The sequence below is a fragment of the Pseudomonas sp. BF-R-26 genome (genome assembly GCF_019947395.1).
GTDB classification, from domain to species: Bacteria; Pseudomonadota; Gammaproteobacteria; order Pseudomonadales; family Pseudomonadaceae; genus Aquipseudomonas; species Aquipseudomonas farris.
Window position 1 is genome coordinate 1 of sequence record NZ_JAGYGK010000001.1, and the last position, 228,605, is coordinate 228,605.

Annotated in this window: 213 protein-coding genes (1 of these 213 running past the window's edge); 122 read left to right on the plus strand and 91 right to left on the minus strand. The window is 59.1% G+C overall.

What is annotated here, in order from left to right:
• Positions 1–542: 542 nt before the first annotated feature.
• Positions 543–1,763 carry a CaiB/BaiF CoA transferase family protein gene (locus KGB18_RS00005; RefSeq protein ID WP_123720032.1) on the minus strand — a complete coding sequence of 407 codons (1,221 nt, stop codon included), beginning with the start codon at positions 1,761–1,763 and terminating at the stop codon, positions 543–545.
• 13 nt (positions 1,764–1,776) lie between these two features.
• Entirely contained in the window at positions 1,777–2,958 is a 1,182-nt protein-coding gene (locus KGB18_RS00010) for an acyl-CoA dehydrogenase (protein WP_007897013.1), read from the minus strand.
• Positions 2,959–3,116: 158 nt separating this feature from the next.
• Here KGB18_RS00010 and KGB18_RS00015 point away from each other — a divergent pair, with 158 nt between their 5' ends.
• The 10 genes from KGB18_RS00015 (at position 3,117) to KGB18_RS00060 (ending at position 13,112) form a co-directional block, all read left to right on the plus strand.
• Positions 3,117–4,016, plus strand: coding sequence for a LysR family transcriptional regulator (locus KGB18_RS00015; protein WP_052963602.1), 900 nt, complete (start codon positions 3,117–3,119; stop codon positions 4,014–4,016).
• 434 nt (positions 4,017–4,450) lie between these two features.
• Complete coding sequence (locus KGB18_RS00020) at positions 4,451–5,572, plus strand: Re/Si-specific NAD(P)(+) transhydrogenase subunit alpha (protein WP_123358427.1); 1,122 nt, start codon at positions 4,451–4,453, stop codon at positions 5,570–5,572.
• A 15-nt stretch (positions 5,573–5,587) separates the two neighbouring features.
• The gene (locus KGB18_RS00025; protein ID WP_003187010.1) at positions 5,588–5,911 is read left to right on the plus strand and encodes an NAD(P) transhydrogenase subunit alpha; all 324 of its coding nucleotides are present in this window, start codon (positions 5,588–5,590) and stop codon (positions 5,909–5,911) included.
• A complete protein-coding gene (locus KGB18_RS00030) occupies positions 5,911–7,347 on the plus strand; it encodes an NAD(P)(+) transhydrogenase (Re/Si-specific) subunit beta (protein ID WP_123720033.1) in 1,437 nt (478 codons plus the stop codon). Before KGB18_RS00025 ends, KGB18_RS00030 begins: the two co-directional genes overlap by 1 nt.
• A gap of 190 nt (positions 7,348–7,537) precedes the next feature.
• Positions 7,538–9,031: an acetyl-CoA hydrolase/transferase family protein gene (locus KGB18_RS00035; protein ID WP_007902745.1), complete on the plus strand. Its 1,494-nt coding sequence runs from the start codon at positions 7,538–7,540 to the stop codon at positions 9,029–9,031.
• A 319-nt stretch (positions 9,032–9,350) separates the two neighbouring features.
• Positions 9,351–9,566: a DUF1127 domain-containing protein gene (locus KGB18_RS00040; RefSeq protein WP_030129620.1), complete on the plus strand. Its 216-nt coding sequence runs from the start codon at positions 9,351–9,353 to the stop codon at positions 9,564–9,566.
• 383 nt (positions 9,567–9,949) lie between these two features.
• Positions 9,950–10,267, plus strand: a complete 318-nt coding sequence (locus KGB18_RS00045) for a DUF2388 domain-containing protein (protein ID WP_007902756.1) — start codon at positions 9,950–9,952, stop codon at positions 10,265–10,267.
• A 220-nt stretch (positions 10,268–10,487) separates the two neighbouring features.
• Complete coding sequence (locus KGB18_RS00050; protein WP_123356859.1) at positions 10,488–10,805, plus strand: DUF2388 domain-containing protein; 318 nt, start codon at positions 10,488–10,490, stop codon at positions 10,803–10,805.
• A 28-nt stretch (positions 10,806–10,833) separates the two neighbouring features.
• Positions 10,834–11,154 (plus strand): DUF2388 domain-containing protein, encoded by a 321-nt coding sequence (locus tag KGB18_RS00055; RefSeq protein ID WP_123720035.1) that lies wholly within the window; start codon positions 10,834–10,836, stop codon positions 11,152–11,154.
• Positions 11,151–13,112, plus strand: coding sequence for a DUF4105 domain-containing protein (locus KGB18_RS00060; RefSeq protein WP_123720036.1), 1,962 nt, complete (start codon positions 11,151–11,153; stop codon positions 13,110–13,112). Before KGB18_RS00055 ends, KGB18_RS00060 begins: the two co-directional genes overlap by 4 nt.
• A gap of 165 nt (positions 13,113–13,277) precedes the next feature.
• Here the strand turns inward: KGB18_RS00060 and KGB18_RS00065 are convergent, their stop codons facing one another.
• From KGB18_RS00065 to trpB, 3 genes are all read right to left on the minus strand, one after another.
• Entirely contained in the window at positions 13,278–13,733 is a 456-nt protein-coding gene (locus tag KGB18_RS00065; protein ID WP_123720037.1) for an anti-virulence regulator CigR family protein, read from the minus strand.
• 120 nt (positions 13,734–13,853) lie between these two features.
• Complete coding sequence (gene trpA, locus KGB18_RS00070; protein WP_123720038.1) at positions 13,854–14,666, minus strand: tryptophan synthase subunit alpha; 813 nt, start codon at positions 14,664–14,666, stop codon at positions 13,854–13,856.
• Positions 14,666–15,901 (minus strand): tryptophan synthase subunit beta, encoded by a 1,236-nt coding sequence (gene trpB, locus KGB18_RS00075; RefSeq protein WP_007902766.1) that lies wholly within the window; start codon positions 15,899–15,901, stop codon positions 14,666–14,668. Before trpB ends, trpA begins: the two co-directional genes overlap by 1 nt.
• A 112-nt stretch (positions 15,902–16,013) precedes the next feature.
• Here trpB and KGB18_RS00080 point away from each other — a divergent pair, with 112 nt between their 5' ends.
• A complete protein-coding gene (locus KGB18_RS00080; protein ID WP_223569218.1) occupies positions 16,014–16,907 on the plus strand; it encodes a LysR family transcriptional regulator in 894 nt (297 codons plus the stop codon).
• Here the strand turns inward: KGB18_RS00080 and KGB18_RS00085 are convergent.
• Positions 16,904–17,230 carry a YqjD family protein gene (locus KGB18_RS00085; protein ID WP_007902771.1) on the minus strand — a complete coding sequence of 109 codons (327 nt, stop codon included), beginning with the start codon at positions 17,228–17,230 and terminating at the stop codon, positions 16,904–16,906. The genes KGB18_RS00080 and KGB18_RS00085 overlap by 4 nt on opposite strands.
• A gap of 155 nt (positions 17,231–17,385) precedes the next feature.
• Between KGB18_RS00085 and KGB18_RS00090 the strand changes: the two genes are divergently transcribed.
• Both KGB18_RS00090 and KGB18_RS00095 read left to right on the plus strand, forming a co-directional pair.
• The gene (locus tag KGB18_RS00090; protein ID WP_007902773.1) at positions 17,386–17,601 is read left to right on the plus strand and encodes a dodecin; all 216 of its coding nucleotides are present in this window, start codon (positions 17,386–17,388) and stop codon (positions 17,599–17,601) included.
• A gap of 130 nt (positions 17,602–17,731) precedes the next feature.
• Positions 17,732–17,956 carry a DUF1161 domain-containing protein gene (locus KGB18_RS00095; RefSeq protein WP_201061006.1) on the plus strand — a complete coding sequence of 75 codons (225 nt, stop codon included), beginning with the start codon at positions 17,732–17,734 and terminating at the stop codon, positions 17,954–17,956.
• Positions 17,957–18,020: 64 nt separating this feature from the next.
• On the opposite strand, the gene KGB18_RS00100 is transcribed toward KGB18_RS00095, so the two are convergent.
• Entirely contained in the window at positions 18,021–19,022 is a 1,002-nt protein-coding gene (locus tag KGB18_RS00100; protein WP_223569219.1) for an LLM class flavin-dependent oxidoreductase, read from the minus strand.
• A gap of 238 nt (positions 19,023–19,260) precedes the next feature.
• Between KGB18_RS00100 and KGB18_RS00105 the strand changes: the two genes are divergently transcribed.
• Positions 19,261–19,692, plus strand: a complete 432-nt coding sequence (locus KGB18_RS00105; RefSeq protein ID WP_008008030.1) for an OsmC family protein — start codon at positions 19,261–19,263, stop codon at positions 19,690–19,692.
• Between the two features lie 171 nt (positions 19,693–19,863).
• Complete coding sequence (locus tag KGB18_RS00110) at positions 19,864–20,097, plus strand: DUF1161 domain-containing protein (protein ID WP_123720042.1); 234 nt, start codon at positions 19,864–19,866, stop codon at positions 20,095–20,097.
• Between the two features lie 6 nt (positions 20,098–20,103).
• Here the strand turns inward: KGB18_RS00110 and KGB18_RS00115 are convergent, their stop codons facing one another.
• Positions 20,104–20,523, minus strand: coding sequence for a hypothetical protein (locus KGB18_RS00115; RefSeq protein ID WP_123720043.1), 420 nt, complete (start codon positions 20,521–20,523; stop codon positions 20,104–20,106).
• 40 nt (positions 20,524–20,563) lie between these two features.
• On the minus strand, positions 20,564–20,980 hold the full coding sequence (locus tag KGB18_RS00120) for a hypothetical protein (protein WP_123720044.1): 417 nt from the start codon (positions 20,978–20,980) through the stop codon (positions 20,564–20,566).
• Between the two features lie 58 nt (positions 20,981–21,038).
• Here KGB18_RS00120 and KGB18_RS00125 point away from each other — a divergent pair, with 58 nt between their 5' ends.
• Entirely contained in the window at positions 21,039–22,115 is a 1,077-nt protein-coding gene (locus KGB18_RS00125; RefSeq protein ID WP_223569220.1) for an aminopeptidase, read from the plus strand.
• A 126-nt stretch (positions 22,116–22,241) separates the two neighbouring features.
• On the opposite strand, the gene KGB18_RS00130 is transcribed toward KGB18_RS00125, so the two are convergent.
• Positions 22,242–22,892: an HAD family hydrolase gene (locus KGB18_RS00130; RefSeq protein WP_123720046.1), complete on the minus strand. Its 651-nt coding sequence runs from the start codon at positions 22,890–22,892 to the stop codon at positions 22,242–22,244.
• Between the two features lie 45 nt (positions 22,893–22,937).
• Positions 22,938–23,483, minus strand: coding sequence for a gamma carbonic anhydrase family protein (locus KGB18_RS00135; RefSeq protein WP_007902790.1), 546 nt, complete (start codon positions 23,481–23,483; stop codon positions 22,938–22,940).
• Between the two features lie 62 nt (positions 23,484–23,545).
• Here KGB18_RS00135 and prlC point away from each other — a divergent pair, with 62 nt between their 5' ends.
• Positions 23,546–25,636 (plus strand): oligopeptidase A, encoded by a 2,091-nt coding sequence (prlC, locus tag KGB18_RS00140; RefSeq protein WP_223569221.1) that lies wholly within the window; start codon positions 23,546–23,548, stop codon positions 25,634–25,636.
• A complete protein-coding gene (locus KGB18_RS00145) occupies positions 25,633–25,920 on the plus strand; it encodes a YheV family putative zinc ribbon protein (RefSeq protein WP_123720048.1) in 288 nt (95 codons plus the stop codon). Before prlC ends, KGB18_RS00145 begins: the two co-directional genes overlap by 4 nt.
• A 46-nt stretch (positions 25,921–25,966) precedes the next feature.
• Here the strand turns inward: KGB18_RS00145 and KGB18_RS00150 are convergent, their stop codons facing one another.
• The gene (locus KGB18_RS00150) at positions 25,967–26,611 is read right to left on the minus strand and encodes a tyrosine-protein phosphatase (RefSeq protein ID WP_123720049.1); all 645 of its coding nucleotides are present in this window, start codon (positions 26,609–26,611) and stop codon (positions 25,967–25,969) included.
• Positions 26,612–26,857: 246 nt separating this feature from the next.
• On the opposite strand from KGB18_RS00150, the gene KGB18_RS00155 reads away from it, so the two are divergent.
• The 3 genes from KGB18_RS00155 (at position 26,858) to KGB18_RS00165 (ending at position 30,499) form a co-directional block, all read left to right on the plus strand.
• Complete coding sequence (locus KGB18_RS00155; protein WP_201061013.1) at positions 26,858–27,916, plus strand: PA0069 family radical SAM protein; 1,059 nt, start codon at positions 26,858–26,860, stop codon at positions 27,914–27,916.
• Positions 27,917–28,160: 244 nt separating this feature from the next.
• Positions 28,161–28,892 (plus strand): carbonic anhydrase, encoded by a 732-nt coding sequence (locus KGB18_RS00160; protein WP_123720052.1) that lies wholly within the window; start codon positions 28,161–28,163, stop codon positions 28,890–28,892.
• Between the two features lie 80 nt (positions 28,893–28,972).
• Complete coding sequence (locus KGB18_RS00165) at positions 28,973–30,499, plus strand: SulP family inorganic anion transporter (protein WP_123356891.1); 1,527 nt, start codon at positions 28,973–28,975, stop codon at positions 30,497–30,499.
• 119 nt (positions 30,500–30,618) lie between these two features.
• Here KGB18_RS00165 and KGB18_RS00170 read toward each other — a convergent pair whose 3' ends face one another.
• Entirely contained in the window at positions 30,619–31,269 is a 651-nt protein-coding gene (locus KGB18_RS00170) for a hypothetical protein (protein WP_095055396.1), read from the minus strand.
• Between the two features lie 370 nt (positions 31,270–31,639).
• Here KGB18_RS00170 and coxB point away from each other — a divergent pair, with 370 nt between their 5' ends.
• The 4 genes from coxB (at position 31,640) to KGB18_RS00190 (ending at position 36,050) form a co-directional block, all read left to right on the plus strand.
• Entirely contained in the window at positions 31,640–32,767 is a 1,128-nt protein-coding gene (coxB, locus tag KGB18_RS00175; protein ID WP_217857034.1) for a cytochrome c oxidase subunit II, read from the plus strand.
• 82 nt (positions 32,768–32,849) lie between these two features.
• Entirely contained in the window at positions 32,850–34,442 is a 1,593-nt protein-coding gene (gene ctaD / locus KGB18_RS00180; RefSeq protein ID WP_123720055.1) for a cytochrome c oxidase subunit I, read from the plus strand.
• Between the two features lie 129 nt (positions 34,443–34,571).
• Positions 34,572–35,129, plus strand: coding sequence for a cytochrome c oxidase assembly protein (locus KGB18_RS00185; protein ID WP_223569222.1), 558 nt, complete (start codon positions 34,572–34,574; stop codon positions 35,127–35,129).
• A 33-nt stretch (positions 35,130–35,162) separates the two neighbouring features.
• On the plus strand, positions 35,163–36,050 hold the full coding sequence (locus KGB18_RS00190) for a cytochrome c oxidase subunit 3 (RefSeq protein WP_223569223.1): 888 nt from the start codon (positions 35,163–35,165) through the stop codon (positions 36,048–36,050).
• A gap of 14 nt (positions 36,051–36,064) precedes the next feature.
• Here the strand turns inward: KGB18_RS00190 and KGB18_RS00195 are convergent, their stop codons facing one another.
• Positions 36,065–36,268 carry a twin transmembrane helix small protein gene (locus tag KGB18_RS00195; protein ID WP_030129650.1) on the minus strand — a complete coding sequence of 68 codons (204 nt, stop codon included), beginning with the start codon at positions 36,266–36,268 and terminating at the stop codon, positions 36,065–36,067.
• 70 nt (positions 36,269–36,338) lie between these two features.
• On the opposite strand from KGB18_RS00195, the gene KGB18_RS00200 reads away from it, so the two are divergent.
• The 5 genes from KGB18_RS00200 to KGB18_RS00220 are packed head-to-tail and all read left to right on the plus strand — an operon-like array spanning position 36,339 to position 40,247.
• Complete coding sequence (locus KGB18_RS00200; protein WP_201061019.1) at positions 36,339–37,079, plus strand: SURF1 family protein; 741 nt, start codon at positions 36,339–36,341, stop codon at positions 37,077–37,079.
• Positions 37,045–37,638: a hypothetical protein gene (locus KGB18_RS00205; RefSeq protein ID WP_123720058.1), complete on the plus strand. Its 594-nt coding sequence runs from the start codon at positions 37,045–37,047 to the stop codon at positions 37,636–37,638. The genes KGB18_RS00200 and KGB18_RS00205 overlap by 35 nt, the downstream gene beginning before the upstream one ends.
• Positions 37,639–37,648: 10 nt before the next feature.
• Positions 37,649–38,728 (plus strand): COX15/CtaA family protein, encoded by a 1,080-nt coding sequence (locus KGB18_RS00210; RefSeq protein ID WP_038980331.1) that lies wholly within the window; start codon positions 37,649–37,651, stop codon positions 38,726–38,728.
• Complete coding sequence (cyoE, locus tag KGB18_RS00215) at positions 38,716–39,615, plus strand: heme o synthase (RefSeq protein WP_038980332.1); 900 nt, start codon at positions 38,716–38,718, stop codon at positions 39,613–39,615. The genes KGB18_RS00210 and cyoE overlap by 13 nt, the downstream gene beginning before the upstream one ends.
• Positions 39,612–40,247: an SCO family protein gene (locus tag KGB18_RS00220; protein WP_048397331.1), complete on the plus strand. Its 636-nt coding sequence runs from the start codon at positions 39,612–39,614 to the stop codon at positions 40,245–40,247. The genes cyoE and KGB18_RS00220 overlap by 4 nt, the downstream gene beginning before the upstream one ends.
• Before the next feature lie 171 nt (positions 40,248–40,418).
• Here the strand turns inward: KGB18_RS00220 and KGB18_RS00225 are convergent, their stop codons facing one another.
• Genes KGB18_RS00225 through KGB18_RS00235 form a run of 3 tightly spaced genes read right to left on the minus strand, consistent with a single transcriptional unit; the run spans position 40,419 to position 42,934 of the window.
• Entirely contained in the window at positions 40,419–41,192 is a 774-nt protein-coding gene (locus KGB18_RS00225) for a MetQ/NlpA family ABC transporter substrate-binding protein (protein ID WP_123356916.1), read from the minus strand.
• 60 nt (positions 41,193–41,252) lie between these two features.
• Positions 41,253–41,927 carry a methionine ABC transporter permease gene (locus KGB18_RS00230; protein WP_123500528.1) on the minus strand — a complete coding sequence of 225 codons (675 nt, stop codon included), beginning with the start codon at positions 41,925–41,927 and terminating at the stop codon, positions 41,253–41,255.
• On the minus strand, positions 41,927–42,934 hold the full coding sequence (locus tag KGB18_RS00235) for a methionine ABC transporter ATP-binding protein (RefSeq protein WP_123720059.1): 1,008 nt from the start codon (positions 42,932–42,934) through the stop codon (positions 41,927–41,929). The genes KGB18_RS00230 and KGB18_RS00235 overlap by 1 nt, the downstream gene beginning before the upstream one ends.
• A gap of 264 nt (positions 42,935–43,198) precedes the next feature.
• On the opposite strand from KGB18_RS00235, the gene katE reads away from it, so the two are divergent.
• Positions 43,199–45,337 carry a catalase HPII gene (gene katE, locus KGB18_RS00240; protein WP_223569224.1) on the plus strand — a complete coding sequence of 713 codons (2,139 nt, stop codon included), beginning with the start codon at positions 43,199–43,201 and terminating at the stop codon, positions 45,335–45,337.
• Positions 45,338–45,431: 94 nt separating this feature from the next.
• Here the strand turns inward: katE and KGB18_RS00245 are convergent, their stop codons facing one another.
• From KGB18_RS00245 to zur, 4 genes are read right to left on the minus strand one after another with little or no spacing between them, the layout of a single operon-like run.
• Positions 45,432–46,148, minus strand: a complete 717-nt coding sequence (locus KGB18_RS00245) for a PA5502 family lipoprotein (protein WP_223569225.1) — start codon at positions 46,146–46,148, stop codon at positions 45,432–45,434.
• A 37-nt stretch (positions 46,149–46,185) separates the two neighbouring features.
• Positions 46,186–46,974, minus strand: coding sequence for a zinc ABC transporter permease subunit ZnuB (gene znuB / locus KGB18_RS00250; protein WP_052963567.1), 789 nt, complete (start codon positions 46,972–46,974; stop codon positions 46,186–46,188).
• Positions 46,967–47,752 (minus strand): zinc ABC transporter ATP-binding protein ZnuC, encoded by a 786-nt coding sequence (gene znuC, locus KGB18_RS00255; RefSeq protein ID WP_123720062.1) that lies wholly within the window; start codon positions 47,750–47,752, stop codon positions 46,967–46,969. Before znuC ends, znuB begins: the two co-directional genes overlap by 8 nt.
• Positions 47,752–48,234: a zinc uptake transcriptional repressor Zur gene (zur, locus tag KGB18_RS00260; protein ID WP_007902861.1), complete on the minus strand. Its 483-nt coding sequence runs from the start codon at positions 48,232–48,234 to the stop codon at positions 47,752–47,754. The genes znuC and zur overlap by 1 nt, the downstream gene beginning before the upstream one ends.
• A 66-nt stretch (positions 48,235–48,300) precedes the next feature.
• Between zur and KGB18_RS00265 the strand changes: the two genes are divergently transcribed.
• Positions 48,301–49,221: a zinc ABC transporter substrate-binding protein gene (locus KGB18_RS00265; protein ID WP_123720317.1), complete on the plus strand. Its 921-nt coding sequence runs from the start codon at positions 48,301–48,303 to the stop codon at positions 49,219–49,221.
• A gap of 120 nt (positions 49,222–49,341) precedes the next feature.
• Here the strand turns inward: KGB18_RS00265 and KGB18_RS00270 are convergent, their stop codons facing one another.
• Together KGB18_RS00270 and KGB18_RS00275 are read right to left on the minus strand one after the other, a co-directional pair.
• Positions 49,342–50,292 carry a homoserine kinase gene (locus KGB18_RS00270; protein WP_038980340.1) on the minus strand — a complete coding sequence of 317 codons (951 nt, stop codon included), beginning with the start codon at positions 50,290–50,292 and terminating at the stop codon, positions 49,342–49,344.
• Positions 50,293–50,351: 59 nt separating this feature from the next.
• Positions 50,352–50,639 (minus strand): DUF2782 domain-containing protein, encoded by a 288-nt coding sequence (locus tag KGB18_RS00275; RefSeq protein ID WP_008076254.1) that lies wholly within the window; start codon positions 50,637–50,639, stop codon positions 50,352–50,354.
• 74 nt (positions 50,640–50,713) lie between these two features.
• On the opposite strand from KGB18_RS00275, the gene polA reads away from it, so the two are divergent.
• The gene (gene polA, locus KGB18_RS00280) at positions 50,714–53,482 is read left to right on the plus strand and encodes a DNA polymerase I (RefSeq protein WP_223569226.1); all 2,769 of its coding nucleotides are present in this window, start codon (positions 50,714–50,716) and stop codon (positions 53,480–53,482) included.
• Between the two features lie 299 nt (positions 53,483–53,781).
• Here polA and yihA read toward each other — a convergent pair whose 3' ends face one another.
• Positions 53,782–54,423 carry a ribosome biogenesis GTP-binding protein YihA/YsxC gene (gene yihA, locus KGB18_RS00285; RefSeq protein ID WP_123720064.1) on the minus strand — a complete coding sequence of 214 codons (642 nt, stop codon included), beginning with the start codon at positions 54,421–54,423 and terminating at the stop codon, positions 53,782–53,784.
• A gap of 191 nt (positions 54,424–54,614) precedes the next feature.
• On the opposite strand from yihA, the gene KGB18_RS00290 reads away from it, so the two are divergent.
• From KGB18_RS00290 to KGB18_RS00320, 7 genes are all read left to right on the plus strand, one after another.
• Complete coding sequence (locus tag KGB18_RS00290; protein ID WP_223569227.1) at positions 54,615–54,905, plus strand: c-type cytochrome; 291 nt, start codon at positions 54,615–54,617, stop codon at positions 54,903–54,905.
• A gap of 46 nt (positions 54,906–54,951) precedes the next feature.
• On the plus strand, positions 54,952–55,563 hold the full coding sequence (locus KGB18_RS00295; protein WP_007902879.1) for a c-type cytochrome: 612 nt from the start codon (positions 54,952–54,954) through the stop codon (positions 55,561–55,563).
• Between the two features lie 198 nt (positions 55,564–55,761).
• Positions 55,762–56,403: a thiol:disulfide interchange protein DsbA/DsbL gene (locus KGB18_RS00300; protein ID WP_123356943.1), complete on the plus strand. Its 642-nt coding sequence runs from the start codon at positions 55,762–55,764 to the stop codon at positions 56,401–56,403.
• 14 nt (positions 56,404–56,417) lie between these two features.
• The gene (locus tag KGB18_RS00305; protein WP_123356945.1) at positions 56,418–57,278 is read left to right on the plus strand and encodes an endonuclease/exonuclease/phosphatase family protein; all 861 of its coding nucleotides are present in this window, start codon (positions 56,418–56,420) and stop codon (positions 57,276–57,278) included.
• Entirely contained in the window at positions 57,279–59,312 is a 2,034-nt protein-coding gene (locus tag KGB18_RS00310) for a GGDEF domain-containing protein (RefSeq protein WP_223569228.1), read from the plus strand.
• A gap of 105 nt (positions 59,313–59,417) precedes the next feature.
• Positions 59,418–60,197 carry an N-acetylmuramoyl-L-alanine amidase gene (locus KGB18_RS00315; protein ID WP_223569324.1) on the plus strand — a complete coding sequence of 260 codons (780 nt, stop codon included), beginning with the start codon at positions 59,418–59,420 and terminating at the stop codon, positions 60,195–60,197.
• A gap of 73 nt (positions 60,198–60,270) precedes the next feature.
• Entirely contained in the window at positions 60,271–61,887 is a 1,617-nt protein-coding gene (locus tag KGB18_RS00320; protein ID WP_223569229.1) for an EAL domain-containing protein, read from the plus strand.
• A 12-nt stretch (positions 61,888–61,899) separates the two neighbouring features.
• Here the strand turns inward: KGB18_RS00320 and KGB18_RS00325 are convergent, their stop codons facing one another.
• Together KGB18_RS00325 and algB are read right to left on the minus strand one after the other, a co-directional pair.
• The gene (locus tag KGB18_RS00325; protein ID WP_123720067.1) at positions 61,900–63,690 is read right to left on the minus strand and encodes an ATP-binding protein; all 1,791 of its coding nucleotides are present in this window, start codon (positions 63,688–63,690) and stop codon (positions 61,900–61,902) included.
• A gap of 10 nt (positions 63,691–63,700) precedes the next feature.
• Positions 63,701–65,047, minus strand: coding sequence for a sigma-54-dependent response regulator transcription factor AlgB (gene algB, locus KGB18_RS00330; protein ID WP_123720068.1), 1,347 nt, complete (start codon positions 65,045–65,047; stop codon positions 63,701–63,703).
• Between the two features lie 441 nt (positions 65,048–65,488).
• Between algB and KGB18_RS00335 the strand changes: the two genes are divergently transcribed.
• The 5 genes from KGB18_RS00335 (at position 65,489) to KGB18_RS00355 (ending at position 69,853) form a co-directional block, all read left to right on the plus strand.
• Positions 65,489–65,773 carry a hypothetical protein gene (locus KGB18_RS00335; RefSeq protein WP_052963553.1) on the plus strand — a complete coding sequence of 95 codons (285 nt, stop codon included), beginning with the start codon at positions 65,489–65,491 and terminating at the stop codon, positions 65,771–65,773.
• An 82-nt stretch (positions 65,774–65,855) separates the two neighbouring features.
• Positions 65,856–66,020 (plus strand): DUF1328 domain-containing protein, encoded by a 165-nt coding sequence (locus tag KGB18_RS00340; protein ID WP_003177151.1) that lies wholly within the window; start codon positions 65,856–65,858, stop codon positions 66,018–66,020.
• A gap of 2 nt (positions 66,021–66,022) precedes the next feature.
• The gene (locus KGB18_RS00345) at positions 66,023–66,487 is read left to right on the plus strand and encodes an inhibitor of vertebrate lysozyme family protein (RefSeq protein ID WP_223569230.1); all 465 of its coding nucleotides are present in this window, start codon (positions 66,023–66,025) and stop codon (positions 66,485–66,487) included.
• Positions 66,488–67,173: 686 nt separating this feature from the next.
• The gene (gene gltP, locus KGB18_RS00350; RefSeq protein ID WP_052963551.1) at positions 67,174–68,505 is read left to right on the plus strand and encodes a glutamate/aspartate:proton symporter GltP; all 1,332 of its coding nucleotides are present in this window, start codon (positions 67,174–67,176) and stop codon (positions 68,503–68,505) included.
• Positions 68,506–68,623: 118 nt separating this feature from the next.
• Positions 68,624–69,853 (plus strand): nucleoside recognition domain-containing protein, encoded by a 1,230-nt coding sequence (locus tag KGB18_RS00355; RefSeq protein WP_123720070.1) that lies wholly within the window; start codon positions 68,624–68,626, stop codon positions 69,851–69,853.
• A gap of 55 nt (positions 69,854–69,908) precedes the next feature.
• Here the strand turns inward: KGB18_RS00355 and KGB18_RS00360 are convergent, their stop codons facing one another.
• The 9 genes from KGB18_RS00360 to KGB18_RS00400 all read right to left on the minus strand — a co-directional run bounded on the left by KGB18_RS00360 (position 69,909) and on the right by KGB18_RS00400 (position 80,190).
• Entirely contained in the window at positions 69,909–70,535 is a 627-nt protein-coding gene (locus KGB18_RS00360) for an ABC-type transport auxiliary lipoprotein family protein (RefSeq protein WP_123720071.1), read from the minus strand.
• A complete protein-coding gene (locus KGB18_RS00365; RefSeq protein WP_123720072.1) occupies positions 70,532–71,470 on the minus strand; it encodes an MlaD family protein in 939 nt (312 codons plus the stop codon). The genes KGB18_RS00360 and KGB18_RS00365 overlap by 4 nt, the downstream gene beginning before the upstream one ends.
• Position 71,471: 1 nt before the next feature.
• Positions 71,472–72,275: an ABC transporter ATP-binding protein gene (locus KGB18_RS00370; RefSeq protein WP_038980365.1), complete on the minus strand. Its 804-nt coding sequence runs from the start codon at positions 72,273–72,275 to the stop codon at positions 71,472–71,474.
• Positions 72,272–73,420, minus strand: coding sequence for an ABC transporter permease (locus KGB18_RS00375; RefSeq protein WP_123720073.1), 1,149 nt, complete (start codon positions 73,418–73,420; stop codon positions 72,272–72,274). The genes KGB18_RS00370 and KGB18_RS00375 overlap by 4 nt, the downstream gene beginning before the upstream one ends.
• A gap of 54 nt (positions 73,421–73,474) precedes the next feature.
• Positions 73,475–74,503: a DUF5924 family protein gene (locus KGB18_RS00380; protein ID WP_123720074.1), complete on the minus strand. Its 1,029-nt coding sequence runs from the start codon at positions 74,501–74,503 to the stop codon at positions 73,475–73,477.
• 219 nt (positions 74,504–74,722) lie between these two features.
• Positions 74,723–76,102 carry a M16 family metallopeptidase gene (locus KGB18_RS00385; protein WP_223569231.1) on the minus strand — a complete coding sequence of 460 codons (1,380 nt, stop codon included), beginning with the start codon at positions 76,100–76,102 and terminating at the stop codon, positions 74,723–74,725.
• 56 nt (positions 76,103–76,158) lie between these two features.
• Entirely contained in the window at positions 76,159–77,817 is a 1,659-nt protein-coding gene (locus KGB18_RS00390; protein WP_123720076.1) for a Na/Pi cotransporter family protein, read from the minus strand.
• A 212-nt stretch (positions 77,818–78,029) separates the two neighbouring features.
• The gene (locus KGB18_RS00395) at positions 78,030–78,797 is read right to left on the minus strand and encodes a TerC family protein (protein ID WP_123720077.1); all 768 of its coding nucleotides are present in this window, start codon (positions 78,795–78,797) and stop codon (positions 78,030–78,032) included.
• An 85-nt stretch (positions 78,798–78,882) separates the two neighbouring features.
• Entirely contained in the window at positions 78,883–80,190 is a 1,308-nt protein-coding gene (locus KGB18_RS00400; protein WP_123720078.1) for a CitMHS family transporter, read from the minus strand.
• Positions 80,191–80,510: 320 nt separating this feature from the next.
• On the opposite strand from KGB18_RS00400, the gene KGB18_RS00405 reads away from it, so the two are divergent.
• A complete protein-coding gene (locus KGB18_RS00405) occupies positions 80,511–80,912 on the plus strand; it encodes a GFA family protein (RefSeq protein ID WP_201061054.1) in 402 nt (133 codons plus the stop codon).
• Here KGB18_RS00405 and KGB18_RS00410 read toward each other — a convergent pair whose 3' ends face one another.
• Positions 80,913–81,239 carry a DOPA 4,5-dioxygenase family protein gene (locus KGB18_RS00410; protein ID WP_123720080.1) on the minus strand — a complete coding sequence of 109 codons (327 nt, stop codon included), beginning with the start codon at positions 81,237–81,239 and terminating at the stop codon, positions 80,913–80,915.
• An 84-nt stretch (positions 81,240–81,323) separates the two neighbouring features.
• Between KGB18_RS00410 and KGB18_RS00415 the strand changes: the two genes are divergently transcribed.
• Complete coding sequence (locus KGB18_RS00415; RefSeq protein WP_223569232.1) at positions 81,324–81,989, plus strand: NAD(P)-dependent oxidoreductase; 666 nt, start codon at positions 81,324–81,326, stop codon at positions 81,987–81,989.
• Positions 81,990–82,055: 66 nt separating this feature from the next.
• On the opposite strand, the gene KGB18_RS00420 is transcribed toward KGB18_RS00415, so the two are convergent.
• Positions 82,056–83,006, minus strand: coding sequence for a choline sulfate utilization transcriptional regulator (locus tag KGB18_RS00420; RefSeq protein WP_223569233.1), 951 nt, complete (start codon positions 83,004–83,006; stop codon positions 82,056–82,058).
• A gap of 114 nt (positions 83,007–83,120) precedes the next feature.
• On the opposite strand from KGB18_RS00420, the gene betC reads away from it, so the two are divergent.
• From betC to KGB18_RS00435, 3 genes are all read left to right on the plus strand, one after another.
• On the plus strand, positions 83,121–84,635 hold the full coding sequence (gene betC, locus KGB18_RS00425; protein WP_123720083.1) for a choline-sulfatase: 1,515 nt from the start codon (positions 83,121–83,123) through the stop codon (positions 84,633–84,635).
• Between the two features lie 16 nt (positions 84,636–84,651).
• Positions 84,652–85,584 carry a choline ABC transporter substrate-binding protein gene (choX, locus tag KGB18_RS00430; RefSeq protein WP_123720084.1) on the plus strand — a complete coding sequence of 311 codons (933 nt, stop codon included), beginning with the start codon at positions 84,652–84,654 and terminating at the stop codon, positions 85,582–85,584.
• Positions 85,585–85,674: 90 nt separating this feature from the next.
• Positions 85,675–87,243: a SulP family inorganic anion transporter gene (locus KGB18_RS00435; RefSeq protein ID WP_201061061.1), complete on the plus strand. Its 1,569-nt coding sequence runs from the start codon at positions 85,675–85,677 to the stop codon at positions 87,241–87,243.
• A 79-nt stretch (positions 87,244–87,322) separates the two neighbouring features.
• Here KGB18_RS00435 and aroE read toward each other — a convergent pair whose 3' ends face one another.
• Positions 87,323–88,144, minus strand: coding sequence for a shikimate dehydrogenase (aroE, locus tag KGB18_RS00440; protein WP_052963533.1), 822 nt, complete (start codon positions 88,142–88,144; stop codon positions 87,323–87,325).
• An 81-nt stretch (positions 88,145–88,225) separates the two neighbouring features.
• Positions 88,226–89,140: an oxygen-dependent coproporphyrinogen oxidase gene (gene hemF / locus KGB18_RS00445; RefSeq protein WP_123720087.1), complete on the minus strand. Its 915-nt coding sequence runs from the start codon at positions 89,138–89,140 to the stop codon at positions 88,226–88,228.
• A 174-nt stretch (positions 89,141–89,314) separates the two neighbouring features.
• Between hemF and KGB18_RS00450 the strand changes: the two genes are divergently transcribed.
• Complete coding sequence (locus KGB18_RS00450) at positions 89,315–90,292, plus strand: NADPH:quinone reductase (protein ID WP_223569234.1); 978 nt, start codon at positions 89,315–89,317, stop codon at positions 90,290–90,292.
• A gap of 138 nt (positions 90,293–90,430) precedes the next feature.
• On the opposite strand, the gene KGB18_RS00455 is transcribed toward KGB18_RS00450, so the two are convergent.
• The 3 genes from KGB18_RS00455 to KGB18_RS00465 form a co-directional block, all read right to left on the minus strand.
• On the minus strand, positions 90,431–90,988 hold the full coding sequence (locus tag KGB18_RS00455; RefSeq protein ID WP_030127850.1) for an L-threonylcarbamoyladenylate synthase: 558 nt from the start codon (positions 90,986–90,988) through the stop codon (positions 90,431–90,433).
• 54 nt (positions 90,989–91,042) lie between these two features.
• On the minus strand, positions 91,043–92,149 hold the full coding sequence (gene dprA / locus KGB18_RS00460) for a DNA-processing protein DprA (RefSeq protein WP_223569235.1): 1,107 nt from the start codon (positions 92,147–92,149) through the stop codon (positions 91,043–91,045).
• An 80-nt stretch (positions 92,150–92,229) separates the two neighbouring features.
• Positions 92,230–93,255 carry a LysM peptidoglycan-binding domain-containing protein gene (locus KGB18_RS00465; RefSeq protein WP_201061069.1) on the minus strand — a complete coding sequence of 342 codons (1,026 nt, stop codon included), beginning with the start codon at positions 93,253–93,255 and terminating at the stop codon, positions 92,230–92,232.
• 169 nt (positions 93,256–93,424) lie between these two features.
• Between KGB18_RS00465 and def the strand changes: the two genes are divergently transcribed.
• The 5 genes from def to KGB18_RS00490 all read left to right on the plus strand — a co-directional run bounded on the left by def (position 93,425) and on the right by KGB18_RS00490 (position 98,154).
• Positions 93,425–93,931 (plus strand): peptide deformylase, encoded by a 507-nt coding sequence (gene def, locus KGB18_RS00470; RefSeq protein WP_052963527.1) that lies wholly within the window; start codon positions 93,425–93,427, stop codon positions 93,929–93,931.
• A gap of 70 nt (positions 93,932–94,001) precedes the next feature.
• The gene (gene fmt, locus KGB18_RS00475) at positions 94,002–94,961 is read left to right on the plus strand and encodes a methionyl-tRNA formyltransferase (protein WP_123720090.1); all 960 of its coding nucleotides are present in this window, start codon (positions 94,002–94,004) and stop codon (positions 94,959–94,961) included.
• Positions 94,958–96,268: a 16S rRNA (cytosine(967)-C(5))-methyltransferase RsmB gene (gene rsmB / locus KGB18_RS00480; protein ID WP_223569236.1), complete on the plus strand. Its 1,311-nt coding sequence runs from the start codon at positions 94,958–94,960 to the stop codon at positions 96,266–96,268. Before fmt ends, rsmB begins: the two co-directional genes overlap by 4 nt.
• Before the next feature lie 22 nt (positions 96,269–96,290).
• Positions 96,291–97,664 carry a Trk system potassium transporter TrkA gene (gene trkA / locus KGB18_RS00485; RefSeq protein ID WP_123720092.1) on the plus strand — a complete coding sequence of 458 codons (1,374 nt, stop codon included), beginning with the start codon at positions 96,291–96,293 and terminating at the stop codon, positions 97,662–97,664.
• Positions 97,665–97,839: 175 nt separating this feature from the next.
• A complete protein-coding gene (locus KGB18_RS00490; RefSeq protein WP_008007911.1) occupies positions 97,840–98,154 on the plus strand; it encodes a tetratricopeptide repeat protein in 315 nt (104 codons plus the stop codon).
• 106 nt (positions 98,155–98,260) lie between these two features.
• On the opposite strand, the gene KGB18_RS00495 is transcribed toward KGB18_RS00490, so the two are convergent.
• Both KGB18_RS00495 and tag read right to left on the minus strand, forming a co-directional pair.
• Positions 98,261–99,148 carry a lysophospholipid acyltransferase gene (locus tag KGB18_RS00495; protein ID WP_007902957.1) on the minus strand — a complete coding sequence of 296 codons (888 nt, stop codon included), beginning with the start codon at positions 99,146–99,148 and terminating at the stop codon, positions 98,261–98,263.
• Positions 99,149–99,188: 40 nt separating this feature from the next.
• The gene (gene tag, locus KGB18_RS00500) at positions 99,189–99,746 is read right to left on the minus strand and encodes a DNA-3-methyladenine glycosylase I (RefSeq protein ID WP_007902964.1); all 558 of its coding nucleotides are present in this window, start codon (positions 99,744–99,746) and stop codon (positions 99,189–99,191) included.
• Between the two features lie 81 nt (positions 99,747–99,827).
• On the opposite strand from tag, the gene glyQ reads away from it, so the two are divergent.
• The 4 genes from glyQ to KGB18_RS00520 all read left to right on the plus strand — a co-directional run bounded on the left by glyQ (position 99,828) and on the right by KGB18_RS00520 (position 104,238).
• Positions 99,828–100,781, plus strand: coding sequence for a glycine--tRNA ligase subunit alpha (gene glyQ / locus KGB18_RS00505; RefSeq protein WP_003213601.1), 954 nt, complete (start codon positions 99,828–99,830; stop codon positions 100,779–100,781).
• Positions 100,778–102,832, plus strand: a complete 2,055-nt coding sequence (gene glyS, locus KGB18_RS00510) for a glycine--tRNA ligase subunit beta (protein ID WP_123720093.1) — start codon at positions 100,778–100,780, stop codon at positions 102,830–102,832. Before glyQ ends, glyS begins: the two co-directional genes overlap by 4 nt.
• Positions 102,833–102,837: 5 nt before the next feature.
• Entirely contained in the window at positions 102,838–103,377 is a 540-nt protein-coding gene (gene gmhB, locus KGB18_RS00515; RefSeq protein ID WP_201121319.1) for a D-glycero-beta-D-manno-heptose 1,7-bisphosphate 7-phosphatase, read from the plus strand.
• Between the two features lie 81 nt (positions 103,378–103,458).
• The gene (locus KGB18_RS00520) at positions 103,459–104,238 is read left to right on the plus strand and encodes a lysophospholipid acyltransferase family protein (protein ID WP_123720095.1); all 780 of its coding nucleotides are present in this window, start codon (positions 103,459–103,461) and stop codon (positions 104,236–104,238) included.
• A 182-nt stretch (positions 104,239–104,420) separates the two neighbouring features.
• Here KGB18_RS00520 and KGB18_RS00525 read toward each other — a convergent pair whose 3' ends face one another.
• Both KGB18_RS00525 and KGB18_RS00530 read right to left on the minus strand, forming a co-directional pair.
• Positions 104,421–106,733: a CHASE2 domain-containing protein gene (locus KGB18_RS00525; RefSeq protein ID WP_223569237.1), complete on the minus strand. Its 2,313-nt coding sequence runs from the start codon at positions 106,731–106,733 to the stop codon at positions 104,421–104,423.
• Positions 106,734–106,751: 18 nt separating this feature from the next.
• Positions 106,752–107,747, minus strand: coding sequence for a FecR domain-containing protein (locus KGB18_RS00530; protein WP_201061082.1), 996 nt, complete (start codon positions 107,745–107,747; stop codon positions 106,752–106,754).
• Between the two features lie 480 nt (positions 107,748–108,227).
• Between KGB18_RS00530 and KGB18_RS00535 the strand changes: the two genes are divergently transcribed.
• The gene (locus tag KGB18_RS00535) at positions 108,228–108,947 is read left to right on the plus strand and encodes a response regulator transcription factor (protein ID WP_223569238.1); all 720 of its coding nucleotides are present in this window, start codon (positions 108,228–108,230) and stop codon (positions 108,945–108,947) included.
• Between the two features lie 72 nt (positions 108,948–109,019).
• Here the strand turns inward: KGB18_RS00535 and gyrB are convergent, their stop codons facing one another.
• The 4 genes from gyrB to dnaA are packed head-to-tail and all read right to left on the minus strand — an operon-like array spanning position 109,020 to position 115,230.
• Positions 109,020–111,437, minus strand: a complete 2,418-nt coding sequence (gyrB, locus tag KGB18_RS00540; RefSeq protein ID WP_123720099.1) for a DNA topoisomerase (ATP-hydrolyzing) subunit B — start codon at positions 111,435–111,437, stop codon at positions 109,020–109,022.
• Positions 111,438–111,442: 5 nt separating this feature from the next.
• Positions 111,443–112,546 carry a DNA replication/repair protein RecF gene (gene recF, locus KGB18_RS00545; protein ID WP_008007898.1) on the minus strand — a complete coding sequence of 368 codons (1,104 nt, stop codon included), beginning with the start codon at positions 112,544–112,546 and terminating at the stop codon, positions 111,443–111,445.
• 20 nt (positions 112,547–112,566) lie between these two features.
• Positions 112,567–113,670 (minus strand): DNA polymerase III subunit beta, encoded by a 1,104-nt coding sequence (gene dnaN / locus KGB18_RS00550; protein ID WP_007903001.1) that lies wholly within the window; start codon positions 113,668–113,670, stop codon positions 112,567–112,569.
• Between the two features lie 39 nt (positions 113,671–113,709).
• Positions 113,710–115,230 (minus strand): chromosomal replication initiator protein DnaA, encoded by a 1,521-nt coding sequence (gene dnaA, locus KGB18_RS00555; protein ID WP_123720100.1) that lies wholly within the window; start codon positions 115,228–115,230, stop codon positions 113,710–113,712.
• Positions 115,231–115,797: 567 nt separating this feature from the next.
• Here dnaA and rpmH point away from each other — a divergent pair.
• The 21 genes from rpmH to glmS all read left to right on the plus strand — a co-directional run bounded on the left by rpmH (position 115,798) and on the right by glmS (position 136,072).
• Positions 115,798–115,932: a 50S ribosomal protein L34 gene (gene rpmH / locus KGB18_RS00560; RefSeq protein ID WP_003213577.1), complete on the plus strand. Its 135-nt coding sequence runs from the start codon at positions 115,798–115,800 to the stop codon at positions 115,930–115,932.
• Between the two features lie 16 nt (positions 115,933–115,948).
• Positions 115,949–116,350, plus strand: coding sequence for a ribonuclease P protein component (rnpA, locus tag KGB18_RS00565; RefSeq protein ID WP_038983561.1), 402 nt, complete (start codon positions 115,949–115,951; stop codon positions 116,348–116,350).
• On the plus strand, positions 116,343–116,588 hold the full coding sequence (yidD, locus tag KGB18_RS00570; protein WP_052966011.1) for a membrane protein insertion efficiency factor YidD: 246 nt from the start codon (positions 116,343–116,345) through the stop codon (positions 116,586–116,588). The genes rnpA and yidD overlap by 8 nt, the downstream gene beginning before the upstream one ends.
• Before the next feature lie 2 nt (positions 116,589–116,590).
• Positions 116,591–118,279 (plus strand): membrane protein insertase YidC, encoded by a 1,689-nt coding sequence (gene yidC / locus KGB18_RS00575; protein ID WP_052966012.1) that lies wholly within the window; start codon positions 116,591–116,593, stop codon positions 118,277–118,279.
• Between the two features lie 79 nt (positions 118,280–118,358).
• Positions 118,359–119,729, plus strand: coding sequence for a tRNA uridine-5-carboxymethylaminomethyl(34) synthesis GTPase MnmE (gene mnmE / locus KGB18_RS00580; RefSeq protein ID WP_008073644.1), 1,371 nt, complete (start codon positions 118,359–118,361; stop codon positions 119,727–119,729).
• 551 nt (positions 119,730–120,280) lie between these two features.
• Positions 120,281–122,173, plus strand: coding sequence for a tRNA uridine-5-carboxymethylaminomethyl(34) synthesis enzyme MnmG (gene mnmG / locus KGB18_RS00585; protein WP_008007892.1), 1,893 nt, complete (start codon positions 120,281–120,283; stop codon positions 122,171–122,173).
• Positions 122,170–122,814, plus strand: a complete 645-nt coding sequence (gene rsmG / locus KGB18_RS00590) for a 16S rRNA (guanine(527)-N(7))-methyltransferase RsmG (RefSeq protein WP_123720101.1) — start codon at positions 122,170–122,172, stop codon at positions 122,812–122,814. Before mnmG ends, rsmG begins: the two co-directional genes overlap by 4 nt.
• A gap of 18 nt (positions 122,815–122,832) precedes the next feature.
• On the plus strand, positions 122,833–123,630 hold the full coding sequence (locus tag KGB18_RS00595; protein WP_007934331.1) for a ParA family protein: 798 nt from the start codon (positions 122,833–122,835) through the stop codon (positions 123,628–123,630).
• A 9-nt stretch (positions 123,631–123,639) separates the two neighbouring features.
• The gene (locus KGB18_RS00600) at positions 123,640–124,512 is read left to right on the plus strand and encodes a ParB/RepB/Spo0J family partition protein (RefSeq protein WP_008007888.1); all 873 of its coding nucleotides are present in this window, start codon (positions 123,640–123,642) and stop codon (positions 124,510–124,512) included.
• Between the two features lie 148 nt (positions 124,513–124,660).
• Positions 124,661–125,068 (plus strand): F0F1 ATP synthase subunit I, encoded by a 408-nt coding sequence (locus KGB18_RS00605; protein WP_223569239.1) that lies wholly within the window; start codon positions 124,661–124,663, stop codon positions 125,066–125,068.
• Between the two features lie 16 nt (positions 125,069–125,084).
• Positions 125,085–125,954, plus strand: coding sequence for a F0F1 ATP synthase subunit A (gene atpB / locus KGB18_RS00610; protein ID WP_052966015.1), 870 nt, complete (start codon positions 125,085–125,087; stop codon positions 125,952–125,954).
• A gap of 133 nt (positions 125,955–126,087) precedes the next feature.
• Positions 126,088–126,345: a F0F1 ATP synthase subunit C gene (atpE, locus tag KGB18_RS00615; protein ID WP_002555987.1), complete on the plus strand. Its 258-nt coding sequence runs from the start codon at positions 126,088–126,090 to the stop codon at positions 126,343–126,345.
• A 56-nt stretch (positions 126,346–126,401) separates the two neighbouring features.
• Entirely contained in the window at positions 126,402–126,872 is a 471-nt protein-coding gene (locus KGB18_RS00620) for a F0F1 ATP synthase subunit B (RefSeq protein ID WP_007903028.1), read from the plus strand.
• 12 nt (positions 126,873–126,884) lie between these two features.
• Complete coding sequence (locus KGB18_RS00625) at positions 126,885–127,421, plus strand: F0F1 ATP synthase subunit delta (RefSeq protein WP_007903030.1); 537 nt, start codon at positions 126,885–126,887, stop codon at positions 127,419–127,421.
• Positions 127,422–127,442: 21 nt separating this feature from the next.
• Positions 127,443–128,987 (plus strand): F0F1 ATP synthase subunit alpha, encoded by a 1,545-nt coding sequence (gene atpA, locus KGB18_RS00630; protein ID WP_007903032.1) that lies wholly within the window; start codon positions 127,443–127,445, stop codon positions 128,985–128,987.
• 50 nt (positions 128,988–129,037) lie between these two features.
• Complete coding sequence (atpG, locus tag KGB18_RS00635) at positions 129,038–129,898, plus strand: F0F1 ATP synthase subunit gamma (protein ID WP_007903034.1); 861 nt, start codon at positions 129,038–129,040, stop codon at positions 129,896–129,898.
• 27 nt (positions 129,899–129,925) lie between these two features.
• Positions 129,926–131,305, plus strand: coding sequence for a F0F1 ATP synthase subunit beta (gene atpD / locus KGB18_RS00640; protein WP_008007883.1), 1,380 nt, complete (start codon positions 129,926–129,928; stop codon positions 131,303–131,305).
• A 45-nt stretch (positions 131,306–131,350) separates the two neighbouring features.
• Positions 131,351–131,776 carry a F0F1 ATP synthase subunit epsilon gene (locus KGB18_RS00645; RefSeq protein WP_010465460.1) on the plus strand — a complete coding sequence of 142 codons (426 nt, stop codon included), beginning with the start codon at positions 131,351–131,353 and terminating at the stop codon, positions 131,774–131,776.
• 118 nt (positions 131,777–131,894) lie between these two features.
• A complete protein-coding gene (gene glmU, locus KGB18_RS00650; RefSeq protein ID WP_123720102.1) occupies positions 131,895–133,262 on the plus strand; it encodes a bifunctional UDP-N-acetylglucosamine diphosphorylase/glucosamine-1-phosphate N-acetyltransferase GlmU in 1,368 nt (455 codons plus the stop codon).
• A 199-nt stretch (positions 133,263–133,461) separates the two neighbouring features.
• On the plus strand, positions 133,462–134,238 hold the full coding sequence (locus KGB18_RS00655; protein ID WP_123720103.1) for a DeoR/GlpR family DNA-binding transcription regulator: 777 nt from the start codon (positions 133,462–133,464) through the stop codon (positions 134,236–134,238).
• Position 134,239: 1 nt separating this feature from the next.
• Complete coding sequence (gene glmS, locus KGB18_RS00660) at positions 134,240–136,072, plus strand: glutamine--fructose-6-phosphate transaminase (isomerizing) (RefSeq protein ID WP_123720104.1); 1,833 nt, start codon at positions 134,240–134,242, stop codon at positions 136,070–136,072.
• Between the two features lie 74 nt (positions 136,073–136,146).
• Here glmS and KGB18_RS00665 read toward each other — a convergent pair whose 3' ends face one another.
• Genes KGB18_RS00665 through KGB18_RS00690 form a run of 6 tightly spaced genes read right to left on the minus strand, consistent with a single transcriptional unit; the run spans position 136,147 to position 141,885 of the window.
• The gene (locus KGB18_RS00665) at positions 136,147–137,079 is read right to left on the minus strand and encodes a phosphatidate cytidylyltransferase (protein WP_123720105.1); all 933 of its coding nucleotides are present in this window, start codon (positions 137,077–137,079) and stop codon (positions 136,147–136,149) included.
• A gap of 1 nt (position 137,080) precedes the next feature.
• On the minus strand, positions 137,081–137,701 hold the full coding sequence (locus KGB18_RS00670; protein WP_223569240.1) for a lysophospholipid acyltransferase family protein: 621 nt from the start codon (positions 137,699–137,701) through the stop codon (positions 137,081–137,083).
• A gap of 11 nt (positions 137,702–137,712) precedes the next feature.
• Entirely contained in the window at positions 137,713–138,168 is a 456-nt protein-coding gene (locus KGB18_RS00675; protein ID WP_123720107.1) for a hypothetical protein, read from the minus strand.
• The gene (locus tag KGB18_RS00680) at positions 138,158–139,468 is read right to left on the minus strand and encodes a phosphatase PAP2/dual specificity phosphatase family protein (protein ID WP_223569241.1); all 1,311 of its coding nucleotides are present in this window, start codon (positions 139,466–139,468) and stop codon (positions 138,158–138,160) included. The genes KGB18_RS00675 and KGB18_RS00680 overlap by 11 nt, the downstream gene beginning before the upstream one ends.
• Positions 139,465–141,222, minus strand: a complete 1,758-nt coding sequence (locus KGB18_RS00685) for a bifunctional alpha/beta hydrolase/class I SAM-dependent methyltransferase (RefSeq protein ID WP_223569242.1) — start codon at positions 141,220–141,222, stop codon at positions 139,465–139,467. The genes KGB18_RS00680 and KGB18_RS00685 overlap by 4 nt, the downstream gene beginning before the upstream one ends.
• Before the next feature lie 39 nt (positions 141,223–141,261).
• Positions 141,262–141,885, minus strand: coding sequence for a CDP-alcohol phosphatidyltransferase family protein (locus KGB18_RS00690; protein WP_123720110.1), 624 nt, complete (start codon positions 141,883–141,885; stop codon positions 141,262–141,264).
• A 159-nt stretch (positions 141,886–142,044) separates the two neighbouring features.
• Between KGB18_RS00690 and KGB18_RS00695 the strand changes: the two genes are divergently transcribed.
• From KGB18_RS00695 to KGB18_RS00720, 6 genes are all read left to right on the plus strand, one after another.
• Entirely contained in the window at positions 142,045–142,947 is a 903-nt protein-coding gene (locus KGB18_RS00695; protein ID WP_223569243.1) for a LysR family transcriptional regulator, read from the plus strand.
• A gap of 130 nt (positions 142,948–143,077) precedes the next feature.
• Complete coding sequence (locus tag KGB18_RS00700; RefSeq protein ID WP_223569244.1) at positions 143,078–143,704, plus strand: glutathione S-transferase family protein; 627 nt, start codon at positions 143,078–143,080, stop codon at positions 143,702–143,704.
• Positions 143,705–143,767: 63 nt separating this feature from the next.
• Positions 143,768–145,798, plus strand: a complete 2,031-nt coding sequence (locus KGB18_RS00705) for a pyridoxamine 5'-phosphate oxidase family protein (RefSeq protein WP_223569245.1) — start codon at positions 143,768–143,770, stop codon at positions 145,796–145,798.
• Between the two features lie 348 nt (positions 145,799–146,146).
• Entirely contained in the window at positions 146,147–146,524 is a 378-nt protein-coding gene (locus tag KGB18_RS00710) for a DUF6124 family protein (protein ID WP_223569246.1), read from the plus strand.
• Positions 146,525–146,688: 164 nt separating this feature from the next.
• On the plus strand, positions 146,689–147,882 hold the full coding sequence (locus KGB18_RS00715; RefSeq protein WP_223569247.1) for a DUF3142 domain-containing protein: 1,194 nt from the start codon (positions 146,689–146,691) through the stop codon (positions 147,880–147,882).
• On the plus strand, positions 147,869–150,001 hold the full coding sequence (locus KGB18_RS00720) for a hypothetical protein (RefSeq protein WP_223569248.1): 2,133 nt from the start codon (positions 147,869–147,871) through the stop codon (positions 149,999–150,001). The genes KGB18_RS00715 and KGB18_RS00720 overlap by 14 nt, the downstream gene beginning before the upstream one ends.
• Positions 150,002–150,011: 10 nt before the next feature.
• Here the strand turns inward: KGB18_RS00720 and KGB18_RS00725 are convergent, their stop codons facing one another.
• A complete protein-coding gene (locus KGB18_RS00725) occupies positions 150,012–150,641 on the minus strand; it encodes a LysE family translocator (RefSeq protein WP_223569249.1) in 630 nt (209 codons plus the stop codon).
• 145 nt (positions 150,642–150,786) lie between these two features.
• Between KGB18_RS00725 and KGB18_RS00730 the strand changes: the two genes are divergently transcribed.
• On the plus strand, positions 150,787–151,260 hold the full coding sequence (locus KGB18_RS00730) for an Lrp/AsnC family transcriptional regulator (protein ID WP_201061107.1): 474 nt from the start codon (positions 150,787–150,789) through the stop codon (positions 151,258–151,260).
• A 59-nt stretch (positions 151,261–151,319) separates the two neighbouring features.
• On the opposite strand, the gene lpdA is transcribed toward KGB18_RS00730, so the two are convergent.
• Complete coding sequence (gene lpdA, locus KGB18_RS00735; RefSeq protein WP_123720117.1) at positions 151,320–152,720, minus strand: dihydrolipoyl dehydrogenase; 1,401 nt, start codon at positions 152,718–152,720, stop codon at positions 151,320–151,322.
• A gap of 208 nt (positions 152,721–152,928) precedes the next feature.
• On the opposite strand from lpdA, the gene hflK (KGB18_RS00740) reads away from it, so the two are divergent.
• The 5 genes from hflK (KGB18_RS00740) (at position 152,929) to cfaB (ending at position 160,288) form a co-directional block, all read left to right on the plus strand.
• Positions 152,929–154,893, plus strand: coding sequence for a protease modulator HflK (hflK, locus tag KGB18_RS00740; RefSeq protein ID WP_223569326.1), 1,965 nt, complete (start codon positions 152,929–152,931; stop codon positions 154,891–154,893).
• Positions 154,890–155,939, plus strand: coding sequence for a protease modulator HflC (gene hflC, locus KGB18_RS00745; RefSeq protein ID WP_038980476.1), 1,050 nt, complete (start codon positions 154,890–154,892; stop codon positions 155,937–155,939). The genes hflK (KGB18_RS00740) and hflC overlap by 4 nt, the downstream gene beginning before the upstream one ends.
• On the plus strand, positions 155,936–156,994 hold the full coding sequence (gene hflK, locus KGB18_RS00750) for a protease modulator HflK (protein WP_223569250.1): 1,059 nt from the start codon (positions 155,936–155,938) through the stop codon (positions 156,992–156,994). The genes hflC and hflK (KGB18_RS00750) overlap by 4 nt, the downstream gene beginning before the upstream one ends.
• Entirely contained in the window at positions 156,991–158,901 is a 1,911-nt protein-coding gene (locus KGB18_RS00755; protein ID WP_223569251.1) for a heavy metal translocating P-type ATPase, read from the plus strand. The genes hflK (KGB18_RS00750) and KGB18_RS00755 overlap by 4 nt, the downstream gene beginning before the upstream one ends.
• Before the next feature lie 199 nt (positions 158,902–159,100).
• Positions 159,101–160,288, plus strand: coding sequence for a C17 cyclopropane fatty acid synthase CfaB (gene cfaB, locus KGB18_RS00760; RefSeq protein WP_123720120.1), 1,188 nt, complete (start codon positions 159,101–159,103; stop codon positions 160,286–160,288).
• On the opposite strand, the gene cls is transcribed toward cfaB, so the two are convergent.
• Positions 160,285–161,724 (minus strand): cardiolipin synthase, encoded by a 1,440-nt coding sequence (gene cls / locus KGB18_RS00765; protein WP_123720121.1) that lies wholly within the window; start codon positions 161,722–161,724, stop codon positions 160,285–160,287. The genes cfaB and cls overlap by 4 nt on opposite strands.
• A 131-nt stretch (positions 161,725–161,855) precedes the next feature.
• Here cls and KGB18_RS00775 point away from each other — a divergent pair, with 131 nt between their 5' ends.
• A complete protein-coding gene (locus KGB18_RS00775) occupies positions 161,856–162,377 on the plus strand; it encodes a DUF3617 domain-containing protein (protein ID WP_030132514.1) in 522 nt (173 codons plus the stop codon).
• Positions 162,378–162,455: 78 nt separating this feature from the next.
• Here KGB18_RS00775 and KGB18_RS00780 read toward each other — a convergent pair whose 3' ends face one another.
• Genes KGB18_RS00780 through folE2 form a run of 7 tightly spaced genes read right to left on the minus strand, consistent with a single transcriptional unit; the run spans position 162,456 to position 168,604 of the window.
• Entirely contained in the window at positions 162,456–163,358 is a 903-nt protein-coding gene (locus KGB18_RS00780; RefSeq protein ID WP_201061116.1) for a His/Gly/Thr/Pro-type tRNA ligase C-terminal domain-containing protein, read from the minus strand.
• A 34-nt stretch (positions 163,359–163,392) separates the two neighbouring features.
• Positions 163,393–164,730 (minus strand): dihydroorotase, encoded by a 1,338-nt coding sequence (locus KGB18_RS00785; RefSeq protein ID WP_123720123.1) that lies wholly within the window; start codon positions 164,728–164,730, stop codon positions 163,393–163,395.
• Between the two features lie 2 nt (positions 164,731–164,732).
• Positions 164,733–165,293: a DapH/DapD/GlmU-related protein gene (locus KGB18_RS00790; RefSeq protein WP_123720124.1), complete on the minus strand. Its 561-nt coding sequence runs from the start codon at positions 165,291–165,293 to the stop codon at positions 164,733–164,735.
• Positions 165,290–166,165 (minus strand): metal ABC transporter substrate-binding protein, encoded by an 876-nt coding sequence (locus KGB18_RS00795; protein ID WP_123720125.1) that lies wholly within the window; start codon positions 166,163–166,165, stop codon positions 165,290–165,292. Before KGB18_RS00795 ends, KGB18_RS00790 begins: the two co-directional genes overlap by 4 nt.
• A gap of 11 nt (positions 166,166–166,176) precedes the next feature.
• Positions 166,177–167,043, minus strand: a complete 867-nt coding sequence (locus tag KGB18_RS00800) for a metal ABC transporter permease (protein WP_007896554.1) — start codon at positions 167,041–167,043, stop codon at positions 166,177–166,179.
• Entirely contained in the window at positions 167,043–167,711 is a 669-nt protein-coding gene (locus KGB18_RS00805; protein ID WP_123720126.1) for a metal ABC transporter ATP-binding protein, read from the minus strand. The genes KGB18_RS00800 and KGB18_RS00805 overlap by 1 nt, the downstream gene beginning before the upstream one ends.
• A complete protein-coding gene (gene folE2 / locus KGB18_RS00810) occupies positions 167,708–168,604 on the minus strand; it encodes a GTP cyclohydrolase FolE2 (RefSeq protein WP_223569252.1) in 897 nt (298 codons plus the stop codon). The genes KGB18_RS00805 and folE2 overlap by 4 nt, the downstream gene beginning before the upstream one ends.
• An 86-nt stretch (positions 168,605–168,690) precedes the next feature.
• Between folE2 and KGB18_RS00815 the strand changes: the two genes are divergently transcribed.
• Entirely contained in the window at positions 168,691–169,899 is a 1,209-nt protein-coding gene (locus KGB18_RS00815) for an N-acetylmuramoyl-L-alanine amidase (protein WP_223569253.1), read from the plus strand.
• Here KGB18_RS00815 and KGB18_RS00820 read toward each other — a convergent pair.
• Complete coding sequence (locus KGB18_RS00820; protein ID WP_123720129.1) at positions 169,896–170,273, minus strand: glutamine synthetase; 378 nt, start codon at positions 170,271–170,273, stop codon at positions 169,896–169,898. The two genes, KGB18_RS00815 and KGB18_RS00820, sit on opposite strands and share 4 nt — an antisense overlap.
• Before the next feature lie 127 nt (positions 170,274–170,400).
• Here KGB18_RS00820 and dksA point away from each other — a divergent pair, with 127 nt between their 5' ends.
• From dksA to KGB18_RS00835, 3 genes are read left to right on the plus strand one after another with little or no spacing between them, the layout of a single operon-like run.
• Positions 170,401–170,805, plus strand: a complete 405-nt coding sequence (gene dksA / locus KGB18_RS00825; RefSeq protein WP_123720130.1) for an RNA polymerase-binding protein DksA — start codon at positions 170,401–170,403, stop codon at positions 170,803–170,805.
• 28 nt (positions 170,806–170,833) lie between these two features.
• Positions 170,834–172,042, plus strand: coding sequence for a zinc metallochaperone GTPase ZigA (gene zigA / locus KGB18_RS00830; protein ID WP_123720131.1), 1,209 nt, complete (start codon positions 170,834–170,836; stop codon positions 172,040–172,042).
• Positions 172,042–172,692, plus strand: a complete 651-nt coding sequence (locus KGB18_RS00835) for a DUF1826 domain-containing protein (protein ID WP_223569254.1) — start codon at positions 172,042–172,044, stop codon at positions 172,690–172,692. Before zigA ends, KGB18_RS00835 begins: the two co-directional genes overlap by 1 nt.
• A 4-nt stretch (positions 172,693–172,696) precedes the next feature.
• Here the strand turns inward: KGB18_RS00835 and KGB18_RS00840 are convergent, their stop codons facing one another.
• Positions 172,697–173,053 (minus strand): NADH:ubiquinone oxidoreductase, encoded by a 357-nt coding sequence (locus KGB18_RS00840; RefSeq protein ID WP_223569255.1) that lies wholly within the window; start codon positions 173,051–173,053, stop codon positions 172,697–172,699.
• A gap of 27 nt (positions 173,054–173,080) precedes the next feature.
• Here KGB18_RS00840 and KGB18_RS00845 point away from each other — a divergent pair, with 27 nt between their 5' ends.
• Positions 173,081–174,052: a CobW family GTP-binding protein gene (locus KGB18_RS00845; RefSeq protein ID WP_123720133.1), complete on the plus strand. Its 972-nt coding sequence runs from the start codon at positions 173,081–173,083 to the stop codon at positions 174,050–174,052.
• 116 nt (positions 174,053–174,168) lie between these two features.
• On the opposite strand, the gene KGB18_RS00850 is transcribed toward KGB18_RS00845, so the two are convergent.
• On the minus strand, positions 174,169–174,582 hold the full coding sequence (locus tag KGB18_RS00850) for a DUF3301 domain-containing protein (protein WP_123720134.1): 414 nt from the start codon (positions 174,580–174,582) through the stop codon (positions 174,169–174,171).
• A gap of 120 nt (positions 174,583–174,702) precedes the next feature.
• On the opposite strand from KGB18_RS00850, the gene pdxY reads away from it, so the two are divergent.
• The gene (gene pdxY / locus KGB18_RS00855) at positions 174,703–175,575 is read left to right on the plus strand and encodes a pyridoxal kinase PdxY (RefSeq protein ID WP_123357120.1); all 873 of its coding nucleotides are present in this window, start codon (positions 174,703–174,705) and stop codon (positions 175,573–175,575) included.
• Positions 175,576–175,643: 68 nt separating this feature from the next.
• On the opposite strand, the gene KGB18_RS00860 is transcribed toward pdxY, so the two are convergent.
• Positions 175,644–176,126: an acyl-CoA thioesterase gene (locus KGB18_RS00860; protein WP_007896533.1), complete on the minus strand. Its 483-nt coding sequence runs from the start codon at positions 176,124–176,126 to the stop codon at positions 175,644–175,646.
• 196 nt (positions 176,127–176,322) lie between these two features.
• On the opposite strand from KGB18_RS00860, the gene KGB18_RS00865 reads away from it, so the two are divergent.
• Complete coding sequence (locus tag KGB18_RS00865; protein WP_123720135.1) at positions 176,323–178,086, plus strand: cation:proton antiporter; 1,764 nt, start codon at positions 176,323–176,325, stop codon at positions 178,084–178,086.
• A 156-nt stretch (positions 178,087–178,242) separates the two neighbouring features.
• On the opposite strand, the gene KGB18_RS00870 is transcribed toward KGB18_RS00865, so the two are convergent.
• The 3 genes from KGB18_RS00870 to uvrD all read right to left on the minus strand — a co-directional run bounded on the left by KGB18_RS00870 (position 178,243) and on the right by uvrD (position 182,159).
• Positions 178,243–178,650: an SMI1/KNR4 family protein gene (locus KGB18_RS00870; RefSeq protein ID WP_008007803.1), complete on the minus strand. Its 408-nt coding sequence runs from the start codon at positions 178,648–178,650 to the stop codon at positions 178,243–178,245.
• Between the two features lie 136 nt (positions 178,651–178,786).
• Complete coding sequence (locus KGB18_RS00875) at positions 178,787–179,662, minus strand: Tim44 domain-containing protein (RefSeq protein ID WP_123720136.1); 876 nt, start codon at positions 179,660–179,662, stop codon at positions 178,787–178,789.
• Between the two features lie 313 nt (positions 179,663–179,975).
• Positions 179,976–182,159 carry a DNA helicase II gene (gene uvrD, locus KGB18_RS00880; RefSeq protein ID WP_123720137.1) on the minus strand — a complete coding sequence of 728 codons (2,184 nt, stop codon included), beginning with the start codon at positions 182,157–182,159 and terminating at the stop codon, positions 179,976–179,978.
• 257 nt (positions 182,160–182,416) lie between these two features.
• On the opposite strand from uvrD, the gene KGB18_RS00885 reads away from it, so the two are divergent.
• The 3 genes from KGB18_RS00885 to KGB18_RS00895 all read left to right on the plus strand — a co-directional run bounded on the left by KGB18_RS00885 (position 182,417) and on the right by KGB18_RS00895 (position 186,789).
• Complete coding sequence (locus KGB18_RS00885) at positions 182,417–185,290, plus strand: EAL domain-containing protein (protein ID WP_123720138.1); 2,874 nt, start codon at positions 182,417–182,419, stop codon at positions 185,288–185,290.
• Positions 185,291–185,459: 169 nt separating this feature from the next.
• A complete protein-coding gene (gene hexR, locus KGB18_RS00890; RefSeq protein WP_007896526.1) occupies positions 185,460–186,326 on the plus strand; it encodes a transcriptional regulator HexR in 867 nt (288 codons plus the stop codon).
• A 250-nt stretch (positions 186,327–186,576) separates the two neighbouring features.
• Complete coding sequence (locus KGB18_RS00895) at positions 186,577–186,789, plus strand: PA3496 family putative envelope integrity protein (RefSeq protein WP_123357127.1); 213 nt, start codon at positions 186,577–186,579, stop codon at positions 186,787–186,789.
• On the opposite strand, the gene KGB18_RS00900 is transcribed toward KGB18_RS00895, so the two are convergent.
• Positions 186,731–187,693 (minus strand): LysR family transcriptional regulator, encoded by a 963-nt coding sequence (locus KGB18_RS00900; RefSeq protein ID WP_123357128.1) that lies wholly within the window; start codon positions 187,691–187,693, stop codon positions 186,731–186,733. The genes KGB18_RS00895 and KGB18_RS00900 overlap by 59 nt on opposite strands.
• Before the next feature lie 190 nt (positions 187,694–187,883).
• Here KGB18_RS00900 and KGB18_RS00905 point away from each other — a divergent pair, with 190 nt between their 5' ends.
• Both KGB18_RS00905 and oadA read left to right on the plus strand, forming a co-directional pair.
• Positions 187,884–189,299 (plus strand): acetyl-CoA carboxylase biotin carboxylase subunit, encoded by a 1,416-nt coding sequence (locus tag KGB18_RS00905; protein ID WP_007896523.1) that lies wholly within the window; start codon positions 187,884–187,886, stop codon positions 189,297–189,299.
• Between the two features lie 11 nt (positions 189,300–189,310).
• Positions 189,311–191,134, plus strand: coding sequence for a sodium-extruding oxaloacetate decarboxylase subunit alpha (gene oadA, locus KGB18_RS00910; RefSeq protein ID WP_123720139.1), 1,824 nt, complete (start codon positions 189,311–189,313; stop codon positions 191,132–191,134).
• Between the two features lie 259 nt (positions 191,135–191,393).
• On the opposite strand, the gene KGB18_RS00915 is transcribed toward oadA, so the two are convergent.
• The 3 genes from KGB18_RS00915 to KGB18_RS00925 all read right to left on the minus strand — a co-directional run bounded on the left by KGB18_RS00915 (position 191,394) and on the right by KGB18_RS00925 (position 195,505).
• The gene (locus KGB18_RS00915; RefSeq protein ID WP_123720140.1) at positions 191,394–193,532 is read right to left on the minus strand and encodes an autotransporter domain-containing protein; all 2,139 of its coding nucleotides are present in this window, start codon (positions 193,530–193,532) and stop codon (positions 191,394–191,396) included.
• A 318-nt stretch (positions 193,533–193,850) separates the two neighbouring features.
• The gene (locus tag KGB18_RS00920; RefSeq protein WP_052966075.1) at positions 193,851–194,687 is read right to left on the minus strand and encodes an amino acid ABC transporter permease; all 837 of its coding nucleotides are present in this window, start codon (positions 194,685–194,687) and stop codon (positions 193,851–193,853) included.
• On the minus strand, positions 194,684–195,505 hold the full coding sequence (locus KGB18_RS00925) for an ABC transporter substrate-binding protein (protein ID WP_123495702.1): 822 nt from the start codon (positions 195,503–195,505) through the stop codon (positions 194,684–194,686). Before KGB18_RS00925 ends, KGB18_RS00920 begins: the two co-directional genes overlap by 4 nt.
• Before the next feature lie 111 nt (positions 195,506–195,616).
• Here KGB18_RS00925 and KGB18_RS00930 point away from each other — a divergent pair, with 111 nt between their 5' ends.
• Positions 195,617–196,516 (plus strand): homocysteine S-methyltransferase family protein, encoded by a 900-nt coding sequence (locus KGB18_RS00930; protein WP_123720320.1) that lies wholly within the window; start codon positions 195,617–195,619, stop codon positions 196,514–196,516.
• Between the two features lie 121 nt (positions 196,517–196,637).
• Here the strand turns inward: KGB18_RS00930 and KGB18_RS00935 are convergent, their stop codons facing one another.
• From KGB18_RS00935 to KGB18_RS00945, 3 genes are read right to left on the minus strand one after another with little or no spacing between them, the layout of a single operon-like run.
• Positions 196,638–197,309 (minus strand): GNAT family N-acetyltransferase, encoded by a 672-nt coding sequence (locus tag KGB18_RS00935; protein ID WP_052966078.1) that lies wholly within the window; start codon positions 197,307–197,309, stop codon positions 196,638–196,640.
• A gap of 17 nt (positions 197,310–197,326) precedes the next feature.
• On the minus strand, positions 197,327–197,773 hold the full coding sequence (locus KGB18_RS00940) for a GNAT family N-acetyltransferase (protein ID WP_095052345.1): 447 nt from the start codon (positions 197,771–197,773) through the stop codon (positions 197,327–197,329).
• A gap of 9 nt (positions 197,774–197,782) precedes the next feature.
• The gene (locus KGB18_RS00945) at positions 197,783–198,406 is read right to left on the minus strand and encodes an FMN-binding negative transcriptional regulator (protein WP_123720141.1); all 624 of its coding nucleotides are present in this window, start codon (positions 198,404–198,406) and stop codon (positions 197,783–197,785) included.
• Positions 198,407–198,496: 90 nt separating this feature from the next.
• On the opposite strand from KGB18_RS00945, the gene KGB18_RS00950 reads away from it, so the two are divergent.
• Positions 198,497–200,050: a PLP-dependent aminotransferase family protein gene (locus KGB18_RS00950; protein WP_123720142.1), complete on the plus strand. Its 1,554-nt coding sequence runs from the start codon at positions 198,497–198,499 to the stop codon at positions 200,048–200,050.
• Between the two features lie 15 nt (positions 200,051–200,065).
• Here KGB18_RS00950 and KGB18_RS00955 read toward each other — a convergent pair whose 3' ends face one another.
• From KGB18_RS00955 to aspA, 6 genes are all read right to left on the minus strand, one after another.
• The gene (locus KGB18_RS00955) at positions 200,066–201,181 is read right to left on the minus strand and encodes a polyamine ABC transporter substrate-binding protein (RefSeq protein ID WP_123720143.1); all 1,116 of its coding nucleotides are present in this window, start codon (positions 201,179–201,181) and stop codon (positions 200,066–200,068) included.
• 12 nt (positions 201,182–201,193) lie between these two features.
• On the minus strand, positions 201,194–202,225 hold the full coding sequence (locus KGB18_RS00960) for a histone deacetylase family protein (RefSeq protein ID WP_123720144.1): 1,032 nt from the start codon (positions 202,223–202,225) through the stop codon (positions 201,194–201,196).
• A gap of 262 nt (positions 202,226–202,487) precedes the next feature.
• Positions 202,488–203,486: an AraC family transcriptional regulator gene (locus tag KGB18_RS00965; RefSeq protein WP_123720145.1), complete on the minus strand. Its 999-nt coding sequence runs from the start codon at positions 203,484–203,486 to the stop codon at positions 202,488–202,490.
• 166 nt (positions 203,487–203,652) lie between these two features.
• Positions 203,653–204,657, minus strand: coding sequence for an asparaginase (locus KGB18_RS00970; RefSeq protein WP_123720147.1), 1,005 nt, complete (start codon positions 204,655–204,657; stop codon positions 203,653–203,655).
• 175 nt (positions 204,658–204,832) lie between these two features.
• Positions 204,833–206,284 carry an alanine/glycine:cation symporter family protein gene (locus KGB18_RS00975; protein WP_123720148.1) on the minus strand — a complete coding sequence of 484 codons (1,452 nt, stop codon included), beginning with the start codon at positions 206,282–206,284 and terminating at the stop codon, positions 204,833–204,835.
• 486 nt (positions 206,285–206,770) lie between these two features.
• Entirely contained in the window at positions 206,771–208,195 is a 1,425-nt protein-coding gene (gene aspA, locus KGB18_RS00980) for an aspartate ammonia-lyase (protein ID WP_052966087.1), read from the minus strand.
• A gap of 181 nt (positions 208,196–208,376) precedes the next feature.
• Between aspA and KGB18_RS00985 the strand changes: the two genes are divergently transcribed.
• The 5 genes from KGB18_RS00985 (at position 208,377) to KGB18_RS01005 (ending at position 212,210) form a co-directional block, all read left to right on the plus strand.
• Positions 208,377–209,294: a LysR substrate-binding domain-containing protein gene (locus tag KGB18_RS00985; RefSeq protein ID WP_038980569.1), complete on the plus strand. Its 918-nt coding sequence runs from the start codon at positions 208,377–208,379 to the stop codon at positions 209,292–209,294.
• Positions 209,295–209,623: 329 nt separating this feature from the next.
• The gene (purE, locus tag KGB18_RS00990) at positions 209,624–210,115 is read left to right on the plus strand and encodes a 5-(carboxyamino)imidazole ribonucleotide mutase (RefSeq protein WP_003196369.1); all 492 of its coding nucleotides are present in this window, start codon (positions 209,624–209,626) and stop codon (positions 210,113–210,115) included.
• An 11-nt stretch (positions 210,116–210,126) separates the two neighbouring features.
• Positions 210,127–211,209, plus strand: a complete 1,083-nt coding sequence (locus KGB18_RS00995) for a 5-(carboxyamino)imidazole ribonucleotide synthase (RefSeq protein WP_123720149.1) — start codon at positions 210,127–210,129, stop codon at positions 211,207–211,209.
• Positions 211,210–211,327: 118 nt separating this feature from the next.
• Entirely contained in the window at positions 211,328–211,576 is a 249-nt protein-coding gene (locus KGB18_RS01000; RefSeq protein WP_007896499.1) for a GlsB/YeaQ/YmgE family stress response membrane protein, read from the plus strand.
• 97 nt (positions 211,577–211,673) lie between these two features.
• Entirely contained in the window at positions 211,674–212,210 is a 537-nt protein-coding gene (locus KGB18_RS01005; RefSeq protein WP_038983567.1) for a DUF3299 domain-containing protein, read from the plus strand.
• A gap of 134 nt (positions 212,211–212,344) precedes the next feature.
• Here KGB18_RS01005 and KGB18_RS01010 read toward each other — a convergent pair whose 3' ends face one another.
• Both KGB18_RS01010 and KGB18_RS01015 read right to left on the minus strand, forming a co-directional pair.
• On the minus strand, positions 212,345–213,244 hold the full coding sequence (locus tag KGB18_RS01010; protein WP_123720150.1) for a D-hexose-6-phosphate mutarotase: 900 nt from the start codon (positions 213,242–213,244) through the stop codon (positions 212,345–212,347).
• A gap of 86 nt (positions 213,245–213,330) precedes the next feature.
• On the minus strand, positions 213,331–213,735 hold the full coding sequence (locus KGB18_RS01015) for an acyl-CoA thioesterase (protein WP_007896491.1): 405 nt from the start codon (positions 213,733–213,735) through the stop codon (positions 213,331–213,333).
• Positions 213,736–214,243: 508 nt separating this feature from the next.
• Between KGB18_RS01015 and KGB18_RS01020 the strand changes: the two genes are divergently transcribed.
• The 8 genes from KGB18_RS01020 (at position 214,244) to KGB18_RS01055 (ending at position 225,074) form a co-directional block, all read left to right on the plus strand.
• Positions 214,244–215,542 (plus strand): MFS transporter, encoded by a 1,299-nt coding sequence (locus KGB18_RS01020; RefSeq protein WP_123720151.1) that lies wholly within the window; start codon positions 214,244–214,246, stop codon positions 215,540–215,542.
• 233 nt (positions 215,543–215,775) lie between these two features.
• On the plus strand, positions 215,776–216,774 hold the full coding sequence (locus KGB18_RS01025; protein ID WP_123720152.1) for a phosphate ABC transporter substrate-binding protein PstS: 999 nt from the start codon (positions 215,776–215,778) through the stop codon (positions 216,772–216,774).
• A gap of 481 nt (positions 216,775–217,255) precedes the next feature.
• Positions 217,256–219,289, plus strand: coding sequence for an ABC transporter permease subunit (locus tag KGB18_RS01030; RefSeq protein WP_223569327.1), 2,034 nt, complete (start codon positions 217,256–217,258; stop codon positions 219,287–219,289).
• Positions 219,290–219,304: 15 nt separating this feature from the next.
• Positions 219,305–220,975, plus strand: coding sequence for a phosphate ABC transporter permease PstA (gene pstA, locus KGB18_RS01035; protein ID WP_123720153.1), 1,671 nt, complete (start codon positions 219,305–219,307; stop codon positions 220,973–220,975).
• 207 nt (positions 220,976–221,182) lie between these two features.
• Positions 221,183–222,016 (plus strand): phosphate ABC transporter ATP-binding protein PstB, encoded by an 834-nt coding sequence (gene pstB / locus KGB18_RS01040; RefSeq protein ID WP_123720154.1) that lies wholly within the window; start codon positions 221,183–221,185, stop codon positions 222,014–222,016.
• 71 nt (positions 222,017–222,087) lie between these two features.
• The gene (gene phoU / locus KGB18_RS01045) at positions 222,088–222,849 is read left to right on the plus strand and encodes a phosphate signaling complex protein PhoU (protein ID WP_007896483.1); all 762 of its coding nucleotides are present in this window, start codon (positions 222,088–222,090) and stop codon (positions 222,847–222,849) included.
• A gap of 176 nt (positions 222,850–223,025) precedes the next feature.
• A complete protein-coding gene (locus KGB18_RS01050; RefSeq protein ID WP_201061148.1) occupies positions 223,026–223,976 on the plus strand; it encodes a response regulator in 951 nt (316 codons plus the stop codon).
• Between the two features lie 201 nt (positions 223,977–224,177).
• Complete coding sequence (locus KGB18_RS01055; protein WP_223569256.1) at positions 224,178–225,074, plus strand: peptidoglycan DD-metalloendopeptidase family protein; 897 nt, start codon at positions 224,178–224,180, stop codon at positions 225,072–225,074.
• Positions 225,075–225,188: 114 nt separating this feature from the next.
• Here the strand turns inward: KGB18_RS01055 and KGB18_RS01060 are convergent, their stop codons facing one another.
• The 3 genes from KGB18_RS01060 to phoB form a co-directional block, all read right to left on the minus strand.
• On the minus strand, positions 225,189–226,529 hold the full coding sequence (locus tag KGB18_RS01060) for a hemolysin family protein (RefSeq protein ID WP_201061150.1): 1,341 nt from the start codon (positions 226,527–226,529) through the stop codon (positions 225,189–225,191).
• 123 nt (positions 226,530–226,652) lie between these two features.
• Entirely contained in the window at positions 226,653–227,939 is a 1,287-nt protein-coding gene (phoR, locus tag KGB18_RS01065) for a phosphate regulon sensor histidine kinase PhoR (RefSeq protein WP_207189003.1), read from the minus strand.
• Between the two features lie 74 nt (positions 227,940–228,013).
• Positions 228,014–228,605, minus strand: the 3' portion of a protein-coding gene (gene phoB, locus KGB18_RS01070; RefSeq protein WP_008007735.1) for a phosphate regulon transcriptional regulator PhoB. The gene runs 98 nt beyond the window's last position; 592 of the gene's 690 nt are visible here — the last part of the coding sequence; its start codon lies beyond the right edge, outside the window — the gene reads right to left on this strand; it ends in the stop codon at positions 228,014–228,016.

The window sequence follows — 228,605 nt, forward strand, 5'->3', positions numbered from 1 at the left end:
GTCTGACTCCACAAGCACCCACACGAATTGCTTGATTCAGTTGTTAAAGAGCGGTTGGTTAAGATCTTTCGTCTCAACCGAGGCGCGCATTCTACAGCAGCCTCTGTTGCTGTCAAGCGGTTATTTTTCGAAGTTTTCAAAGTTTCGCTTGGAAATCTTTAACAACTTCAACCACTTGCGCTTCCGATCTCTCGTTAGCGGGAGGCGAATTCTACAGCGTTACTCGCTGCTGTCAACACCTCTTTTTCTCCGCTTTCGACCGAGATGATCGAACCGTCAATAAGGCGAAAACACACACCCTACCAACTCCTTCTGGCTTCGATGAACTGAAGCGTAACCGCTGCCGAAAACTGCATAACTCTTTGTTTACCAAGGAGTTTTCCGTTTCGACTGCGCCGGAAGTGGGGCGAATTATAGACTTCCAGAATCTGCCGTCAACCCCTGATTACGCTTTTCTATCAATAACTTGCGAAAAGCCGGAAAACTGCGCATTCCCCTCTATATAGGAGAGCAAAACCAGCCCTGCTATATAGAAGGAATACTCAGAGCACTCCAGACGCCTTGAACCCAGCAACGACGCCGGCATCCAGACCCAACACCCGCTGCAGAACCTCCAGCGTGTGCTCACCCAACAAAGGAGGCGCGCTACGGTATTCCACCGGAGTCTCGGACAGACGAATCGGGCTCGCGACCTGCGGCACCTTCCCGGCCAAAGCATGAGGCAGCTCAATGGCCAACCCACGCGCCTGAACCTGAGGATCGGCAAACATCTGAGCCAGATCATTGATCGGTCCACATGGCACTCCTGCCTGCTCCAGCAGCGCCACCCATTCGGCAGTAGTCTTGAACACGGTTGCCTGGCGGATCAGCGGAATCAATACTGCTCGGTTAGCCACCCGCAATTTGTTGGTCGCAAAGCGCGGATCATCCGCCCACTGCGGCTGACCAGCCACCTGCGCAAACTTGCGGAACTGCCCATCGTTACCCACGGTGAGGATGAAATCGCCATCGGCCGTAGGAAAGTCCTGATAAGGCACGATATTCGGATGAGCGTTGCCCAGGCGTTTAGGCGCAACGCCTGTTGTCAGGTAGTTCATCGCCTGATTGGCCAGACAGGCCACCTGAACATCCAGCAATGCCATGTCTATATGCTGACCGCCACCGCCCTGATCCCGATGAGCCAAGGCCGCCAGGATCGCTACCGTTGAATAGAGACCGGTCAAAATATCTGTCAGCGCCACACCAACCTTCACCGGGCCCGCGCCTTCATCTCCTTCGGGACGACCGGTCAAACTCATCAGACCGCCCAAGCCCTGAATCATGAAGTCGTAACCCGCACGCTTGGCATACGGACCTGTCTGACCGAATCCAGTGATCGAGCAATAGATCAGCTTCGGATTAATCGCCTTGAGCGACTCATAGTCCAGCCCATAAGCCGCCAGACCACCGACCTTGAAGTTTTCAATAAGGATGTCCGACTTCGCCGCCAACTCACGCACCAACTGCTGCCCCTCTGGCCGCGTGAAGTCGATGGTCACTGATTGCTTGTTGCGGTTGGCGGACAAGTAATAGGCCGCCTCGCTGGTGTTCTCGCCATAGGCGTCTTTAAGGAACGGAGGCCCCCAGGCGCGCGTGTCATCGCCATTGCCCGGGCGCTCGACCTTGATGACTTCGGCGCCAAGGTCCGCCAGGATCTGCCCGGCCCAGGGCCCGGCAAGCACCCGCGATAAATCCAGTACCCGTAGATGCGAAAGCGCGCCCATGGCCGTTCTCCTATTAATAGAACGCCTGGATGCCGGTCTGCGCGCGACCGAGGATCAGCGCGTGGACGTCATGCGTACCTTCATAGGTATTCACCACTTCCAGGTTGACCAGGTGACGAGCGACACCGAACTCATCGGAGATGCCGTTGCCACCCAGCATGTCGCGCGCCATGCGGGCGATATCGAGGGATTTGCCACAGGAGTTGCGCTTCATCATCGAAGTAATCTCGACGGCAGCAGTGCCTTCATCCTTCATACGCCCCAGACGCAGGCAGCCTTGCAGCGCCATGGTGATTTCGGTCTGCATGTCAGCCAGCTTCTTCTGGATCAACTGTGTGGCCGCCAATGGACGACCAAACTGCTTACGATCCAGGGTGTACTGGCGAGCGGTGTGCCAGCAGAACTCGGCAGCGCCCAGTGCGCCCCAGGAAATGCCGTAACGCGCCGAGTTAAGGCAGGTAAAAGGACCTTTCAAGCCCCGGACATCCGGGAAGATGTTCTCTTCAGGGACAAACACGTTGTCCATGACGATCTCGCCGGTGATGGATGCACGCAGGCCAACCTTGCCGTGAATCGCCGGGGCGCTAAGGCCTTTCCAGCCCTTCTCCAGAACAAAACCACGAATATCGCCCGCGTCGTCCTTGCCCCAAACCACGAACACATCGGCGATCGGGCTGTTGGTGATCCACATTTTGCTGCCGGTGAGGCTGTAGCCGCCTTCCACTTTGCGTGCACGAGTAATCATCGCGCCCGGATCGGAACCGTGGTCAGGCTCGGTCAGACCGAAGCAACCGATCCATTCACCCGAGGCCAGCTTCGGCAGGTATTTCTGCTTCTGTGCTTCGGTACCGAATTCGTTGATCGGCACCATGACCAACGAGGACTGCACGCTCATCATCGAGCGATAGCCGGAGTCGACACGCTCGACCTCACGGGCAATCAGACCGTAGCTGACGTAGTTAAGGCCGCTGCCACCGTATTGCTCAGGAATGGTCGCACCCAACAGACCCACTTCACCCATCTCGCGGAAGATCGCCGGGTCGGTCTTCTCATGACGGAAAGCTTCGAGAACGCGTGGCGCGAGCTTCTGCTGAGCGAATTGCTGAGCGGTGTCGCGAATCATGCGTTCTTCTTCAGTGAGCTGTTGATCCAGCAGCAGGGGATCGATCCAGTTGAAGCTAGCTTTACCGCCCATGAGTGAGTCCTCTCGAATCGGGTCAAATAACGTGGAGTGATCCTAGGCCGGGTTCGGTTTCACGGCAAACGAGGATTTTGCATACTGTTGTGCTAATTTCTCACTCCGTAACGTCGCAAAAATAGCCTATATGCGATGTATTAGTGAGGTTGACGTACATGCGCAGGAAGATCCCCAGTACAACCGCCCTGATCAGCTTTGAAGCTGCAGCGCGCCACGAGAGCTTTACCAAGGCCGCCCAGGAACTTTCCCTTACGCAGGGAGCGATTTGCCGACAGATCGCCAGCCTAGAGGAGTTCCTCAGCGTCGAACTGTTCCGACGCTCCCGGCGCGGAGTGAAGCTGACGGAGGCCGGGCTTTCCTACAGCCGCCGAGTGGCCACCCAACTCGACGCGGTTGAACGCGACACCTTGTCAGTGATGGGCCAACAAGGCGCCAACGTGATCGAGCTGGCGGTGGTACCAACCTTTGGCACTCAATGGCTGCTGCCGCGACTCAAGGACTTTCAGCACAAACACCCGGAAGTGACGGTCAACCTCACCAACCGCACCCGCCCCTTCCTGTTTGCCGATACCGATTTCGATGCCGCAATCTATTTCGGCGACGCCGACTGGTCGGGTACCGAATCCCACAGGCTAATGGGCGAAAATCCGATGCCGGTGTGCAGTCCCACATTACTGGGTAAGAAAACCAATCTGAGCCCCAGTGAAATCGCCGAACTGCCCCTGCTTCAGCAGACCACACGCCCTTATGCCTGGCGCCAGTGGTTCAACTCTCAAAACCTGAATATCCCGCGAGACATGACAGGGCCTCGTTACGAGCTATTCTCCATGCTTGCTCAAGCGGCGATGCACGATATGGGGATCGCGCTGATTCCACCGTTCCTGATTCAGCGCGAATTGGCAGAGAAGCGCCTGGTGATTGCCAACGCCCAAGCACTATCGAGCATTAAGGCCTACTACCTGATGATTCCCGAGCGAAAGGTCGAATCAGCCTCTTTAAAGGCATTTCGCGATTGGCTGGTGAATCAGGCACAAAGCTACAGCCTAGAAGGATAAAGGCTCGCACTTATTAGCTGACCTCGTAGTCAGGAAAACAAAAGCACTACAGATGTAAGTATTTGTCGCATATTGGCAGACTGTACCGAGGAGTAGCACAAACGTCCTACAAAGGCCTGAATACGTGGCCTTGAGCCTCTATTGGCAGGTAATGACGCCTCATTCACCGTGCCGATGTGTAAATTCTTGAATTTTGGACAGAATCCTCGCAAGCCACGGCCTGCAAGGGATTGCCCCGATAAGTGCGACATTCGGTCACGGGGTGACTTGTAGTTAATTTTCCGTCACCCGTCATAATCCCTTGAAGGGCACAAAGTTCGCCTGCAAAATGCCGCGCCCCGCCCTGATTTGGCGGGATCGTGCTGATCGGCCGCCCCAGACGCACCATCCGAAGTGCTTGGGTTTACTCAATAAGATCACGCAGGAGATTTGACGTGCACATTGGTGTTCCTCTCGAAACCCAGACGGGTGAAACACGGGTTGCTGCAACCCCGGAAACCATCAAGAAGCTGATCGGCCAGGGTCATAAAGTCACTGTGCAAAGCGGCGCCGGTATTAACGCCAGCGTTGTCGACAGTGCTTATGAAGCGGCAGGCGCGACCATTGGCAGTGCCAATGATGCATTTGGCGCAGAGCTGATTCTCAAGGTGGTCGCCCCCAGCGACAGCGAGCTGACTCTGATCAAGAGCGGCACCGTTGTGGTGGGCATGCTCAATCCGTTCAGCAATGAAACCATTGCCAAGCTGGCTGAGTGCGGCATTACCGCTTTCGCACTGGAGGCCGCGCCGCGCACCTCCCGCGCTCAGAGCCTGGATGTGTTGTCCTCCCAGGCGAACATCGCCGGCTATAAAGCCGTGTTGCTGGCTGCTCACTACTATCCACGCTTCATGCCGATGCTGATGACCGCTGCGGGCACCGTGAAAGCGGCGCGTGTGCTGATTCTTGGCGCTGGCGTAGCCGGTTTGCAGGCGATTGCCACGGCAAAACGTCTGGGTGCAGTCATCGAAGCGTCCGACGTGCGTCCTGCCGTGAAGGAACAGATCGAATCCCTGGGTGCGAAATTCGTCGATGTGCCGTACGAAACCGATGAAGAGCGCGAATGCGCCGTCGGTGTCGGCGGTTACGCACGCCCCATGCCGGCCAGCTGGATGCAGCGCCAGGCCTTGGCCGTGCACGAACGCGCCAAGCAGGCTGACATTGTCATCACCACCGCACTGATCCCGGGCCGCAAGGCACCGACACTGTTGAGCGCCGAAACTGTGGCGCAGATGAAGCCCGGCTCGGTGGTCATCGACCTCGCGGCAGCCCAGGGCGGCAACTGCCCGCTGACTGTGGCCGACCAGGTAGTCGTCGAAAATGGCGTGACCATTTGCGGCCCGACTAACCTGGCCGGCGCAGTCGCGGCCGATGCTTCGGCCCTGTACGCGCGCAACCTGCTGGACTTCCTGAAGCTGGTCTTCAACAAAGAAGGCCAGTTTGAAGTGAACCTCGAAGACGACATCGTCGCCGCGTGCCTGATGTGCCGCGACGGCCAAGTCATCCGCAAAAACGCCTAAGCAGGGATTCAGACGATGGAAGAGCTTATCTCCCCCGGTATCTACAACCTGATCATCTTCGTGCTGGCGATTTATGTCGGTTATCACGTGGTGTGGAACGTTACACCTGCACTGCATACGCCGTTGATGGCGGTGACCAACGCCATTTCGGCGATTGTGATCGTCGGCGCCATGCTGGCGGCAGCTTTGACCGTCACCCCACTGGGCAAGACCATGGGCACCCTGGCGGTAGCTCTGGCAGCGGTGAACGTATTTGGTGGCTTCCTGGTTACCCGCAGAATGCTTGAGATGTTCAAGAAAAAAGCCCCGAAAGCCGTAAAAGAAGAGGCGCCCAAGTAATGAGCATGAATTTGGTAACGACGCTCTACCTGATCGCGTCGATCTGCTTCATCCAGGCCCTCAAAGGCCTGTCGCACCCAACCACGTCGCGGCGCGGCAATGTCTACGGCATGCTCGGCATGGCGTTGGCGATCCTCACTACCGTGGGCCTCATTTATAAGCTGGGCGCCGAGCTTGCTACTGCCGGCATCGGTTACGTCATCGTCGGTCTGTTGGTCGGCGGCACCGCCGGCTCGATCATGGCCAAACGCGTTGAAATGACCAAGATGCCGGAACTGGTCGCCTTCATGCACAGCATGATCGGTATGGCCGCAGTATTCATCGCCATCGCGGCGGTGGTCGAGCCGCAATCCCTGGGCATCGTCAAGGAACTGGGTGATTCCATTCCTGCCGGTAACCGCCTGGAACTGTTCCTCGGCGCGGCCATCGGTGCCATCACCTTCTCCGGTTCGGTGATCGCGTTCGGCAAGCTCTCGGGCAAGTACAAGTTCCGCCTGTTCCAGGGCGCACCGGTACAGTTCAGCGGTCAGCACAAGCTGAACCTGCTGCTGGGTCTGGCGACGCTGGCACTGGGCATCACCTTCATGCTGACCGGCAATCTAAGCGCGTTTGCTCTGATGCTGGCCCTGGCCTTCGTGATGGGCGTGCTGATCATCATCCCGATCGGCGGCGCAGACATGCCCGTCGTGGTGTCCATGCTGAACAGTTACTCCGGCTGGGCAGCAGCAGGCATCGGCTTCTCGCTGAACAACTCGATGCTGATCATTGCCGGCTCCCTGGTGGGCTCAAGCGGTGCGATTCTCTCGTACATTATGTGCAAGGCGATGAACCGTTCGTTCTTCAACGTTCTGCTCGGCGGTTTCGGTAACACCGCGGACGCGGCTGGCCCGGCTGGTTCGAAAGAAGCCCGCCCGGTGAAATCCGGCTCGGCTGACGACGCGACCTTCCTGCTGACCAACGCCGACACCGTGATCATCGTGCCGGGCTATGGCCTGGCGGTGGCTCGGGCGCAGCATGCATTGAAAGAGCTGACCGAGAAGCTGACCCACCGTGGTGTGACCGTGAAGTATGCGATTCACCCGGTTGCGGGTCGGATGCCTGGCCACATGAACGTATTGCTGGCCGAGGCCGAAGTGCCTTACGACCAGGTGTTCGAGATGGAAGACATCAACTCCGAGTTCGGTCAGGCCGACGTGGTGCTGGTGCTCGGCGCCAACGACGTGGTTAACCCGGCGGCCAAGAACGATCCGAAATCGCCGATTGCCGGCATGCCGATTCTCGAAGCGTTTAAAGCCAAGACCATCATCGTCAACAAGCGCTCGATGGCCAGCGGCTATGCCGGTCTGGACAACGAGCTGTTCTACCTGGACAAGACCATGATGGTTTTCGGCGATGCCAAGAAAGTCATCGAGGACATGGTTAAAGCCGTCGAGTAATACCCTTCGGCAACCTGAAACGCCCCGACTCGTCGGGGCGTTTTTGTTTGTGGCTGTTACCGATCCTGTAACAGTGTTTTGTCTGAAAGACCCAGAATAGACGCCTCGAATGCGACCTTGGTAGCGGGACGCAGGCTCATCAAATTCACTAGACTGCGCACCTTGCTTCCGTTGCCCCGAGAAAATAATTATGTACCGTGACCGTATTCGCTTGCCTTCGTTGCTGGACAAGGTGATGAGCGCCGCCGACGCTGCCGCTCTGATTCAGGACGGCATGACCGTCGGCATGAGCGGCTTTACCCGAGCCGGCGAAGCCAAGGCCGTGCCTCATGCACTGGCCGAGCGCGCCAAGGTCACGCCGCTGAAAATCACCCTGATGACCGGTGCCAGCCTGGGCAACGATCTCGACAAACAACTGACTGAAGCCGGCGTACTGTCGCGACGCATGCCATTCCAGGTGGACAGCACCCTGCGCAAGGCGATCAATGCCGGCGAAGTCATGTTCATCGACCAGCACCTGTCGGAAACCGTAGAGCTACTGCGCAACCAACAACTCAAGCTACCGGACATCGCAGTGATCGAAGCCGTGGCAATCACCGAGCAGGGCCATATCGTGCCGACCACCTCGGTAGGCAACTCGGCCAGCTTCGCGATTTTCGCCAAACACGTTATCGTCGAGATCAACCTGGCGCACAACCCGAATCTCGAAGGTCTGCACGACATCTATATCCCGACCTACCGGCCGACCCGCACGCCTATTCCGCTAGTGAAGGTCGACGACCGCATCGGCAGTACCGCCATCCCGATACCGCCAGAAAAAATCGTCGCGATTGTGATCACTAACCAGTCCGACTCGCCGTCCACTGTCTTGCCGCCGGACAGCGACACACAGGCCATCGCTGACCACCTGATCGATTTCTTCAAACAAGAAGTGGCTGCCGGTCGCATGACCAACAAGCTCGGCCCGCTGCAGGCCGGTATCGGCACTATCGCCAATTCGGTGATGTGCGGCTTGATCGACTCGCCGTTTGAAGACCTGACCATGTACTCCGAAGTGCTGCAGGATTCGACTTTCGATCTGATCGACGCCGGCAAGCTGAGCTTTGCTTCCGGCAGTTCGATCACCCTGTCGAGTCGGCGCAATGCCGATGTGTTCGGGAATCTGGAGCACTATAAGGACAAGCTGGTGCTGCGCCCTCAGGAAATCTCGAACCATCCCGAAGTGGTGCGGCGCCTGGGCATCATCGGCATCAACACCGCGCTAGAGTTCGACCTGTACGGCAACGTCAATTCCACCCACGTCTGCGGCACGCGGATGATGAACGGCATCGGCGGCTCCGGCGATTTCGCGCGCAATGCGCACCTGGCGATCTTTGTCACCAAGTCGATTGCCAAGGGTGGCGCGATTTCCAGCGTGGTCCCCATGGTCAGCCACGTCGACCACACAGAACATGACGTCGACATTCTCGTGACCGAGATAGGCCTGGCCGACTTGCGTGGCCTGGCACCGCGTGAGCGCGCCCGGGTCATCATCGACAACTGCGTTCACCCGGACTATCGACCAGCCTTGAATGACTACTTCACTGCCGCTTGCGCAGTCGGCGGGCATACCCCGCACATTCTTCGCGACGCCCTGAGTTGGCACATAAACCTGGAAGAAACCGGGCGCATGCTGGCGGTGTAATTGATACAGATTGCAGCTGACGCAAACACAGTTTCGTCAGCTCGCGGTAATAACACTCCATCACGTCAAAAACTGTACTGCTGTACCGGTCTTTTCCTACGGTATTTTCCTACCTTTTGTGCTGAATTGAGCAATAATGCACCATATTAGTGCTGACAGGTACAGTTGCCTCAATTTAGACCAGTACACTGCCTTTTAACAGTTAACTGGTCTCTCACAATACAGGTGAACTGTATCTACAGAGACTGGCCAAACGAGAGGATCATTGGCATCAGTTAAACCACTACCTAATCCCGCCATAAGCGGAAGGATGTCAACCATGGAACGTACACTCAGTTCCGAACTGTTCTTCGAAGATACTGCTGCAAAAACCCAGGCTTCCATGCCTCTGCGCGTTATCGCCAACCTGATGCTGTGGCAGCGCCGCATCACCAGCCGCCATCAACTGGCTCGTCTGGATTCGCGTCTGCTGGCTGACGCCGGGATTAGCGAAGCACAACGCTACGAAGAGCTGAGCAAGCCGTTCTGGCGCTAAGTTAGCGTCGCTGGCTCTGATCCTCCGGATCCACCGCCAGCACCCCGAATTGAACAAACAAAACCCGTCGTGGGAAACCACGACGGGTTTTGTCGTTTTGGAGCTTTCATATTGGGCCGTATAGAAGAGATAACCACTGACAGGTACAGTTTATAAATGTACAAAATTAACCAGTACAATTTCATCGAATGGTGTCTGTGCCCGCAGGCATTAGGGGGTTACCCTTGAATCCCGACAAATTGGCAAAAGGTCTCCGTTAAAAGACGGGACTGTTCTAACCGAGGTGCATAGGCCTAATATCCAGATAGAACGTGGCGAACGCTTTACGACAGGCGTCTGATCCTGAGCCACCTCTAAATCGGTCTATCCAAAGGAGCTACCCCATGTCCCGTCTACGTCTGCTCAGCGCTGCCGCCCTGCTTGCCGTTGCTGCCAATTCCCACGCCACCAGTTTTATCGTGACCACCGATTCCATTGTTGGCGGACTGAAGGCGTCCTCTGACGCAACGTCGGATGTCTCGTCTTCCTTTCGCGACGACAAAATCGTTCGTGCTGCTCGTGACGATGCCGCCAGCTTCGTCGCCAGTGAAGGCGCCATTCGTGGTGTGAAACTGGAAAGCGCGCTCGACCACATCCGCCAACAGACTCCACAACTGAATGCGACCGACGCACAGCTGGCTCAGGCCATCCTGACGATCTAAGCGACAGCTCTGACGGGACACGCCCTAATGCTGTTCAGTTAAACGCAATCCATGGGGGAGCGGGCTTGCTCTCGAAGGCGTCAGTACATCCAACATTGATGTCGCCTGACACACCGCCTTCGCGAGCAAGCCCCCTCCCACAGGTGTCCCAATGTTTCGGCACTGGCTCTAGTCCGGGCATTGCGCTAGCCTTTGGACTCGCTTTCAGCTAACGAGTCTCATGCGTTTTCTTTCCAATCTGTCGATCACTGCGGTTTTTCTTGCGGCTTGCTGGTCGGGTTCGGCCCACGCCTTCGATGCTTTCAACCTTTCTACGCAAGGCACCGTGGCCAGTGGTTATGCCTCCAGCATGGTGACCTCCGCACCCTTCGACCATAAACTTCTGATCGCCGCCCGGGATGATGCTGCCGCGTTCATTGCCAGTGACGGTCAACTGCGAGGATCGCAACTGGAGTCCGCCTTGATTTACCTGCGTCGGACCCAGCCAAAACTTCATGCCAGCGACCTTGAACTGGCGCAGGCAATTCTCGTCCAATAGTTATTCCTTGTTCCTCCGGAGTCGTTCCATGCGTAGCCCTCTGATTGCTGCCACCCTTGGCCTGCTGTTGTTGGCCGACGTGGCCCAGGCGCACACCCTGGTAGCCACCAGTAACATCCTCATCAACGCCACCCAGCGCACACTTGATTTCACGTCCGATACCACCACGTCCATCCGTGATTCGAAGATTGTCCGTGAAGCCCACGACGATGCGGCCAGTTTCGTCGCCAGCGACGGTGAAATCCGCGGTGCGCACCTGGAAGCGGCCTTCGACACCTTGCGCACCCGCGTACCGGAAGCCCGCGACGCCAGTGATCAGGTTCTCGCCGAAGCCATCCTCGCACTGTGAAGTCGCTAGGCGCCTGGCTGTTGGCCGGGGTTGTGTTGCTGCTTGGCAACACAGCTCAGGCCGGCCTGCAACTACGGCTCAAGACCGACGGTCTGAGCCCCGCGCAACAGCAGGCGAGTCAGGCGCTGCTTGATGAAGCCATGCAGGCGTTACCGCCGCGCTTCATCGAGCAACTGGACCGACGCATTGATGTCGGCTGGACCGACGACATGCCGAGCGATGCTTACGGTCAGGCATCGCTGGTGTCCGAGCTGGACCTGAATCGCAATCTGCTCGCCAGCCTCACCAACGGCAGCGCCGCGACCCAAAAAACGTATCGCCCCCACGGTACCGTGCGCCGGGAAATGCTCGCCACGGTGTTGCACGAACTCACCCATATTTATGACCGTGCGCGCCTGTGGCCAGCTGCCGAGCGCACACTGATCCAGCGTTGCATGCAACGTAACAGCAGCTCCGGGCTGATCGGCATCCCCGATCAATGCCGTGGGCAGACGGAGCGACGCTGGACCCTCAGCGATGACCCTCGTCTACTGGATTTGGCCGGTTGGCCGCAATACGTCGGTCGGCGCGGCGAGCGCGAACAGCACAACCGGCAGATTGCCCGCAGCCCGGACATCTACGAGACGAGCAGCCCGAAGGAGTTCGTCGCGGTCAATATGGAGTATTTCCTCCTCGACCCAAGCTATGCCTGCCGTCGTCCTGCGCTGTATCGCTACTACAAAGAACATTTCGGTTGGGCGCCCGCCGCCAAAGACACATGCGCCCAATCATTCGCCTTCCTCAATGCGGGTAACGACTTCGCCAAGCAGCCCCTGGGCCAGGTCGATCCGGAACGGGTTTACGCTGTTGACTATCTACTGGCGGAAGCCAACCAGAACTGGGTCAGCCGCTGGGGCCACAGCATGCTGCGACTGGTGATCTGTGCACCGGGTCGGCCTCGCGGGCCGGATTGTCGACTGGATCTGGATCAGCATCTGGTGTTGTCCTACCGCGCCTTCGTCGGTGACTTACAGCTGTCGAGCTGGGATGGGCTGGTGGGTAAATACCCGTCCCGCCTGTTTGTCTTGCCGCTGGCCCAGGTGATCGACGAATACACCAAGACCGAACTGCGCAGCCTGGCATCGGTGCCGCTGAACCTGTCGCACAGCGAGATCGAAGACGTGGTGGAACACGCCGCGGAGATGCACTGGAGTTACGACGGAAACTATTTTTTCCTGTCCAACAACTGCGCGGTAGAAGGCCTGAAATTACTGCGCAGCAGCACCAACAATGCGCAACTGGTTGGCCTCGACAGCATCATGCCCAACGGTTTGCTGGAAGTGCTCAAGGGCCGCGGATTGGCGAACACCAGCGTGCTGGACGATCCCCGCGAAGCGTTACGTCTGGGCTATCGCTTCGACTCCTTCCGCGAGCGTTATCAAGCGATGTTCGAAGTGCTGAAGAAGCATTTACCGATTAAGCAGAACAAGGTCGAGGACTGGCTGTCCTTGAAAGCTGAGGAACGCCGCAAATGGATTGATCAGGCTGACTTACGCACCAGCGCGGCATTGCTGCTGCTGGAGCAGGCCAGTTTCCGTCAGCAGATGGTACTGGCCCAAGACGAAGTGAAACAACGTTATCTGGGCGCTCGGGAACTGAAGAATGGCGGCATGGATAAAGCCAATGCGACCTTGCAGGAGATTCTAGCCAACAGCGGCTTCCTCAGCCGTCCGGCCGAACTGCTCGGCACCGATGGTTATGGTTTGCCGCAACCGAACGAGTGGACGCGTCTGGAGTCGGAAAGCAACCTGCGCCAGAAGCAGCTGCAAGCGCTAACTGGGGATCTCGACAAGGAAGTGAGAGCGTTGCTCGAGCCGAGTCGTGCCGCCGAGATGGCCGCCAACGAAGCCAACCTGAAGCAGGTTGGCGAGCATTTGCGGAAGCTGCACAAGGCTGCAGGTGGGTTGGAGCTGCCCTGAAACCCAGGACCCCGAAAGAGCTGAAGCCTCTGGGCGAGGGAGCTTGCTCCCGTTCAACGGCAAAGCCGTCGCTATAAGGTGTCTGGTCGATTCTAGGGCCGCTTCGCGCCCCAGCGGGAGCAAGCTCCCTCGCCACAGTGGGTCGCCTGATTGCTTAGCTGTGGGTCAATACAAAACCCCATCAAGAATCTCATAAACAATCCCGGTGCCTACGGCGATCAGCACAATATCGCCGCCCGCACGACGCCACTCGTAACCCGGGTAATGCGGCAGTCGGCCCAACGCGCGGTTATCCAGGCGTTCGCCGTAATAACCGTGAGGCAACGGCCGGCCACGGACCAGATGAACACCTGGAGGTGGCGGCGCACCGCGTACGAAATAACCATGGTTATCATGGATGGTCTGGCGAACCGGGCCGAAATCCCGTGGCGGACCGCCGCGATGATTGTCCTGCGGGCCACGGTGATCATCGCCACGATTGTCACCGCGGTTATCGTAATGGCCCTGCTGCGGCCCGCCTCGGTCGTTATCGTCGCGCTGATCGGCGCTGGCGTGCAGCAATGGAGTCGCACTGAGCATCAGCACACCCAGGCTGGCAATCAGACGTTTCGGCATTTTCATCAGATCTTTCCTCACAGCCATACAGCAAAAAGGGCTTCAGAACGTAGTCCTGAAGCCCTCGGTCTTGCTGTTTAGTCTGTGCTGCGAGGCTCTAATTCCTCTGTATCAGGAACTTTACCTTCAGCTGACCCGCGCTTTACGTACGCCGTCAGACAAGGCTGCGCACAGGCTGAGTACACCCTCCACAGCCTGATCCGGTGTTGAGGCATTGGCGATGTGGTCGATCAGTGCCGACCCCACCACCACACCGTCGGCCAGACGCGCGATGGACGCCGCTTGCTCCGGTGTGCGGATACCAAAACCGATGCTGATCGGCAGATCGGTATGGCGACGCAGACGGGTGACGGCTTCTTCGACATGTTCCAGAGTCGCCGCGCCCGCACCGGTCACACCCGCCACCGACACGTAGTAAACAAAGCCGGAACTGCCGTTCAATACAGTCGGCAAGCGCACGTCATCAGTCGTCGGAGTGGTCAGACGGATGAAGTCCAGGCCCGCCTCCTGTGCCGGGTCGCACAGCTCGCCGTTATGCTCGGGCGGCATGTCGACCACGATCAAGCCATCGACGCCGGCCTCTTTGGCTTCAGCGATGAAACGCGGCACGCCGTACATGTGAATCGGGTTGAAGTACCCCATCAGCACCAGCGGAGTCTCGTTATTGCCTTCGCGGAACTCGCGAACCATTTGCAGGGTTTTCGCCAGGTTCTGTTTGGCGCCCAAGGCACGAATGTTGGCCAGTTGAATCGCCGGGCCATCGGCCATTGGATCGGTGAAAGGCATGCCCAACTCGATCACGTCGGCACCCGCTCCCGGCAAGCCTTTGAGGATCGCCAGAGACGTGTCGTAGCTTGGGTCGCCAGCGGTCACGAAGGTCACCAGGGCGGCGCGGTTCTGTTCCTTGAGTTCGGCAAAACGCGTTTGCAGGCGGCTCATCAGTGTTTCTCCTGCTTGGATTGCTCTTGTTGAGAGTGTTCCATGTGGTGCATCACGGTTTGCATGTCTTTGTCGCCACGGCCGGACAGGTTGACCACCATCAAGTGATCTTTCGGCAGCGTCGGTGCGCGTTTGAACACTTCGGCCAGGGCATGGGCGCTTTCCAGTGCAGGAATAATCCCTTCCAGACGGCAGCATTTGTGGAACGCGTCGAGGGCTTCATCGTCGGTCACCGAGGTGTACTGGACGCGGCCGATGTCATGCAACCAGGCGTGTTCCGGGCCGATGCCCGGATAGTCGAGGCCGGCGGAGATCGAATGAGCGTCGATGATCTGGCCGTCGTCGTCCTGCAGCAGGAAAGTACGGTTTCCGTGCAGAACACCCGGTACGCCGCCATTCAGGCTGGCCGCGTGCTTGCCGGTTTCGATGCCATAACCGGCAGCTTCGACGCCGATGATCTCAACGCTCTTGTCATCGAGGAACGGGTGGAACAGGCCCATGGCGTTGGAACCACCGCCAATGCACGCCACCAGGCTGTCGGGCAGACGGCCTTCCTGGGCTTGCAACTGCTCGCGGGTTTCCTTGCCGATCACAGCCTGGAAGTCGCGAACCATGGCAGGGTACGGGTGCGGGCCAGCGACGGTGCCGATCAGGTAGAAGGTGCTGTCGACGTTGGTCACCCAGTCACGCAGGGCTTCGTTCATCGCATCTTTGAGGGTGCCGGTGCCGGCGACCACCGGAATCACTTCGGCGCCCAGCAGCTTCATGCGAAACACGTTGGCTTGCTGACGTTCGATGTCGGTGGTGCCCATGTAGATCACGCAATCGAGGCCGAAACGCGCAGCCACGGTGGCGGTCGCCACGCCGTGCATGCCAGCGCCGGTCTCAGCGATGATGCGTTTCTTGCCCATGCGCCGCGCCAGCAGGATCTGGCCGATGCAGTTGTTGATCTTGTGCGCGCCGGTGTGGTTCAGCTCTTCGCGCTTGAGGTAAATCTTCGCGCCGCCGCAGAACTCTGTCAGACGCTCGGCGAAATACAGTGGGCTTGGACGTCCGACGTAATCTCGCTGGAAGTAGGCCAATTCTTCTTTGAACGCCGGATCTTCCTTGGCCGCTTCGTATTCGCGGGCCAGATCGAGGATCAACGGCATCAGGGTTTCGGCGACGTAGCGGCCGCCGAACGCGCCAAACAGGCCGTTGGCGTCGGGGCCGTTGCGCAGATTAGTCTGGGTCATGGGTCGCTCCAGTTATATTCGAGAGGTGACGATGGGGTTCACTCTACCCCTGACATCCCGCACTGAAAACCGATAAGATCGCCACAACCTGTCAGGAAAACTCACAGATCCCATGAGCCACGACCTTCCTCCGCTGAACGCCCTTCGCGCCTTCGAAGCCACTGCCCGCCTGAACAGCGTCAGTCAGGCCGCCGAACAGCTGCACGTCACTCATGGTGCGGTCAGCCGACAACTCAAGGTGCTGGAAGAGCACCTCGGCGTGAGTCTGTTCATCAAGGATGGACGCGGCCTGAAACTCACAGATGCCGGTGTTCGTTTGCGCGATGTCAGCGGCGAAGCCTTCGAGCGATTGCGCAGCGTTTGCGCCGAACTGACCCAAAGCACTGCCGATGCGCCATTCGTGCTCGGCTGCTCGGGCAGCCTGCTGGCGCGCTGGTTCATTCCGCGTTTGGGGCGGCTCAATGCAGACCTGCCGGATCTGCGTTTGCATCTGTCGGCTGGCGAAGGCGATCTCGATCCACGGCGGCCCGGCCTGGATGCTTTGTTGGTATTTGCCGAGCCGCCATGGCCGGCGGACATGCAGGTCTACGAATTGGCCAGCGAACGCATCGGCCCGGTCATGAGCCCACGATTCGTCGGCTACGAAAGGCTGCAGAACGCACCGGCAAACGCGCTGTTGACCGAACCCTTGCTGCACACCACCTCACGCCCGCAAGCCTGGCCGAGTTGGGCACAGCAAAGCGGCCTCGACGGCAAGGCGCTGAAGTACGGTCAGGGCTTTGAGCATTTGTATTATTTGCTGGAGGCGGCAGTGGCCGGGCTGGGTGTAGCCATCGCGCCCGAGCCGCTGGTGGCCGAGGATTTGAAAGCCGGTCGCCTGGTTGCGCCATGGGGTTTCTGTGAAACCCCGGCGCAACTGGCGTTATGGCTACCCAAGCGCGCCGCGGACGGGCGCGCTCGGCAATTGGCGCAGTGGCTTAAAAACGAACTGCGTCAGGCACCTTAATTACCGCGTTTGCACAGCAGGTAGGCTGCCAGAAGACCCAGCGCACCAACGGCGACTCCGGCTGTAGTCCAAGGATGTTCCTGGGCGTAGTCACGTGTCGCGATCCCGGTTTCACGGGTTTTGACCTTGACCTCTTCATAGGCATCGGAGAGCAGATGACGCGAATGCTTCAGCGCGTTCTCAGCGTTGATTTTCAGCGTTTTAAGGGTTTTACGCGACTCGTCCGAGGCGTCGTCCTTCAGGCTTTCCAACGATTTCAGCAGACTCTCGATCTCGGCTTCCATGCTTTGCAATGAGGCTTTGCGTAACGAGGTATTGGCCATGGTGGCTCTCCTGCATTGTTGATGAGTGGCGTGTGTTGGTTGGGACTTCAAGGGTTCGAGAAAGTGCAGTAAATCTGAACTTCCCCCGGATTAGTCGACAGAAGAAATAAGAAAAATCACTGCTAGGCTGTATTTCACACCTCAAGGAGAACGCCATGACTGACCATCACACCTACAAGAAAGTCGAGCTGGTTGGCTCATCCACCACCAGCATTGAAGATGCGATCAACAACGCCCTGGCCGAAGCCAACAAAAGTCTCAAGTACATGGAATGGTTTGAAGTGACCGAAACCCGTGGGCACATCAAAGACGGCAAAGCTGCACACTTCCAGGTGACGCTCAAAGTCGGATTCCGGATTGCCAGTAGCTGAGTTTGAGCTGGTTTTCTGAACTTGCGCGCCGGCCGAATGCCATAGGGAAGGGCAAAGCGCTACGCGGTGAGCGCATCCAGCCGATAGTTGGATGCCCTCCCCCTATTGATCCGACCAGAGAGTGCAACCCATGAAGAAGTTTATTTTGGCGGTAGGTTTGTTGAGTCTGGCGGGAACAGCCTTTGCCCAGGGCAAGTCATGCGACGAGCTGAAAGCCGAAATCGCAGCGAAACTGGATGCCAAGGGTGTTTCCAATTACACACTGGAGATCATCGACAAAGGCGCTGCTGCTGACGGAAAAGTCGTCGGCACCTGTGAAAAAGGCTCCAGGCAAATCGTCTACAAGCAGGGCTGACCGCCCTCGAAAATGAAAAAGCCGACGCAATGGCGTCGGCTTTTTTGTGGGTGCGGTTTGCGCCTCAGCCTTTCATGACCTGCGCCAGCAACTCATAGGAATGCAAGCGATCGGCATGTTCGTACAGGTCACAGGTAAAAATCAGCTCATCGGCCTGAGTCTGTTCGATCAGCACTTCCAGCTTGGCGCGGATTTTTTGCGGACTGCCGACCATGGCCAGGCCAAGGAAATCACCGACCGCTTCTTTCTCATGGGGCAGCCACAGGCCCTCCATGGTCTTCACTGGCGGGCGTTGCACCAGGCTCTGGCCACGCATCAACGCGAGAATCCGTTGGTAGACCGAGGTTGCCAGGTAATCGGCCTGCTCGTCAGTGTCTGCGGCCACCAGTGGCACGCCGAGCATCACGTACGGCTTATCCAAAACCGCTGAAGGCTTGAAGTGGTTGCGGTAAACGCGAATCGCCTCATGCATGAAGCGCGGTGCGAAATGTGAGGCGAAGGCGTAGGGCAAACCGCGCTCACCGGCCAACTGAGCACTGAATAAACTCGAACCCAATAACCAGATCGGAACGTTGGTGCCGGTACCCGGCATGGCAATGATCCGCTGGTCCGGCGTGCGCGGGCCGAGGTAGCGCATCAGTTCAGTCACGTCTTCCGGGAAGTCGTCGGCGCTGCCGGAGCGCTCACGACGCAAGGCGCGGGCGGTCATCTGATCGGAGCCGGGCGCGCGCCCCAGGCCCAGGTCGATCCGTCCCGGATACAGGCTTTCAAGGGTGCCGAACTGCTCGGCGATCACCAGTGGCGCGTGGTTGGGGAGCATCACGCCACCCGAACCGACACGAATGGTCGAAGTTCCGCCAGCCAAGTAGCCCAGCAGGACCGAGGTCGCCGAACTGGCGATCCCGTCCATGTTGTGGTGCTCGGCGACCCAAAAACGGTTGTAGCCGAATTTTTCGACGTGCTGCGCCAGGTCCAGGGAGTTGTGCAGGGACTGGGCTGCACTACCGTTTTCCCGCACGGGCACCAGATCGAGGGTCGAAAACTTGATATCGGATAGTCGTTTCATGAACCTGCTTCTCCAATGGGTAAGCAGGTTTTTTCACGAACGAAAACCTGCCGAGTCTATAAGCGTGTTCTATGCAATGAGGGCATATACCCGAGTTTCAATAGGAGAGACAAAATTCCTACGCAATTAGAAGACTGATCAGATGAGGTGAACTTTGCCGGACGGTCTATCCTCAGAACCCTGGTAACCGAAAACCACGAAGGCGCGACGTTTCGCGCCGGATCTTGAGGAGGCAGACATGGCGATCACAAAGAAAGCATCGGCTCATTGGGAAGGTGATCTGAAAACCGGTATCGGCTCGATTTCCACGGAAACCGGCGTTCTCAGAGACGCGCCCTACGGCTTCAAGGCTCGTTTCGAAGGGGGTAAAGGCACCAATCCGGAAGAGCTGATCGGCGCGGCTCACGCGGGCTGTTTCTCCATGGCGTTTTCAATGATTCTCGGCGAGGCCAACCTTAAGGCCGACAGTATCGACACCACTGCTGAAGTTACCCTGGACCAGGTAGACGGTGGCTTTGCAATCACAGCGGTAAAACTGATTCTCAAGGCGAAAATCCCCGGGGCGACCCAGGCGCAATTCGAGGAACTGAGCAACAAAGCCAAAGAAGGGTGCCCGGTGTCCAAAGTGCTGAATGCGAAAATCAGCCTGGATGCGACGTTGGTCAGCTGATAATGGGTTGATACGTTAGCGGGTAAAAGATCGCAGCCTTCGCGGGCTCCCTTCCGCAGGTTGCGGTCTTTTTTTGCCCTGAAACATAACCTGACAGACAAAACTGTGGTCGAATAAATGACAGCAGCTTCAGCGCATCACCATGCGCGCTGCCTTAAGGGAGCTTCAACCATGAAACGTTTTGCCTTGGCGGTTATCTGTTGCACGCTGGCCACATCGGCCTTCGCGGCACCGAAATCCTGTGAGGAACTCAAGGCCGAGATCGAAGCCAAGATCCAGGCCAACAACGTCTCGTCCTACACACTGGAAATCGTCACCAACGACGAAGTGCACGATCAGAACATGGTCGTCGGCTCATGCGAAGGCGGCACCAAGAAAATCATCTACCAAAAAAATGACCGTTGATTCGTCTCACATGACGCAATTGGTCAGTCGATCCTCGGCGACAATCTCCCGCTTGGCGTTGTACAGCCGGGCGCTGGGGGTGAACGCTATAGAACGCGCTTCCAGCAGGTAACGCTGGCCGGCCTCGAAATGGTCGTAGTTGATGGTCAGGTAGCACAGCCGCTCCAGCGGAGCATTCATCAAGCCCGAGCCACCACCAAACACCTCAAAATCGAAACGTACCCTCAGTTCATGGCTACCCGGGGTGACCTGGAAGTAACGCCCGTCGCTCAGTCGCTGGTTGTCCAGCCGTTCGGCCATCAGCAGTTTCCCGCCGGGGCTCGGCGTAGCGAAGTCGACCCAGGCCATCTGCGGATCGACCGCCGGCAACGGACTCGTGCAACCGACAAAGGCGCCTGCAGCGAGCAACAGCAACAACCTGCGCATGATGAATTTCCCAAGGACTGATAATTCAGCATAGCGTCGATCAAGTACGTTGGCAGCCTGCCGGTGTGCCCTGCCCAATCACTTTTCGCTGTTGATCATAGAGCTTCGCCCACGGCCGAAAGCCGATATATCCCGCTTGCAGCTGATATCGCTGACCGGCGTTGAATTCCTTGAATTTCACATTCAACTGGCAGTCGCGCCACAGCGGCTCGGCGTTGGGGCCAATGTTGGTCGGCTGGACAGCAAACAAGTAGCGAACTGTCAGCTCATGGCTACCGGGCTGCACCTCGAAGTAACGCTTGTCGATGGAAGCCTTGTCATCGACTTCTACCGCTTGCAGCGCGGTGTCTTCCTGCCGTGAATCCAGATCGATCCACGCCTGCGAAGGATCAGGGGTGGGCAGTCCAGCACAACCGGCCAGCATCAGCAGGCCTCCCGTCAGCATCAACTTGCGCATAGCGGAGCTCCAATAGGCGGGATAGTCTTGCGGGCAGACTTTCCAGGGATGATTCATTTTGATCAGGCCGCGTCCAAGCCTTGGGTTACTTGATCGCGTTTTACGCATTTTGTTTCCGGGGATGTTTCTTTTGTTATTGAACGGCTGCACCAGCATCAGCTATTACGGCCAATTGGCCAGTGGTCAGCTGCACTTGCTGCGGGCACGTGAGCCGGTTTCCAGTGTGATTGCCGATCCCGGCCGCGATCAGCAATTGCGCGCGCATCTGACCCAATCACAAAAGGCCCGGACATTCGCCAGCCAACGCCTGCACCTGCCGGACAACCAGAGCTACCGCTTGTACGCCGACATCGGCCGACCGTTTGTAGTCTGGAACGTCTTTGCCACGCCGGAGTTTTCGCTGAAGCCGCAGAACCATTGTTTCCCCATCGCTGGCTGCGTCGCCTATCGCGGGTATTACAGCCAGAGCGCTGCCCGCGGTGAGGCCGCGTTGCAACGATTGCAAGGTATGGACGTGTCGATTGGCGGCGTCGAGGCCTATTCGACGCTCGGTTGGTTCAACGACCCGATCATGAGCTCGATGATGGGTTGGGGCGACGAACGGTTGGCCACGCTGATTTTCCACGAACTCGCCCATCAACGTTTTTATGTGAAAGACGACACCGAGTTCAACGAGTCCTTCGCCACCTTCGTCGAGCAGGAAGGCACTCGGCAATGGCGCGCATTCCGAGGCATGCCGCCGGATAATGGAGCTTTGGAGCAGCAACGCGATCAGTTCATCCAGTTGGTGCTGGACACCCGCACCAGGTTGGAACGGCTTTACGCCCTGCCGCTGCCTGCCGAACAAATGCGCGAGCAAAAAGCGGCAGAGTTCGAACAATTGCGCCGTGAATACCGGACACTACGCGACAGCCAATGGGCTGGGAACAAACGCTACGATGCCTGGATCAACACCCCGATGAACAATGCTCGACTGCTCCCGTTTGGTTTGTACGACCAGTGGGTGCCGGCATTTGCCGCGTTGTTCGGGCAGGTCGATGGGGATTGGGTGCGGTTTTATGCAGCGGTGGAGAAGCTGGGCGCGTTACCGGTTGAGGAGCGTAAGGCGGCGTTGAAGGTATTGGCCGGATCATGAATTTTTGGTGACTGAACGGGCCTCTTCGCGGGCAAGCCCGCTCCCACATTAGGTCGGTGTATGCCGATGTCCTTTGGACAGACATATAACCCTGTGGGAGCGGGCTTGCCCGCGAAGGCGCACTGATCAGCGCTGCAAAAACGCCTGATGCATCTCCTCCAGCGTTTCAAAGTGATACGCCGGTGCTTCAGCGCTCAACTCTTCCCGGCTGCCAAACCCATAACCCACCGCCGCTGCGTCCAGTCCATTGCTGCGAGCGCCGATCAAATCGTGTTTACGGTCGCCAATCATCAGGGTATTGGTCGGGTCCAGGCCTTCTTCACTCATCAAGTGCGCAATCAGCTCGACCTTGTTGGTTCGCGTGCCATCCAGTTCGCTGCCGTAAATCACTTTGAAATGCCTGGCGAAGTCGAAGTGCCGGGCGATTTCCTGGGCGAAAACCCACGGTTTGGAAGTCGCGATGTACAGCTGTCGCCCTTGCCCACCGAGGGTTTCCAGCAGCGGCGTGACGCCGTCGAACACGCGGTTCTCATACAGGCCGGTGACCTTGAAGCGCTCGCGATAGAAGTTCACCGCTTCCCAGGCCTTGGGCTCGTCGAAGTCGTAGAACTGCATGAACGCCTGCAACAACGGCGGGCCGATGAAGTGCTCGAGCCTGGTCAGGTCCGGTTCATCGATGCCCAATTTGCTCAGGGCGAACTGGATGGAGCGGGTGATGCCTTCGCGCGGGTCGGTCAGCGTGCCATCGAGGTCGAACAGTACGGTTTGGTAATGCATGAAAACTCCTGAGCAATAGGGAGACACTTTCCATTATCAGGAGGCTTAGAGCTGGTCGTAGCCTTCGGCCAGATGCAGATCCTTGAGCTTCACGTAGTTCGCCGCACTGTAGGTGAAAAAGGCTTTTTCCTTGTCAGTCAGCGGCCGGATCTGTTTCACCGGGCTACCGACGTAGAGGAAACCGCTTTCCAGACGCTTGCCCGGGGGTACCAGACTGCCGGCGCCGATGATCACATCGTCCTCGACCACCGCACCGTCCATGACGATGCTGCCCATGCCGATCAGAATCCGGTTACCCACGGCACAACCATGAAGCATGACTTTATGCGCGATGGTCACATCGTCACCGATCAGAAGCGGGAAGCCATCGGGGTTGAATGGTCCGGCGTGGGTAATGTGCAACACGCAGCCGTCCTGCACGCTGGTGCGTGCACCGATTCGGATGCGATGCATGTCGCCGCGGATCACTGTCAGGGGCCAGACGGAGCTGTCTTCGCCGATTTCGACGTCGCCGATCACCACTGCCGAGCCGTCGACAAAGGCACCTTTGCCCAGCAGCGGCGTGTGGTTCTGATACTTGCGAAGGGTCACGATAGGCTCTCTCTCTTTTGCTGATAGCTGCGGTGAGCGTCGATTGTAATTAAGATGGGGCCATGTTTCTTCCCGCATGTTTTCCAGCCAAGGTGCCAACCGTGAGCGTGAACAACCCTCTTCTGCAGTCCTACGACCTGCCGCCGTTCTCGGCGATCCGTGCCGAACACGTGCAACCGGCCATTGAAAAGATCCTGGCTGACAACCGCGCCGCCATCGTCGATATCCTCAAAATCCAGGGTAAACAACCGACCTGGGCCGGCCTGGTGCTGGCAATGGATGAACTCAACGATCGTCTGGGCGCCGCCTGGAGCCCGGTCAGCCACCTCAATGCCGTGTGCAACAGCTCCGAGTTGCGCGAAGCCTACGAGTCCTGCCTGCCGGCCTTGAGCGCCTACGCCACCGAGCTGGGCCAGAACCGTGAACTGTTTCAGGCCTATGAAGCGCTGGCCAACAGCCCAGAGGCCGCCGGTTTCGACGTGGCGCAGAAAACGATCCTGGAACACGCCCTGCGTGACTTCCGTCTGTCGGGTATCGACCTGCCTGCGCCTGAGCAAAAGCGTTACGCCGATGTGCAGAGCAAACTGTCGGAGCTGGGCAGCCGCTTCTCCAATCAATTGCTCGACGCCACCCAGGCCTGGACCAAGCACGTCACCGACGAAGCCGCCCTCGCCGGCCTGACTGAGTCGGCCAAGGCGCAAATGGCCGCCGCCGCGCAAGCCAAAGAGCTGGATGGCTGGTTGATCACCCTGGAATTCCCGAGTTACTACGCGGTGATGACCTACGCCCAGGACCGCGCCCTGCGTGAAGAAGTCTACGCCGCCTACTGCACCCGTGCGTCGGACCAAGGCCCGAATGCCGGTCAGAATGACAACGGTCCGGTCATGGAAGAAATCCTCGACCTGCGTCAGGAACTGGCAAAACTCTTGGGCTTCACCAGCTTCTCGGAGCTGAGCCTGGCCACCAAAATGGCCGAGTCCAACGATCAGGTACTGAGTTTCCTACGCGACCTGGCCAAACGCAGCAAGCCGTTCGCCGCCCAGGATCTACAACAGCTCAAGGCCTACGCCGCCGAGCAAGGTTGCCCGGATCTGCAAAGCTGGGACAGCGGTTTCTACGGTGAAAAACTTCGCGAGCAGCGCTACAGCGTCGCCCAGGAAACCCTTCGCGCGTACTTCCCGATCGACAAGGTTTTGGGTGGGCTGTTCAGCATTGTCCAGCGCCTGTACGGCATCGAGATCGCCGAGCTGAAAGGCTTCGATACCTGGCACCCGGACGTTCGCCTGTTCGAAATCAAGGAAAACGGCCAGCACGTCGGCCGATTCTTCTTCGACCTGTATGCCCGCGCCAACAAGCGCGGCGGGGCCTGGATGGACGGCGCCCGCGATCATCGCCGCACAATCAACGGCATGCTGCAAAGCCCGGTGGCGAATCTGGTGTGCAACTTCACCCCCGCCGACAGCGGCAAGCCAGCCCTGCTGACCCACGATGAAGTGACTACGCTGTTCCACGAATTCGGCCACGGCCTGCATCACCTGCTGACCCGAGTCGAGCATGCTGGCGTGTCCGGCATCAATGGCGTGGCTTGGGATGCGGTCGAGCTGCCAAGCCAGTTCATGGAAAACTGGTGCTGGGAGCCAGAAGGTCTGGCACTGATTTCCGGTCACTACGAAACCGGCGAGCCGTTACCTCAGGATCTGCTGGAGAAAATGCTCGCGGCGAAGAACTTCCAGTCCGGCCTGATGATGGTCCGCCAGCTGGAGTTCTCGCTGTTCGACTTCGAATTGCACGCCACCCACGGCGACGGTCGTAGCGTGCTGCAAGTGCTCGAAGGTGTGCGCGACGAGGTCTCGGTCATGCGTCCGCCGGCCTACAACCGCTTCCCCAACAGCTTCGCCCACATCTTTGCCGGCGGTTACGCGGCGGGTTACTACAGCTATAAATGGGCTGAAGTATTGTCGGCCGATGCCTTCTCGAAATTCGAAGAAGAGGGCGTGCTCAATGCCGAGACCGGGCGCGCCTTCCGCGAAGCGATCCTGGCGCGGGGCGGTTCCCAAGAACCAATGGTGCTGTTCGTCGACTTCCGTGGCCGTGCGCCATCGATTGACGCACTCTTGCGCCACAGCGGCCTGAGTGAGGACGCGGCAGCATGAGTGAGGGACCTGTGATCACCAAAAAACGCTTTATCGCCGGGGCGGTCTGCCCGGCCTGCAGCGAGCCGGACAAGTTGATGATGTGGAGCGAAGACACCGTTCCGCATCGCGAGTGCGTGGCCTGCGGTTATTCCGATACGCTGAATGAACAAGGTCTGTCGGTGCCCAAGGAATTGGGCACGCGGGTCAATACTTCGGCAATCAAGGTGCCGGACACCAAGGTCCAGGCCGTGCAGTTTTTTCCGAACCCGAAGTTGAAGAAGAAGCCAGACGAGCAACACTGAGTGCTGGAAACAACCTTCCACTGCGCAATGCAGTGGGAGGTATTACTTACTCGACATGGGCCGATTTGAACCAGTTCTTCATCGAGCAACTGGCAAATGGACTCGTGCTGCAATCACCGTTGGCCAGTGCCGTACGAAGTTTGTCGACATCGACCTGCATCATGTAACGCACTCCCTCCTTGAAATGGGTGCTGTCACCAAAGCCGCCTTGGGTCATTTCATTCAGCGCGTCTTCCTTGCTCCAACCCTGCACAACCACCCGATACATTGCGGCCATCAGGCCGGTGCGATCAGAGCCGTGCTTGCAGTGCATAAGCACAGGACCTTTGGCCTCGGCGGTCTGAATCGTGCGAAGGGCCTTGAGTACGTCCGCATCATCCACGTGATTGGTGCGATAAGGCAGCTGTACCTGTGCGATACCTGGTGTGGATAACCAGCGTGAATCCGATTCGGGCAGGAAGTTGATAACGGTTGCGACCTTGAGCCTTTTCAGCAACGGCACCGCCCCCCGGTCCGGCAATGCGCTGCGATAGAGCGTCGGGGACATTTGATAGAGGTTGTATTGCACCTCGACTGATTGAGCCCACTCTGCCGGGCGAGGCAAAGCAGTGTCGTCAGCGAATACCGGTGTCAGGTTGAAAAATGCGATCAGCGATAGGCCCATCACAAAGATATAACGCGGTAGGGACATGCTCGGGCGACCGTTCAGGGAGGCTGGATATTGGCGTCGAGCTTGCGCCCTGAACGGTCAAAGAGCTGTGAGGGAGGTGTCAATGAAACGTGAAACGATTCTGCCGGGATTGCCTGACAGCCAATGAGCGTCGAGTTCTGGTTCTTCACCATCTTCCAGATCCAGTACTTCAATTCGCCGAACGGCACTAGCCCGCCGACAACCCTCGGGATACTGTATGCACATACAGCAATCAGGACCTCTCCCATGAATGCGCCATTGCCCCCTCGCGGCCGCGGCACCGCCACCAACCCGCACAACCGCTTCGCGCCTAACCGTTCAGTGGCCGAGGATGACGGCTGGTATCAGGAAGCGCCGATAACCCAAGGCACCGAGGTGCGCATCGAGACCGCGAAAACCATCATCACCCGTAACAATTCGCCGGATTTACCCTTCGATCGCTCGATCAATCCCTATCGCGGCTGCGAGCATGGCTGCATCTATTGCTACGCACGGCCCAGCCACGCCTATTGGGACCTGTCACCGGGGCTGGATTTCGAAACCAAACTGATCGCCAAGACCAACGCCGCCGATGTGCTGGAAGAACAACTGTCCAAGCGCGGCTATCAATGCGCGCCGATCAACCTGGGCTCCAACACTGACCCTTATCAGCCGATCGAACGCGAACACAGAATCACCCGCAAGACACTCGAAGTGCTGCTGCGTTACCGCCATCCGGTGACCATCATCACCAAGGGCTCGCTGATTCTTCGCGATCTGGACTTGCTGGCCGAACTCGCCGAACAAAGGCTGGTGGCGGTGATGATCAGCCTGACCACGCTGGATGATGAGCTCAAACGCATCCTCGAACCGCGCGCCGCGGCACCCAAGGCACGACTGCGGGCGATCCGGGTGATGCGCGAAGCCGGGATTCCGGTGGGCGTTTTGTGCTCACCGATGATTCCAATGATCAACGACAGCGAACTCGAAAACCTGCTGACCGAAGCCCATGCGGCCGGCGCGCAAAGCGCGGCCTACATGATGTTGCGCCTGCCGCTGGAAGTGGCGCCGCTGTTCGAAGAGTGGCTGGCCGCCCACTATCCTCAGCGTGCAGCTCATGTGTTGAGCCTGATCCGCCAAAGCCGTGGTGGTGAGCTCTACGACAGCCGGTTCGGCGCGCGAATGCGCGGTGAAGGGCCGTTTGCCGATCTGTTGGCGCAACGCTTCGCCAAAACCATCAAGCGCCTGGGGCTCAATCGTCGGGAAGGTTTCAATCTGGATTGCGAAGCCTTTTGTCCGCCGGGTCGCCAAATGTCATTGATTTAAAGACAATTGGCCCTATGGTTGAGCAGAGAAAACGATACACCGCGTTTAGGCTGGTCACATTTCTGGTGACCTGGAACACTCGTTCTAGAGCGCTTTATTCAGTTTGAGTTAAGTTTCAACAGCTACCTTGTTCATCGAGTGACTGACGGGTCTGGCCTTTCGACCTGGATGTTTTTTAAACAGCCACTGGCTTCATATCGGACAAAACGGGAAAATTCCCTGACTCCGCCAAAGAGGATGAATTATGAGTGACAAGGATAAACAGCCGTTGGCTGCGTCGGCTTCAGCCCAACCCGAGGCGGAAACCGCCGATGCAGCGCTGAAGCATATCGTTGACGGCTTTTTGCACTTTCATCACGAGATCTTTCCGCAGCAGGAAGAACTCTTCAAAAAACTCGCCACGGCCCAGCGGCCTCGGGCGATGTTCATCGCGTGTGCCGATTCACGCATCGTTCCCGAACTGATTACCCAAAGCGCCCCTGGCGACTTGTTCGTAACCCGCAACGTCGGCAACGTCGTGCCGCCCTATGGGCAAATGAACGGCGGCGTTTCCACAGCCATCGAATACGCAGTGCTGGCTCTCGGCGTGCAGCACATCATTATCTGCGGGCACTCCGACTGTGGCGCCATGCGCGCAGTGCTCAACCCGCAGAGCCTGGAAAAAATGCCGACGGTAAAGGCCTGGCTGCGTCATGCGGAAGTGGCGAAAACCATGGTTCAGGACAACTGCCATTGCACTGATGAAAACGAGAGCATGCATATTCTCACCGAGGAGAATGTGATCGCTCAGTTGCAGCATTTGCGCACGCACCCATCGGTGGCCTCACGCATAGCCAACGGTCAGCTGTTTATCCATGGTTGGGTCTACAGCATCGAAACCAGCGAAATCAAAGCTTACGACGCGGATCAGGGGTGTTTCCTGCCACTCGATGGCAGTCATCCGATTCCGGTGGCGACGCCTAAAGCGCGCTTCTAAATCCTCCGTGTGGTTTAGCCGAGGCTGCTGAACTGGCAGCCTGCTTTGCCATGCCTGAAGAAAACTTCGGGAGAGTCACCATGCGTGCTGCTCAACTAAAAGCTGTTCTGCCACGGGAGCTGCTGGCTTCGGTGGTTGTATTTCTGGTCGCCCTGCCCTTGTGCATGGGTATCGCCATCGCCTCAGGGCTGCCACCGTCCAAAGGACTGATCACTGGCATCATCGGTGGCCTGGTGGTCGGCTGGCTTGCCGGATCGCCGCTGCAAGTCAGCGGCCCGGCGGCAGGTCTGGCGGTATTGGTGTTCGAACTGGTGCGCCAGCATGGTATCGCCATGCTCGGGCCAATCCTGCTGCTGGCGGGTTTTCTGCAATTGGTGGCCGGACGCTTGAAGCTGGGCTGCTGGTTTCGGGTCACTGCGCCAGCGGTGGTGTACGGCATGCTCGCCGGGATCGGGGTACTGATCGTGCTGTCACAGGTGCATGTGATGCTTGATGCCGTGCCCAAGCCGTCGGGGCTGGATAACCTGGCGGCCTTCCCCGCAGCAGTGATTCAGGCTTTGCCTTCGTTTGGCTGGCAAGCGGGTTTGCTTGGGCTGTCGACCATTGCCGTGATGTGGCTGTGGGAAAAATTTCGCCCGCACTCCCTGCGTTTCGTTCCCGGAGCATTACTGGGGGTTGGTCTGGCTACGGTCGCCAGCCTGGTGCTCGCCTTGCAGGTCAAACGTGTGGAAGTTCCGGCCAACCTGGCGGAAGCCATCGATTGGCTGCGCCCGGCGGATCTGCTCAACCTCGCAGACCCGGCTTTGCTGATCGCCGCCTTCGCCGTGGCCTTCATTGCCAGCGCCGAAACCCTGCTCTCGGCCGCCGCCGTGGATCGCATGCACAGTGGCCAGCGCTCGGACTTCGACCGCGAATTGTCGGCGCAAGGTGTGGGCAACATGTTGTGTGGGTTGCTCGGCGCGCTGCCGATGACCGGGGTGATCGTGCGCAGTTCGGCCAACGTTCAGGCCGGCGCCACCACTCGACTATCTACCGTGTTCCATGGTCTGTGGTTGCTGGCCTTCGTGCTGCTGCTATCGAGCGTGCTGCAAAGCATTCCGGTGGCGAGTCTGGCGGGGGTTCTGGTTTACACCGGTTTCAAACTGGTAGACCTCAAGGCCTTTCGCGGTCTGGGCCGTTATGGCCGGATGCCGATGTTCACCTATGCGGCGACCGCACTGGCAATCATCTTCACCGACCTGCTGACCGGCGTGCTGATCGGCTTTGGCCTGACACTGGCCAAACTGGCCTGGAAGGCTTCGCGCCTGAAAATCAGCCTGATCGATCTTCCGGCAGACGGCGAGATGGAACTGCGACTGGTGGGGGCGGCGACCTTTCTCAAGGTACCGGCGCTGACCCAAGTGCTGGGCAGCATTCCGGCAGGCGCAACGGTGCATGTGCCGCTCAATAACCTGAGCTATATCGATCACTCGTGTCTGGAGTTGCTGGAGGAGTGGGGTCGGGCCAATGCGGCCAAGGGTTCGAAGCTGTTAATCGAAGCGCGGGGATTGAAGCGCAGGCTTGAAGGACGGTTGCGTACCACAACTGGCGTAGGCTCAGCCGCTTAATAACAATGTGGGAGTGGGCTTGCTTGCGAAAGCGGTCAATCATTCGACATTAATGTCGACTGATCCGCCGCTTTCGCGAGCAAGCCCGCTCCCACAGGTGTTCAATTGCTAGCGTTGAATCAAGCTGCGGGCTGATCCAGCTCAAGGCCCACACCCAACTGGCGCGACAGGCACGGCCAGCGCTTCCACGCGGCGCCGGTGTCCGGGCTGTTGAGTTTTTCGCGGTAGGCTTCTACCGACTCCAGCGCGAAACTTTCATCGTTAAGCATCTCGTCCACAGCGTGATGCACCGCCTCATCCAGTTGATTGGCAAATTCCTCGCCGATCAGTTGGTGGGCAATCAGGTTGGCAACAGTCATGTCCAAGGGGATCAATGGCTGGCCAAAATGCTTGATGTACAGATCGTTGACCTCTTCGACCAACCGATGCGCCAGATAAGCTTCATCCAGCAGGCCGTCCAGGCCGATATGACCGGCCATGATCGCCGGCGGCTGGAGGAAGAACTGCTCGGCGATTTTCAATACCGGCTTGATCTGCGATTCGATGCCCGCTTCCCTGGCGACTTCATTGGCTGCGTCCAGCAGGTCCGGCACTTGTTCTATATACGCGGCCACAAAACGCGTCATCACGCCGTTGGCATCGATATCCGGCAATTGGATGGCGGAGTGAAGGTGCGGCAGTTGGGTTTCCAGCTGACGAGTCAACAGGCCGGTCTCGGCCTCATGTTGTTGGGCTTTTTGGATCTGCTCGCGCAATGCGGCGGTGTTCATGAAAACTCCAGGAAACAAGGCAATGAAATAGGGAAGACATAACTTAGCTGGCTTACGAAAGAGGCTAAGACGTATTTGTCATAATTATTTCATCCTTGAGACGCCTACGTTATATCGATTTGACACCACTCGTCTGCATCCTTCTCCATTCGTGACCTGCAACGCAAGTCCAACCTGTTTCGGTTGATTTACGCCATCGCGTTGCGAGGTGGCAGTCGCTGTCTATACTCGGTTCTGAATGGAGTTAGCTGATGACGCCCGACTGCATATGCAGCAAGGCTCGGCGATTCAAGTTCGTAGTCTGAAAAAGCCGCTCCCTTGCCGCAGGTGAAAGCCGGCGGGATAAAAAGAACTATAAGGGGAACCCGCAATGATGCGACATCCACAAGTCTGGATGGGCCTCCTGTTGTGGTCGATTTTCAGTCAGGCGCAAGCGGCCTGGACTGTGAATATGGCGCCTGGAGCGACTGAAATCAGTCACGCAGTATTCGACCTGCACATGACCATTTTCTGGATCTGTGTAGTGATCGGCATCATCGTCTTCGGCGCTATGTTCTGGTCGATGATCCTCCACCGCCGCTCTACCGGGCAGGTGGCCGCAAAATTTCATGAAAGCACCACCGTCGAAATTCTCTGGACCATCGTGCCCCTGCTTATTCTGGTGGCCATGGCGGTCCCGGCAACCGCCACCCTGATCCAGATGTACGACAACACTGAGCCGGATATCGATATCCAGGTCACCGGTTACCAGTGGAAGTGGCACTACAAATACCTGGGTCAGGACGTCGAATTCTTCAGTAACCTGAACACCCCCGCCGATCAGATCCACAACAAGGAAACCAAGGGCGAGCATTACCTATTGGAGGTCGACAAGCCGCTGGTGCTGCCGATCGGTGCCAAGGTGCGCTTTCTGGTGACCTCCGCCGACGTCATCCACTCCTGGTGGGTGCCGGCCTTCGCGGTCAAGCGCGATGCGATTCCGGGCTTCGTCAATGAATCCTGGACCCGTGTCGAAAAGCCCGGCATCTACCGTGGCCAGTGCGCCGAGCTGTGCGGCAAGGATCACGGCTTCATGCCGATCGTGGTCGAGGTCAAGGAAAAGGCCGATTACGAAACCTGGCTGGCCGAGCGCAAGGCGGAAGCTGCACAACTCAAAGAGCTGACCAGCAAGGAATGGACCCTCGATGAGCTCAAGGAGCGCGGCGACAAGGTCTATCACACCACCTGCGTGGCCTGTCACCAGGCTGAAGGCCAGGGCCTGCCGCCGATGTTCCCGGCACTCAAGGGCTCGAAAATCGCCACCGGACCGATCAAGGATCACCTGAACATCGTCTTCCACGGCAAACCCGGCACCTCCATGGCGGCGTTCGGCAAACAGCTGTCGGAAGTCGATATCGCAGCGGTCGTGACCTACGAACGTAACGCCTGGGGCAACAATAAAGGCGACATGGTCACCCCTAAAGAAGTGCTGGAGCTGAAACAGGCGGAAAGCAAATGACCCGGTTAATTGCGCACGTAAGGAACCGCTCGGGGCATGACGCCCCGGCCCGCCCAGCCCATCCGTTTGCAGGAGACAGGACATGACTGCTGTAGTCGATGACCATGTTCATACCGGCACCGCCCACGCCCACGGCCCCGCCAAAGGCCTGATGCGCTGGGTGCTGACCACCAACCACAAAGATATCGGCACGCTGTACCTGTGGTTTGCGTTCTCCATGTTCCTGCTGGGCGGCTCGTTCGCCATGGTGATTCGTGCCGAGCTGTTCCAGCCGGGACTGCAAATCGTCCAGCCGGAGTTCTTCAACCAGATGACCACCATGCACGGCCTGGTGATGGTGTTCGGTGCGGTGATGCCGGCCTTCGTCGGCCTCGCCAACTGGATGATCCCGTTGATGATCGGCGCGCCGGACATGGCCCTGCCGCGGATGAACAACTTCAGCTTCTGGCTGTTGCCGGCCGCGTTCCTGCTGCTGGTATCGACCCTGTTCACCCCCGGCGGCGGGCCGAACTTCGGCTGGACCTTCTATGCACCGCTGTCGACGACCTACGCGCCGGAAAGCGTGACGTTCTTCATCTTCGCCATCCACTTGATGGGGATCAGTTCGATCATGGGGGCGATCAACGTGATCGCGACCATCCTCAACCTGCGCGCCCCCGGCATGACGTTGATGAAAATGCCGCTGTTCGTCTGGACCTGGCTGATCACCGCGTTCCTGCTGATCGCGGTGATGCCGGTATTGGCCGGCTGCGTGACCATGATGCTGATGGACATCCACTTCGGCACCAGCTTCTTCAGTGCCGCCGGTGGCGGAGACCCGGTGTTGTTCCAGCATGTGTTCTGGTTCTTCGGTCACCCCGAGGTGTACATCATGATCCTGCCGGCCTTCGGTGCCGTCAGCTCGATCATCCCGGCGTTTTCGCGCAAGCCATTGTTCGGCTACACCTCGATGGTCTACGCCACGGCGAGTATTGCGTTCCTGTCGTTCATCGTCTGGGCGCACCACATGTTCGTGGTCGGCATTCCGCTGGTGGGCGAGTTGTTCTTCATGTACGCCACGCTGCTGATCGCGGTGCCCACCGGGGTCAAGGTGTTCAACTGGGCCAGCACCATGTGGCAAGGCTCGCTGACCTTCGAGACGCCGATGCTGTTCGCCGTGGCGTTCGTCATTCTGTTCTCCATTGGCGGGTTCTCCGGGTTGATGCTGGCCATCGCCCCCGCGGACTTCCAGTACCAGGACACCTACTTCGTGGTCGCGCACTTCCATTACGTGCTGGTGCCGGGGGCGATCTTCGGGATCTTCGCCTCGGCCTACTACTGGCTGCCGAAATGGACCGGCCACATGTACGACGAAACCCTCGGCAAGCTGCACTTCTGGCTCTCGTTCATCGGCATGAACATGGCGTTCTTCCCGATGCACTTCGTGGGCCTGGCAGGCATGCCGCGGCGGATTCCGGACTACAACCTGCAATTCGCCGACTTCAACATGGTGTCGTCGATCGGGGCGTTCATGTTTGGTGCCACGCAGATCTTCTTCCTGTTCATCGTGATCAAGACCATTCGTGGCGGCGAGCCGGCACCGGCCAAGCCGTGGGATGGCGCCGAAGGCCTGGAATGGAGCATTCCGTCGCCCGCGCCGTATCACACCTTCACTACGCCGCCGGAAGTGAAATGAAACGCCTCGGTCTTGTGGGAATTCCTGTGGGAGCTGGCTTACCTGCGATGCATGCGGCGCGGTGTGTCAGACATATCGCTATCGCGGGCAAGCCCGCTCCCACAGGGTTCCGCGTAGAGGGCTCGTGCGATGGCTGATTCGATTTCGATGAAAAAACTGGTCACCCGCCTGTTGCTGGTGGTGGTAGCGATGTTTGTCTTCGGCTTTGCCCTGGTGCCGATCTACGACGTGATGTGCAAGGCGTTCGGCATCAACGGTAAAACCTCCGGGCAGTATGAAGGCGAGCAAACAGTCGACGCCTCGCGGCAGGTTCGCGTGCAGTTTCTGTCGACCAACGCCGCTGACATGGCCTGGGATTTCTATCCCAAGGGCGACGAATTGGTCGCACACCCGGGGGCGGTGAACGAGATGATTTTCATCGCCCACAACCCGACCGATCGCCCGATGAGCGCTCAAGCGGTGCCGAGCATCGCGCCCAGCGCAGCCGCGGCGTACTTCCACAAGACCGAATGTTTCTGCTTTACCCAGCAAGTGCTGCAGCCCGGTCAGCGAATCGAGATGCCGGTACGGTTCATTGTTGACCGCGACATGCCCAAGGAAGTGAAGCACCTGACGCTGTCCTACACGCTGTTCGATATCACCGCACGTCATCCGCCCGTGGCTGTTGCAGCAAGCACAGGCGGCTAGGCGTTAAAGCGTGCCCGATAAGGAGAACAATAAATGGCAACTCACGAACATTATTACGTTCCAGCCCAAAGCAAATGGCCGATTATCGCCACAGTCGGCATGTTCGTCACGGTGTTCGGCCTGGGCACCTGGTTCAACGACCTGAAGGCCGCGCGGCCGGAATCCCACGGCCCGCTGATCTTTTTCGTCGGCGGATTGCTGCTGGCCTACATGCTGTTCGGCTGGTTCGGTACGGTGATCAAGGAAAGTCGCCAAGGGTTGTACAGTGCACAGATGGACCGCTCGTTCCGCTGGGGCATGAGCTGGTTCATTTTCTCGGAGGTGATGTTCTTCATCGCCTTTTTCGGTGCGCTGTTTTATGTGCGCAACATCACGGGCCCGGCACTGGGCGGTGAAGGCACCAAAGGCCTCGCTCACATGCTGTGGCCAGCGTTTGAATTCACCTGGCCGCTGCTGAACAATCCGGACCCGAAACTCTTTCCTCCACCCAAGGAAGTCATCAGCCCCTGGGGCCTGCCGCTGCTCAATACCGTGCTGCTGGTGAGTTCCAGCGTCACTGTGACCATCGCTCACCACGCCTTGAAGAAGGGCCATCGCGGCGCACTGAAAATCTGGTTGGCGCTGACCGTGTTACTCGGTTGCGCGTTCCTCGGTTTCCAGGCCGAAGAATACCTGCATGCCTACAACGAGCTGGGCCTGACCCTGGGTTCCGGCATCTACGGCGCGACCTTCTTCATGCTCACCGGTTTCCACGGCGCCCACGTGACCATGGGCACCATCATTCTGTTCGTGATGCTGATGCGGGTCATGCGCGGGCACTTCGATGCCGATCATCAATTCGGCTTCGAGGCGGCGAGTTGGTACTGGCACTTCGTGGACGTGGTGTGGATCGGTCTGTTCGTTTTCGTCTACGTGCTCTGAGCCTTGGCTCTGGACTACCAAGGCACGTGAGACACCAACTGGCCGCTGAAAAAACCCCAGGCGATCAAGCCGACAGTGGTCGCGGCCAGCGCAACACGAACACTCAAGGCGATGACCAGGCGATTCGAGTGGCTGTCGTCCTTGACCAGAAAAAACAGGCCGCTGAACAGGCTGACAACCGTGGCAATCAGCATCAGGACGATGGCTGCTTTGAGCATGGTGACACTCCGGGGGACAGGCGATGCATCTGAGTATAGCTATCGCGATTACCGACTTTCAGGCGACGCCATGAAACGCTTCCGGCCGGGCCTCCTGCCAACCCTGGTGGTCGCGATGCTGCTGCCTTTGCTGGTGTCACTCGGGTTCTGGCAGTTGAGCCGGGGCGCGGAGAAAAGCGCGCTGCTGCAAAGCTACGCCGAGCGCCGGGCGGCCGAACCGATGGCCAGCACTGAATTGCAACACACCGAAGATCCGGCCTTCCGCCGGGTTCGCCTGCACGGCCAGTTCGATGCCGAACACAGCCTGCTGCTGGACAACCGTCAGCGCGACGGCAAGGTCGGGGTCGAACTACTACAACCGTTTCAGGACCGGGCAACCGGGCTCTGGCTGCTGGTCAATCGCGGCTGGTTGCCGTGGCCGGATCGGCGTACACCACCGTCATTCACCACACCGACTCAGGCATTGAGCCTCGACGCCTGGGTCTACGTCTCCCCCGGCGCAACGTTCCAGTTGCACGCCGACCCAGACGCCACGACCTGGCCACAACTGGTCACCGCCATTGAACCGGCCAGGCTCTGGGCAGCGCTTGATCGCTACGGTTTCGCCTACGAATTACGCGCGCAAAGCGGTCCCGCGACCTACCAGGCCGATTGGCCGGTGGTGGCCATGGGGCCGGAAAAACACTTGGCTTATGCCGTGCAGTGGTTCGCCCTGTCGATAGCCCTGCTCGGCCTTTACCTCTATCTCGGCTGGCACAACGCAAAGGAGAAAAATAATGGGAGCGGCCATGAATCCACCCGGCATGTCTGAGGCGAAAACGCCGGTAAATCGTCGGCGCGGGCGCTTGCAGTTGTTACTGATCCTGTTGGGAGTGATCGGTCCGATGATCCTCGCCACCGGCATGTACAAATTGCAGTTCTGGGTGCCGGAGGGCCGCAGTTATCACGGTGAACTGATCGGCAACGGCCAGACCCGCGCCGACATCGGCGTACCGGCGCAGGAAGACCGCTGGCAGTTACTGGTGACAGCGCCCAAGGACTGTTCGGTGGACTGCCAGCAGTTGGTGTATCTGGCGCGCCAGATCCAGATCGGCCTCGGTCGTGATGCCTCCCGCGCCAGCCATGCGCTGGCCATCGCGCAGCCGCTGAACAGCGATTACGCGACTAAACTTCAACGCGAGTACCCGCAGTTGCAGCGCTATTCGCTGGACCCGCCGACCTACATCAAAGGCGCTCGGAGCAATGACACGCCGCACCTGTGGATCATCGACCCTCACGGCAATTTGGTGCTGCGCTACGACCCGACGGTGAAGGGCAAGGACCTGCTCAACGACCTGCGCCATTTGCTGAAACTGTCGAACATCGGATAAGGGCATCGTCATGGCCAAACCTGGATTTCGCCTCGCGCTGTTTGCCACCTTGCTGGCACTGATTGTGGTGTTGCTCGGCGCCTACACACGCCTGACCCATGCAGGCCTCGGCTGTCCGGACTGGCCCGGCTGCTACGGCTTTATCAGCGTACCGAACAGCGAAGCCCAACTGGCCCATGCCGAACTGCATTTTCCCGATACGCCGGTAGAAGCCCACAAAGGCTGGAACGAGATGCTTCACCGCTACTTCGCCGGCACATTGGGCCTATTGATCACGGTGCTGGCGGGCCGGGCCTGGACCCATCGTCATCACCCGGGGCAGCCGGTGAAATTACCGTTGTTCTTGCTGGTGGTGGTGTTCGCCCAAGCGGCGTTCGGCATGTGGACGGTGACGCTCAAGCTGTGGCCGCAAGTGGTCACCGGGCATTTGCTCGGCGGCTTTGCGACTTTGAGCCTGTTGTTTCTGCTGACCTTGCGCCTGTCCGGCGTGTTGCCGGCGCTGACCGTGCCACGGCGTTTGCAGCACTGGGCGACCGCCGGGTTGTTGCTGGTGATCCTGCAAATTGCCCTGGGTGGCTGGGTCAGTTCCAATTACGCGGCGGTGGCCTGCATCGACTTTCCGACCTGCCACGGGCAATGGCTGCCACCGGCTGATTTCGCCAACGGCTTTCACCTGACCCAACACATCGGCCCCAATTACCTGGGCGGGCAACTGGACAGCGATGCCCGCACCGCGATTCACCTGACTCATCGCATCGGCGCGTTACTGGTCACCCTCGTTCTGCTCGGTCTGGCCTGGCAACTGAAAGTCGTTGGCATGACGCGCCTGGCCGCCATGGTGCTGATCGCCCTGGCCGCACAAATCACCCTGGGCATCAGCAATGTGGTGTTCCACTTGCCACTACCGGTGGCCGTCGCCCACAACGCCGGTGGCGCAGCGCTGTTGCTGACGATGGTGCTGGTCAATTATCACGCACGAACCAGTCTGGTTCGGGTCAAGCATCAGCCCCCAGTGCGTTGGCGTCTCAGCCTGCGTAAACACTCGGCCGGGCCCATAACAATAAAAGGAGAAATGCCATGGCGACCTTGATCGGCGAACGTCACAGTCAGGCAATCTGGCGCGATTACCTGGAGCTGACCAAGCCGAAAGTGGTGGTGCTGATGCTCATCACCTCGTTGGTCGGCATGTTTCTCGCGACGCGCGCCGGGGTGCCGTGGACGGTGCTGGTGTTCGGCAATCTGGGGATTGCCTTGTGTGCCGGCGGTGCGGCAACGGTCAACCATGTGGTGGACCGGCGCATCGATGCTGTCATGGCCCGGACCCACAAGCGGCCCTTGGCCGAAGGTCGGGTTTCTCCAACCGCTGCGCTGACTTTCGCTCTGGTGCTGGCAGTGCTCGGCCAGTCTTTGCTGCTGGCCTTCACCAACCCGTTGACAGCATGGCTGACCCTCGCATCCTTGCTCGGTTATGCGGTGGTTTACACCGGCTTCCTGAAACGCGCGACGCCGCAGAACATCGTCATCGGCGGTCTCGCTGGTGCGGCCCCGCCGCTGCTCGGCTGGACCGCCGCCACCGGTCATGTCAGTGCCGAACCGTTGCTGCTGGTGCTGATCATCTTCGCCTGGACCCCGCCGCACTTCTGGGCACTGGCGATTCACCGCAAAGAGGAATACGCCAAGGCTGATATTCCGATGCTGCCGGTGACCCATGGCGAGCACTACACCAAAGTTCACATCCTGCTTTATACCTTTGCGCTACTGGCCGTCAGCCTGATGCCCTACGTGATCCACATGAGCGGCGTGCTCTACCTGATTTGTGCCCTCGCACTGGGCGCGAGGTTTCTGCAATGGGCCGTGGTGCTGTACCGTGGCACTCGGCCGCACGCGGCGATCAACACGTTCAAGTACTCTATTTACTACTTGTTCCTGCTGTTTATCGCGCTGCTCGTAGATCACTACTTACTGTTGAACCTATGACTCGAACCCAGAAAACCGTCTTCATTCTCGTCGCCTTGATCGCGCTGATCCTGGGCCTGACCATCAATAAAGTACTGACCGGAAAAAACCAGGGCGACCCGACGGCACTGATCGATGCGGGGATCATCCTGTTGCCCCAAAGCCGTAACCTGCCAGACGTGAAGATGACCGATCAGGACGGTAAGCCGGTGGCGGTCAACGAGCTGAAAGGCAAATGGAGCGTTTTGTTCTTCGGCTACACCTTCTGCCCGGACATCTGCCCGACCACCCTCGCCCAACTGCGGCAGATCAAGAGCGAACTGCCGGCGGATGCTGTGGACAAGTTGCAGGTCGTTCTGGTCAGCGTCGACCCGAACCGCGACACGCCCAAGCAACTCAAGCAGTACCTGGGCTACTTCGATCCTCAGTTCATCGGGCTGACTGCATCCTCGGTCGAAGACATTCAGAAACTGGCCAATGCGGTGAGTATTCCGTTTATTCCGGCGGACACCAGCAAGCCTAATTACACCGTCGACCACAGCGGCAACCTCGCGGTGATTGGCCCGGACGGGACTCAACGCGGGTTCATTCGTGCACCGTTGAACAACCAGAAGCTGGTGGCGCAGTTGCCGGTGATGCTCAAGCGCGAGTAACCGACACAATACCTGTGGGAGCGGGCTTGCCCGCGATGACAGAGCATCATTCAACATTGATATCGACTGTTTCACCGCCATCGCGGGCAAGCCCGCTCCCACAGGTACGGTGTTTCAGGCACAAAAAAGGGGCGCAGTGATTGCGCCCCTTTTTTCGTTTAGATCAGCTGATCAGAACGCCGGCAATACCGCGCCTTTGTACTTCTCGAGAATGAAGGCTTTCACTTCCGGGCTGTGCAGGGCAGCAACCAGTTTCTGCATCGCGGCGCTGTCCTTGTCGTCCGGACGGGCAACGAGGATGTTCACGTACGGCGAGTCGTTGCCTTCGATGACCAGCGCATCCTTGGACGGATCAAGCTTGGCTTCCAGCGCGTAGTTGGTATTGATCAGCGCCAGATCGACCTGAGTCAGCACGCGCGGGATGGTCGCGGCTTCCAGTTCACGGAATTTCAGGTCCTTGGTGTTCTCGGTGATGTCCTTCACGGTCGACAGGATGTTGTTCGAATCCTTCAACTTGATCAGGCCAGCCTTGGCCAGCAGCAGCAGCGCACGGCCGCCGTTGGTGGCGTCGTTCGGGATCACCACGTTGGCGCCGCCCGGCAGCTCGGTCAGGGCTTTGTACTTGCTGGAGTAAGCGCCCAGCGGCTCCAGGTGCACGCCGGCAACGCTGACAAGGTTAGTGCCCTTGGCTTTGTTGAACTCATCCAGGTACGGCTGGTGCTGGAAGAAGTTGGCGTCCAGACGCTTCTCGGCCACCTGCACGTTCGGCTGGATGTAGTCGGTGAAGACTTTGACCTTCAGGTCCACGCCTTCTTTGGCCAGGGCCGGTTTAACGAACTCGAGGATTTCCGCGTGAGGCACCGGAGTGGCCGCGACGGTCAGGGTGTCGGCGGCGTGTGCGGAAAAGGCTGCAACGGCAGCGAACGCGACGAGTAGTTTTTTCATTCAGCTAACTCCTTGTGAGGCGCCCGTTTGGCGCCTGCCAGCGAATGGCCGGCTCATGACTTATTTACGTGAGAAGTGGACAACCAATTTGTCGCCAACGGTTTGCAGCACTTGAACCAGCATCAGCAGCAACACCACCGTCACAACCATCACATCCGTCTGGAACCGCTGGTAACCGAAACGGATCGCCAGGTCGCCCAGGCCGCCAGCGCCGACCACACCGGCCATTGCCGTGTAGGACACCAGTGTAATCGCTGTCACCGTAATCGCCGCGAAGATGCCCGGGCGGGCTTCCGGCAGTAAGGCATTGATGATGATCTGACGTGTCGTCGCACCCATGGCCTGGGTTGCCTCAATGATGCCGCGATCCACTTCACGCAGGGCGGTTTCCACCAATCGTGCGAAGAACGGCGTGGCGCCCACCACCAAGGGTGGAATCGCACCGGCGACACCCAGGGAGGTGCCAGTGATCAACACGGTGAACGGAATCATCACGATCAGCAAAATGATGAACGGCAGCGAGCGCAGAATGTTCACCACCAGCGACAGCATTGCATAGACGCCTTTGGCTTCCAGCAATTGGCGCGGGCTGCACAGGAACAACAGCACGCCCAGCGGCAATCCCAGCAGCACCGTGAACAACAACGAACCGCCGAGCATCAGCAGGGTGTCGCCGGTGGCCAGCCAGATTTCGTACCAGTCGATATTGGAAAAGAAACTCATCAGGACTTCCATCAGCGCAGCACCTCCATGTGAACGTCAGCCGCAGTGAAGTGCGCAAACGCCGCTTCCATGTCGCCACCGGTGATCGCCAGGGTCAGTTGCCCGTAGGGAATGTCTTTGATGCGATCGATACGACCGGCCAGGATGCTGTAGTCCACGCCCGTTTCCCGGGCGACGGTACCCAGCAACGGCGCGTAGGTCGCTTCGCCCTGGAAGGTCAGACGCACGATGCGCCCCGGTACGTGAGCGAAGTCATCGCGCTGTTCGCTTTCGTCGATCTGCTCGTCTTCCTGCACGAAGCGCTTGGTGGTCGGGTGCTTGGGGTGCAGGAACACCTCGGCCACCGAACCTTGCTCGACGATCTTGCCGGCATCCATCACCGCTACCTGATCGCAGACCCGACGGATCACATCCATTTCGTGGGTGATCAGGACGATGGTCAGTTTCAGTTCGCGGTTGATCTCGGCCAGCAGTTGCAGGACCGACGCCGTGGTTTGCGGGTCCAGGGCACTGGTGGCTTCATCGCACAGCAGAATTTTCGGTTTGGTTGCCAGGGCGCGGGCGATGCCGACACGCTGCTTCTGACCACCAGACAGTTGCGCCGGGTACTTTTTCGCATGGTCAGACAGACCGACCCGCGCCAGCAACTCCGCCACACGCCGGTCGATTTCGCTACGGGACAGTTCACCGGCGAGAGTCAGCGGCAGCGCGACATTATCGGCCACGGTTTTGGAGGCCAGCAGGTTGAAGTGCTGGAAAATCATCCCAACCTGCTGACGGAAGCGCCGCAGGCTATTGGCATCCAGCGCGGTGACTTCTTCGCCATCGACGATGATCTTGCCGCCACTGGAGTTCTCCAGGCGATTGATCAGACGCAGCAGGGTACTTTTTCCCGCGCCGGAATGGCCGATCAGGCCAAAGACCTGACCATTCTCAATCGTCAGACTGGTCGGATGCAGGGCGGGAATATCCTTACCGGCGACGCGGTAAGTTTTGTGGACGTTTTGAAACTCGATCACGTAGCGAACCTTGTGGGGCGCGTTAGAAAAGGATCAGCGGTTAGCCGGGCGCGCATTTTAGCCTGTCCGTATAGAGGTTCTTAGCATTTATTTCGCATTCACCCAGCGATTTGGCAATAACGCGATCAAAGGTCAGAAAAAAGGAACGGCGCCAACTCCTCATCAGTCACTGATTAAGCAACTCGAGAATGCCTGGATACCGTGTCTGGGCAATGCCTCACAACCCTTGGCCCGACGGGAATCGCCACGAGGAGTTTACGTCTGATGAGTACTAAAAAGCCTGCCGCCCCTAAAAGCGCACTGGCCGGGACCGATACCCTGGACCGCGGCAACACCAACGCCAAGCTCGACAGCCTGGAAAAATTTCGCTCCGATGCCACCGAACAGGCCTTGCGCACCAACCAGGGCGTGAAGGTCGCGGACAATCAGAACACGTTGAAGGGCGGTGCCCGCGGGCCGTCGTTGCTGGAAGACTTCATCATGCGTGAAAAGATCACGCACTTTGACCATGAACGCATTCCCGAGCGCATCGTCCATGCCCGTGGTACCGGCGCCCATGGTTACTTCCAGCCATACGAAACCCATTCCGTACTGACCAAGGCCGGGTTCCTACAAGACCCAAGCCAAAAAACGCCGGTTTTTGTGCGCTTTTCCACGGTGCAGGGCCCACGCGGGTCAGGCGATACCGTGCGGGACGTACGAGGTTTCGCGGTGAAGTTTTTCACCGACGAAGGCAACTTCGATCTGGTGGGCAACAACATGCCGGTGTTCTTCATTCAGGATGCGATCAAGTTTCCTGACTTCGTACATGCGGTAAAACCCGAGCCCCACAACGAAATTCCTACCGGCGGTTCGGCCCACGATACTTTCTGGGATTTTGTTTCTCTGGTGCCGGAATCCGCGCACATGGTGATGTGGACCATGTCCGACCGGGCGATCCCCAAAAGCTTGCGCACCATGCAAGGCTTCGGCGTACACACGTTTCGCATGATCAATGCCGAAGGCAAGGCGCGTTTCGTAAAATTCCACTGGCGCCCTGCCGCTGGTACCTGCTCGCTGGTGTGGGACGAGGCGCAGAAACTCGCCGGCAAAGACACCGACTTCCACCGTCGTGATCTCTGGGAGTCCATCGAGATGGGGGACTACCCGGAATGGGAATTGGGCGTACAGGTCATCGAGGAAGAAAGCGAACATGCCTTCGATTTCGACCTTCTCGACCCAACCAAACTCATTCCCGAGGAAGTCGTCCCTATCACTCCGCTGGGCAAGATGGTGCTCAACCGCAACCCGGACAACTTCTTCGCCGAAACCGAGCAAGTTGCCTTCTGCCCCGGGCATATCGTGCCGGGGATCGACTTCTCCAATGACCCGTTGCTGCAAGGTCGGTTGTTTTCCTACACCGATACGCAGATCAGCCGACTGGGTGGGCCGAATTTTCATGAGATCCCGATCAACCGCGCGGTAGCACCGTTCCATAACGGTCAACGAGATGCGCAGCACCGCACCACCATCGACAAGGGACGCGCCTCGTACGAGCCGAACTCTATCGACAGCGGCTGGCCGAAGGAAACCCCACCGGCAGCGCAGGACGGCGGCTTCGAGACTTATCCGGAGCGCATCGACGCTGCGAAAATCCGTCAGCGCAGCGAGTCGTTCGCCGACCACTTCTCCCAAGCTCGGCTGTTCTTTCACAGCATGAGCAAGCACGAGCAGGAACACATCATTACCGCTTACAGCTTTGAGCTGGGCAAGGTCGAACGCGAATTTATTCGTGCGCGGCAGGTGAATGAGATTCTGGCCAATATCGATCTGGAACTGGCCAAACGCGTGGCACAGAACCTGGGCTTGCCGGTACCGAAGGCCGGAACGGTCGAGGTGCGTAAAACGTCACTCGACCACTCCCCCGCCCTGAGCCAGGCCAACCTGCTGTCGGGGGATATCAAAACCCGAAAAGTGGCCATTTTGGCGGCCAACGGGGTGGATGGCGCCGCGATTGATGCGATGAAGAAGGCTTTGATGGCCGAAGGCGCGCACGCCAAACTGCTCGGCCCGACCTCGGCCCCCGTGACAACCGCCGATGGCAAAGCGCTGCCGGTGGATGCGTCGATGGAAGGCTTGCCTTCTGTAGCGTTCGACGCCGTGTTCGTGCCGGGTGGCGCGGCGTCGATCAAGGCGCTGAGTACCGATGGTGTAGCGCTGCATTATCTGCTGGAGGCGTACAAGCATTTGAAGGCCATCGCGCTGCATGGCGAAGCGAAGCAGTTGCTGGATGTGTTGAAGCTGGAGACTGATGCAGGGCTGATCCTGGGTAACGATGCCAAGCTGTTCAAAACGTTTTTTGCCGCGATCGGTCAGCATCGGGTATGGGATAGGGAGCCAAAGGCCAAGGCGGTTCCGGCTTAAGGATTTTTATCGAACAGGAGGACGTCTTCGCGGGCAAGCCTCGCTCCTTGGGTTTACGCTGTACCTGTAGGAGCGAGGCTTGCCCGCGAAGCTTTTAAGGCTTACGCGGACTCAAAACCACCTGCGCCGGAATGTTGCGCAGAATCTGCTTCTCCAGCTTCAGATCAAACTCCGAATCCAGCTTCCTCACCCGTTTGGTCAGCAGCGTGGCCAGCCATGGGTAATCCTGAGTGCGCGGAGCCTGAATGCTCACGTCGCACTGATAATTCACCACATCGGCGGCGATGGCATCCAGTTGACGACGGAGCTTGCTCATATCGGTGAGGTTCAAGGCCACCGTGGTGCTTTCAGCCGTGGGGTCGATGACTTTGGCCTGAGGTTTGGCCTCGGCAGCCTTGAGAGCCGCTTCGGCTTTATCCAGTTCAGCCTTGCGGGCATGGACAATGGCGCTGTTGACGCCACCGGTCAGTGCCGGGGCCTTGGGCATCAACACCCGGGCACGGCTCAGCGCCGTGGCTGCGGCATTCACATCACCTTTTTGCAACACGATCTGACTACGCAGCAAATACGCTTCGGCCAATTGCCGCTGGTATTGCTCGAGGGATTGATCGTTGGGCGACTCGGCCTGCAAGGCCGCCAATTGCCCTTCGGCGGTGGCCAGTTCGCTGCTGGCCAGGCTTTGTTCCAGCTGTGCGATAGCCGTGGCCCGCGCATCGGGGACCTCGGTGGCCGCCGGTGGCGTGCTTTGGCAAGCGCCCAGCAGCAGCGAAAATGCGACAAGGAGCAGATAACGGGAGGCGAACAGCTTCATTCCTGCGACTCTCTATTTGCGCAAAAAACGAGCAAGTCTACACCCCTCGACGGGGCAGGACAAAACTCAGCAGAAACAGCGCGGCGGCCGTCACCACAATCGACGGGCCGGCCGGGGTGTCCTTGAACCAGGACAACGCCAGCCCGCCACACACCGCGAGCATGCCCAGCAGGCTCGCGCCCAGTGCCATCTGCTCCGGCGAACGGGCGTGACGCTGTGCCGCAGCCGCCGGAATAATCAGTAACGAAGTAATCAGCAACACACCGACGATTTTCATCGCCACTGCGATCACCACCGCGATCAGCAACATCAGGGCCAGGCGCAACGACGCGACGGGCAAACCTTCCACTTTGGCCAGCTCTTCGTGCACCGTGATCGCCAACAAGGGTCGCCACAGCGTGACCAGCAATACCAGCACCGCCGCGCTACCGCCGAGAATCCAGGCCAGATCGGTCGGACTGATCGCCAGCAAGTCGCCGAACAGATAGGCCATCAGGTCGATCCGCACTTCATGCATGAAGCTTAGTACCACCAGGCCCAGAGAGAGCGTGCTCGGTGCGAGAATTCCCAAAAGCGTGTCGGACGCCAGTGGCTGGCGTTGTTGCAACGTCACCAGCAACACCGCCAGCAACAAGCAGCCTACGGTGACGGCAACGGTCGGGCTGACATCCAGCAGAAAACCCAGCGCCACGCCGAGCAATGCGGCATGGGAAAGCGTGTCGCCGAAATAGGCCATGCGTCGCCAGACCACGAACGAACCCAACGGACCCGCCACCAGCGCCAGGGCCAGACCTGCAAGCAGGGCGAAGAGCAGAAAATCAGCCATGCTTGCAGCTATCTCCATGAATGTGGGTAGAGGCCGACGGGGCCGCGCTGACCACCGAGCCATGCAGGTCGTGGGCGTGGTCGTGATGGTGGTGATAAATCGCCAGGCTTTGTGCGTTTTTTCCGAATAACTCGACGAATGCCGGATCACCGCTGACTTGCTCGGGATGTCCGGAACAGCAGACGTGGCGGTTCAGGCACACCACCTGGTCGGTGGTGCTCATCACCAGATGCAGATCGTGAGAGACCATCAAAACGCCGCAACCATGACGGTCGCGCAAGCGTGTAATCAGGCTGTAGAGCTCGGCTTGACCGGCCACATCGACGCCTTGCACCGGCTCATCAAGCACCAGCAGTTCCGGCTCGCGCAACAATGCCCGCGCCAGCAACACTCGCTGCATTTCGCCACCGGAAACACTTTGCACCGGGCTGTCGATGACCTGTTCGGCACCGACTTCCTTGAGAGCGGCCAAGGCGCGAGCGCGGTCCACGCCCGGCACCAGACGCAAGAAGCGCAGCACCGAAAGCGGCAGGGTTGGGTCGACATGAAGTTTTTGCGGCATGTAACCGACGCGCAACTTCGGCTTGCGCCAGACGCTACCGCTGTCCGGTTTCAGCAAACCGAGCACCGCGCGCACCAGCGTGGTTTTACCGGCACCGTTGGGGCCGATCAAGGTGACGATCTGCCCCGGCTCGACGCTCAGCTCGATGTTGTCCAGCACGTTTTGCCCGGCAAAGGTGACAGCCACCTGCTCGAGGCGAATCAGCGCATTGCTCATCAAGCCCCCTGGCAACCCGAGCAGAGACCGATGACTTCAACGGTCTGGGCCTCGACGATAAATCCGACATCTTTGGCGCTATTGATGATCGCGTCGCTGATGGATTTCTGTTCGAGTTCGATGGCGGCGTGGCATTCGCGGCAGATCAGGAACTGGCCCTGGTGAGCGTGTTCCGGGTGATTGCAGCCGACGAAGGCGTTCAGCGAGGAGATGCGGTGTACCAAGCCGTTTTCCAGCAGGAAATCCAGCGCGCGGTACACGGTCGGAGGTGCGGCGCGGCGGCCGTCCTGCTCACTGAGCACCGCCAGAATGTCATAGGCACCCAACGGTTTGTGGCTTTGCCATACCAGTTCCAGCACTCGCCGGCGCAAAGCGGTCAGACGCAGCCCCTGACGTGCGCACAAGGCATCGGCCTCAGACAATGCGCTATGCACGCAATGAGAGTGGTCGTGGGGACGGCTGGCAATCGGTGTTTTAGGCATGAGCGGCGACGAGTTTTGTGAGAGACGTTATTATGTTACCCGTTCTCGCCTCTTCGAGTGGTCATCGTGTCCCGACTTTTTTCTATCTTTGTCGCATTTGTCGCAAGTTTTCTGCTGATTGGCTCAGCGCAAGCCGAAGTCAAAGTCCTCACCAGCATCAAGCCCCTGCAGCTGATCGCCGCGGCGGTGCAGGACGGCGTAGCGGTTCCGGAAGTCTTGCTGCCGCCCGGCGCTTCGCCCCATAACTATGCCTTGCGCCCTTCCGACGTACGGAAAGTGCAATCGGTGGAGCTGGTGTACTGGATCGGCCCGGACATGGAAGGTTTCCTGCCTCGCGTGCTGAAAGGTCGTACGCTGCCCAGCATCGCGGTGCAGGATTTGCCCGGCCTGAAACTGCGACATTTCGCCGAAGATAACCACTCCGACGCCGAAGAAGCCGACGAGCATGATCACGATCACCGCCCCGGCAACCTGGATGCGCATTTGTGGTTGTCACCGATCAACGCCCGCGTGATCGCCACCAAAATGGCCACCGATTTGAGTGCTGTAGATCCGGCCAACGCGGCGCGCTACCAGAGCAACCTCAAGGCGTTCGATGAGCGTCTCGATGCTTTGGACTTGCGCCTGAAGGCTCGCCTGGCGGGCATCGCGGGCAAACCTTACTTCGTGTTCCACGAAGCCTTCGATTACTTCGAAGACGCTTACGGCCTCAAGCACACCGGCGTGTTCAGTGTCGCAGCCGAAGTGCAGCCCGGTGCCCAGCACGTGGCAGCGATGCGCACGCGGTTGCAGGAAGTCGGCAAGACCTGCGTGTTCAGCGAACCACCGCTGCGCCCGCGCCTGGCAGAAACCCTGGTGGCAGGGCTGCCGGTGAAACTGGCGGAACTGGATGCACTGGGCGGCTACACGCCAGCAACCGCTCAGGGGTATGAGCAGTTGCTGGAAAAGCTGGGGAATGATTTGGCGGGGTGTCTGGAGTCGTTGTAACCGTCCCGCAGAACTGTGGCGAGGGGGCTTGCCCCCGTCGGGCTTCGAAGCAGCCCCCGCTCAATGAGTTTGCAGGGGAGCGCTTCGCGCTCCAACGGGGGCAAGCCCCCTCGCCACAATTTAAAGCGCGAACGGCAACGGCGTGCTGACCTTCTGCCGCTGCGCCAAGCGCAGCTGAAACTCCATCGGATCGTGAATCAACACGTCCTGCCCGGCGAAAGACTCCGCGGCAATCAACCGCGACAACCAGAACCGTACGCACGCCACACGCAGCATGGTCGGCCATAGCTCGGCTTCGGCAGCGGTAAACGGTCGCAACGCGGCATAAGCGCCCAGCAATGCCCGCGCCCGAGCGCCATCAAGCTGCCCTTGTTCGTCCGAACACCAATCATTCAAGGCAATCGCCACGTCATAGAGCATCGGCCCCGAACAGGCGTTGTAGAAGTCGATCAACCCGGTCAGGTGTGTGCCTTCGAACATCGCGTTATCGCGGAACAGATCCGCGTGGATGTTGGCTCGCGGCAGCGCCAGAATTTTCGTCTTCTGTTGTGTGATTTCATCCAGCGCCCGTTGCAGCAAATCGCTTTGCTCGGCATTCAGATGCGAAAGCAACTGCGTGCCCTCTTCCAGCATCCAGTCCAGGCCGCGATCGGTTTTGCGTTTGATCATGTTGGCCTGGGTCGCCAAGTGCAGATGAGCCAGCAGCTCGCCGACCTGAGCACAATGCTGCGCGTTAGCGTCCTTGATGTGCTTGCCCGCCAGACGTGGCTGCAGCAGCGCAGGTTTGCCGGCCAGTTCGCGCAAGGCGACGCCGTCGGTGGTGCGCAGGGCATAAGGCACCGGCAGGTTGGCGTCGTGCAGCACGTCGAGCAGCTCGATGAAGAACGGCATCTCCTGCACCGGACCACGCTCGACCAGGGTCAGGACAAATTCGCCCTGCTCCAGGCTGATAAAGAAATTGGTGTTTTCGCTACCGGCGGCGATCCCCTGGAAATCAAGCAGGCGGCCAAGCCCGTAAGGGGCGAGAAAGGTTTCCAGCTCGGGCCGAGCCAGGGGGGTGAACACAGACATGGTTAAAACTGCCAGTACGGGCGCCGCGACTGCCAGCGCCGATTTAAGTTAGGAGCGGTTTACCACTCGAATATTTTCCACGACGGAATCAGCATATCCGGCTGGTCCGAGCGGATGAAGTTACCGTCCGAGCCATCAGCACGCACCAGGAAATACGGTTTACCGACTTTCGGGGTCACCTTGATGGCGTACAAAAAGCCATTTTGCCGATATTCCTGAATGGTTTTGTCACCTTCAGTGCGGATTGTTACATCTGGGTCCGCCGAGGGCGCGTCGTCCGCCGCCATGACAGCCAATGGAGTGATTGCAAACAAGCCAGCCAGCAACAAGCGATTTAGTGTGCGCATGATAACCTTGTCCCTTTGTCGTCAACGGTCCCGCTATTCTAGCGCCGGACCCGCCGAAAAGGTTGATCCTGCTCATGAGCCAAGCCCCCCTCGTCCTGGTGGACGGTTCTTCTTATCTGTACCGCGCCTTTCACGCGCTGCCACCGCTGACCACGTCCAAAGGCCTGCCGACCGGAGCGGTCAAAGGCGTATTGAACATGCTCAAGAGTCTGCGCAAGCAGTACCCGGACAGCCCGTTCGCCGTGGTATTCGACGCCAAGGGCGGGACGTTCCGCGACGCGATGTTCGCCGAATACAAGGCCAATCGCCCAAGCATGCCCGACGACATGCGGGTCCAGATCGACCCGCTGCACGCCAGCGTCAAAGCCCTGGGCTTTCCATTGCTGTGCGTGGACAACGTTGAAGCCGACGACGTGATCGGCACCCTGGCCCGCAGCAGCGCGGCCGCCGACCGCCCGGTGGTGATCTCCACCGGCGACAAGGACATGGCGCAACTGGTCGACGGGCACATTACCTTGGTCAATACGATGACCGGTAGCGCGCTCGACGTGGAAGGCGTGAAGGAGAAATTCGGCGTCGCTCCCGAGCAGATCATCGATTATCTGGCACTGATGGGCGATTCGTCCGACAACATCCCGGGCGTTCCGGGTATCGGCCCCAAGACTGCTTCCGGCCTGTTGGTCGGTGTGAACGGCGGCCTGACCGAGCTCTATGCGCAGCTCGACATCGTCCCGACCCTGCCGATTCGCGGCGCCAAAACCCTGCCGGCCAAGCTCGAAGAGCATAAGGAGATGGCGTTCCTCTCCTATCAACTGGCAACCATCAAGATCGATGTGCCACTGGACATCGGTCTCGATGACCTGCAAATGGGCAAGCCGGATCACGACAAGCTCGCCGAGCTCTACACCCTGCTGGAATTCAAAAGCTGGTTCGAAGAGAACCAGCGCGACGCGAAGCGATCGGGTCAGGAAATTGTCGAGGTCGCCCAAGAACAGCCGGGCGCCGCCGAAGCGAAATACGAAACCATCCTCGACCAGCAGCACTTCGAGGCCTGGCTGGCCAAGCTCGACAAAGCGCCACTGATCGCCTTCGTCACCGAAACCAATGGCACCGATGCTCAACATGCACAACTGGTGGGTCTGTCGTTTTCCGTCGCGGCCAATGAAGCGGCCTACATTCCGCTGACCCATTCCTACATGGGCGTGCCGGAGCAACTGGATCGCGACACCGTGCTGCTGGCACTGAAGCCGCTGCTGGAAAATCCGAACAAACTGAAAGTCGGCCAGCACGCCAAGTTCGAAACCAATATCCTCGCCAACTGCGCCATCGGTGGCGATCAGAGCAACGGGATTATTGTTCAGGGTATTGCCTACGACACCATGCTCGAGTCTTACGTCCTGGACTCGACGGCCACCCGCCATGACATGGACAGCCTGGCGCTCAAGTACCTGGGCCAAAGCAAGAGCGACATTCAAGGGATCGCGGGCAAAGGCGTCAAACAGTTGACTTTCGACCAGATCTCTCTTGAGCTGGCCGGCCCCTATGCTGCCGAAGATGCCGATGTCACCTTCCAGTTGCACCTGGCTTTGCAGGAAAAACTGGCAGCAACGCCAAGCCTGGGCAAAGTGCTCAACGAGATTGAAATGCCGCTGATGCCGGTTCTGGCCCGTATCGAGCGCCAGGGCGCGCTCGTGGATGCCAACCTGCTGGGCATCCAGAGCGTCGAGCTGGGCGAGAAACTGGTCGCCCTTGAGCGTGAGGCGTTCGCCATTGCCGGTGAAGAATTCAACCTGGGTTCGCCGAAGCAGCTGGGCGTGATCCTCTACGAAAAGCTCGGTTTGCCCGTACTCAGCAAAACCGCCAAGGGCCAGGCTTCGACTGCCGAAGCGGTGTTGGCCGAGTTGGCCGAACAAGACTACCCGCTGCCCAAGGTGCTGATGCAGTACCGCTCGCTGAGCAAGCTTAAAAGCACCTATACCGACCGTTTGCCAGAGCAGATCAATGCTCGTACCGGGCGCATTCATACGTCTTACCAGCAAGCCGTCGCCGCTACCGGACGTTTGTCGTCCATCGACCCGAACCTGCAGAACATTCCGATTCGCACTGCCGAAGGTCGTCGGATTCGTCAGGCGTTCGTCGCGCCGAAAGGCTACAAGCTGCTGGCCGCGGACTACTCGCAAATCGAACTGCGGATCATGGCGCATCTGGCCAAGGATGAAGGCTTGCTGCACGCCTTCCGCAACAACCTCGATGTACACCGGGCAACGGCCGCAGAGGTGTTTGGCGTCGAGCTGGACGAAGTCACTAACGATCAGCGTCGTAGCGCGAAAGCGATCAACTTCGGTTTGATCTACGGCATGAGCGCGTTTGGCCTGGCCAAGCAGATCGGCGTTGACCGTAAACAATCCCAGGCCTACATCGACCGCTATTTCGCCCGTTATCCCGGTGTACTGGAATACATGGAGCGCACGCGCGCCCAGGCCGCCGAGCAAGGTTTCGTCGAAACCATCTTTGGTCGTCGCTTGTACCTGCCGGAAATAAACGCGAAAAACCAGGCCCTGCGCAAAGCTGCCGAGCGCACAGCGATCAACGCCCCGATGCAAGGCACCGCGGCGGACATCATCAAGAAAGCCATGGTAACCGTGGATAACTGGCTGACATCGTCAGGCCTGGACGCCAAAGTCATCCTGCAGGTACACGATGAATTGGTGCTTGAGGTGCGTGAGGACTTGATCGACCAGGTGCGTGAGGAGATTCGCGTACACATGAGCAGCGCCGCACAACTGGATGTACCACTTCTGGTCGAGGTAGGCGTAGGCAACAACTGGGATGAAGCGCACTGATCGGCTGAAAGACGCCTGTGCTGCGGCCTTATGCCGCAGCACAAAATAACGAAGGGCTATAGTGCGGAAAATGACATCGATTATTTCCAATGGTTTTTGAAAATAGTCTGAACTAAATCCGTGAACCGCCACTCAGAGATACTGAATGGCTGGTGAAGCCCTTCGATGCTCCTATGTTGTGTTAAGTGTTGGCAGATATCTGGACCCCGCCCTAGCGGTCCGGAGCTTGAACCCCGGAACTTCTCCCTCCCCATATGAAGTCCGGGGTTTTTTTTGCCTGCAGATTTGTCCGGAGAGCGTTACTCGGCAGTCTCAGCGCCCTTGTCCGCCAACTCCATCCAGCCCGCCAGAACAGTGTAGGCGTCTTCCAGGCCCATGCGTTTCGGTGCCGAAAACAGCTGGATAGTGATCGTATCGCCCCAGCCCTTGCGGATTTCCGCCTGAACCTTGAGCAGCGCGTTTTTCGCCGCGCCGTAGGTCAGCTTGTCTGCCTTGGTCAGCAAAATATGCATCGGCATGCCACTGGCGATGGCCCAATCGAGCATCAGCAGGTCGAAATCGGTCATTGGATGACGGATGTCCATCATCAGAATCAAACCTTTCAAACTCTCGCGACCGCCCAGATAGGCTTCCAGGTGACGCTGCCAGTGCAGCTTCAACGGGATTGGTACTTTCGCGTAACCGTAACCCGGCAGGTCGACCAGACGGCGTTCATCGTCTAGCTTGAAGAAGTTCAATAGCTGCGTGCGACCCGGTGTTTTCGAGGTCCGCGCCAGGCTGGCGTGTGTCAGGGTGTTCAACGCGCTGGACTTACCGGCGTTGGAACGCCCGGCGAAGGCCACTTCAAAGCCTTCGTCGTCGGGGCATTGGTCGACTTTGGCGGCGCTGAGCATAAAGGTGGACTGTTGGCACAGGCCGAGGATGGGGTTCTTGAGTTGCATGGGATTTCCGATGTGGGCGGCGCCGGGAATGGACGCGGCAAGCAGTGTCGTTTCCGTTTCAGTGACGCCAGTATATAATGCCGCAGATTTTGTGTGCGCTTTGTCCCAGCGTAGGATGAAGTTCACGAGAGCGATTAACCTTGATTGCGCACTAGAACGCAGCACGCTCTCAACCCTGAAAAGGTCGTTTTATGACGAAATGGCTGCTAGCTGCCGGTGTCTTGATGCCGCTTTACAGCGCTCAGGCTACACAGGATCCGGAAGCTGTGTACAACCGTGTTTGTGGTGCCTGTCATTCCGGCCAACTACCCATGGCGCCCCGCAAGGGCGATCAGGAAACTTGGACGCCGAGGTTGGCGAAAGGTATGGAGACGCTGGTGCAACACGTGACCCAGGGTTTCAAGGCGATGCCGCCGCGTGGTTTGTGCATGGACTGCAGTGCCGAGGATTACCGAGCCATCATCCACTGGATGAGCGAGTAAACCCGGCCCATAACTCTTTAACCCTTAGCCGTAGTTGGATTAGCTGATGAACAAATTGATCGTGAGTCTGCTGTTGACCGTGGGGATCTCCGGCATTGCCCATGCTGCAGGTGATGCGACTGCTGGTCAGGCGAAAGCCGCAGTATGTGGCGCCTGTCATGGCCCGGATGGCAACAGCATGGCGCCTAACTTTCCGAAACTGGCAGGCCAGGGCGAGCGTTATCTGAACAAACAGCTGCACGACATCAAGTCCGGCAAGCGCACGGTACTGGAAATGACTGGCCTGCTGACCAACCTGAGCGATCAGGATCTGGCTGATATCTCCGCCTACTTCGCCAGCCAAAAAGGCAGCGTCGGCGCCGCCGACCCGAAAGTCGTGGCTCGCGGTGAAGCACTGTTCCGTGGTGGCGACCTGGCCAAGGGTCTGCCAGCCTGCACCGGCTGCCACTCTCCAGATGGCAAGGGCAACGCAGCTGCCGGCTTCCCGCATCTGGGCGGCCAGCATGCTCAGTACGTCGGCAAGCAACTGACCGACTTCAGAAAAGAAGAAGGCGGCCGGACCAACGACGGCGATACCAAACCGATGCAGAGCATCGCTAAAAAGCTGAGCGACGAAGATATCGCCGCAGTCTCCAGCTATATTCAAGGCTTGCACTAAGGTTTGTGATCGAGCGTTGTGAGGGGTGTACATCTCTTGCAACGTTAACACTCGATTAATCCGTCGATGCAAACATAAAAAGGGTGGCTTTGGCTGCCCTTTTTTGTGGCCGCTGCCGTTACACTACAAACTCAAGCCCGCCAGGATCTGTCTGAAAACAGGTCGCGCGAGGCGACCCAATTTGTCCAGGAGTAAAGCATGCGTAATCTGATCATCAGCGCCGCACTAGTCGCTGCCAGCCTGTTCGGCATGACCGCCCAAGCCGCCGAAAAACCTGAAGCGCCCTTTGTCGAGCTGAGCAATCCGGTCCCGGTGGCCGTGCCTGGCAAGATCGAAGTCGTGGAGCTGTTCTGGTACGGTTGCCCGCATTGCTATGCCTTCGAACCCGTCATTAACCCATGGGTTGAAAAACTGCCTTCCGACGTGAACTTCGTGCGCATTCCGGCCATGTTTGGCGGCCCTTGGGACGCACACGGCCAGATGTTCCTGACCCTCGAAGCCATGGGCGTCGAAAGCAAGGTTCACGCCGCAGTTTTCGAAGCGATTCAGAAAGAACACAAGAAACTGACCGACAAAGAAGACATGGCGGACTTCCTGGCGACCCAAGGTGTAGACAAGGACAAGTTCCTGGCCACCTTCGACTCCTTCGCCATCAAGGGCCAGATCAACAAAGCCAAAGAACTTGCAAAGAAATATGAAATCTCCGGCGTGCCTACCATGATCGTCAACGGCAAGTATCGCTTTGACATCGGCTCTGCCGGCGGTGCCGAACAAGCGCTGAAACTGGCCGACCAACTGGTAGCCAAAGAGCGAGCGGCAACCAAGGCCGTCGCCAACTAAGCGCGGCGCCTGCCATGCGCCGCTGGGGAACTGAACGCATCGTTGGCCTGCATGATCCGCGGGTCAACGAGCATCACCTGGAATCGACGGGGTTGCCCGTGGACAGCCGTCTGCGTTTGCTCAGTTTCAATATCCAGGTCGGTATCAGTACCGAGCGCTATCGGCACTATCTGACCCGCGGCTGGCAGCATCTGTTGCCACACACCGGGCGTGCCGACAATCTGCAAAAAATCGGTAATCTGCTGGGCGACTTCGATCTGGTCGCCTTGCAGGAAGCCGATGGCGGCAGCCTGCGATCAGGCTACGTCAATCAGGTCGAACACCTGGCGCAGCTCGGCGCCTTCCCCTACTGGTATCAACAACTCAATCGCAACCTCGGTCATCTCGGCCAGCACAGCAATGGCGTGCTCAGCCGCCTGCGCCCATGGGCGATTGAAGATCATCCGCTGCCGGGACCCAAGGGTCGCGGGGCCATTCTGGTGCGCTTCGGCGAAGGTCCAGAGGCGCTCGTGGTGGTGATGATGCACCTGGCACTGGGCGCTCGCGCCCGCAGCCTGCAACTGGCTTACATCCGCGAGTTGATCGGCGGTTATAAACACCAGGTGCTGATGGGCGACATGAACACCCATGCCAGTGACTTGCTGCAAAACTCCCCGTTGCGTGATTTGGGCCTGCTCGCGCCGCAACTGGAAGCGACCTTCCCCAGCTGGCGCCCACAGCGTTGCCTGGACCATATTCTGCTCAGCCCTACCCTGACCCTTGAAAAAGTCGAAGTGCTGGCACAACCCATTTCCGATCACCTGCCGGTCGCGGTAGAGATTCGTCTGCCGGGTTCGCTCACGGCCGATGCATTGCCCGCGTTGAGTCCTGCCTGAATGAGCGACGAAGCACAGCGCTGGAAAGAGAAATACCTCAAAAGCATCGAACAACAAGAAAAACTGGAACGTCGATGGGACGCCCGGCTCGACTTGCTGCGTCGAGGGCTGGTGCGCAGCACCCTGGCCGCAGAAGGTACCGATCGCGCCGTTGACCAATGCATGAAGGAAATGCGCGAAGTCGTACGCACCGATGACATGGACGCCGGCCTGGCTGCCTTGCTGCCGCGCCTGGAAAAAGCCGTGCTCGACTCCGAGCAACGTCGGGAAACCCGGGTCGATCAAGTCAGTGCCGCCCTGACGTCGCTGGTCTCTCAGCTGCAAGCATTGCCGCTGCCCCGGGAAGTGAGTCGACCGCTGAAAAAATTCGCCAAACAGCTGGACGGACGCGTAAGTCAGGCTCGCGAAATCCCGTTGCTGCTCAGCGAGCTGAGCGGCTTGCAGGGCAAAGCCTTGAACCTGCTGGAGAACCCTGCCGAACCTGATCGTCCGGGTTTCCTGCAGCGGTTGTTCGGTAGGGAAACAGAAGAGACCGCGCCACAGCTCGCCGCCGCCGAATCGCAAATGCCAGCCCCGCAACCTGTCGAACCGGTTGCAGCACTGCCGGCCGAGCCCCTACAAGCGATAGCCAATCTCACGCCAGCCGTCGATAAGCCGCAAGTGGTGTTGCCAACCGTAGAAGCCGCCCTGCCCGCCGCTGCGCACCCCGAGCCAGCGCAAATTCAGGCGCCAACATCAATGGCACCTGCGGCTGAAGTCGTGGCGTTTGTCCCGCCCGTTCTTGAGCCAGAAGCTACGAGCAGCCAAGTCCCGGAGTTACAAACCCGACCACATGTCGAGCAACCACAAGAGCCGGTTCCATCGATCGCCCTACCGGCTACTCAGGCTTTGTCGGCAATCAATCCCGATGAACTGACTCCGATGGCGATCGATCCAGAGCAGTCCGAGCACGATATTCTGTATGCCCTGCCGGATTCGCCGGAGCCGTCCTACAGCTCTGTCGCCAAGCACATCGAAGACACCCTGCTAGGCCTTCTCGATGACCTGGCGTTGCCCGAGCGCCATCGTCCGCAAGCCGAGGCGATGCGCGATCGTCTTCAAAATGGCTTGAACTGGTACGAATTGCTACCGATCCTCGATGACCTGGCTACGTTAATGCTGGCGATCACCGACAGCGGCCAGCACGAATTCGAAGCGTATTTGCAGCAACTCAACGAACGCCTCGAGTCATTTCAAAGCAACCTGCAAGCGGCGAGCGACGGCCACGCCGACAACCGCTCGGCCGCGCGGGAGATGGACACGCAGATTCGCGAGCAAGTCGACGGTTTGCAAAGCAGCATGCAGGAAGCGGCGGATCTTGATGATCTCAAGCATGTGCTGGAAAACCATCTCGAAGGCCTGCTCGGCACCATGGACCAACACCAGAAGCAGCGCGACGAGCGTGAGCAGGAAGTAGCAGCCCGCCTGCAAAGCCTGGCCGAAAGGGTTGCACACATGGAGCAGGAAGCCCTGGGCTACCGCGAGCATCTCGAAGAGCAGCGCCAAAAAGCGTTGATCGATCCATTGACCAGCCTGCCGAATCGAGCAGCCTGGAGCGAACGCCTGGAGCATGAAATCGGCCAATGGCAGCAACATGGCAATACCCTGTTGCTGGCAATGCTCGACCTCGACCATTTCAAACGCATCAATGACAACTATGGCCATCTGGCGGGCGACAAGGTGCTGAAAATCATCGCCAGCGTGCTACGCAAGCGTCTGCGCGGGACTGATTTCATTGCCCGATTTGGCGGTGAGGAGTTTGTACTGTTGATGCCTGCCACGGTGCCGGCGGTGGGCGCGAAACTGCTGGAAACCTTGCGCGCATCGATCGAAGCCTGCCCGTTCCACTTCAAGGGCGAGCGAGTCACCATCACCATTTCCATGGGACTGACCGCCTTCAGGTCGGGCGAACATAGTGATCTGGTGCTTAAAAGAGCCGATCAGGCGCTATATCGGGCGAAAAATAATGGCCGGAATCGAATAGAACTGGGTTGATAGCTAATTGTTCCATTTTGTTTAAAACAGCATTTTTTGCCATCTGCGCGCAAGGCAATACCGTTACACTGTTGCATTATTTTCTTGCGTGTACTGCCTCCCGCCATGAAATGTCTTGTTCTTATTGCGTCGCTGCTTCTATTAGCCGGTTGTGCCAGCGGCCCCCGAATTGATACCAGCCACCCTTCAGCCAATCACGACAGTCGTATCCAATTCGTGGTGATGCATTACACCTCGGCATCCCTGGAGACCTCGTTGCAATTGCTGACCCACGGCGAGGTCAGCAGCCACTACCTGATTAGCGACGACAAGCGCGCCACTATTTATAAGCTAATTGATGAAAATTTCCGGGCCTGGCACGCTGGCGAAAGTGAATGGCAAGGCCGGACCTGGTTGAACTCCAGCTCCATTGGTATCGAGATCGTTAATCAGGGCTTTGAGGACACCCCGAACGGGCGTCTTTGGTATCCCTACAGCGAAGCCCAGATTCAGTCGATGATCTTCCTGCTCAAGGACATCAGTAAGCGCCAAGGGATCAGCCCCCGCCATATCATTGGTCATAGCGACATCGCACCGATGCGTAAACTCGACCCCGGCCCGCTGTTTCCCTGGAAGCGTCTGGCTGCCGAAGGCCTGGGGATCTGGCCGAACGAGCAGGCTGTGGCGCGGCAACAAGCGCAGTTCGCCGTGCAACTGCCCAGCATCAGTTGGTTTCAGGGACAGCTTGCCCGCTTGGGCTATGCCACGCCGCAAACCGGCGAACTGGATGTAGAGACACGTAATGTGCTGGCGGCCTTTCAGCTGCATTTTCGCCCTTCCCGTTTCGACGGTACGCCGGATGCGCAAACCGCGGCGATTCTTCAGGTGTTGAATCAGACAAAATAATGACGCCCGCCCGACGGTCAGCGCTTTTTCCAGATCAGCAGCTATAACTCATTGGTAATTCTTCGGATATTCCATGATGCCTGCTGCTCGGGAGAGACTGCATAGCTGGTTCTATCGCCCTTGGTTTTTGGCGATGCTGGCTACTGCCTTGAGCGCAACGCTTCTGACGGTCGGCAGTTTGTTCGTGGCGATGAATCAAGTCGAGCACAACGAAAGCCAGGAAATGAACGCCCAGGGAGAACGCTTTCTGGTCCGCCTGGAGCAGCTGTTCGGGCAGTTGCGCGAAAGCCTCGATGACCTGGAAGCCCAACCGCTTCGAGGTTGCGATGACGAAATGATCGCGACCCTGCAGCAGGTCAGCTTCAACTACCGCTTCGTTTATGAAGCCGCTTATATGGACACTTCGCGAACCTGCTCCAACCGCCCCCGCCAGGAAGGGGTATCGTTGATCCGACCGCCGGACATCAAGGGCCCCACCTACAGCTATTGGCTGAACACCACCACCGAACCCGATGAGAACCGCGCTGCACTGATGCTTGGGCGTGGCAATTTCCGGGTGGCGACGTCGCGCGGGCATTTGACCGACATGGTCGATCTGTCTCCAGGGAGCAGCCTGTTGGTGGTGCTCGACCACGGCACCCGGGCGATTCCGGTACTCGGTGTCGCGCAGGCCTGGCCCCCCGCGGAACCCTGGCCCCCGAAAAGCTCCGATGCGCTGCAAGTCACCCATACCCGCCTGATTTACCGAATGCCCACTAACACCCCCGAATACCAACTGGTACTGATCACCCCACGCACAGGAATGCATGTACCGGCGGTATGGTGGTGGCTACTGCCGGCGAGCCTGGCGCTGAGTGCCTGTGTCGGTATTCTGGTGTTTTTGCTGGTACGCCAGCGTCAGTCGCTGGATGCCGAACTGCAAGGCGCCATGCGGCGAGGCGAGCTTCAGGTGTTGTATCAACCGATCTTCGACCTCGACAGCCGCAACTGCGTCGGTGCCGAAGCCTTGCTGCGCTGGCGAAGACCGGACGGCACGCTGACCAGTCCCGACCTGTTCATTCCGATGGCGGAAAATACCGGCCAGATCCGCCAGATGACCGACTTCGTATTGCAGCGCCTGCTGGAACAGCTCGGGCAACTGTTGCGGTCCAATCCGCAGCTGTACATCTCGGTCAACCTGGCGGCCTGCGATGTCATGGTGCCGCGTATCGGTCAGGTGATGGCGCGTCTGCTGAGTGTGCACCGGGTGGCGGCCAGGCAGATTGCCTTTGAGGTGACCGAGCGCGGATTGGTCGATGTGGTGGTGGCCCGAGAAAACCTGCAAGCCCTGCGGGATGTCGGGCATCAGGTGCTGATCGACGACTTTGGCACCGGCTATTGCAGCCTCGCCTACCTGCAAACCTTACCGGTGGACTGCCTGAAAATCGACAAGGCGTTTATCGACGCGCTGGGCCATGACGCCGCCAGCAGCGGCGTGGCACCGCACATCATTCGCATGGCTCAGGCCCTGCAACTCAAGGTGATTGCAGAAGGCATCGAACATGAAGCCCAAGCGGTGTTTCTGAGCAGCGAAGGGGTGAAGTTCGGCCAGGGTTGGTTGTTCGCCCACGCACTGAGCGCCGTGCAGTTCATCGAACTGATTACCCGTGGTCGCCGACTGAGCACGCGACGTCTGGATGACGAAGCCTGAGATGGCTACGGTTTATATCGCCAGTGCCATGTAGAACTGCGTGCCCTGCCCCGGCCGCGAGTAGACACCCATCCGCCCGCCGTGCAGTTGCACGATTTCCTTGCACAGCGCCAGACCAAGCCCGGCACCGCCCTTTTTGCGGCCGACCTGGACAAAGGGCTCGAAGATCCGTCCCTGCTGGCCGTAGGCAATGCCCTCGCCGTTGTCCTCGACACTGATAATCATCCGCTCTCCATGGCGCCGGGCCTGCAAACGGATCAGTCCATCGTGGGAGGTATGGCGCAAGGCGTTGTCGATCAGGTTGTCGAGCACCCGCTCCAGTTGCGCCTGATCAGCTTGCAGCCGCGGTAATGGTCCCTGCACTTCCACCAGCAGCTCAATGCCCTTCTCCTGCGCCGAGACGGCAAAACGTGTCTGGGCCTGATCCAGCAAGTCCTCAATAGAGCACGGTGCCAGCGTGAGTTTTTGCAGGCCGTTTTGATAGCGAGAGAAATTCAGCAGGTCGTTGATCAACTGCATCAGGCGCTGCATTTCTTCGTTGACGGTGTCCAGCAGGTCGGCTTCGCGGGAGTCTGCGGCAAAATGCGTCCGCTCACGGAACAGGCCGAATGCCATGTGCATCCCGGTAACCGGTGTGCGCAACTCATGGGAGGCGCGCAAGACGAACTCGCTGCGTACCCGTTCGAAGACACGCTGTTCGGTGACGTCATGCAACACCATCACGGCGCCGAGAATATGACCCTGGGTATGGCTGACCGGCGTCAGGCTATACGTCAGCAATCGCGACTCGCCATCGACCTCGATACTCAGGTCTTCCGGCGCACGTTCCAGAGTGCCGCCGCGCAATACCAGCTGCAGTTGTTCATCCAGTTCGGGACGCTCAAGCGCCGTGCCCAGCCCTTGACCGAGACGATCGGTGTCCCAGCCTAATTGGCGCTGAGCCACCGGGTTGAGGTGCTCGAGATGACCTTGACGATCGATAATCAGCAAACCGTCGTCGATGCTGTCGAGCACCGCTTGCAAACGTTGCTGGCCGGCGAGCAGCTCGTCGATATTGGTAGCCTGGTGCTCACGCAAGGCCTCGGCCATGATTCCGAAACGCCGGCTCAACTGGTTCATTTCCACCGCGGAAGAAATCGGCAGGGTCACTTCGAAATTGCCCTGACCGATATTGTCAGCTGCCTGCACCAGAGCCTCGATCGGAGCCCCGAACCGCCGGGCGATCGCATGGGCGGTAATGAACCCGATGAACAACACCGCCACCCCGACCAACCCAAGCAGGCCGGCAATCAACAGTGCCCGCTCCCGGGACTCGCGCTCGATCTCAGTGATGTTATCCAGTGCGCGCTTCTGTTCAGAGATCAAACCGTTACGCAACGCGTTGAATTTTTCCGTGAGGTCCCCGTCATCATTGACTACCTGTACCGGAGCGCGGGAAAGATCAAAGGCCTGCAGTAAGCTCTGATAATCAGCCTTGGCCTTTCTGAAACCATACTGGGCACCCTCGCTGGACGGTTCGCGAGCAATGCCTTCGTCAAGCAATTCAAGAGAGTGCTGCCTGGAGGCCTCGAACGCCGCAGGATCAGGGTTCTCGCCAAGCACGATGACCAGTTGATCACCCAGGCTTTGACGCAGCTTCAATCCCAGATCCAGCCTGACGAAGTTGTCACGGATCAGGGCTTCCTGAGTCCCTGCCATCTGCATCACGCTGACCAGCCCGAGCAAGAGCCCAAGCAGCGCCACCGTAATCAGCGCGGAAATGCTCAGAAACAGCCGGGTGCGCAACGTCATCGCCAGTTTCATCGATTACGACTCACAGGTTGTACTGCTTGCGTTTGCGGTACAGGGTCGAGGCATCGATACCCAGGGTCTTGGCCGCCTGGTCCAGCGTGTCGGCCGTGGCGAGGACCGCGCCAATGTGAGCTTTCTCCAACTCATCCAGGCTCAACGCAGCACCAATGCGCGGCGTGTGGTTGGCCGGGGCCTCGGCCATGCCCAAGTGGCTGAGCTCTACCCGCTCCTGCGGGCAAATAATGCTCGCGCGCTCCACCACGTTGCGCAGCTCGCGAATGTTGCCCGGCCAGCGGTAGCTGAGCAGCGCTTCGCGGGCCTCGTCGCTGAAGCATCGGGCCGGACGCGAGTACTCCTTGACGAAACGCGCCAGGAAACGGTCAGCCAGATTCAGAATGTCTTCCCTGCGCTCGCGAAGCGGCGGCAGGTGCAAGGTGATGACGTTCAGGCGATAGAGCAAGTCTTCACGAAAACGACCGTCGCGAACCATGTCTTCCAGGTTGAGGTTAGTCGCTGCGAGGATTCGCACGTCGGCGCGACGGGTCACCGGGTCGCCCACGCGTTCGTATTCCTTGTCCTGAATGAAACGCAGCAATTTTGGCTGCAAGGTCAGGGGGAAATCGCCGATCTCGTCGAGAAACAACGTCCCGCCATCGGCCTGATTGACACGACCCAAGGTACTTTCACTGGCACCGGTAAATGCGCCCCGGCTGTGGCCGAAAAGTTCGCTGTCCATTAACTCTGCAGTCAGGGACGGGCAGTTGATGGTGACGCAGGATTTCTTCTGGCGTTTGCTCCAGCCGTGAATCGCCCGGGACAGTTCACCTTTACCGGTGCCGGACTCGCCGAGAATCAGGATGTTGGCGTCAGTACTGGCAACCTGGCGTGCGGTTTCGAGCACCACTTTCATGGCCGGACTGTGGGAATCCAGGCCTTCCTTGGGTTTGCGCACTTCACCTTCGAGGGCTTCCAGGCGCGCCGAGAGTTGTCGTACTTCCAGCTGTTTGGCCGTGGCCAGACGCAACTGGTCGGGGCTGCAAGGTTTGACCAGATAGTCGGCGGCACCGGCCTGAATCGCATCCACGGCAGTGTCCACCGCCGAGTGAGCAGTCACGATCACCACCCGCATCCACGGCGCCTGGATGCGCATTTGGGCCAGCACATCGAGCCCATTGTCTTCACCCAGGCGCAAATCGAGGAAACACAGATCGAAAACCTGGCGCTGCAATAAGGCTTCGGCCTGAGCAGCGCTGGTCGCGGTGGCCACGCTGTAGCCTTCATCTTCGAGGCAATAGCGAAAGGTTCGGAGGATGGCGGATTCATCATCCACCAGCAGAATGCGGCCTTGATGCTCAGTGGCTGATTCCATGTTCCTGCGCTCCTTTAATTGTTGATTTTGGTTAGGCCCAGAAAAATCGGGCAAGTTGCATGATTGATTGTGGCCGATTTCAGCCAAATCAGCGGAGCTATCTACTTATCAACAAGATAACCAACTGATTTATTTGATTCTTTATTAATGAACCGTTCTTCGGCGATGGCCTGCGTCCCTTTCTGACATCTGCGCCCTTCTCTCAATTCCAAAAATATTGAAAGTATTCGCGAGTCCATCGTGCATTACGCACGACCTCAGAAGGGCCATCGTGCAGGATGCGTCCATAAGGATTTGGACCAACCATTTAACTAATTGATTTATAACGAATTAGTACCAAAAAAAAGGTGGCATGCAGGCTGCAAGAGTCTGGGTGACAAGGGCATTTAATGAACCAGCGCCCGCCAAAGATCACTACCCCAGCGTGGGAGGAACTTCAGGATGAATCGCCAAGGTGCCGCCCAATTGCGTATCTCGCCATTGCTCGTCCAGCAAGGCTTGTTTGTCCTGCTGGCGCTATTGATCACCTTGATTGGCGGCCAACAGTACTTGCGTTGGGAACAGAGCCAGCAGCCAGAGACGCCGCACCTGTCGATTCCACACACTCCTCAAACCCACTTCAGCGCCGTCAGCAGCAGCCTGGCTGACAGCGACTCGATGCGAATGATGGACGTCGACCAGGCCCAGCCTGTGGATGAGACGCCTCAGGAACGTTGGGTGTTTTAGGTAAACGAACTTGGCGCGCTCGACGCGCCGGGAAAAGCACCAAAAGCAACACCTTTAAACAGAACGCGTAAGGAGAATCACCATGTTGAGTTGGGCAATCACATTCTTGATCATTGCCATCATCGCTGCAGTACTGGGCTTCGGTGGTATCGCGGGCACCGCCACGGGTATCGCCAAGATTCTCTTTGTCGTATTCCTGGTGATGTTCATTGCTTCCTTCTTCTTTGGCCGCCGCGGTCGAGGCTGACCATGGGCATTTCGTTAAAGACAGTGGCCGCCGCCCTGCTTCTGGGCGGCAGTGCCATGGCAATGGCGGCCAATGATGGCCAGATGCGGGTCAATGAATTGCTCACTGCAGACCCGCAGTACCGTGAAACCTGGCAAGGCGTTGTGAAGAAAGAAGAACGCCTGCCGGAATGGGTGATGAACCTGTCCGGCGATGCCGAGCAAATGAATGCTGTTGAAGAGGATGGCGACGAGTATCTGGTCGGGCCGCTCTGCGAAACCCGGCAGACGTGTCTGAACAACCGCTTGATCGTGGCATTCAGCTTCGACAAGAAGGATGCCTACGCCATGCTCGTCGAAGTGCCAGCAGGCCTGCCGGCCGACAAGTCGCCCACACGACATGCCGACTACCGCTTCCTGGGAAAACCGGACGAAGGCATGCAGAAGTTGTTGATGGAGCAACTGAAGAAAGATCCGAACTGGTACTGAGTTTCGAAACACGAAAGAGGCCCCAGCGCTTCTTTCCACTGCGCTACCCGAGGACGGTAGACGCATGATCAAGGGGTCGGGACGTTCTGACTGTTTCAGGGTCGGAGTGACCTACGGGTACAGGGAGTACCTGCGCAAGGGCCGGGTCAGGTAAAGCTGCGACGCAAGTTCGCCGGGGCCCTGAGCGACTCGACGGACTTGCGGAGGGCTTCAACGTGCAAAACGTTGATCTAGAGCACTCAGCTCATCTGTTCTTGCTGCATATTCCCCGCAAAACCGTTTCGCGGTGTTTCTTCGTGACCGTATATCGAGAAAGCTCCGACTTTCTCGAGACGATAATTCACAGCCAAACGTAGGCCTTTTCCTAAATTTCCGCCTATTTAAAAAACATCGACCTGCGCTGAAATGGCCGGCTCACGGCACTTATGCCCGCCTGAATGTCGTATTCAAACCGGGTGGGACGCGGGTTTCAGTTAGAAAATCTCATGCCGATTCGGCATAGGGTAGGCGTTTACGGCATTAGACGGCGCTTCCCGGCATCGGAATAGTTGCGCCTTTTTCACTGCCTGAGAGCTGTAAATGCTCGCTCGCGGGGACCTTATACGGGGGCCGATGCAAGACTTGTTCGCCATTGAGCGTTTCAGTTCATGCATCAGCCTGAGTCAAACGCAAGTAAGGGTAAAGATATGAAGAAGGCAAAGCTTAGCCTCGCCTGGCAGATCCTCATCGGTCTGGTTCTGGGGATAGCAATTGGTGCACTGCTCAACCATTTCAGTGCCGAAAAGGCCTGGTGGATCAGCAACGTCCTGCAACCGGCAGGCGATATCTTTATCCGTCTGATCAAGATGATCGTGATCCCGATCGTGATTTCCTCGCTAGTTGTCGGCATTGCTGGCGTGGGCGACGCGAAGAAACTCGGTCGCATCGGTCTGAAGACCATCATTTACTTCGAAATCGTCACCACCATCGCCATTCTGGTCGGTCTGGTGTTGGCCAACGTGGTCCATCCGGGCACCGGCATCGACATGAGCACCCTGGGTACGGTGGATATTTCCAAGTACCAGGCCACTGCCGCCGAGGTTCAGCATGAACATGCGTTCATCCAGACCATCCTCAACCTGATCCCGTCGAACATCTTCGCGGCCATGGCCCGCGGCGAAATGCTGCCGATCATCTTCTTCTCCGTGTTGTTCGGTCTCGGTCTGTCGAGCCTGCAATCGGACCTGCGCGAGCCGCTGGTGAAGATGTTCCAGGGCGTATCGGAAAGCATGTTCAAGGTCACCCACATGATCATGAACTACGCCCCGATCGGCGTGTTCGCATTGATCGCCGTGACCGTGGCCAACTTCGGCTTCGCCTCTCTGCTGCCGCTGGCTAAACTGGTCGTTCTGGTTTACTTCGCCATCGCCTTCTTCGCCTTCGTGGTGCTGGGCCTGATCGCTCGCCTGTTCGGCTTCTCGGTGATCAAGCTGATGCGCATCTTCAAGGATGAGCTGGTCCTGGCCTACTCCACTGCCAGTTCCGAAACCGTGTTGCCGCGCGTGATCGAGAAGATGGAAGCCTACGGCGCGCCGAAAGCCATTTGCAGTTTTGTGGTACCGACCGGCTACTCGTTCAACCTTGACGGTTCGACCCTGTACCAAAGTATCGCGGCAATCTTCATTGCCCAGCTCTACGGCATCGACCTGTCGATCAGCCAACAGTTGCTGCTGGTGCTGACACTGATGGTCACCTCCAAAGGCATCGCCGGCGTACCGGGTGTGTCCTTCGTGGTGCTGCTGGCCACTTTGGGCAGCGTTGGTATTCCGCTGGAAGGCCTGGCGTTCATCGCCGGTGTCGACCGCATCATGGACATGGCCCGTACTGCGCTGAACGTGATCGGTAATGCCTTGGCCGTGCTGGTCATCGCACGCTGGGAAGGTATGTACGACGACGCCAAGGGCGAGCGCTACTGGAACTCCCTGCCGCACTGGCGCAGCAAGGAAAAATTGCCGGTTGGCGAAATTTCCAGCAACTGACGCAAAAACCCACATTGGTCTTTTGCTAGCAGTACTAAACAAACCCCGGAGAAATCCGGGGTTTGTCGTTTCTGACTACCCCGCTATCATTCGCCGCATCTTCCGGGGGATTTGACTGATGCTTAATGGGCTGTGGCTTGGCTTCTTCATCGTGGCGGCCGTATCGGCGCTGGCGCAGTGGCTGATCGGCGGTAACGCCGGGATCTTTGCGGCGATGGTGGAGAGCATTTTCGCCATGGCCAAATTGTCGGTCGAGGTCATGGTCCTGCTGTTCGGCACCCTCACCCTCTGGCTGGGTTTTCTGCGGATCGCCGAAAAGGCCGGGATCGTCGAATGGCTGGCCAAGGCGCTGGGCCCGCTATTCCTGCGCCTGATGCCGGAAGTGCCACCCGGGCATCCGGCCATCGGTCTGATCACACTCAACTTCGCCGCCAATGGCCTGGGCCTGGACAACGCCGCCACGCCGATCGGCCTCAAAGCCATGAAGGCACTGCAAGAGATCAACCCCAGCGACACCATCGCCAGCAACGCGCAGATCCTCTTCCTGGTGCTCAACGCCTCGTCCCTGACCCTGCTGCCAGTGACGATCTTCATGTACCGCGCCCAGCAAGGCGCGCCCGATCCGACCCTGGTGTTCCTGCCGATTCTGCTCGCGACCAGTTGTTCGACCCTGGTCGGTCTGTTGTCGGTTGCGTTCATGCAGCGTCTGCGCCTGTGGGACCCGGTGGTGCTTGCTTACCTCATACCCGGTGCCTTGGCCCTCGGCGCCTTCATGGCGCTGCTGGCGACGCTCTCGGCGACCGCTCTGGCGAGCCTGTCATCGATCCTCGGCAACCTGACGCTGTTCGGGCTGATCATGCTGTTTCTGGTGATCGGCGCATTACGCAAAGTGAAGGTCTACGAGGCGTTCATCGAAGGCGCCAAAGAAGGCTTCGAGGTGGCCAAGAACCTGCTGCCGTATCTGGTGGCGATGCTCTGTGCCGTGGGCGTGCTGCGAGCATCCGGGGCGCTGGATTTCGGTCTGGACGGGATTCGGCATCTGGTGGAGTGGGCCGGTTGGGACACGCGCTTCGTCGATGCGCTGCCGACGGCCATGGTCAAACCCTTCTCCGGCAGCGCCGCACGGGCAATGCTGATCGAAACCATGAAGACCTCCGGAGTCGACAGCTTCCCGGCACTGGTGGCGGCGACGGTCCAGGGCAGTACCGAAACGACCTTCTATGTGTTGGCGGTGTACTTCGGCGCGGTGGGCATTCAGCGTGCGCGGCATGCGGTGGGGTGTGCGTTGCTGGCAGAGTTGGCGGGGGTGCTTGGTGCAATCGGGGTTTGCTACTGGTTCTTCGGCTGACCGAAAAACCTGTGGGAGCGGGCTTGCCCGCTCCCACAGGGGTTCAGCGGTGGCTTCAAGGCCTCAGCGGCGGCGCAACTTTCTGACCTTGCTCCACCGTCCAGGCCACCACCTGTGCCGTCAATTGGTCGCTGGCCTGGCCAAAACCGGTCACCACCGCCGGCACCTTCACATCGCTCAACGGCTGACGCACTTCAAAGCGCCGGCTGGCGAGGATTCGCTGGTCATACCCACGCACCAACAACGCATCCAGGCGCACGACCACGCTCGCCGCCGTGCCCTGATACTCAGTCTGGAACGCTTGCAGGTTGCCGCCCAGTTCCAGGTCTGCCTGGAAATTACTGTCATCGGTGCTGAGCAACGGCACCCGACCGTCACGCTGGAAACCATCGAGCAGACGATTGCGCAACAGCACCGGTGCCGGATCGCTCCAGCGTGAAGCCTTGTAGCTGCTGATCAGATCACCCTGAGGTATCACCGCGATTTTTGGGTTGTTCAAGGCTTCGCTGGTCTGCGGCTTGGCCAGTCGTAACGACCATCGCTGTGGCGTGGCGCGTTGGGCCGACGCGTCGCTCTGTGCCGACGGCAGTCGATAGACATCGGACGGCTCGGTCTTGGGGAAAATCGAACAGGAAGCGACCAACGCAAAACCGGCGAGGAGGGCGAGATGAGCCAGCTTCATGGCGTGAACTCCTTGTTTTTATCATTGCCTAGCAGATAACCGCTGGGGTTGGCCTCAAGTCGCTGGGAAATGGTTCGCAGCGAACTCAAGGTATCGCGCAGCTCACGCACCGCCGGTGCCAGGCCATTGAGGCCCTGCATACCGTTGTTAAGGGAGTCCTGATTGGCGGAGAGCAACGTGTTGATGGTCGCGCTGCTTTGTTCCAGGGACTTCATCGCTTGCTCGGCACTGCCGAACATCTGCTTGCCCTGATCGTTGAGCAAGCCGTTGGCGTTGCGCATCAACGCGGTGGTCTGTTCCAGGGTGGCGCTGGCCTGCTTGCCAACCGAAGCCAGTTGCTGCATCGCCTGACGAATATCGCCGCGCTGATCGGCGATGGTGCCGGTAGTTTGCTCCAGGTGCTCAAGGGTGTTGCTGATACGCGTGACGTTCTCCGAGGAGAACAACTGGTTGGCGTTGTGCATCAACACGTTCACGCCCGCCATCAGATCGTTGCTGTCGTTCAGCAGCCGGGCGATGGGCGAGGGCGATGCAATGATTGTCGGCAAATCACCGTCCTTGCCCTTGAGGGTCGGACTTTGTGGCGTGCCACCGCTGAGCTGGATGATCGAAGTTCCGGTGATCCCGGTCAGCGCCAGCTTGGCCTGAGTGTCTTCCTTAATCGGAGTGTCTCCGCCCAGGCGAATCCGCGCCAACACCCGGCGCGGATCATTCGGGTCCAGGCGCAGCATCACCACGTCGCCGACCTTGATCCCGCTGTACTGCACGGCGCTGCCCTTGGACAGGCCACTGACCGCCTCGTTGAAGACGATTTCGTAATCCTTGAATTCGGTATCGACGCTGGACTTGGCCAGCCACAAACCGAAGAGCAGGGCGCCTGCCACCACTATGACGGTGAACAGGCCGATCAATACGTGATGGGCTCGGGTTTCCATGTCAGACCTCGTTGAGCTGGTTAGCGGCTGTCAGGGCCGCGCGGCCGCGAGGGCCATGGAAGTATTCGTGAATCCACGCATCATCGGTTTCCGACACCTTGTCGATGGCGTCCGCTACCAGCACTTTCTTCTGCGCCAGCACCGCCACCCGGTCGGTGATGGTGTAGAGCGTGTCGAGATCGTGGGTCACCAGAAACACACTCAAGCCCAAGGCATCGCGCAGGGTCAGGATCAGCTGATCGAAACCCGCGGCGCCAATCGGGTCTAGACCGGCGGTGGGTTCGTCGAGAAACAGGATGTCCGGGTCCAGGGCCAAGGCACGGGCCAGGGCCGCGCGCTTGATCATGCCGCCGGACAGCGAAGCAGGGTATTTGTCCGCCGCCGACAACGGCAGCCCGGCCAACGCCAGTTTCACTGCCGCCAGGTGCTCGGCGTCGGCACGGCTCAGGCCGGCGTGTTCAATCAAGGGCAGGGCGACGTTCTCGGTCACGGTGAGCGAAGAGAACAAGGCACCTTTCTGGAACAACACACCGAACCGCCGTTCGACCAGCGAGCGCTCGTGTTCCGACAGGCTCGGCAAGTTCTTGCCGAAGACCTTCACCAGCCCTTCGCTGGGCTGACGCAAACCGACGATGCTACGCAACAGCACCGATTTGCCACTGCCGGAACCGCCGACCACCGCCAGAATCTCACCCTTGTACAAGTCCAGGTCGAGGTTCTCGTGCACACTCTGCCGGCCGAAGCGATTGCACAGCCCACGGACTTCAATCACCGCCTCTGAAGGCGCTCTGGGTAAACGACTCACCAGTCCATCTCCATGAAAAACAACGCAGCCACGGCGTCGAGCACGATCACCACGAAAATCGACTGCACCACACTGGACGTGGTGTGCGCGCCAACGGACTCGGCGCTGCCGCTGACCTTGAAGCCCTCGAGGCAGCCGATGGCGGCAATCAGAAACGCAAAAATCGGCGCTTTGACGATCCCCACCAGAAAGTGCTGAACGCCGATGTCCGATTGCAGCAGTGACAGGAACATCGCCGGCGAGATATCCAGCGACAGCGCGCAGACCACGCCACCGCCGACAATCCCTGACACCATCGCCAGAAAGGTCAACATCGGCAGCGCCACCAGCAACGCAAGGACGCGGGGTACTACCAGCAACTCCATCGGGTCGAGGCCGAGGGTGCGAATCGCGTCGATTTCTTCGTTGGCCTTCATCGAACCGATCTGCGCGGTGAACGCACTGGCGGTGCGGCCCGCCATCAGGATCGCCGTGAGCAACACACCGAACTCCCGCAGAAAAGAGAACGCCACCAGATCCACGGTAAAAATGCTCGCGCCAAAACTCGCCAGCACCGTCGCCCCGAGAAACGCCACCACAGCGCCCACCAGAAAGGTCAGCAGGGCGACGATGGGCGCGGCGTCGAGGCCGGTTTGTTCGATGTGAGCGACCATCGGCGTGAGACGCCAGCGCCTGGGCCGAAACAACCCGCGAGCGATGGTTTCCAGGATCAGGCCGACGAAACCCAACAGTTGCAGCGTGTCCTGCCAGACCGCGTCGACCGCGCGGCCGATGCGGGTCAGCAGTTGAATGCCGACGCTGATTTCCGGTTCTTTGATCGGCACGCAGAAATCGGTCAGCGAGCAGTACACCGTCTGCAACAAGGCGCGATCCGCGGAAGAAAGGGTGCAATCGGGGTGTTCGGCAGATTTGCCCAGACGCTCGGCCCCCAGCAACTCCACCAGCAATGACGCACCCGCCGTATCGAGCGCGCCAAGGCCATTGAGATCGATGTGGGTGTTGTTGTCGTATTGGCCACGGAGCTTTTCGCTCAGGCGGCTGAGATCGGCGTAATGGGCGAGCGTCCAGTCACCTGTGACCCGCAACAGGGCAGGGCTGTGCGAGGTGTCCAGTCGGGCACTGCCGGGCATTGTGCTGCTAGTCATAAGCTCCGTGCTTGTTCGGCTATTACGCAGATCTGACTAATAGCACGAACCGCGTTACTTTTCTTTGATGGGTGTGCTGTCCATGACTTTGAAGCGCAGCACGCCAATCAACTGACCGTCCTCAGTCAGCACCCGGACCTGCCATTTGCCTGCGGGGTTGCCGGGGAAGTTCTGCTTGTGGGTCCAGGCGCGGTAGCCTTCCTTGCGCCCCCCGTTGATGTCCAGCGGGATACGGTCGACTTCTTTACCGTTGAACATCCAGACGTGATAAATCCGCTCGGCCAGACCCCGCGGGGCATTGATCGCGGTGTACGCGTACAGCCCACCGCCGCGAATCTGCTCGGCGCTGACTTCTTCCAGGCTCTTGCCGGGGGTTCGGTCCTGCATTTGGGTGCTGATCGCCACTTCGGTCATCCACAGGGTCGCCGGCGGCACCCAGGAGCGCAGCACCCAGCCGGCGGCGCCGATGCCGACGGTGATGCTGAGGATCGCCAACGCATTGCGCACGGTGCGAATCGGGAAGATCGAGGCCAGGCTCGGGAACGACAGCAACATGGCAATGCCCAGCGCCAGCTTGAAGCTCTGGGCGGTGGTCAGGTGCAGGATGACGGGCAGGGCGGTCAGCAGGGCCGCGAACAGGGTCAGGGTGTGCAGCGCCAGGAACGCCCAGCGGCGCGGTGCCAGCCATTTGTAGTAGAGCGGGTCGATGATCGAAATCAGCGCCGCCATGCTCAGTAATCCAGTGAAGAACAACTGGCCGCTGTTCCAGGTAGTGGTGATTAAAAAGAACGGCAGGACGAAGAACAGGCTTTCCTGATGGATCATCTGCGTCGCATAACGCAGCAGTGGCTGGGGTATTTCGCGCTTGAAGACCCTGGCGAACAGCTTGGTGAGGCTGTTTTCCAGCATCAGCCAGACCCAGCTGACCAGCATGATGGTGGTGATCCACGTCGCCAGACCCTGTTGGCGATCCACCAGCATGAAGCTGCCGACCCCTGAAATGAAACCGCCAAGCGCAATGACCCCGGGATAGCGCTTCATCAATTCGAGGATGCGCTGTACGTACAGGGTCAGATTCGGCATTCGGCGATTCACAATAGTCGTGGGAAAAATCCTCGACAGGGTACCGCCCGAGGGGTCCTTGTGGCGAGGGGGCTTGCCCCCGTTCGGCTGCGCAGCAGTCGCAAAAATTGGTGGATGCGATGTGCCGGATATACCGGGGGTACTGTCTTTCAGGGCCGCTTCGCAGCCCAACGGGGGCAAGCCCCCTCGCCACACAAAAAACCTATTGCCACAGGGAAATCATTGCTTTCTGCGGTGAACGCGCCAACCCAATATTCCAAGCACCATCAGTCCAAATCCCCCGACAATCGCCCACATCACCTGGTCATAACTCATCAGCGGTTTCTCGATCCGCAGATACCCCGGCTGCAGCAGCAACTCACGCATCGCCTTGTTCGCCTCGGCCAGTGTCACGTCTTGCAGTGCCTTGGCCGGGTTGACGAAATGGCCGTCCTCGTAGTCGCCGAGGGCGCTCCAGTAATAGTCCGCCAAGGCGCTATTGCCTTGCACGGCCCAAGTCTGGCGAGCGATGGCGGCTTGCTTGAGACGGGCGAAGGTGGCGGCGTCGAGGCCGTTCTTGAGCAGATCGGCTTTAAGCTCATCCAGCACCTGTTCCGCTGCCAGCACATCGTCGCGATCAAGGTCGGCGTTCAGGCTCATGAAGCCCACCCCGCCAAATACCTCGCGCTCGGCCGAGGGCCCGTAAGACAACCCATGGGCCAGGCGCAATTGGCGATAGAGCGCCCAGTCCAGATAGTCCTTGAGCAGGTCGAAGGTTTCGTCATGCTGGTCTTCCAGCACCGGTTCCGGCACCAGCCAATGCAATTTGGCACCGCCGCCGACGAAACCGTTACTCAAATTGCGCTCGTGGGCCGCGCTGGCCTGAATGTCTGGCAGCGGCAGGTGAGCGCTAGGCTCAACCGCTTCGAGCGCACCATAGGCCCGTTCCAGATAGGCCGGCAGCAAGCGGTCGAGGTCACCAACCACGATCAGGGTCATGTTGTTGGGCGCGTACCAGTCCTTGCGCACCTTCTCCAACTGCTCACGGGTCAGGTGATCGACTTGCGCGCGCTCGGGGCATTTGAGGCCCAGCTCCACCGCCAACTGATTACTCGCGGTGTGCCCCAGATCCTGCCGATCCAGCCAGCGTTGCAGGTGCGAGTAATGACCACCGTCTTCGCGCTCGACCACTTGCTTGGCGACGTTGATCGCTTTGTCGTCGATACGGGTCTGGGTCAGCAGCGCCAACAACAGGTCGAGGACCTTGCGCTGGTTTTTCGCCGGGGCTTCGATGACGAAAGTCGTGTCGGCATTGCTGGTGTAGGCATTCCACTCACCGCCCAGGGCCTGCATGCGCTCTTCCAGACCGCCTTCGCCGGTGGCGTCGATGCCGCTGAACAGCAAGTGTTCGAGCAGATGCGGCAGCTCTTTGTCGGCACAGCTGAAATCATCCAGGCCCACGCCAACCACCAACCGGATCGCCACATGCCCGCGCTCGGTGCCCGGTTTGAGGACCAATTGCAGACCGTTGCGCAAGGTGTAGCCCTCGACCTGAAAGCGATCCAGGGCAAATGAAGGCAGTGAGCCAAGCAGCAGACAAGCGAACAGCAGACAACGCATAACGAGTTTCCGTACGACCAGCGTAAGTTCAACAGACTTCAGGCAACTGTGGACGTTCAGGGTGAATGAGTGATGTCAGTCAAATCGTCGACCGCCAGAGCGCCGGTGTCCGAAGTGCCCAACACCGCATAGGCACTGCTGCAGAACAGCGAATTCAAGCGTCTCATGTCAGCAATCAGTTCCAGATGCAGCGAACTGGTCTCGATACTTTGCACGATCTTACGGTTTAAACGGCTGACATGAGCGTGGGCCAGGCGGCGTTCCTGTGCGCGAAAGCGACGTTTCTCACGCAGTAACTGACGAGCACTTTCCGGGTCGGCACTAAGGAACACTGACAACCCCAGACGCAGGTTGGCAATCAGCTGACTGTGCAGCCCCGCCAACTCCTCCAGCCCGACCTCGGAAAAAGACCGGCGTTGCGAGGTTTTCTGCTGCTGAACCTTGCGCAGCATGCGCTCGATCAGGTCGCTGGAGAGTTTCAGGTTGATCGCCAGCTCGATGGTTTCCGCCCAGCGCCGACTGTCCTGCTCGCTGAGGTCTTCGCGGGGCATTTGTGCCAGATAGAGTTTGATGGCGCTGTAGAGCGCTTCAACATCATCGGTCAGGCGACGAATTTCCTGGGTGACGGCGGTCTGTTTGCCGCGCAACACGTCGAGCATGGCTTCGAGCATGCTGTCGACCAGATCGCCGATTCGCAGGGTTTCCCGGGCAGCGTTGGCCAGCGCCAGACTCGGGGTGACCAAGGCGGTCGGGTCAAGATGCCGCGGTTTGGCCGTGCCATTGATGTCCGGCCGCTCTGGCAGCAACCATGCACAGAGCTTGGCCATCGGCCCGACGCTGGGCAACAGGATCAGGCAACGCACGGTGTTGTAGAGCAGGTGGAAGCCGATGACCATTTCCTGAGGGCTGAAGTCGAGGCTGTCGATCCAGTGCACCAGCGGGTCGAGCACCGGAATGATCAGCAGCAGGCCGATCAGTTTGTACAACAGGCTGCCAAGCGCCACCTGACGGCCGGCCGCGTTCTGCATGCTGGTGCTGAGGAAAGCAAGAATGCCGCTGCCGATGTTGGCGCCGATCACCAGGCCGATGGCCACGGGCAGACTGATCACGCTGGCACCGGCAAGGGTCGCGGTCAGCAGGACGGCAGCCAGGCTGGAGTAGGAAACCATCGCGAACAGCGCGCCGACCAAGGCATCGAGCAAGATATCGCCGGTCAGGGAGGCGAAGATGACCTTCACCCCTTGCGCCTGAGTGATCGGCGCGGCGGCCTCGACGATCAGTTGCAGCGCCAGAATGATCAGCCCCAGGCCAATACTGACCCGGCCCATCTGCCCGACCCGGGTCTGCTTGCGCGACAGAAAGAAAATCACCCCGAGGAAAATCAGCAGCGGCGACAACCACGACAAGTCGAGGGTCAGTACCCGCGCCATCAGCGCGGTACCGACATCGGCGCCGAGCATGGTCGCCAGCGCCGGCGTCAGCGCCATCAGGCCCTGACCGACAAACGAGGTCACGAGCATGGCGGTGGCATTGCTGCTCTGAACCATGGCGGTCACCATGATCCCGGCGACAAACGCCAGCCAGCGCCTGGACATGTTATGGGCGATCACGTGGCGCAAGTTGGAGCCATAAACCCGCAGGATGCCGGTGCGGACGATGTGCGTGCCCCAGATCAAAAGGGTCACGGCTGATAACAAATTGAGCAGGGTGAGCATGCAGGCCCCCTGTGGTGGTAGCGCCCCAGTGGGGCAAGTCAACGGTGCCGCGCGTTTTTCTACGTTCTGTACATAAGCTGTAGTTGGCTAACGGTCTGGACGCCAGCATCGCATAGCTAAAGAGGCGATTGAAACAAAACTGTCATGAAAACAGTTTGCTCAGAGATGACAAAGGGGCCAGAAGGCCCCTTTGTCATAGCAGGGTATTCGGGTTACTGCCCCGGAACATCCTTGCGCAGTTTTACCGGATCCTGCTGTTTGCGCTTTCTCGCCATGGCGGTGCGCAACTTGATGTTGATCGCTTCCACCGCCAACGAGAACGCCATCGCGAAGTAGACGTAGCCTTTTGGCAAGTGCACGTCGAGCGATTCGGCAATCAGCACGGTACCCACCAGCAACAGGAACGACAGCGCCAGCATCTTCAGCGACGGGTGCTTGTCGATGAACTCGCTGATGGTGCCAGAAGCCCACATCATCACTAGCACTGCAACGACAATCGCCGCGACCATGACCGGTACGTGGGACACCATGCCAACGGCAGTGATGACCGAGTCCAGCGAGAACACGATGTCGATGATCGCAATCTGGATGATGGTGTACAGGAAATTGCCGCCCTTGCCCGAAGGCTCGTCGCCGGCTTCATCTTCACCTTCCAGCGCGTGGTACATCTCTTGCGAGCTTTTCCACAGCAGGAACAAACCACCGAAGAACAGGATCAGGTCACGCCCGGAAATACCCTGGCCGAACACTTCGAACAGGTCGGCGGTGAGGCGCATGACCCAGGTGATCGACAGCAGCAACAGGATCCGCGTGATCATGGCCAGCGCCAGGCCGAAAATCCGGGTGCGCGCCTGCATGTGCTTGGGCATGCGGCTGACCAGGATCGAGATCATGATGATGTTGTCGATGCCCAGGACGATCTCCAGGGCAGTCAGGGTGAAGAAGGCAACCCAGATTTCAGGGTTGGTCAGCCATTCCATGTGTATTCCTTTGAGGATGTGTTAAACCACGAAGGGCCCGGGCTTCATTACAGCAAGCCTGGACCCGTCATGGTGAGTCTTGAGCTTATAGAGTGCTGAACAGCGGAAAAATCCCCATCAGCAATGCAGCGACCAGTATGCACAGGCAAACCAGCACTGCCCACTTCAAGGTGAACCGCTGATGGTCACCGAACTCGATACCGGCCAGGGCCACCAACAGATAGGTCGATGGTACCAGCGGGCTCAGCAAGTGGACGGGCTGACCGACGATCGAGGCACGTGCCATTTCCACCGCGGTTATACCGTAATGACTGGCGGCTTCGGCAAGTACCGGTAACACGCCGTAATAAAAAGCATCGTTCGACATGAAGAACGTGAACGGCATGCTCACCAGCGCGGTGATCACGGCCAGGTACGGGCCGAGGAAATCGGGGATGACCGCCAGCAGGCTTTTCGACATGGCATCGACCATACCGGTGCCCGACAGGATACCGGTGAAGATACCTGCGGCAAAGATCAACCCGACCACCGCCAGCACGCTACCGGCGTGGGCCGCGACGCGATCCTTCTGCTGTTGCAGGCATGGGTAGTTGACGATCATCGCGATACTGAACGCCACCATGAACAGCACCGGCAGCGGCAACAGGCCGGCGATCAGCGTACCCATGAGCGTCAAAGTCAGCGCGCCGTTGAACCAGATCAGCTTTGGACGACGGGCATCCGGGAACTGCGAAACGCTGATTTCGCTGTGATCGACTTCATCACCGACCAGGTGCAGTTCACCCAGACGCGCACGCTCGCGTTTACCGTAGAAGTAGGCAATCGCCAGAATCGCCACCACGCCGGCCAGCATCGCCGGAATCATTGGCACAAAGATGTCGGACGGGTCGACATGCAGCGCACTGGCCGCACGAGCCGTCGGGCCACCCCAAGGGGTCATGTTCATCACGCCACCGGCGAGGATGATCAGACCGGCCATGATCCGCGGGCTCATGCCGATGCGGCTGTAGAGCGGCAGCATGGCGGCCACGCAGATCATATAAGTGGTCGCGCCGTCACCATCAAGGGAAACGACGAGCGCCAGTACGGCGGTTCCGACCGAAACTTTCAACGGGTCGCCCTTGACCAGTTTGAGGATCTTGCGCACGGCCGGGTCGAACAGGCCGGAGTCGATCATCAGGGCGAAGTAGAGAATGGCGAACATCAGCATCACGCCGGTCGGCGCGAGTTTAGTGATGCCTTCGAGCATCATCGGACCGATCTTCGGCGAGAAGCCGCCGAACAGGGCAAAGATGATCGGGATGATGATCAGAGCGATCAGCGCGGACAGGCGCTTGGTCATGATCAGGAACATGAACGTGATGACCATGGCGAAGCCAAGGAAAGTCAGCATAGGAGTACTCCAGGCGTAGCGCGGCTAGGGAATGGCGAACCGGAGGGGGTCAGCGCAGAACGGGAAGCACGAGACGTACGGGCGGAGTGACAGCGAAGAGGCGGGTAGTAGCGGACATCAGAATCACCATTGTTGTTGTTTAATGGACCGGGCGGGCGATAAAACACTCGCATTGGCCAACCGGTCTGTTGCCGGCAGTGTGGGCGATCCTAATCGGGGAAGCTTTCAGCCAGCTTTCGCGAGTGAAAGCATTGACCGAATGTACAACCGGTCGTCGGCCCGGTTGACAGTCCGTAAACACGGGGTCAGGAGCAAAAGACATGGGCGAACTTCACACCGGCGGCTGCCACTGCGGACAAATGCGCTATCAATTCAGCGGGCCATTGCACGACATCGCTCACTGCCATTGCTCGATTTGCCGACGGGTCAGCGGTGGAATCGTGACCACCTGGATCACCGTGCCGGCCTCAGCATTTAAATGGATGGCGGCTACGCCATCCCGGTACGAGTCTTCGTCTACTTGCGTGCGATATTTCTGCCCAAACTGTGGGGCGCAACTGGCACTGGTGACGAAGTTCAGCCCCGAGAGCATCGACGTGACCATCGCCACCCTCGACCATCCCGAGCAGGCGCCGGCCGAGCGGCATATCTGGACCGACAGTCGTTTGCCGTGGCTGCATCTCGACGAGCACTTGCCCGGCGAGGCCCAAGAACAACTCTGATCAGAAAACAGACAGGTTCAACGGCCGGATCGCGCCCATCCAGATCGCGTGCTCGGTGTGGTCGAGCAGATCGTCGCCTGTGTCCGGGTGCAGGAATATCACTAATCCCTTACGGTTGAGCGCCAGCCACGGCAACACCGCGCCGAGGTGTTGCGGCTCGAAAGCCAACTGGCAGCTCCAGTCCGGGTGCGGGCCAACCGGGCGTTCGTGCATGCGCCCCATCTTCAGTGGAAACAATTGCGCTGCCTGCTCACACAAAGCCCGTGCCTGTGGCAGGGTGCTGGCATCGAAATAGACGTGGGCGTGGTAACCCTTGATCGTTTGCATCTGACTCCCTCTGAAACCTTGTCGAACCCTCGCCGCTTCCCGCAGGTCACACACCATATACGCTGAATAGTAGGGAGCACGGCCATGAAAAATGCCGAAACCCCGGTGGTAAAGGTAGTGCTTTATGGTGCCATGAGTAGCCTGGGCAGTGCGCTGATGGCTGAAATGCTGCGGCGCCAGCATGAAGTGATCGCGATTCTCGATGACCTGAACGCGCTCGCGCCGCGCCCGGGTTTACGCACCAAGGCCGGTGACCTGTTCGATGCCAAGCGGGTCAAGCAGAGCGTGGCCGGCTGTTCGGCGGTGATCTGCCTGCTCGATGCGCCAGGGTTGCCGATGAACAGTGAACACATCGAAAAATCCATCGTGCCCGGCCCGGTGGAGGAGGTGCTAGCGGTGGATGCACTGATTGACGGCATGCAGGCCGCAGGCATTTCCCGGCTGTTTGTGGTGGGCGATTTCGAGGTGCTGGACGACCCGGAAATAGAAGACCCGTTACAACGCCACGCCGCCGAAGAAATCCGCGAAGCTCTGCAAAGCAGCTCGTTGCACTGGACCTTGGTGAATGCACCACGCCGCGTGCCCGGGCTGACCATCGAGCATTTCAGTCACATCAGCAGTAGCCTGGAACCAGGCCTGGCCTCAGCGCTGGAACGGCTGAACAGGGTAGCCGTAGGGATTGCCGATGAGCTGCATCTGAACCTGCATGTTGGTGAGCATGTGAGTTTTGTTGGGACTTCGGAATCATAAAAGATCGCAGCCTTCGGCAGCGCCCACAGGCGCGTAGGAGCTGCCGAAGGCTGCGATCTTTTCGCTTTACACCGCAATCGAAGGCAAAGGAAGGCCATTGAGCGATTGCGCACTGCTGGCCTGTTCCGCCATCAACCAATCCACAAACAGCTGAATCAACGCCCCGCGCCGTTTGCGCTGGGGCAGAACCACGTAATAGCCCAGCCGGGAAATCACCGTGTCGGCAATCGGTCGACACAACAGACCTTGCGCCAACAAGTTATCCACAAGGTGCCGCCATCCGATCGCGACGCCTTGGCCACCAATCGCCGCCTGAATCAGCAAGGTGTAATTGTCGAAGCGCAGTTGCCCCGGCGCTGGGGCCGAGGTGATTCCCAACTCGCGAAACACGCCGCTCCAGTCGAACCAGTTGCTGCTGTTTTCGCCTCGCAGGTGCAGCAGCGGAAACTCCAGCAATGCATGAGCCGGCAAGGGCAGGGGACGGTCCTTCAATAGCAGCGGGCTGCATACCGGAAACACCTCTTCGCTGAACAGCCAGTGGCTCTCGCCCTGCTTGAACCGGCCATCGCCGAACAGCACCGCCACATCGATATCGGTACGCAGCATGTTGTGGCTGCGTTCGCTGGTGACCAGGCTGACGTCCACTTGAGGGTTGGCGGTATGGAAGCGGTGCAGACGCGGCATAAGCCAGTACGCAGCGAAGGCAAAGTCGGTGGCCACCTGCAACACTTCGTGCTGTTGTTGTGCGCTGATCGCGCTCAATCCTGCATCGATATTCTGCAAACCGAGCTGAACTTGCTCAAACAGAATAGTCCCGGCCTCAGTCAGTTCAATACCGCGATAGATACGGTCGAACAACCGGGTCGCGAGCTGTTCTTCCAACCGCTTGATCTGCTGGCTGATGGCCGGTTGCGTGGTGCCGAGTTCCACCGCGGCGGCGGTGAAGCTGCGTTGCCGGGCCGCGGCTTCAAAAGCACGCAGCAGGTCCAGGGACAAATCACCGAGGGCGTCATACATAAGCTGGGCTTATCCTAGTCATTGCCTGGCATGGGCTTTACCACAAAGATTATGGACTCCATGCTCGATCACAGCACTCTCGCATAAATATCCACTATGGAATGCCGCGATCACATGAAGCGCAAAAATATTCTTTTCATCATGGCCGATCAAATGGCCGCGCCAATGTTGCCGTTCTACGGCCCTTCGCCTATCAAACTGCCGAACCTCAGCCGCCTCGCCGCCGAAGGCGTGGTGTTCGACGCCGCTTATTGCAATAGCCCCCTTTGCGCGCCGTCGCGTTTCACCCTGGTTAGCGGTCAGTTGCCGAGCAAGATCGGCGCCTACGACAACGCGGCCGATTTCCCCGCCGACGTTCCAACCTATGCCCATTACCTGCGTCGCCTCGGCTACCGCACCGCGCTGTCGGGCAAGATGCACTTCTGCGGCCCGGACCAGTTGCACGGCTATGAAGAACGCCTGACCAGCGACATTTATCCGGCCGATTACGGTTGGTCGGTGAACTGGGATGAGCCGGACGTACGCCCAACCTGGTACCACAACATGTCGTCGGTGCTGCAAGCCGGGCCGTGTGTACGCACCAATCAGCTGGATTTCGACGAGGAGGTGGTGTTCAAGGCTCAGCAATATTTGTTCGACCACATCCGCGAGGATGGCGATCAGCCGTTCTGCCTGACCGTGTCGATGACTCACCCACACGATCCGTACACGATTCCCAAAGCTTTCTGGGATATGTACGACGATGCCGACATCCCTTTGCCCGAAACGCCGGCACAGGATCAACTTGATCCTCATTCCCAGCGTTTACTTAAGGTCTATGACCTTTGGGACAAGCCGCTGCCTGTGGATAAGATTCGCGACGCGCGCCGTGCATATTTCGGTGCGTGCAGCTATATCGACAGCAACGTCGGCAAACTTCTGCAAACACTCGAGGAAACAGGGCTGATCGATGACACCATCATCGTATTCTCCGGTGACCACGGCGACATGCTCGGCGAGCGCGGCCTCTGGTACAAAATGCACTGGTACGAAATGGCTGCCCGGGTACCGCTGCTGATCAGTGCACCAGGGCAATTCGGGGCTGGGCGAGTCAGCGCGGCGGTGTCCACTGCCGACCTGCTACCGACCTTTGTCGAACTGGCCGGTGGCTCGCTGGAACCGGGTCTGCCGCTGGATGGCCGCTCGCTGGTTTCGCATCTGCAAGGGCAGGGCGGTCACGATGAAGTTTTCGGTGAGTACATGGCTGAAGGCACCATCAGCCCGCTGATGATGATTCGCCGTGGCGCCTACAAATTCATCTACAGCGACGACGACCCTTGCCTACTCTTCGATGTACATAACGATCCGAAGGAACAGGAAGAACTCAGCCAATCGCCGCAACATTGGCAGCTTTTCGAGGATTTTCTCGCCGAAGCGCGGGCCAAATGGAATATCCCGGCGATCCACCAACAGGTGCTTGCCAGTCAGCGACGCCGGCGTTTCGTCGCCGGCGCCCTGACCATCGGCAAACTGAAGAGCTGGGATCACCAGCCTCTGGTGGACGCCAGTCAGCAGTACATGCGCAACCACATCGACCTCGACGATCTGGAGCGTAAAGCACGTTATCCACAACCCTGCCAAAACCAATAATGTTAAGGGGAAGTCCATGCAAAGGTTATCCACAGTACTGACGGTCGGGCTTCTGGCTCTGGGCAGTGCCTCGGCCTATGCCGAGCAAAGCTGCGAGACGGTGAAAATGGCCGATCCTGGCTGGAGCGACATTGCTGCAACCAACGCCATCACCGGGTTTCTGCTGGACGGCATGGGCTACAAGGCCAAGGTCGACACGCTGGCAGTACCGATCACCTTTGGCGGTCTGAAGGATGGCCAGGTGGACGTATTCCTCGGTAACTGGATGCCGGCGCAGCAAGGCTTCTACGACAAGTTCGTGGCTAATGGCGACGTTACTCAACTGGCGAAGAACCTCGACGGCACCGAGTTCACACTGGCGGTCCCGGATTACGTTTGGAACGCGGGTGTGCATAACTTTAATGACCTGAACAAGTACGCCGAACTACACCCAAAAGAAGTCGACAAGAAGATCTATGGCATCGGCTCCGGCGCCCCGGCGAACATTTCGCTGCAAGAGATCATCAAGAAGAACGACTTCGACATGGGTCAGTGGAAGCTGGTCGAATCCAGTGAGCAGGCGATGCTGGCCGAAGTGTCTCGCGCGGTGAAGAAACAGAAATTCGTGACCTTCCTCGGCTGGACGCCCCACCCGATGAATGTGCAGCTGAAAATGCATTACCTGAAAGGCGGCGAGAAGTACTTCGGCGACACCGGCAGCGTTTATACACTGACCCGCAAAGGTTATGCACAGGCCTGCCCGAACGTCGGCAAGCTGCTCACCAACCTGAGTTTTACCCAGGAAATGGAGAACAGCATCATGGCCGAGGTGGTAAACAAAAAGGTCAGTAATGCCGAGGCGGCCAAGGCGTGGATCAAGGCCAACCCGGCGGTGCTGGATAAGTGGCTGGACGGTGTGAAGACCGTGGACGGCAAAGATGCGTTGCCGGTCGTGAAAGCCAAGCTTTAACTGCTACCACTTGATCGTTCCCACGCAGAGCGTGGGAACGATCAGCGTCGGTCCTGATACTCTTTCGTAAAATCCCGCCCGAGAGGACCCATGGCCTTCCCCAGCCGCCATTCACTCTTTCCCTTCCTGACCTGGTTGCCCCGGCAAACCCGTGCCAGCGTCGGTCGTGACCTGATTGTCGGCCTGAGCGGTGCGATTCTCGCGTTGCCACAATCCATTGCCTACGCCCTGATCGCCGGTCTCCCACCGGAATACGGGTTGTACGCCGCCATCATCCCGGTACTGATCGCCTGCCTCTGGGGTTCATCGTGGCATTTGATCTGCGGTCCTACGGCGGCCATTTCCATCGTCCTGTACGCCAGCGTCAGTCCTCTGGCCGTCCCCGCGTCGCAAGACTACGTCACGCTGATCCTGCTTCTGACACTCCTTGCGGGCATTTTCCAGTGGCTGCTGGGTTTGCTGCGTTTCGGCGCCCTGGTGAATTTCGTCTCTCACTCGGTGGTGCTGGGCTTCACACTTGGCGCAGCGGTGGTAATTGCAATTGGGCAACTGCCGAACTTGCTGGGGCTGGATGTGCCCAACCAGGCCACGGCGCTGAACAGCCTGGTGCTGCTGTTCAGTCATCTCAGTGAGGTGGACAAACCCTCGCTGGTACTGGGCCTGGCCACGGTGGTGATAGGCATCGTGCTAAAACTGCTGGTGCCGCGCTGGCCGACGCTGTTGATCGCTCTGGCCTTGAGCGGGTTGCTGGTATGGCTGTGGCCAGCGATGTTCGGTCATGTGCAGTTGGTCAGCGCCTTTGTCGGGCGACTGCCACCCTTCAGCCCGTTGCCGCTGGATCTGGACCTGGTGTTGCGCCTGCTGCCTAGCGCGGTGGCGGTCGGGATGCTCGGGCTGGTGACGAGCCTGTCGATTGCCCGCTCCTTGTCGGCGCGCTCGCAGCAGTTGCTCGACGCCAATCAAGAAGTCCGCGCCCAGGGTTTCTCGAACATAGTCGGTGCGTTTTTTTCCGGGTCGCTGTCAGCCGGTTCCTTCACCCGCTCGGCCCTGAGCTATGACGCCGGTGCCTGCTCACCGTTGGCGGGCGTTTTTTCAGCAGTATGGGTGGCGTTGTTCGCTATCTTCGGTGCGGTATTGATCGCCCACATTCCGATCCCGGCCATGGCCGGCAGTATTTTGTTGATCGCCTGGGGATTGGTCGACCATCGCGGCATTCGCGCCTTGTTGCGGGTCAGCCGTGCCGAGTTTCTGGTCATGGCGCTGACCTGTGTCGCGACGCTGTTGCTGGAGTTGCAAACGGCGATCTACGCCGGCGTGCTGGCCTCGCTGTTCTTCTACCTCAAACGCACCTCGCAACCACGGGTTCAGCATTGGCGTGAGGGCGACGAAGACATTCTGCGAGTCGGCGGTTCAATCTTTTTCGGCGCCAGCCATTACCTGCAAGTGCGCCTGCAACGGATGCACGGCGCGCGGGTAGTGATCGAGGCGCAGCAGATCAACTTCATCGACTATTCGGGCGTGGAAATGCTGCACCAGGAAGCGCGACGGCTGCTGCGCCAGGATCGCAGCCTGACCCTGCGGCGGGCACGGCCGCAGGTGGTGGAGGAATTGAGAAAGCTCGAAGGCGCGGAGAAATGCCCGATTCGCTTCGAAGATTGAAAAGATCGCAGCCTTCGGCAGCTCCTACAGGGGTACGAAAATACGCGTAGGAGCTGCCGAAGGCTGCGATCTTTTGATCTTAAAGCGCCAATTGCCGGCGGAGTTCGGCCAGCACCGGCGCCGTATCCGGCCGCACACCGCGCCAAAGATAGAAAGCTTCCGCCGCCTGCTCGGCCAGCATTCCCAAGCCATCCATCGCCACTGCCGCGCCGTGCTCGCTGGCCCAGCGGCAGAACGAGGTCGGCTCCTTGCCGTACATCATGTCGTAGCAAACCGTCTTGCCCGGCTCGATCAAACTGCTGGCAATCGGCGGTACATCGCCTGACAGACTGGCGGACGTAGCGTTGATAATCAGGTCCACCGGCTCCCGCAACCAATCGAAGCCACTGGCCGACACCGGCCCCAGATCCGCGAACAATTCCGCCAGCAATTCGGCTTTTTCCACCGTGCGGTTGGCGATGATCACCGACGCCGGTTGCTCCGCCAGCAGCGGCTCCAACGCACCACGCACCGCACCGCCGGCCCCGAGCAGCAGGATGCGTTTGCCCGCAAGGCTGAATCCGGCGTTGACCGTCAGATCCCGTACCAGCCCGGCGCCATCGGTGTTGTCACCCAGCAAACTGCCATCGGCCAGTTTGCTCAGGGTATTCACCGCGCCGGCCCGCTGCGCTCGCTTGGTCAAGCTGTTCGCCAAACGATAGGCGTCTTCCTTGAACGGCACCGTCACATTCGCCCCACGCCCTTCGCGGAAAAATGCCTGGGCACAGCCGGAAAAATCATCGAGGGGCGCCAGCAAAGTGCTGTAGTCCAGTTTTTGCCCCGTCTGCTCGGCGAACAAACGGTGAATCAGCGGCGACTTGCTGTGGCCAATCGGGTTACCGAATACGACGTAACGATCCATCTACATTCCTCAACCGTAGGAGCTGCCGAAGGCTGCGATCTTGACTGCAGCCCCGACGATGCAAAAACTCAAACCCTGGAATCAGGCCTTGGCCAACCAATCGCGGTCTTGCAGGAAGTACTCGGTCAGGCGCGCTTCTTCACTGCCCGGCTCGGCTTTCCAGTCGTAGGCCCAGCGTACTTGCGGTGGCAGAGACATCAGGATCGATTCGGTACGTCCGCCCGATTGCAGGCCGAACAGCGTGCCACGGTCATAGACCAGGTTGAACTCGACGTAACGACCACGGCGAAACTCCTGGAATTCACGCTGTTTGGCCGTGAACGCATCACTCTTGCGGCGCTGCACGATCGGCAGGTAAGCGTCGATAAACGCATCGCCGATGGCGCGCATGAAGGCGAAGCTGGTATCGAAGTCCCACTCGTTCAAGTCATCGAAAAACAAACCGCCGATGCCACGCGGCTCGTGGCGATGCTTGATGTGGAAGTAACTGTCGCACCAGGCTTTGTAGCGCGGATAGACGTCCGGGCCGAACGGCGCGCAGGCCTGTTCGGCGACGCGGTGCCAGTGCACGCAGTCTTCTTCATTACCGTAATAAGGGGTCAGGTCGAAGCCGCCACCGAACCACCAGACCGGCTCTTCACCTTCTTTTTCGGCGATAAAAAAGCGTACGTTGGCGTGGGATGTCGGTACATGGGGGTTGTGCGGGTGAATCACCAAAGACACGCCCAAGGCTTCGAAACCTCGGCCGGCCAGTTCTGGCCGATGAGCGCTGGCGGAGGGTGGGAGTCCGCTGCCAAAGACGTGGGAAAAGTTAACGCCGCCCTTTTCGATGACCGCGCCGTTTTCAATCACCCGGGTGCGACCACCACCGCCGGCAGGCCGGGTCCAGGCGTCTTCGACGAAGCGCGCGCCGCCGTCTTCAGCTTCCAGGGCAGCGCAAATGCGGTCTTGCAGGTCGAGCAGGTAGGCTTTTACGGCCTCGGTGCGGGTAGTCATGGCATCACCTTGAATCGGGCAAAGCTACGCGGCGCTCATACAGGCCGGCGGCAAATTGCTGCGTAGGATAACACTGCACCTTGTGCCGTCGCAGTTGACGAAGGTCAAGCTTTAAGAGTCCGATAGGGCGCTTGGCGCTACAACTCTAGAAGCTAATACTTAAGGAAAGTGCAGATGGCAAAGCGTATCCAGTTCCGCGCCCATGGCGGCCCCGAAGTACTCGAGCATGTCGATTACCAGCCCGCCGAACCCGGCCCGCTGCAGGTGCGCGTGACCAACAAGGCCATCGGCCTGAACTTCATTGACACCTATTACCGCGGCGGCCTCTATGCGCCACCCGCCTTGCCGTCGGGCCTGGGGGCTGAAGGCGCGGGTGTGGTCGAAGCAGTCGGCAGCGAAGTCACCCGCTTCAAGATCGGCGATCGCGTGGCGTACGGCAGCGGCCCATTGGGCGCTTATAGCGACGTTCATGTATTGCCGGAAGCTAATCTGGTGCATCTGCCGGACGCCATCAGCTTCGAACAGGCCGCCGGCGTGATGCTCAAAGGCCTGACCGTGCAGTACTTGCTGCGTCAGACGTATGAACTCAAGGGTGGCGAAACCATTCTGTTCCACGCAGCAGCCGGAGGGGTCGGTTCCCTGGCCTGCCAATGGGCCAAGGCCTTGGACGTGAAGCTGATTGGCACGGTTAGCTCACCAGAGAAAGCCGCACTGGCGAAAGCCAATGGTGCCTGGGCGACCATCGATTACAGCCATGAAAACGTCGCGCAACGCGTGCTGGAACTGACTGACGGTAAAAAAGTGCCGGTGGTGTACGACGGTGTCGGCAAAGATACCTGGCTGACGTCGCTCGACAGCGTCGCGCCTCGGGGGCTGGTGGTGAGTTTCGGTAATGCTTCAGGCGCTGTAGATGGAGTGAACCTGGGGATTCTCGCGGGGAAGGGTTCGCTGTACGTGACCCGGCCGACCCTGGCGACCTACGCCAACAACGCTGAAAACCTGCAAAACATGGCCGATGAGCTGTTCGAGATGATCATCAGCGGCAAGTTGAAGGTGGACATCAGCCAGCGCTATCCATTGGCTGAAGCGGCCAAAGCGCAGACCGAATTGTCGGCACGGCGCACGACGGGCTCGACTGTTTTGTTGCCTTGACACCAGACTGTGGCGAGGGGGCTTGCCACCGTTGGACTGCGCAGCAGTCCCCAACCTGAAGATGCGGTCTGTCAGTTAGAACGCATCGCTCATTGGCGGGCGCTTCGCACCCGAACGGGGGCAAGCCCCCTCGCCACATTAATCCGGGCGCACAACGTGGCCGGTGGCCAGATCGCGAATCACGCTCGGATTCTTCCGCCCACCCAGATTGCCGCCCAGCACCCAATCAACCTGCCCACGGAAATACTGCTCCACGCGAAGCCGCGTCCGCGCCGCCGGCCGTCCCTGAGGGTTGGCCGAGGTTGAAACCAACGGCCCGACCAACGCACACAAATCCCGCACCAGTGGGTGATCGCTAACCCGCAACGCCACCGTTTCATGCACACCGGTAATCCACTGCGGCAACATATTCTGATGCGGCACCAGCCAGGTGTTGGGGCCCGGCCAAGTGCTGGCCATGCGGTCCATCCACAATTCAGGGAAGTCTTCGAAGAGGAAATCGAACTGGCGAATATTGTCAGCCACCAGAATCAGACCCTTATCCACAGACCGTCCCTTGATCAGCAGCAGACGATCCACCGCCTCCTCGTCCCACGGGTCGCAACCCAATCCCCAGACAGCTTCGGTTGGATAGGCAATGACCGCCCCAGCGCGAATTTCTCGTGCGGCTTGTTGCACACGCCAACTGTTGACCATGAACGACTCTCCGGAATAAGGCTCTGCGCAGTTTACCGATCTTCCTTGTAAAACCTAGCGTCCCCGCGCAAGCCAGCGGCCGCTTTCACAGACCGCACGGCCGTCCATTTCCAGTTCCGTCAGCGCTGCCAATACTTTCGACAACGCCCAGCCGCTGGTGATCGCCAGGGCTTCGCTGGTATGGGGCGCCGCGTGGAGCAATATGAGCAGCGGATGAGTCTCTGTTGTCTGCGGGGGTTCTGTGGATAACGGCAGCCGTTGCCAGCCGCGCAAGGCTTCGAGGATGTGCTCGATGGTTTCCACCAGCACCGCACCGTCGCGGATCAGCTGATGACAACCCTTTGCACCAGGGTGATGGATCGACCCTGGAATCGCATACACCTCACGCCCCTGTTCCGCCGCCAGCCTCGCGGTGATCAACGAACCACTGGCAACACTCGCCTCGACCACGAGCACGCCGAGGGACAAACCGCTGATGATTCGATTGCGCCGGGGGAAATTGCTGGGGGAAGGGCCGGCGTCCAGCGGGAACTCCGAAAGTACCGCGCTTCCCGAAGCGATCATGGCGTCCGCCAGCCTTCGATTGCGCTGTGGATAAAAATTTTCCAGCCCCGTGCCAAGTACGCCAACCGTTTGCCCGCCAACGTCCAGAGCCGCCTGATGCGCGGCGGCATCAATGCCCAGGGCCAGACCGCTGGTGATGACAAAACCGGCGCCGGCCAGACTGCGGGAAAACGCGGTGGCAGTGTCCATTCCCGGTCGCGAAGCACGACGGCTGCCGACCATCGCCAGCTGTGGTTTTTCCAGAATTCCCGGATCGCCCGCGACGAATAACAGCGGCGGCGCATCACTGATTTGCGCCAGCAATGCGGGGTAGTCCGGTTGGTCCCACATCAGTAAATGCTGGCCCGGGCGCTCTAACCAGGCCAATGCGTGACTGGCGCCGTCACGAATTTCACTGGAGCGCCGACCCTCCGCACAAGCGAGTGGCAGGCCCAACGCACGCCAGGCACTAGCCGGTGCGCTGATGGCTTTGGAGGCAGAGCCGAAGGCCTCAAGCAATTTCTTGAAACGTGCAGGGCCGAGTTCCGGCAAACGGTGCAGGCGTAAACGGGCTTCCAGTTCCGCAGGGGAAACGGACGTACAGGCAGACAGCGACATGGATCATCCTTGATCGTTATAGAGTCCCATCGAATCGGGAATAAGCTGTGGATAACTCTGTTGGTAACTTGTGAGCAGGCTTAAGGATTTCGCACCTTGTCCATCACCGCCAAAGAGCGCGATGCGTTAAGGACAAGCCCGTAGCTGAGCTTGTCGTAAGTGCGGAAGACCATCAGCAAACCGGCCCGCTCGTCGGGAATTTTCAATGGCTGGCCGGTGATTCGGTCACGCACGGTTTCACCGGTTTTCATCACCGCCAGCACATTGCCTTCGGCCAGGCCATCGCGCTGCCCCTTGTTCAACGTGACGACATCCAGCGCGCCGATCTGGGTGACCCCACGCGGGACATCGATAATCAAGCCGTCGATTTCGGCAGTTGGCGCACTGGGCATGAAGGTCGAATTGATCGAGCGCTCTTCACCGCCGAACAGCCGGTCGCCGAGTCGTACTTCCTGAGTGGTGCGTTGCAGGGCCAGGGTGGCGACGTCGCCTTCAGTGGCAATGATCTCGCCGCCACCGATGTCGTCGGCGTTGATCCCCAGAAACTCCTTGCTCTGCGGATCGGTGTAGACCTTGCCCTGACGGAAGATGCCGTACACCGGTTGTGTCGGGTCGAAATGGCCACGCGCGAATATTCGATCACCGGTGCCGCTGAGCACCCGTTCGGCATCGCCGGCGACGATGTAGGGCGCCTTGTCGAAATCCTCTGCCTTGTCGACGATGCGATTGCTCAGCAGAAAGCTGTTGATCGATTTCAGCGGAATGCTCGGAATGGCATCGGCCACCGGCGAGCTGCGGATTCGTGGCGAAAGCTTGATAGTGCCCCGGGAAGCGCCCCGATTGAGGGTCAGGCGTGGCTGACCGTTGACGTAAACCAGCGACAGCGTATCGCCCGGATAGATGAGATTGGGGTTTTCGATTTGTGGATTGGCCTGCCAAAGCTGCGGCCATTCCCACGGTTCACGCAGGTATTTGGCGGAAATGTCCCAGAGTGTGTCCCCTGCCACCACGGTGTATTGCTGTGGAAAACCTTCCCTGAGTTGCACTTGCCCATGCGCAAAACCGGCCGAGGCCAGAAGGAGCAAGGCGAGTAGTGATTTCCTCATGCGGTGAATCCCTTTATTATGTACGTTCGCGTGAAACGCCAGAGCCCTCGTGGCTCGCTTCCTGCTCATTATTGAAAAGCCGGAAGCTACGTTCACAACGGTAGCCTGCATCCTCGGACTCGCCAGGCCATCGACCCGACTTTACCTCACACGTGCAGCAATTGAGCTTATGGCCATTTTAGACATCCTCGAATTCCCCGACTCGCGCCTGCGTACTATCGCCAAACCAGTGGCTGTAGTGGACGACGAAGTGCGTCAGTTGGTCGATGACATGTTTGAAACAATGTATGAAGCGCCAGGCATCGGCCTCGCCGCGACCCAGGTCAACGTGCATAAACGTATCGTCGTGATGGACCTCTCCGAAGACCGCAGCGAACCGCGGGTGTTCATCAACCCCGAGTTCGAAGTCCTGACCGACGAGGTGGACCAGTACCAGGAAGGCTGCCTCTCGGTGCCGGGTTTCTACGAAAACGTCGACCGCCCGCAAAAGGTCAAGATCAAGGCCCTGAACCGCGACGGCCAACCGTACGAACTGATTGCCGAAGGCCTGCTCGCGGTATGCATCCAGCATGAATGCGACCACCTCAACGGCAAATTGTTCGTTGATTACCTGTCTACGCTCAAACGCGACCGGATCAAGAAGAAACTGGAAAAGCTCCATCGCCAGAACGCTTGATGCCCTTCTTTCAAAGGCTTGCTGCGGCAAGCCTTTTTCTTTTCAAGACGCTTTGTAATTGAGAGCTTTCATGACTGAGCCACTGCGCATTGTCTTTGCCGGTACCCCGGAATTCGCCGCCGAACACCTCAAGGCCCTGCTCGACAGTCCTTACGAGATCGTTGCGGTCTACACCCAACCGGACCGTCCGGCGGGCCGTGGGCAGAAGCTGATGCCGAGCCCGGTCAAGCAGTTGGCGTTGGAAAACAACATCCAGGTGTTGCAACCGCCGACCCTGCGCAACGAAGACGCTCAGGCTGAACTCGCCGCACTGAAACCGGATTTGCTGGTGGTGGTCGCTTACGGGCTGATCCTGCCGCAAGTGGTGCTGGATATTCCGCGTCTGGGCTGCATCAACAGTCACGCTTCCTTGCTGCCACGCTGGCGCGGTGCAGCACCGATCCAGCGCGCCGTCGAAGCGGGCGACAGCGAAAGCGGCGTGACCGTAATGCGCATGGAACTGGGCCTCGACACCGGGCCGATGCTGCTCAAGGTCACCACGCCGATCAGCGCCGAAGACACCGGCGGCAGCCTCCATGATCGCCTCGCAGAAATGGGCCCACCGGCCGTGGTTCAGGCGATTGCCGGCCTGGCCGCAGGCACTCTGGAAGGCGAAGTGCAGGACGACAGCCTCGCCACCTACGCACACAAATTGAACAAGGACGAAGCGCGCATCGACTGGAGTCGCCCGGCGGTTGAACTGGAGCGTCTGGTTCGCGCCTTCAACCCATGGCCGATCACCCACAGCACGCTGAACGGTGAAGCGCTGAAAGTGCTGGCTGCGAGCCTGGCCCAAGGGCAGGGCGCGCCGGGTGAAATCCTCAGTGCCAGCAAGGACGGCTTGGTCGTCGCCTGCGGTGAACAGGCGCTGTGCCTGACCCGTCTGCAATTGCCCGGCGGCAAGGCGCTGAACTTCAGCGACTTGTTCAACAGCCGTCGTGAGAAATTCGCCGTCGGCACCGTTCTCGGTCAAGCGGCGGACGCTCAATGAATCCACGTCTGGCTGCCGCCAAGGCACTTGCTGCTGTTCTTAACGGAAAAGCCTCACTCAACAGTTCTCTGCCGACGCAAATGGACAAGGTCGAAGACCGTGATCGCGGCTTCACCCAGGACCTGGCGTTCGGCACGGCTCGCTGGCAGCCACGTTTGTCGGCGTTGGCGGCCAAGTTGCTGCAAAAGCCGTTCAAAGCAGCCGATGCCGATGTCGAGGCGCTGTTGTTGGTCGGCCTCTACCAACTGCTCTACACCCGGGTTCCGGCCCACGCGGCCATCGGCGAAACCGTCGGTTGCGCCGACAAACTGAAAAAGCCGTGGGCCAAAGCCCTGCTCAATGCCGTGCTGCGCCGCGCCCAACGTGAAAGCGAAGCGCTGCTGGCCGAGCTGGAGCACGACCCGGTGGTGCGCACCGCTCACCCGCGCTGGCTGCAAAAATCCCTCAAAGCCTTCTGGCCTGAGCAGTGGGAAGCCATTTGCGCAGCGAACAACGCGCATCCGCCGATGATTTTGCGGGTCAACCGCCGTCATCACTCCCGTGATGCTTATCTCCGGTTGCTGAGTGATGCCGGCATCGCTGCCAAGCCCTGCGTTTACAGTCAGGACGGCATCATCCTCGACGCAGCGGCCGACGTACGCAGCCTCCCGGGTTTCGCCGAAGGCTGGATCAGCGTGCAGGACGAAGCCGCGCAACTGGCCGCTGATCTGCTGGACCTCGCGCCAGGCCAACGGGTGCTGGACGCCTGCTGCGCACCGGGCGGCAAAACCTGCCACATCCTTGAGGCCGAGCCCAAACTGGCCGGCGTGGTGGCTGTGGATCTGGAAGCCAAACGTCTGGTGCGAGTACGGGAAAACCTTGCACGCCTGGGCCTGAGCGCCGAACTGATCGCCGCCGACGGCCGCGACACCGCGACCTGGTGGGACGGCAAACCGTTCCAGCGCATTTTGCTGGACGCGCCGTGCTCGGCCACCGGCGTGATTCGTCGTCACCCGGACATCAAACTGACCCGCCAACCCGATGACATCGCCGCGCTGGCGGTGCTTCAGGGCGAGCTGCTCGACGCCATGTGGATAACGCTGGAGGTGGGCGGCATTCTGCTTTACGCCACCTGCTCCACGCTGCCGACCGAAAACACCGAAGTCATCGAAGCGTTCCTCGCTCGCACGCCGGGTGCCCGTGAACTGGACCTCGCCACAGCGGCCGGCATCAAGCAGCCCCATGGCCGCCAATTGCTGGCCCAGGAAGGTGGCCATGACGGGTTCTACTACGCCAAGCTGATCAAGATTGCCGCCGCGCGCGGTTAACCGGTTTTAAAGGAGTGACTGGATGAAAATCATCATCCTCGGCGCAGGGCAGGTCGGCGGTTCGCTGGCAGAACACCTGGCCAGCGAAGCCAACGACATCACCGTGGTCGACACCGATGGCGAACGCCTGCGTGACCTCGGCGATCGGCTGGACATCCGTACCGTGCAGGGTCGCGGTTCGCTGCCGACCGTATTGCGTCAGGCCGGTGCCGACGACGCCGACATGTTGGTTGCAGTGACCAACAGTGACGAAACCAACATGGTGGCCTGTCAGGTCGCTCACACCTTGTTCCACACGCCAACCAAGATCGCCCGGGTCCGCGAAGCCGCGTACCTGACCCGCGCCGAACTGTTCGATAACGAAGCGATTCCGGTCGACGTGCTGATCAGTCCGGAGCAAGTCGTTACCAACTACATCAAGCGCCTGATCCAGCATCCGGGTGCGTTGCAGGTAATCGACTTCGCCGAAGGCAAAGCACAGCTGGTGGCAGTGAAAGCCTATTACGGCGGTCCGCTGGTGGGTCAGCAACTGCGGCAGCTGCGCGAACACATGCCGAATGTCGAAACCCGCGTTGCGGCGATTTTCCGTCGTGACCGGCCGATCCTGCCCCAGGGCGATACCGTGATCGAGGCCGACGACGAAGTGTTCTTCATCGCCGCCAAAGCGAATATTCGTGCGGTGATGAGCGAAATGCGCCGCCTCGATGAGAGCTACAAACGCATCGTCATCGCCGGCGGCGGGCAGATCGGCGAGCGCTTGGCCGAAGCCATCGAAAGCCGCTATCAGGTGAAGATCATCGAGATGAACCCGGCCCGCTGCCGCCATCTCTCGGACACCCTCGACAGCACCGTGGTGTTGCAGGGCAGTGCCTCCGACCGCGACTTGCTGATGGAAGAGAACATAGCCGACGCCGACATCTTCCTGGCGCTGACCAACGACGACGAAGCCAACATCATGTCATCGCTGCTCGCCAAGCGTCTGGGCGCGAAGAAGGTGATGACAATCATCAACAACCCGGCCTACGTCGACCTGATCCAGGGCGGCGACATCGACATCGCCATAAGCCCGCAATTGGCGACCATCGGTACCTTGCTGGCCCACGTGCGGCGCGGCGATATCGTCAGCGTGCACTCATTGCGTCGAGGTGCGGCGGAAGCCATTGAGGCCATCGCCCACGGTGATGCGAAGTCGAGCAAGGTGATCGGCAAGGCCATCGAAAACATCGGCCTGCCGCCGGGGACCACCATCGGCGCGATCATCCGCGACGAAGAAGTGATCATCGCCCACGACAACACAGTGATCGAAGCCGGCGACCATGTGATTCTGTTCCTTGTGGATAAAAAGCACATTCGGGATGTGGAAAAGCTGTTCCATGTGGGGTTGAGCTTCTTCTGATCCGGCATTTGCAGTGGCTGGACGGGCCTCTTCGCGGGCAAGCCCGCTCCCACAGTGTTTTGCAGTGAACACATATCTTGTGTACGACCGAGATTCCTGTGGGAGCGGGCTTGCCCGCGAAAGCAATCTCAAGAACAAACAGGCATCCCTGAAGAACCTCAATAAGGAATCCACCATGATCGAATCCCTGGAAAAAATGCTCGCCAAGGGTGTGGATAACTCGCTGCTGCGCTTCGGCCTGGGCAAGGGTTATCTGGATCTTGGTGAAAACGCCAAAGCCGCAGAGCATTTCCAGCGCTGCGTCGAGTTCGATCCGAAGTATTCGGCGGCCTGGAAGCTATTGGGCAAGGCCCATCTGGCGCTGGCGGATTACGCGGCGGCGCGTCAGGCCTGGGAACAGGGCCTGGAAGCCGCCCGCAACCATGGCGACAAGCAGGCCGAGAAGGAGATGACGGTGTTTCTGAAAAAGCTTGAGCGTCAGGCGCACTGATCAAGATCAAAAGATCGCAGGCTCCTACAAGGTAACCGCCAAGCCTTTGTAGGAGCTGGCGAAGCCAGCGATCTTTTGATTTTACCGGGGGTTATCCACAGCAGCATCAGTACCAGCGTTCTTCGCCCGGCGGACGCTTCTTGAAGCGCTTCATGCTCCACATGTACTGGCTCGGATAAGCCCGAACATAGCGCTCGACCACCTGGCTCATCGCCGCGCAGGAGGTTTCGGTATCGGTGCTGTACATGGCCTCTGGCGCTGCTTCGAGGATCACTTTGTAACCAGAACCGTCCGGCAACCGCAGGGCATGCAGGAACACACCGACCGCTTTGCCGCCGGCCAGCATGTTCGGGACGAATTTACTGGTCAGGGCTTGAGTGGCAAAGAACGGCACGAAGATCCCGGCGGATTCGGCCGGTTCCGGGTCTGCCGGAATACCCACTGCACCACCTTTGCGCACTTCCTTGATCACGCTGAGGATGCCTTCCTTGGTGGAAGCGGCCACCCGGTTACCCAATTGCACCCGCTGCTTGCGCAGCAAGTCATCCACCGCCTTGAGCTTGGGTGGACGGTAGAAAATGATCGGTTTGCACTGGTTGCAATAGAAGTGGTTCAACACTTCCCAGTTGCCCAAGTGGCTGGTGATGCCGACCACGCCTTTGCCGGAGGCGAGGGCGTCCTTGAGCACGTCGAGACCTTCGACTTCACGCACCAGATCAATGGAACGCTGAGCCGGCCAGATCCACGCGCAAGCGCTCTCGGTCAGGGACTTGCCAATGTCTTTCAGACTCTGGCCCACCAGACGCTCGCGTTCGGCCGGGTCCATCTGCGGAAAGCACTTGGCGAGGTTGATCCGTACCACGTCGCGGGAACGGTTGGGGGTTTTCCACATGATCCAGCCAATCGCCGAACCCACCGCCTGCACTGCCCGCCAAGGAAGCAGGGCAAACAGACGCAGAGCGCCTACCAGCAAGGCGCCTTTCAACTTATCCACAGGTCACTCCTGATCTTGTGCTGTGCGCGAGGCGGCTATTCTAACCGCCGTTCGCCAAGGTGGCGTAGCGATCGCAATCCCGAGTGTGGTCCATGACCATGCCCGAAGCCTGCATCAACGCGTAACAAATGGTCGGGCCGACGAACGTGAATCCAGCTTTTTTCAGACCTTTGCTCATCTCGACGGCGACCGGTGTCACGGCCGGCACTTCACTGCGATCCTTGAAATGATTGATCACAGGCGTTCCGCCGACGAACGACCAGAGAAACGCCACCGGGTCCTCCAGCGCCAGCCAGGCTTGGGCATTGCGCCGGGCCGCATTGAGTTTGAGGCGATTGCGGATGATCCCCGGATCGAGCATCAATTCATCGATTTCCGCATCGCTCATCTGTGCCACGCGCTGTACGTCGAAGCCAAACAACACCTCGCGATAACGCTCTCGTTTGCGCAACACGGTGATCCAGGAAAGCCCGGCCTGGAACCCTTCGAGCAAAAGCAACTCGAACAAACCCTGCGCATCGCGTAGCGGCGTGCCCCACTCCTGATCGTGATAAGCCATGTACAGCGGATCTTCGGTACACCAAAAGCAGCGTGGCATAAGGCTCCAGGGGGCGTGCGCAGGACCGAATCGGGTATACTCCCGCTCTTTAAATCGCAGCCCAAGAAACAGGTGAATTTCGTGAGCCAGCCTACGCCAGCCGTGCGTACCTTCCAAGACTTGATCCTCGCCCTCCAGCAATACTGGGCCGAGCAAGGTTGTGTGGTACTTCAGCCCTACGATATGGAAGTAGGCGCCGGCACTTTCCACACTGCCACGTTCCTGCGCGCCATTGGCCCGGAAACCTGGAACGCCGCTTATGTGCAGCCCAGTCGTCGCCCGACTGACGGCCGCTACGGCGAAAACCCGAACCGTCTGCAGCACTACTACCAGTTCCAGGTAGTCCTGAAGCCGAACCCGGACAACTTCCAGGAACTGTACCTGGGCTCCCTCAAGCACGTGGGCCTCGACCCGCTGGTGCACGACATCCGTTTCGTCGAAGACAACTGGGAGTCGCCAACGCTGGGCGCCTGGGGTCTGGGCTGGGAAGTCTGGCTCAACGGCATGGAAGTGACGCAGTTCACTTACTTCCAGCAAGCGGGCGGCATCGAGTGCTACCCGGTGACCGGCGAGATCACTTACGGTCTGGAGCGTCTGGCCATGTACCTGCAAGGCGTGGACTCGGTCTACGACCTGGTCTGGGCTGACGGTCCGTTCGGCAAGGTGACCTACGGCGACGTGTTCCACCAGAACGAAGTGGAGCAGTCGACCTACAACTTCGAACACGCCAACGTCGAGAAGCTGTTCGAGTTGTTCGACTTCTATGAAAGCGAAGCCAAGCGCCTGATCGAACTCGATCAGCCATTGCCGTTGCCGAGCTACGAAATGGTGTTGAAGGCGTCCCACACCTTCAACCTGCTGGATGCGCGCCGGGCGATCTCGGTGACCGCGCGTCAGCAATACATTCTGCGTGTACGCACCCTGGCGCGTTCCGTTGCGCAAGCCTATCTGCTGGCTCGCGCCAAGCTGGGCTTCCCGATGGCGACCCCGGACCTGCGTGATGAAGTACTGGCCAAGCTGGAGGCTGCACAATGAGTGCTCAAGATTTTCTGGTTGAATTGGGCACCGAAGAACTGCCACCCAAAGCCCTGAACACCCTGGCCGATGCGTTTCTGGCCGGTATCGACAAAGGCCTGCAAGCTGCCGGCCTGAACTACGAAACCAAAACCGTCTACGCTGCGCCACGTCGTCTGGCTGTGCTGATCACCGCGCTGGCGACCCAGCAGCCGGATCGCAGCATCAACCTCGACGGCCCGCCGCGTCAGGCCGCGTTCGATGCCGAAGGCAACCCGACTCAAGCAGCCCTGGGCTTCGCCAAGAAGTGCGGCGTCGACCTGAGCGAAATCGATCAGAGCGGTCCGAAACTGCGCTACAGCCAAAGCATCGCCGGCAAGCCGACCGCGAGCCTGATGCCGACTATCGTCGAAGATTCCCTGAACGACCTGCCTATTCCCAAGCGCATGCGCTGGGGTGCTCGCAAGGAAGAATTCGTTCGCCCGACTCAATGGTTGGTGATGCTGCTCGGTGACCACGTCATCGACTGCACCATCCTCGCGCAAAAGTCCGGCCGCGATTCCCGTGGTCATCGTTTCCACCATCCTGAAAGCGTGCGCATCACCTCGCCGGCCAACTACCTGAGCGATCTGCGTGCTGCCTATGTGCTGGCCGATGCCAACGAGCGTCGCGAGCTGATCAGCAAGCGCACCGAAGAACTGGCGACGCTGCAGGAAGGGACGGCCATCGTGCCGCCGAGCCTGCTCGATGAGGTGACCGCGCTGGTTGAATGGCCGGTGCCGCTGGTGTGCTCGTTCGAAGAACGCTTCCTCGACGTGCCGCAAGAAGCGCTGATCACCACCATGCAGGACAACCAGAAGTATTTCTGCCTGCTGGATGCCGACGGCAAGTTGCTGCCTCGTTTCATTACCGTGGCCAACATCGAAAGCAAGGATCCGCAGCAGATCATCGCCGGTAACGAGAAAGTGGTTCGCCCACGCCTGACCGACGCCGAGTTCTTCTTCAAGCAAGACAAGAAGCAAAAACTCGAAGACTTCAATCTGCGTCTGCAGAACGTGGTGTTCCAGGAAAAACTCGGCAGCGTCTACGACAAGGCCGAACGCGTTTCCAAACTTGCTGCGTTCATCGCTCAACGCATTGGCGGTAACGCCGCATGGGCTTCCCGTGCCGGCCTGCTGTCCAAGTGCGACCTGGCGACCGAAATGGTCGGCGAGTTCCCGGAGATGCAAGGTGTCGCCGGTTACTACTACGCCCTCAACGACGGCGAGCCGGAAGAAGTCGCACTGGCGCTGAACGAGCAGTACATGCCGCGCGGTGCCGGCGCTGAACTGCCGACCACGCTGACCGGTGCGGCTGTGGCCATCGCCGACAAGCTCGACACACTGGTGGGTATTTTCGGTATCGGCATGCTGCCAACCGGGAGCAAAGACCCGTATGCCCTGCGCCGTGCTGCGCTGGGTGTATTGCGCATCCTGATCGACAAGAAGCTCGACCTCGACCTGAACGACGCCGTGGCGTTTGCCGTGAATGCGTTCGGTACCAAGGTCAAGGCTGCCGGCCTGAATGACTCGGTGCTGGAATTCATCTTCGATCGTCTGCGTGCCCGTTATGAAGACGAAGGCGTTGATGTCGGGACTTACCTGTCGGTTCGTGCCCTGAAGCCGGGTTCGGCGCTGGACTTCGATCAGCGTGTACAAGCCGTAGAAGCGTTCCGCAAATTGCCGGAAGCTGCTGCCCTGGCCGCCGTGAACAAGCGTGTTTCGAACTTGCTGAGCAAGGTCGAAGGCTCTGTTCCTTCGGTCGTTGAAGCCAAGTACTTCGACAACGCCAACGAGTTCTCCCTGTATTCGGCGATCCAGCAGGCTGACCAGGCTGTTCAGCCAATGGCCGCTGCTCGTCAGTACAGCGAATCGTTGGCGCGTCTGGCCGCCTTGCGCGAGCCGGTGGATGCGTTCTTCGAAGCGGTGATGGTCAATGCCGAAGATGCCAAGGTGCGAGCCAACCGCTACGCACTGCTGGCGCGTCTGCGTGGTTTGTTCCTCGGCGTCGCCGACATTTCGCTGCTGGGCTAAGGGGTTTGCTGTTGAAACTGCTGATTCTCGATCGGGACGGAGTGATCAATTACGACTCCGATGCGTACATCAAGTCGGTGGAGGAGTGGATTCCGCTCCCCGGTTCGATCGAAGCGATCGCGCAGTTGAGCAAGGCCGGCTGGACGGTGGCGGTCGCTACCAACCAGTCGGGCATCGCTCGCGGTTATTACGACATCGCCACCCTGGATGCCATGCACGCTCGCTTGCGCGAGCTGGTGACGGAACAGGGCGGCGAAGTCGGGCTGATCGTCTATTGCCCGCATGGGCCAGACGATGGCTGCGATTGCCGCAAGCCAAGACCCGGGATGTTGAAAACCATCGCCGCGCATTACAACGTTTCGCTGACGAATCTATGGTTCGTCGGCGATACTCTCGGTGACCTGGAAGCCGCCAGAGCCGTCGACTCTCAGCCAGTTTTGGTAAAGACCGGGAAAGGCGAAAAGACGCAGGGCTTGACCCTACCGGCGGGCACCTTGATTTTTGACGATCTGGCGGCGATTGCCGCGGAACTTATCCACAACTAAGGCTCTTCTGACATCCTGGCCAAGGACTGATCGGGAGTGCGCTTGAATAGGCGGGCAATGCCCGCAACGGTAAATGTCGCCATGTCGATACTGCAGGCCATCAGAACTTTTCTCTTTTACCTGCTGCTGGGCACCAGCTCTTTGCTCTGGTGCACCCTGAGCTTTTTTATCGCGCCGTTTCTGCCATTCAAGGCGCGCTATCGCTTTATCAACGTGTACTGGTGCCGCTGCGCTTTATGGCTGAGCAAAGTCTTTCTGGGTATCCGTTACGAAGTGAAAGGTGCCGAGAACGTTCCTGACCAGCCCTGCGTGATTCAGTCGAACCACCAGAGCACTTGGGAGACATTCTTTCTCTCGGCCTACTTCGAGCCGCTGAGCCAGGTGCTCAAGCGCGAACTGCTCTACGTTCCGTTCTTCGGCTGGGCCATGGCGATGCTGCGGCCGATCGCCATCGACCGTGGCAACCCGAAAGCTGCGCTCAAGCATGTGGCGAAGAAGGGCGATGAACTGCTCAAGGACAATGTCTGGGTCCTGATCTTCCCTGAAGGGACTCGCGTTCCTTACGGCACCATCGGCAAGTTCTCCCGCGGTGGCACCGCGTTGGCCGTCAATGCGTCATTACCGGTACTGCCGATTGCGCACAATGCCGGCAAGTTCTGGCCAAAAACCGGTTGGGCAAAGAAGCAGGGCGTGATCACCGTCATCATTGGCGCGCCGATGTACGCCGAGGGTAGTGGGCCGCGAGCCATTGCCGATCTGAATGATCGGGTGCAGGCCTGGAACGAACAGATGCAGCGCGAGATGGGTTCGCTGCCAGCAACCCCGGCGGCACCCAACGCTACTGATCAAGTGACTGTCTGAGATTCTGTGGATAACCTGTGTACCGTTTTGTTGAAAAGCGTCGTTTTTAGTTTTTAAACCTATGATTTACATACATATTTCTTAAGCAAATAAAACGTCGAAAAAGGTGCATAAGTTTATTTCGGACTAAAAAAAACCGGCTGATATAGCCGGTTTTTTTATGCCCGTCGAAAGCGTCTGGCTCACTCACTCAATAGCGGTAACTGGACACTGAACGTCGTGCCTTGCCCCACCACGCTATGACAGGAAATCCTCCCGCCATGACGATCCACCACCGCCTTGACCATGGACAAACCCAGCCCCAGGCCATCGCTGCCGTGAGCCGAGGTAAAACGCCGATACTGACTGAACAACTCGGGAAGTTCATCGACAGCAATTCCTCGGCCTTGATCGGCGATTTCGCACAGCAGCCAGCCCTCGGCACAACTCACTCGCACTGAGATCCGCGACCCCGCCGGACTGTACTTGATGGCGTTTTCCAGCAGGTTGAACAGTGCCCGTGTCAGTAGCGATTGATCGGCCAGGACCAACACTTCAGCGTCTTCGTCGAGGTCATGCAGCAACTGAATGTTCTTCAGATGAGCGATGCTCGAGGCCTGGTCGAAGGTATCGAGTAACAACATCGCGAACATACTCGGCTGAAACTGATAGGCCTCGGACTCGGCTTTTGCCAACTGCACAAAAGCCTCGGTCAGTTTCAGCGCCTTGCGCACTTGTAACTCGATCTGGCTGAACACTTGAGTGTCGCCGGACACCTGATGCCGCTGAACGTCGAGCAAGGCCAGAATCGCAGAGTGGGGAGCTCTGAGGTCATGAGACAAAAAGCGCAGCAACACGGCTCGCTGTTCTTCGGCGTCCCGCTCGACGCTCAAGTCGGTGAGGCTCAGTAGCCAGCCAATCACGGAGTCGCCCTCGGCTGGTAACAGCGGTGCCAGGTCCAGACGCAGGCTGCGTGCCTGGGTGTCACGAAACTCCAGCGGCTCCAGAGTCGACAACGCAGATGGCATTCCATTGGACGGCACCGGGTAACCCAGATCGTTCAGTTGCTCGAGCATGTCCTCGCCCACCAGGCCACGACAAAACACCTCTCGAGCCTTGCGGTTGGCCAGTAGAATGCGCCCTTGCGGATCGCTGATCAGCGTCGCCACCGGCAGGTATTCAAGCCCATCGGCAATGAAACGTCGGGTGTCGCGGGTCCGGCTCATGGCCTGCTCCAGCGCGACGATTTGCCCTTGCAGCACATCACCGGCCGGGGCTTGGGTACGACGACGTTCGGGAAAAACTTTTGGCTCGCTGTCCAGGCGCGCCAGTTCCCAGCCGAAATAGGCGAGCACCGCGTTCAGCCTTCGCCAATTCCAGATCAGGTAGCCCAGCAACATACCCAGCAGGCTCGCGGCCGGTGACCACCACCAGCCAAGCCGCATCAGTACACCCGAACCCAGTAGAGCGGCCGTCATTGCGCCCAGAGTCAGCCATAGGGCGCGGCGCGGACGTACCAACAGCAGGCCCAGCAACTCACCGACAATCATCACCGATAACAATGCCGCCAAGCGCCGATCGAGAACCACGATGTTGCGCTGTTGCAGCAGCCCGTTGAGGATATTCGCCTGGATCTCGATGCCCGGTGTGGTGCCGATGCTGGCCGATTGCGGTGTCACGTAGCGGTCGCCCAGGCCAGGAGCGGTCGAGCCGATCAGGATCAAGCGATCGCGCAGCAACTCGGGCGGGACTTCGCCGCGCAATACGCTGACGTAGGGCACAGTGGGAAAGCCCGCGTCGGAATGGATGAAAGGAATCCGTATTTCGTGGGCTCGCTGCCAACCTTGCGCCGATGGCAGGGCCGGGGTACCTGGCATCGATGCATTTCCCTTGTCGGCAAGGGTTTCTTCGTACAGCAGCCAAGCCAGTTGCGGGCGTGTTTTTTGCGACGGTCCTTCGCTTAAATACACGCTGCGCACGATCCCATCAGCGTCCGCTTCGGCATTGATGTGCCCGACGCCTGTGGCACAATGGTTCAGCGGATCCACCGGTTCAATTTCCCCCAAGGGCTGCCCATAACGCGCGACGCCTTCGCGCAGCAGCGGCACGAAAACATTCCCGGCTCGACAGGCCGCCTGGGCCAAAAGCTGATCGTTCTCGTGTTGGCTATCGGGCTCGCTGAAGATAACGTCGAACAGAACGCCTTTAACCTTCGCGACGCTGAGCCGATCAAGCAGTTGCGCGTGCATGGCCCGCGACCACGGCCATTGGCCAAGCTGCTGCAAGCTGTAGTCATCGATCGTGACGATGAGTATTCGCGGGTCCACTGGCAGAGGGCTCAGCCGGCGCAGGTTGTCATACAGCAGATTGCTCAGGGCCAGACCCTGAGTCATGGACAGCATCGCAGTCAGCGGCAACAGGATCAGACAGACCCACAGCCACTCGCGGACCATCCGCTGAATCAACCGCTGAGCCTGGGTCGGCTCGCGTTCATCCTTCCTTGGCCGTCTCTTCATCGGTCGTCGGCCAGGGCGCTATTGGACACGGGTAGTCCTGGGGTAATAGAGAATGTCATACACCCCGGTCTCTCCCTCTAACCCCTGAGCATCATAGGCCGACAGGCGAACATGGTAGAAAAACGCTTTCAGCCCGCTGAATTTGACCTCTGGCGTGCTGGAAAACTGCTCTTGCTTGATGTCCAGAAAGGCTGCGTCGGTGGCCACTTGCGCCCGATAACGCGTGGCCCCTTCGATGGGTTTCATGATCAATTGCCAGACAGGCACATTACCCGTCTGACCGGCTTGCCCCAACAAACGTGGGGCAGGTAACAAGTCGATTGGCGTCAACGTGCCTTGTTTCTGAATACGCAAACCTTGGCGGGCCATAACCTGGACCTCGTCAGCTTCAGAGCTCTGAGTCCGTTTGGCAGCCGAGCGGGCAGGGCGGGTGCCCGACGTTTGCTCGTCACGATCGACCGCCACTTGCCCGTTCAACACTTCCAGCAGCGCCTCGCCACCGTCATCGTTGCGCACCCGAAAGTGCGTGCCCCGTACGCCCAGTACACCGACCGGCGTGACGATCTGAAAACGATCATGGTCGCTGGCACGTTTGATCACATACGACTCAACCTGCCCCTGCTCAAGAATGACCTGAGGGATCGAATGTTCTTCATTGAGGTGCAGGGTGATATGGGAACTGGAGGGCAACACCACCCGCGAGCCATCACCCAGGGACAGGCTGACAAACGCCGAGGGCGAGGTTTTGACGCCTTCCTTTTCGTCGATCGACATGCCTTCCTGCAATGGCGTCTGCTTGCCTTTGGCGTCCAGCTTCCAGGCTTCGCCGGTCAGATGCTCGACAGTCGCCGGCAGCGGTTGACCACGGCATTGTTGGTTTTCATCGATATACGGCAGACGTTTTGCCGAGGCGCCAGCTGCTAATGCACTTTGGGTGAGCAATCCCATCAGGCCGGCAACCAGTAAAAAACAGACACCCGAACGGCGTGGAAGCAATAAGGTCATGGGGTTCATGGACTGCTTTTTATGCTCTTGTAGAAATCATGCCGGGAAATGCACGCGCTTGACGCACGATACCTGACCGGACGCTCTGGCAGATAGCCATAGGAGCAAAGGATATTGAGAAGACACATCCCTGTGTCAAAACCGAGCAGGCACTCCATGTGTTTTCCCCTGAACTGCAGACTGTCGAAAACCGGCAATCGACAGTCCTGCCAGGTTGGCGTTGACGCTCCCTGCGTCGGAGCACATCCCAATGCCCCTGTGCCGCTCAGCGACGACGAATTTACCGGCATAAGTGACCTTGCGAGCCGATTCTCAATATTTGTTCAGAATTGGTCGAAGACTAAAACATGCCATCGGCGAAGTGCCATCAGCGTAGCCATACTTGGGAACATCGCAGCAATTCGCCACAATTGTTCAGATTCGATCAATCAGCCTAAACTCCCGCAGGAATTTTCACTTTGCACTTACGAGATGAAGGAAACACTCGGCATGCGTGTCGCAATACTGGATGACGAACCCGCCGAACTCCGCCGGGTGGAACAGACACTGCGACAGATCCCCGTCACGGGAGAGCAGGCGTGGACGCTGCATTGCTTCGAGCGGGGAGAGGACTTACTACGGCAACTCCGGCGGGAGACCTTCGATCTGCTGATCCTCGATTGGCAGCTACCCGATATCAGCGGCCTGGCGTTGTTGCGCTGGACCCGTGAACACATGGACATGCCACCAGCCGCCATCATGCTCACCAGTCGCGATACCGAAAGCGATATCGTCCAGGCGTTGAATGCCGGGGCCGACGATTACGTGAGCAAACCGTTTCGTCCCAACGAGCTGATGGCCCGGGTCAGCGCGGTGCTTCGTCGGCATGGGCTGCAACGCGCGGCAACCACCGAAATACTGACCTTCAATGACCTCGAATTCGACGACGCCGAACTCACCGTCACCCGCGCCTCAACCCCCATCAGCCTGACCGAACGGGAATACCGTCTCGCCCGTTGCCTGTTCGCCAATCTGGGCCGACCTTTGTCCCGTGAATACTTGTATGAGCGCTTTTGGACCCATGAAGAAGTAGTCTCCTCCCGCCCGCTGGACACTCATATTTATCGCCTGCGCAACAAGCTGGGCCTGACGGCCGATCGCGGTTGGCAACTGCTGACGATTTACGGGTATGGGTATCGGCTTGAGAGCGTGGCCACTGCTAGCGAATGACGACGTTTCGACGATCAATAAAAAAGGCCAACGCTAAGCGTTGGCCTTTTTCGTTCTAGCGATCCTGCCGGATCAGAAGTCCAGGTTGGAAACCGCCAAGGCGTTGCTTTCGATGAAGTCACGGCGAGGTTCGACCGCATCACCCATCAGGGTGTTGAAGATCTGGTCTGCGCCAATGGCGTCTTCGATGGTCACTTTGAGCATCCGGCGCTGGCTTGGGTCCATGGTGGTTTCCCACAGCTGATCCGGGTTCATTTCGCCCAGACCTTTGTATCGCTGGATGGTGTGACGCTTGGTGCTTTCAGCCATCAGCCATTCAAGTGCTTCCTTGAATTCAGTGACCGGCTTCTTGCGCTCGCCGCGCTGGATGTACGCGCCCTCGTCCAGCAAGGTGCTCAATTGAGCGCCCAACGACACAACAGTCTTGTAATCGTTACTGCCGAAGAAATCGCGGTTGAAGGTGATGTAGTTCGACAGGCCGTGGGAGATCAGCTCGACCTCTGGCAGCCAGACGTTACGTTCACGGTCTTCACGCAGGCTGGCTTTGTAAACCAGGCCGGATTTCTCGACGGTGCGCAGGCGAACTTCGAACTGAGCCATCCAGTCCTGCATCGCTGCGTGATCCGACAGTTGCTCCATGCTCACCGCTGGCAGGTAGATGAAGTGCTCGGTCAGCTCCTGTGGGTACAGGCGCGACAGGCGCTTGAGGGTCTTCATCACCAGACGGAAATCATTCACCAGACGCTCGAGGGCTTCGCCGGAGATACCCGGGGCTTCCTCGTTCAGGTGCAGGCTCGCATCTTCCAGGGCCGACTGCGTCATGTACTCTTCCATGGCGTCGTCGTCTTTGATGTATTGCTCTTGCTTGCCTTTCTTGACCTTGTACAGCGGCGGCTGAGCGATGTAGATGTAACCGCGCTCAATCAACTCCGGCAACTGACGGAAGAAGAAGGTCAGCAACAGGGTACGGATGTGCGAACCGTCGACGTCAGCATCGGTCATGATGATGATGTTGTGATAACGCAGCTTGTCGATGTTGTACTCGTCGCGGCCAATGCCGCAGCCCAGCGCGGTGATCAAGGTGCCCACTTCTTGCGAAGAGATCATCTTGTCGAAGCGTGCCTTCTCGACGTTCAGGATCTTGCCCTTGAGCGGCAGGATGGCCTGGGTGCGACGGTTGCGTCCCTGCTTGGCGGAGCCGCCAGCAGAGTCACCTTCCACGAGGTACAGTTCGGAGAGGGCAGGGTCTTTTTCCTGGCAGTCAGCCAGTTTGCCCGGCAGGCCGGCGATGTCCAGCGCGCCTTTACGGCGGGTCATCTCACGAGCCTTACGTGCCGCTTCACGCGCACGCGCCGCGTCGATCATCTTGCCGACGACCAGTTTGGCTTCGTTCGGGTTCTCTAGCAGGAAGTCAGAGAAGTACTTGCCCATTTCCTGTTCAACCGCGGTCTTCACTTCGGAAGACACCAGCTTGTCTTTGGTCTGGGAGCTGAACTTCGGATCCGGCACCTTCACCGAAATAATTGCTGTCAGGCCTTCGCGGGCATCGTCACCGGTGGTGGCAACTTTGTGCTTCTTCGCCAGACCTTCAGCTTCGATGTAGGTGTTCAGGTTACGCGTCAATGCGGAACGGAAACCCACCAGGTGAGTACCGCCATCGCGCTGAGGAATGTTGTTGGTGAAGCACAACAGGTTCTCGTTGAAGCTGTCGTTCCACTGCAGGGCGATTTCGACGCCAATGCCGTCTTCACGCTGGATGTTGAAGTGGAACACCTGGTTGACCGGAGTCTTGTTGGTGTTCAGGTATTCAACGAACGCACGTAGACCACCTTCGTACTTGAACAGCTCTTCCTTGCCGCTGCGCTCGTCCTTGAGGACGATGCCGACACCGGAGTTGAGGAAGGACAGTTCGCGAATCCGCTTGGCCAGGATGTCCCAGCTGAAGTGGATGTTCTTGAAGGTTTCAGCAGATGGCTTGAAATGAATCTGTGTGCCAGTGGTTTCGCTCTCGCCAACGATCTTCATCGGCTCTTGCGGAACACCGTGGACGTAAGTTTGTTCCCAGATCTTGCCGCTGCGGCGAACGGTCAGGACCAGTTCCTTGGACAGTGCGTTCACAACCGAAACACCCACACCGTGCAGACCGCCGGATACTTTGTAGGAGTTGTCGTCGAACTTACCGCCGGCGTGCAGCACGGTCATGATGACCTCGGCCGCCGAGACGCCTTCTTCTTTGTGTACGTCTACCGGGATGCCACGACCGTTGTCGCGAACGGTGATGGATTCGTCTGGGTGGATGATAATGCTGATGTCGTCGCAATGGCCGGCCAAAGCTTCGTCGATCGAGTTATCGACCACCTCGAACACCATGTGGTGCAGACCACTGCCATCGTCAGTGTCACCAATGTACATACCGGGACGTTTGCGTACGGCATCCAGGCCTTTCAGCACTTTAATGCTCGTTGAGTCGTACGTATTTTCTTCGCTCAATGCCTTCACTCCCGATGGTCGTGGGTCTGGGTGATACGGCCCTGTTCCACGTGGAACAGGGCGACTGGCGTTTCCGTCTGCCAGCCTTCCCTCAATAATTCGTGATCTACACAGGTGATAAAGACCTGGCAGCGTAAGTCTTCCAGCAAGCGGCAAAGCGCGCGACGGTGGTGCTCGTCCAGTTCGGACGGCAGGTCATCCACCAGATAAATACACTGGCCGCGACGGGCCTGGCTAACCAAGTGCCCTTGGGCGATCCGCAATGCACAGACCACCAACTTCTGCTGGCCACGAGACAAGATGTCCGCGGCATTATGTGCACCCAATCTAAGACGCAAATCAGCTCGTTGTGGTCCGGCTTGGGTATGACCCATTTGCTGATCCCGCTGAAGGGACCCGGCGAGCACTGCACTCAACTCACGGTCTTTGTCCCAACCTCGGTAATAGCTGAGCGTTAAGCCCTCAAGCTCAACCAGTTCGCTCAAGGTCTGTTCAAAGACTGGTTTCAAGGCTTTGATGTAAGCACGGCGGTATTCATCTATTTCAGCGCTGGCCTGGCACAGTTCCCTGTCCCAAACCGCTTGCGAAACGGCGTCAAGTGTACCATGTCGCAGCCAAGAGTTTCTCTGGCGCAAGGCCTTCTGCAAGCGCTGCCACGTGGACATGAATCGGGGTTCCACGTGGAACACACCCCAGTCGAGAAACTGCCGGCGAATCTTCGGCGCACCTTCCAGCAGGCGGAAGCTATCCGGGTTGATCAACTGCAACGGCAGGATCTCTGCAAGCTGCGCAGCACTTCGGGCGTTCTGCCCGTCAATGCGGATCTGGAACTCACCTTGGCGGTCGCGAGATATCCCCAGCGCGCTGTGTCCACCCTCGGCCAATTCGACCTGGCCAAACACCGTACATGCCAATTGCTCGTATTGAATGACGGGTAACAGACGGCTGCTACGAAACGAACGGGCAAGCCCCAGCAGATGAATGGCTTCCAGAACACTGGTTTTGCCGCTGCCGTTGGCGCCGTAAAGAATGTTTATTCGGGGGGAGGGGGAGAAGGTCACCGGGTGCAGATTGCGCACCGCGGTGACCGAGACGCGACTTAAGGACATCTAGGTTCTGCTGAGCATGATTACAGACGCATCGGCATGACAACGTAGGCCGAGTCGTCGTTGTCGGACTCTTGCACCAGCGCACTGCTATTGGAGTCGGACAGGATCAAGCGAACCTGCTCGGTGGTCATCACGCCCAGTACGTCAAGCAGATAGCTAACGTTGAAGCCGATTTCCAGAGAGCCGCCGTTGTACTCAACGCCCACTTCTTCTTCCGCTTCTTCCTGCTCCGGGTTGTTCGCCTGAATCTTCAGCTGACCATTGGCCAGTTGCAGACGGATGCCACGGTATTTCTCGTTGGACAGAATCGCGGTACGGCTGAACGCTTCACGCAACGCCTGGCGATCGCCGAGTACCAGCTTGTCGCCGCCTTTAGGCAGAACACGCTCGTAGTCAGGGAATTTACCGTCGACCAGTTTCGAGGTGAAAGTGAACTCGCCGGTGGTGGCACGAATGTGGTGCTGGCCCAGCACGATGCTGACGTTGCCGTCCGGTTCGGTCAGCAGACGCGCCAGTTCCAGAATACCTTTGCGCGGCACGATCACCTGATGACGATCCGGCTGACCGATATCGGCCTGCATCGAACACATGGCCAGACGGTGACCGTCAGTTGCCACGGCGCGGATGATCCCGGCCGAGACTTCCAGCAGCATGCCGTTGAGGTAGTAACGTACGTCCTGCTGCGCCATGGCGAAGCTGGTGCGTTCAATCAGACGACGCAGTTTGCTTTGCTCAAGGCTGCAGGTCAGCGAGCCTGGGCCTTCTTCCACCGTCGGGAAGTCATTGGCTGGCAGGGTCGACAGGGTGAAGCGGCTACGGCCGGCCTTCACCACGAGCTTCTGCTCATCGACCTTGATGTCGATCAGCGCATCGTTCGGCAAGCTCTTGCAGATGTCCATCAGCTTGCGCGCAGGCACAGTGATGGAACCCGGGTCCGCAGGCTCTTCGAGTTGCACACGACCGACCAGCTCGACTTCCAGGTCGGTACCGGTCAGCGACAATTGCTGGCCTTCGACAACCAGCAGCACGTTGGAGAGCACCGGCAAGGTCTGTCGGCGCTCGACGACGCCTGCGACCAGTTGCAGGGGTTTCAACAGGGCTTCGCGTTGAATGGTGAAATGCATGGTCTAGTCCCTTGCCTTAATAAGCTGCGCTGGTGTTCATCAAGTAGTCAGTGTACGCAGCAGGTTCTTATAGTCCTCGCGGATGTCCGCGTCGGATTCCTTAAGCTCGTTGATCTTGCGGCAGGCGTGCAAAACAGTCGTGTGGTCGCGGCCGCCAAACACATCGCCAATTTCCGGCAGGCTGTGGTTGGTCAGTTCCTTGGACAACGCCATGGCGACCTGACGCGGACGTGCTACCGAGCGTGAACGACGCTTGGACAGCAAGTCGGAGATCTTGATCTTGTAATACTCGGCGACGGTGCGCTGAATGTTATCCACAGACACCAGTTTGTCTTGCAGCGCCAACAAGTCTTTCAGGGATTCGCGAATCAGCTCGATGGTGATATCGCGGCCCATGAAGTGCGAGTGGGCGATCACGCGTTTGAGCGCGCCTTCCAGCTCACGGACGTTGGAGCGAATACGCTGGGCAATGAAGAACGCTGCGTCGTGTGGCAGATCGACTTTGGCCTGGTCGGCCTTTTTCATCAGGATCGCCACGCGGGTTTCCAGCTCCGGCGGCTCGACGGCAACCGTCAGGCCCCAGCCGAAACGTGACTTCAGGCGTTCTTCAAGGCCTTCGATTTCTTTCGGATAGCGGTCACTGGTAAGAATGACCTGCTGTCCACCTTCAAGCAGGGCGTTGAAGGTGTGGAAAAATTCTTCCTGAGAGCGTTCCTTGCGGGCGAAGAACTGAATGTCATCGATCAGCAACGCATCCACCGAGCGGTAGAAGCGCTTGAACTCGTTGATCGCATTCAGCTGCAAGGCCTTGACCATGTCCGCAACGAAACGCTCGGAATGCAGGTACACAACCTTGGCATTCGGATTCTTCTTTAATAGGTGGTTACCCACAGCGTGCATCAAGTGGGTTTTACCCAAGCCGACACCGCCATAAAGGAAGAGCGGGTTGTAGCCGTGCTTGGGGTTGTCCGCCACCTGCCAGGCCGCAGCCCGGGCCAGTTGGTTGGACTTGCCTTCGACGAAGTTCTCGAAGGTAAAGGTGCGGTTCAGGTAGCTGGTGTGCTTGAGCGCGCCTTCGACCTGCACCGTACGCTGTTCGGCGCGAACCGGGGCCTGTTGCGAACTGGCGCCGGCCATTGGATCGAAACTGTCGCGGGACGGCTCTTCACTGACCTCTGCTACTTTTTGGGTAGCACGCTTGGTCAAGGCAGCTACCGGGGCTGGCGCCGGAGCGCTGACAGGCGCTTGAGCAGCCTGAGCCTGGGACGCCGCAGCGGCCAACGGAGCATTGGGTGCCGCACGCGGTGCCGAACTGCGTTTGCTGCCTATTAATAAGGAAAGCGCCGGCGCCAGGCCATTGCCATGCTCATCCAGCAGTTCAAGGACGCGGCCCAGGTACTTTTCGTTGACCCAGTCGAGAACAAAACGATTCGGCGCGTAGACACGCAGCTCGTCGCCTTCGGCTTCGACCTGTAGTGGACGGATCCAAGTGTTGAATTGTTGGGCAGGCAGCTCATCGCGCAAAAGCTCTACGCACTGCTGCCAAAGTTCCACTGACACGGATATCCCCTAAGTTGAAAGCCGGTGAGGCAAAAACAAGCGGTCATTGTAGCGACCAGACGTCCACTTATCCACATGCAGGTTGCGCACAGGGCATGATTTATCAATGCGTTAACCCTTGAAAAGAAGACCAACGGTATGTGCATAAGCTCTGTGGATAACCGCCCATGAGGGCACTGGACAAGTGGGGGCGAAACTCGGTGGATAACCTGCCTGTGGATAACTAGCCTTTCCACACACAGCTTATCCGACAGCGCAGCACAGGCTGACCACCGTTTTCCACCGTAGTTGTCATTCTCTGTACATCACGGTTTAGAAGGGCTAAAGGTAGTTATCCACAGATGAACGTGGCCCTAGCTTTTATAAGCTTTACAGAAAAGCTTTAAATAATTCCCTTCTTTATTTCTATATCTAGCGAACGACCTTCGGCGAGCAAATCGTCTGGAGATCTATTTATAAGGAAACGCTGGTTGGAAATTGACCTAGAGGCTTGCTTTCTCTAGAATCCCCGGTCTCTTAAAACGGGGGCCATTCCGGCCCGTTGTGGACGAACCAGGTAACACGACAATGAAACGTACTTTCCAACCAAGCACTATCAAACGCGCTCGTACCCACGGTTTCCGTGCTCGCATGGCTACCAAAAACGGTCGTGCCGTCCTGTCGCGTCGTCGCGCCAAAGGTCGTGCGCGTCTGGCAGTTTGATAATCCGGCACTGGAGGTGAGTCAGGACTTCAGTCGGGAAAAGCGTCTGCTTACTCCCCGGCATTTCAAGGCAGTCTTTGACTCCCCTACCGGCAAGGTTCCGGGGAAAAATCTCCTGCTCCTTGCGCGCAACAACGACCTTGATCACCCCCGTCTCGGGCTGGTTATCGGGAAAAAGAGCGTAAAGCTCTCCGTCGAGCGCAATCGCCTCAAACGTCTGATGCGCGAATCGTTTCGCCTGAACCAGGATTTACTGGTCGGTTGGGACATTGTTATCGTCGCGCGCAAAGGTTTGGGTGACGTAGAAAGCCCCGAATTGATTCAGCATTTCGACAAACTCTGGAAACGTCTGGCGCGCAGCAAGCCGGTACCAGCAGTCAAAACCGAAACTGTAGGGGTAGACAGTCCCGATGCGTAAACTGGCACTCGTTCCGATCCAGTTTTATCGCTATGCCATCAGTCCCCTGATGGCCAGTCACTGTCGTTTCTACCCCAGTTGTTCCTGCTACGCGTATGAAGCCATAGAAAATCATGGCCTTCTGCGCGGTGGCTGGCTGACCTTTCGTCGTTTAGGTCGCTGTCATCCGTGGAATCCCGGTGGTTATGACCCGGTTCCATCTATCCCTACCTCCCGTTCTTCTTCGATGGCCGAGTAATCATGGATATCAAACGCACGATCCTGATCGTCGCCCTGGCAATCGTGTCCTACGTTATGGTCCTTAAATGGAACCAGGACTATGGCCAGGCTGCCCTGCCGACTCAGAATGTTGCTTCCAGTACTACCGCACCGGGCCTACCGGATACGGCGACTGGCAATAATGCTTCTGTCAGTGACGACATTCCACGCGCCGCAAGCGATACCAGTGCAACTGCACCTGCTGAAACACCAGTAGCTGCAAGCAAAGACCTCATCCAGATCAAAACGGATGTGCTCAACCTGGCAATCGATCCACAAGGTGGCGATGTTGCCCAGTTGACGTTGCCGCTGTATCCACGTCGCCAGGACCATCCGGAAATTCCATTCCAGCTGTTTGATAACGGCAACGAGCGGACTTATCTGGCTCAGAGTGGCCTGATCGGCACCAACGGTCCGGACGCAAGTCCTGCCGGTCGTCCGGTTTACTCCTCCGAGAAGAAGATTTATCAACTGGCTGACGGTCAAGACCAATTGGTCGCGGACCTGAAGTTCAGCAAGGACGGCGTCAACTACATCAAGCGTTTCACACTGAAACGTGGCCTGTATGACGTAACCGTTTCCTACCTGATCGACAACCAGAGCGCTCAGCCCTGGTCCGGTGCAATGTTCGCGCAACTGAAGCGTGACGCCAGCTCCGATCCTTCTTCCAGCACCGCCACCGGCACCGCGACTTACCTGGGCGCCGCCCTGTGGACAAGTAACGAGCCGTACAAGAAAGTGTCGATGAGCGACATGGACAAGGCTCAGCTGAAAGAAACCGTCACCGGTGGTTGGGTTGCCTGGTTGCAACACTACTTCGTGACTGCGTGGATTCCGGTCAAGGGCGAAAACAACACCGTCCAGACCCGTAAAGACAGCAAAGGCAACTACATCATCGGCTACACCGCCCCGGCAATGACTGTTGCGCCAGGTGCGAAAGCTGAAACCAGCGCCGTTCTGTACGCAGGCCCGAAAAGCCAGGCTGTGCTGAAAGAGTTGTCCCCAGGTCTGGAATTGACCGTCGACTACGGCATTCTGTGGTTCATTGCCCAGCCAATCTTCTGGTTGCTGCAACATATCCACGCACTGGTCGGTAACTGGGGCTGGTCGATCATCTTCCTGACCATGCTGATCAAGGGGATTTTCTTCCCGCTGTCGGCTGCCAGCTACAAATCCATGGCGCGCATGCGTGCAGTGGCACCGAAACTGGCCGCGCTGAAAGAGCAACATGGCGACGACCGGCAGAAAATGTCGCAAGCCATGATGGAGCTGTACAAGAAAGAGAAGATCAATCCACTGGGTGGCTGCTTGCCAATCCTGGTGCAGATGCCGGTTTTCCTTTCGCTGTACTGGGTTCTGCTGGAAAGCGTGGAAATGCGCCAGGCGCCGTTCATGCTGTGGATTACTGACCTGTCGATCAAGGATCCGTTCTTCATTCTGCCGATCATCATGGGCGTAACCATGTTCATCCAGCAGCAGTTGAACCCGACTCCTCCGGATCCGATGCAGGCGAAGGTCATGAAAATGATGCCAATCATCTTCACCTTCTTCTTCTTGTGGTTCCCTGCAGGTCTGGTTCTGTACTGGGTTGTGAACAACGTGTTGTCCATCGCCCAACAGTGGTACATCACGCGTAAGATCGAAGCGGCTACCAAAAAAGCCGAGGCGTAACTTACTCTGTGGATAACCACTCAAAACGCCCCCTAGTGGGGCGTTTTGCTATCTGTCACTTTTGTCTGGATACCGGTTTATGAGCGTTCCTCGTGAAACCATCGCTGCCGTCGCCACCGCTCAAGGTCGCGGCGGTGTGGGAATCGTCCGTATTTCCGGGCCGCTGGCGAGTCTGGCGGCCAAAGCCATCAGCGGTCGCGAACTGAAACCGCGGTTTGCCCATTACGGCCCGTTCCTCAGTGCAAACGAAGAGGTGCTGGACGAAGGCATCGCGCTATATTTCCCGGGACCGAACTCGTTCACCGGCGAAGATGTGCTTGAACTGCAGGGCCACGGCGGGCCGATCGTCCTGGATATGCTGCTCAAGCGTTGCCTGGAACTGGGCTGTCGTCTGGCCCGGCCGGGTGAATTCAGCGAGCGTGCCTTCCTCAACGACAAGCTTGATCTGGCTCAGGCCGAAGCCATTGCCGACTTGATCGAGGCAAGTTCTGCACAGGCGGCACGAAATGCCCTGCGTTCGTTGCAGGGGGCGTTTTCCCAGCGTGTGCATAACCTCACCGAGCAATTGATAGGCCTGCGTATTTACGTCGAAGCAGCCATCGACTTCCCCGAAGAAGAAATCGACTTCCTCGCCGATGGCCATGTCCTGAGCATGCTCGACAAAGTGCGCGATGAATTATCCACAGTGCTGCGTGAAGCCGGGCAAGGGGCCTTGCTCCGCGACGGCATGACCGTGGTAATCGCCGGCCGGCCGAATGCCGGCAAGTCCAGCCTTCTGAATGCCTTGGCTGGACGTGAAGCTGCGATCGTGACCGAGATTGCCGGCACTACCCGAGACATTCTTCGCGAACATATCCACATCGATGGCATGCCGTTGCACGTGGTCGACACTGCCGGCCTGCGAGATACCGATGATCAGGTGGAGAAAATTGGCGTCGAACGGGCATTGAAAGCCATTGGCGAGGCAGATCGGGTATTGCTGGTGGTTGATGCCACAGCTCCCGAGGCCCTTGATCCATTTGCCTTGTGGCCTGAATTCCTCGAAACCCGTCCGGATCCGGCAAAAGTTACGCTGATTCGTAACAAGGCTGACCTGACGGGCGAAGCGATTGCCCTGGAAGTCAGCAACGATGGCCACGTTACTATCAGCCTCAGCGCAAGGTCTGCCGGGGAAGGCCTGGAATTGCTGCGTGAGCACCTCAAGGCCTGCATGGGTTACGAGCAGACCTCCGAAAGCAGCTTCAGTGCTCGCAGGCGTCACCTGGAGGCACTGCGTCATGCGAGTGCATCCCTAGAGCATGGCCGTGCGCAGCTGACGTTAGCGGGTGCTGGTGAACTGCTGGCCGAAGATTTGCGGCAGGCGCAGCAGTCTTTGGGCGAAATCACCGGCGCATTCAGCTCCGATGATCTGCTGGGAAGGATCTTTTCTAGCTTCTGCATCGGTAAATAGTCCCTTCTGCAATTCACAGACAGGCCATTCAGGCCTGTCTGTTCTCTCCTTTTCTGAATTTTTTCCCCAGTGCCGAGCAGATTCTTCGCTTGAGCGGATTTCCCTTGCCCGGGATTTGCTCATTCGGGGGCTTTTCTGTGGATTAAGCCCTGTGAATAAGTGCCGCTAAGGGCAGTTGATAACAAGGCCTCAAAACTGAAGATAACCACCTCTGTGGATAACAACCCCTTTCATCCACAGGCTTACACCGGTTATCCAAGGGCCTCCTTGGTACATGACCACAGGGTTTTGAATCTCTGTACATATTGAAAATAAAGGGCTGTATCAATCTATCCACAGAAAGGTGGCTCAGTAGAAATAAACATAAAAACAAAGATTTAATAAATTTCTCTCTTTTTAATTTCTATAACCTCGACTTCTCCACAGCTGGTTAAATTTTGTGCAAAGGGTTCTTTAGGAAGGGCGAAGTCCCTATACTTGCCGACCAGGTCCAAAAACCTGAGCTCAAACTATTTCCGGATTACCTGACTGAAGCAGGCACGAGGTGCGTGGTGGATTTCCCTTCCCGTTTTGAAGTGATCGTCATCGGCGGCGGTCATGCCGGTACCGAGGCAGCACTGGCGTCAGCACGTATGGGGGCAAAAACCCTATTGCTGACGCATAACGTGGAAACCCTCGGTGCCATGAGTTGCAACCCGGCCATTGGCGGGATCGGCAAAAGCCATTTGGTTAAAGAAATCGATGCCCTGGGCGGCGCGATGGCCATGGCTACCGATAAAGGCGGTATTCAGTTTCGCGTATTGAACAGCCGCAAAGGCCCAGCCGTGCGTGCAACCCGCGCTCAGGCAGATCGGGTTCTGTACAAGGCCGCTGTTCGCGAAGCTTTGGAAAACCAGCCGAACCTGTGGATATTTCAACAGGCTGCTGACGACCTGATCGTCGAGCAGGAACAAGTGCGCGGTGTTGTCACCCAAATGGGCCTGCGTTTCTTCGCAGATTCCGTGGTGTTGACCACTGGCACCTTCCTCGGTGGACTTATCCACATCGGCATGCAGAATTATTCCGGCGGGCGCGCCGGTGATCCGCCGTCGATTGCGCTAGCTCATCGTCTGCGTGAACTGCCATTGCGTGTCGGTCGCCTGAAAACCGGTACACCGCCGCGTATCGACGGTCGCACTGTGGATTTCTCGGTGATGACCGAGCAGGCAGGGGATACGCCGATTCCGGTGATGTCGTTCATGGGCTCCAAAGAGCAGCATCCGAAACAGGTCAGCTGCTGGATTACCCACACCAACGCCCGTACCCACGAAATCATTGCTTCGAACCTTGATCGTTCGCCGATGTATTCCGGTGTGATCGAAGGTATCGGCCCACGTTATTGCCCATCGATCGAAGACAAGATCCACCGCTTTGCCGACAAGGAAAGCCACCAGGTCTTCATCGAGCCGGAAGGTCTGACCACTCACGAGCTGTACCCGAACGGGATATCCACTTCCCTGCCGTTCGACGTGCAACTGCAGATCGTGCAATCGATCCGCGGCATGGAAAACGCGCACATTGTTCGCCCTGGCTACGCCATCGAGTACGACTACTTCGACCCGCGTGACCTGAAATACAGCCTGGAAACCAAAGTGATCGGTGGTTTGTTCTTCGCCGGGCAAATCAACGGCACCACCGGTTACGAAGAAGCCGGCGCCCAAGGTTTGCTGGCCGGAGCCAACGCCGCACTGCGTGCTCAGGGCAAAGATGCCTGGTGCCCGCGTCGCGACGAGGCGTACATCGGCGTTTTGGTCGACGACCTGATTACCCTGGGTACCCAGGAACCGTATCGGATGTTCACGTCCCGCGCCGAATACCGTTTGATCCTGCGCGAAGACAACGCCGACCTGCGCTTGACCGAAAAAGGTCGCGAACTGGGTCTGGTGGATGACGTGCGTTGGGCGGCGTTCTGCAAGAAACGCGAAAGTATCGATCTGGAAGAGCAACGCCTGAAAAGTACCTGGGTTCGCCCGGGCACCGAGCAGGGCGATGCGATTTCCGAGAAATTCGGTACGCCACTGACCCACGAATACAATTTGCTTAACCTGCTGAGCCGTCCAGAAATCGACTACGCTGGTCTGATCGCTGTGACCGGTGGGGGCGCAGAAGATCCACAGGTCGCCGAACAGGTCGAAATCAAGACCAAATACGCTGGTTACATCGATCGTCAACAGGATGAAATCGCGCGTCTGCGGGCCAGCGAAGACACCAAACTGCCTGTGGATATCGATTACACGAACATCTCCGGTCTCTCGAAAGAGATCCAGAGCAAGCTCGGCGCGACCCGTCCAGAGACCCTGGGCCAGGCGTCGCGTATTCCGGGCGTGACCCCGGCAGCGATTTCGCTGTTGATGATTCATTTGAAAAAACGCGGCGCGGGCCGTCAGTTGGAGCAAAGCGCTTGAGTTCGTTGGTCACCTCGCAACACGCCGAAGAGTTATCCACAGGTGCTCGCCAGCTCGGTGTCAACCTGACGGAAGCCCAGCATGCACAGCTGCTGGGTTATCTGGCCCTGTTGATAAAATGGAACAAGGCCTACAACCTCACAGCAGTGCGCGATCCGGACGAAATGGTTTCACGGCATTTGCTCGATAGCCTGAGCGTCATGTCCTTCATCGAAAACGGCCGTTGGCTGGATGTGGGCAGTGGCGGCGGCATGCCAGGGATTCCCTTGGCGATCCTGTTTCCCGAGTCGCAAGTGACCTGCCTGGACAGCAACGGCAAGAAAACCCGCTTCCTGACCCAGGTCAAACTCGAACTCAAACTGGATAACCTGCAAGTTATCCACAGTCGCGTCGAAGCCTTCCAGCCTGAACGGCCATTCAACGGGATCATTTCCCGCGCGTTCAGCAGCATGGAGAACTTCAGCAACTGGACTCGCCATTTGGGCGACGCCGAAACACGTTGGCTGGCAATGAAGGGCGTTCATCCCGCCGATGAGCTGGTAGCATTGCCCGCAGACTTCCACCTCGATAGCGAACACGCCCTGGCCGTACCCGGTTGCCAAGGCCAACGCCATCTGCTGATACTGCGCCGCACGGCATGATTGGGAACACAAGCAAGAATGGCTAAGGTATTCGCGATAGCGAACCAAAAGGGTGGTGTGGGCAAGACCACCACCTGCATCAACCTCGCAGCTTCCCTGGTCGCTACCAAGCGTCGGGTGCTGTTGATCGATCTCGATCCACAGGGCAACGCCACCATGGGTAGCGGTGTGGATAAACATGGCCTGGAAAACTCGGTCTACGACCTGCTGATCGGTGAATGCGATCTGGCCCAGGCCATGCACTATTCCGAGCACGGCGGTTATCAATTGCTGCCGGCCAACCGCGACCTGACCGCGGCCGAAGTCGTTCTGCTGGAAATGCAGATGAAGGAAAGTCGTCTGCGCAGTGCGTTGGCGCCGATCCGTGAAAACTACGATTACATTTTGATCGACTGCCCGCCGTCGCTGTCGATGTTGACGCTCAACGCGCTGGTTGCCGCCGACGGGGTGATTATCCCCATGCAGTGCGAGTACTTCGCGCTCGAAGGGCTGAGCGACCTTGTGGATAACATCAAGCGCATCGCTGAATTGCTGAACCCGAACCTGAAAGTCGAAGGCCTGTTGCGGACCATGTACGACCCGCGCCTGAGCCTGATGAACGACGTATCGGCGCAGCTCAAGGAACACTTCGGCGATCAGCTCTACGACACTGTGATTCCACGCAACATCCGCCTGGCCGAAGCGCCAAGCTATGGCATGCCGGCGCTGGCGTACGACAAATCATCGCGGGGCGCGATTGCCTATCTGGCATTGGCTGGCGAGATGGTTCGCCGTCAGCGCAAAAACTCACGCACCGCCGCTGCTCAGGCAACTTAAGGAATCCCCATGGCCGTCAAGAAACGAGGTCTCGGACGTGGACTGGATGCACTGCTGAGTGGTCCGACTGTCAGCTCGCTGGAAGAGCAAGCGGTACAAGCCGATCAGCGTGAGCTGCAGCACCTGCCCCTGGACCTGATCCAGCGTGGCAAGTACCAGCCGCGTCGGGACATGGATCCTCAAGCGCTGGAGGAGCTGGCGCAGTCGATCAAGGCCCAGGGCGTGATGCAGCCGATCGTGGTTCGCCCGATCGGCAGCGGGCGCTTCGAAATCATCGCCGGCGAACGCCGCTGGCGCGCCAGCCAGCAGGCTGGCCAGGAAACCATCCCGGCGATGGTTCGCGATGTGCCGGATGAAACCGCCATCGCCATGGCGCTGATCGAGAACATCCAGCGCGAAGACCTCAATCCGATCGAAGAAGCAGTGGCCTTGCAGCGTTTGCAGCAGGAATTCCAGCTGACTCAGCAACAAGTGGCCGAGGCTGTGGGTAAGTCCCGCGTCACCGTCGCCAACCTGTTGCGTCTGATTGCGCTGCCGGAAGTCATCAAAACCATGCTGTCTCACGGCGACCTGGAAATGGGTCATGCCCGCGCCTTGCTCGGATTGCCGGAAAATCAACAAGTTGAAGGGGCGCGACACGTTGTCGCACGGGGGCTGACTGTGCGCCAGACTGAAGCACTGGTTCGCCAGTGGTTGAGTGGCAAACCGGAGCCTGTGGAACCTGCAAAACCGGACCCGGATATCGCCCGACTCGAGCAGCGTCTGGCCGAGCGCCTAGGCTCTGCGGTGCAGATCCGCCACGGAAAGAAGGGTAAGGGGCAGCTAGTGATCGGCTACAACTCTCTTGATGAGCTTCAAGGTGTGCTTGCACACATCCGCTGAAACAATTCCTCATGTAGCGTGAAGTCGGAAATCACTACCTGACAGTTGAATAGGGGCAGAACCGCCCCTATACTCTGCGCGCATTTTGTCGGCACAAATTATGCCAAGTTATTGAATTCTGGCAGCCGACCATTGGGGAGCAAAAGAGATGGAAAACCGCACGCCAGACCGCTTGCCGTTCCATCGCCTGGCAGTTTTTCCGGTGTTAATGGCTCAATTTGTCGTTTTGCTGATTGCCGCTTTGGCGCTCTGGCAATGGCATGGAGTCGTTGCCGGGTACTCAGGACTCTGCGGAGGCCTGATAGCCTTGCTTCCCAATATTTATTTCGCTCACAGGGCATTTCGGTTTTCCGGCGCCCGAGCAGCTCAAGCCATCGTCCGGTCTTTTTATGCCGGCGAGGCGGGCAAACTGATTTTGACGGCAGTGCTGTTTGCATTGACGTTTGCAGGTGTGAAGCCATTGACGCCGTTAGCAGTATTCGGCGTCTTCGTGCTGACCCAACTGGTTAGCTGGTTCGCTCCCCTGCTAATGAGAACAAGACTTTCGAGACCTTAGGGCGTTTGAGGCAACCATGGCAGAGACAACCGCTTCGGGCTATATCCAGCACCACTTGCAGAACCTGACCTTCGGTCAGCACCCAACTGGCGGGTGGGGTTTTGCCCACACCGCAGCAGAAGCCAAAGAAATGGGCTTCTGGGCTTTCCACGTCGATACTCTCGGCTGGTCGGTCGCGTTGGGTCTGATCTTCGTTCTTCTTTTCCGCATGGCGGCAAAGAAGGCGACTTCCGGTCAGCCTGGTGCTTTGCAGAACTTCGTTGAAGTATTGGTCGAATTCGTCGATGGCAGCGTGAAAGACAGCTTCCATGGCCGTAGCCCGGTGATTGCACCGCTGGCGCTGACCATCTTCGTCTGGGTCTTCCTGATGAACGCCGTCGACCTGATTCCGGTTGACTGGATTCCTCAAGTGGCCATGTTGATCTCCGGCGACGCGCACATCCCGTTCCGCGCCGTATCGACTACTGACCCGAACGCTACCCTGGGCATGGCCCTGTCGGTATTCGCGTTGATCATTTTCTACAGCATCAAGGTCAAGGGTATCGGCGGTTTCATCGGCGAACTGACCCTGCACCCGTTCGGCAGCAAGAACATCTTCGTTCAAGCCCTGCTGATTCCGGTGAACTTCCTGCTTGAGTTCGTGACCCTGATTGCCAAGCCGATCTCGTTGGCACTGCGTCTGTTCGGCAACATGTATGCCGGCGAACTGGTCTTCATTCTGATTGCTGTGATGTTCGGCAGCGGTCTGCTCTGGCTTAGCGGCCTGGGCGTAGTTCTGCAGTGGGCGTGGGCTGTGTTCCACATCCTGATCATCACCCTGCAGGCGTTTATCTTCATGATGCTGACCATCGTTTACCTGTCGATGGCGCACGAAGAGAACCATTAAGACCAGTCTCGACTAGTCTGATGTCCCACCCGGTAACACGGGTGGGTGCCCGAACAGGGCTATGAAACGATTTGTTTTACCGCTTTAAAATCTAAAAAACCTAAACCATACGACGTAAAAGTCGGGAGGAAAGATGGAAACTGTAGTTGGTCTAACCGCTATCGCTGTTGCACTGTTGATCGGCCTGGGCGCACTGGGTACCGCAATTGGTTTCGGCCTGTTGGGCGGCAAGTTCCTGGAAGGCGCCGCGCGTCAACCAGAAATGGTTCCAATGCTGCAAGTTAAAATGTTCATCGTTGCCGGTCTGCTCGACGCCGTAACCATGATCGGTGTTGGTATCGCTCTGTTCTTCACCTTCGCGAACCCATTCGTTGGTCAACTCGCTGGCTAATCACTCGAATCGTCGAGTGATTAGTGTGTTGTGCAACGAACGAGCGAGGTGTTGGCGTGAACATTAATGCAACCCTGATTGGCCAGTCCGTTGCGTTCTTAATTTTTGTACTTTTTTGCATGAAGTTCGTATGGCCTCCGGTCATCGCGGCTTTGCACGAACGTCAGAAGAAGATCGCGGATGGACTGGACGCTGCCGCCCGAGCAGCTCGCGACCTGGAGTTGGCCCAAGATAAAGCGGGTCAACAACTGCGCGAAGCGAAAGCTCAGGCAGCCGAAATCATTGAGCAAGCCAAGAAACGCGGTAACCAGATCGTTGAAGAGGCTGTTGAAAAAGCCCGTATCGACGCTGACCGTGTGAAGGTTCAGGCTCAGGCCGAGATCGAGCAGGAACTGAACAGTGTCAAAGACGCGCTGCGTGCCCAATTGGGTGCACTGGCTGTCGGCGGCGCCGAGAAGATCCTGGGTGCCACAATCGATCAAAACGCGCACGCGGAGCTGGTAAACAAACTGGCTGCTGAAATTTAAGCGAGGGCGATCATGGCAGAATTGACCACGTTGGCCCGACCTTACGCTAAGGCAGCCTTCGAGCACGCCCAGGCCCACCAGCAACTGGCCTCTTGGTCAGCCATGCTCGGCCTGGCTGCAGCAGTGTCGCAAGACGACACCATGCAGCGCGTGCTCAAGGCCCCGCGACTGACGAGCGCAAACAAGGCCGCCACGTTTATTGACGTGTGCGGCGACAAGTTTGATGCCAAGGCACAGAACTTCATTAACGTCGTTGCCGAAAACGACCGTCTCCCGCTTTTGCCGGAGATATCCGCTCTGTTCGACCTGTACAAGGCTGAACAAGAGAAGTCGGTAGACGTTGAAGTGACCAGTGCTTTTGCATTGAACCAAGAACAGCAAGACAAACTCGCCAAGGTTCTCAGTGCACGACTCAACCGGGAAGTGCGCCTGCAAGTCGAGGAAGACAAATCCCTGATTGGGGGCATTGTCATCCGCGCCGGCGACCTGGTTATCGATGGCTCGGTTCGCGGCAAACTCGCGAACCTTGCCGAAGCATTGAAATCTTGAGTTTGAAGGGGCAGCAGAGCAATGCAGCAACTCAATCCTTCCGAAATAAGTGAAATTATCAAGGGCCGCATCGACAAGCTCGATGTGACCTCCCAAGCCCGTAACGAAGGCACTGTCGTCAGCGTATCTGACGGTATCGTGCGGATTCACGGTCTGGCCGACGTTATGTACGGCGAGATGATCGAGTTTCCGGGCGGCGTCTTCGGTATGGCTCTCAACCTCGAGCAAGACTCTGTAGGTGCCGTTGTATTGGGCTCCTACCAGTCTCTGGCTGAAGGCATGAGCGCCAAGTGCACCGGCCGCATCCTCGAAGTTCCGGTTGGTAAGGAACTGCTGGGTCGCGTAGTCGACGCACTGGGTAACCCAGTTGACGGCAAAGGTCCGCTGAACAACACCGAGACCGATGCGGTCGAGAAAGTTGCTCCAGGCGTGATCTGGCGTAAGTCGGTAGACCAGCCTGTACAGACTGGCTACAAGGCTGTCGATGCCATGATCCCTGTCGGCCGTGGCCAGCGTGAGCTGATCATCGGTGACCGTCAGATCGGTAAAACCGCTCTGGCGATCGACGCGATCATCAACCAGAAAGACAGCGGCATTTTCTGCGTCTACGTAGCAATCGGTCAGAAGCAATCGACCATCGCCAACGTTGTTCGCAAGCTGGAAGAAAACGGCGCACTGGCTAACACCATCGTCGTGGCGGCGAGCGCTTCGGAATCTGCAGCACTGCAGTTCCTGGCTCCGTACTCCGGTTGCACCATGGGTGAATTCTTCCGCGACCGCGGTGAAGACGCGCTGATCGTTTATGACGATCTGTCCAAGCAAGCAGTGGCTTACCGCCAGATTTCCCTGCTGCTGCGCCGTCCACCAGGCCGTGAAGCTTACCCAGGCGACGTGTTCTATCTCCACTCCCGTCTGCTGGAGCGCGCATCCCGCGTTTCGGAAGAATACGTAGAGAAGTTCACCAACGGCGCAGTGACCGGCAAAACCGGTTCCCTGACCGCACTGCCGATCATCGAAACCCAGGCTGGCGACGTTTCCGCGTTCGTTCCGACCAACGTGATTTCCATCACCGACGGTCAGATCTTCCTGGAATCGGCCATGTTCAACTCCGGGATCCGTCCTGCTGTGAACGCCGGTGTTTCGGTATCCCGTGTGGGTGGTGCCGCTCAGACCAAGATCATCAAGAAGCTCTCCGGTGGTATCCGTACCGCTCTGGCTCAGTACCGTGAACTGGCGGCATTCGCCCAGTTCGCTTCTGACCTGGACGAAGCGACCCGTAAGCAACTTGAGCATGGTCAGCGCGTTACCGAGCTGATGAAGCAGAAGCAATACGCACCAATGTCGATCGCTGACATGGCGCTGTCGCTGTATGCCGCTGAGCGTGGGTTCCTGACTGACGTCGAAATCGCCAAGATCGGCAGCTTTGAACAAGCGCTGATTGCTTTCTTCAACCGCGATCACGCCGAATTGATGGCGAAGATCAACGTGAAGGGTGACTTCAATGACGAAATCGACGCTGGCATGAAAGCCGGTATCGAGAAGTTCAAGGCCACCCAAACCTGGTAAGCCGCAGCGGGAGCCGCAAGGCTCCCGCTTGCTAACCTGATAGGTGTTACATGGCAGGCGCAAAAGAGATTCGCAGTAAGATTGCGAGCATCAAAAGCACGCAAAAGATTACCAGCGCCATGGAAAAAGTGGCGGTCAGTAAAATGCGCAAGGCACAAATGCGCATGGCTGCTAGCCGTCCTTACGCGGAGCGCATCCGCCAGGTTATTGGCCATCTGGCCAACGCCAACCCGGAATATCGCCACCCATTCATGATCGACCGTGAAGTAAAGCGCGTCGGTTACGTTGTGGTGAGCAGTGACCGTGGTCTGTGTGGTGGCTTGAACACCAACCTGTTCAAGGCCCTGGTCAAGGACATGGCGGTAAACCGCGAAAACGGCGTCGAGATTGATCTGTGTGTAGTTGGTAGCAAGGGTGCGGCTTTCTTCCGCAACTTCGGCGGTAACGTCGTTGCAGCTATCAGCCACCTGGGTGAAGAGCCGTCGATCAATGATCTGATCGGCAGCGTCAAGGTGATGCTGGATGCTTACCTGGACGGCCGTATTGACCGCCTGTCCGTGGTGTCCAACAAGTTCATCAACACCATGACGCAATCGCCTACCGTGGAGCAGTTGATTCCACTGGTGGCAACCCCGGATCAAGAACTCAAGCACCACTGGGATTATCTGTACGAACCGGACGCCAAAGAGCTGCTTGACGGCTTGATGGTCCGTTACGTGGAGTCGCAGGTCTACCAGGCGGTGGTCGAGAACAACGCGGCTGAACAAGCTGCGCGGATGATCGCGATGAAGAACGCTACCGACAACGCCGGTGATTTGATCAGCGATTTGCAGCTGGTCTACAACAAGGCGCGTCAGGCTGCGATCACCCAAGAGATCTCGGAAATCGTCGGCGGCGCTGCCGCGGTTTAACGGTTCAAATATTCAGAGGATCCAGCTATGAGTAGCGGACGTATCGTTCAAATCATCGGCGCCGTTATCGACGTGGAATTTCCACGCGACAGCGTACCGAGCATCTACAACGCGCTGAAAGTAGTGAGCGCGGCCGAAACCACCCTGGAAGTTCAGCAGCAGCTGGGCGACGGTGTGGTTCGTACCATTGCGATGGGTTCCACCGAGGGCTTGAAGCGCGGTCTGGAAGTCAATGACTCTGGCGCAGCCATCTCCGTACCAGTCGGTAAAGCGACCCTGGGCCGGATCATGGACGTTCTGGGTAACCCGATCGACGAAGCTGGCCCGATCGACACCGAAGAGCGCTGGGGCATTCACCGTCCTGCGCCAACCTTCGCTGAACAAGCGGGCGGCAACGACCTGCTGGAAACCGGTATCAAGGTTATCGACCTGGTTTGCCCGTTCGCCAAGGGTGGTAAAGTCGGTCTGTTCGGTGGTGCCGGTGTAGGCAAAACCGTAAACATGATGGAACTGATCCGTAACATCGCCATCGAGCACAGCGGTTATTCCGTGTTCGCCGGTGTGGGTGAGCGTACTCGTGAGGGTAACGACTTCTACCACGAGATGAAGGATTCCAACGTTCTGGACAAAGTGGCACTGGTTTACGGTCAGATGAACGAGCCGCCGGGTAACCGTCTGCGCGTAGCACTGACCGGCCTGACCATGGCCGAGAAGTTCCGTGACGAAGGTAACGACGTTCTGCTGTTCGTCGACAACATCTATCGTTACACCCTGGCCGGTACTGAAGTATCCGCACTGCTGGGCCGTATGCCTTCTGCAGTAGGTTACCAGCCGACCCTGGCCGAAGAGATGGGTACTCTGCAAGAGCGTATCACTTCGACCAAAAACGGTTCGATCACCTCGATCCAGGCGGTATACGTACCGGCGGATGACTTGACTGACCCGTCGCCAGCGACCACCTTCGCCCACTTGGACGCCACCGTCGTTCTGTCCCGTGACATCGCTTCCCTGGGTATCTACCCAGCGGTCGATCCACTCGACTCGACTTCGCGCCAGCTGGACCCGAACGTAATCGGCCAGGACCACTACGACACCGCTCGCGGCGTACAGTATGTTCTGCAGCGTTACAAAGAACTGAAGGACATCATTGCGATCCTGGGTATGGACGAGCTGTCGGAAGCCGACAAGCAGTTGGTAAACCGTGCTCGTAAGATCCAGCGTTTCTTGTCGCAGCCGTTCTTCGTGGCTGAAGTCTTCACCGGTGCTTCGGGTAAATACGTTTCCCTGAAAGACACCATTGCTGGCTTCAAAGGCATCCTCAACGGTGACTACGACCACCTGCCAGAACAAGCGTTCTACATGGTCGGCGGCATCGAAGAAGCGATCGAGAAAGCCAAGAAACTGTAATCCCGGCGCCCGGCAACGGGCGCTAATTTAGGTTGAGGCAATCAGATGGCTATGACAGTCCATTGCGATATCGTCAGCGCGGAAGGGGAAATCTTTTCCGGCCTGGTCGAGATGGTGGTTGCGCACGGTGCACTGGGTGATCTTGGTATCGCCTTGGGTCACGCGCCGCTGATCACTAATCTCAAGCCGGGTCCTATCCGCTTGATCAAGCAGGGCGGGGAAGAGGAGGTGTATTACATCTCCGGCGGTTTCCTCGAGGTTCAGCCGAACATGGTCAAGGTTCTTGCCGACACCGTGCAACGTGCTGCCGACCTGGACGAAGCCTCCGCTCAGGAAGCCGTTAAGGCTGCCGAGAAGGCCTTGCATGAGCGAGGCGCGGAATTCGATTACGGTTCTGCTGCCGCACGTCTGGCCGAGGCTGCAGCTCAGCTGCGCACCGTCCAGCAGATCCGCAAGAAGTTCGGCCATTAATTCGGCCGTCGACTTATTGTGTGATTGATTAAAAAGGGTAGCCTCGGCTACCCTTTTTTCTTTTCCGACTTTCATCACCCGGTCGCAGCCGCTGACCTCCCAGGATTAGTAGCCTGTCATGTCTCTTGAAATCGTTATCCTCGCTGCCGGCCAAGGCACGCGCATGCGTTCGGCTTTGCCGAAAGTTCTGCACCCGGTTGCCGGTAATTCAATGCTTGGCCATGTTATCCACACGGCGCGGCAACTTGATCCGCAACGTATCCATGTGGTGATCGGCCATGGTGCCGAAGCGGTGCGCGAGCGTCTGGCGGCCGATGACCTGAATTTCGTCCTGCAGGATCAACAGCTGGGTACCGGACATGCGGTGGCCCAGGCTGTGCCGTTCATTAAGTCCGACACCGTGCTGATTCTGTACGGCGACGTACCGTTGATCGAAGTCGAAACCCTGCAACGCTTGCTCAAGCTGGCTGCACCGCAGCAACTGGGCCTGTTGACCGTTGAGCTGGATGACCCGACGGGTTACGGCCGTATCGTCCGCGATGCCGCCGGCAAAGTTACCGCCATCGTCGAGCATAAAGACACCAACGACGTCGAGCGTGCGATCACTGAGGGCAATACCGGCATTCTGGCGCTACCTTTCGAACGTCTGGGCGATTGGGTGAGTCGTCTCTCCAATAACAATTCCCAAGGCGAGTACTACCTGACCGACGTGATCGCCATGGCGGTCAGTGATGGTCTGGTGGTGGCTACCGAACACCCCCATGACACCATGGAAGTGCAGGGCGCCAACGATCGCAAGCAACTGGCTGAGCTTGAGCGTCACTATCAGCTGCGCGCTGCTCGTCGTTTGATGGCTCAGGGCGTGACCCTGCGCGACCCGGCACGTTTCGATGTGCGTGGTGAGGTCACCATCGGCCGCGATGTGCTGATCGACATCAACGTGATCCTCGAGGGCAAAGTGGTCATCGAGGACGATGTAGTGATCGGCCCGAACTGCGTGATCAAGGACAGCACCCTGCGCAAAGGCGTGGTGATCAAGGCCAACAGCCATATCGAAGGCGCGATACTCGGTGAAGGCAGCGATGCCGGCCCGTTTGCTCGTTTGCGTCCCGGCACGGTGCTGGAAGCTCGCGCGCATGTGGGTAACTTCGTAGAACTGAAGAACGCGCATATGGGCGAGGGCGCCAAGGCCGGTCATTTGACGTATTTGGGCGACGCCGAGATCGGTGCGCGTACCAACATCGGCGCAGGCACCATCACCTGTAACTACGATGGCGCGAACAAGTGGAAAACCGTGTTGGGCGAAGATGTGTTCATCGGTTCCAACAACTCGTTGGTGGCGCCTGTGGATATCTCCGCGGGTGCGACGACGGCGGCTGGTTCGACCATTACCCAGAATGTGGATAAGGCGCAGTTGGCTGTGGGTCGGGCTCGGCAGAAGAACATCGATGGCTGGAAACGGCCGGAGAAGATCAAGAAGAGCTGAGTTATCCACAGCAAGATCAAAAGATCGCAGCCTTCGGCAGCTCCTACAGGGAATTCGTGTTCATCCTGTAGGAGCTGCCGAAGGCTGCGATCTTTTTTATGGGTTATCCACACATCTTTTTTCTAACGCTGACTTGACGAAGTTTCGCTAATAGGTTTTGATTGCTTACGTTATCTTTCGAATCGAAACTTACCAAGCCATGTCGAAGCGCAACACGCCCCAACGCCGCCACAACATCCTCGCCTTGCTCAATGAGCAGGGGGAAGTCAGTGTGGATGAGCTGGCCAAGCGCTTCGAAACCTCGGAAGTTACGATTCGCAAGGACTTGGCGGCGCTTGAAAGCAACGGTTTGTTGCTGCGTCGTTATGGCGGGGCGGTCACGATGCCTCAGGAGCTGGTCGCCGACCTCGGCCAACCGGTTTCCAAATACAAGCAGGCCATTGCCCGCGCCGCCGTCACGCGAATCCGCGAGCATGCGCGAATCATCATCGACAGCGGCAGTACCACCGCCGCGATGATCCCGGAACTCGGTCAGCAACCGGGTCTGGTGGTGATGACTAACTCCCTGTATGTCGCCAACGCTTTGAGCGAACTCGAGCACGAGCCGGTGCTGCTGATGACCGGGGGGACCTGGGATCCGCATTCTGAGTCCTTCCAGGGTCAGGTGGCCGAGCAAGTACTACGCTCATATGACTTTGATCAGCTATTTATCGGTGCCGATGGCATTGATCTGGTACGCGGGACCACCACCTTCAATGAATTGCTGGGCTTGAGCCGTGTCATGGCCGAGGTTGCCCGCGAAGTGATTGTGATGGTCGAAGCCGATAAGATCGGTCGCAAAATTCCCAATCTGGAACTGCCATGGAGCAGCGTCCATACCCTCATCACCGATGATCGCCTGCCACTGGAGGCACGCGATCAGATTCAGGCCCGCGGCATTAATTTGATTTGCGCCGCCGTCAGTCAGGAGAGCTAGCATGTGTGGAATTGTCGGTGCAGTCGCAGAACGTAACATTACTGCCATCTTGCTCGAAGGCCTCAAACGTCTGGAATACCGTGGCTATGACAGCGCCGGTGTGGCGGTGTACACCAACGATGAAAAACTCTTGCGCACGCGTCGTCCGGGCAAGGTCAGCGAACTGGAACAGGCGCTGATCGAAGAGCCTCTGGTCGGCCGTCTGGGCATTGCCCATACCCGCTGGGCGACCCACGGCGCGCCTTGCGAACGCAATGCTCACCCGCATTTTTCGGGCGATCTGGCGGTGGTGCACAACGGCATCATCGAGAACCATGAAGCCCTGCGCGAGCAACTCAAGGCTCTGGGTCACGTGTTCACGTCGGACACTGACACTGAAGTCATCGCGCATTTGCTGAACGAAAAACTCAATGATCAGCCCGACCTGGCTGCGGCCCTGAAAGCGACCGTCAAAGAACTGCACGGTGCTTATGGCTTGGCGGTGATCAGTGCCCGGCAACCGGATCGCCTGGTGGCGGCCCGCAGTGGCAGCCCACTGGTGATCGGTCTGGGCCTGGGTGAAAACTTCCTGGCCTCCGATCAATTGGCACTGCGCCAGGTCACTGACCGGTTCATGTACCTGGAAGAAGGCGATATCGCCGAAATTCGCCGCGACAGCGTGCAGATCTGGGACATCAACGGCGCACTCGTCGAGCGTGAAAGCGTTCAGTACCGTGACGGGGCCGAAGCGGCTGACAAGGGCGAATTCCGCCATTACATGCTCAAGGAAATTCACGAGCAACCGGCCGTGGTGCAGCGCACCCTTGAAGGTCGCCTGAGTCAGAACCAGGTGCTGGTCGAGGCGTTCGGTCCCCAAGCTGCCGAGCTGTTCGCCAAGGTGCGCAATGTACAGATCGTCGCCTGCGGCACCAGCTATCACGCCGGCATGGTTGCCCGTTACTGGCTCGAAGAACTGGCTGGCATCCCGTGTCAGGTCGAAGTCGCCAGTGAATTCCGTTATCGCAAGGTAGTGGTGCAGCCGGACACCCTGTTCGTGAGCATCTCCCAGTCAGGTGAAACCGCCGACACTTTGGCCGCGCTGCGCAATGCCAAGGAGCTGGGATTCCTCGCCAGCCTGGCAATCTGCAACGTCGGCATCAGCTCTCTGGTGCGTGAATCGGACCTGACGCTGCTGACCCAGGCCGGTCGCGAAATCGGCGTAGCCTCGACCAAAGCCTTCACCACTCAACTGGTTGGCCTGCTGTTGCTGACTCTGTCTCTGGGTCAGGTTCGCGGTACGTTGGCTGAAGGTGTCGAAGCCACACTGGTTGAAGAACTGCGTCGCCTGCCGACCCGTTTGGGCGAAGCCCTGGCCATGGACAGCACCGTGGAGAAAATCGCCGAGCTGTTCGCCGAGAAGAACCACACGCTGTTCCTCGGTCGCGGCGCGCAATTCCCGGTGGCGATGGAAGGGGCCCTCAAGCTCAAGGAAATCTCTTACATCCACGCGGAAGCCTACCCGGCGGGCGAACTGAAACATGGCCCGTTGGCGCTTGTGGATAACGACATGCCGGTGGTCACCGTGGCGCCGAACAACGAGTTGCTGGAGAAGCTGAAGTCCAACCTACAGGAAGTCCGCGCCCGTGGCGGTGAACTGATCGTCTTCGCCGACGAGCAGGCCGGCATGACCAATGGCGAAGGCACTCATGTCGTCCAGATGCCGCACATCCACGACATCCTGTCGCCGATCCTCTACACCATCCCGCTGCAGCTGCTCTCGTACTACGTCGCTGTATTGAAAGGTACTGACGTTGACCAGCCGCGTAACTTGGCGAAGTCGGTGACTGTGGAATAAGTTATCCACAAGCAATGAAATGAAAAGACCGCAGCTTTGGCTGCGGTCTTTTTTTTTGAAAAAGGCCAGCTATTTCAAGTCCACCAATACCGCACAAGATGAAAGAAGATCGGTGCCGCAAAACACACTGAATCCAGTCGATCCAGCATCCCGCCGTGGCCTTCGATCATGTGCCCCCAATCCTTCACGCCGCGATCACGCTTGATTGCCGACATCACGATGCCGCCGGCAAACCCCAGCAGGTTGATCAGCAGCGCAATCAAGAACGACTGCCACGGGCTGAACGGTGTGGTCCACCACAAGGCTGCACCAATCAGCGAGGACAGCAAAACGCCGCCGACAAAACCTTCAACGGTTTTCGACGGTGACAGAGTGGGCGCGATTTTGTGTTTGCCGAACAACTTGCCGCATACGTACTGCAGCACGTCCGACAGCTGCACCACGATCACCAGATACGCGATCAGCAGCAGGTTGCGGCCTTCATAACCGACGATGTCCAAGGTCAGCAGGGCGGGCACGAACGACACGCAGAACACCGCGATCATCAAGCCCCATTGCACTTTCGACGCCCGCTCGAGGAAGTGCGTGCTGTCGCCGCCGAGAGACGCAAGGATCGGCAGCAGCAAAAACACGTACACCGGAATAAAGATCGAGAACAGTCCGTACCAATCGGAATAGATCAGCAGATATTGCAGCGGCAATGCCAGGTAAAACGCTGCCACCAGCGCCGGGTAGTCGCTGCGTCGGGTGGGCATGAGGGTGAGGAATTCGCGTAGCGCATAGAACGATACCGCGTAAAACAACAGAATCACCGCGCCGGTGCCTAGCCAAAAGGCGACACCGATCACCACCACCATCACCCACCAGGCATTGATGCGGGCGTTGAGGTTTTCGATGACTGCATTGGGCGTGCCCCGGGTGCGCAGTTTGAGGATCAGGCCAATCAGTGAGGCCAGCACCAGGATCATGCCGATCCCGCCGAACAGCATCAGGGTTTGTCTATCCATGTCAGGAATGCTCCGGGGCGAGGGCCAGCAGTGCGTCGCGGCTGCGTGAAAGGAACTGCTCTTTGCTCTCGTCTTCAGTCACTTGCAGGGGCGCGCCGAAACTGGTGGTACACAGCAGCGGCAGTGGCAGCACTCGGCCCTTGGGCATGACCCGGTTGAGGTTGGCGATCCACACCGGAATCACCTGGGCCTGTGGGTAACTTTTTGCCAAGTGGTACAGGCCGCTTTTGAACGGCAGCAGACCCTCTTCCAGATTGCGCGTGCCTTCGGGAAAGATGATTAACGAATCACCCTTCTGGAGGGCGTCGAGCATGGGCTGCAACGGGTTATCCACAGGGTCCTTGCGCTCGCGGTCGATCAGCACGCCGTTGAACACCCGGCTGATGATGTAACGGCGTAAGGCGCTCTTGTTCCAGTAGTCGCTGCCGGCCACCGGTCGCGTAAGTTTGCGCAGGGTGGAAGGGAGCGAGGCCCAGAGGAGCACGAAGTCGCCGTGGCTGCTGTGATTGGCAAAATAGATGCGCTGCACGGGTTCCGGCGCGCAACCCATCCACAGGCTGCGGGCGCCAGTAACGGTTCGGGCCATAGAGGTGATGAGGGTGGCGACCACAGGTTCGAACATTAACGATTTCCTTATCCAGCGAAGGGCAGCCAAGGGCTGGCCAGAATGACAGCCAATGGTGGCAGCACTTGGGCGACCAGCAGGACAGCCTGTTTGCGCAGCAGTTTAAGCCCCCCGCGCTGACGTTCGGCCCAAGGCCGGCCGGCACGGTTGGCCGGTTGCAGGCCGAGGTTTTGCAGGGCTTGATCGAGGGCTTGAGTGCGGTCTGACAAAGCGTCAGCGTCGCGGGCCATCAGGGTAAACAGGTCAGCGTCGAAGGCCACCCGCAGCGCCCAGTATTTTTGCCATAGCCCGAGGATGATCAGCCATGCGCTGAGGATCAAGAACGGCGCAGTCGGGGTGATCAGCAGCAGTTGCAGCAGGCCGAACAACACACCCAGCAAGGTCAGCCCTGTGGATAACTGATCGAGAGTGCGGCCCCGGCGCAGCAGGCTGGCGACCACGTGCAGTTCCATGTCAACCGGCATAGGCGCTCTCCAGGGCTTGACGATGGGCCGGATGCAGCACCACTTGCGGACGCGCGGCCTGGATCATCGCCACGGCGGCATCGACGGTGGCCGCTCGACCGCTGTGCAGCAACCAGGCCGCGATAGCGGTGGCGCTGCGTGAATAGCCCAAAGCGCAGCAGACCAGCAATGGGCCTTGCTGGCGCAGATGTTCAATGGCCTGGGCGGCGGCGAGGCATTGCTCAGCGCTGGGCGTGGTCAGGTCGAGTATCGGAACGTTTTGATAGGCGCGGCCTCTCGGGTTGAGCGGCAGCTCAGCGCATAGATCAACCACCGCTTTGAACGGCGCCAACTGCTCAGCGTCGGGAAGCCTGCCGAGCCAAACGTTATCCACAACCTCATTGGGCTGCGGATGCTTGCGGGTCCAAAGCCGTGAGTTGATCCACGCCGCTGCCACGTAAGGTGCAAATAACCAACGGGCGGCCGGGCTAAGGCGGCCGTCGGCACGTTTCTGAAAACCGGCGGCGTCCAGCAGCGTGTAGTTGAGCGCCACCAACAGCAACGCCACGGCGGGCCAGATCAGCCACAGCCATCCGCCGCCCAGGCCAAAGGCTGGAATGGCGAATATCGCCGCACCGATGCCATAACGCAGGGCCAGGCGCCAGCGTTTCGGATCCTTGGCCAACCGCAGGCTACTCAAGGGGCTGGGCCGATCCAGCGGCCACAACCACACGCACAGCCAGCCTGCGAGGGCGCCTGTGGGTAAGTCGATAAAGTGATGTTGATAAGTGGTCAGCACCGAAATCCCGATCAATGCGAACCAGCCGTGCACCAGCCAGCGCCACAGGCCTTGCGTGTGCCGTTGGTACATCACCCACAAAATCACCAGCAGGGCGATGTGCAGCGACGGTGCCTGATTGAATGGCTTGTCGAACCCGGCCAGCACCGCGAACAGCCAACCGAACACTCCATCCAGTTCAGGCCGTTCGAAGGTGAAGCGCAGCGGCCATAACAGGAAACAACTGACTGAGATCATTTGAGCACTCAGCAGGCGCAAGGCGTGGCGCTTGAGTTCATGGCGACTGTCGGACAGCAGCAGCGAAAAACCGTACAGCAGATCAATCGTCCAGTAGGGGACGATGGTCCAGGCCCAGAAGGGCATGGCGGTTTCCCAATCGAAAACGACGGTGTCGACATCGCTGCGCTGGGCCGTGACCCACGTGGCAAAGCCGTAGCTGGCGAAAAACAGCGGCGCCAGCACCAGCAACCAGAGCACGGCGGGTTTCAGCAAACCCGGCTCTCTCGGGGCAGCCCCCATCATTGCACCCGTTGCGCGAGGGACACGGTGAAGATCCCCCATTCATCCACTCGCTGGGTGATTTTACGAAAACCCGCTGCTTCCACCAGTTGATCCATTTCCGCCTGGCTGCGCCGACGCATCACCCACGCCTGGCCTTGACGGTGACTGGTGAGAGCGCGGGCGATCAGTTCCAGCTGCGGGTGCCAGGGTTGACCGGTGTAGACCAGATAGCCACCGGGCTCCACGGCCTCGGCCAAGCCCGCCAGAGAGCCGCCGACCAGTGCATTGTCGGCAAACAGTTCATACAAACCGGACACCACCGCCAGTGTCGGTTTTGGGTCCAGTGCCGCCAGGTCGGCGCGGTCGAACGCGTCGCCTTTCACGAACTGCGCGATGTCTCCAAGGCCTTTATCGCGAATCAGCGCACCACCGTCACGTACATTGATGTCGCTGTAATCGCGCAACAGTATCGATTCCGGTAGCGGGCTGACGCCTTGCAAGGCTTCGAGAATATAGCGGCCGTGACCGGCGGCGATGTCGACGATGCGCACCGGTCGGCCTTCTTCGCGCAGCTTGGCCATGGTCAGGCGCAGCAACTCTTCGACATTGAGTTTGCGCTGGCGAATGCCGCGCCAGCCGATGGAATTCAGGTAGTTCTGATCAATCATCCGCCCGAGCCCGCCCTTGCCGGTGGGCTGGTTGCGGTACACGTAGTCCAGGGTGCTGCCGGAGTCGAAACCGGTGTCGAAGCCCAGCTTCACCCCGTCAGACAGCCGGCTGCCCAAGCGCATGCTGGCGCGGGTCATGCGCCAGTACAGGTCACGCAACGAGTTGTGCGGCAGCGGGGCGGCGAGGGATTCGGATTCGGCGCAGGTCAGGCCGATCTTGTCGGCATCGAGCAACGAGGCCCGGTCCAGCGGGTATTCAAAGTTTTGCAGGATAAAGCGTTTGGCGCTGGCTACGGCCACGGCGCGATCACGTTCCCCAAGCGTGTCGTGGAAGAAGCCCGGGAGGATGTGTTTTTCCTTTTTCAGGCTGCCCAGGCGTTCGAAAAACTGTTCCTGGGGTTTGCGGTGGACCACAAAATCCGAGCCGGAAATCAGCAGCTGGGTCGGCACTTGAATCGCCTGCGCATCGGCCACCACACGGTCGGCGGCTTCATACAAGCCGAGCAGCACATTCACCGAAATCGCCTTGGTGATCAGCGGATCGCTGTCGTAGGAGGCGACGCGTTCCGGGTCGTGGCTGAGGAACTTGGCCTTGACGTAGCTGTTGACGAAAAAGTTGCCGCGAAACTTGCGCATCAGCGCCAGGCCCGGACGGGCGAAAGGTACGTAGAGCTTGACCTTGAATGCGGGCGACGCGAGCACCAGCGAGCGGATGCGCGGTGCATAGTCGTGGACCCAGGTCGAGGCAATCACCGCGCCGACGCTCTGGGCGATCACGGCCATGTTCTCTTCGTCGATCTGGTGAGTCGCGTTCAGGTGATCGCAAAAGGTCTGCACGTCACGCACGCTGGTGGCGAAACTCGGGCTGTCACCGCGAGCGCCCGGCGACTGACCATGGCCGCGCGCGTCCCAGGCAAAGAAGTCGAACGCTGGCAGGTCCAGTTCATCCACCAGGTGGGCGATGCGCCCCGAGTGTTCATGGCCGCGATGAAACAGCAGCACAGCCTTGCGCGGTTCACCCGGATTACCCGCCGTGGCCGGCCAATGACGGTAGAACAGTTCAACGCCGTCGTGGGTAGTGAAGGTCTGATTCTGAGTTTCACGCATTGCACTTTCCTTATGCTTGGGGAGCCTTACGCTGAGGCCTTATGCCGAGGGGGCGTTTTCCTGCACTTCTTTCAGGCCCAGACGGACCCGGTTGACCAAGGTGTAAGCCAGCAGGACGGCGACCACCGCAAACACAACGTTAATCCACAACGCGCTGATCCAGCCGATGGCAATGCCGGTGGCCAAGACGCCCAGTACAAACGCGCGATCGCTCTTGCCCATCGGGCCGTCATAACGCCGCGATGCGCCGACCATCGGCCCGAGGACGCCACTGTACTCGCTGAACAATGCCAGCAGCGTGACCAACAGCACAATCAACACACTCACATCGGGAATCAGGGCAAAAGGCAGGATCAGCGCGCTGTCGGCAACGATATCGCACAGTTCATTAAGGTAGGCGCCGAGGCGCGACTGCTGGCCGAATTCCCGGGCCAGCATGCCATCGATAGCGTTCAGCGCCATCCGCAGGATCATCCACACGGGAATCAGCAGAAATACCCACAGGTGATTGGCGAAACAGGCAATCCCGACGCCCGTCACGACCGAAATGACGCCGGCCAGCACGGTGATTTGATTGGCGGTGGTGCCGTTATCGAACAGTCGCTGAACCAGCGGTCGCAACAGATTCTGGAAGGCGGGCTTAAGTTGGTAGATGGAGGGCATCTGGATACGGTCTCAGCAATTGAAAGCGTGAACGTTCAGGGTTATACGTCACAATAATCAGAATGCCAGTAAAACTGCACGGCTCATCCTCTTCCAGCGATATCCAGGTCCAATCGGGAACTGTCGGCCTCGCGTTTTTCAGTGCTCAGGAGTTAATCCATGGACCGCTTCCAGGAAATGCAGGTCTTCGCCACCGTCGCCCAGGAGCAAGGCTTCTCGGCGGCGGCGCGGCGTTTGGGGATGTCGGCGGCCAGCGTCACCCGCGCCGTGGCGGCGTTGGAGAAACGCATTGGCACGCTATTGCTGACACGTACCACCCGCAGCGTGCATTTGAGCGAGGCGGGTCAGCGTTATCTGGAGGACTGTCGGAGAATTCTCACCGAGGTGCAGGAAGCCGAGGATTCGGCAGCCGGGAGCCACGCCCAACCTCGTGGGCAACTGACGATCACGGCGCCGGTATTGTTCGGTGATTTGTTCGTTACGCCGGTCATGGTCGGTTACCTGACTCAATTCCCTGAAGTCAGCATCAACGCTCTACTGGTCGACCGGGTGGTGAGCATGGTCGAGGAGGGCATCGATGTTGCTGTGCGCATCGGTGAGTTGCCGGACAGCAATCAGCATGCAATTCGTGTGGGCGAAGTGCGGCGGGTGATCTGCGCTTCCCCTGGATTCCTGACCGACCATGGTCGGCCTCGCCATCCTGCAGATTTGAGCGCAGCCCCGATCATCGCTACCTCGTCCATCGGTCAGCACAGAAGCTGGCCGTTCCTTGACGGGGGAGAGCCGATCAGCGTTCGTCCGGAACCGCGTCTGGTGGTCACCGCCAATCAGGCGGCTATTACTGCTGCCGCCATGGGACTGGGACTGACCCGAGTGCTGTCGTATCAAGTGGCGAGCAAGGTCGCCGCCGGTGAGCTGGAAATCGTTCTGGCTGACTTCGAACTGCCGCCATTGCCCATTCATGTGGTCTACCAGGGTGGGCGCAAGGCCCCGGTGCGGGTCCGTAGTTTTGTGGACTTCGCGGTGAAGGTACTGCGCGAACACCCAGCCCTGCACGACTGAGGGTTATTGCACTGGGTGAAATAATGGATTGCGTTTGCTGGTTATTCTGTTGTTTTGGTTGCGGATGGAAGATAGCCCCCTATCGGCGCTGATCTTTCCTGAATGGCGCCACCACCCAGCGGAGTCGACCATGCAAGCCATCAAACTCTACAACTTCCCACGTTCTGGCCATGCTCACCGTGTGGAGCTGATGCTGTCGCTGTTGCAACTGCCGACCGAGCTGATCTTCGTCGATCTGGCCAAGGGCGCGCACAAGCAACCGGACTTCCTGGCACTCAACCCATTTGGTCAGGTTCCGGTGATTGATGATCAAGGCGTGGTGCTGGCCGACTCCAACGCGATCCTGGTCTACCTTGCGTTGAAATACGGTAACGGTCGTTGGCTGCCAACCGATCCGGTCGGGGCAGCCAAGGTTCAGCGCTGGTTGTCGGTCGCCGCCGGGCCGATTGCCTTTGGCCCTGGCAGGGCAAGGCTGATCACTGTGTTTGGTGCGCCTTACAACGCGCAAGAGGTGATCGCTTATTCCCACACCTGTCTCAAAGTGATTGATCAGGAATTGGGCGCAACGCCCTATCTGGTCGGTAACAAGCCGACCATCGCCGACATCGCCGCGTACAGCTACATCGCCCATGCACCCGAAGGCAATGTGTCGCTGGATGACTACGCCAACATCCGTGCCTGGCTGGCGCGGATTGAAGCCTTGCCAGGATTTGTCGGCATGCCGCGCACCGTCGCCGGTTTGCAAAAAACTGCCTGATGCTCACGGCCCGATTCAGTCGGGCCGTTCTTATTGCGCGAGGAGCGCAGGGGAGAAGCCGTTATGGAACGTTCACCTTGGCACGCAGGCGAGAAACAGTTGCAGGCTCACGTGGGTGTCGTCGAACGAATGGACGTATTAGGTCGTAGGGTGATTCGCAGCGAGATGCCGGATCAGCACCGCGCGTTCTATCAGCAACTGCCGTTCATGCTGTACGGCGCGGTGGATGCTGACGGCAACCCTTGGGCCAGCATCCTTGAAGGAGCGCCGGGCTTTGCCCATTCTCCAGAGCCCACGCTGTTGCAGTTCGGCAGCCTGCCTGGCAGCGACGACCCTGCGCAATTGCAAGAGGGAGCGGCGATCGGTCTGCTCGGTATCGAATTGCACACCCGACGTCGCAACCGCCTCAATGGTCGAGTCGGCGCTGTGACGGCGGGCGGCTTCGAGGTGAAGGTGGAGCAGTCTTTCGGCAATTGCCCGCAATACATTCAATTGCGCCAGTTTCGCTCGGTGCCATTGGCGGATCCGGCGACCCGTATCGCGCAGCACCTCCACGGGCTGGATGACGCGGCCAAAGCCATGATCGCCGGCGCCGATACCTTCTTTGTCGCCAGTTATGTGGACGTCGATGGCCAGCGCTCGGTGGACGTTTCTCACCGGGGTGGCCAGGCCGGTTTCGTCCAGGTAGAAGGCAATCGCCTGACCATCCCGGACTTCGCCGGCAACCTGTTCTTCAATACCCTGGGCAACCTGCTGATCAATCCTCGAGCCGGTTTGCTGTTCATCGATTTCGATTCGAGCGACCTGCTGCACCTCAGCGGTCGCACCCAAGTCATCCTCGAAGGCCCGCAGGTCGAAGCCTTTCAAGGGGCCGAGCGGCTGTGGACATTCGAGGTGGAGCGCGTGGTGCGACGGCCCGCAGCACTGGCCTTGCGCTGGCGCTTTGACGGCGTGTCACCCACCAGTTTGCTGACCGGCACCTGGGCGCAGGCGAACGCACGCCTGCAAGCCCAGGCCCTGGGGGATCGCTGGCGGCCGCTGCGCGTGACGCGCATCGAACAGGAAAGCCACAACATCCGTTCGATTTATCTGGAGCCTGCCGATGGCGCCGGGTTGCCGGTGTTTCAGGCCGGGCAACATTTACCCTTGCGGTTCAATATTGGCGGCGAAGTACATATCCGGACTTACAGCCTGTCGAGTGCACCGTCCGACGATTTTTTTCGCATTAGTGTTAAGCGTGACGGGTTGGTGTCATCGCATCTGCATGAACTGATCCGTGTGGGAGATCTGCTGGAAGCCCGTGCACCTCAGGGGCATTTCACCGTGGCACCCAATGAGCGTCGGCCTCTGGTGCTATTGGCCGCCGGCGTTGGCATCACGCCGCTGCTGTCGATGGTGCGTGAGGTTGTTTATCAAGGCCTGCGCACGCGGCGCATCCGTCCTACTTGGTTCTTTCAGAGCTCGCGGACTTTGGCGGATCAGACGTTTCGTCCTGAGCTGGATCGCTTGCTCGACGGCCTCGGTGACGTGGTGCGCGTGCTGCGTTTGCTCAGCCAGCCGGAGCCCGACGCCCGCGAAGGTGAAGATTACGACCTGACCGGGCGCATAGACGCCGATTTGCTCAAGACGATTCTCGAGGTGGAAGACTACGACCAAGTGGATTTTGTCCTGTGTGGCCCGGGAAGTTTTACCCAGGGGCTGTACGACAGTCTGCGGGATCTGGACATCCGCGACTCAAGGATTCATGCCGAAACCTTTGGGCCGTCGACGCTGCGTCGCAAGCCTGATCCGGACGCCGTAGTCATCGAGCAACCACCGGCCGCCACCGTTTCGGTGCCAGTCGTGTTCCAGCGCTCGGCCAAAGAAGCACGTTGGCAGCCGGACGGCGGCAGTTTGCTGGAGCTGGCGGAGAGTCGCGGCCTGCGCCCGGAATTCAGTTGCCGCGGCGGTTCGTGCGGGACCTGCAAGACCCGCCTGATCAGCGGAGAGGTGAATTATCCACAGCCCCCTGCGGAGGTTCCCGGCGCTGGAGAGGTGCTGATTTGTTGTGCGGTGCCGGCGCAGGGTTCGCAGCCTTTGGTGTTGGATCTGTAACTGAACCAGACAACACAGAAAATCCCCTGTGGGAGCGGCTGGCCTGAAAACATTTGCGAATATCCTACAGATTTGGCTGTTCTGAAGGACGATTCCGACATGTTCTAGCGGTTGTCGTGTCAGAAGTCGGGGGGATAGGCTTTGGGAGTCGCTGCAAATTCAGTGATCGGGTTTGGTCGCCCAGGTTTAGAATGGCGCACTTTTATGCTTGCTTCATGGCGAGCTGTGCGTGGGAGGGCTTAGGCCCTGCCGGGTTCCATTCCCTGGTCGACCAACCCGCGTACGGTTCGCCACCCTTCTGCTTGGTCGCAGTGTTGGCGAACTCCAATCCTCGAATGGAGTTTCACCATGTTCAAAGCAACACCGAATCCCCCGGAAACCGATGACGTTTCCCCTTACGAATCCCTCGATTCAAAAAAACTCAACGAAGCCGCCGAACGCGCGCTCGATCACTACCTCAACCCCTCCGCCCTCAAATTCCCCGTGGCCCGCAAGCCGAGCACGATGTATATGGTTGCGCCGGATATCAAAGACGAAGACCTGTTGGCCCACACCTGTGAATCGTTGGCCCAGGCCAGTGTGATGGCGAGTGATTTTGCGGGGTATCTGGAAGGGCCGCACCGGCACACCGCGATGGCGATTCAACAGATCGTCATGCTGGCTGAACTGGCGGTGAACCGGATGCTGGATAACGTTGCCATACCAAAACCTGCGCCACACAGCTAATCCCCTGTAGGAGCGAACTGTGGCGAGGGATTTCTCTTCCAGTAGTTCTTGGTACCGAAAATTCAGGTGATGATTGCCCGCAAGCCAATGGCTGAGTAGGGTAACGAGCAGAGCGACAAAGGGCCTTGAGAGGCCCTTTTTGTATTTCAGGGATAAGGTTTTTCATGGTTTTTTTCACACGCTTGATCGTTTTGCTGGCAGCGGTGTTGCTCAACGGTTGCGAGCGACCGGATGCGCCGCCGCTCGATCAGCAATTCTATGTCTGGCAACGGCAATGGACGCCCGCCCATGAGGCCGCGTTGCGCGACAGCCACGCCGATTTCTCGACCTTGCGCGTACTGGCCTTGCAGGCGTTTCCGCAGGCTGGCTGGAGCCGGGCGCGGATTGATCCGGTGCTGCTCAAGCGTGATGGCCGGCCGCTGATTGCAGTGATTCGTCTGGATGGCCAGCTCAAGAGGCTGGATCAGGACGAGGTCACGGCGCAAATCCAGCAGGTGCTCAGCGATTGGCAAGGACAGGGGCTGATCCTCTCCGGCGTGGAAATCGACCACGATGCGGGTAACGCACGGCTACCGGCCTACCGCGAATTCCTCACGCATTTGCGCGCTGTTCTGCCGGCCTCCTTGCCACTGAGCATCACCGCGTTGCCGGCCTGGCTCGACAGCCCCGAATTACCGGCGCTGCTGGCGGCGGTCGACAGCAGCGTATTGCAGGTGCATGCGGTGAGCGATCCACTGCGTGGGCTGTTCGATCCGAATCAGGCACGGCAGTGGGCCAAGGCCTGGAGCCGTATCACCTCGAAACCGTTTTATTTGGCGCTGCCGGCTTATGGCGTGGCGTTGTTGTCGGGGACCGGTGGCGCGCCGGTGGTGGAAAGCGAAGTGTCTATCGACCGGGGAGGCGATCGACGGGAGTTACTGGCGGATCCGCTGCAACTGAGCAAACTCGGCGCCGAGTTACGCGCCGATCCACCGGCTCATCTGGCCGGGCTGATCTGGTTTCGCCTGCCGCTGGCCAATGATCGCAGGGCCTGGAGCCTGACGACGCTAATCGCTGTGGCGCGTGGCGATATGCTCGACAGCCGCGTGGGGCTGAAGCTCTCGGCGCAGGACGGCCTCTATGACATCAGCGTCAGCAACCAAGGCAACCTCGACAGCGCCTGGCCCGAACGCCTGACATTGGCGGTGCAGGGCTGCGATGGTGCCGATGCATTGGCTGGTTATGCATTGCAACAACGCCCGGATCTGCTTACCTTCACCCGCCTGCGCGAGGGTCGAATCCCCGCCGGCGGGCAGCGCGCCATCGGTTGGGCACGCTGCGCAAATATTGATCAAGGAGGTTCGAATGTTCACCCGTAACTGGCCCCGCCATATGCTTTGCCTGAGCCTCAGCCTGCCGTTGGGTTCGGCGCTGGCCTGCGGGCCGGACTTTCCCATGCGGCTGCTGGACAACCGTGGCCAGTCACTGGCGGAACTGCCGGAAGGCAACTTCAACGTCGAGATCAACCGCCTCGGGCATGCCATCGCTGGACTGAAAAATGTCACCGCAGCCACCAACATTCCGGGGGACGGTTACGGCGATGCGCCTGATTACGCGGGTCAGCGGAACACCGCCGAACAGGCCGGTCTGACGCCTGAGCAGCAAGCGCTGGTGCAACAGCTGCGCAGCCTGACCGATGCCCGTCAGGTTGAAGAGCAAGGCGCGAGCCTGCCGACCGAGCACATGTTCTATCTGGCGGGCGCTGTGGCGTTCAACGCCGGTGACCATGGTTTGGCCACCGAATACTTCCAGAAGGTGCTGGCGCTGCCGGCGGATCAACGTGCGTTGCGCAGTACTTGGGCGGCTTACTCGTTGGGGCGGGCACTGTTTGCCATGAGTTCAGAGGCGGGCGCGGGGCCCGACCTGTTGGCTCAATCTCGAAAGGCTTTCGAGCAGACTCGTCAATTGAGCATCGACGGCTTCAGCGACCCGCTGGAACTGGGTGTTGCCAGCCTCGGCGAAGAAGCGCGAGTGGCCCGCACCGCTGGCGACTGGGATAGCGCCATCGAACTCTACGCCACGCAGAACCTCCACGGTTCGGCGGTGGGTTACAGCTCGTTGAAGTTGTTGATGGCTGATCTGATGGCAATGCCCGACGATCAACTGGCCGTGTTGCTCAAGGGCAAAGCGGTGCAGCAACTGGTGACGGCGTCGTTGATCAGTCGATTGGGCTGGTCATTCGGTGATCAACCGCCGAACGAACAGAAACTGATCAAACTGTTGCAAAACAGCACCCGCGGCAGCCTGGATAACGCGGATCGCCTGGCGGCGATGAATTATCAGCAAGGCGATTACGCCAGTGCCAAAGCCTTCCTCGAACAGGCCGGTGACGGTGGTCTCGCATGGTGGCTGCGGGCGAAATTGGCATTACGTGATGGCGACAAAAACGCTGCCGCGGCGGCGTATGCCAAAGCAGCCCAGGCCTTCCCACAGAACGAGTCCTGGGGCGAACGACGGACCCCGGACTGGGATTACGAAACGGTGCAGCCCAAGTGCCGGGTCGACGGCGAAAGCGCGATCCTGGCCCTGCAACGCGGCGATTATCTGCAAGCCTTTGATCAGCTCTATCGCAGCCAGAACATTTACTGGTACGACGCGGCCACCGTTGCCGAGCGGGTGCTGACCCTCGATGAACTCAAGCAGTACGTCGACACTCAGGTGCCCGCACCGCCGCCGCTCAGCCAGCAGGATCGCGACAATTATGTGCCGTTGTCGGTGGCTGCGAACCTGCGCAATCTGCTCGGGCGGCGCTTGCTGCGTGAAGAACGTTACGACGAAGCACCGGCTTACTTCGACAACGTCGATCTGCAAAACAAGGCTAAGGCGTATGGGCAGTTGCGTCAGGAGGCAGACGCTGCCTGGTGGCCGACCAAACGTGCCGCGGCGTTGTTCAACGCCGCTTCGACGGCACGCCAATGGGGAATGGAGCTTCTCGGCTACGAAATGGCGCCCGATTACGCCACGTTCGGCGGTAATTACAGCCTTGAGAGCCGTGAGCTAAAGGTCGGCCCGTTAGTGGCTGAAGATGAAGTCTTGCGTCAGCAAGCCAGCGCCGCTCAACCCGATGAGCGCTATCACTATCGTTATGTCGCAACGGCTTTGGCCAGTCGTGCTGCCGATAATCTGCCCCATACCAGCCAGGCTTTTGCGGCGGTGTTGTGTGCAGCGGCGGGGTGGAACACCAGCCTTGAAGAAGAAAGTGCCTTCTATCAACGGTATGTGAAAGAAGGCCCGTACGTGGATTGGGCGGAGAACTTCGGTCACCAATGCCCTTATCCCGACTTTGAAAACGCCAGCAAACGTTATGTCACCCAGGCCACCGATGCTACGCGTTCGATGCTGCGGCCCTACAAGAAACCGGTGCAGGTAGGCGCTATTGTGGCGATCACGGCGGCGGCTTTGCTGTTGATCAGTCGCCGCCGTCGAAGAGCGCGATAACCCTCAACCTTCAAGCCTGCTGCACAAAGGTCAGCCGCACCGCGAAGCCGATCAGCAGGCTACCGAACAACCACTGCTGCACCCGCTGGGCCGATGGACTGCGTTGCAGCCAGCGGCCCAGTGCAGCGCCGACCAACGCGTAGGCGCTGTCGAACAACAATCCGATACCGACCAGCATTACGCCCAGCGTCGCAAATTGCGCGAGCACTGGCCCGGCGTGCGGCTCAATGAACTGCGGCAACAGCACCGAGCAGAACAGCAGCGCCTTGGGGTTGAGCAGGTTAGTCAGCAAACCGCGCTGGATCGCCTCGCGCCAATGCGGTTTTTCGGTGGTTGCGTCTGTCCCGTTCAAGCTCGGCAGCATCGTGGTGCGCAGGCACTGAATGCCGATCCACAGCAGGTACGCAGCCCCGATCAGGCGCACCACGTCGAAGGTCCAGGGCGCCGTCTTGAACAGCGCCGCCAAACCCAACGCCGCCAAGGCCACATGACAACCACGCGCCACGCCCAGCCCCAACGCCGTGGCCAGCGCCGCGCCTTTGCCCTGACGCGCGCCGGTCTGCAACAGCAGAATCATGTCCGGGCCGGGCAACAGGTACACCACCGCCAGAGCCATGAAAAACAGCCAGAGTCCTGCCATGTTGCACCCCATTCGTTGTCGATTTGGTGGGATCAGTCTATGGCTGAAGAGCAGGGCAGGTGGTTGCGTAGTCAGCTTCTAAAGCTTCCATATTTGGCATAACCTGCCATTTTGTGATGATCGAACCATCTGGATCTGCCAAACCATGAAACTGGACGCTTACGACCGCAAGATTCTCGCGGCGCTGCAACGGGACGGTCGCCTGAGCAACGTGCAATTGGCTGACGAAATCGGATTGTCCGCCTCGCCCTGTTTGCGTCGGGTACGGATGCTGGAAGAAGCGGGAGTGATTCGCGGCTATCAGGCCAATCTGGATCGAGATGAAGTGGGCCTTGGGCTGACGGTGTTTGTCGGGGTCAAAGTCGAACGACACAACGACGAACAGGCCGAAGCGTTTCGCTTGGCCGTAACGGCATTGCCTGAGGTGATTTCGGCGTTCCTGGTGTCAGGGGAATCAGATTTTCTGCTGCAAGTGGTGGTGCCGGATTTGCGCGCCTATGACCGTTTTCTCACCGGGCGACTGCTGAAATTGCCGGGTGTGAGCGACATCCGCAGCAACTTTGCGATTCACACGGTGAAGACGCCGGGAGCATTGCCGTTGGAGCATTTGCCCATCTGAAAAGTGAAAGATCGCAGCCTGCGTAGGAGCTGCCCGCAGGCTGCGATCTTTTGATCTTTCTACATCTGCGTCGCCATCCCCTCCACATCCATTGCCGCCTGGCGCAAGGCTTCGGAGCGGGTCGGGTGTGGATGACAGGTCAGGGCGATGTCTTCGGCCGAGGCGCTGAACTCCATGGCGACGCAATATTCGCCAATCATTTCACTGACGCTCGGGCCCACAAGGTGCACGCCGAGGATTTCGTCGGTGCGCTCATCGGCCAGTACTTTGGCGAAGCCTTCGGTTTCGTGATTGATCTTCGCCCGGCTGTTGGCGGTGAAGGGAAATTTGCCGACCTTATAGGCGCGACCTTCGGCCTTCAGCTGTTCTTCGGTCTTGCCGACGCTGGCCAGCTCCGGTTTGGTGTAGATCACGCTGGGGATCAGGTCGTAATTGACCTCGCCGGCCTTGCCGACGATTTGCTCGATGCAGGCCATGGCTTCGTCTTCGGCCTTGTGGGCGAGCATGGGCCCCGACGTCACATCACCGATAACCCAGACGCCAGCGGCCTCGGTGCGGTGGCCCTTATTGGCGAGCATGCCGCGTTTGTCCGGGGCGAGACCGACGTTTTCCAGCCCCAGGCCTTGGGTATAAGGGCGTCGACCAATGGCCACCAACACGTAATCGGCTTCAAGTAACTCGGCGGTGCCACCCGCGGCCGGTTCGACGCTGAGCTGTACACCGCTCGCCGACGTCGTGGCGCTGGTGACTTTCGAACTCAACTTGAAGCTGATGCCTTGCTTGCTCAATGAGCGCTGAAGGGTCTTGCCCGCTTCGCCATCTACACCGGGGCAGATACGGTCGAGAAATTCGACCACCGTCACCTTAGCACCCAGGCGCCGCCATACTGAGCCCAGCTCCAGGCCGATCACCCCGGCACCGATCACCACCAGGTGCTTCGGTACTTCGTTCAGCGACAGGGCGCCTGTGGAGTCGAGGATGCGTTTGTTATCGATGTCCACGCCGGGCAGGGGAGTGGGTTCGGAACCGGTGGCGATAACGATGTCCTTGGCGCTCAGCTCGGTCTTGACGCCCTGGCTGTCGGTCACCGTGACTTTGCCCGGCCCGTCGATGTGGCCCCAGCCCTTGATCCAGTCGACTTTGTTTTTGCGAAACAGAAACTCGATGCCTTTGGTCAGCCCGGTAACGCTTTCATCCTTCTGTTTCATCATTTGAGCAAGGTTGAGGACGGGTTTGACCTCAATCCCCAGGTTGGCGAATTCCGCCCCCATGGCCGCGTCGTAGAGTTCGGAGGCATGCAGCAGGGCTTTGGACGGCATGCAGCCGACATTCAGGCAGGTCCCGCCCAAGGTGGCGCGGCCTTCCACGCATGCCGCTTTCAGGCCCAGCTGGCCGGCGCGGATCGCTGCGTTATAACCGCCGGGGCCTGCGCCCAGAATCACGACGTCATAGGTGCTCATAGTGGTACTCCTGGTGAAAGGGGGCAGGATCGATAAAAGTAGCCTTGGATAAAAATTACGAACGTAATATGTGCGTTTCGAGCCATTTCGGTCAAGGCTTCAGCTTGGCGACAGGTTCAGCGCTTTTAGATAGAGCGATTTACGACGAATATTTCACCACTTTCGTTATATCGTAACGAATTGTGATGTGAGCGATGGCTGGGGTGGTATGCAAGTCGATCTCGATGGCGATGGAGCACAGATAGCAGGGCTGCCGCGCTTTCAGCAGGCGGTCATTCAAGGACGGCGATTGCGGCAATTCGCGATCGGTTTGGGTGCCTTGGCTGGCGCAGGGTTGGTGTTGGCGTTTTTTGTCGGTCTGTTTGCGCCGCAATCGCTTTGGCCGGCGTTGCTGGTCAATCAGAGCGCTGGTTTGCTGGTGCTGGTCGCTGGCCTGCAATCGGCATGGTGGGTGACGCAATGGCGCGCAAGAGCGATGAATCCGGCCGTGTTGGTGCCGATGGTTGTCGCTGAGGAAGTCGTTGCCGGTGAAGGCTGGTATGAGCGGTTGCTGGACCGGATCAGTCAGCGTTGGTTGCGCTTGCTGGGGCAGATCGGTGCACCGACGCTTTGGCTTGGCGGCTGGGCGTTGTTGACGTTGTACAGCGTCGGGCAAGTCTGGAATCTGACCTTGCCGCCCGCTGCGCTGGGGTTGTCGGCCAGTGTCGGCGCCGCGCTGTCGTTGCTGCTGGCTTTCGGTTTGCTGGTGCTGGAACGGCAACTGGCGCAGGAAAACGTCGCCCAGTGGCCCGAAGCAGGGCCGTTGGCGCAGTTGACGCGGGTCGCGATTATTTGCCTGGTGCTCAGCGCCCTGTGTTTGTTGTTCGGCAGCGAATCATCGGTCTGGCCGGTGCGTCTGGCGGTGCTGATCGGCTTGCTGCCGGGGCTGGTCGCCATCGAGTTGCTGCTGCGTGCCGTGTTGTCGCTGTTCAGTCCCCGTCGTGAACAACTTGAACCGGCCTTGCTGGCGCGAATCTTCGTCGCCGACATGCTGCGCTGGCCGCCGCAGCCTTTGCTCGCATTGCAGCACGAACTGCACAACCGCTTCGGTATCGACCTGCGACAAATCTGGGCCTTCACTTACATGCGCCGGGCGTTTTTGCCGGTGCTGGCGGTGGTGGCTATCGTCGGTTGGTCGCTCACCGGCATTCACGAAATTGCGCTGCAAGGACGCGGTATCTATGAGCGTTTCGGCAAACCGGTGGAAGTTTTCGGTCCTGGTTTGCACGCCGGTTTGCCGTGGCCGCTGGGCCGCGTGCTGAGCGTCGAAAACGGTGTGGTCCACGAGTTGGCCACCAGCGTGGGCGAAACGTCGGCACCGGTCGAGGCCGAACCAGCCGAAGGCCCGGCACCAGCGATTGCCAATCGCTTGTGGGACGCCAGCCACGTGAACGACAAATCCCAAGTCATCGCCAGCAGCCGCGCCGACAAGCAAAGCTTCCAGATCGTCAACATGGACGTGCGCTTCGTCTATCGCATCGGCCTGAGCGATCAGGCGGCGCTGGCAGCAACGTACAACAGCGCCGATGTGCCAACGCTAATCCGCAGCACCGCCAGCCGGATTCTGGTTCACGATTTCGCTTCGAGAACCCTGGATGGTTTGCTCGGCGAGGATAGGGTAGGGCTCGCTGAAGAGATCGGTCGCGCCGTGCAGGCTGACCTGCAAAAACTCGACAGCGGCGTGGAAATTCTCGCCACGGTGGTCGAAGCCATCCACCCGCCAGCGGGGGCGGCCAACGCTTATCACGGCGTGCAAGCGGCGCAGATTGGTGCTCAGGCATTGATTTCCCATGAGCGCGGTGCAGCGGCGGAGGCGACCAACCAGGCGCAGTTGCAGGCCAGTATCGCTCGCGATCAAGCCACGGCCAGTGCGCATGAAATCAACTCGAGCGCTCAGGCCGCCGACCTGAAATTTGCCGCCGAGCGAAAGGCTTTTTCCAGCGCCGGCCAGGCCTTTGTGCTGGAGCAATACCTCAGTCAACTGACCCAAGGTTTGGCCAACGCCAAGCTGCTGGTTCTCGATCATCGTCTGGGCGGCAGCGGTAATGCGCCGACCATCGACCTACGTACATTCACGCTGCCGGCTGACCCTGCGCCGCCGCGTAATTCCGCTCAGCCAGGAGCCATCCATTGAGCCAGCCGACGCCTACACACAATCGCGATCACGATGACCACGCCGGCCACGATCACGGCCATGGCGGGCATCACCACGGTCATCACCATCATCACCACGGCGATCCACACGAAGCTGGCCCTTTCCCGTGGCGGCGAATGGGTTGGGCGGCGTTGCTGGTGGCGTTTGCCATTGCAGCGGCGAGCCTGGTGCAAGTGCGTTCGGGAGAGGCCACGGTCATCACTCGCTTCGGTAATCCATCGCGGGTATTGCTGGAACCGGGTCTTGGCTGGCGTTGGCCTGCACCGTTCGAGGCGGCGATCCCGGTGGATCTGCGGCTGCGTACCACCTCCAGTGGTTTGCAGGATGTGGGCACGCGCGATGGTCTGCGCATCATCGTGCAAGCCTACGTGGCCTGGCAGGTGCAGGGTGATCCGGACAACGTGCAACGTTTTATGCGCGCCGTACAGAACCAGCCGGATGAAGCGGCGCGGCAGATCCGAACCTTTGTCGGCTCGGCGCTGGAAACCACTGCCAGCAGTTTCGATCTGGCCAACCTGGTGAACACCGATGCCAACCAAGTACGCATCGCCGATTTTGAAGCGCAGCTGCGTCAGCAGATCGATCAGCAGTTGCTCACCACTTATGGCGTGCGCGTGCTGCAAGTCGGCATCGAGCGTTTGACCCTGCCGTCGGTGACGCTCACCGCGACGGTCGATCGTATGCGCGCCGAGCGTGAAACCATCGCCACTGAACGCACGGCCATCGGCAAGCGCGAAGCTGCGCAAATTCGCTCTGCGGCCGAGCGTGATGCGCGAATCGTGCAAGCCGATGCGACAGTGAAAGCTGCGGACATCGAAGCCCAATCCCGCGTCGAAGCCGCGCAGATTTACGGCCGTGCCTACGCCGGTTCGCCGCAGCTCTACAACTTGCTGCGCTCTCTCGACACCTTGGGCACCATCGTCACGCCGGGCACCAAACTGATTTTGCGCACTGATGCTGCACCGTTCCGGGTGTTGGTTGATGGCCCGCCGACGCTCGATAACAAGTCCGGGTCGCAGCCATGAGTTTGGTTCCACGTGGAACACATGAGTTGAGTAGCCCCTGGATTCAGGCCGGGCGCTTGGCTTTTTTGGCGCTGTACGCCGTGACTGTGCTGGCTGCTTTGGCGTGGGCATTCTCAAATGTGCGGCAAATCGACCCGCAAAATCGTGCCGTGGTGCTGCACTTCGGCGCACTGGATCGCATTCAAAATGCCGGTTTACTGTTGGCATGGCCGCGCCCGTTTGAGCAGGTAATCTTGTTGCCTGCGGCGGATCGGGTGATCGAGCGTCGGGTGGAAAATCTGCTGCGCACGGATGCTGCATTGCAGGCGGATCGAGTCGCGAGTTTCGCCACGCCCATCAGCGATGCACTCGCCGGCTCTGGTTATTTATTGACCGGTGATGCGGGCGTAGTGCAACTGGATGTGCGGGTGTTCTATAAAGTCACCGAACCCTATGCCTTCGTCCTTCAGGGTGAGCATGTGCTACCGGCGCTGGATCGGCTGGTGACGCGCAGTGCTGTGGCGCTCACCGCAGCACGAGATCTGGACACCATTCTGGTAGCTCGACCGGAACTGATCGGTGCCGACAGCCAGGCCGCTGAGCGCCGCGAACGTCTACGCGGCGATCTGGTGCGAGGCATCAATCAGCGCTTGGCCGAACTGACGGCGACCGGGCAGGGGATGGGCATCGAAGTGGCGCGGGTCGATGTGCAATCGAGTCTGCCCGGCCCGGCGGTGAACGCGTTCAATGCAGTATTAACCGCCAGCCAGCAGGCTGACAAAGCCGTGGCCAACGCGCGCACTGAAGCCGAGAAGCTGACTCAGTCTGCCAACGAACAAGCCGACCGCACGCTGCAAGTGGCTCACGCCCAAGCCAGCGAACGCCTGGCCAAAGCCTCTGCCGACACCGCCACGGTGCTGAGTTTGGCCAAGGCGCAACAGCAGGGCACTGACCCGCAAATGCTGCTGCGTATTTACCGTGAACGGATGCCGAAGATTCTCGGGCAGGCCGGCTCGGTGACCACGGTTGATCCGAAAGACGATTCCCGCCTGATCATTCAGGGAGCTGCGCAATGACTGCCCAAACCGCCGCCGCGCCGAGCATGTTGTCCTCGGCTGAACAACGTAGCGCCGCGCGCCAGTTGACCCTGGCCATGCTTGCGCTTGGGCTGCTTGCGCTGGGCCTGATCTGGCGCTGGTTGTCGCCGGAGCAGACCGGTGTCAGCCAATTGCTGCTGGGTTTCGCTTCCTTGCTGGTGGCCGTGCCGGTCATGCGCTCGGCGTGGTACAGCTTGCGTTATCCGAGCTTGCACGGGATCACCGATCAACTGATCGCCCTGGCCATGCTCGGCGCCTGGGCCACAGGCGATCTGCTCACGGCGGCGTTGCTGCCGATCATCATGATCTTCGGTCACGTGCTGGAAGAGCGCAGCGTAATCGGTTCCCAGGAAGCGATTCATGCCCTCGGCAAACTGACTCGCAGCCATGCGCGCAAGATTCAGGCTGACGGGTCCGTCGTTGAAGTCGACAACGGAACACTCAAGGCCGGTGACCTCGTGGAGGTGCGGGCCGGCGATCGAGTGCCGGCGGATGGCCGGGTGCTGTCCGGTCAGGCAAGCCTCGACACCGCTTCGATCACTGGAGAGTCGGTGCCAATAGAAGCCGGTGTGGGCATGCCGGTGTTCGGCGGGGCGATCAATCTTGATGGTCTGCTGCGCATTGAAGTGACCCGCACCGGTCACGAATCGACCTTGGGTAAAGTCATCGCGCTGATGCAAAGCGCCGAACGTTCCAAGCCGCCGATCACCCGTTTGCTCGAACGCTACGCCGGCAGCTACATGGTGCTGGTGTTGCTGCTGGCCGCCGTGACCTGGTTTGTCACCAACGATGCGCAAGCGATGCTCGCAGTGTTGGTAGCGGCTTGCCCTTGCGCGCTGGTGTTGTCGGCTCCGGCCACGGCGATTGCCGGGGTGGCAGTCGCGGCCCGGCACGGGATTCTGATTCGCAGTTCAGCATTCCTCGAAGAGTTGGCTGACCTGACGTCATTGGTGGTCGACAAGACCGGAACCCTGACCTTTGGCACCTTGCGCCTGCAATCCATCGACAGTCCGCTGGAGGATCGCAGTCACGTACTGAAGCTCGCCGCCAGCCTCGGTTCCGCCAGCAGCCACCCGGTCAGCCGCGCCTTGGCAGGGTTGGTCACTCAGGAACACTTTCTGTTGCTCTCCGACATTCACGAGCGTCAGGGGCTGGGTGTAGTGGCGATGACCGAGCAAGGCGAGGCGGCCCTCGGTCGTCCGGAGCTGTTCGCACAATTGGGCGTCGCCACATCAGCTGTGCCCGAACACGACGGCCCTATCGCCGGGCTGGCACTCAACGGTGAATTTCTCGCCTGGCTGTTGCTCGCTGACAGCGTCAAACCCGAGGCGCGGTTTGCCCTGAGTGAGTTGCGTGAATTGGGTTTGGGTCGTCAGCTGTTGCTCACCGGGGATCGGCAAAGCGTTGCGCATACGCTGGCCCGGGATGTGGGGATCAGCGATGTTGAAGCCCAGGCCTTGCCCGAGGACAAACTCAACCGTGTACTGAAAGAGATCGGCAGCGGATTCCGGCCGATGGTGGTGGGAGACGGCATCAACGATTCCCTGGCGCTCAAGGCCGGTGTGGTCGGCGTGGCCATGGGCGCAGGCGGTGCGGACATCGCGCTGGCCTCGGCCGATATCGTATTGATTGGTAGCGACCTGCGCCGGCTCGGAACCTGCGTACGCTTGAGTCGCCACTGCCGCCAGACCTTGCAGGTCAACGTGATCATCGGTTTGGGCTGGACCTTGGCCATCGTCGCGTTTGCTGCATTCGGCTGGCTTGGGGCGGCAGGGGCGATGATTGCCGCGCTGTTGCACAATTTGAGCACGTTATTGGTGCTCGGTAATGCCGGGCGTTTGCTACGCTTTCAGGAACCCCTACTCAAGCTTAAGGATGAGGTGTGAGCGTCTACAACTTTTCAGAACTGTGTGCCGGGTTTGTAGTCATCTAGGGTAAGGCGGTCATTTTCAACGATCGCCCGTTGGATGGTTTCAGTGTTGCAGGCAACACCGGGAATAGAAAAAGGCTATTAATTCGATAGCCTGCTATTTTTCAAGGATGGTCTACCCTCAGATTTGACGTCTGAAACAAGGGGGACTTTTCATGCTCGCGCAACTTCCACCGGCCTTACAGAATCTGCAATTACCGCTTCGCTTGCGACTCTGGGACGGCCATGAGTTCAATCTGGGGCCGACGCCCAGCGTCACCATTGTGGTCAAGGATCCCCACATGGTTAGCCAGTTCACCCATCCTAGCCTCGACGCGTTGGGGGCGGCGTTCGTCGAAGGCAAGCTGGAACTGGAAGGCTCCATCAGCGACGTGATTCGTGTCTGCGATGAATGGAGTCAGGCGCTGATCAACGAAGACGAAGACGCGCAACCGGTGCGCACGGTTCATGACAAAGAAACCGATGCCAAAGCCATCTCCTACCACTACGACCTCTCCAACGCGTTTTACCAACTGTGGCTCGACAGCGACATGGCGTATTCCTGCGCCTATTTCGAGACCGGCAGCGAAACCCTTGAGCAAGCTCAACAAGCCAAGTTTCGCCACCTGTGCCGCAAACTGCGGTTGCAGCCAGGCGAGTATCTGCTGGATGTCGGTTGCGGCTGGGGCGGGTTGGCGCGGTATGCGGCTCGTGAGTTCGGCGCGAAGGTGTTCGGGATCACGCTCAGTAAGGAGCAATTGGAACTGGCTCGCGAACGGGTGAAAGCCGAAGGCCTGGAGGATCAGATCGAACTGCAACTGCTCGACTACCGCGATTTGCCTCAGGACGGACGCTTCGACAAGGTGGTCAGCGTCGGCATGTTCGAACACGTTGGCCATGCGAATCTTGCCGAGTACTGCAAAACCTTGTTCGGCGCGGTGAAAGAGGGTGGCCTGGTGATGAACCACGGGATCACCGCCAAACACATCGACGGTCGTCCGGTCGGGCGTGGTGCGGGTGAGTTCATCGAGAAGTACGTGTTCCCCAACGGCGAACTGCCGCATCTGTCGATGATATCGGCTGAGATCAGCGACGCGGGGCTGGAGATCGTCGATGTCGAGAGTCTGCGCCTGCATTACGCGCGGACCCTGGACCACTGGAGCGAACGCCTGGAAGACAATCTGGAAGCCGCCGGCAAACTGGTGCCAGAACAGGCTTTACGGATCTGGCGGTTGTACCTGGCAGGGTGCGCCTATGCCTTCGCCAGAGGCTGGATCAACCTGCACCAAATCCTCGCGGTGAAAGCCCATCCCGATGGCAGCCATGAACTGCCATGGACCCGCGATGATATTTACAACCCTTAAAGAATCGGTGAAATAAGCCGGGCGACCCGCATGCCAATCTGTTGCAGGCGGTGGGTCTCCCGGCCTTCTTCTTTGGCGATCTCGTGAGCTTGGGCGAAGTCATCGTTGAGCATCTGTTCCACTTCGGCAGCAAACGCACTGTCGACCGTCAGCAACATCACTTCGAAATTCAGCCGGAACGAACGGTTGTCCATATTGGCGCTGCCAATGGCGCTGATTTCGCTGTCGATCAACACCACTTTCTGATGCATGAACCCCGGCTGGTAACGGAACACACGCACGCCAGCACGTACCGCTTCGAAGGCGTAAAGGCTGGAAGCGGCGTAGACGATCCGGTGATCCGGCCGCGACGGCAACAAAATCCGTACATCCACACCGCGCAACACGGCCAGTCGCAACGCGGCGAATACCGCTTCGTCGGGGATAAAGTATGGGCTGGTGATCCACACCCGTTCCGTCGCCGCATGGATGGCTTCGACGAAGAATAGCGAGCAGGTTTCGTAGGAATCCGCCGGGCCGCTTGCCAGCAATTGGCAGAGCACGCCGTCGTCCGGATAAACCTCCGGCAGGATCAGTGGCGGAAGCGAACGGGCCGCCCAGAACCAGTCTTCGGCGAAGGACTCCTGCATGGAGGCCACCACTGGCCCGCGCACTTGCACATGGGTGTCACGCCATGGCGCCAGGGGCGGTTTCTCGCCCATGTATTCGTCGCCGACGTTGAGCCCGCCGACAAAACCGACAATCCCGTCGACCACTACGATCTTGCGATGGTTGCGGAAATTGACCTGAAAGCGGTTGAGCCAGCCGCTGCGGGTGGCGAAGACTTTGACCTCGATACCGGCATCGCGCAACGGTTGCACATAACCATGGGGCAGGGAGTGGCTGCCGATACGGTCGTAGAGCAGGTAAATCGCCACGCCCTCTGCAGCTTTCTTGGTCAGCAAGGTGTGCAGGCGTTGGCCGAGGCGGTCATCGTGAATGATGAAGAACTGGATCAACACCGCTTGCCGGGCGTTGCTGATGGCGTCGAAAATCGCATCGAAGGTGGCTTGGCCATCGATCAATAGGTGTACTTCGTTATTCGCCAGACACGGCATGCGTCCCAGTTTCGGCATGGCCCTCAAGGACGCGTAGGCGCTGGAGGCACGAGCAGCCAGTGCCTCTTCTACCCAGGGGCGCCAGTTCAACTCGGAGATTGCCTTGCGCATTTCTTCGTTGGCTTGCCGCCGGGCCTTGATGTAGCCATCGAAGGTGCTGCGGCCGAAGACCAGATAAGGGATAAGCGTGAGGTAGGGAATGAACAGCAGTGACAGAGCCCAGGCGATCGAGCCTTGAGCGGTCCGAACGGTCAATACGGCATGGATGGCGGCAATCGCGCCCAGCGCGTGCAGCAGAGCGATCAGATAACCGAAAACATGCGGTCCAAAATAATCCATGGGGCAGCCTTGCTCCTGAAGATTCAATGCTTAACAGACCATGTTCCGGGCAGAATGTCGCTATTTAATTGGCCCATGAACCGAAGCCCGTGGCTGACGTCTAACGGCCACTAATGATCAGGAGTTACTCGATGAACGTTCGTCTGCTGGGTTTGGCCATTGCGTTTGGTTTGGCACTTCCTGTGGCTGCTCAGGCGCAGATGTTGCAACCGGGTTTGTGGGAAATGACTTCAAGCAACATGAAGGTCGATGACCAGAACCTGCCCGATCTTCAACTGATTCTCGGCCAGATACAGAGTCAGATGACCCCTGAACAGCGCGCGCAGCTGGAGAAGCAGGGCATCACCATGGGCGGCAAAGGGATTCGGGCGTGCCTGACGCCTGAGCAGGTGAAGACCGACAACATTCCACTGACGGACCCACAATCGGGCTGCAAGCAGGAAATCACCGAGCGTACCGGCAACCAATGGAAATTCCGTTTCAGCTGTCCGAAAGCGCAAGGTGCTGGTGTCGCCACATTCCTCAGCGATCGTGAGTTCACCACCAAGGTCAACGGTACTTTCAACGCCACCGGCATTCAGCAGAAGGGTAGCCTCGATACTCGCGCGGTGTGGTTGGGCCAGGATTGCGGCACAGTGAAGCCAAGAGCCTAAAAGCATCGCGGGCAAGCCCGCTCCCACAAAGTCATACGCGATCCCTGTGGGAGCGGGCTTGCCCGCGATGACGTCCGTTTAGTCACCTTGAATCTTGGGCGGATTCAACAATTCACACACCGCCTCAATCCCTTTCTCCCCGAAGTTCTCTCCACTGCTGCTGCGCATACTGACAAACCCGCCTTCCTTTTCCTTCTCTCCCACCACCAACAGATACGGCACTTTCTGGCTGTGCTGGCGAATCTTGTGGCTGATTTTCTCGTTACGCAGATCCGAGTTGGCCCGCAGTTCACGGCGGCGCAGGGCCTGGGTCACCGAGTGCGCATAAGCGGTCTGACGTTCATCGATGTTCACGACCATCACCTGCGGCGGCGCTCGCCAGGTGTCCAGCTCCTGTTGGCTGGACCAGCACGTGCCGTAGATCCGTTGCTGCGACGTGCCGCTGATATGGTCCAGAGTGAATGCTTGCAATACCTTGGTGGTGGGAACATGCGGGCCTTCAGCGAAACTTTCAAAACCCCCCAAGCGATACAGCGTTAACCGTTCGGCTGGCGTCGCCCGGGGAGCGGTTTCCCGTCGGATCGAATGGTTGGTCGCCGCCAGTGCATGCATGCGCGCTTCGATAACTGGCAGCTCGGCCAGAGTTAAAGAGCGCTGGAAAGCAAACTCATAAAAGAAACCATCACCCAGCGACGATCCGGCTCGCAACTGCGCATTCGGATGGAGCTGTTTGACGGCCATGGCCAGCATCAGCGCGCAGGAACGGCGAAGGATCTCCAGGCCATCGGGTTCCTGGGGCGTGACGATACTGACCCGGGCATCGCCCTCGATCAGGAACCCACAGTCCACCAACACGCCATCGACCCGCCCGGCCACTGCCGCGTTAGCCAACCCGAGACTGATGCTTGCAGCAACTTCATACACAGACAGCGGCTGATCGTACTCACGCAATGAACCATCGGGCAGAGTGATATGGATCATGATCGATGTTCTCGAATGTTTTCGACAACGTGCGCTAGCGCATAAACCGTAGGGGTAAACCCTGGCAGGTGTCATTAAGACGTTCGTCGTGCCAGGCAATTTGCCCCGACACGACCGTAGTGCTGACGCTGTGGCGAAAGCGATGGTGGGTGAAGGGCGTCCAGCCGCATTGAGAGAGGATCGGTTGCCGGGAAACGGCAAGGCCGTCGGGCTCGTGTTTGATCAACACCAGGTCGGCCCAGTAGCCTTCGCGCAGGTAGCCGCGATCGGGGATGGCAAACAGATCGGCGACCCGGTGACTGGTCTTGGCCACGAGGGTGGTGATCGGCAATATCTCATCGGACACCAGTTCCAGCAACGCGGGCAGGGCGTGTTGCACCAACGGCAAACCGGACGGCGCCTGGCTGTAGGGCCGCTGTTTTTCGGCCCAGGTATGAGGCGCGTGATCACTGCCGATCACATCCAGTCGATTGCTCAACAATGCTTTGCGCAAGGCATCGCGGTCGGTCTGAGTCTTGATCGCCGGGTTGCACTTGATCAGGTTGCCAAGGCTCGGGTAGTCGCGATCATCGAACAGCAAGTGATGCAGACAGACTTCGGCGGTGATGCGTTTCTGTGCCAGCGGCTGGTCTTCGAACAGCGCCAGTTCGCGGGCCGTGCTCAAGTGTAAAACGTGAAGTCGGGTGCCGTGTTGCCTGGCCAGATCAACGGCCATTGAGGAGGAGCGAAAGCACGCTTCGGCGTTGCGGATCAGCGGGTGAGCGGCGGGCGGAAGGTGCTCGCCGAACAGCTCTCGCAGATTCGCGGCATTGGCTTCGATGCTGGGCGTGTGTTCGCAGTGAGCCAACAGAATGGTCGGCACCTCGGCGAAGAGCCGCTCGAGAATCCGTGGATCGTCCACCAGCATATTGCCGGTGGAGGCGCCCATGAACACTTTGACCCCGGCCACCTCGCAAGGATTGAGCGCGGCAACCGTGTCGAGATTGTCGTTGCTCACGCCGAAATGAAAACCGTAATTGGCCACTGAACTCGTCGCCGCTCGACGCTTCTTGTTGGCCAGCGCGGCGAGGGTCAAAGTGGCCGGTGAAGTGTTGGGCATGTCCATAAAGCTGGTGATGCCGCCAGCCACTGCCGCTCTGGATTCGGTATGGAAGCTGCCCTTGTCTGGAGCTCCAGGATCGCGGAAATGCACCTGGTCATCGATCATGCCCGGCAGCAGCCATTGGCCATCGGCGTCGATTTCCACGGTGGCCGTTTCACCTTCAATGCTGCTGGCGATCTTGACGATGCGACCGTGGCTTACCAGCAAATCACCGTCGAACTCACGACCTTCATTGACCAGTCGGGCATTGCGAATCAGCACGCTGCTCATGGTCAGAACTCGTTTTGCAGGGCTTTGTAGCCCCGCACCAGATCGACATTGGTGCGCGCCACGTCCTCGGAAAACTCCGAGGCGCTGACGCTCACCGGTGGGAACTGCGACAGGTCAGTGTTGGGGCCGATGCGCGTGGTGGAGGGCACGTAGAAGTCTTCTGGCAAGTCACGACCGTCGACCACCGAGTTGTGCCGCACCACGCAACCGTCGCCCACCGCACAGTTGAACAGCACGCTGTTGAACCCGATGAACACGCGGTCACCAACGGTGCAGGGGCCATGCACGATGGAGCGGTGAGCAATGGAGCTGAACTCGCCGATGGTCACCGCTGCACCGGACTTGGAGTGAATCACCACGCCGTCCTGAATGTTCGAGTTGGCGCCGATGGTGATTGGCTCCATCTCTCCTGAATCATCCACTTCATCGGCGCGAATCACCGCGTACGGACCGACGAACACGTTCTCGCCGATCACCACTTTGCCGCAGATGATGGCGGTTTTATCCACGTACGCGGACTCCGCAATCAACGGCAGATCACCGGAAGGATTCTTGCGGATCATGGCTTGCTCAACGCCTCATACAAGGTGTTGAGGTTGTATTCGAACAGTCCGGCGAACGTGCTGGCCGGGCCGGTCGCCGCGAGGGCATCGGAGTACAGCGTGCCACCGATATGCGCGCCGCTTTCATCGGCGATTTGCTTGAGCAGGCGTGCGTCCTTGATGTTTTCCATGAACACCGCTTTGACCTTGGCCTGACGGATCTGCGTGATCAGCGCAGCGACTTCGGCAGCCGATGGTTCACGTTCGGTGGACAGACCTTGTGGCGCCATGAAGTCGATGCCGTAAGCCTGACCGAGATAGCCGAAGGCGTCATGGGAGGTCACGATTTTGCGATTACCCGGCGGCAGCGAACCGAGCTTGGCTTTGGCCTCGGCGAGCAACGCGTAGATCTTTTTCAGGTAGGCCTGGCTGTTGTGTTCGTAGTCGGCTTTGTTCGCAGGGTCGGCGGCGATCAGCGCTTTGGTGATGTTGCTGATGTACAACTCGGTGTTCGCCAGGTTGTGCCAGGCGTGTGGGTCGGGAATGGTTTCGCCGTCTTCATCCAGCGAGCGTGGAATGACACCGTGGCTGGCACTGATGACCGCAGCTTTGGTCTCGGTGCTGGTCACCAGACGGTCCAGCCATGGCTCGAAACCTAGCCCGTTCTTGATGATCAGTCTGGCCTTGAGCAATGCCTTGGCATCGTCCGGAGTCGGCTCGTAGGTATGGGCATCGGCGTCCGGCCCGACCATGTTGGTGATCTGGATATGGTCGCCGCCGACCTGTTGAGTCATGTCGGCGAGGATGCTGAAGCTGGTGACTACCTGGAGTTTTTCCGCGGCAGACAGCGACATCGACAGCATCAAACTGAACAGCACGAGTAAAGCGCGCATCGGGTAACACCTCATTGGGATGTGAGCAAAGGCGGGCGGCGCAGCAAACCGTGCACCGGACCGAACACCACGGACAGCAGATACAAAGCGCCAGCCACCAGCACGATCGCCGGGCCGCTGGGCAGCGAGTAGTAAAACGACAGCAACAATCCGAGCCAGACCGAGAGGCAGCCGAGCAGTGCGGCGATGACCATCAGTACCGGCAAGCGACGACTCCAGAAGCGAGAAGCGGCGGCTGGCAACATCATCAAACCGACCACCATCAGGGCGCCGATGGCCTGGAAACCGATCACCAGGTTCAGCACCACCAGGGTCAGAAATACTCCGTGAGCCAGTGGCCCGAGGCGGCTGACGGTTTGCAGAAAGAGTGGGTCGAGGGTGTCCAGCAACAGGGGTTTGTAGATGAGGGCCATGGCGATCAGGCTGAAGCCTGAGACCCAAATCATGCCGGTCAAAGTCGGTCCGTCGACCGCGAGCGCCGAGCCAAACAACAGGTGCAACAGGTCCAGCCGCTTGCCGGCGATACCGAGGATCAGCACGCCGCTGGCCAGCGATATCGGATAGATCGCGGCCAGGCTCGCGTCTTCCCGCAGGCCAGTGCGGCGAGTGATCCACGCGGCCAGTCCGGCCATGCTCAGACCAGCGCCGAGGCCACCGATGGTCAACGCGGGTAGACTCAACCCGGCGAACCAGAAGCCCAATGCGGCGCCCGGCAAGATGCCGTGAGCCACCGCGTCGCCGATTAGGCTCATGCGCCGCAGGATCAGAAACACCCCAAGCGGAGCGGTGCTGCACGCCAGAACGAGCCCCCCAAGCAACGCCCTGCGCATGAATACGAATTCGTGGAACGGTTGCCAAAGCTGAGCGGCGGCGATCATCAAGCCACCTGCGTCTGGGGTTGTTGGCGAATCAGATCTGTACTGGGGCCGAGGACGCAGCCGCTGCTTTTGATCAATAGGGCTTGTGGGATGTGTTGGCGCACAGCGGCCAGGTCATGACACACCACGACCAGGGTTCGACCTTCGGCATGCCACGCGTGGATGTGTTTCCAGAGCAGCGCCTGGCCGAGTTCGTCGAGCGCGGCGTGGGGTTCGTCGAGCAACAACAAGGGGGCTTCGGCGAGACTCAACCGGGCGAGCAGGGCGCGCTGCAATTCGCCCCCGGAGAGGGCCATCAATGTGCGATGTTCCAGGCCGGTCAGGCACCAGTCTTCCAGCGCAGACTTGAGTCGCTGGCTGCGAATTTCCGGAGTTTGCTTGCTGCCCCAGAAACCTGCGGCCACCAACTCTTGCAGGCTGATGGGGAATTGCCGGTCCAGGTGTTGTTGCTGAGGCAGGAACGAAAGGCCGCCTTTACTTGGAGCATCAATGATGACTTTTCCGGTCAGTGGCTTTTGCAGACCGGCGATGACTTTTAGCAGGCTGCTTTTACCCGAACCGTTGGCACCGATGACGGCGGTCAGACTTCCTTTGGGTAATTGGAAATCCACTGACGGAGTGAGCGGTTGACCGGGAGCGCCCCAGCGCAAGGCTTGGCATTGGATCATGCGGCCTCCCAATTCCAGCGACTTTCGGCGACAGCGTCGTGAGCGTGAAGACTTTCGGCGTGAACGACTCGCACATGAAAGGCGTTGATCCCCGGGGAGCGTTTCAGGGCCAGATTCAAGCGTCGGGCGGCGTCTTCGCAGAACATCAGGTTCTGGCCGTTGGCGAGAGCGAAGGCTTGTTCGTCGGCGCGTTTCACTGCGGTTTGCACTGCGGTGCCGAGGGCTGCTTCCGCATCGTTGATCGCGGCGATCAGCGGCAGGTCATCCAGGTAGTCGTCCAGACGCAGCTGCAATTGCGCATTGCTGCGTTGGCTATGCGGCGTGGCGACGATACCTTTCGTGGAACCGAGCCAAGCCAGAACGTCGGAGTGTTGCAATGATCGATTGGCGAAGTCATCAACGAATTGCTGCTGAATCAGCTGCCGCGAAAGTGCCGCTGAGCACGGGCAGGTTGAGGAATAAGGAACGTCGATTTTTAGTTCCACGTGGAACATCGCGTTTTTCAAACTCGCTTCGATGCTCACCGGATAGGTTTTCCAACCGGCTAGCGGACTGATGAGCGCGGGTCTTTTGAGCAATAGTTCGGTGTGAATTTTTAGGTAAGCGTTGTGGGAAAGTCCTTCATGGGTTTCGAGAAAATTCTGCAAGACTCGCCGCAACAACGCGGGCGAAAGGTTTTCCCGCTCAAGCTTTTCCAGCGCCAGATACAGCCGCGACATATGGATGCCGCGCGCCTCTCCATCGTCGAGGCTAACGCCAGCGTCGGCCTTTGCGCTCAGTCGCTGGCCATCGAATAAAACAGGAAGAGCAATGCCGCACATGCCCACCCAATCGAGTGGCAGGGCTTGGCGTGAGGCCTGCGCGGCGATATCCGGCAGAGTCAGCGCATTCATGAGCAGGTCCATCGTGGGAGTTGATTTGGCATGTTATATTATAACAATCAAATCGACGATGCCTTTTTCGTGAGCGGGCTTTCATCATGCACAGACGTCACTTGCTCAACCTGATTCTGGCCAGCGCGGCCTTCGCATTTCCCTTTGGTGCTTCGGCCACGCAAATTCGCAATGCACGACTGTGGCGTTCTGACGACAAGCTACGACTGGTGTTCGATCTGAGCGGGCCGGTGCAATACAAGACGTTTTCCCTGAGCGCTCCGGAGCGGCTGATCATCGATCTGAGTGGCGCCAATCTCAGTGGCGACTTCAGTCAGTTGGCACTCAGCAACACGGTGATTCGCGCAATCCGCTCCGGACATTTCGGTCAGGGCGATACGCGGATCGTCCTCGACCTCAGCGGCCCGGTGCAGCTCAACAGTTTCCAGCTGCCGCCCCAGGACGGGCAGGGGCACCGATTGGTACTCGATCTGAAGACCGCTGCGCCGCTACAGATCGCGGCGGTGCCGTCGGAAAAACCTGAACCCGTCACCGACAAGGCTCACCCCAAGCGCGACATCATCGTGGTGGTCGACCCTGGTCACGGCGGCAAAGATCCGGGCGCGGTCGGTGCCAAAGGTGAGCGGGAAAAAGACGTGGTGCTATCGATCGCCCAGCTGCTGGCCAAACGGCTGAAACGTGAGAAGGGCTTCGACGTGAAACTGGTGCGCAATGACGACTTCTTCGTCCCGCTGCGCAAGCGCGTGGAGATTGCCCGCAAACACAATGCCGACATGTTCATCTCGGTCCATGCGGACGCGGCGCCGCGTCTCACCGCTTCAGGTGCGTCGGTGTACTGTTTGTCCGAAGGTGGCGCGACTTCGGCCACGGCGCGCTTCATGGCACAACGGGAGAACGGTGCAGACCTGTTGGGCGCCACCAGCCTGCTCAATCTCAAGGACAAGGACCCGATGCTCGCCGGGGTGATTCTCGACATGTCGATGAACGCCACCATCGCCGCCAGTTTGCAGTTGGGCAGTACGGTGCTTGGCAGCCTGGCAGGCATTACTACGCTGCATCAGAAGCGCGTGGAGCAAGCAGGATTCGCCGTGTTGAAGTCGCCGGATGTGCCGTCGATTCTGGTGGAAACCGGCTTCATCTCGAACGCCCGCGACAGTCAACGACTGGTGACTGCCCGCCATCAGCAAGCGGTGGCGGATGGTTTGTTCGAAGGGTTGCAGCGCTATTTTCAGAAGAACCCACCGATGAACAGCTACATCGCCTGGCAACAGGAACAGAAAAATGCACAGGCCTAGCAGCCGATCATCCGGCTGCACGTGAACTTGCCGCTGCTGCCGCCGGAGCTGGAAAACCGATTGATGGTTGTCCAGCCAACCCGGCGGTTGTAGCCGACCCAGGCTTCGCCATCGGACGCGATGCCAGTGAAGAACGTCAATTGCCCGTAGCGGTTATTGGTTTGCGCCCATTGGCGTTTGCCGGCCACTTCGAAGCCGCGCAGATAGATCGTGCTACCGACGGTGTTAACGCTGTAGGCATTGCCGTCGGCATCTACGCAGGCCAGCAGATTGGCGCTACGGGTGCAGTTAGCCAGGCTCGGGACTTGTCCCCAGGCATCGACCGCGATCAGCAACGAAAGGCTCAATAGCGAGAATTTCAGGGCGTTTCCCATGGCATTTCTCAAGGGGGCGGACGGGCTCAAGCATCGTGCCCTTTGTCGCAGCGAGCAAGAGGGGAGTGGCTTATTTGTATTGTTATACTATAACATAAAAATACACCCGCTCTGATGATCCACCGCCATGACTGAACAAGAACTCCTCGCTCAACCCGCCGCCGATTACATGAACGACGCCCAGCAAGGCTTCTTTCGCGAGCTATTGCTGGCACAGCGCAGCGAGCTGCAGGAGCGCATTGCCGGCGAGTTCGACGCGTTACGCGAGCAGGAACCCCACAGCGATCCCGCCGATATCGGCAGCGCCGAAGAACAGCGCCAGTGGCAACTGCGCCTGCTGGAGCGGGAAAAGAAGCTCCTGGACAAGATCGACGAAGCCCTCGAACACCTGGCTCGCGGCGAGTACGGCTGGTGTCGCGAAACCGGTGAGCCGATCGGCCTCAAGCGCCTGCTGCTGCGACCCACCGCCACTCTGTGTATTGAAGCCAAAGAACGTGAAGAGCTGCGCGAACGCCATCAACGGGCGATTTGACCGGCCACATCCTGATGAGGAATACCTGATGCCCAATCGTCTCCCCGTGACCGTCCTGTCGGGCTTTCTCGGCGCCGGAAAAAGTACACTTCTTAATTACGTACTACGTAATCGCGAAAATTTGCGGGTCGCAGTTATCGTCAATGACATGAGTGAGATCAATATCGATGGCAGTGAAGTTCAGCGCGATGTCAGCCTGAACCGTGCCGAAGAAAAACTCGTGGAAATGAGTAACGGCTGCATTTGCTGCACCTTGCGCGAAGACTTGCTCGAAGAAGTCAGCAAACTCGCCAAGGACGGTCGTTTCGATTACCTGTTGATCGAGTCCACGGGCATTTCCGAGCCTCTGCCCGTGGCAGAAACCTTCACGTTTCGCGATGAAGAAGGGCAGAGCCTGGCGGACATCGCGCGGCTCGATACCATGGTCACCGTGGTCGACGGCATGAACTTCCTGCTCGACTATCAGGCCGCCGAAAGCCTCGCTTCCCGTGGCGAAACCCTGGGAGAGGAGGACGAACGCTCGATCACCGACCTGTTGATCGAGCAGATCGAATTCGCCGACGTGATTCTGATCAGCAAAATCGATTTGATCAGCAGTAGCGAGCGCCAGGAGTTGATCGCGATCCTCGAACGGCTAAATTCCCAGGCGGAAATCATTCCGATGGTCATGGGCGAAGTGCCGCTCAAGAAAATCCTCAACACTGGTCGCTTCGACTTCGAAAAGGCTGCTCAGGCGCCGGGATGGTTGCAGGAATTGCGCGGTGAACACGTGCCGGAAACCGAGGAATACGGTATCGCCTCCACGGCATATCGGGCGCGGCGACCGTTTCATCCACAGCGCTTCTTCAGTTTCATCGACCGTCCGTGGGTGAACGGCAAATTGCTGCGTTCCAAAGGCTTTTTCTGGCTGGCCAGCAAACACAGGGATGCCGGCAGCTGGTCCCAGGCCGGCGGCTTGATGCGTCACGGTTTTGCCGGACGCTGGTGGCGTTTCGTGCCGAAAAACCAGTGGCCGCAAGATGAAGAAAGCACTGCCGGGATCATGGAAAACTGGACGGCCGCCACCGGTGATTGCCGTCAGGAGCTGGTGTTTATCGGCCAGAACGTCGATTTCGCGCAACTCACCGTCGAACTCGATAACTGCCTGCTGACGGATGCTGAGATGGCCTTGGGTGTCGAGGGCTGGCAGTTACTGCCCGATCCGTTTGGTCCTTGGCACGAAGAGGCGGCTGCTTGATGTTGGCGCCCAGTCTGAAGCTGCGACCGGTCATTCGCCAGGTTCAAGGTGATACGCCAAAAGCGCTGACGGGAATTCTGGACGACGGCGTGAACCTGGCCCTCTGGCAGCGCCAACTCCCAGCGCACATTGCCGATTTCGGTCGTTTGTTGTTGTCCCTGAACGAGCCGCTGGCCGAGTCAATATCCCTGGAAATGCCCGGCGATGACGCCGAACCCAATCTCCACGGTTTAGCCTCAGGCTTCAGCGACCTTGAAGGCTACGAAGGCTTTATCGCCGATGTTTCCTGGCTGGTCAGCGCCTTCGCCTGCTTGTTGGGCGCCCAGCGTATCGGCCTGCGTCTGCGGGTTCTGGACAAAGCCATGTGCCCGCGTTTCCACGTCGATCATGTGCCGGTGCGGTTGATCACCACCTACGCAGGTATTGGCAGCCAATGGCTGAAAGAAGGGGCGATGGATCGCCGGCAATTAGGCAAACCTGAGGCCGAACCGCAGGACGATTCGCTGATCCAGCAAATCACCAGCGGCGAAGTGGCGCTGCTTAAAGGGGAGAAGTGGCACGGCAATGAAGGCTTCGGTTTGATCCACCGCTCGCCGCAGCCGGCGCCGGGCGAGCGTCGTTTGATCCTGACCCTCGACTGGCTGAGCTAACCGCTCAAGGTTTGAGCCAGGTTCCCTGGCTCTGGGCTTCGCAAAACGGCTTCAAATACGCCGCATCGGTGGCCATGCCGTAATAGTGAATATCCTGCCGGTAAGGCATATTGGCGACTTGAGCGTTGCTGCACACCCCGAACGCGCCGGTGGGGCATTGGTCGACGTACTGCACCTCGACTTTCTGCCCGGGCAGATTCGGCTGGCAGAATCCGTCGGCGAACAGTTTTTCCGGGATACTGCGGTTTTGCTGGCAGACCTTCACATCGAGCCGCTCAGCCGTGCTGTGCACCACGCAGGCCTGAGCCAGCGCTTCGCCCGATGTGAGCGCCAGTAGCAACGACCATCCCATCAACCGCATTCTTTACCTCCTCAGAAAACCTCGACCATGTTGCAGAACATTCCCACCCACGTCATTGCCGGCCCACTAGGTGCCGGCAAGACCAGCCTGATCAAGCACCTGCTGGCGCAACGGCCCGTGGGTGAGCGCTGGGCGGTGTTGATCAACGAGTTCGGCCAGATCGGTCTGGATGCCGCGCTGTTGACCCAGGATGCCGATGGTATCGCACTGGGGGAAGTGGCCGGGGGCTGTTTGTGTTGCGTCAATGGTGCACCGTTTCAGATCGGCCTCGGGCGGTTGCTGCGCAAGGCACGACCGGATCGACTGTTCATCGAACCCTCCGGGCTGGGACATCCAGCGCAGTTGCTCAGGCAATTGAGTGAGGCGCCGTGGCAAGGCGTCCTGGCCGTACAGCCGTGCGTGCTGGTGTTGGATGCCCAGGCGCTTGCGACTGGAAAACCGCTGCCTGCTGCGCAACAGCAAGCGCTGGACAGTGCCGGATTGCTGTTGCTGAACAAGGCAGAAGGCCTCGACGACAGTGATCGCCAGCGAATCGCCGCACAGTTGCCGATGCGTCCTTTGTACTGGACGCAGCAAGCCGTCTTGCCGTTGAGCGAGTTACCGGGGCTCGGGGCTCAGGCTGTCGGGGGTGTGGATAACTTTGTCGTGCCCAAGGGATTGGCGCAGATGCCAGCCATCTGGACTGACCCCACGCTGCCGATTTGCTTGAGTCAGGCGCAGGAGGGTGGCTGGAGCGTTGGATGGCGGTGGCATCCGAGTCAGATATTCGATGCCGTATTGATCGGGAAATGGCTTGAGCGCCTTGAATGGCGGCGGGCGAAGCTGGTTATCCACAGCGCCGAGGGGTGGGTGTCGGCGAATGCGCTGGATAACTCGGAGTTGGATTGGCGACCCAGTGAATGGTCTCGGGATTCGCGTATCGAGCTGATTTTTAGCGAGCAGCAGAGTGTCGTAGAGCTGCAGAAAGGATTGATGGAGTGCCGTACTCAGGCGAATTAGCGAGTTTTGTGCAGTTTTTGAAGGCCTCATCGCGGGCAAGCCCGCTCCCACAAGGTTCACACTGTACTGTGGGAGCGGGCTTGCCCGCGATTGGTTTTAACAGACTGACACCCGACTCACGGGCGCCATTTGGTGTGTTCTTGCCGCCACTGACTCAATTCAATCACCTCAGCTCTGGGCTTCGTGATGTCGACCACCGGTGGTGTGTCGTCGAACGGCATCGGGTAGGGCGCGAGCTCGATCTGTGCGCTATGGGCGCCGAACTGGGTGATGGTGCCGGTGTGGCGGGTTTCGCCGGTCACGGTGAATTCGAAGTTATACACACGGGCCAGGCGCCGACGGCCGTTGGCGTCTTTAATGAAAGCGATCTTCTTCAAGGCTACGTTGCCGTCCAGCAGCTCGATCCGCAGCTTGGCGCAATGCTGCATGACCCGCTCCAGCGCGCGTTCGCGCAAGCCGTGGTTGTGCCACAACCACGCGCCACCGGTGGCGAGCAGCATCAGCACGAAGATATTTCCGAGGGTCAGCATCAACAGGGTGCTCCAACAAGATAGTGCCAGCTTAACTGCGTCGCCGGTCTGTCGTACAGGCTGCGTTTAGTCGCATACTGCGCGGCTCGAATTTCAATCGTTTGACGGAAAACTCACCGCATGAAACGTACGCCCCATGTGCTCGCCATCCAGTCCCACGTGGTGTTCGGCCACGCAGGCAACAGCGCCGCGGTTTTCCCGATGCAGCGGATCGGGGTGAACGTCTGGCCGCTCAATACCGTGCAGTTCTCCAACCACACGCAATATGGCCAGTGGGCCGGAGAAGTGCTGGCCCCGCATCAGATTCCGGAATTGGTGGAAGGCATCGCGGCGATCGGTGAGCTGGGCAATTGCGATGCTGTGTTGTCCGGCTACCTCGGCAGCGCGGCCCAGGGACGGGCGGTTCTCGCGGGCGTGGAACGAATCAAATCGATCAATCCCAAAGCGCTATACCTCTGCGACCCGGTGATGGGCCATCCGGAGAAGGGCTGCACCGTTCCAGCCGAGGTCAGCGATTTTCTGTTGGAAGAGGCGGCTGCGGTGGCCGACTTCATGTGCCCGAATCAGTTGGAGCTGAACAGCTTCTCGGGGCGCAAGGCGCAGTCTTTGTTCGATTGCCTGGCCATGGCGCGTGCGCTGCTGGCGCGCGGTCCGAAGGCGGTGCTGGTCAAGCATCTGGACTATCCCGGCAAACTGGCGGATGGCTTCGAGATGTTGCTGGTGACCGCCGAAGGCAGCTGGCACCTGCGTCGGCCGCTGCTGGCGTTTCCGCGTCAGCCGGTCGGCGTTGGTGACCTGACTGCCGGGCTGTTCCTGACGCGCGTGCTGCTGGGTGACAATCTGGTGAGCGCCTTCGAATTCACCGCGGCGGCGGTGCATGAAGTGCTGCTGGAAACCCAGGCCTGCGCCAGCTATGAGCTGGAACTGGTGCGGGCGCAGGACCGGATTGCCCATCCGCGGGTGCGGTTTGAGGCGACAGCGATCAGCCTGTAATCGGGTGGTTGTCCCAATCGCGAGCCTGCTCGCGATAGCGATCTGAAGAGCGCTGGATAACTGTCTGCTCAGGCGTCGCCCTTGATGTCCTGATAACGTTTTTCCAGTTCCTGACGAATCTGCCGACGCTGCTGGGCCTGCATGTACCGACGCTTGTCTTCACTGTTCTGCGGTTGCAGCGGCGGGACTGCGGCCGGTTTGCGCTGGTCATCCACCGCGACCATGGTGAAGAAGCAGCTGTTGGTGTGGCGCACCGAGCGCTCGCGGATGTTCTCGGTCACGACCTTGATGCCCACCTCCATCGAGGTGTTGCCGGTGTAGTTGACCGAGGCCAGAAAAGTCACCAGTTCACCGACGTGAATCGGCTCGCGGAAGATCACCTGATCCACCGACAGGGTCACCACATAGCGGCCGGCATAGCGGCTGGCGCAGGCGTAGGCCACTTCATCGAGGTATTTGAGCAGGGTGCCGCCGTGGACATTGCCAGAGAAATTGGCCATGTCGGGGGTCATCAATACCGTCATCGACAGCTGGGCGTTTCCGGGTTCCATAACGTACTCACGGGTTCAAGGCAGGATTCGGGGTTACACCTCTACGGGTGCTTGGTTTTTCAAACCAACAGTTATCGGGACGCCGGGCGGGGGGGCGCCGTCACGCCCGAATCTATCTGTTTCCATATATTGCACCGTCTTCCCGTCGGAAGTCGCGATGTTACCCTTCAAAAGCCCACCCAAGGAGCCACACGCCATGCATGCCATCAGCTTCATTCAGGATCTGGCAGTGATCATGTTGATCGCGGGTGTGGTGACCGTGCTCTTTCATCGTTTCAAACAGCCGGTGGTACTTGGCTACATCGTCGCCGGTTTCATCATCGGCCCGCACACGCCGCCGTTCAGCCTGATCCACGACGAAGCAACCATCAAGACCCTCGCCGAGCTCGGGGTGGTTTTCCTGATGTTCTGCCTGGGCCTGGAGTTCAGCCTGCGCAAGCTGTTCAAGGTTGGCGCCACAGCGTTCATTGCCGCCTTCCTGGAAATCGTCCTGATGATCTGGATCGGCTACGAAATCGGCCGCTGGTTCGACTGGAATACCATGGACTCGCTGTTCCTCGGCGCGATCCTGGCGATTTCCTCGACCACCATCATCGTCAAGGCGCTCAATGATCTGAAGATGAAGAACGAGCGTTTTGCCCAGCTGATCTTCGGCGTGTTGATCGTCGAAGACATCCTCGGTATCGGCATCATCGCGTTGCTGTCGAGCATCGCGGTCAGCGGCACCGTCAGTTCCGGCGAAGTGTTTTCCACGGTCGGCAAGCTTTCACTGTTCATGATTGTCGCACTGGTTATAGGCATTCTGCTGGTGCCCCGACTGCTGGCCTATGTGGCCAAATTTGAAAGCAACGAGATGCTGCTCATCACTGTACTGGGCCTGTGTTTTGGTTTCTGCCTGCTGGTGGTCAAGCTTGAATACAGCATGGTCCTCGGCGCGTTCCTGATCGGCGCGATCATGGCTGAATCGCGGCAACTGCTGAAGATCGAGCAGTTGATCGAGCCGGTTCGCGACCTGTTCAGTGCGATTTTCTTCGTCGCCATCGGCCTGATGCTCGACCCGATGATCCTGCTGCAATACGCCTGGCCGATCGCGGTGATCACCGTGGCTGTGGTGCTGGGAAAGATGTTGTCCTGCGGCCTCGGTGCCTTTATCGCCGGCAATGACGGACGCACCTCACTGCGCGTGGGGATGGGGCTTTCACAGATTGGCGAATTCTCTTTCATCATCGCGGCGTTGGGCATGACGCTGCAGGTCACCAGCAACTTTCTCTACCCGGTGGCGGTGGCCGTCTCGGTGATCACCACGCTGTTGACGCCGTATCTGATTCGCGCGGCTGATCCGCTGTCGATCAAGCTTGCTGCGGTGATGCCGCAACGTCTGAGCCGTGTGCTGGGGATGTATGGCGAATGGCTGCGCAGCATTCAGCCTCAGGGTGAGGGCGCACTGTTGGCGTCGATGATTCGGCGGATTCTGTTGCAGGTTGGGGTCAATCTGGCGTTGGTGATTGCGATCTTTCTCTCGGGCGCGTTCTTCGCCGAGCGCTTGTCCGTTTACCTACAGGACTGGATCAGCGATCCGAGCTGGCAGAAAGCGTTGATCTGGGGTGGGGCGTTGCTGTTGTCACTGCCATTCCTGATCGCCGCTTATCGCAAGCTCAAGGCGCTGTCGATGTTGCTGGCAGAGATGGGTGTGAAGCCGGAAATGGCCGGCCGCCACACACAGCGAGTGCGTCGGGTGATCGCCGAAGTGATCCCGATACTCTCGCTGTTAGTGATCTTCCTGCTGCTGGCAGTCTTGTCGGCCAGTATTCTGCCGACCAACAAGTTGCTGGTGCTGATCGTCATAGTCGCGGCCGCGGTGGCGGCGCTGCTTTGGCGCTGGTTCATTCGCGTGCATACGCGGATGCAGGTGGCCTTGCTGGAAACGCTGGACAATCACAAGGACTCCTCAAGCCACTGAGACCTCTGTAGCAGCTGCCGAAGGCTGCGTTCGACTGCGCAGCAGCCGCAAGTCAGGCAATGAGGAGTTTCAGGGTTACCGAGTCGCAGGGTCTACGACTGCTTCGCAGCCGAACGCAGGCTGCGCCAGCTGCTACAGGCTACAAGTCGAGCTCAATCAGCTTTCCAGCCAGACGTCTCGCGCCCAGTGCCAGACCGATTCCCAGGTTTCTTCGGCAATAAGCTCTTCTTCGGCCAGCCACAGCACCACGGTGCCGTCTTCTTCGACCAGGTAGTAATTGTCACCGTCCTGGCAGATCGGAATCATGCTGCGATCAACGCCAGCGTCCCAGGCGTTGGCGGCAACGTCTGGCAGGTAGGTGTGGGACTGCGGATCGGTGACGGTCACCGGCTCCAGGCTGCCGTAGACCACGTCGCTGACGGTCAGCAAAAATTCTCTGAAGACGAACGGGATGTCGATGAACAGTTGCTCTTCGATTTCCACAATCTGATCTTCGTCAGGCAATTCCAAGGGGACCGGTACCGGTTCGTTGGCTTCACGCAGTTGTTCGATGATTTCTTCCACGTCCGGGATCCTCTTGCTTGATGGCGCGGTTTAGTTGGGGCGGTTTATACAGTAGCTCGCTATAGATGCAACCGCGAAATAGAAAACCCCGGCCGAGGCCGGGGTTTTATTACAACAGGTGAAACGCGGGAAGTGATCAGCCGTTCTGGCGGATACCGGCCACCAGCCAAGGCTGGTTTTCGCCCTGTGGACGTTCCATGTTCCAGCTTTCGCTGAACACTTCGCCCTGGTCGAAACGCGAGGACTTCGACACGCCGCTGAAGGTCAGGGTGGCGATGGTCTTGTCCGCACGGTCATCAACGCCGTCCAGTTGTACCTGGAGGTTATCGATGTAGGTCGACTGGAAGCCGTCGCCCAGGTCAGCACGTTCGCGCTTGAGGAACTCCAGCAGTTGCGGAGTCACGAACTCGGCGATCTTGTCCATTTCGTTGGCGTCCCAATGTTGCTGCAGGGACTGGAAGTGGTTGCGGGCCGCTTCAATGAAGTTGTGTTCATTGAACCAGGCTGGCGCGTTGATCACCGGACGAGCGGCAGCAGGTGCAGCCGAGCCACCGAAGATCGAACCCATGGCTGATGGTTTCTGTTCGAACACTTCACGCTGCATCGGCGCGCCGGCTGGAGCCATGTGCTCCTGCTGCTTGCGACGACGAGCGGCGATGAAACGGAAGACCAGGAAGGCGATGACCGCCATGATCAGGATGTCGAAGATCTGCATGCCCTGGAAGCCGTCGCCCATGAACATGGAGGCCAGCAGGCCACCGGCAGCGATACCGGCCAGAGGGCCGAGCCAGCGCGAAGCACCGCTGGCCTTGGTAGCGGCGCCAGCAGCACCGGCCGCGCCCGCAGTGGCAGCAGCGCCGCCTGCAGCAGAAGAAGGAGCCATTTGGCTGGTCTGGTGAGTCGGCGCAGCGCCGGAGCTCTTGCCGCCACCAAAGCGCTTGGCGGCATTGGCGTCGAGGCTCATCGTCAGGCCAATGCACAACGCCATGGCGATGCTAAGAAAACGTTTCATAAAGGGAATTCCCATTTGTGGAAGGCACGCGCGCCATGTTGCACAGCTGAAGTGTTACTGGCTAGCGGCAGAGTGTTTCGGGCTTTTGCCTGACAGGTTGTGTTCAGCTTCAGTCAGCGCAATAAGGCCTGTTAACTTTGGTCTGTAGGACGAGTGTATGAGTTCTGTAGGAAAAGCGACCAGCGCCACTACGCGATCAAACTGTGGGAGCGAGCCTGCTCTCGATAGTCGCACCGCGGAACAACAGAAACACCGCGTCATCGTTCATCGCGAGCAGGCTCGCTCCCACAGAAATGCGCCCTGACGGTCGCCTTTAAACGGCTTCCAGCTTGGCGTAACCCAGCATCAACCACTTGCTGCCCTCGCTGAAGTTCACCTGTACCCGCGCCTGAGCGCCGGCACCTTCGAAATTCAGGATCACACCATCGCCGAACACCGAATGCCGCACAGTCTGGCCGAGGCTGAACCCGGTGTCCGGGATCTCGCTGCCGCCGAACAGGCTGCTGGAGCTCTGCTGCTGGCCACCGCCGAACGGACGGCTGACGCTGTTGGACAGCCGCACTTCCTGGATCAGGCCTTTCGGCACTTCACGTACGAAACGCGACACCTTGTTGTAGGTCTCGCTACCGTACAGGCGTCGGGTTTCAGCATAAGTCAGCACCAGATTCTGCATCGCCCGGGTGATACCGACGTAGGCCAGGCGGCGTTCCTCTTCAAGACGGCCGGGTTCTTCCAGGCTCATCTTGTGCGGAAACAGGCCTTCTTCCATGCCCACCAGGAACACGTAAGGGAATTCCAGGCCCTTGGCGCTGTGCAGGGTCATCAACTGAATGCTGTCTTCGTGTTCGTCGGCCTGGGTATCTCCGGCCTCCAGCGAGGCGTGACCGAGGAACGCCGCCAATGGCGACTGCTCTTCATCCTCTTCCGGGTTTTCGAAGTTACGCGCGGCGCTGACCAGTTCCTCAAGGTTTTCTACCCGGGCCTGGCCTTTCTCGCCTTTTTCCGCCTGATGGTAGGCAATCAGCCCCGATTGCTCGATCACGGTTTGGGTCATCAAATGCAGCGGCATTTCCAGGCACTTGGCGGCGAGGTCGTCAATCAGCTCCATAAACGCCCCTAGGGCGCCGGCAGCACGGCCAGTCAGGCCTTTGTTGGCCACCAGCTGACGCATGGCTTCCCACATTGACACATGGCTGTGGCGTGCATGATCGCGGATGGCTTCGACGGTTTTTTCGCCAATTCCACGGGCCGGAACGTTGATCACCCGCTCCAGGGCCGCGTCGTTGCCACGGCCTTCCAGCAAACGCAGGTACGCCATGGCGTTCTTGATTTCTGCCCGTTCGAAGAAGCGCTGGCCGCCATAAATGCGGTACGGAATGCGCTCGCGCAGCAAGGCTTCTTCCAAAACGCGTGATTGGGCGTTGGAGCGGTACAAAATCGCGATATCGCTGCGGGCCAAGCCGGTTTTCAGCGCGCTTTCGATGGTTTCAACCACGTAGCGTGCTTCGTCGTGCTCGTTGAAGGCGGCGTACAGATTGATTGCTTCGCCTTCGCCGCCATCGGTCCACAACTCTTTGCCCATGCGCCCGGTGTTGTTGGCGATCAGGGCGTTGGCGGCCTTGAGGATCCCGGCTGTGGAGCGGTAGTTTTGCTCCAGACGAATGATCTGGGCATCCGGGAAGTCGTCGGAATACTGATAAATGTTCTCGATTTTCGCGCCACGCCAGCCATAGATCGACTGATCGTCGTCGCCGACCACCATCAGGCTGTCGCCACCCTTGGCCAGCAGGCGCAACCAGGCGTACTGCACGGCGTTGGTGTCCTGGAACTCGTCCACCAGAATGTGCCGGAAGCGCTTCTGATAATGGGCGAGCAGTCCCGGGTTATCGCGCCACAGATCAAGGGCGCGCAGCAGCAGTTCAGAGAAGTCGATGACGCCGGCGCGCAGGCAAGCAGCCTCATAGGCTTCATAAATGCTGCGCATGGTCGCCAGGAACAGATCGCCGCTGGCTTGAATATGTTGCGGACGCAGACCTTCGTCTTTCTGCCCGTTGATGAACCACTGGGCCTGTCGGACCGGCCAGCGTTGCTCGTCCAGGCCCAGCTCGCGGATCACCCGCTTGACCAACCGTTGCTGGTCGTCACTGTCGAGAATCTGGAAGGTCTGGCTCAGGCCGGCTTCCTGCCAGTGCGCCCGCAGCAAGCGGTGCGCCAGGCCGTGGAAGGTGCCGACCCACATGCCGGCCGGGTTGATACCCATCAGCTGCTCGATGCGATGACGCATCTCGGCAGCGGCCTTGTTGGTGAAGGTCACCGACAGAATGGAGTGGGGCGAGGCGTTTTCGACCTGGATCAACCAGGCGATACGGTGCACCAGCACTCGGGTTTTACCGGAGCCAGCACCGGCCAGGACCAACTGACGACCCACGGAGGCAGCTACGGCCTGACGTTGGGCATCGTTGAGGGAGTTCAGCAGAAGGGAGAGATCATCGCGCATCGGGGCATTCTAGGGTGCGCCGTCACACCGGGCAAACCGAGCTTTGCATTAGCCGATGAAAGAAGCACCGATGACGACCGGTCGGTCACCGGCTGCAAGCATTGGCGGAGCTCGTCTGGCGGCTTTTTTGCCGAGGTGGGCGGCTCAAACTTTCGTCTATTTTATGACCTTGGGCTGTTTGGTCCGGGCATTTGCTTGTGTATGCTCCGTGCACAATTCGGGCTCGCATGCTCACTATAAGAACAAGAACATTGCCTATGACCCTCAGCTCCGACCTGTCGGGCCCCTCTGTGGAGCCCCGGGTTATCCGCAAGCAGTACGCCATGGAAATGGCGGTCGAACGCACGCGCCTGCTGTACCAAGGCTCGCTGTTGCCTACGCTGTTCATGCTGATCAACGGTCTGGTGTGCGCCGGCTTGCTCTGGAGCCCACAGCGTTACTTCGTGGTCAGCGTCTGGTTGATCTGGTTATTGTCGCTGGTGGCGTTGCGGGTGATTCAGGTCGCAGCCTTCGATTCGGCGATTCCCAACCGTCAGGCTCATCCGGTCTGGCGTCGCATGTTCATGCTTGGTTCTGCCATGACTGGCCTGACCCTGGCCGGTGCTGGCATCGCGTTAGTGCCCGCTGACAATTTCATGCAGCAAGCCTGGGTGTTCGGCCTGATCGGCGCCGCGGCCCTCTCGGCCAGCGTCGCTTATGCCGTCAGCCTGCCGGCTTTTCTGTCCTTTACCTTGCCCTGTCTATTGCCGGCCATCGGCTATCTGTTCTGGGGCGGCGATGAGCAAGAACAGGGCTGGGGCTGGTTTGGCCTGATTTTGCTGGGTTCGTTGAGCGTGGTCGCCTGGCAGGTCAATCGGCTGATTAACCAAGGGCTGCTGCGACGCTTTCAAAATCAGGCCCTGATCGAGCATTTGCAGCAGGCGCAAAGTCGCAGCGATCAGCTCAACCACGAACTGGCCAAGGAAATCGACCAGCGTCGCCGCGCCGAAGACGAATTACGTGAAACTCAGGTCGACCTCGAAAATCGGGTTGCCCAACGCAGTCTGGAGCTGGACGCCGCCAACCAGGCCTTGAGCAAGAGCGAAGCGCGGCTGGCGCTGGCGTTGAAGGCGAGCGAACTCGGGCTGTGGGACTGGAACCTGCAGACAGACGAAGTCCATCACACCCAACTCCAGGAGCTGTTTGGCCTGGAGCCGGAATTCGTGACAGCCATGCTCCGCCACCTCAAGCCCAGGCTGCACCCCGACGACTTGCCATCGCTGAAGCGGGCGCTGGTCGAGCATTTGAAGGGTCGCAGCGAGGATTATCAGATCGAGTATCGGGTACGGCATGGCGATGGCCATTGGGTCTGGATCGAGGACCGTGGTCGAGCGGTGGAGCGCGCCGAGAACGGCCGGGTGATCCGCATGGTCGGTACCCGCCGCGATATCAGCGCCAGCAAGGGCCTGGAAGAACAGCGCCAACTGGCGGCGACAGTGTTCGAGGCGGCCAGCGAAGGCATTGTGATTTTCGACCCGAATTACGCGCTGATTGCCGTCAATCAGGCCTTCAGCCGAGTGACCGGCTACGACATCGACGACATGCTCGGGCGCAACGTGGTCGATTTGCCCTGCAGCCGCGATGCCCGCCGGCATTACACCGCGATTCATCAGGCGCTGGAACAGCACGGTAGTTGGCAAGGTGAGTTGGTCGAAACGCGCAAGAATGGCGAGTTGTATCCGCAATGGCTGCAATTGAATGCCGTGCGCGATGCGCGGGGAAATGTGAGTCATATTGTCGGCTTCTTCGCCGATCTATCCGCTCGACGTGAATCCGAAGAGCGCATGCGCTACCTCACCCATTACGACGAACTCACAGGATTGGCCAACCGTTCGTTGTTCCGCGAACGGCTGCGCGAGGCTCATCAGCGGGTGCGTCAGGGCGGTCGGCGCAGCCTGGCGTTGCTGCACATCAATCTGGACCGTTTCAAGCTGCTCAACGATAGCCTCGGCCACGAAATCGCCGATGAACTGTTGCAGAAAATGTCCCGCCGCCTGGTCAATGCGCTGCCGGAAGCGGACACCATTGCCCGGTTGTCCGGCGATGAATTTGCGGTGCTGTTCGATGCCTATGGCAACCTGTCGAGCCTGGCGCGCGTAGCGACCCGATTGTCGGCCAAGCTGCGTTTGCCAGTCACCGTCGAGGGGCATGAATTGGTGGTGAGCGCGTCCATGGGCATCAGCCTGTTGCCGGACACCGCGCGGGAGATTTCCGCGCTGGTCAGCCAGTCGAACATGGCCATGCAGCATGCCAAACACTTGGGCGGCAACAACTTCCAGTTCTATACAGACAGCCTGCAAGCCAGCACGCTCGAGCGTTTGCAGCTCGAGAACCAGTTGCGCAAAGCCATCGAAGAAAAGCAGCTGAAAGTGTTTTATCAACCGAAACTCTGCCTCGCCACCGGCCGGCTGAATGCCGCCGAGGCGTTGGTACGCTGGAATCACCCGACCCTGGGCCAGGTACCGCCGGGGGATTTCATCGGTCTGGCCGAGGAAACCGGGCTGATCGGCGCTATCGGCGAGTTCGTTTTGCGCCAGGCCTGTTGGCAAGCTTGTGAATGGCAGCGTCAGGGACTGGAGCCGATTCGGGTGTCGGTCAACCTGTCGGTGCATCAACTGCGTCAGGGAAAACTGGTCAGCCTGGTGCGCCAGGTGCTGGAGGAAACCGGTCTGGCGCCGCATTACCTGGAACTGGAACTCACCGAAAGCCAGTTGCTGGACAGCGTCGAGCACATCATTGCGACCTTCCAGCAGTTGCGCGACCTTGGGGTGAAACTGGCAATCGACGATTTTGGCACTGGCTATTCGTCTCTCAGCTATCTCAAGCGCATCCCCGTGGACTACGTGAAAATCGATCAGGCATTTATCCGCGGTCTGGGGGAGAGCAGCGAGGATGCGGCGATCACCCGGGCGATCATCGCCATGGCCCATGGTCTGTCGCTGAAAGTGGTGGCTGAAGGCGTCGAGCGACCGGAGCAGCTGGAGTTTCTGAAGACCGAGCGCTGCGATGAAGTGCAGGGCTATTGGGTCAGCCGTCCTGTTGAAGCCGCCGACCTGGCCGAGCTTTTACGTCGCGACGCCAACCCTTTGTAGCTGCAGGCTTCGCCAGCTGCTACAACGACCGAGAGGGCTACATGGAGTGCATGTCGCATGAAATGGGGACATTGAGTTACGCATTGAGCAGGCAAAAAGCCGATTCATGTAGTATAACTACAAGCGTGCTACATCCCCGGCGCCTGCCAATAACAAAGAGTCCACCCCTTTGAATCTGCTGCAACACATCGCCCAGTCACGCCACCTGTTACGCAAGTCGGAGCTCAAGGTCGCCGACCACGTGCTGCTTGACCCTGCGGCGGTGATGCACAGTTCCATGGCCGACCTGGCCCACAGCGTGGGCATCAGCGAGCCGACCATCGTGCGGTTTTGCCGCGCCATCGGTTGCTCCGGGTTTCAGGATTTGAAGTTGAAACTGGCGCAGAGCCTGGCGGCCGGCGCGAGTTTCGGGCAGTTCGCGATCCATGAAGATGATTCGGTCGCCGACTACAGCCTGAAGATCTTCGACACCACCCTGCACACCCTGATGGAGGTTCGCGAGAAACTCGATCCGGTGGAGTTGCAGAGGGCGGTGTCGCTGATGTCTCAGGCCCAGCGTGTCGAGTTCTATGGATTCGGTGCTTCGGGCGCAGTGGCGGCGGATGCCCAGCACAAGTTCTTCCGTTTGCTGCTGACTGCAGCGGCGTATTCCGACCCGCACATGCAGGCGATGTCGGCGGTCACCCTGAAGCCGAGCGACGTGGCGATCTGCATTTCCCAGTCGGGGCGTTCCAAGGACCTGTTGATCACGGCCAACCTTGTGCGCGAAAGCGGCGCTTCGTTGATCACTTTGTGCCCGAGCCAGACACCGTTGGCTGAGCTGTCGACCGTCAACCTGGCGATCGACGTGCATGAAGACACCGAAATCTACACGCCGCTGACGTCGCGCATTGCGCACCTGGTGGTGATCGATGTGCTGGCGATGGGCGTGGCCATGGCCCGCGGTCCGAGCCTGGTCAATCACCTGAAAAGCGTCAAGCGCAGCCTTCGCAGCTTGCGGCTGTCGCCCAAGTCAGTAAAAGCGCTGGACGATTGAGCCCGATCTGACATTGCCGGAAGGTCGTTCCGACCTTTTCGCGGGCAAGCCCGCTCCCACAAGGATCGGCTGTGTTGCATAGAATGAGTGAACACCATCGATCCCTGTGGGAGCGGGCTTGCCCGCGAAGGCGTCCTCAAAAACACCCCTGTCATCTGCCAATGTTCACACGTCTGTAACCCTCCCGCCGCCAAACCGTCATCCCTCGCACCTATCTTGTAACTCCCGTACTCGCCTTGGGAGACTCGAAATGGCTCAGCCCTACGAAGAACGCAACAGCGCCGTCAAAACCCGTCGTCAGCAAGAAGATCAGCGCCGCATGGAATTTCGCCGCGCCATCGAAGACCGCTGCGAACGCCGTCAGCTACTGGCCGAAATTGGCGATTTTCCTGAAGACCTCGAACTCAACTATTGGCAGGCAGCACCGGTAGCTTCCCGTCGAAACGCTCAACCAACGCGCTGATCTGCGCCCGTTCGCTGCGGATAAACGCAAGGAATGCGTGGGCCACCGGCGATAGCCGTTTGGCCTTGGCCTGCACCAGGCACCAGCTACGGAACAGCGGCAGCTCTTCGACCGGCAGCTCAATCAGGGCGCCGGTCGCCAACTCAAGGTTCAGGGCGTGGCGCGTCAACAGCGCCAGGCCCAGACCCGCCAATACGCATTCACGCTGAGCTTCGGCCGAGGCGACCTCCTGGGTCTGGGTGAAGTGCACGCGTTTCTCTTTGAAATACTCGTCGCACGCCAATCGTGTACCGGAACCGGGTTCGCGCAACAGCAGCGTGTAGGGTTCCAGATCCTGCAAGCGCAACGGTCCCATATGGCACAGCGGATGATCCGGCGGTGCTACAGCGACAATCGGATTGTTGAGGAACGGCAGGAATTCCAGCCCCATGTCTTGTGGGACCATCGACATGATCACCAAGTCATCACGGTTATCCGACAGGCGCCGAATGACCTGGCCACGGTTGACCACGGTCAAGTGCAGGTTCACTTCGGGATGCTGGCGTTTGAAGGCGGCAAACAGGTGCGGCACGAAATACTTGGCGCTGGATTCCACCGCCAGCTTCAGCTGACCCTGCAATGAGCCTTGCATGTCCGACAGCTGCATATCGAGGTTTTCCAGGCGCCCGAAAATGTCCCGACTGGCGCGCTGCAGTGCTTCGGCCGCCTCGGTCATGTAGAGTTTTTTGCCGACGTAATCGAATAAAGGTTGGCCGATCAGCTCTTCGAGTTGACGAATCTGTAGGCTCACGGCAGGTTGTGTGAGAGACATTTCGTCGGCAGCGCGGCTGTAGGACCTTAAGTCGCACACCTCATTGAAGATCTGCAATTGACGCAATGTCATACGCATCAATGACTTACGCATTTTCTAGAGATCCTGAGCGGAGGCTGATGCCTCAACTATAAGTCTTTGCTTATGTGTAACCCAATTATTATTCATTTTTGTTAATCCCTTGCGAAGGCTAGTGTGGAGCTGCGACTGAATTGAAACATTTGGTCACGCGTCGACCTGGTTTGACAGGTCGTGAGTACCACCGGCTCAAGGGAACCTCCAAGTGATAAAAAAGATCCTGATCGCCAACCGTGGTGAGATTGCCGTACGAATCGTGCGTGCCTGCGCCGAAATGGGCATTCGCTCGGTCGCGATCTATTCCGACGCCGACCGCCATGCCTTGCATGTGAAGCGTGCGGACGAGGCCCACAGCATCGGTGCTGAACCACTGGCCGGCTATCTGAACCCGCGCAAGCTGGTGAACCTGGCGGTGGAAACCGGTTGCGATGCGTTGCACCCCGGTTACGGCTTCCTTTCGGAAAATGCCGAGCTGGCGGACATCTGCGCCGAACGCGGTATCAAATTCATTGGTCCATCGGCTGAAGTGATTCGCCGCATGGGCGACAAGACCGAAGCTCGCCGCAGCATGATCAAGGCCGGCGTACCGGTCACCCCGGGTACCGAAGGCAACGTGTCGGGCATCGAAGAAGCCCTGACCGAAGGTGACCGCATCGGTTACCCGGTGATGCTCAAGGCCACATCCGGCGGTGGCGGTCGCGGCATTCGTCGCTGCAACAGTCGCGAAGAACTCGAACAAGCCTTTCCACGGGTCATTTCCGAAGCCACCAAGGCTTTCGGTTCGGCAGAAGTGTTCCTGGAAAAATGCATCGTCAATCCGAAACACATCGAAGCGCAGATTCTCGGCGACAGCTTTGGCAACGTGGTGCACCTGTTCGAGCGTGATTGCTCGATCCAGCGTCGCAACCAGAAGCTGATCGAGATCGCTCCGAGCCCGCAACTGACCCCGGAACAGCGCGCCTACATCGGCGACCTGTCGGTGCGCGCGGCCAAGGCTGTGGGTTACGAGAACGCCGGCACCGTGGAGTTCCTGCTCGCCGAGGGCGAGGTGTACTTCATGGAGATGAACACCCGGGTGCAGGTGGAACACACCATCACCGAAGAAATCACCGGCATCGACATTGTTCGCGAGCAGATTCGCATCGCGTCCGGCCTGCCGCTTTCGGTGAAACAGGAAGACATCCAGCACCGCGGTTTCGCGCTGCAGTTCCGGATCAACGCCGAAGACCCGAAAAACAACTTCCTGCCGAGCTTCGGCAAGATCACCCGTTACTACGCGCCCGGCGGTCCTGGCGTGCGCACCGACACAGCGATCTATACCGGCTACACCATTCCGCCGTTCTACGACTCGATGTGCCTGAAACTGGTGGTCTGGGCGCTGACCTGGGAAGAAGCGATGGACCGTGGCTTGCGTGCCCTTGACGACATGCGTCTGCAAGGGGTCAAGACCACTGCCGCGTACTACCAGGAAATCCTGCGTAACCCGGAATTCCGTAGCGGCCAGTTCAACACCAGCTTCGTTGAAAGCCACCCTGAACTGACCAACTACTCGATCAAGCGCAAACCCGAAGAGCTGGCCCTGGCCATCGCCGCCGCCATCGCCGCCCACGCAGGCCTGTGAGGAATATTCCAATGTCCAAGACCCCTGATTCTAAAAAGATACACGTTACCGACACAATCCTGCGCGACGCCCACCAATCGCTGCTCGCCACCCGTATGCGCACCGAAGACATGCTGCCTATCTGCGACAAGCTCGACAAAGTCGGCTACTGGTCGCTGGAATGCTGGGGCGGCGCGACCTTCGACGCCTGCGTACGCTTCCTGAAAGAAGACCCGTGGGAGCGTCTGCGCCAACTGCGCGCGGCCTTGCCTAACACGCGTCTGCAAATGCTCCTGCGTGGCCAGAACCTGCTGGGCTACCGCCACTACAGCGACGACGTGGTCAAAGCCTTCGTTGCCAAGGCTGCGGTCAACGGCATCGACGTGTTCCGCATTTTCGACGCGATGAACGACGTGCGTAACCTGCGAGTTGCCATCGAAGCGGTGAAGGCTGCCGGCAAACACGCTCAGGGCACCATCGCCTACACCACCAGCCCAGTGCACACCATTGACGCGTTCGTGGCGCAAGCCAGGCAAATGGAAGCCATGGGATGTGATTCCGTGGCGATCAAAGACATGGCCGGCCTGTTGACCCCGTACGCCACTGGCGAACTGGTCAAGGCATTGAAATCCGAGCAATCGCTGCCTGTGTTCATTCACTCGCACGACACCGCTGGCATGGCCACGATGTGCCAACTCAAGGCCATCGAAAACGGCGCCGATCACATTGACACCGCGATCTCCAGCTTCGCTTCCGGTACCAGCCATCCAGGCACCGAATCGATGGTCGCTGCTCTTAAAGGCAGCGAATACGACACCGGCCTGAACCTGGAACTGCTGCAGGAAATCGGCTTGTACTTCTACGCCGTGCGCAAGAAGTACCACCAGTTCGAAAGCGAGTTCACCGCCGTCGATACCCGTGTTCAAGTCAACCAGGTACCGGGCGGGATGATTTCCAACCTGGCCAACCAGTTGAAAGAGCAGGGCGCGCTGAACCGCATGAGCGAAGTGCTGGCGGAGATCCCGCGCGTTCGTGAAGACCTCGGCTTCCCGCCGCTGGTGACCCCGACCTCGCAGATCGTTGGCACCCAGGCGTTCTTCAACGTGCTGGCCGGCGAGCGCTACAAGACCATCACCAACGAAGTGAAGCTCTACCTGCAAGGCGGCTACGGCAAAGCGCCGGGCACCGTGAACGAAAAACTGCGTCGTCAGGCGATCGGCAGCGAAGAAGTGATCGACGTCCGTCCAGCTGACCTGCTCAAGCCGGAAATGACCAAGCTGCGTGCCGAAATCGGCGCCGTGGCCAAGTCTGAAGAAGACGTGCTGACCTACGCCATGTTCCCGGACATCGGCCGCAAGTTCCTCGAAGAACGCGCAGCCGGCACCCTCACACCAGAGGTGCTGTTGCCAATTCCGGAAGCGGGCGGCGTGGCGTCGGCCGGCGGCGAAGGCGTGCCGACCGAGTTCGTCATCGACGTTCACGGCGAAACCTACCGCGTCGACATCACCGGTGTCGGCGTCAAGTCGGAAGGCAAGCGCCACTTCTATCTGTCCATCGACGGCATGCCGGAAGAAGTGGTGTTCGAACCACTCAACGAATTCGTCAGCGGCGGTAGCAGCAAGCGCAAGCAAGCCACTGCACCGGGCCACGTCAGCACCACCATGCCAGGCAACATCGTCGATGTGCTGGTCAAGGAAGGCGACACCGTGAAAGCCGGCCAAGCCGTGCTGATCACCGAAGCGATGAAGATGGAAACCGAAGTCCAATCGGCCATCGCCGGCAAAGTCACCGCCATCCACGTGGCCAAGGGCGACCGGGTGAACCCGGGCGAGATTCTGATCGAGATCGAAGGCTGAGTTAACAGCCTCGATATACCGTTTTAAACCTCGGGGGGGCATGTGCTCCCCTTTTTTTTCGCCCGATGTTCAACCTGCCAAATGTAGGAGCGACCTGTGGCGAGGGGGCTCGCCCCCGTTCGGCTGCGAAGCAGTCGTAAACCCGTTAAATGCTGTTCAACTTTAAAATGCGGGGGGCGCTTCGCGACCCGACGGGGGCAAGCCCCCTCGCCACATAGGCTCGCTCCCACAGGTTCTGTATTAAGTCAGGACGGCTTTATCAGAATGCCATCCGCCACTGCCCCATCACGCCATGATTGCGGCTATCACTGGCGATTTCGCCGGTGAGGCCAACACCCACTGTATGGTTTGTCGAAACCCCAAGATCCAGTCCTGCATCGAGCATCAAGCTGTCGCGATCCAGCTCCGCACCGTAAACGGTGTAATCATTACCGCCGTTGACCAGTCGTTGGCGGTTTTTGGTGTCGACCTCACCGTACGTGTGTTTCCAGCCGGCACTGAATCGCGGCGTCAGTTGCATGCCGTTATCCAGCGTGTTGACCTTCGCCAGACGCAGGCCAAAGGTGCTGTTCATGTTGCTTTGGGCTTGCTCATGGACTTTCAGCGCCGCTGCACCGCCTTTTTCTGTGTAGCTGTCGCGCTGATAGCGTTGGTAGCCGAGGCTGGCGAACGGTTCGATGCTGACGTTAGTGCGGCCCAGGTTGTAACCCACCTCGGCGAAGGCTTGCTGGGTGCTGGCGTCGTAGCTGCCCTTGGGGCGGTCGCTGAAGCCAGCAAAGGCTATCCGGCGTGCGTTGCTGCCATCGTGACCGCTATAAGTCGCGCCAAGGCGCAGTGACATCGGACCGTTCTGACGCAACGCATAGACACCCAAATGCCAGCTGTCGAGATCTCCGTCGAGTTCGCTGCTCTCCAGGCGAGTCCGCGATTTGCCGCCCATCAGCCCCAAGCGCCATTCCTCATCGATTCTCCAATCCGCACCCAGCAACAGGCCCTCGGTTGTGTGCTGCAGGGGATAAACGTCGCGATCCAGTTTCCCGTTATGCCCAAGTGCTTGTAGCCAGACTCTGCCATTGTCTTCACTGCCGGCAGCCAGGCGTGGTGCGTTGTTTCGCCTGCCTGGATTGCTGTAGGCACTGGTGCTATCCAGCTGGCGTATGGCTGAGAGCATGCTGGAACCCACCGGACTATCACTGGCCAGCGTCGCCTTGGCGAGGTTCGCATTGCTGTCGCCGGCCAGCAGCTCGATGGCCTGTGAAGCTGTTTCCTTGTTGGAAGCGAGCAGGGCGGTAACGGCGGCATTGGATGGCTGTTGAGCCACAGGAGCGTTTTCCGTGCGGGTAGGTGACGGCGCGGCTGGACTGATTGGTTCCTTCAGACTGCGAGCAAATTCTCGACCGTTTTCGGTGGTCGCAACGCTCTCGAATGGCACCTCGTTGCGTGCGTAAGTCAGGACGACTTCTCTCTCGGGGTACTGCAGGCTAGGAGTCATGAACGCGAGATTGTTTTCAATGGTTCCGAATTTGCCCTCCACGAAGTTTTCGGCCCTGATGATCGTGTGCTGGCCGCTTTGCGGGTAGTCACCGGGGGCAGCGACGAGCTTCAGGGTTGCATCGCCGAGGGTGGCGGTACCCTTGACGTTGATGGTCTCGCCAGGAGCGTTGGCAGTAATTCCATAGACTAATACGGCTGTATTGGACAGTTTCAGGTCACCCGCTACCGTCGGGGCTCCGTGTAAATTGTCGACGTTAAGACGGCCTCGTACTGCCAGACCACCGACGCTGCCATCACCGGCAAAACTGCCTTGCTCGCTGACGTCGACGTTACCTCCGATAATGCCCCGGTTGGTCAGGCTGCCTGTGGAAAGCACGAAGGCGTCGTCGCCAATGTTGCCTTTGTTTTCCACGCGGCCCAACGTCAGGACTTTGCCCTCAATATGACCTTCATTGATCAGTGCTGCGTTGGGTCTTACCAGTGCGCCGATAGAGAAATCTGTACTTTTGAGGGTCCAGTTTCCCTGCTTGACCTCCAGTCCATTGATGTTCCGGGTTTCACCCAGCGTGCCTCCTTTCGGAGCATCGAGTTGCAGGACATTGGTTCCGCCCCCGCCATCCAATAGTCCGCTAAAACTTCCCCGGGGGAGAACAGTGATCAGATCATCTGCATCGGTCAGTTGAAGTGCTGGCTCGTTCTTTCCTTTGTATCCCTTGGCGACTGGGGTCCGAAGCGTTCCTGGATCGTTGATGAAAGCATCGAGTGTCATGATCAGATCATCCGGTGTTTCAACCGGGGTGGGCGCTTCAGGGATCTGCTGGGCAATTGCGAAATCAGCACAGCCCAGCGCAATCGCAATCGCTAAAGGCAGGTGATGTGGTCGGTATTTGTGTTGAACGGGCATCGAGTACAGCCTCTCTTGAATAGAGGCCAAACTCTAAGAGGGAGGCTATAGGTGCCGATGTCAGCTGCTTCCGACGGGCTTGCGGGGAGTGTCAGATGGTTGTGTAGAAAATGGCCAGCCGCTTGAAACCGGCTGATTTTATCTGTTCGCGCTGATGCTTTTTCTTACATCGAATCAAGATACGGGGGCTATCGCATTGACGAAAACGTATCTGCTGTACATTAAAGATCAAAAGATCGCAGCCTTCGGCAGCTCCTACTTCGGGTCGACGTACACCCGGTAGGAGCTGCCGAAGGCTGCGATCTTTTGGCTTTTAACCTAGCTACGGCTCAAATACGCCTTCCCGTAATGCCGCTCCATCCGCGCCTGAATCAGCTCCAATCCAATCGACATCAACCAATAAATAATCGCCGCCGTCGTGAGCATCTCGATATAGCGATAGCTCGAGCGCCCATACGATTGCGCCAGGAACATCACTTCCCAAACCCCCATCACCGAAATCAGTGATGAGTCCTTGAGCATGGAGATGAACTGGTTGGTGGTGGGCGGGATGATGGTGCGCATGGCCTGGGGCAGGGTGACGCGCCAGAAGATCACGGTTTCGCGCATGCCCAGGGCCAATGATGCTTCGCGTTGGCCATGGGGGACGCCGAGGATGCCGGCGCGGAAGATTTCGCTCAGGTAGGCGCCGTAGTTCAGCGACAGGGCGATGATGCCGGCGGCAATGGCGCCGGGCACAATGCCGAGTTGTGGCAGGCCGAGGTAGATCAGCAGAATCTGAATCAGCAGCGGTGTGCCGCGAAAAAACGAGGCATAGAAGCTCGCGATACCGAACGCCACCGCACTTTTCGACAGCCGAGCCAACGCCGTGATGAAGCCCAACAGCGATGACGTCACGATTGAGCACAGGCACAAGAACAACGTCAGCGCTGCGCCTTGCAGAAAGCCGTTGGGCGCCAGGTGCAGGCCGATCAGGTTCGGCAGTTTGTCGAGGATGATCGAGAACTTCAGGTCGAAGCTCAGGAAGAAACTCGCGAACAAGCCGAACATCGCTGCCCAGGTCAGGTACAGCCGGGTACGGAAGCCGAAGACCCGTTGCAGTAATGACTCAGCCACTGGTTGTGGCGGCTGAGGTGGTTTGGGGAAAGAAGTCATTTGCTGATGTCGGCACCGATCCATTTTTGCGACAGTTTGCTCAAGGTGCCGTCCTGTTTCAGCTGGGCAAACACATCACGTACTTTGGCGTCCCACTGGGCGTCGCCTTTTTCGATGGCCACCGAGTTCGGCTCCGAATACAGCGGCTCACCGGCGAGCTTGAAGCGCTTGTCTTCGTTCAGGCGCGGTTGGGCAGTGACAAGGTTGGTGAGGATCGCGTCCAGACGTACGCCAGCACCCAGGCCCAAATCCTGGAACGCGACGTTGTCGGTGTCATACGGGGCGATCTGCACATTCTCGAACGGGTACTGCAATTGGGTGTCTTCGGCGCCTTCGATCACCAGATTTTTGTTCAGGTAGCTTTCATAGCTCGAGGCGCTGGTGAGGCCGACTTTTTTACCGCTCAGGTCCTTGGCGCTGTGAATGCTGTCGTCCTTGGCGTTGACCACGATCACCGCAGGGGAGGCGTAGTACTCGACCGGGAAGTCGAAGACTTCGGCGCGGGCTTTGCTCGGGGTCATGGAGCAGATGCAGATGTCGTAACGCCCGCTCCAGCGACCGGCGGCGATCACATCCCAGGACGGCGTTTCGAGGCGCAGCTTGACGCCCAGTTTGTCCGCCACGGCCTTGGCCACGTCGACGTCGAAACCATCGAGCTGGTTTTGATCGTTGAGGAACGAGAAGGGCGGATAGCTTTCCATCAACACACCCACCAGTTCTTTCTTTTGCTCGATGCGATCCAGAGTAGCGCCCGCAAAGGCTTGGGTAGAGGCAGCCAGAATCGTCAGGCCCAGGGCCAGCAGTGGTTGAAATTTCACAGTTGATCCCTGAAAAAAAGAGGTTGTTATTAACCGGGTGGTGCGTATTAAATAGTTATAAGAAGGACTCTGATAGTGAGTTATTTTCATAAGCTTATGAGTGAAAAGAATATGGGCGCAGGCAGCACGGTAATTCTGGATGGCGGCATGGGTCGTGAGCTGCAACGCCGAGGGGCGCCGTTCAGGCAGCCTGAATGGTCCGCGCTAGCTTTAAGCGAAGCGCCGCAAGCTGTGGAGGCCGTGCACGCGGCTTATATCGAAAGCGGTGCCAACGTGATCACTAGCAACAGTTATGCGGTGGTGCCGTTCCATATTGGCGAAGAGCGTTTTGCCGCTGAGGGTCAGGCGCTCGCGGCATTGGCTGGTGAGCTGGCCCGTCGTGCAGTCGATGCGGCGGGCAAACCGGTGCGCGTGGCCGGTTCATTGCCGCCGTTGTTCGGCTCCTATCGCCCGGACCTGTTTGATGCCGCGCGGGTAACTGAGCTGCTGACGCCTCTGGTCAATGGCCTGGCGCCTCATGTCGACCTGTGGCTGGCCGAAACCCAGAGCTCGATTATCGAGGCCCGGGCGATCCATGCCGGACTGCCGAAGGACGGCAAGCCGTTCTGGCTGTCGTTTACCTTGAAGGATGAAGACACTGACGAAGTGCCGCGTCTGCGTTCCGGTGAGCCCGTGGCTGAGGCTGCCGCGGTGGCGGCTGAGTTGGGCGTCGAAACTTTGCTGTTCAACTGCAGCCAGCCAGAAGTGATCGGCGCTGCGATTGATGCGACGCGGGAAACCTTCGAACGCTTGGGGGTGAAGATTCACATCGGCGCGTACGCCAATGCCTTCCCGCCGCAGCCGAAAGAGGCCACGGCCAATGACGGTCTGGACCCGTTGCGCGACGATCTCGACCCACCGGGTTATCTGCAATGGGCGGCCGATTGGCAGAAGCGTGGGGCCAGCCATTTGGGCGGTTGCTGCGGGATCGGGCCGGAGCATATTGCGGTGTTGGCCCAGAAGTTAGCGTGATGCCATTCGCGAGCAGGCTCGCTCCCACATTAGATCTTCAGTGAATACGTATATTGTGTTCGACAACGATCCAATGTGGGAGCGAGCCTGCTCGCGATAGCGTCCGTCCGGGCGCCGAAGATTACTGGCGGCACTCAACCAGAGTTTTCACCTGCCCCGATTCCGTCTGGTTCTCATCGGACAGCCACCGCTCGAACCCCGCGCCAATCGCTGGCCACTCCGAATCCAGAATCGAATACCACGCCGTGTCTCGGTTCTGACCCTTGACCACCATGTGCTGACGGAACACCCCTTCAAAACTGAACCCCAACCGCTCCGCCGCATACTTGGAACGGGCATTGCCGTTGTTGCACTTCCATTCCAGGCGCCGATAACCCAAGGCAAAGGATTCCCTGGCCAGCAGGTAAACCGCCTCGGTACTTTTTGGTGAACGTTGCATCGGCGCGCCGAAGGTCACATGGCCGATTTCGATGCGGCCCTGAGAAGGGACAATCGACATCAGGCTGAGGATGCCTTGGACGTCGCCGCTGGCTCGGTCGATCACCGTGAAGAAATACGGGTCGCTGTTGGCCGCATGGTTGTTCAGCCAATCGTTGAACGCGCTGCGCTCCGGGAAAGGACCATAGGGCAAATAGTCCCAGAGTTTCGGATCCGAGCCCGGGCCTTCGAGGGCTTTCCACAAGCCGTCGGCGTGACGCGCCGGGTCAAGTTTTTCCAGGCGGATGAAACGCCCTTCGATCAGTTGAACCGAGGGTGGTGGAACACCTTTCCAGTCCGCGAGTGAAGTCGACATGCTGCTCTCCTTGAACCTTATAGGGCGTGGCGAAACTGGATGAAACCGGGACGTTCGGCGATGCGCTCATATAGCTGGATCGCGGTGGCGTTGGTTTCGTGGGTCAGCCAATGAACCTTGCAGCAGCCATCGGCCTTGGCCGTGGTGTAGACGAATTCGATCAGTTGCCGACCGACACCGGTGCCGCGTGTTTCTGGTGTCACCAGCAAGTCTTGCAGGTAGCAGGAGTTTTCGATGCTCCAGTTCGAGCGGTGGTAGATGAAATGCACCATGCCCACCGCTTTGCCATCGGCCCAGGCCAGCGCCGCATGGGTCGGTTCGCTCGGATCGAGCAGGCGCTGCCAGGTGCTCTGGGTGACTGCGTCGGGCAATTCGGTGTTGTAGAAGCGCAAGTAGGCTTGCCACAACGGCAGCCAGGCAGCGTGATCGTCGGTGGTGACCTGGCGGATGTCGATCTGACTCATGTGGGTTCCTTAACGCATCAAGTGGGCGAGGGCCTGGTCGTGCGCATCAGGGCTGGCGGCCAGCCCCTCGCGCACACCGGCGATGTCTGCAGCATTGCGGTTCTGGCTGAGCTTGCGCTTGCCCTCCAGACGCTGGATCGGCAAGGCAAAGCCGACGATGGCCTTGAGCATGCCGTCAATGTAGTCGGTGGGGGCGTCGGCGACCTTCCATGGTTTAGCGCGGCCCGATTCATGACGGTCAGTCAGGCCGCTGACCAGATTGCGCAAGCGGTCGGGGTCGCTGAAAACTTCGGCAGCACCGTAAGCGTGCACGGCGACGTAGTTCCAGGTTGGCACGACTTTGCCGTGCTCGGCTTTGCTCGGGTAAAACCCCGGGCTGACGTAAGCATCGGCACCGGCAAAAATCACCAGCGCCTCGGCGCCGTTCTGCAATTCCCGCCATTGTGGATTGGCCCGGGCGAAGTGCCCGTAGAGGGTGCCATTCGGGCCATGGTCGACATTCAGCAGCAGCGGCAGATGACTGGCTTGCAGGCCCTGCTCACCGTGGGTGACCAAAACAGCAAGGCGAGTGCCGAGTATCTGCTGATGCAGTTCATTCAAATCATCGATGGCGAAATTGCTGGGCGTGTACATGGAAAATTTCCTTGGCGAATGCCTGCATCCTAGGCAGGCTATTGGTCTGTTGTAAGAGCCATTAATGACCAATTTCATAGGTCCATTACCATGTCGAATCCGCCGCTTCCCTCGTCGTTCAATCCCGCAGGTATCGAACTCGACCGCCGTCAGGGCCTGAGTCGTCAGCTTTATCAGGCGCTGCGGGTGCGAGTGCTCGACGGACGACTGGCCAGCGGCACACGACTGCCAGCCAGTCGAGATTTGGCGGCGGCGTTATCGATTTCCCGTAACAGCGTGGTCCGTGCCTACGATCAGCTTTACGCTGAGGGCTTCATCGAGGGGCGTGTTGGCGACGGGACTTATGTCGCGCAATTGCCTCAAGCCGCGGTGTCGGTGAAAAAATTATCCACAAAAGTATCCACAGGGTTTTCAACAGGGTTACCCACAGCCTTATCCACAAATTGGCTGGATTTACCTGTGGTTTCATCCAGTAAAGTTATCCACAGCGGTGCTCTGGACCGGGTTGAAAAGAACCATTTGACCTTGCCTCCCAGTGGTCCACCTCGGGCATTTCGTGTCGGCGTTCCAGCCTTCGATCTATTTCCTTTCGAGGTCTGGGCCAAGCTGAACGCGGCTTTCTGGCGTAAGCCGGATTTAGAGAAACTGTGTTACGGCGACCCAGCGGGTGATGCACGATTGCGAGGGCTGATTGCTGCGTATTTGCGCAGTTCGAGGGGCATGCAGTGCTCGGCTGAGCAAATAGTGATCACCAGTGGCGCGCAACAGGGGATTAGCCTTTGTGCACAGTTGCTGGTGGAGCCTGGCGACGGGGTGGGCATTGAAAATCCGGGGTATCAAGCGGCGGGTCATGCGTTCGCTGTAGCCGGCGCGCGATTGCACGGGATAGCGGTGGACAGTGAGGGCATTGATTGCACCGAATTGGCGGGGCTCAGCGATTGTCGATTGGCTTACGTCACGCCGTCGCATCAGTACCCGACCGGGGTGGTCATGAGTCTGGCGCGACGTCTTGAATTGTTGGCCTGGGCCGAACGCACCCAAGGCTGGATCGTCGAGGATGACTACGATGGCGAATACCGTTACAGCGGCGCGCCGCTGGCGCCGTTGGCTGCACTGGATCGGCAGGGGCGAGTGCTGTATGTCGGAACCTTCGGCAAGGTCGCATTCCCGGCATTAAGACTGGGTTACCTGGTGTTGCCGCCCGGATTGGTTGAGGCGTTCTCCCAGCGTCGTGCGGTGGACATGCGGCACTCGGAGGTCAGCACTCAAGCGGTAATGGCTGAGTTCATGGCGGCCGGGCATTTCCAGCGACACATCCGGCGTATGCGCCGTGCTGCGTTGAGTCGGCGTAACGTCTTGCTCAATGGCTGGCCTGTGGATATCCCGGGCGTCGGTAAGCTGCCCAGTGTGGCGGCCGGTTTGCACCTGACGGTACGTGTCGACAGCGTGGCTCGTGAGCGCGAATTGATCGAACAAGCCACCAGCGTCGGGGTGGAGGTCAATGGTTTGAGCAGTTATTGGCTGCCAGACACGACGCTCCCCGAGGACCAGCGCGCGGGGCTGGTCCTGGGGTTCGCTGCAGTGCCGGAGACGGCTATCGAATCGGCACTGGCGAGGCTCAAAGAGATCTGGAGCCCGGTGTGAGCCGCGCCACCCGGATCAGGTGCCGGACTTGATCTTGGTCCAGGCGCGGGTCCGTGCCCGTTCGGCATCGCGAGGCAATGGTTGCAGGGTGTAGAGGCTGCTCATTGCCGCTTCTGTCGGGTACAGGTTCGGGTTGTTGCGAATCGCCGGGTCGACCATTTCCGTGGCGTCCTTGTTCGGGTTCGGGTAGCCGACGAAATCGCTGACCGGTGCGATGACCTGGGGTTGCAGTAAGTAGTTGATGAAGGTGTAGGCGTCTTCCGGGTTTTTCGCGCCTTTGGGGATCGCCAGCATGTCGAACCAGATCGGCGCGCCTTCTTTGGGCAGGCGCATGTCGACGATCACGCCATTCTTGGCTTCCTTGGCACGGTTGGCGGCCTGGGAGAAGCTGCCGGAGTAACCGACCGCTACGCAGATGTCACCGTTGGCAATGTCGGCCATGTACTTGGACGAATGGAAATAGGTGATGTACGGACGAATCTTCATCAGCAGCGCTTCAGCCTTGGCGTAGTCCGCCGGCTTCTTGCTGTTGGGGTCCAGGCCCAGGTGTTGCAGGGCCAGCGGCAGGATCTCTGACGGCGAGTCGAGCAGGGCTACGCCGCACTGCTTGAGCTTGCTGATGTTCTCTTCCTTGAAGATCAGGTCCCAGCTGTCCACCGGTGCGTTGTCGCCTAACGCTGCTTTGACCTTGTCCGGGTTGAAACCGATCAGAATGGTCCCGTACATGTACGGCACGGCGAATTTGTTACCCGGGTCGTTGGCTTCGATCAACTTCATCAGCTTCGGATCGAGGTGGTTCCAGTTCGGCAGTTTGCTGCGGTCCAGCGGCTGGAACACCCCGGCTTCGATCTGCTTGGCGAGGAACACGTTGGACGGCACCACCACGTCGTAGCCAGAGTTGCCGGTCAGCAACTTGGCCTCCAGCGCTTCGTTGGTGTCGAAGATGTCGTAGACCAGTTTGGTCTGGGTGTTCTGCGCCTTGAAATCTTCCAGCGCCTTGGGGGTGATGTAGTCGAACCAGTTGTACACCCGCAATGTGCGTTCTTCAGCGTGCACCGCACCACTGAGCAACGTGGCGCATAGCACTGTGGGCAAGAGCGTTGGCGCGATAAAGCGCTTGAGTCGATTCATTGTTCTAATTCCTCATTGGGCGCTTTCGAAACCTTCGAGAACGTTCACGGCATTGATGCCGATTTCTTCCACCGCGTAACCGCCTTCCATCACGAACAGTGTCGGCTTGCCGAGGCCCGCGATGCGCGCGCCCATCGCCAGGTAATCCGGGCTGTCGAGTTTGAATTGGGAGATCGGGTCGTCCTTGAACGTATCGACGCCCAAGGACACGACGATGATGTCGGCACCGTACTTTTCGATCTCTTTGCAGGCCTGCTCCAGCGCCGCGCTCCAACGGTCCCAGCCTGAACCGGCGGGCAAAGGGTAGTTGAAGTTGAAGCCTTCGCCCGGGCCTTCACCGTGTTCGTCTTCGTAGCCGAGGAAAAACGGAAACTCGGCTTCCGGATGGCCATGGATCGAGGTGAACAGCACGTCGCTACGCTCGTAGAAAATCGATTGGGTGCCGTTGCCGTGGTGGTAATCGACGTCGAGGATCGCGACCTTTTTGTGGCCTTGATCGAGGAATGCCTGAGCGGCGATGGCCGCGTTGTTGAGGTAGCAATAACCGCCCATCAAATCGCTGGCGGCATGGTGCCCCGGTGGACGACACAAGGCGAAAGCACAGCGAGCCCCGCGCTGGATCACCGCTTGGGCCGTGAGGGCAACTTGCGCCGCGCTATACGCCGCTTGCCAGGTGCCGGCGGTAATCGGGGCGCCGCCGTCGAAACTGTAATAGCCGAGCTGGCCGTGCAGGCTGGTGGGCATGATCCGACGCAAGGTGCGGGCCGGCCAGGTGTAGGGCAGCAAGTCGCCGTCGGTATTGAATTCGGTCCAGCGCGCCCAGGCCCCTTTGAAGAAGTCGAGGTAATCGCGGCTGTGGATGCGCTCGATCGGTCCGAGACCGAAATCCAGCGGCGCCTCGACCGGGCCCAGGCGGCGGTACTGCACGCGTGCCAGCACATGGTCGGCCCGCGAGGGCATCTCGAAACAGGGCATCAATTGCCCGTCCATCAATTCACAACGGCCGTGGTGCAGGTGGTGATCGTCCGAGTAGATCGTCAGCATTCTTGTTCTCCGCAGGCTGATTCGGTTGAACACAGTCTTGCGGCGGGCGGCGTTTGGGAGAACGGCAGGAAAGGCCAAAAGGGGATCAATATGGCCAAAAGATTTGACCGAAATTCGCCCCTTAATGGCACGTCGGCGCTTCAACATTGGCTTGGAATGCCAAACCTGTGGGAGCGGGCTTGCCCGCGAAAGCGGTGGTCCAATCAATGGAGATGCGTCGAATGTACTGACCTCTTCGCGGGCAAGCCCGCTCCCACAGGGGTTATCGGTGCGGCCGGAACTGACTCGGCGCCACACCACTCCAGCGCACAAACGCATGGCGGAAGCTCGCGGTCTCGCTGAACCCCAATGCCTCGGCAATCCGATAGATCGGCAGTTGATCTTCGCAGAGCATTCGCTTGGCCTGCTCAAAGCGCAATTCATCGAGCAGTTCCTGATAGCTGCAGCCCAGGTCCTTCAGATGTCGCCGCAGGGTGCGCGCCGAGCAGTTCAGCTGTTCGGCCAGCCCATCCAGGCCCGGCGCCGCGCTCAGTTGCGCCGCGAGTAGTTGGCGGATACGCCCGAGCCAGGCCTGACGCCCGGTGAACTCGGTGTTTTGCTTGCGACAACGTTCGGCCATGGCCTGGTGCGTGATGGCGTCGGCCAGAGGCAGGGGTTGTTCAAGCCAGCGTTTGTCGAAAGCAAAGGCATTGGACGCAGCATCGAACTGCAAGGGGCAGTCGAAACGCTCGGCGTAGCGCGCCTGATAGTCCGGCGCCGGGTGTTCGAAGCGGGCGCCGAGTAGAGGCAGAGGATGGCCGAGTAGGTCTTCACAGGTGACTTTCATCGAGACCAGGCAAAACTCGACATTGAACGGCGCCAGCGCCGGATTTTCCCGATAGTCGCCGGCGGTGAGCCAGATGCGCTCGCCATCTTCCTCCAGGCTCAACTCGAACAGCGTTCCCAATAGCGCCGGATAGTGCAGCGCCAACCGCAACGCGTCACCTAAAGTGGCGCTGGTGAGTAAGGCATACCCAAGCATGCCGTAGGACGAAACGTGCATCCGCCGGCCCAACTCCAGGCCGATATCGCGGCGTAACGCGACGGCGTTGGCGCAAACCAACATCTCTTGGTTGGTGGTGATGCGCGTGTCCGCCCGGCTCAGATCCGCCGCGCTGATGCCGCTGCCGGCCAATAACGCCTCGCTGGACAGGCCTTCAGCCTTGAAGGTATTGAGCACGAGGGAGACGGCGTTGAGGGTGGTGAGATGGGAGTGGAGCATGGGTGGTTCCAGCCGTTAAGTAGCTGGAGGTGAGCAAGTTATATGCCCAACGACGATCCTGTGGGAGCGGGCTTGCCCGCGAAGAGGCCAGTGCATTCGATGCATCTCCATTGACTGGACCACCGCTTTCGCGGGCAAGCCCGCTCCCACAGGGTTTTTTGTCGGATCAGATAAGTTCGCCGCACAGGTCGAGTTCAACCAGCCGCCGAACTTCAGCAGTCTCGAGCCCTGCGCCCAGCAACCCCTGCAATTTGCCGAATGCCGCCTCGCGAGTCATGCCGCCACCGGACAACACACCGGCGTCACGCAAGCGGCTGCCCGCCTCATACACGTCGAGCTGCACACCACCTTCATGACATTGCGTCACCGCGACCACCACCACACCTTTGTTCCGCGCCCGTTCCAGGCTGGCGAGAAACTCGGGGTTGTCGCTTGGCCCGGTACCGCTGCCATAACATTCCAGCACCAGGCCCTGAATACCGCTGTTGAGCAGGCCATCCAGTTGATCGGCACCGATGCCTGGGAACAGCGGCAACACCGCGACCTTCGCCAGCTGTTTAGGCTGGTTGTAGTTCAGCTGCGCCGGCACGGAAGTCGCCTTCACGCCGCCGCCCTGACGCTCCAGCCGCTTGAATGGATGACGACCGAAACTGCGAACCTTCGCGCAACGGGTCGGGTCGAGCAGTTCGCCGTGGAAGTACAGATGAACGCCCGGTGCGAGGCCCTGGCCAAGAGCAACCAACGCACCGCTGAGGTTTTCCCAGGCATCGCTGTCGGTCACGCCGGCCGGCAGCATGGAGCCGGTGAACACCACGCGGGCATGCAGGCCGAGCAACTGAAAGCTCATGGCTGCGGCGCTGTAGGCCAGGGTGTCGGTGCCATGCAGGATCAACACGCTGTCGCAGCCCTGGACATCAACGGCGTCGACCACTGCTTCACGCAATTGCTGCCAGTAGGCGGGCGTCATGTTGGCGCTGTCGATCAGCGGCGACATCTCGCGAAAGCGCCACTGCGGCACTACCAGCTCAGGCTGGCTGTGCAGATATCCGCGCATCCGCGCTTCGAAACCGGACGCCGGGGCCAAGCCGTGGGCACTGGCTTGCATGCCGATGGTGCCGCCGGTGTAGAGCACCATGACGTGCTGGGCAGCAGGAAAAGTCGAGGAATTCATGGAGGTTCTCCGAAAACGATGTGGGAGCGAGCCTGCTCGCGATGGCAGCGATGTGGTCTCAAGCTCGAACCAAAACGGCAGCATCAAAAAAGCTGCCACAACATGCGACCGAGCATGACGCCGGTCGCAAGCTGTGTCACGCCGGGCGCAGGGGATGCGCCCGGTTTTTTACCGATCAGCGTTGCGCTGCGGTAACGCCTTGCGGCTCGGCGTCTGCCTGTGGAGTGGCAGCTGCCGGATTGGCTGGCCAGGCTTTCAGGTCCAGGTCCAGATCCGGGAACTTGCTCGAATCGAACACCGGGGTCTTGATGCCGGCAGCGCGCTGGTCATCGTAGTCACGCAGGATGCGCATGCCGACCTTGAACAGCAGGAACAGCGCGATCAGGTTCACGAATGCCAGCATGGTCATGGTGATGTCGGCGAAGGCGAACACAGTGCCGAGGTTTTCGATGGCACCCCAGAAAATCAACACCAGTACCAGCGCGCGATAGCCGATCAGCACCTTGCGGTTTTCGCCGATCATGAAGCGCAGGTTGCTCTCGCCCAAGTAGTAGTTGTAGAGGATCGAGGTGAACACGAACAACGACAGGGCCACCGAAATGAATATCCGGCCCCAGTCGCCGACCACGGCGGCCAGGGAGTTCTGGGTCAAGGCAATGCCGTCACCTTCAAAGCCCGCGGTGTAGAAGCCCGACAGCAGGATCAGCAATGCGGTGCAGGTGCAGATCACGAAGGTGTCGAGGAACACGCTGAACGCCTGAATTACACCTTGCGAGACAGGGTGCTCGACCGAGGCTACTGCGGCTACGTTTGGCGCACTGCCCAGGCCTGCTTCGTTGGCGAATACGCCGCGCTTCACGCCCATGACGATCGCGCTGCCGATCAGGCCGCCGAACGCCTGATCCAGACCGAAGGCGCTTTTGACGATGGTCATCAACATGCCTGGAACGTGGTCGAACTGCAGCACGATCACGTAGAGGGTCACGCCGATGTAGGCCAGGGTTTTGACCGGTACCAGCAGGTCAGCGACCTTGGCGATTCGCTTGATCCCGCCGATGAACACCAGACCCAGTAACACCGCCAGGGCCAGCCCGGTGTAAGTGGTGTCGAAGCCGAACGCGTTGTTCAGCGAGTGGGTCACGGCATGGGCTTGCAGGCCGTTGAAGGCGAAGCCGAAGGTGATCAGCAGCAGGAACGCCATGATCATGCCCAGCCAGCGCTTCTGCAGGCCGTGTTGAATGTAGAAGGACGGGCCGCCACGGAACTGGCCTTCGGAGTCGCAGCGCTTGTAGAGCTGGCCGAGGGAGCATTCGAAGAAGCTGCTGGACATGCCGACCAGCGCGGTCACCCACATCCAGAACACGGCACCGGGGCCACCAAGGGTCACGGCGATGCCGACACCCGCGATGTTGCCCGCACCGACGCGACCGGCGAGGCTGAGCATCAGGGCCTGGAACGAGCTGAGCTGGCCAGCGCTGCTTTTGAGGCTGTCACGGAACACCGCGAACATGTGAAAGAAATGGCGGAACTGAACGAAACGCGAGCGGATCGTGAAGTAGCTACCGAGCCCGACAATGAGCACGATCAGTACTTTCCCTGAGAGGAAGTCGTTGATGACTTCGAGCATGGATTATTCCTCGCTATTTTTTGTGTGTGCAGATACTGGATGGACCGACACATCGCGTTACACCGGCTTGCGCGTGGCACAACAAGTGGATCGAGGTTCGTTCCGGTTCCATATCGCGGGTTTTATTAGTTCGGGTTTCGCATGGGTTTGGGTCTCGTTAACGACGACCGCTCACGCGAAGAGGGCCGGCACTATACATAAGGAGAGTGCCGTCCGTCTGCACGATTGTGGTGCAAGCGACGAAACGAGAGCGCTGCAAAATCAAAAAATCGCAGCCTTCGGTAGCCTCTACAGAGGGTCTCAAACCCGGTAGGAGCTGCCGAAGGCTGCGATCTTGGCGGAACTGAAAGCATTCAGCATATTCGAAAATCCGCAAAAGGGTTAAAAAAAAGGGCTTGAGGGAGTAAATCCCCAAGCCCTCAAAAGGTGAGAGGTGTCTAGTCCCTCGACCTGGTGAGCGTGCTCTTCAAAAGAGCCTGCGTTCGGTTAAGCCTTCAAAGGCACCAGACGCGGAGCAATCATGTTTTCCGGGCGCAGGATGTCGGCGAGCATTTCTTCGTCGAGCAAGCCTTCTTCGCGCACCAGTTCCAGCACGCCGCGGCCGCTTTCAAGCGCGATACGGGCAATGCGGGTGGCGTTTTCGTAGCCGATGTACGGGTTCAGCGCGGTGACCAGGCCGATCGAGTGTTCGACCAGTTCACGGCAGCGCTCTTCGTTGGCGGTGATACCGACGATGCAGTGCTCGCGCAGCATGTCCATGGCGCGTTGCAGCAGGCGGATCGAGTCAAAGATCTTGAACGCGATCAGCGGCTCCATCACGTTCAGTTGCAGCTGGCCGCCTTCGGCAGCGATGGTCAGGGCCAGGTCGTTGCCGATGATCTGGAACGCAACCTGGTTCACGGCTTCCGGGATAACCGGGTTGACCTTGCCTGGCATGATCGAGCTGCCTGGCTGACGCGCTGGCAGGTTGATTTCGTTGATGCCGGTGCGTGGGCCGCTGGACAGCAGGCGCAGGTCGTTGCAGATCTTCGACAGCTTGACCGCGGTGCGTTTGAGCATGCCGGAGAACAGCACGAAGGCGCCCATGTCGGAGGTGGCTTCGATCAGGTCGGCGGCTGGAACCAGCGGTTGACCGCTGATCAGAGCCAGGCGCTGAACGGCCAGGGCCTGGTAACGCGGGTCGGCGTTGATGCCGGTACCGATCGCGGTGCCGCCCAGGTTCACTTCGGTCAGCAGCTCAGGTGCCAAGGTTTTCAGACGCGCCAGGTCTTCGCTCAGGGTTGTGGCGAAGGCGCGGAATTCCTGGCCCAGGGTCATCGGCACGGCGTCTTGCAGCTGGGTACGACCCATCTTCAGAACGTGGCTGAATTCTTCACCTTTGGCAGCGAACGACTGGATCAGGCTGTCGAGGCTGGCCAGCAGCGCGTCGTGACCCAGCAGCAGACCCAGACGGATCGCGGTCGGGTAGGCGTCGTTGGTCGACTGCGCCATGTTCACGTCGTTGTTCGGGTGCAGGTACTGGTATTCGCCCTTGCTGTGGCCCATGGCCTCCAGCGCGATGTTGGCGATGACTTCGTTGGCATTCATGTTGGTCGAAGTGCCAGCGCCGCCTTGAATCATGTCCACCACGAATTCTTCGTGGAAATCGCCGCGGATCAATCGGGCACAGGCTTCGCTGATGGCAGCGTGCTTGGCTTCGCTCAGGTGACCCAACTCGCGGTTGGCGTCAGCGGCGGCCTGTTTGACCATTGCCAGGCCGACAACCAGCTTCGGGTAATGCGAAATCGGAACGCCGGAGAGACGGAAGTTGTTCACCGCTCGCAGGGTCTGGATGCCGTAATACGCTTGAGCAGGTACTTCGAGTACGCCAAGCAGGTCTTTTTCTGTGCGGAAAGATGCAGCGGAGGACATGATAGAAATCATCTCGATAGGGACCCGGTCTGTGCCGGAACACCGCAAATGCTAGGCTTGTGAATAATTTTGGGCCAATGCTGTTAAACACTAGCCTATGCACATTCGGCATAATGCCCATGTGACGCCGCGCGTGCGGCGAGCGTGTGACCTAAATTGGTGCGTGTCCGGGAGGGGCGTGATGAATCTGGAAAGCAAATGGCTCGAGGACTTTAGTGCTCTGGCCGCCACCCGCAGCTTCTCCCAGGCGGCTGAACGACGCTTCGTGACCCAGCCTGCATTCAGTCGGCGGATCCGCAGCCTCGAAGCCGCGCTGGGGCTGACTCTGGTCAATCGCTCCCGCACGCCGGTTGAGCTGACGGCGGCGGGACAGCTATTTCTAGTCACCGCGCGAACCGTGGTTGAACAGCTGGGTGAAGTGCTGCGTCACCTTCATCACTTGGAGGGCGGGCAGGGCGAGGTGATGCAGGTTGCCGCCGCTCACTCCCTGGCGCTGGGTTTCTTCCCGCGCTGGATCGCGCAGTTGCGCAACGAAGGGCTGAACATCGCCACGCGACTGGTGGCGACCAACGTTGGTGATGCCGTGCATGCATTGCGCGAAGGCGGCTGCGATCTGATGCTGGCGTTTTACGACCCGGATGCGGCCATGCAAATGGACCCGGAGATTTTCCCGTCGCTGCACCTGGGGGACACCGAAATGCTCCCGGTCTGCGCCGCCGATGCCGATGGCAAACCGTTGTTCGACCTGGAAGGCGAGGCCAGCGTGCCGCTATTGGCCTACAGCGCCGGTGCGTTTCTTGGACGTTCGGTGAACATGCTGTTGCGCCAGCGGGCGCTGCGATTCACCACTATTTACGAAACCGCCATGGCCGACAGCCTGAAAAGCATGGCGCTGGAAGGCCTTGGCATCGCCTGGGTACCGCAACTGAGCGTGCGCGCCGAACTGGCTCGCGGCGAGTTGGTGGTCTGCGGCGGCCCGCAATGGCATGTGCCACTGGAGATCCGTCTGTACCGCTGCGCATTGGTGCGCAAGGCGAACGTGCGGTTGTTGTGGCGCAAGCTTGAAGGCGGTGCGGCCCAAACCACCCCCGTTTCTTGAAGACAACGAAGAACCCTGTGGGAGCGGGCTTGCCCGCGATTGCGGCGTGTCAGGCAACATCATTGTTTGCTATGCCGGCCTCATCGCAGGCAAGCCAGCTCCCACAGGGATTTGTGGTGGATTTGATTGACCTTGAGGTCAATAAAACCGGCACTTTGCGCCGTATGACAGATGGTCGCATCGGGGGCTGTTTATCTGCTTCATTGAGGTATACTGCGCGGCCTTCGGCCGGTTCGTCCGGCCATTTTTCGTACAATCAAGCCACGCATTCTGCGTGGCTTGTTGTTTTTTGACGCGCCTGCGGGCGCCCAGAGAGAAGAGGCACGACGATGAGCGCACTGGTTGGCGTGATCATGGGCTCCAAGTCCGATTGGTCCACCCTTAGCCACACCGCCGATATGCTGGAAAAGCTCGGCATCCCTTACGAGGTGAAAGTGGTCTCTGCCCACCGCACCCCGGACCTGCTGTTCCAGTACGCCGAAGAGGCTGAGGCCCGTGGCATCGAGGTGATCATCGCCGGTGCCGGTGGCGCGGCCCACTTGCCAGGCATGTGTGCGGCCAAGACCCACCTGCCGGTGCTGGGCGTGCCGGTACAGTCGTCGATGCTCTCGGGCGTCGATTCGCTGCTGTCTATCGTGCAAATGCCGGCAGGCATTCCGGTTGCCACCCTGGCCATCGGCAAGGCCGGCGCAATCAACGCAGCGCTGCTCTCGGCGAGCATCCTGGGCGCCAAGCATCCGCAATTTCATACCGTGTTGAAGAAATTCCGCGCTGAGCAGACAGACAGCGTCCTGGACAATCCAGACCCACGCATCGCCTGAGGTTGTTGACGATGAAAATCGGTGTAATCGGTGGCGGCCAGTTGGGTCGCATGTTGGCGCTGGCGGGCACTCCGCTGGGCATGAACTTCGCTTTCCTCGACCCGGCGCCGGATGCTTGTGCAGCTGCGTTGGGCGAACATCTGCGGGCCGATTACGGCGATCAGGATCACCTGCGTCAGTTGGCCGATGAAGTCGATCTGGTGACCTTCGAGTTCGAAAGCGTCCCGGCCGAAACTGTGGCATTCCTGTCGCAATTCGTCCCGGTGTACCCGAGCGCCGAAGCGCTGCGCATCGCTCGCGATCGCTGGTTCGAAAAGAGCATGTTCAAGGACCTGGGGATTCCAACTCCCGCGTTCGCCGACATCCAGTCGCAAGCCGATCTGGATGCCGCCGTGGCTTCCATCGGTCTGCCGGCCGTGCTGAAAACCCGCACCCTGGGTTACGACGGCAAGGGCCAGAAAGTCCTGCGCAAGCTTGAAGATGTGGCTGGCACTTTCGCCGAGCTGGGCAGCGTTGCCTGCCTGCTGGAAGGCTTCGTACCGTTCACTGGCGAAGTCTCGCTGATTGCCGTGCGTGCTCGCGATGGCGAAACCAAGTTCTATCCGCTGGTTCACAACACCCACGACAGCGGCATTCTCAAGCTGTCCGTGGCCAGCACCGATCACCCGCTGCAAGCGTTGGCTGAAGATTACTCCAGTCGCGTACTCAAGCAGCTGGAGTACGTCGGCGTGATGGCGTTCGAGTTCTTTGAAGTCGACGGCGGCCTCAAGGCCAACGAAATCGCCCCGCGCGTGCACAACTCCGGGCACTGGACCACTGAAGGCGCCGAGTGCAGCCAGTTCGAAAACCACCTGCGGGCCGTCGCCGGTCTGCCGCTGGGCTCGACGGCCAAGGTCGGCGAGAGCGCGATGCTCAACTTCATCGGTGTCGTGCCGCCAGTAGAAAAAGTGATCGCGATCGACGACTGCCATCTGCATCACTACGGCAAGGCTTTCAAGGTCGGCCGCAAGGTCGGTCACGCCAATCTGCGCTGTGCAGACCGTGAGACGTTGGCTGCGCAGATCCTCAAGGTCGAAGCGCTCATCGCCGAATAGTTTCATGTGGCAGCGGCGGAACCTTCAGGGGCCGCCGTTCTCTGATGGCAGGATGCCAAAGTCTGTCTAGGCTTCGGCTAGGTGTCCTGTCTCACCAAATCATTCAGAGGGAAATGCCATGGGAATTATCGGAACCATCTTTATCGGCTTGATCGTCGGCCTGCTGGCTCGGTTCTTGAAACCGGGCGATGACAGCATGGGCTGGATCATGACCATCCTGCTCGGTATCGGCGGTTCGCTGGCGGCCACTTACGGCGGCCAGGCCCTGGGCATTTACCGCGCTGGCGAAGGCGCAGGTTTCATCGGTGCGCTGGTGGGCGCGGTGGTATTGCTGGTGATCTACGGCCTGATCAAAAAAAGGACCTGATTGAAGTGACAAAGCCCTCTCTGCGCCATCGTCGGAGAGGGCTAGAATGCTTGGCGTTGCCATCGTCACATTGTCCTATCCTTTGCCGAGCACTTTCATGCGCCGTCTTCTGCTGACTCTTCTCTTCCTGGGCAGTGGTTTGGCCCATGCCGGCGAACTGCCGGAAACCGACTGGCTCGAACTGATGCCCAAGTCGGACCAGAAAGCCCTCGAGGCCATGCCCGAAATCGACCACAACTCCCCCGAAGCCAACGGCACCTTTACCCAAAAGGGTGGCATGAAGCAGAGCAAGGGCTTGCCGGCGGTGATGTACTCGACCAAAACCGTGCCGTCGATGAACGACAAACACATCCGCATTGGCGGTTATCCGGTACCGCTGGAATCCGACGCCAAGGGTCACAGCACGCTGTTCTTCCTTGTGCCGTATCCCGGCGCTTGCATCCACGTGCCGCCACCGCCACCTAACCAGTTGGTGCTGGTGCGTTATCCAAAAGGCTTGAAGCTGAATGACATCTACACGCCGCTGTGGGTGACCGGCACGCTGAAGATCGAGAAGGTCAACAACGACCTGGCGGATGCGGCGTATGCGCTGGATGCCGCGCAGGTGCGGGTGGTCAAAGAGTCGGATTTGTAGCGCGCCAGTCAGGTCGGCACTAACCAACTGTGGGAGCGAGCCTGCTCGCGATGGCGGTTTAACAGTCAACATTGATGTTGGATGTTATGGCCTCATCGCGAGCAGGCTCGCTCCTACATTGGTTTACGGTGTTGCTATAAAGGCTTGCTACCGATGCTCACGCCCAGGGTGTGGCTCACTCCTGGTGCCAGCGTCACCACATCACCCATCACATTCGCCGTTTCAATGCATAGCATGCGCTGCCAGCCATCGTCGGCCATGTCGCTGAACGCTGCGGCGCGGTCGATCCAGGGGTTCCAGATCACCGCAGAGCGCGAACCGCTGCTGGTCAGTTCGATGCGTCGTTCCCAGTGCGGGTCAACGATGCTCAGCTTCGGTGGGGTATTGAGATAGATGCGGTCGGTCTCGCCGGTAAAACGCAGATCACCGGTCTGGGTGACGGTTTTCCAGTCGTCCAGCGTTTCGATATAGCTCAAGCCATCCAGCCCTTCAACGTGCACGTTGCGCACATCGCTGACCGCGAAATAGCTGTGCAATGCCTGGCTGATCGTGACGGGTTCGGCGCCCTTGTTTTCGCTCGTCAGGCTGATATGCAACTGCTCATCCAGACGAATGCTCAGTTTCAAGTCCACCTGATGCGGCCATCCCGGCAGACCGCCTTCGGGGTAGGGCAGGACGAATTCCACTTTCAGGCTTTCGCCCTCGGTTTCGATGCCGCCCAGTTCCCAGTCCATCGCCCGCACCAGACCATGAGCGGTCGGCGGTTCCTGGCTGACGCGCATGGCCTGGACGCTCTGCGGGTTACGCGACAGATTGCCGAACCATGGCCAGCACACCGGCACGCCGGCGCGGATGCTCTTGCCAGTCTTGAATACCGCCTCGTCGTTGAGCCAGATCAGCGGCGGCTCGCCGGCCAGTTGATAACTGAGGATGTGCGCGCCTTGCTGGGCCACCAGCAATTCGGCCTGACCGTGGCGGATGCGCCAGCAGTTCAGTTCATCCAGTTTCACGGCTTCAACGTTGGGCGTGCTCATGGGGCAACTCTCGATCAGGAACAGGACTGCAATGGACCGCAAAACGGTCGCCGGGTTTAACGCCCACTTTTTTTACGGGCTCCGGTTTAACGAGCTCTAGGCGGAACCGAGCGAGTGCGGCCGCTGCCGTCGATGGCGACAAACACGAAGACTGCTTCGGTCACTTTACGCCATTCGCTGGACAGTGGATCGTCGCTCCAGACTTCGACCATCATCTGAATCGAGCTGCGGCCGATTTCCAGGGCCTGGGTATAGAAGGAGAGCTGAGCACCCACCGCTACCGGCACCAGGAACGCCATGCGATCGATCGCTACGGTGGCCACGCGACCACCGGCGACCTTGCTGGCCATTGCGGTGCCAGCCAAATCCATCTGCGCCACCAGCCAGCCGCCGAAAATATCGCCAAAGCCATTGGTTTCGCGCGGAAGCGCGGTGATTTGCAGGGCCAGGTCGCCTTGCGGGATTGGATCTTCTTGTTCGAGCTCTATCATGCCGGGGGTGCCTCTGACCCGTGACTCTTCATGTATGTAGCGGGTGAATAGCCGTCTTACGGCTCCGCGCGCAAAGTGCCTGCGCTCGGTCATGCTGCGTTAAAAACAGGCTCGGACGCTCATTTACAGCAGCAAACTCCGCGTCCTCGCCTGTTTTTGCCTTGCCTGACCTTCGCTCGGCGACTTTGCGCACTGGAGCCTTGGAAAAACGATTCAGCCCCGAACATACTACGTTCGTCACGTTTTTCGTAAGGCGCCTAAAGGGAAACTCTGCGAAATCGGCTGACGGATGCCAACGACGGTTTCGCACAGCAACCCCTTACAAGCCGTTGCAATGTTACGAGTATATCGATCGGTAGACTCCGAGACGACCGTCCGGTTCTCATTTTGACCGTCAAATACGCGCCTCTATGTGCTTTTTTGAACAATTTGCTATCGTGCCGAACCTGCCCAAGCCTCAGCCAGCGTTGTTGAGGTTGCAGATCCGACTATAAGAGAAGCCCTTGCCATGACCACAGCGCCCTCGAGCATCGCGCAGCCCAACCAATCCGCACGTCCGCTGACCCGCAACGACTATAAGACGTTATCGCTGTCTGCCCTGGGCGGCGCGCTGGAGTTTTACGACTTCATCATCTTTGTGTTCTTTGCCACGGTGGTCGGCAAGCTGTTCTTTCCTGCCGACATGCCCGAGTGGCTGCGCCTGATGCAGACTTTCGGCATCTTCGCCGCTGGCTACCTGGCGCGGCCGCTGGGTGGCATCGTCATGGCGCACTTCGGTGATCTGCTGGGGCGCAAGAAGATGTTCACCTTGAGCATTTTCATGATGGCAGTGCCGACCCTGATCATGGGCTTGCTGCCGACTTATGCGCAGATTGGTATGTGGGCGCCGATCCTGTTGCTGCTGATGCGGGTGATCCAGGGCGCGGCGATTGGCGGTGAAGTGCCGGGGGCTTGGGTATTCGTTTCCGAACACGTGCCACAGCGGCACATCGGTTATGCCTGCGGAACGCTGACCTGCGGTCTGACCGCCGGTATTCTTTTGGGCTCATTGGTCGCCACCGCGATCAACAGCATTTACACACCGGTTGAAGTTTCGGATTACGCCTGGCGGATCCCGTTCCTGCTGGGCGGTGTGTTTGGCCTGTTCTCGGTCTACCTGCGCCGTTGGCTCCACGAAACTCCGGTGTTCGCCGAGCTTCAATTGCGCAAGGCCCTGGCCGAGGAAGTGCCGCTGCGCGCCGTGTTGCGCGACCATCGCGGTGCGATCCTGATTTCCATGCTGCTGACCTGGCTGCTGTCCGCCGGCATCATCGTGATCATCCTCATGACGCCGACCGTGCTGCAGACCGTTTACCACTTCTCGCCGACTACCGCGTTGCAGGCCAACAGCCTGGCCATCGTGTTCCTGAGCCTGGGCTGTGTAGCCTCCGGTACTCTGGCTGACCGCTTCGGCGCTGGCCGGGTGTTCGTGTTCGGTAGCGCCGCGCTGCTGATCAGTTCGTGGACGTTCTATCACAGCCTGTTCAACCATCCCGACTGGCTGTTCCCGATGTATGCCCTGACCGGTCTGCTGGTCGGGACCATCGGTGCGGTGCCGTATGTGATGGTCAAAGCCTTCCCGGCGGTGGTGCGGTTCAGCGGGTTGTCGTTTTCCTACAACCTGGCTTACGCGATTTTCGGTGGCCTGACGCCGATGGTGGTGACGTTGCTGCTGAAGGAAAGCCCGATGGGGCCTGCCTATTATGTGGCGATCATTTGCGGCGTTGGGATTTTGGTAGGGGCGTATCTCTGGAAGAAAGGGCGCTAACCTTGTAACCGATCGTTCCCACGCTCTGCGTGGGAATGCCGCCATGGACGCTCTGCGTCCGCTTTTGAATGGGACGCAGAGCGTCCCGAGATGCATTCCCACGCAGAGCGTGGGAACGATCTATCGCTAGATGCTGGCCTTTCATCCAATTGTCATATTTCAGCCATAGAGTGTTCACACGGCCTGCTGATACTTGGCCCCGACTTAACACACCTATCTGCTAGGAGTAAGGCATGAAACTGAAGCGTTTGATGGCGGCAATGACTTTTGTCGCTGCTGGCGTTGCGACTGCCAACGCGGTTGCCGCTGTTGACCCTGCTATCCCGAGCTACACCAAGACCACTGGTGTGTCGGGCAACCTGTCCAGCGTCGGCTCCGATACCCTGGCTAACCTCATGACCCTGTGGGCTGAGAACTACAAAAAAGAATACCCGAACGTAAACATCCAGATTCAGGCTGCCGGTTCTTCTACCGCGCCACCTGCGCTGACTGAAGGCACCGCTAACCTGGGCCCGATGAGCCGTAAGATGAAGGACAACGAACTGCAAGCCTTCGAAACCAAGTATGGCTACAAGCCAACCGCTATCCCGGTTGCTGTGGATGCCTTGGCGGTGTTCGTACACAAAGACAACCCGATCAAGCACCTGACCATGGAACAGGTCGACGCGATCTTCTCTTCGACGCGCCTGTGTGGCGGTAAAACCGACGTGAAAACCTGGGGTGACCTGGGCGTGACCGGCGACCTGGCCAATAAGCCGGTTCAGCTGTTCGGTCGTAACTCGGTATCCGGCACTTACGGCTACTTCAAAGAAGAAGCCCTGTGCAAAGGCGACTACAAACCTAACGTCAACGAACAACCAGGCTCGGCTTCGGTCGTGCAATCGATCAGCTCCTCGCTGAACGGCGTCGGTTACTCGGGCATCGGCTACAAGACCGCCAGCGTGAAAACCGTGGCCCTGGCCAAGAAAGGCAGCACCGAGTTCGTTGAAGATACTGAAGAAAACGCCTTGAACGGCAAGTATCCGCTGTCACGTTTCCTCTACGTTTACGTCAACAAGGCCCCGAACAAGCCTCTGGCCCCGCTGGAAGCCGAGTTCGTGAAACTGATTCTGTCCAAACAGGGTCAGGAAGTGGTTGTGAAAGACGGCTACATCCCGCTGCCAGCCAAGGTTGCTGCAAAAGCACTGGCTGACCTGGGTCTGCAGGAAGGCGGTAACGTCGCAAAAAAGTAAAACCCTAGGTCCGGGCTAAACCCGGACCTGTGTAGGAGCTGTCGAGTGAAACGAGGCTGCGATCTTTTGATCTGGCTTTCCAACTGCAAGATCAAAAGATCGCAGCCTCGGTTCCCTCGACAGCTCCTACACCCCCCCAATTTTTACTCCGCTGCCGGATTCTCCCGACGGCGGATTTGTTGCGTCACTGCATTGTCATCTTTCTGTCATACAGGATCGCTAGGGTGTGCGCATGAATGATCTGGCCAACTCCACCATGACTACAAATCCCCCCAAGCGAATTGACTTCAATACGCCTGAGCTGCAACGCAAGCGCCGTATTCGTGCGCTGAAAGATCGCCTGACCCGCTGGTACGTCCTCGTGGGCGGCCTCGCCGTTCTTGGCGCGATCACCCTGATCTTTTTCTTCCTCGGTTATGTCGTCGCGCCGCTGTTCCAGGGTGCCGACCTGACCGCCAAAGACGCCATCACGCCCGCCTGGATGCAAGACGCCGGCAAGCCGCTGATGATTTCCCTCGAAGAGCAGAACCAGGTCGCCATGCGGGTTTCCGACAAGGGCCAGGCATTGTTCTTTGATATCGACACCGGCGCCGAACTGCGCCGCGTCGACCTGCCGATTCCGGCTGGCACCAGCGTGACCTCCATCGGTGAAGATCAACCTGGCCAGCCATTGGTGGCGGTGGGTTTGTCCAACGGTCAGGCGCTGGTGTTCCGTCACACGTATAAAGTCAGCTACCCGGACGGCAAGAAAACCATCTCGCCGGCCATTGAATACCCGTACGGCGAAACGCCAATCGTGCTGAACGAGGCGGGCGGCGCTCTGGAGCACGTCAGCCTCAACGCTGCCGATTCGACCCTGCTGCTGGCCGGCTCCACGGCTGCGCAGCTGCATGTCCTGTCGCTGACCAGCGAAGAAAACATGATGACCGGCGAAGTCACCAACGAGCAGAAGCGCGTTGAGCTGCCGCAAATGACCGAGCCGGTGAAGAACATCTTCATCGACCCGCGTCAGCAGTGGTTGTACGTGGTCAATGGTCGCGCTCAGGCCGACGTTTTCAGTCTGCGCGACAAGAGCCTGAACGGGCGCTACAAGTTGCTTGAAGACGGCAATGCCGAAGTAACCGCTATTACACAATTGTTGGGCGGTATCTCGCTGATCGTCGGTGACTCCAAGGGTGGTCTCGCCCAATGGTTCATGGCTCGCGACCCGGATGGTGAGCAGCGTCTGAAGCAGATTCGCACCTTCCAGATGGGCACTGCGCCGATCGTTGAAATCACCGCCGAAGAGCGTCGCAAAGGCTTCGTTGCCCTCGATGCGTCCGGCAAACTCGGCGTGTTCCACAGCACCGCTCATCGCACTTTACTGGTGGATCAGGTGGTCGACGGCCAAGGCCTTTTCGGCATGTCGCCACGGGCCAACCGCGTGATCGTGGAGCAGGGCGGCAAGCTGCAACCGTTGCTGCTCGACAACCCACACCCGGAAGTCTCGTGGAGCGCGTTGTGGAGCAAGGTCTGGTACGAGAACTACGACGAGCCTAAATACGTCTGGCAATCGACCGCCGCCAACACCGACTTCGAACCCAAGCTGAGCCTCTCGCCGCTGACCTTCGGTACCCTGAAAGCTGCGTTCTACGCGATGCTGCTGGCCGCGCCACTGGCCGTGGCCGCTGCGATCTACACCGCGTACTTCATGGCTCCGGGCATGCGTCGCAAGGTCAAGCCGGTGATCGAGCTGATGGAAGCGATGCCGACGGTGATCCTCGGCTTCTTCGCCGGCCTGTTCCTGGCGCCGTATGTGGAAGGTCATTTGCCGGGGATTTTCAGTCTGCTGCTGTTGATGCCAATTGGCATCCTGGTCGCCGGTTTCACCTTCAGTCGCCTGCCTGAATCCATCCGCCTGAAAGTGCCGGACGGCTGGGAAAGCGCGATCCTGATTCCGGTAATTCTGTTTGTGGGCTGGTTGTCGCTGTACATGAGCCCGTACATGGAAACCTGGTTCTTCGGCGGCGACATGCGCATGTGGATCTCCCACGACCTGGGGATTACCTACGACCAGCGCAACGCTCTGGTAGTCGGTCTGGCCATGGGCTTCGCGGTCATTCCGAACATCTACTCCATCGCCGAAGACGCCGTGTTCAGCGTGCCTCGCGGCCTGACCCTGGGCTCCCTGGCCCTCGGTGCCACGCCATGGCAGACCATGACCCGCGTGGTGATCCTCACCGCCAGCCCGGGCATTTTCTCCGCGCTGATGATCGGCATGGGTCGTGCGGTCGGTGAAACCATGATCGTGCTGATGGCCACCGGTAACACCCCGGTCATGGAAATGAACCTGTTCGAAGGCCTGCGCACCCTGGCGGCCAACGTCGCGGTGGAAATGCCTGAGTCGGAAGTCGGCGGCAGCCACTACCGCGTGCTGTTCCTCTCGGCGCTGGTGCTGCTGTTGTTCACCTTCGTCATGAACACCCTCGCGGAACTGATTCGTCAGCGTCTGCGCAAGAAATACTCGTCGCTTTAAGAAAGGTAGAAGTCTGTGAAACAGAACTCCCTGAATGGATGGTTCAAGAGCGGCGCCCCCGGCGTCTGGATCAGCGGTGGCGCGGTGTCCATTGCGGTCATCATGACCATTGGCCTGCTGGCGGTGATTGCCGTGCGCGGTCTGGGTCACTTCTGGCCGGCGGACCTGATCCACGCCAGTTACGACGTGCCAGGCCAAGCCAATCACCTCGTCATCGGCGAAGTGGTGCAGAAGGAAGAAGTGCCACGCGAGCGCCTGAAAAGCGCTGGCCTGCCGGTGCCCGATCAGGGCCCGGAGTTCATGACTCGCGAGCTGATCAAGGTCGGCAACCGTGATCTGAACGGCACTGACTTCACCTGGATTGTCGGCGAGTGGCTGACCAACCAGAAGACTCCACCCGAGCTGATGGCTATCGAGCGTCGCGAGTGGGGCAACTTCTACGGCTACCTGGTCAACGTTAAGCAGGACGGCAAAGTCATTGCTGAAGGCGAGGCCGCATGGCCTGAGTTGCAGACGCGCGTGGATCGCGTCAACCAGCTCGCCGCACAGCTCAAGACCCTGGAAAAGGTCGACATCGGCGCAATCAACGCCGGCCTCGAACGTGTGCGTCTGCACGGTCGCAAACTGGAACTGGCCGGCCGTCTCGACGCTGCCGCCCAAGCGGACCTCGAGTCCGAGCGCGCCGAGCTGAATGCGCGTTATCAGGAAATCGAAGCGCGCCTGAATGATCTGCATGCCCAATTCAACCGCGACAGCCTGACCGCTCGCGACGCAAACGGTAAAGAGGTCGAAATCGGCATCGGTAAAGTGGTTCACGCCTACCAGCCGAACGCCATGGGCACCTTCACCAAGATCGGCTTCTACTTCAGCAAGGTCTGGGAATTCCTCAGTGATGACCCGCGTGAAGCCAACACCGAAGGCGGGATTTTCCCGGCGATTTTCGGCACCGTGATGATGACATTGATCATGGCGATGATCGTGACGCCATTCGGCGTGCTGGCGGCGGTTTACCTGCGTGAATATGCGCGGCAAGGGCCGATGACTCGGCTGATCCGCATTGCAGTGAACAACCTGGCGGGTGTTCCGGCCATTGTTTACGGTGTGTTTGGTCTGGGCTTCTTCGTCTACGTGCTCGGTGGTTCGGTCGACCGGTTGTTCTTCCCTGAAGCATTGCCGGCGCCGACCTTTGGTACGCCGGGCTTGCTTTGGGCCTCGCTGACCCTGGCGCTGCTGGCGGTGCCGGTGGTGATCGTGGCCACCGAAGAAGGCCTGGCGCGGATTCCTCGCACCGTGCGCGAAGGCTCGTTGGCTCTCGGCGCGACCAAGGCAGAAACCTTGTGGAAGATCGTGCTGCCGATGGCCAGCCCGGCGATGATGACCGGGATGATCCTCGCCGTGGCCCGTGCCGCCGGTGAAGTGGCGCCGCTGATGCTGGTGGGTGTGGTGAAACTGGCGCCGTCGCTGCCGCTGGATGGCAACTACCCGTACTTGCACCTGGACCAGAAGATCATGCACTTGGGCTTCCACATTTATGACGTCGGCTTCCAGAGCCCGAACGTCGAAGCCGCGCGGCCGCTGGTGTATGCCACTGCATTGCTGCTGGTGCTGGTGATTGCCACGCTCAACTTGTCGGCCGTTTATATCCGTAACCATCTGCGCGAAAAATACAAAGCGCTGGATAGCTAAGTTAATGGGTCGCCGCTGTCCCTTGTGGGAGCTGGCTTGCCTGCGATGCGAACGACGCGGTGTATCAGAGGCACCGCAGTGATGCCTTCGCAGGCAAGCCAGCTCCCACAGGGACCGGCGTCAGACAGAGATTTTGAGTAAGCCGCTGGCCCGAACACCAAGCCAGCGGTTCAACGAACCGAATTTGTTAGCACAGGGGAGCCTCCCATGCAGCACGAAGCACACACTCACGGCATCAACATGTCGGCCTTGGGCCGCGACAAACAGAGCCTGAGCCTCGAGCAGGAAACCGTGGCCATCGAAGTACCGGGCCTGAGCCTGTTTTACGGCGAGAAACAAGCGCTGTTCGACGTCAGCATGAACATCCCGAAACAGCGCGTGACCGCCTTCATCGGCCCGTCCGGCTGCGGCAAGTCCACGCTGCTGCGCACCTTCAACCGCATGAACGACCTGGTGGACGGCTGCCGCGTCGAAGGCGCGATCAACCTCTACGGTAACAACATCTACCGCAAGGGCGAGGACGTGGCCGAGCTGCGTCGCCGGGTCGGCATGGTGTTCCAGAAGCCCAACCCGTTCCCGAAAACCATCTACGAAAACGTGGTTTACGGTCTGCGCATCCAGGGTATCAACAAGAAACGCATCCTCGACGAAGCCGTCGAGTGGGCGTTGAAAGGCGCGGCGCTGTGGGATGAGGTCAAAGACCGTCTGCACGAGTCGGCACTGGGCCTGTCCGGTGGTCAGCAGCAACGTCTGGTGATTGCCCGCACCATCGCCGTGGAACCAGAAGTGCTGCTGCTCGACGAACCGTGCTCGGCACTCGACCCGATCTCCACGCTGAAAGTCGAAGAGCTGATCTACGAACTGAAATCGAAGTTCACCATTGTTATCGTGACCCACAACATGCAACAGGCCGCGCGGGTTTCCGACTACACGGCGTTCATGTACATGGGCAAACTGGTGGAATTCGGCGACACCGATACCCTGTTCACCAATCCGGCGAAGAAGCAGACCGAAGACTACATTACCGGTCGTTACGGCTAGGAAGCTGTTGTTGCTCACTGAACTGACGCTGCGGTCCACCGCACCTTACCGGACGCTCCAAGGACGCCAACATGATTAGTAAAGAAGGCCTTACCCATCACATCTCCGCGCAGTTCAACGCTGAGCTCGAGGAAGTGCGCAGCCACCTCCTGGCCATGGGCGGGCTGGTGGAAAAGCAGGTCAACGACGCGGTGACCGCGCTGATCGAGGCCGACTCTGGCCTGGCCCAGCAAGTGCGCGAGATCGACGACCAGATCAATCAGATGGAACGCAACATCGACGAAGAATGCCTGCGCATTCTGGCTCGTCGTCAGCCGGCGGCGTCGGACTTGCGTTTGATCATCAGCATCTCCAAGTCGGTGATCGACCTGGAGCGCATCGGCGACGAAGCCACCAAGATCGCCCGTCGTGCCATTCAGTTGTGCGAAGAAGGCGAAGCGCCGCGCGGTTACGTCGAGGTTCGCCACATCGGCGACCAGGTGCGCAACATGGTTCGCGATGCCTTGGATGCGTTTGCCCGCTTCGACGCCGACCTGGCATTGTCGGTGGCGCAATACGACAAGATCATCGACCGCGAATACAAGACCGCACTGCGTGAACTCGCCACCTACATGATGGAAGACCCGCGCTCTATCTCACGGGTCTTGAGCATTATCTGGGTGCTGCGTTCCCTGGAGCGGATCGGCGACCACGCGCGCAATATCTCGGAACTGGTGATTTACCTGGTGCGCGGCACCGACGTACGTCACCTGGGCCTCAAGCGCATGAAGGAAGAAGTTGAAGGCACAAGTGCCGAAACCGCTAATGTTCCGGGCAAAGCTGACGATAAGTAAGACTGCCCCTAGGAAAGCGCCCGGCCCTTTGGCCGGGCGTTTTTGTTTGCGTGGCTTTCGAATTGAAGAATTGAAAAGCAGCACCCGCGAACGAAAAGTCCCGGCGTGACTGAAGAGTTTTGGCAAAGTGCCATCAGCCAGCGTTATGCTTGCCGGGATTTTTAAAGGGGTGTTGGATGAGCAAGATTAGTGTGTTGGTCGTGGACGATGCGGCGTTCATTCGTGACCTGGTAAAGAAGTGCCTGCGCAACTACTTCCCGGGAATCCGGACCGAAGATGCAGTCAACGGTAAAAAGGCCCAGGCCATGCTGGCCAAAGAAGCGTTCGACCTGGTTCTGTGCGACTGGGAAATGCCGGAAATGTCCGGTCTTGAGCTGCTGACCTGGTGCCGCGAGCAGGACAACCTCAAAACCATGCCGTTCGTGATGGTCACCAGCCGTGGCGACAAAGAGAACGTCGTCCAGGCGATTCAGGCCGGGGTTTCCGGCTACGTCAGCAAACCGTTCACCAACGAACAGCTGCTGACCAAGGTCAAACAGGCGCTGAACAAGGTCGGCAAACTCGACACCTTGATGAACGGTGCTCCGACCAAAATGAACTCGGCGTTCGGCAACGACTCCCTTAGCGCGCTCACTGGCGGCAAGGCAGCCGTGGTCGCGCCATCGGCGGCACCGGTCAACCCATTCGCCAGACCTGCCGCTGCCGCACCAGCCCCGGCAGCCGCACCGTCTCGCGGCCTGCTTAACAGCCCGCCGGTCAAGGCACCTGCTGCCTCCGCCGCATCGGCTGGCGGCCGTGGCCAAGGCCAACTGCGCCTGCCGAGCGGCACCCAGCAATGCGTGATCAAAGCCTTGAGCATCAAGGAAGCGCTGCTGGTGGTGAAACGCACCGACACCCTGCCGCAAGTCCTCGACAGCGCCGTACTCGACCTGGAGCAGGGCGACAATGCCGAAATCGCCCGTCTCAACGGCTATCTGCATGCCATCGTCGCCCACGAGCCGAAACCTGACAGCGAATGGCTGCAACTGACCTTCCGCTTTGTCGACCAGGATGCACAGAAGCTCGACTACATCTCCCGTCTGATCGCCCGTGGCACCGCGCAGAAGCATTTCGTACCGGGTGCGTAACATGTACCGCTGATCGTTCCCACGCTCTGCGTGGGAATGCCTCCCCGGACGCTCCGCGTCCGCTTCGGATGGGACGCAGAGCGTCCTTTGCTGCATTCCCACGCAGAGCGTGGGAACGATCATTTGAAACATCTGCCGACAACGCTGGTCCATTTCAGCTGCTAGGCTCCTTTCCAGGCCTTACTCGACAGAATCTTGCCCATGCTCGCGCGCCTGCTGTTGTTCTGTGGTCTGTTCATGGCCTCCACCTCGGTTGTGGCCATGACGATCTACAGGTCCACCAATGCCAGTGGCGTGGTCTCTTACAGCGACCGCCCCACCAAAGGCGCGAAGGTGTTCGTTTTTCGGGACCGGATGGTCGAGCGCCTTGAGCGGCAGGTGTACCTCGATATCAAGAAGCAGAGGGGCATGGACAGTGTGTTCGTGCGCAACGATCTGTATGCGCCAGTCGAGATCGAGCTGAGTTTTTCCGGGCTGAATAACGTCAGCGGCGCGCCGAGCCGACCGATCCGCCGGGTGATGCCGGCGCGCAGTAACCTTCGTCTGGCACTGCTCAAGGCGACGAAGGCCGGAAGGCCGCTGACGTATACCCCGAGGTTCGAATATTCCCTGGGCGACCCTGCAGGGTCCGCCATGGCCTATCGATATCCGTTGCCCTGGCGTGGTGGGCCGTTTCGGCTGAGTCAGGGCGCCAATGGCCAATATAGCCATTACGGGCCGAAGAACCGTTATGCGATGGACATTGCCATGCCCGAAGGCACGCCGATCATCGCGGCGCGCGGCGGGATGGTGGTGAAAACCGAAAATGGCCAGACTGGGCGCGGCAATGATCCGTCGGGCAACTTCGTGCGGGTGTTGCACGATGACGGGACCATGGGCGTGTACCTGCACCTCAAGAAAGGCTCGGTCAGCGTACGGGAAGGTCAGCGAGTGGTGGTGGGCAGTGCGCTGGCGCTGTCGGGTAACACCGGCAACAGCAGTGGGCCGCACCTGCACTTCGTGGTGCAGCGCAATACCGGGTTGGGGCTGGTGTCGATTCCGTACCAGTTCAATCAACCGGTAGGCGCGTTGCCCAATTTTGCGTTGGGCAAGCAGTGAGAGGTTGCCTGACCCAACGCCATCGCGGGCAAGCCCGCTCCCACAGGTCCTGGGCAAATCCTTGTGGGAGCGGGCTTGCCCGCGAAGGGATCGACGCGGATCTGGATCAGCGCATCAATCGAGCATCAACACCTTGGCCAAAACAATCTTCGGCCCTTTCATCTTCTTGATGATGATGCGCAAGCCTTCGACTTCCAGCACTTCTTCCTCTTCCGGCACCCGTTTCAGGGTTTCGTAGACCAGCCCGGCGAGGGTTTCGGCTTCGATGTGGTCCAGATCGATGCCCAGCAGGCGTTCGACCTTGAACAGCGGTGTATCGCCCCGCACCAGAAGCTTGCCCGGCTGATACGCGAGGATCCCGCGTTCGGCCTTGCGGTGTTCGTCCTGAATGTCGCCTACCAGCACTTCCAGCACGTCTTCCATGGTCAGGTAGCCGATGATGTTGCCGTCGGCTTCCTCGACCACAGCGAAATGCGAGCCGCCCTTGCGGAACTGTTCCAGCAGCTGCGACAGCGGCATGTGACGAGACACGCGCTCCAGCGGGCGGGTCAGTTCGGCGAGGTTGAACGACTCGGGAATGTGATCCAGGGCCGCCAGTTCCAGCAGCAAATCCTTGATGTGCAGCAGGCCGACGAACTCCTGGCGCTCACTGTCATACACCGGGTAGCGGCTGAACTTGTGGCGACGGAACATCGCCAGGATTTCCTTGAGTGGCGCGTTGAACTCCAGCGTCACCAGGTCTTCCCGGGAGTTGGCCCAGTCGACCACTTCCAGCTCGCCCATTTCCACCGCCGAAGCCAAAACGCGCATGCCTTGGTCGCTCGGGTCCTGGCCACGGCTGGAGTGCAGGATCAGTTTCAGTTCTTCACGGCTGTAATGGTGCTCGTGATGCGGGCCGGGTTCACCCTGGCCGGCGATTCGCAGAATCGTGTTGGCACTGGCGTTGAGCAGGTAAATGGCCGGGTACATGGCCCAGTAGAACAGGTACAGCGGCACCGCCGTCCAGAGCGACAACAGCTCGGGTTTGCGGATGGCCCAGGATTTGGGGGCCAGTTCGCCGACCACGATGTGCAGGTACGAAATGATGAAGAACGCGGTGAAGAACGATACGCCCTTGACCACTTCGGCGGACTCTACGCCTACAGCGCTCAGCACCGGTTCGAGGAGGTGAGCGAACGCCGGTTCACCGACCCAGCCAAGGCCCAGGGAGGCGAGGGTGATACCCAGCTGACAGGCAGAGAGGTACGCGTCGAGCTGACTGTGAACGGTGCGCAGAATGTGTCCGCGCCAGCCGTTTTTATCAGCGATGGCCTCGACCCGGGTCGAGCGCAATTTGACCATGGCAAATTCCGCCGCAACGAAAAAGCCGTTGAGCAAAACCAGGATCAGAGCAAAAAGAATCATGCCGAAATCGGCGAAGAGTGTCGCGAGGGTCAAGCCAGGGGATGGGTCCATGATGGAGTTTTGCGGGTTCCGTGTATTCGAAAGGAAAGAAAAAAGTGCGCCTGAAGGGCAGGCACAAGTCAGCCAATGTAGCGGCTGACTGAGTGATTGCCTAGTGGCGAGTGCTGGCCGGTATCAGTCGGTAGTGCTGATGACCTGAGATTTAGTCACCTGCGCCGGGGCGAAATGGCAGGTAAACGTGCTGCCATGGCCCGGCACACTGCTGATTTCCATACGTGCCCGATGGCGCAGCAACACATGTTTGACGATGGCCAGCCCCAGCCCGGTGCCGCCGGTGTTTGAGTTGCGGCTGGAATCGACGCGGTAGAAGCGTTCAGTCAGGCGCGGCAAGTGTTTGCTGTCGATGCCGATCCCCGAATCCTGCACGCTCAGGTGTGCGCCTTGATCGTCACCCCACCAGCGAATGCGGATATTGCCCTCGGCCGGGGTGTACTTCACTGCGTTGAACACCAGGTTTGAAAACGCGCTGCGCAATTCGGCTTCGCTACCCTTGAGCAGAATCGTCGGGTCGGCTTCCAGCGTGATCTTCTGGTTACGCTGAGCGGACAGTTGCTGTGCGTCACTCTTGATCGATTGCAACAAGCCGTCGATGGCCACTGGCTGGTTGTCCGAGGGGTAGTCGGTGGCTTCAAGCTTGGCCAGCAACAGCAAGTCGTTAAGCAAGGTCTGCATGCGCCCGCCTTGCTGCTGCATCTGCTGCAGGGCACGGGTCCAGCGTGGGTTCACTTCCTCGACGTTGTCGAGCAGGGTTTCCAGGTAGCCGCAGATCACCGTCAGCGGCGTGCGCAGCTCGTGGGACACGTTGGCGATGAAGTCTTTGCGCATCTGTTCCAGCTGATGGATACGCGTCACGTCGCGCACCAGCATCAAGTGTTCGTTGTTGCCGTAGCGGGTGATGTACAACTGAATACGCAGGCGATCATTGATCGGCGAAGGAATTTCCAACGGCTCGGCGTAGCTGTCCTGCTCGAAGTATTCCTTGAAGCGCGGATGGCGTACCAGGTTGGTCACGGGCTGGCCGCTGTCCTGAGGGGTCTTGAGGCCCAGCAGGGTTTCGGCGGCGCGGTTCCACCATTCCAGGTTGCCGTCGCTGTCGAGCATGATCACCGCATCTTTCAGCGCAGCGGTGGATTCCTGAACCCGGTCGATCACCGCTTGCAGGCGCCCGCGCACCCGTTGGTCGCGGCGTTGCAGGTGGTAGATGCTGTCGAACACTTCACCCCACAGGCCGTAGCCGTCGGGAGGTGCTTCATCGGGTTGGTGCTGGCGCAGCCATTCATGCAAGCGCAGCAACTGCTTGAGGGTCCACGCCAGGTAAAGGCCCAGGCCCACGGCGAGGCTCCAGCCGTAGTAGCCGGAAATCAGGCCGATCACCAGGCAGGCGGTGACCAGCAACAGCATGTGGCGAATCAGGGTGCCATGCCAGTTTTGGTTCACGGAAAAATGCGTCCTTGTCAGCGAGTCTGGCGGTCGGCTCAGGCCTTGGTGGAAAACCGGTAGCCGGTGCCGCGCACGGTTTGTACCAGATTTTCATAGGCATCGCCGAGGGCTTTGCGCAGGCGACGGATGTGCACATCGACCGTGCGCTCTTCGACATAGACATTGCCGCCCCAGACCTGATCCAGCAACTGGCCGCGGGTGTAGGCACGTTCCTGGTGGGTCATGAAAAATTGCAGCAAACGGTATTCGGTCGGGCCCATCTCGGCAGGCTTGCCGTCGATGGTCACGCGGTGGCTGATCGGGTCCAGCAGCAGACCGCCAACTTCGATCGGCGATTCGCCATCGGTCGGGCCGGCGCGGCGCAGCACGGCTTTCAGGCGCGCCACCAGCTCTCGTGGGGAAAATGGTTTGGTGATGTAGTCGTCAGCGCCGACTTCCAGGCCCTGGATCTTGTTGTCCTCTTCGCCCTTGGCGGTGAGCATGATGATCGGGATATCCCCGGTCAGCTCATCGCGCTTGAGACGGCGGGCCAGTTCGATGCCGGAAGTGCCGGGCAGCATCCAGTCGAGCAGGATGAGGTCCGGTTTGCGGTCGACGATAATGGCATGGGCCTGCTGCGAGTTCTCC

Excerpts from the sequence above, each read along its gene's own strand:
- KGB18_RS00005 (WP_123720032.1), bottom strand. The coding sequence starts at position 1,763 with ATGGGCGCGCTTTCGCATCTACGGGTACTGGATTTATCGCGGGTGCTT.
- KGB18_RS00010 (WP_007897013.1), bottom strand. The coding sequence starts at position 2,958 with ATGGGCGGTAAAGCTAGCTTCAACTGGATCGATCCCCTGCTGCTGGAT.
- KGB18_RS00015 (WP_052963602.1), top strand. The coding sequence starts at position 3,117 with ATGCGCAGGAAGATCCCCAGTACAACCGCCCTGATCAGCTTTGAAGCT.
- KGB18_RS00025 (WP_003187010.1), top strand. The coding sequence starts at position 5,588 with ATGGAAGAGCTTATCTCCCCCGGTATCTACAACCTGATCATCTTCGTG.
- KGB18_RS00030 (WP_123720033.1), top strand. The coding sequence starts at position 5,911 with ATGAGCATGAATTTGGTAACGACGCTCTACCTGATCGCGTCGATCTGC.
- KGB18_RS00035 (WP_007902745.1), top strand. The coding sequence starts at position 7,538 with ATGTACCGTGACCGTATTCGCTTGCCTTCGTTGCTGGACAAGGTGATG.
- KGB18_RS00040 (WP_030129620.1), top strand. The coding sequence starts at position 9,351 with ATGGAACGTACACTCAGTTCCGAACTGTTCTTCGAAGATACTGCTGCA.
- KGB18_RS00045 (WP_007902756.1), top strand. The coding sequence starts at position 9,950 with ATGTCCCGTCTACGTCTGCTCAGCGCTGCCGCCCTGCTTGCCGTTGCT.
- KGB18_RS00050 (WP_123356859.1), top strand. The coding sequence starts at position 10,488 with ATGCGTTTTCTTTCCAATCTGTCGATCACTGCGGTTTTTCTTGCGGCT.
- KGB18_RS00055 (WP_123720035.1), top strand. The coding sequence starts at position 10,834 with ATGCGTAGCCCTCTGATTGCTGCCACCCTTGGCCTGCTGTTGTTGGCC.
- KGB18_RS00065 (WP_123720037.1), bottom strand. The coding sequence starts at position 13,733 with ATGAAAATGCCGAAACGTCTGATTGCCAGCCTGGGTGTGCTGATGCTC.
- trpA (WP_123720038.1), bottom strand. The coding sequence starts at position 14,666 with ATGAGCCGCCTGCAAACGCGTTTTGCCGAACTCAAGGAACAGAACCGC.
- trpB (WP_007902766.1), bottom strand. The coding sequence starts at position 15,901 with ATGACCCAGACTAATCTGCGCAACGGCCCCGACGCCAACGGCCTGTTT.
- KGB18_RS00080 (WP_223569218.1), top strand. The coding sequence starts at position 16,014 with ATGAGCCACGACCTTCCTCCGCTGAACGCCCTTCGCGCCTTCGAAGCC.
- KGB18_RS00085 (WP_007902771.1), bottom strand. The coding sequence starts at position 17,230 with ATGGCCAATACCTCGTTACGCAAAGCCTCATTGCAAAGCATGGAAGCC.
- KGB18_RS00090 (WP_007902773.1), top strand. The coding sequence starts at position 17,386 with ATGACTGACCATCACACCTACAAGAAAGTCGAGCTGGTTGGCTCATCC.
- KGB18_RS00095 (WP_201061006.1), top strand. The coding sequence starts at position 17,732 with ATGAAGAAGTTTATTTTGGCGGTAGGTTTGTTGAGTCTGGCGGGAACA.
- KGB18_RS00100 (WP_223569219.1), bottom strand. The coding sequence starts at position 19,022 with ATGAAACGACTATCCGATATCAAGTTTTCGACCCTCGATCTGGTGCCC.
- KGB18_RS00105 (WP_008008030.1), top strand. The coding sequence starts at position 19,261 with ATGGCGATCACAAAGAAAGCATCGGCTCATTGGGAAGGTGATCTGAAA.
- KGB18_RS00110 (WP_123720042.1), top strand. The coding sequence starts at position 19,864 with ATGAAACGTTTTGCCTTGGCGGTTATCTGTTGCACGCTGGCCACATCG.
- KGB18_RS00115 (WP_123720043.1), bottom strand. The coding sequence starts at position 20,523 with ATGCGCAGGTTGTTGCTGTTGCTCGCTGCAGGCGCCTTTGTCGGTTGC.
- KGB18_RS00120 (WP_123720044.1), bottom strand. The coding sequence starts at position 20,980 with ATGCGCAAGTTGATGCTGACGGGAGGCCTGCTGATGCTGGCCGGTTGT.
- KGB18_RS00130 (WP_123720046.1), bottom strand. The coding sequence starts at position 22,892 with ATGCATTACCAAACCGTACTGTTCGACCTCGATGGCACGCTGACCGAC.
- prlC (WP_223569221.1), top strand. The coding sequence starts at position 23,546 with ATGTTTCTTCCCGCATGTTTTCCAGCCAAGGTGCCAACCGTGAGCGTG.
- KGB18_RS00145 (WP_123720048.1), top strand. The coding sequence starts at position 25,633 with ATGAGTGAGGGACCTGTGATCACCAAAAAACGCTTTATCGCCGGGGCG.
- KGB18_RS00150 (WP_123720049.1), bottom strand. The coding sequence starts at position 26,611 with ATGTCCCTACCGCGTTATATCTTTGTGATGGGCCTATCGCTGATCGCA.
- KGB18_RS00155 (WP_201061013.1), top strand. The coding sequence starts at position 26,858 with ATGAATGCGCCATTGCCCCCTCGCGGCCGCGGCACCGCCACCAACCCG.
- KGB18_RS00160 (WP_123720052.1), top strand. The coding sequence starts at position 28,161 with ATGAGTGACAAGGATAAACAGCCGTTGGCTGCGTCGGCTTCAGCCCAA.
- KGB18_RS00165 (WP_123356891.1), top strand. The coding sequence starts at position 28,973 with ATGCGTGCTGCTCAACTAAAAGCTGTTCTGCCACGGGAGCTGCTGGCT.
- KGB18_RS00170 (WP_095055396.1), bottom strand. The coding sequence starts at position 31,269 with ATGAACACCGCCGCATTGCGCGAGCAGATCCAAAAAGCCCAACAACAT.
- coxB (WP_217857034.1), top strand. The coding sequence starts at position 31,640 with ATGATGCGACATCCACAAGTCTGGATGGGCCTCCTGTTGTGGTCGATT.
- ctaD (WP_123720055.1), top strand. The coding sequence starts at position 32,850 with ATGACTGCTGTAGTCGATGACCATGTTCATACCGGCACCGCCCACGCC.
- KGB18_RS00185 (WP_223569222.1), top strand. The coding sequence starts at position 34,572 with ATGGCTGATTCGATTTCGATGAAAAAACTGGTCACCCGCCTGTTGCTG.
- KGB18_RS00190 (WP_223569223.1), top strand. The coding sequence starts at position 35,163 with ATGGCAACTCACGAACATTATTACGTTCCAGCCCAAAGCAAATGGCCG.
- KGB18_RS00195 (WP_030129650.1), bottom strand. The coding sequence starts at position 36,268 with ATGCTCAAAGCAGCCATCGTCCTGATGCTGATTGCCACGGTTGTCAGC.
- KGB18_RS00200 (WP_201061019.1), top strand. The coding sequence starts at position 36,339 with ATGAAACGCTTCCGGCCGGGCCTCCTGCCAACCCTGGTGGTCGCGATG.
- KGB18_RS00205 (WP_123720058.1), top strand. The coding sequence starts at position 37,045 with ATGGGAGCGGCCATGAATCCACCCGGCATGTCTGAGGCGAAAACGCCG.
- KGB18_RS00210 (WP_038980331.1), top strand. The coding sequence starts at position 37,649 with ATGGCCAAACCTGGATTTCGCCTCGCGCTGTTTGCCACCTTGCTGGCA.
- cyoE (WP_038980332.1), top strand. The coding sequence starts at position 38,716 with ATGGCGACCTTGATCGGCGAACGTCACAGTCAGGCAATCTGGCGCGAT.
- KGB18_RS00220 (WP_048397331.1), top strand. The coding sequence starts at position 39,612 with ATGACTCGAACCCAGAAAACCGTCTTCATTCTCGTCGCCTTGATCGCG.
- KGB18_RS00225 (WP_123356916.1), bottom strand. The coding sequence starts at position 41,192 with ATGAAAAAACTACTCGTCGCGTTCGCTGCCGTTGCAGCCTTTTCCGCA.
- KGB18_RS00230 (WP_123500528.1), bottom strand. The coding sequence starts at position 41,927 with ATGGAAGTCCTGATGAGTTTCTTTTCCAATATCGACTGGTACGAAATC.
- katE (WP_223569224.1), top strand. The coding sequence starts at position 43,199 with ATGAGTACTAAAAAGCCTGCCGCCCCTAAAAGCGCACTGGCCGGGACC.
- KGB18_RS00245 (WP_223569225.1), bottom strand. The coding sequence starts at position 46,148 with ATGAAGCTGTTCGCCTCCCGTTATCTGCTCCTTGTCGCATTTTCGCTG.
- znuB (WP_052963567.1), bottom strand. The coding sequence starts at position 46,974 with ATGGCTGATTTTCTGCTCTTCGCCCTGCTTGCAGGTCTGGCCCTGGCG.
- znuC (WP_123720062.1), bottom strand. The coding sequence starts at position 47,752 with ATGAGCAATGCGCTGATTCGCCTCGAGCAGGTGGCTGTCACCTTTGCC.
- zur (WP_007902861.1), bottom strand. The coding sequence starts at position 48,234 with ATGCCTAAAACACCGATTGCCAGCCGTCCCCACGACCACTCTCATTGC.
- KGB18_RS00270 (WP_038980340.1), bottom strand. The coding sequence starts at position 50,292 with ATGTCTGTGTTCACCCCCCTGGCTCGGCCCGAGCTGGAAACCTTTCTC.
- KGB18_RS00275 (WP_008076254.1), bottom strand. The coding sequence starts at position 50,639 with ATGCGCACACTAAATCGCTTGTTGCTGGCTGGCTTGTTTGCAATCACT.
- polA (WP_223569226.1), top strand. The coding sequence starts at position 50,714 with ATGAGCCAAGCCCCCCTCGTCCTGGTGGACGGTTCTTCTTATCTGTAC.
- yihA (WP_123720064.1), bottom strand. The coding sequence starts at position 54,423 with ATGCAACTCAAGAACCCCATCCTCGGCCTGTGCCAACAGTCCACCTTT.
- KGB18_RS00290 (WP_223569227.1), top strand. The coding sequence starts at position 54,615 with ATGACGAAATGGCTGCTAGCTGCCGGTGTCTTGATGCCGCTTTACAGC.
- KGB18_RS00295 (WP_007902879.1), top strand. The coding sequence starts at position 54,952 with ATGAACAAATTGATCGTGAGTCTGCTGTTGACCGTGGGGATCTCCGGC.
- KGB18_RS00300 (WP_123356943.1), top strand. The coding sequence starts at position 55,762 with ATGCGTAATCTGATCATCAGCGCCGCACTAGTCGCTGCCAGCCTGTTC.
- KGB18_RS00305 (WP_123356945.1), top strand. The coding sequence starts at position 56,418 with ATGCGCCGCTGGGGAACTGAACGCATCGTTGGCCTGCATGATCCGCGG.
- KGB18_RS00310 (WP_223569228.1), top strand. The coding sequence starts at position 57,279 with ATGAGCGACGAAGCACAGCGCTGGAAAGAGAAATACCTCAAAAGCATC.
- KGB18_RS00315 (WP_223569324.1), top strand. The coding sequence starts at position 59,418 with ATGAAATGTCTTGTTCTTATTGCGTCGCTGCTTCTATTAGCCGGTTGT.
- KGB18_RS00320 (WP_223569229.1), top strand. The coding sequence starts at position 60,271 with ATGATGCCTGCTGCTCGGGAGAGACTGCATAGCTGGTTCTATCGCCCT.
- KGB18_RS00325 (WP_123720067.1), bottom strand. The coding sequence starts at position 63,690 with ATGAAACTGGCGATGACGTTGCGCACCCGGCTGTTTCTGAGCATTTCC.
- algB (WP_123720068.1), bottom strand. The coding sequence starts at position 65,047 with ATGGAATCAGCCACTGAGCATCAAGGCCGCATTCTGCTGGTGGATGAT.
- KGB18_RS00335 (WP_052963553.1), top strand. The coding sequence starts at position 65,489 with ATGAATCGCCAAGGTGCCGCCCAATTGCGTATCTCGCCATTGCTCGTC.
- KGB18_RS00340 (WP_003177151.1), top strand. The coding sequence starts at position 65,856 with ATGTTGAGTTGGGCAATCACATTCTTGATCATTGCCATCATCGCTGCA.
- KGB18_RS00345 (WP_223569230.1), top strand. The coding sequence starts at position 66,023 with ATGGGCATTTCGTTAAAGACAGTGGCCGCCGCCCTGCTTCTGGGCGGC.
- gltP (WP_052963551.1), top strand. The coding sequence starts at position 67,174 with ATGAAGAAGGCAAAGCTTAGCCTCGCCTGGCAGATCCTCATCGGTCTG.
- KGB18_RS00355 (WP_123720070.1), top strand. The coding sequence starts at position 68,624 with ATGCTTAATGGGCTGTGGCTTGGCTTCTTCATCGTGGCGGCCGTATCG.
- KGB18_RS00360 (WP_123720071.1), bottom strand. The coding sequence starts at position 70,535 with ATGAAGCTGGCTCATCTCGCCCTCCTCGCCGGTTTTGCGTTGGTCGCT.
- KGB18_RS00365 (WP_123720072.1), bottom strand. The coding sequence starts at position 71,470 with ATGGAAACCCGAGCCCATCACGTATTGATCGGCCTGTTCACCGTCATA.
- KGB18_RS00375 (WP_123720073.1), bottom strand. The coding sequence starts at position 73,420 with ATGACTAGCAGCACAATGCCCGGCAGTGCCCGACTGGACACCTCGCAC.
- KGB18_RS00380 (WP_123720074.1), bottom strand. The coding sequence starts at position 74,503 with ATGCCGAATCTGACCCTGTACGTACAGCGCATCCTCGAATTGATGAAG.
- KGB18_RS00385 (WP_223569231.1), bottom strand. The coding sequence starts at position 76,102 with ATGCGTTGTCTGCTGTTCGCTTGTCTGCTGCTTGGCTCACTGCCTTCA.
- KGB18_RS00390 (WP_123720076.1), bottom strand. The coding sequence starts at position 77,817 with ATGCTCACCCTGCTCAATTTGTTATCAGCCGTGACCCTTTTGATCTGG.
- KGB18_RS00395 (WP_123720077.1), bottom strand. The coding sequence starts at position 78,797 with ATGGAATGGCTGACCAACCCTGAAATCTGGGTTGCCTTCTTCACCCTG.
- KGB18_RS00400 (WP_123720078.1), bottom strand. The coding sequence starts at position 80,190 with ATGCTGACTTTCCTTGGCTTCGCCATGGTCATCACGTTCATGTTCCTG.
- KGB18_RS00405 (WP_201061054.1), top strand. The coding sequence starts at position 80,511 with ATGGGCGAACTTCACACCGGCGGCTGCCACTGCGGACAAATGCGCTAT.
- KGB18_RS00410 (WP_123720080.1), bottom strand. The coding sequence starts at position 81,239 with ATGCAAACGATCAAGGGTTACCACGCCCACGTCTATTTCGATGCCAGC.
- KGB18_RS00415 (WP_223569232.1), top strand. The coding sequence starts at position 81,324 with ATGAAAAATGCCGAAACCCCGGTGGTAAAGGTAGTGCTTTATGGTGCC.
- KGB18_RS00420 (WP_223569233.1), bottom strand. The coding sequence starts at position 83,006 with ATGTATGACGCCCTCGGTGATTTGTCCCTGGACCTGCTGCGTGCTTTT.
- betC (WP_123720083.1), top strand. The coding sequence starts at position 83,121 with ATGAAGCGCAAAAATATTCTTTTCATCATGGCCGATCAAATGGCCGCG.
- choX (WP_123720084.1), top strand. The coding sequence starts at position 84,652 with ATGCAAAGGTTATCCACAGTACTGACGGTCGGGCTTCTGGCTCTGGGC.
- KGB18_RS00435 (WP_201061061.1), top strand. The coding sequence starts at position 85,675 with ATGGCCTTCCCCAGCCGCCATTCACTCTTTCCCTTCCTGACCTGGTTG.
- aroE (WP_052963533.1), bottom strand. The coding sequence starts at position 88,144 with ATGGATCGTTACGTCGTATTCGGTAACCCGATTGGCCACAGCAAGTCG.
- hemF (WP_123720087.1), bottom strand. The coding sequence starts at position 89,140 with ATGACTACCCGCACCGAGGCCGTAAAAGCCTACCTGCTCGACCTGCAA.
- KGB18_RS00450 (WP_223569234.1), top strand. The coding sequence starts at position 89,315 with ATGGCAAAGCGTATCCAGTTCCGCGCCCATGGCGGCCCCGAAGTACTC.
- KGB18_RS00455 (WP_030127850.1), bottom strand. The coding sequence starts at position 90,988 with ATGGTCAACAGTTGGCGTGTGCAACAAGCCGCACGAGAAATTCGCGCT.
- dprA (WP_223569235.1), bottom strand. The coding sequence starts at position 92,149 with ATGTCGCTGTCTGCCTGTACGTCCGTTTCCCCTGCGGAACTGGAAGCC.
- KGB18_RS00465 (WP_201061069.1), bottom strand. The coding sequence starts at position 93,255 with ATGAGGAAATCACTACTCGCCTTGCTCCTTCTGGCCTCGGCCGGTTTT.
- def (WP_052963527.1), top strand. The coding sequence starts at position 93,425 with ATGGCCATTTTAGACATCCTCGAATTCCCCGACTCGCGCCTGCGTACT.
- fmt (WP_123720090.1), top strand. The coding sequence starts at position 94,002 with ATGACTGAGCCACTGCGCATTGTCTTTGCCGGTACCCCGGAATTCGCC.
- rsmB (WP_223569236.1), top strand. The coding sequence starts at position 94,958 with ATGAATCCACGTCTGGCTGCCGCCAAGGCACTTGCTGCTGTTCTTAAC.
- trkA (WP_123720092.1), top strand. The coding sequence starts at position 96,291 with ATGAAAATCATCATCCTCGGCGCAGGGCAGGTCGGCGGTTCGCTGGCA.
- KGB18_RS00490 (WP_008007911.1), top strand. The coding sequence starts at position 97,840 with ATGATCGAATCCCTGGAAAAAATGCTCGCCAAGGGTGTGGATAACTCG.
- tag (WP_007902964.1), bottom strand. The coding sequence starts at position 99,746 with ATGCCACGCTGCTTTTGGTGTACCGAAGATCCGCTGTACATGGCTTAT.
- glyS (WP_123720093.1), top strand. The coding sequence starts at position 100,778 with ATGAGTGCTCAAGATTTTCTGGTTGAATTGGGCACCGAAGAACTGCCA.
- KGB18_RS00520 (WP_123720095.1), top strand. The coding sequence starts at position 103,459 with ATGTCGATACTGCAGGCCATCAGAACTTTTCTCTTTTACCTGCTGCTG.
- KGB18_RS00525 (WP_223569237.1), bottom strand. The coding sequence starts at position 106,733 with ATGAAGAGACGGCCAAGGAAGGATGAACGCGAGCCGACCCAGGCTCAG.
- KGB18_RS00530 (WP_201061082.1), bottom strand. The coding sequence starts at position 107,747 with ATGAACCCCATGACCTTATTGCTTCCACGCCGTTCGGGTGTCTGTTTT.
- KGB18_RS00535 (WP_223569238.1), top strand. The coding sequence starts at position 108,228 with ATGCGTGTCGCAATACTGGATGACGAACCCGCCGAACTCCGCCGGGTG.
- recF (WP_008007898.1), bottom strand. The coding sequence starts at position 112,546 with ATGTCCTTAAGTCGCGTCTCGGTCACCGCGGTGCGCAATCTGCACCCG.
- dnaN (WP_007903001.1), bottom strand. The coding sequence starts at position 113,670 with ATGCATTTCACCATTCAACGCGAAGCCCTGTTGAAACCCCTGCAACTG.
- rpmH (WP_003213577.1), top strand. The coding sequence starts at position 115,798 with ATGAAACGTACTTTCCAACCAAGCACTATCAAACGCGCTCGTACCCAC.
- yidD (WP_052966011.1), top strand. The coding sequence starts at position 116,343 with ATGCGTAAACTGGCACTCGTTCCGATCCAGTTTTATCGCTATGCCATC.
- yidC (WP_052966012.1), top strand. The coding sequence starts at position 116,591 with ATGGATATCAAACGCACGATCCTGATCGTCGCCCTGGCAATCGTGTCC.
- mnmE (WP_008073644.1), top strand. The coding sequence starts at position 118,359 with ATGAGCGTTCCTCGTGAAACCATCGCTGCCGTCGCCACCGCTCAAGGT.
- KGB18_RS00595 (WP_007934331.1), top strand. The coding sequence starts at position 122,833 with ATGGCTAAGGTATTCGCGATAGCGAACCAAAAGGGTGGTGTGGGCAAG.
- KGB18_RS00600 (WP_008007888.1), top strand. The coding sequence starts at position 123,640 with ATGGCCGTCAAGAAACGAGGTCTCGGACGTGGACTGGATGCACTGCTG.
- KGB18_RS00605 (WP_223569239.1), top strand. The coding sequence starts at position 124,661 with ATGGAAAACCGCACGCCAGACCGCTTGCCGTTCCATCGCCTGGCAGTT.
- atpB (WP_052966015.1), top strand. The coding sequence starts at position 125,085 with ATGGCAGAGACAACCGCTTCGGGCTATATCCAGCACCACTTGCAGAAC.
- atpE (WP_002555987.1), top strand. The coding sequence starts at position 126,088 with ATGGAAACTGTAGTTGGTCTAACCGCTATCGCTGTTGCACTGTTGATC.
- KGB18_RS00625 (WP_007903030.1), top strand. The coding sequence starts at position 126,885 with ATGGCAGAATTGACCACGTTGGCCCGACCTTACGCTAAGGCAGCCTTC.
- atpA (WP_007903032.1), top strand. The coding sequence starts at position 127,443 with ATGCAGCAACTCAATCCTTCCGAAATAAGTGAAATTATCAAGGGCCGC.
- atpG (WP_007903034.1), top strand. The coding sequence starts at position 129,038 with ATGGCAGGCGCAAAAGAGATTCGCAGTAAGATTGCGAGCATCAAAAGC.
- atpD (WP_008007883.1), top strand. The coding sequence starts at position 129,926 with ATGAGTAGCGGACGTATCGTTCAAATCATCGGCGCCGTTATCGACGTG.
- KGB18_RS00645 (WP_010465460.1), top strand. The coding sequence starts at position 131,351 with ATGGCTATGACAGTCCATTGCGATATCGTCAGCGCGGAAGGGGAAATC.
- glmU (WP_123720102.1), top strand. The coding sequence starts at position 131,895 with ATGTCTCTTGAAATCGTTATCCTCGCTGCCGGCCAAGGCACGCGCATG.
- KGB18_RS00655 (WP_123720103.1), top strand. The coding sequence starts at position 133,462 with ATGTCGAAGCGCAACACGCCCCAACGCCGCCACAACATCCTCGCCTTG.
- glmS (WP_123720104.1), top strand. The coding sequence starts at position 134,240 with ATGTGTGGAATTGTCGGTGCAGTCGCAGAACGTAACATTACTGCCATC.
- KGB18_RS00665 (WP_123720105.1), bottom strand. The coding sequence starts at position 137,079 with ATGGATAGACAAACCCTGATGCTGTTCGGCGGGATCGGCATGATCCTG.
- KGB18_RS00670 (WP_223569240.1), bottom strand. The coding sequence starts at position 137,701 with ATGTTCGAACCTGTGGTCGCCACCCTCATCACCTCTATGGCCCGAACC.
- KGB18_RS00675 (WP_123720107.1), bottom strand. The coding sequence starts at position 138,168 with ATGCCGGTTGACATGGAACTGCACGTGGTCGCCAGCCTGCTGCGCCGG.
- KGB18_RS00680 (WP_223569241.1), bottom strand. The coding sequence starts at position 139,468 with ATGATGGGGGCTGCCCCGAGAGAGCCGGGTTTGCTGAAACCCGCCGTG.
- KGB18_RS00685 (WP_223569242.1), bottom strand. The coding sequence starts at position 141,222 with ATGCGTGAAACTCAGAATCAGACCTTCACTACCCACGACGGCGTTGAA.
- KGB18_RS00690 (WP_123720110.1), bottom strand. The coding sequence starts at position 141,885 with ATGCCCTCCATCTACCAACTTAAGCCCGCCTTCCAGAATCTGTTGCGA.
- KGB18_RS00695 (WP_223569243.1), top strand. The coding sequence starts at position 142,045 with ATGGACCGCTTCCAGGAAATGCAGGTCTTCGCCACCGTCGCCCAGGAG.
- KGB18_RS00700 (WP_223569244.1), top strand. The coding sequence starts at position 143,078 with ATGCAAGCCATCAAACTCTACAACTTCCCACGTTCTGGCCATGCTCAC.
- KGB18_RS00705 (WP_223569245.1), top strand. The coding sequence starts at position 143,768 with ATGGAACGTTCACCTTGGCACGCAGGCGAGAAACAGTTGCAGGCTCAC.
- KGB18_RS00710 (WP_223569246.1), top strand. The coding sequence starts at position 146,147 with ATGTTCAAAGCAACACCGAATCCCCCGGAAACCGATGACGTTTCCCCT.
- KGB18_RS00715 (WP_223569247.1), top strand. The coding sequence starts at position 146,689 with ATGGTTTTTTTCACACGCTTGATCGTTTTGCTGGCAGCGGTGTTGCTC.
- KGB18_RS00720 (WP_223569248.1), top strand. The coding sequence starts at position 147,869 with ATGTTCACCCGTAACTGGCCCCGCCATATGCTTTGCCTGAGCCTCAGC.
- KGB18_RS00725 (WP_223569249.1), bottom strand. The coding sequence starts at position 150,641 with ATGGCAGGACTCTGGCTGTTTTTCATGGCTCTGGCGGTGGTGTACCTG.
- KGB18_RS00730 (WP_201061107.1), top strand. The coding sequence starts at position 150,787 with ATGAAACTGGACGCTTACGACCGCAAGATTCTCGCGGCGCTGCAACGG.
- lpdA (WP_123720117.1), bottom strand. The coding sequence starts at position 152,720 with ATGAGCACCTATGACGTCGTGATTCTGGGCGCAGGCCCCGGCGGTTAT.
- hflK (WP_223569326.1), top strand. The coding sequence starts at position 152,929 with ATGCAAGTCGATCTCGATGGCGATGGAGCACAGATAGCAGGGCTGCCG.
- hflK (WP_223569250.1), top strand. The coding sequence starts at position 155,936 with ATGAGTTTGGTTCCACGTGGAACACATGAGTTGAGTAGCCCCTGGATT.
- KGB18_RS00755 (WP_223569251.1), top strand. The coding sequence starts at position 156,991 with ATGACTGCCCAAACCGCCGCCGCGCCGAGCATGTTGTCCTCGGCTGAA.
- cfaB (WP_123720120.1), top strand. The coding sequence starts at position 159,101 with ATGCTCGCGCAACTTCCACCGGCCTTACAGAATCTGCAATTACCGCTT.
- cls (WP_123720121.1), bottom strand. The coding sequence starts at position 161,724 with ATGGATTATTTTGGACCGCATGTTTTCGGTTATCTGATCGCTCTGCTG.
- KGB18_RS00775 (WP_030132514.1), top strand. The coding sequence starts at position 161,856 with ATGAACGTTCGTCTGCTGGGTTTGGCCATTGCGTTTGGTTTGGCACTT.
- KGB18_RS00780 (WP_201061116.1), bottom strand. The coding sequence starts at position 163,358 with ATGATCCATATCACTCTGCCCGATGGTTCATTGCGTGAGTACGATCAG.
- KGB18_RS00785 (WP_123720123.1), bottom strand. The coding sequence starts at position 164,730 with ATGAGCAGCGTGCTGATTCGCAATGCCCGACTGGTCAATGAAGGTCGT.
- KGB18_RS00790 (WP_123720124.1), bottom strand. The coding sequence starts at position 165,293 with ATGATCCGCAAGAATCCTTCCGGTGATCTGCCGTTGATTGCGGAGTCC.
- KGB18_RS00795 (WP_123720125.1), bottom strand. The coding sequence starts at position 166,165 with ATGCGCGCTTTACTCGTGCTGTTCAGTTTGATGCTGTCGATGTCGCTG.
- KGB18_RS00800 (WP_007896554.1), bottom strand. The coding sequence starts at position 167,043 with ATGATCGCCGCCGCTCAGCTTTGGCAACCGTTCCACGAATTCGTATTC.
- KGB18_RS00805 (WP_123720126.1), bottom strand. The coding sequence starts at position 167,711 with ATGATCCAATGCCAAGCCTTGCGCTGGGGCGCTCCCGGTCAACCGCTC.
- folE2 (WP_223569252.1), bottom strand. The coding sequence starts at position 168,604 with ATGAATGCGCTGACTCTGCCGGATATCGCCGCGCAGGCCTCACGCCAA.
- KGB18_RS00815 (WP_223569253.1), top strand. The coding sequence starts at position 168,691 with ATGCACAGACGTCACTTGCTCAACCTGATTCTGGCCAGCGCGGCCTTC.
- KGB18_RS00820 (WP_123720129.1), bottom strand. The coding sequence starts at position 170,273 with ATGGGAAACGCCCTGAAATTCTCGCTATTGAGCCTTTCGTTGCTGATC.
- dksA (WP_123720130.1), top strand. The coding sequence starts at position 170,401 with ATGACTGAACAAGAACTCCTCGCTCAACCCGCCGCCGATTACATGAAC.
- zigA (WP_123720131.1), top strand. The coding sequence starts at position 170,834 with ATGCCCAATCGTCTCCCCGTGACCGTCCTGTCGGGCTTTCTCGGCGCC.
- KGB18_RS00835 (WP_223569254.1), top strand. The coding sequence starts at position 172,042 with ATGTTGGCGCCCAGTCTGAAGCTGCGACCGGTCATTCGCCAGGTTCAA.
- KGB18_RS00840 (WP_223569255.1), bottom strand. The coding sequence starts at position 173,053 with ATGCGGTTGATGGGATGGTCGTTGCTACTGGCGCTCACATCGGGCGAA.
- KGB18_RS00845 (WP_123720133.1), top strand. The coding sequence starts at position 173,081 with ATGTTGCAGAACATTCCCACCCACGTCATTGCCGGCCCACTAGGTGCC.
- KGB18_RS00850 (WP_123720134.1), bottom strand. The coding sequence starts at position 174,582 with ATGCTGACCCTCGGAAATATCTTCGTGCTGATGCTGCTCGCCACCGGT.
- pdxY (WP_123357120.1), top strand. The coding sequence starts at position 174,703 with ATGAAACGTACGCCCCATGTGCTCGCCATCCAGTCCCACGTGGTGTTC.
- KGB18_RS00860 (WP_007896533.1), bottom strand. The coding sequence starts at position 176,126 with ATGGAACCCGGAAACGCCCAGCTGTCGATGACGGTATTGATGACCCCC.
- KGB18_RS00865 (WP_123720135.1), top strand. The coding sequence starts at position 176,323 with ATGCATGCCATCAGCTTCATTCAGGATCTGGCAGTGATCATGTTGATC.
- KGB18_RS00875 (WP_123720136.1), bottom strand. The coding sequence starts at position 179,662 with ATGAAACGTTTTCTTAGCATCGCCATGGCGTTGTGCATTGGCCTGACG.
- uvrD (WP_123720137.1), bottom strand. The coding sequence starts at position 182,159 with ATGCGCGATGATCTCTCCCTTCTGCTGAACTCCCTCAACGATGCCCAA.
- KGB18_RS00885 (WP_123720138.1), top strand. The coding sequence starts at position 182,417 with ATGACCCTCAGCTCCGACCTGTCGGGCCCCTCTGTGGAGCCCCGGGTT.
- KGB18_RS00895 (WP_123357127.1), top strand. The coding sequence starts at position 186,577 with ATGGCTCAGCCCTACGAAGAACGCAACAGCGCCGTCAAAACCCGTCGT.
- KGB18_RS00900 (WP_123357128.1), bottom strand. The coding sequence starts at position 187,693 with ATGCGTAAGTCATTGATGCGTATGACATTGCGTCAATTGCAGATCTTC.
- oadA (WP_123720139.1), top strand. The coding sequence starts at position 189,311 with ATGTCCAAGACCCCTGATTCTAAAAAGATACACGTTACCGACACAATC.
- KGB18_RS00915 (WP_123720140.1), bottom strand. The coding sequence starts at position 193,532 with ATGCCCGTTCAACACAAATACCGACCACATCACCTGCCTTTAGCGATT.
- KGB18_RS00920 (WP_052966075.1), bottom strand. The coding sequence starts at position 194,687 with ATGACTTCTTTCCCCAAACCACCTCAGCCGCCACAACCAGTGGCTGAG.
- KGB18_RS00930 (WP_123720320.1), top strand. The coding sequence starts at position 195,617 with ATGGGCGCAGGCAGCACGGTAATTCTGGATGGCGGCATGGGTCGTGAG.
- KGB18_RS00935 (WP_052966078.1), bottom strand. The coding sequence starts at position 197,309 with ATGTCGACTTCACTCGCGGACTGGAAAGGTGTTCCACCACCCTCGGTT.
- KGB18_RS00940 (WP_095052345.1), bottom strand. The coding sequence starts at position 197,773 with ATGAGTCAGATCGACATCCGCCAGGTCACCACCGACGATCACGCTGCC.
- KGB18_RS00945 (WP_123720141.1), bottom strand. The coding sequence starts at position 198,406 with ATGTACACGCCCAGCAATTTCGCCATCGATGATTTGAATGAACTGCAT.
- KGB18_RS00950 (WP_123720142.1), top strand. The coding sequence starts at position 198,497 with ATGTCGAATCCGCCGCTTCCCTCGTCGTTCAATCCCGCAGGTATCGAA.
- KGB18_RS00955 (WP_123720143.1), bottom strand. The coding sequence starts at position 201,181 with ATGAATCGACTCAAGCGCTTTATCGCGCCAACGCTCTTGCCCACAGTG.
- KGB18_RS00960 (WP_123720144.1), bottom strand. The coding sequence starts at position 202,225 with ATGCTGACGATCTACTCGGACGATCACCACCTGCACCACGGCCGTTGT.
- KGB18_RS00965 (WP_123720145.1), bottom strand. The coding sequence starts at position 203,486 with ATGCTCCACTCCCATCTCACCACCCTCAACGCCGTCTCCCTCGTGCTC.
- KGB18_RS00970 (WP_123720147.1), bottom strand. The coding sequence starts at position 204,657 with ATGAATTCCTCGACTTTTCCTGCTGCCCAGCACGTCATGGTGCTCTAC.
- KGB18_RS00975 (WP_123720148.1), bottom strand. The coding sequence starts at position 206,284 with ATGCTCGAAGTCATCAACGACTTCCTCTCAGGGAAAGTACTGATCGTG.
- aspA (WP_052966087.1), bottom strand. The coding sequence starts at position 208,195 with ATGTCCTCCGCTGCATCTTTCCGCACAGAAAAAGACCTGCTTGGCGTA.
- KGB18_RS00985 (WP_038980569.1), top strand. The coding sequence starts at position 208,377 with ATGAATCTGGAAAGCAAATGGCTCGAGGACTTTAGTGCTCTGGCCGCC.
- purE (WP_003196369.1), top strand. The coding sequence starts at position 209,624 with ATGAGCGCACTGGTTGGCGTGATCATGGGCTCCAAGTCCGATTGGTCC.
- KGB18_RS00995 (WP_123720149.1), top strand. The coding sequence starts at position 210,127 with ATGAAAATCGGTGTAATCGGTGGCGGCCAGTTGGGTCGCATGTTGGCG.
- KGB18_RS01000 (WP_007896499.1), top strand. The coding sequence starts at position 211,328 with ATGGGAATTATCGGAACCATCTTTATCGGCTTGATCGTCGGCCTGCTG.
- KGB18_RS01005 (WP_038983567.1), top strand. The coding sequence starts at position 211,674 with ATGCGCCGTCTTCTGCTGACTCTTCTCTTCCTGGGCAGTGGTTTGGCC.
- KGB18_RS01010 (WP_123720150.1), bottom strand. The coding sequence starts at position 213,244 with ATGAGCACGCCCAACGTTGAAGCCGTGAAACTGGATGAACTGAACTGC.
- KGB18_RS01015 (WP_007896491.1), bottom strand. The coding sequence starts at position 213,735 with ATGATAGAGCTCGAACAAGAAGATCCAATCCCGCAAGGCGACCTGGCC.
- KGB18_RS01020 (WP_123720151.1), top strand. The coding sequence starts at position 214,244 with ATGACCACAGCGCCCTCGAGCATCGCGCAGCCCAACCAATCCGCACGT.
- KGB18_RS01025 (WP_123720152.1), top strand. The coding sequence starts at position 215,776 with ATGAAACTGAAGCGTTTGATGGCGGCAATGACTTTTGTCGCTGCTGGC.
- KGB18_RS01030 (WP_223569327.1), top strand. The coding sequence starts at position 217,256 with ATGCAAGACGCCGGCAAGCCGCTGATGATTTCCCTCGAAGAGCAGAAC.
- pstB (WP_123720154.1), top strand. The coding sequence starts at position 221,183 with ATGCAGCACGAAGCACACACTCACGGCATCAACATGTCGGCCTTGGGC.
- phoU (WP_007896483.1), top strand. The coding sequence starts at position 222,088 with ATGATTAGTAAAGAAGGCCTTACCCATCACATCTCCGCGCAGTTCAAC.
- KGB18_RS01050 (WP_201061148.1), top strand. The coding sequence starts at position 223,026 with ATGAGCAAGATTAGTGTGTTGGTCGTGGACGATGCGGCGTTCATTCGT.
- KGB18_RS01055 (WP_223569256.1), top strand. The coding sequence starts at position 224,178 with ATGCTCGCGCGCCTGCTGTTGTTCTGTGGTCTGTTCATGGCCTCCACC.
- KGB18_RS01060 (WP_201061150.1), bottom strand. The coding sequence starts at position 226,529 with ATGGACCCATCCCCTGGCTTGACCCTCGCGACACTCTTCGCCGATTTC.
- phoR (WP_207189003.1), bottom strand. The coding sequence starts at position 227,939 with ATGCTGTTGCTGGTCACCGCCTGCCTGGTGATCGGCCTGATTTCCGGC.